At 60.4% G+C, this 228043-nt stretch carries 219 protein-coding genes, 1 tRNA gene and 1 riboswitch (1 of these 221 cut by a window edge); of the genes, 105 read left to right on the top strand and 115 right to left on the bottom strand.

Annotation, left to right across the window (positions count from 1 at the left end; translation table 11 throughout):
• Positions 1-1277, top strand: partial view of a phosphoethanolamine transferase gene (locus FP026_RS10865; protein ID WP_149634624.1) — the 3' portion only. It extends 385 nt beyond the left edge of the window; only the last 1277 of its 1662 coding nucleotides appear in the window; the start codon falls outside the window, past its left edge; it ends in the stop codon at positions 1275-1277.
• 60 nt (positions 1278-1337) lie between these two features.
• Here the strand turns inward: FP026_RS10865 and FP026_RS10860 are convergent, their stop codons facing one another.
• Positions 1338-1715 carry a cupin domain-containing protein gene (locus tag FP026_RS10860; protein ID WP_149634623.1) on the bottom strand — a complete coding sequence of 126 codons (378 nt, stop codon included), beginning with the start codon at positions 1713-1715 and terminating at the stop codon, positions 1338-1340.
• Between the two features lie 202 nt (positions 1716-1917).
• Between FP026_RS10860 and FP026_RS10855 the strand changes: the two genes are divergently transcribed.
• The 5 genes from FP026_RS10855 to FP026_RS10835 all read left to right on the top strand — a co-directional run bounded on the left by FP026_RS10855 (position 1918) and on the right by FP026_RS10835 (position 5894).
• Positions 1918-2955, top strand: coding sequence for an LLM class flavin-dependent oxidoreductase (locus FP026_RS10855; RefSeq protein WP_149634622.1), 1038 nt, complete (start codon positions 1918-1920; stop codon positions 2953-2955).
• 159 nt (positions 2956-3114) lie between these two features.
• Positions 3115-4011: a MurR/RpiR family transcriptional regulator gene (locus tag FP026_RS10850; protein WP_149634621.1), complete on the top strand. Its 897-nt coding sequence runs from the start codon at positions 3115-3117 to the stop codon at positions 4009-4011.
• Between the two features lie 119 nt (positions 4012-4130).
• The gene (locus FP026_RS10845) at positions 4131-4877 is read left to right on the top strand and encodes a COG4280 domain-containing protein (protein WP_149634620.1); all 747 of its coding nucleotides are present in this window, start codon (positions 4131-4133) and stop codon (positions 4875-4877) included.
• A complete protein-coding gene (locus FP026_RS10840) occupies positions 4874-5080 on the top strand; it encodes a hypothetical protein (protein ID WP_149634619.1) in 207 nt (68 codons plus the stop codon). Before FP026_RS10845 ends, FP026_RS10840 begins: the two co-directional genes overlap by 4 nt.
• A gap of 232 nt (positions 5081-5312) precedes the next feature.
• On the top strand, positions 5313-5894 hold the full coding sequence (locus tag FP026_RS10835; RefSeq protein WP_149634618.1) for a histidine phosphatase family protein: 582 nt from the start codon (positions 5313-5315) through the stop codon (positions 5892-5894).
• 89 nt (positions 5895-5983) lie between these two features.
• Here FP026_RS10835 and FP026_RS10830 read toward each other — a convergent pair whose 3' ends face one another.
• Complete coding sequence (locus FP026_RS10830) at positions 5984-6919, bottom strand: phytanoyl-CoA dioxygenase family protein (protein WP_149634617.1); 936 nt, start codon at positions 6917-6919, stop codon at positions 5984-5986.
• Positions 6920-7053: 134 nt separating this feature from the next.
• Between FP026_RS10830 and FP026_RS10825 the strand changes: the two genes are divergently transcribed.
• Positions 7054-7917, top strand: coding sequence for a helix-turn-helix domain-containing protein (locus tag FP026_RS10825; RefSeq protein ID WP_149634616.1), 864 nt, complete (start codon positions 7054-7056; stop codon positions 7915-7917).
• Here FP026_RS10825 and FP026_RS10820 read toward each other — a convergent pair.
• Entirely contained in the window at positions 7907-9334 is a 1428-nt protein-coding gene (locus FP026_RS10820; RefSeq protein ID WP_149634615.1) for a PLP-dependent aminotransferase family protein, read from the bottom strand. The genes FP026_RS10825 and FP026_RS10820 overlap by 11 nt on opposite strands.
• A gap of 94 nt (positions 9335-9428) precedes the next feature.
• Here FP026_RS10820 and FP026_RS10815 point away from each other — a divergent pair, with 94 nt between their 5' ends.
• Together FP026_RS10815 and FP026_RS10810 are read left to right on the top strand one after the other, a co-directional pair.
• Entirely contained in the window at positions 9429-10112 is a 684-nt protein-coding gene (locus FP026_RS10815; protein ID WP_149634614.1) for a pyridoxamine 5'-phosphate oxidase family protein, read from the top strand.
• 29 nt (positions 10113-10141) lie between these two features.
• Positions 10142-10804 (top strand): GNAT family N-acetyltransferase, encoded by a 663-nt coding sequence (locus tag FP026_RS10810; protein WP_149634613.1) that lies wholly within the window; start codon positions 10142-10144, stop codon positions 10802-10804.
• Positions 10805-10829: 25 nt separating this feature from the next.
• On the opposite strand, the gene aac(6') is transcribed toward FP026_RS10810, so the two are convergent.
• Positions 10830-11270 carry an aminoglycoside 6'-N-acetyltransferase gene (aac(6'), locus tag FP026_RS10805; protein ID WP_149634612.1) on the bottom strand — a complete coding sequence of 147 codons (441 nt, stop codon included), beginning with the start codon at positions 11268-11270 and terminating at the stop codon, positions 10830-10832.
• Positions 11271-11403: 133 nt separating this feature from the next.
• Between aac(6') and FP026_RS10800 the strand changes: the two genes are divergently transcribed.
• The 5 genes from FP026_RS10800 (at position 11404) to FP026_RS10780 (ending at position 19715) form a co-directional block, all read left to right on the top strand.
• A complete protein-coding gene (locus tag FP026_RS10800; RefSeq protein WP_149634611.1) occupies positions 11404-12399 on the top strand; it encodes a sterol desaturase family protein in 996 nt (331 codons plus the stop codon).
• Positions 12400-12625: 226 nt separating this feature from the next.
• Entirely contained in the window at positions 12626-15949 is a 3324-nt protein-coding gene (locus tag FP026_RS10795) for a thiamine pyrophosphate-dependent enzyme (RefSeq protein ID WP_149634610.1), read from the top strand.
• A 248-nt stretch (positions 15950-16197) separates the two neighbouring features.
• Positions 16198-17340: a PspA/IM30 family protein gene (locus FP026_RS10790; protein WP_149634609.1), complete on the top strand. Its 1143-nt coding sequence runs from the start codon at positions 16198-16200 to the stop codon at positions 17338-17340.
• A gap of 6 nt (positions 17341-17346) precedes the next feature.
• Positions 17347-18000 carry an OB-fold-containig protein gene (locus FP026_RS10785; protein ID WP_149634608.1) on the top strand — a complete coding sequence of 218 codons (654 nt, stop codon included), beginning with the start codon at positions 17347-17349 and terminating at the stop codon, positions 17998-18000.
• Positions 17997-19715, top strand: coding sequence for a flotillin family protein (locus FP026_RS10780; protein ID WP_149634607.1), 1719 nt, complete (start codon positions 17997-17999; stop codon positions 19713-19715). The genes FP026_RS10785 and FP026_RS10780 overlap by 4 nt, the downstream gene beginning before the upstream one ends.
• Before the next feature lie 83 nt (positions 19716-19798).
• On the opposite strand, the gene FP026_RS10775 is transcribed toward FP026_RS10780, so the two are convergent.
• The 13 genes from FP026_RS10775 to FP026_RS10715 form a co-directional block, all read right to left on the bottom strand.
• Positions 19799-20644 (bottom strand): aspartyl/asparaginyl beta-hydroxylase domain-containing protein, encoded by an 846-nt coding sequence (locus FP026_RS10775; protein ID WP_149634606.1) that lies wholly within the window; start codon positions 20642-20644, stop codon positions 19799-19801.
• A 563-nt stretch (positions 20645-21207) separates the two neighbouring features.
• On the bottom strand, positions 21208-22578 hold the full coding sequence (locus FP026_RS10770; protein ID WP_149634605.1) for a voltage-gated chloride channel family protein: 1371 nt from the start codon (positions 22576-22578) through the stop codon (positions 21208-21210).
• A 115-nt stretch (positions 22579-22693) separates the two neighbouring features.
• Positions 22694-22781: riboswitch (Fluoride riboswitch) on the bottom strand.
• A 64-nt stretch (positions 22782-22845) separates the two neighbouring features.
• Positions 22846-23676 (bottom strand): class I SAM-dependent methyltransferase, encoded by an 831-nt coding sequence (locus FP026_RS10765; protein ID WP_149634604.1) that lies wholly within the window; start codon positions 23674-23676, stop codon positions 22846-22848.
• A 143-nt stretch (positions 23677-23819) separates the two neighbouring features.
• Positions 23820-24863 (bottom strand): Gfo/Idh/MocA family protein, encoded by a 1044-nt coding sequence (locus FP026_RS10760; protein WP_149634603.1) that lies wholly within the window; start codon positions 24861-24863, stop codon positions 23820-23822.
• 8 nt (positions 24864-24871) lie between these two features.
• The gene (locus tag FP026_RS10755) at positions 24872-25657 is read right to left on the bottom strand and encodes a ThuA domain-containing protein (RefSeq protein ID WP_149634602.1); all 786 of its coding nucleotides are present in this window, start codon (positions 25655-25657) and stop codon (positions 24872-24874) included.
• A 164-nt stretch (positions 25658-25821) separates the two neighbouring features.
• Complete coding sequence (locus FP026_RS10750) at positions 25822-26163, bottom strand: SMR family transporter (RefSeq protein ID WP_149634601.1); 342 nt, start codon at positions 26161-26163, stop codon at positions 25822-25824.
• A 19-nt stretch (positions 26164-26182) separates the two neighbouring features.
• Positions 26183-26746 (bottom strand): TetR/AcrR family transcriptional regulator, encoded by a 564-nt coding sequence (locus tag FP026_RS10745; RefSeq protein ID WP_149634600.1) that lies wholly within the window; start codon positions 26744-26746, stop codon positions 26183-26185.
• Positions 26747-26842: 96 nt separating this feature from the next.
• On the bottom strand, positions 26843-27931 hold the full coding sequence (locus FP026_RS10740; RefSeq protein ID WP_149634599.1) for an ABC transporter ATP-binding protein: 1089 nt from the start codon (positions 27929-27931) through the stop codon (positions 26843-26845).
• Between the two features lie 89 nt (positions 27932-28020).
• Positions 28021-28896 carry a carbohydrate ABC transporter permease gene (locus FP026_RS10735; RefSeq protein ID WP_149634598.1) on the bottom strand — a complete coding sequence of 292 codons (876 nt, stop codon included), beginning with the start codon at positions 28894-28896 and terminating at the stop codon, positions 28021-28023.
• Position 28897: 1 nt separating this feature from the next.
• On the bottom strand, positions 28898-29803 hold the full coding sequence (locus tag FP026_RS10730) for a carbohydrate ABC transporter permease (protein WP_149634597.1): 906 nt from the start codon (positions 29801-29803) through the stop codon (positions 28898-28900).
• Between the two features lie 71 nt (positions 29804-29874).
• Positions 29875-31143 carry an ABC transporter substrate-binding protein gene (locus FP026_RS10725; RefSeq protein WP_149634596.1) on the bottom strand — a complete coding sequence of 423 codons (1269 nt, stop codon included), beginning with the start codon at positions 31141-31143 and terminating at the stop codon, positions 29875-29877.
• 234 nt (positions 31144-31377) lie between these two features.
• Positions 31378-32271: a sugar phosphate isomerase/epimerase family protein gene (locus tag FP026_RS10720; protein ID WP_149634595.1), complete on the bottom strand. Its 894-nt coding sequence runs from the start codon at positions 32269-32271 to the stop codon at positions 31378-31380.
• 4 nt (positions 32272-32275) lie between these two features.
• On the bottom strand, positions 32276-33319 hold the full coding sequence (locus tag FP026_RS10715) for a Gfo/Idh/MocA family protein (RefSeq protein WP_149634594.1): 1044 nt from the start codon (positions 33317-33319) through the stop codon (positions 32276-32278).
• Positions 33320-33455: 136 nt separating this feature from the next.
• Between FP026_RS10715 and FP026_RS10710 the strand changes: the two genes are divergently transcribed.
• The 3 genes from FP026_RS10710 to FP026_RS10700 all read left to right on the top strand — a co-directional run bounded on the left by FP026_RS10710 (position 33456) and on the right by FP026_RS10700 (position 35362).
• Entirely contained in the window at positions 33456-34499 is a 1044-nt protein-coding gene (locus FP026_RS10710) for a substrate-binding domain-containing protein (protein WP_149634593.1), read from the top strand.
• A gap of 88 nt (positions 34500-34587) precedes the next feature.
• Positions 34588-34977, top strand: coding sequence for a group II truncated hemoglobin (locus FP026_RS10705; protein ID WP_149634592.1), 390 nt, complete (start codon positions 34588-34590; stop codon positions 34975-34977).
• 7 nt (positions 34978-34984) lie between these two features.
• Complete coding sequence (locus FP026_RS10700; protein WP_149634591.1) at positions 34985-35362, top strand: DUF423 domain-containing protein; 378 nt, start codon at positions 34985-34987, stop codon at positions 35360-35362.
• A gap of 34 nt (positions 35363-35396) precedes the next feature.
• Here the strand turns inward: FP026_RS10700 and FP026_RS10695 are convergent, their stop codons facing one another.
• The 5 genes from FP026_RS10695 to FP026_RS10675 form a co-directional block, all read right to left on the bottom strand.
• Complete coding sequence (locus FP026_RS10695) at positions 35397-35711, bottom strand: antibiotic biosynthesis monooxygenase family protein (protein ID WP_149634590.1); 315 nt, start codon at positions 35709-35711, stop codon at positions 35397-35399.
• Positions 35712-35729: 18 nt separating this feature from the next.
• Positions 35730-36008 (bottom strand): hypothetical protein, encoded by a 279-nt coding sequence (locus FP026_RS10690; protein WP_149634589.1) that lies wholly within the window; start codon positions 36006-36008, stop codon positions 35730-35732.
• The gene (locus FP026_RS10685) at positions 36005-36403 is read right to left on the bottom strand and encodes a DUF2325 domain-containing protein (protein ID WP_149634588.1); all 399 of its coding nucleotides are present in this window, start codon (positions 36401-36403) and stop codon (positions 36005-36007) included. The genes FP026_RS10690 and FP026_RS10685 overlap by 4 nt, the downstream gene beginning before the upstream one ends.
• A gap of 135 nt (positions 36404-36538) precedes the next feature.
• Positions 36539-37786 (bottom strand): cell envelope integrity protein TolA, encoded by a 1248-nt coding sequence (locus tag FP026_RS10680; protein ID WP_149634587.1) that lies wholly within the window; start codon positions 37784-37786, stop codon positions 36539-36541.
• Positions 37787-37790: 4 nt separating this feature from the next.
• Entirely contained in the window at positions 37791-38237 is a 447-nt protein-coding gene (locus FP026_RS10675; RefSeq protein ID WP_149634586.1) for a hypothetical protein, read from the bottom strand.
• A 192-nt stretch (positions 38238-38429) separates the two neighbouring features.
• On the opposite strand from FP026_RS10675, the gene hemP reads away from it, so the two are divergent.
• The 7 genes from hemP to FP026_RS10640 all read left to right on the top strand — a co-directional run bounded on the left by hemP (position 38430) and on the right by FP026_RS10640 (position 43450).
• A complete protein-coding gene (hemP, locus tag FP026_RS10670) occupies positions 38430-38597 on the top strand; it encodes a hemin uptake protein HemP (RefSeq protein ID WP_149634964.1) in 168 nt (55 codons plus the stop codon).
• Between the two features lie 9 nt (positions 38598-38606).
• The gene (locus FP026_RS10665; protein ID WP_149634585.1) at positions 38607-39662 is read left to right on the top strand and encodes a hemin-degrading factor; all 1056 of its coding nucleotides are present in this window, start codon (positions 38607-38609) and stop codon (positions 39660-39662) included.
• Between the two features lie 10 nt (positions 39663-39672).
• Positions 39673-40605, top strand: a complete 933-nt coding sequence (locus FP026_RS10660; RefSeq protein ID WP_149634584.1) for a heme/hemin ABC transporter substrate-binding protein — start codon at positions 39673-39675, stop codon at positions 40603-40605.
• Between the two features lie 19 nt (positions 40606-40624).
• Positions 40625-41716: a FecCD family ABC transporter permease gene (locus tag FP026_RS10655; protein WP_432444114.1), complete on the top strand. Its 1092-nt coding sequence runs from the start codon at positions 40625-40627 to the stop codon at positions 41714-41716.
• A 7-nt stretch (positions 41717-41723) separates the two neighbouring features.
• Positions 41724-42515 carry a heme ABC transporter ATP-binding protein gene (locus tag FP026_RS10650; RefSeq protein ID WP_149634582.1) on the top strand — a complete coding sequence of 264 codons (792 nt, stop codon included), beginning with the start codon at positions 41724-41726 and terminating at the stop codon, positions 42513-42515.
• A gap of 170 nt (positions 42516-42685) precedes the next feature.
• Positions 42686-43036, top strand: coding sequence for a glycine zipper domain-containing protein (locus tag FP026_RS10645; RefSeq protein ID WP_149634581.1), 351 nt, complete (start codon positions 42686-42688; stop codon positions 43034-43036).
• Between the two features lie 9 nt (positions 43037-43045).
• Positions 43046-43450, top strand: coding sequence for a hypothetical protein (locus FP026_RS10640; protein WP_149634580.1), 405 nt, complete (start codon positions 43046-43048; stop codon positions 43448-43450).
• A 128-nt stretch (positions 43451-43578) separates the two neighbouring features.
• Here FP026_RS10640 and FP026_RS10635 read toward each other — a convergent pair whose 3' ends face one another.
• A complete protein-coding gene (locus tag FP026_RS10635; protein ID WP_149634579.1) occupies positions 43579-44130 on the bottom strand; it encodes an RNA polymerase sigma factor in 552 nt (183 codons plus the stop codon).
• 11 nt (positions 44131-44141) lie between these two features.
• Positions 44142-44348 (bottom strand): NepR family anti-sigma factor, encoded by a 207-nt coding sequence (locus FP026_RS10630; protein WP_149634578.1) that lies wholly within the window; start codon positions 44346-44348, stop codon positions 44142-44144.
• A 261-nt stretch (positions 44349-44609) separates the two neighbouring features.
• On the opposite strand from FP026_RS10630, the gene FP026_RS10625 reads away from it, so the two are divergent.
• The 4 genes from FP026_RS10625 to preA all read left to right on the top strand — a co-directional run bounded on the left by FP026_RS10625 (position 44610) and on the right by preA (position 49799).
• Complete coding sequence (locus tag FP026_RS10625; protein WP_112340415.1) at positions 44610-45404, top strand: response regulator; 795 nt, start codon at positions 44610-44612, stop codon at positions 45402-45404.
• Between the two features lie 147 nt (positions 45405-45551).
• Entirely contained in the window at positions 45552-46583 is a 1032-nt protein-coding gene (locus tag FP026_RS10620; RefSeq protein ID WP_149634577.1) for a sensor histidine kinase, read from the top strand.
• A 530-nt stretch (positions 46584-47113) separates the two neighbouring features.
• Positions 47114-48472, top strand: a complete 1359-nt coding sequence (locus FP026_RS10615) for an NAD(P)-dependent oxidoreductase (RefSeq protein ID WP_149634576.1) — start codon at positions 47114-47116, stop codon at positions 48470-48472.
• 13 nt (positions 48473-48485) lie between these two features.
• The gene (preA, locus tag FP026_RS10610) at positions 48486-49799 is read left to right on the top strand and encodes an NAD-dependent dihydropyrimidine dehydrogenase subunit PreA (RefSeq protein WP_149634575.1); all 1314 of its coding nucleotides are present in this window, start codon (positions 48486-48488) and stop codon (positions 49797-49799) included.
• Between the two features lie 101 nt (positions 49800-49900).
• On the opposite strand, the gene FP026_RS10605 is transcribed toward preA, so the two are convergent.
• Positions 49901-50545 carry a TetR family transcriptional regulator C-terminal domain-containing protein gene (locus FP026_RS10605; RefSeq protein ID WP_149634574.1) on the bottom strand — a complete coding sequence of 215 codons (645 nt, stop codon included), beginning with the start codon at positions 50543-50545 and terminating at the stop codon, positions 49901-49903.
• 298 nt (positions 50546-50843) lie between these two features.
• Between FP026_RS10605 and FP026_RS10600 the strand changes: the two genes are divergently transcribed.
• Positions 50844-52097 carry a Zn-dependent hydrolase gene (locus FP026_RS10600; RefSeq protein ID WP_149634573.1) on the top strand — a complete coding sequence of 418 codons (1254 nt, stop codon included), beginning with the start codon at positions 50844-50846 and terminating at the stop codon, positions 52095-52097.
• 48 nt (positions 52098-52145) lie between these two features.
• Positions 52146-53600, top strand: a complete 1455-nt coding sequence (gene hydA / locus FP026_RS10595; protein WP_149634572.1) for a dihydropyrimidinase — start codon at positions 52146-52148, stop codon at positions 53598-53600.
• A 33-nt stretch (positions 53601-53633) separates the two neighbouring features.
• Here hydA and FP026_RS10590 read toward each other — a convergent pair whose 3' ends face one another.
• Positions 53634-54047 (bottom strand): cupin domain-containing protein, encoded by a 414-nt coding sequence (locus tag FP026_RS10590; RefSeq protein WP_149634571.1) that lies wholly within the window; start codon positions 54045-54047, stop codon positions 53634-53636.
• Positions 54048-54168: 121 nt separating this feature from the next.
• On the opposite strand from FP026_RS10590, the gene FP026_RS10585 reads away from it, so the two are divergent.
• The 7 genes from FP026_RS10585 to FP026_RS10555 all read left to right on the top strand — a co-directional run bounded on the left by FP026_RS10585 (position 54169) and on the right by FP026_RS10555 (position 63401).
• Positions 54169-54960, top strand: a complete 792-nt coding sequence (locus tag FP026_RS10585) for an ABC transporter ATP-binding protein (protein ID WP_149634570.1) — start codon at positions 54169-54171, stop codon at positions 54958-54960.
• Positions 54961-54969: 9 nt separating this feature from the next.
• A complete protein-coding gene (locus FP026_RS10580; RefSeq protein WP_149634569.1) occupies positions 54970-55305 on the top strand; it encodes a hypothetical protein in 336 nt (111 codons plus the stop codon).
• Between the two features lie 2 nt (positions 55306-55307).
• Positions 55308-56195 carry an ABC transporter permease gene (locus tag FP026_RS10575; protein ID WP_149634963.1) on the top strand — a complete coding sequence of 296 codons (888 nt, stop codon included), beginning with the start codon at positions 55308-55310 and terminating at the stop codon, positions 56193-56195.
• On the top strand, positions 56192-57325 hold the full coding sequence (locus tag FP026_RS10570) for an ABC transporter permease (protein ID WP_149634568.1): 1134 nt from the start codon (positions 56192-56194) through the stop codon (positions 57323-57325). The genes FP026_RS10575 and FP026_RS10570 overlap by 4 nt, the downstream gene beginning before the upstream one ends.
• A 58-nt stretch (positions 57326-57383) precedes the next feature.
• Complete coding sequence (locus tag FP026_RS10565) at positions 57384-58352, top strand: ABC transporter substrate-binding protein (RefSeq protein WP_149634567.1); 969 nt, start codon at positions 57384-57386, stop codon at positions 58350-58352.
• A 496-nt stretch (positions 58353-58848) separates the two neighbouring features.
• On the top strand, positions 58849-60039 hold the full coding sequence (locus FP026_RS10560; RefSeq protein WP_149634566.1) for an efflux RND transporter periplasmic adaptor subunit: 1191 nt from the start codon (positions 58849-58851) through the stop codon (positions 60037-60039).
• Between the two features lie 14 nt (positions 60040-60053).
• Positions 60054-63401, top strand: a complete 3348-nt coding sequence (locus tag FP026_RS10555) for an efflux RND transporter permease subunit (protein ID WP_149634565.1) — start codon at positions 60054-60056, stop codon at positions 63399-63401.
• A 41-nt stretch (positions 63402-63442) separates the two neighbouring features.
• Here the strand turns inward: FP026_RS10555 and ureG are convergent, their stop codons facing one another.
• The 16 genes from ureG to urtA form a co-directional block, all read right to left on the bottom strand.
• On the bottom strand, positions 63443-64054 hold the full coding sequence (gene ureG, locus FP026_RS10550) for an urease accessory protein UreG (protein ID WP_149634564.1): 612 nt from the start codon (positions 64052-64054) through the stop codon (positions 63443-63445).
• 208 nt (positions 64055-64262) lie between these two features.
• Positions 64263-64937, bottom strand: a complete 675-nt coding sequence (locus tag FP026_RS10540) for an urease accessory protein UreF (protein WP_149634562.1) — start codon at positions 64935-64937, stop codon at positions 64263-64265.
• 18 nt (positions 64938-64955) lie between these two features.
• Complete coding sequence (ureE, locus tag FP026_RS10535) at positions 64956-65465, bottom strand: urease accessory protein UreE (RefSeq protein ID WP_149634561.1); 510 nt, start codon at positions 65463-65465, stop codon at positions 64956-64958.
• Positions 65466-65543: 78 nt separating this feature from the next.
• Positions 65544-66404 (bottom strand): GGDEF domain-containing protein, encoded by an 861-nt coding sequence (locus FP026_RS10530; RefSeq protein ID WP_149634560.1) that lies wholly within the window; start codon positions 66402-66404, stop codon positions 65544-65546.
• Between the two features lie 276 nt (positions 66405-66680).
• The gene (ureC, locus tag FP026_RS10525; protein WP_149634559.1) at positions 66681-68393 is read right to left on the bottom strand and encodes an urease subunit alpha; all 1713 of its coding nucleotides are present in this window, start codon (positions 68391-68393) and stop codon (positions 66681-66683) included.
• Between the two features lie 3 nt (positions 68394-68396).
• The gene (locus FP026_RS10520) at positions 68397-69020 is read right to left on the bottom strand and encodes a Urease operon accessory protein (RefSeq protein ID WP_149634962.1); all 624 of its coding nucleotides are present in this window, start codon (positions 69018-69020) and stop codon (positions 68397-68399) included.
• Positions 69021-69037: 17 nt separating this feature from the next.
• Positions 69038-69469 carry a lysozyme inhibitor LprI family protein gene (locus FP026_RS10515; RefSeq protein ID WP_149634961.1) on the bottom strand — a complete coding sequence of 144 codons (432 nt, stop codon included), beginning with the start codon at positions 69467-69469 and terminating at the stop codon, positions 69038-69040.
• Between the two features lie 21 nt (positions 69470-69490).
• The gene (locus FP026_RS10510) at positions 69491-69796 is read right to left on the bottom strand and encodes an urease subunit beta (RefSeq protein WP_149634558.1); all 306 of its coding nucleotides are present in this window, start codon (positions 69794-69796) and stop codon (positions 69491-69493) included.
• 10 nt (positions 69797-69806) lie between these two features.
• Positions 69807-70061, bottom strand: a complete 255-nt coding sequence (locus FP026_RS10505; protein ID WP_149634557.1) for a DUF1272 domain-containing protein — start codon at positions 70059-70061, stop codon at positions 69807-69809.
• A gap of 7 nt (positions 70062-70068) precedes the next feature.
• Positions 70069-70371 (bottom strand): urease subunit gamma, encoded by a 303-nt coding sequence (locus FP026_RS10500; protein WP_034503828.1) that lies wholly within the window; start codon positions 70369-70371, stop codon positions 70069-70071.
• Between the two features lie 24 nt (positions 70372-70395).
• Positions 70396-71217 (bottom strand): urease accessory protein UreD, encoded by an 822-nt coding sequence (locus FP026_RS10495; RefSeq protein ID WP_149634556.1) that lies wholly within the window; start codon positions 71215-71217, stop codon positions 70396-70398.
• 163 nt (positions 71218-71380) lie between these two features.
• Positions 71381-72076 (bottom strand): urea ABC transporter ATP-binding subunit UrtE, encoded by a 696-nt coding sequence (gene urtE, locus FP026_RS10490; protein WP_149634555.1) that lies wholly within the window; start codon positions 72074-72076, stop codon positions 71381-71383.
• 1 nt (position 72077) lies between these two features.
• A complete protein-coding gene (urtD, locus tag FP026_RS10485; protein WP_149634554.1) occupies positions 72078-72833 on the bottom strand; it encodes an urea ABC transporter ATP-binding protein UrtD in 756 nt (251 codons plus the stop codon).
• 4 nt (positions 72834-72837) lie between these two features.
• On the bottom strand, positions 72838-73998 hold the full coding sequence (urtC, locus tag FP026_RS10480) for an urea ABC transporter permease subunit UrtC (protein WP_149634553.1): 1161 nt from the start codon (positions 73996-73998) through the stop codon (positions 72838-72840).
• Positions 73995-75620, bottom strand: a complete 1626-nt coding sequence (urtB, locus tag FP026_RS10475) for an urea ABC transporter permease subunit UrtB (RefSeq protein WP_149634552.1) — start codon at positions 75618-75620, stop codon at positions 73995-73997. Before urtB ends, urtC begins: the two co-directional genes overlap by 4 nt.
• Positions 75621-75692: 72 nt before the next feature.
• The gene (gene urtA / locus FP026_RS10470) at positions 75693-76982 is read right to left on the bottom strand and encodes an urea ABC transporter substrate-binding protein (RefSeq protein WP_149634551.1); all 1290 of its coding nucleotides are present in this window, start codon (positions 76980-76982) and stop codon (positions 75693-75695) included.
• Positions 76983-77211: 229 nt separating this feature from the next.
• Between urtA and FP026_RS10465 the strand changes: the two genes are divergently transcribed.
• The 3 genes from FP026_RS10465 (at position 77212) to FP026_RS10455 (ending at position 82421) form a co-directional block, all read left to right on the top strand.
• Complete coding sequence (locus FP026_RS10465; RefSeq protein ID WP_149634550.1) at positions 77212-80601, top strand: hybrid sensor histidine kinase/response regulator; 3390 nt, start codon at positions 77212-77214, stop codon at positions 80599-80601.
• On the top strand, positions 80594-81517 hold the full coding sequence (locus FP026_RS10460) for a response regulator transcription factor (RefSeq protein WP_149634549.1): 924 nt from the start codon (positions 80594-80596) through the stop codon (positions 81515-81517). Before FP026_RS10465 ends, FP026_RS10460 begins: the two co-directional genes overlap by 8 nt.
• A 238-nt stretch (positions 81518-81755) precedes the next feature.
• Positions 81756-82421, top strand: coding sequence for a hypothetical protein (locus FP026_RS10455; RefSeq protein ID WP_149634548.1), 666 nt, complete (start codon positions 81756-81758; stop codon positions 82419-82421).
• Between the two features lie 319 nt (positions 82422-82740).
• On the opposite strand, the gene FP026_RS10450 is transcribed toward FP026_RS10455, so the two are convergent.
• The 12 genes from FP026_RS10450 to FP026_RS10395 form a co-directional block, all read right to left on the bottom strand.
• Positions 82741-83712, bottom strand: a complete 972-nt coding sequence (locus FP026_RS10450) for a 2-hydroxyacid dehydrogenase (protein ID WP_149634547.1) — start codon at positions 83710-83712, stop codon at positions 82741-82743.
• A gap of 159 nt (positions 83713-83871) precedes the next feature.
• Positions 83872-84993 (bottom strand): branched-chain amino acid ABC transporter substrate-binding protein, encoded by a 1122-nt coding sequence (locus FP026_RS10445; protein WP_149634546.1) that lies wholly within the window; start codon positions 84991-84993, stop codon positions 83872-83874.
• 185 nt (positions 84994-85178) lie between these two features.
• Positions 85179-85532 carry a DUF6867 family protein gene (locus FP026_RS10440; protein ID WP_149634545.1) on the bottom strand — a complete coding sequence of 118 codons (354 nt, stop codon included), beginning with the start codon at positions 85530-85532 and terminating at the stop codon, positions 85179-85181.
• Between the two features lie 24 nt (positions 85533-85556).
• Entirely contained in the window at positions 85557-86285 is a 729-nt protein-coding gene (locus tag FP026_RS10435) for an ABC transporter ATP-binding protein (RefSeq protein WP_149634544.1), read from the bottom strand.
• Positions 86285-87157, bottom strand: coding sequence for an ABC transporter ATP-binding protein (locus FP026_RS10430; protein WP_149634543.1), 873 nt, complete (start codon positions 87155-87157; stop codon positions 86285-86287). Before FP026_RS10430 ends, FP026_RS10435 begins: the two co-directional genes overlap by 1 nt.
• On the bottom strand, positions 87157-88581 hold the full coding sequence (livM, locus tag FP026_RS10425) for a high-affinity branched-chain amino acid ABC transporter permease LivM (protein ID WP_149634542.1): 1425 nt from the start codon (positions 88579-88581) through the stop codon (positions 87157-87159). Before livM ends, FP026_RS10430 begins: the two co-directional genes overlap by 1 nt.
• A 4-nt stretch (positions 88582-88585) precedes the next feature.
• A complete protein-coding gene (locus FP026_RS10420) occupies positions 88586-89488 on the bottom strand; it encodes a branched-chain amino acid ABC transporter permease (RefSeq protein ID WP_149634541.1) in 903 nt (300 codons plus the stop codon).
• Positions 89489-89796: 308 nt separating this feature from the next.
• Positions 89797-92223, bottom strand: coding sequence for a GcvT family protein (locus FP026_RS10415; RefSeq protein ID WP_149634540.1), 2427 nt, complete (start codon positions 92221-92223; stop codon positions 89797-89799).
• Positions 92224-92441: 218 nt separating this feature from the next.
• Entirely contained in the window at positions 92442-92996 is a 555-nt protein-coding gene (locus tag FP026_RS10410) for a sarcosine oxidase subunit gamma (RefSeq protein ID WP_149634539.1), read from the bottom strand.
• Positions 92997-93003: 7 nt separating this feature from the next.
• Positions 93004-95961, bottom strand: coding sequence for a sarcosine oxidase subunit alpha family protein (locus FP026_RS10405; protein WP_149634538.1), 2958 nt, complete (start codon positions 95959-95961; stop codon positions 93004-93006).
• On the bottom strand, positions 95958-96236 hold the full coding sequence (locus FP026_RS10400) for a sarcosine oxidase subunit delta (RefSeq protein ID WP_149634537.1): 279 nt from the start codon (positions 96234-96236) through the stop codon (positions 95958-95960). The genes FP026_RS10405 and FP026_RS10400 overlap by 4 nt, the downstream gene beginning before the upstream one ends.
• A gap of 13 nt (positions 96237-96249) precedes the next feature.
• Complete coding sequence (locus FP026_RS10395) at positions 96250-97503, bottom strand: sarcosine oxidase subunit beta family protein (RefSeq protein ID WP_149634536.1); 1254 nt, start codon at positions 97501-97503, stop codon at positions 96250-96252.
• 326 nt (positions 97504-97829) lie between these two features.
• Here FP026_RS10395 and cysQ point away from each other — a divergent pair, with 326 nt between their 5' ends.
• The 3 genes from cysQ to FP026_RS10380 all read left to right on the top strand — a co-directional run bounded on the left by cysQ (position 97830) and on the right by FP026_RS10380 (position 99718).
• Complete coding sequence (gene cysQ, locus FP026_RS10390; RefSeq protein ID WP_149634535.1) at positions 97830-98624, top strand: 3'(2'),5'-bisphosphate nucleotidase CysQ; 795 nt, start codon at positions 97830-97832, stop codon at positions 98622-98624.
• 301 nt (positions 98625-98925) lie between these two features.
• Positions 98926-99201 (top strand): DUF1153 domain-containing protein, encoded by a 276-nt coding sequence (locus FP026_RS10385; protein WP_004107124.1) that lies wholly within the window; start codon positions 98926-98928, stop codon positions 99199-99201.
• A 235-nt stretch (positions 99202-99436) separates the two neighbouring features.
• A complete protein-coding gene (locus tag FP026_RS10380; RefSeq protein WP_149634534.1) occupies positions 99437-99718 on the top strand; it encodes a GNAT family N-acetyltransferase in 282 nt (93 codons plus the stop codon).
• 232 nt (positions 99719-99950) lie between these two features.
• On the opposite strand, the gene FP026_RS10375 is transcribed toward FP026_RS10380, so the two are convergent.
• Complete coding sequence (locus FP026_RS10375; protein WP_149634533.1) at positions 99951-100307, bottom strand: flagellar export protein FliJ; 357 nt, start codon at positions 100305-100307, stop codon at positions 99951-99953.
• Between the two features lie 441 nt (positions 100308-100748).
• Here FP026_RS10375 and ctrA point away from each other — a divergent pair, with 441 nt between their 5' ends.
• Positions 100749-101450, top strand: coding sequence for a response regulator transcription factor CtrA (ctrA, locus tag FP026_RS10370; protein ID WP_004116994.1), 702 nt, complete (start codon positions 100749-100751; stop codon positions 101448-101450).
• A 139-nt stretch (positions 101451-101589) separates the two neighbouring features.
• Here the strand turns inward: ctrA and FP026_RS10365 are convergent, their stop codons facing one another.
• Together FP026_RS10365 and chpT are read right to left on the bottom strand one after the other, a co-directional pair.
• Positions 101590-101952, bottom strand: a complete 363-nt coding sequence (locus FP026_RS10365) for a response regulator (RefSeq protein WP_075851409.1) — start codon at positions 101950-101952, stop codon at positions 101590-101592.
• 203 nt (positions 101953-102155) lie between these two features.
• Positions 102156-102803, bottom strand: coding sequence for a histidine phosphotransferase ChpT (gene chpT / locus FP026_RS10360; RefSeq protein ID WP_149634532.1), 648 nt, complete (start codon positions 102801-102803; stop codon positions 102156-102158).
• Positions 102804-103106: 303 nt separating this feature from the next.
• Here chpT and FP026_RS10355 point away from each other — a divergent pair, with 303 nt between their 5' ends.
• Both FP026_RS10355 and FP026_RS10350 read left to right on the top strand, forming a co-directional pair.
• The gene (locus tag FP026_RS10355; RefSeq protein ID WP_149634531.1) at positions 103107-103718 is read left to right on the top strand and encodes a DUF1134 domain-containing protein; all 612 of its coding nucleotides are present in this window, start codon (positions 103107-103109) and stop codon (positions 103716-103718) included.
• 185 nt (positions 103719-103903) lie between these two features.
• On the top strand, positions 103904-105112 hold the full coding sequence (locus tag FP026_RS10350) for a hypothetical protein (RefSeq protein WP_149634530.1): 1209 nt from the start codon (positions 103904-103906) through the stop codon (positions 105110-105112).
• Positions 105113-105121: 9 nt separating this feature from the next.
• Here the strand turns inward: FP026_RS10350 and FP026_RS10345 are convergent, their stop codons facing one another.
• Together FP026_RS10345 and FP026_RS10340 are read right to left on the bottom strand one after the other, a co-directional pair.
• Complete coding sequence (locus FP026_RS10345) at positions 105122-105952, bottom strand: TrmH family RNA methyltransferase (protein WP_149634529.1); 831 nt, start codon at positions 105950-105952, stop codon at positions 105122-105124.
• 10 nt (positions 105953-105962) lie between these two features.
• Positions 105963-106340, bottom strand: coding sequence for a hypothetical protein (locus FP026_RS10340; protein ID WP_149634528.1), 378 nt, complete (start codon positions 106338-106340; stop codon positions 105963-105965).
• A 49-nt stretch (positions 106341-106389) separates the two neighbouring features.
• On the opposite strand from FP026_RS10340, the gene FP026_RS10335 reads away from it, so the two are divergent.
• Together FP026_RS10335 and rpoH are read left to right on the top strand one after the other, a co-directional pair.
• On the top strand, positions 106390-107415 hold the full coding sequence (locus tag FP026_RS10335) for an RluA family pseudouridine synthase (protein WP_149634527.1): 1026 nt from the start codon (positions 106390-106392) through the stop codon (positions 107413-107415).
• Between the two features lie 371 nt (positions 107416-107786).
• Entirely contained in the window at positions 107787-108695 is a 909-nt protein-coding gene (gene rpoH, locus FP026_RS10330) for an RNA polymerase sigma factor RpoH (RefSeq protein WP_149634526.1), read from the top strand.
• 90 nt (positions 108696-108785) lie between these two features.
• Here rpoH and FP026_RS10325 read toward each other — a convergent pair whose 3' ends face one another.
• The 3 genes from FP026_RS10325 to FP026_RS10315 all read right to left on the bottom strand — a co-directional run bounded on the left by FP026_RS10325 (position 108786) and on the right by FP026_RS10315 (position 113702).
• Entirely contained in the window at positions 108786-111140 is a 2355-nt protein-coding gene (locus FP026_RS10325) for a hypothetical protein (RefSeq protein ID WP_149634525.1), read from the bottom strand.
• 61 nt (positions 111141-111201) lie between these two features.
• Positions 111202-112497, bottom strand: a complete 1296-nt coding sequence (locus FP026_RS10320; RefSeq protein ID WP_149634524.1) for an adenylosuccinate synthase — start codon at positions 112495-112497, stop codon at positions 111202-111204.
• A gap of 347 nt (positions 112498-112844) precedes the next feature.
• On the bottom strand, positions 112845-113702 hold the full coding sequence (locus FP026_RS10315) for a GNAT family N-acetyltransferase (RefSeq protein ID WP_149634523.1): 858 nt from the start codon (positions 113700-113702) through the stop codon (positions 112845-112847).
• 322 nt (positions 113703-114024) lie between these two features.
• On the opposite strand from FP026_RS10315, the gene FP026_RS10310 reads away from it, so the two are divergent.
• From FP026_RS10310 to FP026_RS10300, 3 genes are all read left to right on the top strand, one after another.
• Positions 114025-115347 carry a UDP-glucose dehydrogenase family protein gene (locus FP026_RS10310; protein WP_149634522.1) on the top strand — a complete coding sequence of 441 codons (1323 nt, stop codon included), beginning with the start codon at positions 114025-114027 and terminating at the stop codon, positions 115345-115347.
• A 71-nt stretch (positions 115348-115418) separates the two neighbouring features.
• Positions 115419-116423 carry an NAD-dependent epimerase gene (locus tag FP026_RS10305; RefSeq protein WP_149634521.1) on the top strand — a complete coding sequence of 335 codons (1005 nt, stop codon included), beginning with the start codon at positions 115419-115421 and terminating at the stop codon, positions 116421-116423.
• A gap of 5 nt (positions 116424-116428) precedes the next feature.
• Complete coding sequence (locus FP026_RS10300) at positions 116429-117202, top strand: alpha/beta fold hydrolase (protein ID WP_188112561.1); 774 nt, start codon at positions 116429-116431, stop codon at positions 117200-117202.
• A gap of 18 nt (positions 117203-117220) precedes the next feature.
• Here the strand turns inward: FP026_RS10300 and rutF are convergent, their stop codons facing one another.
• From rutF to FP026_RS10275, 5 genes are all read right to left on the bottom strand, one after another.
• Positions 117221-117760 (bottom strand): NADH-dependent FMN reductase RutF, encoded by a 540-nt coding sequence (gene rutF / locus FP026_RS10295; protein WP_188112547.1) that lies wholly within the window; start codon positions 117758-117760, stop codon positions 117221-117223.
• A gap of 181 nt (positions 117761-117941) precedes the next feature.
• Complete coding sequence (locus FP026_RS10290) at positions 117942-118670, bottom strand: class I SAM-dependent methyltransferase (protein ID WP_149634519.1); 729 nt, start codon at positions 118668-118670, stop codon at positions 117942-117944.
• A gap of 127 nt (positions 118671-118797) precedes the next feature.
• On the bottom strand, positions 118798-119304 hold the full coding sequence (locus tag FP026_RS10285; RefSeq protein WP_149634518.1) for a VOC family protein: 507 nt from the start codon (positions 119302-119304) through the stop codon (positions 118798-118800).
• Positions 119304-119693 carry a RidA family protein gene (locus FP026_RS10280; RefSeq protein ID WP_149634517.1) on the bottom strand — a complete coding sequence of 130 codons (390 nt, stop codon included), beginning with the start codon at positions 119691-119693 and terminating at the stop codon, positions 119304-119306. The genes FP026_RS10285 and FP026_RS10280 overlap by 1 nt, the downstream gene beginning before the upstream one ends.
• 61 nt (positions 119694-119754) lie before the next feature.
• Positions 119755-120684 (bottom strand): DMT family transporter, encoded by a 930-nt coding sequence (locus tag FP026_RS10275; RefSeq protein ID WP_246665305.1) that lies wholly within the window; start codon positions 120682-120684, stop codon positions 119755-119757.
• A 316-nt stretch (positions 120685-121000) separates the two neighbouring features.
• Here FP026_RS10275 and FP026_RS10270 point away from each other — a divergent pair, with 316 nt between their 5' ends.
• Complete coding sequence (locus FP026_RS10270; RefSeq protein WP_149634516.1) at positions 121001-121426, top strand: hypothetical protein; 426 nt, start codon at positions 121001-121003, stop codon at positions 121424-121426.
• 51 nt (positions 121427-121477) lie between these two features.
• Here FP026_RS10270 and FP026_RS10265 read toward each other — a convergent pair whose 3' ends face one another.
• Entirely contained in the window at positions 121478-122089 is a 612-nt protein-coding gene (locus FP026_RS10265) for an alpha/beta hydrolase (protein WP_149634515.1), read from the bottom strand.
• A 15-nt stretch (positions 122090-122104) separates the two neighbouring features.
• A complete protein-coding gene (locus FP026_RS10260) occupies positions 122105-123037 on the bottom strand; it encodes a VOC family protein (RefSeq protein WP_149634514.1) in 933 nt (310 codons plus the stop codon).
• Between the two features lie 221 nt (positions 123038-123258).
• On the opposite strand from FP026_RS10260, the gene FP026_RS10255 reads away from it, so the two are divergent.
• Both FP026_RS10255 and FP026_RS10250 read left to right on the top strand, forming a co-directional pair.
• Entirely contained in the window at positions 123259-123513 is a 255-nt protein-coding gene (locus tag FP026_RS10255; RefSeq protein ID WP_149634513.1) for a type II toxin-antitoxin system Phd/YefM family antitoxin, read from the top strand.
• Positions 123513-123923 (top strand): type II toxin-antitoxin system VapC family toxin, encoded by a 411-nt coding sequence (locus FP026_RS10250; RefSeq protein WP_149634512.1) that lies wholly within the window; start codon positions 123513-123515, stop codon positions 123921-123923. The genes FP026_RS10255 and FP026_RS10250 overlap by 1 nt, the downstream gene beginning before the upstream one ends.
• On the opposite strand, the gene ung is transcribed toward FP026_RS10250, so the two are convergent.
• A complete protein-coding gene (gene ung, locus FP026_RS10245; protein ID WP_149634511.1) occupies positions 123917-124618 on the bottom strand; it encodes a uracil-DNA glycosylase in 702 nt (233 codons plus the stop codon). The two genes, FP026_RS10250 and ung, sit on opposite strands and share 7 nt — an antisense overlap.
• A 105-nt stretch (positions 124619-124723) precedes the next feature.
• On the opposite strand from ung, the gene FP026_RS10240 reads away from it, so the two are divergent.
• The gene (locus FP026_RS10240; protein WP_246665304.1) at positions 124724-125386 is read left to right on the top strand and encodes an AAA family ATPase; all 663 of its coding nucleotides are present in this window, start codon (positions 124724-124726) and stop codon (positions 125384-125386) included.
• A gap of 22 nt (positions 125387-125408) precedes the next feature.
• Here the strand turns inward: FP026_RS10240 and FP026_RS10235 are convergent, their stop codons facing one another.
• The 3 genes from FP026_RS10235 to FP026_RS10225 all read right to left on the bottom strand — a co-directional run bounded on the left by FP026_RS10235 (position 125409) and on the right by FP026_RS10225 (position 129226).
• Positions 125409-125789, bottom strand: a complete 381-nt coding sequence (locus FP026_RS10235) for an RDD family protein (RefSeq protein ID WP_149634510.1) — start codon at positions 125787-125789, stop codon at positions 125409-125411.
• A gap of 101 nt (positions 125790-125890) precedes the next feature.
• Positions 125891-128338 (bottom strand): GcvT family protein, encoded by a 2448-nt coding sequence (locus FP026_RS10230; RefSeq protein WP_149634509.1) that lies wholly within the window; start codon positions 128336-128338, stop codon positions 125891-125893.
• A 9-nt stretch (positions 128339-128347) separates the two neighbouring features.
• On the bottom strand, positions 128348-129226 hold the full coding sequence (locus FP026_RS10225) for a choline/ethanolamine kinase family protein (RefSeq protein ID WP_149634508.1): 879 nt from the start codon (positions 129224-129226) through the stop codon (positions 128348-128350).
• Positions 129227-129547: 321 nt separating this feature from the next.
• On the opposite strand from FP026_RS10225, the gene FP026_RS10220 reads away from it, so the two are divergent.
• Positions 129548-130357, top strand: a complete 810-nt coding sequence (locus FP026_RS10220; RefSeq protein WP_149634507.1) for a DeoR/GlpR family DNA-binding transcription regulator — start codon at positions 129548-129550, stop codon at positions 130355-130357.
• Positions 130358-130415: 58 nt separating this feature from the next.
• On the opposite strand, the gene FP026_RS10215 is transcribed toward FP026_RS10220, so the two are convergent.
• The gene (locus FP026_RS10215) at positions 130416-131297 is read right to left on the bottom strand and encodes a LysR substrate-binding domain-containing protein (protein WP_149634506.1); all 882 of its coding nucleotides are present in this window, start codon (positions 131295-131297) and stop codon (positions 130416-130418) included.
• A gap of 115 nt (positions 131298-131412) precedes the next feature.
• On the opposite strand from FP026_RS10215, the gene FP026_RS10210 reads away from it, so the two are divergent.
• On the top strand, positions 131413-132435 hold the full coding sequence (locus FP026_RS10210; protein WP_149634505.1) for a YeiH family protein: 1023 nt from the start codon (positions 131413-131415) through the stop codon (positions 132433-132435).
• Here the strand turns inward: FP026_RS10210 and FP026_RS10205 are convergent.
• The 6 genes from FP026_RS10205 to FP026_RS10180 form a co-directional block, all read right to left on the bottom strand.
• On the bottom strand, positions 132398-134224 hold the full coding sequence (locus FP026_RS10205; RefSeq protein WP_149634504.1) for a bifunctional diguanylate cyclase/phosphodiesterase: 1827 nt from the start codon (positions 134222-134224) through the stop codon (positions 132398-132400). The genes FP026_RS10210 and FP026_RS10205 overlap by 38 nt on opposite strands.
• A gap of 240 nt (positions 134225-134464) precedes the next feature.
• A complete protein-coding gene (locus FP026_RS10200; protein WP_210247970.1) occupies positions 134465-136249 on the bottom strand; it encodes an IlvD/Edd family dehydratase in 1785 nt (594 codons plus the stop codon).
• A gap of 7 nt (positions 136250-136256) precedes the next feature.
• Positions 136257-137141: an NAD(P)-dependent oxidoreductase gene (locus FP026_RS10195; protein ID WP_149634502.1), complete on the bottom strand. Its 885-nt coding sequence runs from the start codon at positions 137139-137141 to the stop codon at positions 136257-136259.
• A gap of 336 nt (positions 137142-137477) precedes the next feature.
• Positions 137478-140675 carry an efflux RND transporter permease subunit gene (locus FP026_RS10190; protein ID WP_149634501.1) on the bottom strand — a complete coding sequence of 1066 codons (3198 nt, stop codon included), beginning with the start codon at positions 140673-140675 and terminating at the stop codon, positions 137478-137480.
• 120 nt (positions 140676-140795) lie between these two features.
• Complete coding sequence (locus FP026_RS10185; protein WP_149634500.1) at positions 140796-141986, bottom strand: efflux RND transporter periplasmic adaptor subunit; 1191 nt, start codon at positions 141984-141986, stop codon at positions 140796-140798.
• 172 nt (positions 141987-142158) lie between these two features.
• Positions 142159-142971, bottom strand: coding sequence for an alpha/beta hydrolase fold domain-containing protein (locus FP026_RS10180; RefSeq protein ID WP_149634499.1), 813 nt, complete (start codon positions 142969-142971; stop codon positions 142159-142161).
• A gap of 233 nt (positions 142972-143204) precedes the next feature.
• Between FP026_RS10180 and FP026_RS10175 the strand changes: the two genes are divergently transcribed.
• A complete protein-coding gene (locus FP026_RS10175; protein WP_120664828.1) occupies positions 143205-144116 on the top strand; it encodes a LysR family transcriptional regulator in 912 nt (303 codons plus the stop codon).
• A gap of 59 nt (positions 144117-144175) precedes the next feature.
• On the opposite strand, the gene FP026_RS10170 is transcribed toward FP026_RS10175, so the two are convergent.
• The gene (locus tag FP026_RS10170) at positions 144176-144634 is read right to left on the bottom strand and encodes a carboxymuconolactone decarboxylase family protein (protein WP_149634498.1); all 459 of its coding nucleotides are present in this window, start codon (positions 144632-144634) and stop codon (positions 144176-144178) included.
• Between the two features lie 140 nt (positions 144635-144774).
• Between FP026_RS10170 and FP026_RS10165 the strand changes: the two genes are divergently transcribed.
• A complete protein-coding gene (locus FP026_RS10165; protein WP_149634497.1) occupies positions 144775-145659 on the top strand; it encodes a sigma-70 family RNA polymerase sigma factor in 885 nt (294 codons plus the stop codon).
• An 82-nt stretch (positions 145660-145741) separates the two neighbouring features.
• Here the strand turns inward: FP026_RS10165 and FP026_RS10160 are convergent, their stop codons facing one another.
• Entirely contained in the window at positions 145742-146503 is a 762-nt protein-coding gene (locus FP026_RS10160; RefSeq protein WP_149634496.1) for an AraC family transcriptional regulator, read from the bottom strand.
• Positions 146504-146641: 138 nt separating this feature from the next.
• Between FP026_RS10160 and FP026_RS10155 the strand changes: the two genes are divergently transcribed.
• The 7 genes from FP026_RS10155 to FP026_RS10125 all read left to right on the top strand — a co-directional run bounded on the left by FP026_RS10155 (position 146642) and on the right by FP026_RS10125 (position 153778).
• Entirely contained in the window at positions 146642-147601 is a 960-nt protein-coding gene (locus tag FP026_RS10155; RefSeq protein WP_149634495.1) for a DMT family transporter, read from the top strand.
• 82 nt (positions 147602-147683) lie between these two features.
• Positions 147684-148406 carry a GntR family transcriptional regulator gene (locus tag FP026_RS10150; RefSeq protein ID WP_149634494.1) on the top strand — a complete coding sequence of 241 codons (723 nt, stop codon included), beginning with the start codon at positions 147684-147686 and terminating at the stop codon, positions 148404-148406.
• A 99-nt stretch (positions 148407-148505) separates the two neighbouring features.
• Entirely contained in the window at positions 148506-149786 is a 1281-nt protein-coding gene (locus FP026_RS10145; RefSeq protein ID WP_149634493.1) for a cysteine desulfurase-like protein, read from the top strand.
• A gap of 170 nt (positions 149787-149956) precedes the next feature.
• The gene (locus FP026_RS10140) at positions 149957-150733 is read left to right on the top strand and encodes an HpcH/HpaI aldolase family protein (protein WP_149634492.1); all 777 of its coding nucleotides are present in this window, start codon (positions 149957-149959) and stop codon (positions 150731-150733) included.
• Between the two features lie 194 nt (positions 150734-150927).
• Complete coding sequence (locus tag FP026_RS10135) at positions 150928-152133, top strand: pyridoxal phosphate-dependent aminotransferase (RefSeq protein ID WP_246665303.1); 1206 nt, start codon at positions 150928-150930, stop codon at positions 152131-152133.
• 80 nt (positions 152134-152213) lie between these two features.
• Positions 152214-153011: an ABC transporter substrate-binding protein gene (locus FP026_RS10130; protein WP_149634491.1), complete on the top strand. Its 798-nt coding sequence runs from the start codon at positions 152214-152216 to the stop codon at positions 153009-153011.
• A 92-nt stretch (positions 153012-153103) separates the two neighbouring features.
• The gene (locus tag FP026_RS10125; protein ID WP_149634490.1) at positions 153104-153778 is read left to right on the top strand and encodes an amino acid ABC transporter permease; all 675 of its coding nucleotides are present in this window, start codon (positions 153104-153106) and stop codon (positions 153776-153778) included.
• 9 nt (positions 153779-153787) lie between these two features.
• On the opposite strand, the gene FP026_RS10120 is transcribed toward FP026_RS10125, so the two are convergent.
• The gene (locus FP026_RS10120) at positions 153788-154303 is read right to left on the bottom strand and encodes a MarR family winged helix-turn-helix transcriptional regulator (RefSeq protein WP_149634489.1); all 516 of its coding nucleotides are present in this window, start codon (positions 154301-154303) and stop codon (positions 153788-153790) included.
• A gap of 97 nt (positions 154304-154400) precedes the next feature.
• The gene (locus FP026_RS10115) at positions 154401-155969 is read right to left on the bottom strand and encodes a phytoene desaturase family protein (RefSeq protein WP_149634488.1); all 1569 of its coding nucleotides are present in this window, start codon (positions 155967-155969) and stop codon (positions 154401-154403) included.
• Positions 155970-156365: 396 nt separating this feature from the next.
• Between FP026_RS10115 and FP026_RS10110 the strand changes: the two genes are divergently transcribed.
• The 3 genes from FP026_RS10110 to FP026_RS10100 all read left to right on the top strand — a co-directional run bounded on the left by FP026_RS10110 (position 156366) and on the right by FP026_RS10100 (position 159340).
• Entirely contained in the window at positions 156366-157148 is a 783-nt protein-coding gene (locus tag FP026_RS10110; protein WP_149634487.1) for a cyclase family protein, read from the top strand.
• Positions 157149-157219: 71 nt separating this feature from the next.
• On the top strand, positions 157220-158809 hold the full coding sequence (locus tag FP026_RS10105; RefSeq protein ID WP_149634486.1) for a phytoene desaturase family protein: 1590 nt from the start codon (positions 157220-157222) through the stop codon (positions 158807-158809).
• A 24-nt stretch (positions 158810-158833) separates the two neighbouring features.
• Entirely contained in the window at positions 158834-159340 is a 507-nt protein-coding gene (locus FP026_RS10100; RefSeq protein WP_149634485.1) for a MarR family winged helix-turn-helix transcriptional regulator, read from the top strand.
• A gap of 57 nt (positions 159341-159397) precedes the next feature.
• On the opposite strand, the gene FP026_RS10095 is transcribed toward FP026_RS10100, so the two are convergent.
• Positions 159398-160957, bottom strand: coding sequence for an indolepyruvate oxidoreductase subunit beta family protein (locus FP026_RS10095; RefSeq protein ID WP_149634484.1), 1560 nt, complete (start codon positions 160955-160957; stop codon positions 159398-159400).
• 9 nt (positions 160958-160966) lie between these two features.
• On the bottom strand, positions 160967-163120 hold the full coding sequence (locus FP026_RS10090; RefSeq protein ID WP_149634483.1) for an indolepyruvate ferredoxin oxidoreductase subunit alpha: 2154 nt from the start codon (positions 163118-163120) through the stop codon (positions 160967-160969).
• A 377-nt stretch (positions 163121-163497) separates the two neighbouring features.
• On the opposite strand from FP026_RS10090, the gene FP026_RS10085 reads away from it, so the two are divergent.
• The 6 genes from FP026_RS10085 to FP026_RS10060 all read left to right on the top strand — a co-directional run bounded on the left by FP026_RS10085 (position 163498) and on the right by FP026_RS10060 (position 169530).
• A complete protein-coding gene (locus FP026_RS10085) occupies positions 163498-165033 on the top strand; it encodes an ABC transporter substrate-binding protein (RefSeq protein WP_149634482.1) in 1536 nt (511 codons plus the stop codon).
• A 230-nt stretch (positions 165034-165263) separates the two neighbouring features.
• Positions 165264-166271, top strand: a complete 1008-nt coding sequence (locus FP026_RS10080; protein WP_149634481.1) for an ABC transporter permease — start codon at positions 165264-165266, stop codon at positions 166269-166271.
• On the top strand, positions 166264-167157 hold the full coding sequence (locus tag FP026_RS10075; protein WP_149634480.1) for an ABC transporter permease: 894 nt from the start codon (positions 166264-166266) through the stop codon (positions 167155-167157). The genes FP026_RS10080 and FP026_RS10075 overlap by 8 nt, the downstream gene beginning before the upstream one ends.
• Positions 167154-168026 carry an ABC transporter ATP-binding protein gene (locus FP026_RS10070; protein WP_149634479.1) on the top strand — a complete coding sequence of 291 codons (873 nt, stop codon included), beginning with the start codon at positions 167154-167156 and terminating at the stop codon, positions 168024-168026. Before FP026_RS10075 ends, FP026_RS10070 begins: the two co-directional genes overlap by 4 nt.
• Positions 168023-168877, top strand: coding sequence for an ATP-binding cassette domain-containing protein (locus FP026_RS10065; RefSeq protein ID WP_149634478.1), 855 nt, complete (start codon positions 168023-168025; stop codon positions 168875-168877). The genes FP026_RS10070 and FP026_RS10065 overlap by 4 nt, the downstream gene beginning before the upstream one ends.
• Before the next feature lie 89 nt (positions 168878-168966).
• Positions 168967-169530 carry a VOC family protein gene (locus tag FP026_RS10060; RefSeq protein ID WP_149634477.1) on the top strand — a complete coding sequence of 188 codons (564 nt, stop codon included), beginning with the start codon at positions 168967-168969 and terminating at the stop codon, positions 169528-169530.
• A 25-nt stretch (positions 169531-169555) separates the two neighbouring features.
• On the opposite strand, the gene FP026_RS10055 is transcribed toward FP026_RS10060, so the two are convergent.
• Positions 169556-171178, bottom strand: a complete 1623-nt coding sequence (locus FP026_RS10055; protein WP_149634476.1) for an AMP-binding protein — start codon at positions 171176-171178, stop codon at positions 169556-169558.
• Positions 171179-171476: 298 nt separating this feature from the next.
• Between FP026_RS10055 and FP026_RS10050 the strand changes: the two genes are divergently transcribed.
• The 8 genes from FP026_RS10050 (at position 171477) to FP026_RS10015 (ending at position 180723) form a co-directional block, all read left to right on the top strand.
• The gene (locus tag FP026_RS10050) at positions 171477-173795 is read left to right on the top strand and encodes a bifunctional salicylyl-CoA 5-hydroxylase/oxidoreductase (protein ID WP_149634475.1); all 2319 of its coding nucleotides are present in this window, start codon (positions 171477-171479) and stop codon (positions 173793-173795) included.
• Positions 173796-173802: 7 nt separating this feature from the next.
• Complete coding sequence (locus FP026_RS10045; RefSeq protein WP_149634474.1) at positions 173803-174582, top strand: SDR family NAD(P)-dependent oxidoreductase; 780 nt, start codon at positions 173803-173805, stop codon at positions 174580-174582.
• A gap of 5 nt (positions 174583-174587) precedes the next feature.
• Complete coding sequence (locus tag FP026_RS10040; RefSeq protein WP_149634473.1) at positions 174588-175439, top strand: enoyl-CoA hydratase family protein; 852 nt, start codon at positions 174588-174590, stop codon at positions 175437-175439.
• Between the two features lie 4 nt (positions 175440-175443).
• Positions 175444-176622: an acyl-CoA dehydrogenase family protein gene (locus FP026_RS10035; RefSeq protein ID WP_149634472.1), complete on the top strand. Its 1179-nt coding sequence runs from the start codon at positions 175444-175446 to the stop codon at positions 176620-176622.
• Positions 176623-176739: 117 nt separating this feature from the next.
• A complete protein-coding gene (locus FP026_RS10030) occupies positions 176740-177921 on the top strand; it encodes an acyl-CoA dehydrogenase (RefSeq protein WP_149634471.1) in 1182 nt (393 codons plus the stop codon).
• Between the two features lie 8 nt (positions 177922-177929).
• Entirely contained in the window at positions 177930-178361 is a 432-nt protein-coding gene (locus FP026_RS10025; protein WP_149634470.1) for an acyl-CoA thioesterase, read from the top strand.
• Positions 178339-178734 (top strand): RidA family protein, encoded by a 396-nt coding sequence (locus FP026_RS10020; RefSeq protein WP_120664857.1) that lies wholly within the window; start codon positions 178339-178341, stop codon positions 178732-178734. The genes FP026_RS10025 and FP026_RS10020 overlap by 23 nt, the downstream gene beginning before the upstream one ends.
• A 21-nt stretch (positions 178735-178755) precedes the next feature.
• Positions 178756-180723: a 3-hydroxyacyl-CoA dehydrogenase NAD-binding domain-containing protein gene (locus tag FP026_RS10015; RefSeq protein ID WP_149634469.1), complete on the top strand. Its 1968-nt coding sequence runs from the start codon at positions 178756-178758 to the stop codon at positions 180721-180723.
• Between the two features lie 20 nt (positions 180724-180743).
• Here FP026_RS10015 and FP026_RS10010 read toward each other — a convergent pair whose 3' ends face one another.
• From FP026_RS10010 to FP026_RS10000, 3 genes are all read right to left on the bottom strand, one after another.
• Complete coding sequence (locus tag FP026_RS10010; protein ID WP_149634468.1) at positions 180744-181955, bottom strand: adenylate/guanylate cyclase domain-containing protein; 1212 nt, start codon at positions 181953-181955, stop codon at positions 180744-180746.
• Positions 181956-182111: 156 nt separating this feature from the next.
• On the bottom strand, positions 182112-183014 hold the full coding sequence (locus tag FP026_RS10005) for an SDR family oxidoreductase (RefSeq protein WP_149634467.1): 903 nt from the start codon (positions 183012-183014) through the stop codon (positions 182112-182114).
• A gap of 88 nt (positions 183015-183102) precedes the next feature.
• Positions 183103-183843 carry an SDR family oxidoreductase gene (locus tag FP026_RS10000; RefSeq protein WP_149634466.1) on the bottom strand — a complete coding sequence of 247 codons (741 nt, stop codon included), beginning with the start codon at positions 183841-183843 and terminating at the stop codon, positions 183103-183105.
• Positions 183844-183966: 123 nt separating this feature from the next.
• Between FP026_RS10000 and FP026_RS09995 the strand changes: the two genes are divergently transcribed.
• From FP026_RS09995 to FP026_RS09985, 3 genes are all read left to right on the top strand, one after another.
• Positions 183967-184878 (top strand): LysR family transcriptional regulator, encoded by a 912-nt coding sequence (locus FP026_RS09995; RefSeq protein WP_149634465.1) that lies wholly within the window; start codon positions 183967-183969, stop codon positions 184876-184878.
• A 137-nt stretch (positions 184879-185015) separates the two neighbouring features.
• Positions 185016-186362 carry an LLM class flavin-dependent oxidoreductase gene (locus FP026_RS09990; RefSeq protein ID WP_149634464.1) on the top strand — a complete coding sequence of 449 codons (1347 nt, stop codon included), beginning with the start codon at positions 185016-185018 and terminating at the stop codon, positions 186360-186362.
• Between the two features lie 23 nt (positions 186363-186385).
• Positions 186386-186928 carry a carboxymuconolactone decarboxylase family protein gene (locus FP026_RS09985; RefSeq protein ID WP_149634463.1) on the top strand — a complete coding sequence of 181 codons (543 nt, stop codon included), beginning with the start codon at positions 186386-186388 and terminating at the stop codon, positions 186926-186928.
• Between the two features lie 182 nt (positions 186929-187110).
• On the opposite strand, the gene FP026_RS09980 is transcribed toward FP026_RS09985, so the two are convergent.
• The gene (locus tag FP026_RS09980; protein WP_149634462.1) at positions 187111-187539 is read right to left on the bottom strand and encodes an OsmC family protein; all 429 of its coding nucleotides are present in this window, start codon (positions 187537-187539) and stop codon (positions 187111-187113) included.
• A 153-nt stretch (positions 187540-187692) separates the two neighbouring features.
• On the opposite strand from FP026_RS09980, the gene FP026_RS09975 reads away from it, so the two are divergent.
• Positions 187693-188958 carry a glycerate kinase type-2 family protein gene (locus FP026_RS09975; protein ID WP_149634461.1) on the top strand — a complete coding sequence of 422 codons (1266 nt, stop codon included), beginning with the start codon at positions 187693-187695 and terminating at the stop codon, positions 188956-188958.
• Between the two features lie 19 nt (positions 188959-188977).
• Here the strand turns inward: FP026_RS09975 and FP026_RS09970 are convergent, their stop codons facing one another.
• Positions 188978-189160, bottom strand: a complete 183-nt coding sequence (locus FP026_RS09970; protein WP_149634460.1) for a hypothetical protein — start codon at positions 189158-189160, stop codon at positions 188978-188980.
• Positions 189161-189441: 281 nt separating this feature from the next.
• Between FP026_RS09970 and ggt the strand changes: the two genes are divergently transcribed.
• Entirely contained in the window at positions 189442-191184 is a 1743-nt protein-coding gene (gene ggt / locus FP026_RS09965) for a gamma-glutamyltransferase (protein WP_149634459.1), read from the top strand.
• 354 nt (positions 191185-191538) lie between these two features.
• Entirely contained in the window at positions 191539-192993 is a 1455-nt protein-coding gene (locus FP026_RS09960) for an MFS transporter (protein ID WP_149634458.1), read from the top strand.
• A gap of 256 nt (positions 192994-193249) precedes the next feature.
• Here the strand turns inward: FP026_RS09960 and FP026_RS09955 are convergent, their stop codons facing one another.
• Positions 193250-193459 carry a cold-shock protein gene (locus FP026_RS09955; RefSeq protein ID WP_034503699.1) on the bottom strand — a complete coding sequence of 70 codons (210 nt, stop codon included), beginning with the start codon at positions 193457-193459 and terminating at the stop codon, positions 193250-193252.
• A gap of 434 nt (positions 193460-193893) precedes the next feature.
• Here FP026_RS09955 and FP026_RS09950 point away from each other — a divergent pair, with 434 nt between their 5' ends.
• The gene (locus tag FP026_RS09950; protein ID WP_149634457.1) at positions 193894-194133 is read left to right on the top strand and encodes a hypothetical protein; all 240 of its coding nucleotides are present in this window, start codon (positions 193894-193896) and stop codon (positions 194131-194133) included.
• Positions 194134-194264: 131 nt separating this feature from the next.
• Positions 194265-195818, top strand: a complete 1554-nt coding sequence (locus FP026_RS09945) for a VOC family protein (RefSeq protein WP_149634456.1) — start codon at positions 194265-194267, stop codon at positions 195816-195818.
• Positions 195819-195890: 72 nt separating this feature from the next.
• Here the strand turns inward: FP026_RS09945 and FP026_RS09940 are convergent, their stop codons facing one another.
• Both FP026_RS09940 and FP026_RS09935 read right to left on the bottom strand, forming a co-directional pair.
• Positions 195891-197168 (bottom strand): L-fuconate dehydratase, encoded by a 1278-nt coding sequence (locus tag FP026_RS09940; protein ID WP_149634455.1) that lies wholly within the window; start codon positions 197166-197168, stop codon positions 195891-195893.
• Between the two features lie 42 nt (positions 197169-197210).
• Positions 197211-198371 (bottom strand): CaiB/BaiF CoA transferase family protein, encoded by a 1161-nt coding sequence (locus tag FP026_RS09935; protein WP_149634454.1) that lies wholly within the window; start codon positions 198369-198371, stop codon positions 197211-197213.
• A 231-nt stretch (positions 198372-198602) separates the two neighbouring features.
• On the opposite strand from FP026_RS09935, the gene FP026_RS09930 reads away from it, so the two are divergent.
• On the top strand, positions 198603-199016 hold the full coding sequence (locus FP026_RS09930) for a carboxymuconolactone decarboxylase family protein (RefSeq protein WP_149634453.1): 414 nt from the start codon (positions 198603-198605) through the stop codon (positions 199014-199016).
• Positions 199017-199073: 57 nt separating this feature from the next.
• Here the strand turns inward: FP026_RS09930 and FP026_RS09925 are convergent, their stop codons facing one another.
• Complete coding sequence (locus FP026_RS09925; RefSeq protein WP_149634452.1) at positions 199074-199463, bottom strand: hypothetical protein; 390 nt, start codon at positions 199461-199463, stop codon at positions 199074-199076.
• 330 nt (positions 199464-199793) lie between these two features.
• Here FP026_RS09925 and FP026_RS09920 point away from each other — a divergent pair, with 330 nt between their 5' ends.
• The 4 genes from FP026_RS09920 to FP026_RS09905 all read left to right on the top strand — a co-directional run bounded on the left by FP026_RS09920 (position 199794) and on the right by FP026_RS09905 (position 203463).
• Positions 199794-200297 (top strand): cupin domain-containing protein, encoded by a 504-nt coding sequence (locus FP026_RS09920; protein WP_149634451.1) that lies wholly within the window; start codon positions 199794-199796, stop codon positions 200295-200297.
• Positions 200298-200509: 212 nt separating this feature from the next.
• A complete protein-coding gene (locus FP026_RS09915; protein ID WP_149634450.1) occupies positions 200510-201358 on the top strand; it encodes a MetQ/NlpA family lipoprotein in 849 nt (282 codons plus the stop codon).
• A gap of 373 nt (positions 201359-201731) precedes the next feature.
• Positions 201732-202817, top strand: a complete 1086-nt coding sequence (locus tag FP026_RS09910; protein WP_149634449.1) for a methionine ABC transporter ATP-binding protein — start codon at positions 201732-201734, stop codon at positions 202815-202817.
• Positions 202807-203463, top strand: a complete 657-nt coding sequence (locus tag FP026_RS09905; RefSeq protein ID WP_149634448.1) for a methionine ABC transporter permease — start codon at positions 202807-202809, stop codon at positions 203461-203463. The genes FP026_RS09910 and FP026_RS09905 overlap by 11 nt, the downstream gene beginning before the upstream one ends.
• Before the next feature lie 63 nt (positions 203464-203526).
• On the opposite strand, the gene FP026_RS09900 is transcribed toward FP026_RS09905, so the two are convergent.
• Positions 203527-204558, bottom strand: a complete 1032-nt coding sequence (locus tag FP026_RS09900; protein WP_149634447.1) for a hydroxyacid dehydrogenase — start codon at positions 204556-204558, stop codon at positions 203527-203529.
• Positions 204559-204613: 55 nt separating this feature from the next.
• Entirely contained in the window at positions 204614-205309 is a 696-nt protein-coding gene (locus FP026_RS09895) for a DNA-3-methyladenine glycosylase I (protein WP_149634446.1), read from the bottom strand.
• A 259-nt stretch (positions 205310-205568) separates the two neighbouring features.
• Here FP026_RS09895 and FP026_RS09890 point away from each other — a divergent pair, with 259 nt between their 5' ends.
• The 4 genes from FP026_RS09890 (at position 205569) to FP026_RS09875 (ending at position 207268) form a co-directional block, all read left to right on the top strand.
• Positions 205569-205829, top strand: a complete 261-nt coding sequence (locus FP026_RS09890; RefSeq protein WP_149634445.1) for a DUF982 domain-containing protein — start codon at positions 205569-205571, stop codon at positions 205827-205829.
• 230 nt (positions 205830-206059) lie between these two features.
• Positions 206060-206317: a DUF982 domain-containing protein gene (locus FP026_RS09885; RefSeq protein ID WP_149634444.1), complete on the top strand. Its 258-nt coding sequence runs from the start codon at positions 206060-206062 to the stop codon at positions 206315-206317.
• Between the two features lie 321 nt (positions 206318-206638).
• Positions 206639-206896 carry a DUF982 domain-containing protein gene (locus tag FP026_RS09880; RefSeq protein WP_246665302.1) on the top strand — a complete coding sequence of 86 codons (258 nt, stop codon included), beginning with the start codon at positions 206639-206641 and terminating at the stop codon, positions 206894-206896.
• Positions 206897-207016: 120 nt separating this feature from the next.
• Positions 207017-207268, top strand: a complete 252-nt coding sequence (locus FP026_RS09875; protein WP_149634443.1) for a DUF6074 family protein — start codon at positions 207017-207019, stop codon at positions 207266-207268.
• A gap of 106 nt (positions 207269-207374) precedes the next feature.
• Here FP026_RS09875 and FP026_RS30560 read toward each other — a convergent pair whose 3' ends face one another.
• Positions 207375-207542, bottom strand: a complete 168-nt coding sequence (locus tag FP026_RS30560; protein ID WP_246665301.1) for a hypothetical protein — start codon at positions 207540-207542, stop codon at positions 207375-207377.
• A 52-nt stretch (positions 207543-207594) separates the two neighbouring features.
• On the opposite strand from FP026_RS30560, the gene FP026_RS30185 reads away from it, so the two are divergent.
• The 3 genes from FP026_RS30185 to FP026_RS09860 all read left to right on the top strand — a co-directional run bounded on the left by FP026_RS30185 (position 207595) and on the right by FP026_RS09860 (position 209063).
• The gene (locus FP026_RS30185) at positions 207595-207924 is read left to right on the top strand and encodes a hypothetical protein (RefSeq protein WP_188112567.1); all 330 of its coding nucleotides are present in this window, start codon (positions 207595-207597) and stop codon (positions 207922-207924) included.
• 89 nt (positions 207925-208013) lie between these two features.
• The gene (locus FP026_RS09865) at positions 208014-208268 is read left to right on the top strand and encodes a PilZ domain-containing protein (protein ID WP_149634442.1); all 255 of its coding nucleotides are present in this window, start codon (positions 208014-208016) and stop codon (positions 208266-208268) included.
• 591 nt (positions 208269-208859) lie between these two features.
• A complete protein-coding gene (locus tag FP026_RS09860) occupies positions 208860-209063 on the top strand; it encodes a hypothetical protein (protein WP_149634441.1) in 204 nt (67 codons plus the stop codon).
• Between the two features lie 73 nt (positions 209064-209136).
• Here the strand turns inward: FP026_RS09860 and FP026_RS09855 are convergent.
• The 8 genes from FP026_RS09855 to FP026_RS09820 form a co-directional block, all read right to left on the bottom strand.
• Positions 209137-209213: transfer RNA gene (locus FP026_RS09855), tRNA-Met, on the bottom strand.
• 164 nt (positions 209214-209377) lie between these two features.
• Positions 209378-210577, bottom strand: coding sequence for a tRNA 2-thiouridine(34) synthase MnmA (gene mnmA, locus FP026_RS09850; RefSeq protein WP_149634954.1), 1200 nt, complete (start codon positions 210575-210577; stop codon positions 209378-209380).
• Between the two features lie 272 nt (positions 210578-210849).
• Positions 210850-211518: a CDP-alcohol phosphatidyltransferase family protein gene (locus FP026_RS09845; RefSeq protein WP_149634440.1), complete on the bottom strand. Its 669-nt coding sequence runs from the start codon at positions 211516-211518 to the stop codon at positions 210850-210852.
• Positions 211515-211925, bottom strand: coding sequence for a hypothetical protein (locus FP026_RS09840; RefSeq protein WP_149634439.1), 411 nt, complete (start codon positions 211923-211925; stop codon positions 211515-211517). Before FP026_RS09840 ends, FP026_RS09845 begins: the two co-directional genes overlap by 4 nt.
• The gene (locus FP026_RS09835) at positions 211922-212872 is read right to left on the bottom strand and encodes a phosphatidate cytidylyltransferase (protein WP_149634438.1); all 951 of its coding nucleotides are present in this window, start codon (positions 212870-212872) and stop codon (positions 211922-211924) included. The genes FP026_RS09840 and FP026_RS09835 overlap by 4 nt, the downstream gene beginning before the upstream one ends.
• A 2-nt stretch (positions 212873-212874) precedes the next feature.
• Positions 212875-213522 (bottom strand): lysophospholipid acyltransferase family protein, encoded by a 648-nt coding sequence (locus FP026_RS09830; RefSeq protein WP_149634437.1) that lies wholly within the window; start codon positions 213520-213522, stop codon positions 212875-212877.
• Positions 213523-213728: 206 nt separating this feature from the next.
• A complete protein-coding gene (serA, locus tag FP026_RS09825; RefSeq protein WP_149634436.1) occupies positions 213729-215324 on the bottom strand; it encodes a phosphoglycerate dehydrogenase in 1596 nt (531 codons plus the stop codon).
• 145 nt (positions 215325-215469) lie between these two features.
• Complete coding sequence (locus tag FP026_RS09820) at positions 215470-216648, bottom strand: phosphoserine transaminase (RefSeq protein ID WP_149634435.1); 1179 nt, start codon at positions 216646-216648, stop codon at positions 215470-215472.
• A gap of 297 nt (positions 216649-216945) precedes the next feature.
• On the opposite strand from FP026_RS09820, the gene FP026_RS09815 reads away from it, so the two are divergent.
• Positions 216946-217698 carry a glycosyltransferase family 25 protein gene (locus tag FP026_RS09815; RefSeq protein ID WP_149634434.1) on the top strand — a complete coding sequence of 251 codons (753 nt, stop codon included), beginning with the start codon at positions 216946-216948 and terminating at the stop codon, positions 217696-217698.
• Between the two features lie 113 nt (positions 217699-217811).
• Here the strand turns inward: FP026_RS09815 and FP026_RS09810 are convergent, their stop codons facing one another.
• Both FP026_RS09810 and FP026_RS09805 read right to left on the bottom strand, forming a co-directional pair.
• Positions 217812-218657: an outer membrane protein gene (locus FP026_RS09810; RefSeq protein WP_149634433.1), complete on the bottom strand. Its 846-nt coding sequence runs from the start codon at positions 218655-218657 to the stop codon at positions 217812-217814.
• Between the two features lie 242 nt (positions 218658-218899).
• Entirely contained in the window at positions 218900-219748 is an 849-nt protein-coding gene (locus FP026_RS09805; protein WP_149634432.1) for an outer membrane protein, read from the bottom strand.
• Positions 219749-220067: 319 nt separating this feature from the next.
• Here FP026_RS09805 and FP026_RS09800 point away from each other — a divergent pair, with 319 nt between their 5' ends.
• Positions 220068-220622, top strand: coding sequence for an SH3 domain-containing protein (locus FP026_RS09800; protein WP_149634431.1), 555 nt, complete (start codon positions 220068-220070; stop codon positions 220620-220622).
• Positions 220623-220706: 84 nt separating this feature from the next.
• Here FP026_RS09800 and glmM read toward each other — a convergent pair whose 3' ends face one another.
• The 6 genes from glmM to pal all read right to left on the bottom strand — a co-directional run bounded on the left by glmM (position 220707) and on the right by pal (position 227914).
• Positions 220707-222059 carry a phosphoglucosamine mutase gene (glmM, locus tag FP026_RS09795; protein ID WP_149634430.1) on the bottom strand — a complete coding sequence of 451 codons (1353 nt, stop codon included), beginning with the start codon at positions 222057-222059 and terminating at the stop codon, positions 220707-220709.
• A 304-nt stretch (positions 222060-222363) separates the two neighbouring features.
• Positions 222364-222573: a GDCCVxC domain-containing (seleno)protein gene (locus tag FP026_RS30555; RefSeq protein WP_246665321.1), complete on the bottom strand. Its 210-nt coding sequence runs from the start codon at positions 222571-222573 to the stop codon at positions 222364-222366.
• A gap of 234 nt (positions 222574-222807) precedes the next feature.
• The gene (ftsH, locus tag FP026_RS09785; protein WP_149634428.1) at positions 222808-224751 is read right to left on the bottom strand and encodes an ATP-dependent zinc metalloprotease FtsH; all 1944 of its coding nucleotides are present in this window, start codon (positions 224749-224751) and stop codon (positions 222808-222810) included.
• 116 nt (positions 224752-224867) lie between these two features.
• A complete protein-coding gene (gene tilS, locus FP026_RS09780) occupies positions 224868-226199 on the bottom strand; it encodes a tRNA lysidine(34) synthetase TilS (protein ID WP_149634427.1) in 1332 nt (443 codons plus the stop codon).
• Positions 226200-226204: 5 nt separating this feature from the next.
• On the bottom strand, positions 226205-227221 hold the full coding sequence (ybgF, locus tag FP026_RS09775; protein WP_149634426.1) for a tol-pal system protein YbgF: 1017 nt from the start codon (positions 227219-227221) through the stop codon (positions 226205-226207).
• Positions 227222-227380: 159 nt separating this feature from the next.
• Positions 227381-227914 (bottom strand): peptidoglycan-associated lipoprotein Pal, encoded by a 534-nt coding sequence (gene pal / locus FP026_RS09770; RefSeq protein ID WP_112343408.1) that lies wholly within the window; start codon positions 227912-227914, stop codon positions 227381-227383.
• Positions 227915-228043: the final 129 nt, after the last annotated feature.

Raw genomic sequence — 228043 nt, 5'->3', positions numbered from 1 at the left:
ATGTCCTGCTGACGGGCATTTTGCCTTCGCTTGTCATCATGTGGATCCGGATCGTTCATCGTCCTATCCTCAAAAAGCTTGTCTACAATACCGCCGTCATTCTCGCCTGTTCGGCGATCTTCGTCGTTGCCGGCACCAGCTTCTACAAAACCTATGCCGGCGTCGGCCGCGCTCATCGAGATCTGATGGATACGCTCAATCCGGTGATGCCGATCACAAGCGCGGTGCGTTACGTGATCGATGCCCAAAGGAACGCAAACGTCGTCGCGCAACCGCTGGGCACGGATGCCCGCAGGGTCGGCGTGGTCGATAGCGGCAAGCCGCGCGTCACGATCATCGTTGCAGGAGAGACGGCGCGTGCGCAGAACTTTTCGCTCGGCGGCTACGCCAAGATGACCAATCCGGAGCTGGCAAAGCGCGACGTCGTCTATTTCCCGAATACGAGCAGCTGCGGTACCGCGACGGCCACCTCCATACCCTGCCTGTTCTCGGTCTACACGCGCCAACAATACAGCCATCGCAAGGGGCTGGAGACGGAAAACCTGCTCGATGTGCTGACCCATGCCAAGGTTGACGTTACCTGGCTCGACAACGACACCGGCAGCTACAATGTGACCGATCGCGTCTCCTACACCTACCTGCCGCACTCTGCCGATCCGCGCTTCTGCCAGGATGGCGAATGCAGGGACGAGATCCTCGTCGACAAGATCGACGGCTGGCTGGACAAGGTGAAGGGCGACAGCGTGCTGGTGTTGCATCAGCTCGGCAGCCACGGCCCGGCCTACTATCAGCGTTATCCCGAGGAATTCCGCCGCTTCCGCCCGGATTGCCGTTCCAACGACTTCAGCTCCTGCTCGCAGGAAGAAATCACCAATGCCTATGACAATACGATCCTCTATACGGATCATGTCGTCTCGATGATCATCGACAAGCTGAAACAGCGCTCGAATTCGGTATCCGGCTCCGTGCTCTATTTCTCCGATCACGGCGAATCCCTCGGCGAAAACGGCATCTACCTGCACGGCACGCCCTATATCATCGCCCCGTCGCAGCAGACGCAGGTGCCCATGCTGGTATGGATGGCCGACGATCTCGCCAAGGCAGCCGGTTTCGACATGGCCTGCCTCTCCAAACGTGCCGCCGAGGGCACTTATTCCCACGACAATATCTTCCACAGCGTTCTCGGCATGATGGACGTATCGACGAAAGCCTACGATCCCAAGCTGGACGTGTTCGCCGCCTGCCGCACGCCATCGAACAAGCTGGCGCTGAACTGACGGACTGAGCAATGGCAGGCGGCCTCTGCTTCGGCGGGGCCGCCGAGCCTTGGAGATATCTCAAAGTCGTTTAGGCTCGCGGATCGTCCGCTCGTTTTCCACATTGCCGGTATTGAGCGTCGTATTGCGCTCGAAAAGCACGACTTCACAGCTCGGTTCGGCGACCGGGCAATGTTCCACCCCATGTGGAATGATGATGTACTCGCCGGGTCCAAGCACGATGTCGCCGCCGTTTTCCTCGCGCAGCTTCATGCGCAGCGTGCCCTTGACGACGAGGAACAGCTCGTCCTCCTCTTCATGATGATGCCAATGGAAAGCGCCATCCAGCTTCACGAGCTTGACTTGGAAATCGTTGATGTCGCCGCCGATGCGCGGACTCCACGCCTCATCGAATGCTGCGAAAGCCTTGGTAAGATTGATCTTCTTCAGCACGACCATATGCTTCCTCCTCTAGGCCCAAACGGCATGATACCGCCGTGGCCAATATTGACGTCGGCCTTGCCGAAGGCAACGCCGGCCCGTGCCCTGGCATATCGAATTCCTCGAAGGTTTTCGCCGAAACTTTCCGGGTAGTGGATGATTGGGAGCGACACTACATGCTGTCTCAACATTATCATTTCGACACATGACAGGAAAAATCATGACGACACACAATGTCGAATTCGGCCTAGATACTTTCGGCGACGTGACCTTTGACGACAACGGCACGCCGTTGCCGCATGCGCAGGTGCTGCGCAATGTCGTCGAGGAAGGCGTCCTTGCCGATCAGCTCGGGATAGACTTCTTCGGCATCGGCGAGCATCACCGCGAGGATTTCGCGGTCTCTTCGCCCGAAACGATCCTGGCCGCTATCGCCAGCCGCACATCGAAAATCCATCTCGGTTCGGCCGTAACGGTACTGAGCTCGGATGACCCGATCCGCGTGTTCCAGCGCTTCTCCAGCCTGAACGCGGTTTCGAACGGCCGCGCCGAAGTCATTCTCGGCCGCGGCTCGTTTACGGAGTCCTTCCCGCTGTTCGGCTTCGAGCTGTCGCAGTACGAGCAGCTCTTTGAGGAAAAGCTCGATCTGTTCGCGGCCCTCCTTAAAAACGAGCCGGTGAACTGGCAGGGCAGCATCCGTCCGCCGCTGCGCAACCAGAAAGTCTTCCCGACCATCGAGAGCGGCCAGCTGAAGACCTGGATTGGCGTCGGCGGCAGTCCGGAATCCGTAGTCCGTGCGGCTCACTATGATCTGCCACTGATGCTGGCGATCATCGGCGGCAGCCCCTATCGCTTCCAACCCTATGTCGATCTCTATCACCGCGCCTTCGAGCAACTCGGCAAGCCGGTGCAGCCGGTCGGCATCCATTCGCCCGGCTATATCGCCGAGACGGATGAACAGGCACGCGAAGAACTGTGGCCCTGCTTCAAGGCGATGCGCGACCGCATCGGCCGCGAGCGCGGATGGCCGCCCATGACGCGTGCTGAGTTCGACAGCGAAATCGAAAAGGGATCGCTCTATGTCGGCTCGCCGGAAACGGTCGCCGCCAAGCTCGCTCCGGTCGTCAAGACGCTCGGCATCAGCCGCTTCCAGCTGAAGTACAGCGCCGGAGCACTCGGCCACGACAAGATGCTGCGCTGCATCGAACTCTATGGCCGGAAGGTGATCCCGGCCGTGCGCGCCGCGCTGGCGGCATAATCGCAGCCGAGTGTCTTCCTGTCGCCTTTGATAATCGATCGGATCAGCGAGCGCTTCGCAATGCAGCGAGGTGCCCGCTGTTTTTGCGCTGTCATCTTCTTGCAGTAAATGCTACCGATATCGAAATTAGTAGTGTCCGCTACATATCGAAGGCAGCCGATGGAAGAGAAGACAAAACCTCATACTGTCGACGACCGCATTCTCGGCATGCTCGAAACGCTGGCGCCTGCGGAGCAGCGCGTTGCCCGCTTCTTTATCGACCAGAAGCAGGCAACCTTGCTGAACTCGGCGGCTCAGATCGCGCAACTCGCCGGCACCAGCGACGCCACCGTCGTGCGCACGGCGCGCACCCTTGGCTTTGAAAGCCTGTCGGCGCTGCGGACCGCTGTGCTTGCGGAGCTGACAGGAACACCCTCACCCGGAACACGGATGGAGCGTACATTGGCTGCAACGGGCAGCCAGGCCGTCGATGCGCTTCGCCACGTTATCGGCATGCACGAACAGGCCCTGGACGTCCTGCGACGTGAGGAATTTGCCGTAAGCTTCGAAGGCAGCGTCGATATTCTTGCAGGCGCCACGCGGCGCCATGTCTTCGGCATCGGTCCTTCGGGCGCGATGGCGGATTATGCCAGCCTTCAATTCAACCGCATCGGCCTGCCGACCCATGCGCTTTCGGCGTCGGGCATCGCTCTGGCGGACCGACTGCTTGGGATAAGCAAAGGCGACGTCGTGCTGATGATGGCCTATGCCCCGCTCTATCGCGAGGTCGAAGTGCTGCTGGAACACGCCGGCAAGCATGGCGTGCCGGTCATACTCATCAGCGACGATCTTGGCCCGCTCACCGCCGATAAGGTCGCGGAAGTCCTTCCCGTCCCGCGCGGCAATGCCGGCCACCTCGCCATGCATGCCGGCACGATGGTGCTGATCGAGGCATTGGTCATCGCGCTGGCGGCCAAGGGCAGGGACGTCGCAATCGACAGCCTCGACCAGCTCACTCAGCTGCGTGGCGCCCTCGATAAATCATGGAGTAAGCGCGGCGCGAGGAAGCGCAATTGAAGACGAGAAAACGCCAATCCGGAATGGCCCTCTCGCAAGCTCACGCAGGACATGAAGAACGACCGCCCGGAAAATACCGTTTGTAGCCAATGCCCTAACCGTCATTCGGGAATCATTTCATGAACAGCCTCACACCCATTCTCTCCACCGTGACGGCATCCTTCCTTGCCTCGTTCGTCGAGGTCGTGGAGGCATTCACCATCGTGCTTGCCGTCGGCGTCACGCGAAGCTGGCGTCCGGCGCTGACAGGAGCAGCCCTTGCCCTCGCGGTGCTGGCGGCCCTCGTCCTCATCTTCGGACCGCTGCTGGCGCTGATCCCGATCGAGACGCTGCAATTCGTCGTCGGCGTTCTCCTCATCCTGTTCGGCATGCGCTGGCTGCGCAAAGCCATTCTCCGCTCGATCGGCGTCATCGCCCTGCATGACGAGGAAGCTGCCTTCTCGAAAGAGACGGCGGCGCTGCAGGCACAGTCTTCGGATCGCCGCGCCGATTATCTTGCCGGCCTCGCCGCCTTCAAGGCGGTGCTGCTCGAAGGGGTCGAAGTTGTCTTCATCGTCATCGCCGTCGGCGGCGCGCATGGCCTGACGCTCTATGCCGGCCTCGGCGCGCTTGCCGCCTTCGTGCTGGTCATGCTGATTGGGTTGCTGGTCCACCGCCCGCTCGCCACCGTGCCGGAAAACACGCTCAAATTCGTCGTCGGCCTCATGCTGACAAGCTTCGGCATCTTCTGGACCGGCGAAGGCATCGGCGCGCACTGGCCGGGCGAGGATCTCGCGCTGATCGCCATCTTCGCGATCGTCTCCCTCGCCTCCTATGCCATCATCCGCGTCACGCGCGGCAACCCGACAGCAAAGGCAGCCCAATGACCCTCCTCCGCATCGCGCTGTCAGAGCTTATCGGCATGTTCATCGACGACGGCAGCCTCGCCACTCTCTGCCTCATCCTTATCCTGGTGGTTGCCGGAGCGGTGGAGTTTCTCGCCATGCCGCCGCTCGCAGGCGGCCTTCTCCTGTTGGTCGGTTGTCTCGCCATCCTGTTCTACAGCGTCCGTCGCGCCGTGAAACGATGAGATCCACAACCCTCTGCAAGAGCTTGGATTTGCAGAGGGTTGTCACGACACCTGCCGAACAGCCTTAACCCTCGACAGAACCCTTCGCAGATGCGAAGAATTCCGCATGCTAGAGCGCCGTGCGTCCGTACGGACGCACAAAGGACGCTCTCAATGTTTGAATCTACGCATCAGGCTTTCCGAAAATCGATCCCGATTTTCGGCCGATGCTGTAGCGAAAAGGAGAAACGGCATGAGCAGCGCCTATCCCGAAGTCTATCTCGTACGGCACGGGCAGACGGAGTGGAGCCTTTCCGGCAGGCATACCGGCCGGACCGATATTCCCTTGACCGCAGCAGGTGAGGAAGCGGCCCGCAAAGTCGCAGGCCGCCTGCCCCTAATCGATTTCGCCGCCGTCTGGTCAAGCCCCTCGCAGCGCGCGCAAAACACCTGTGCGCTGGCCGGCTTCGGCGACCGGCGCGTCGTCAAGGACGACCTGGCCGAATGGGATTACGGCGCCTATGAAGGCATCACCACCAAGGCGATCCTTGCCGAACGACCGGGCTGGCAGGTCTTTCGCGACGGCTGCCCGAACGGCGAGTCTGCCGCCGATGTCGGCGCGCGCGCCGACCGGATCATCGGCGAACTTCGCGGCATTGACGGCTCCGTCCTGATCTTCTCAAGCGCCCATTTCCTGCGCGTCTTCGCCGCCCGCTGGGTCGGCTTGCCACCGGAGGGCGGTGCGCATCTGATCCTAGATACCACAAGCATCAGCGTGCTCGGCTACGAGCATGATCTGACCGAACCGGTCATCCGCCGCTGGAACGAAATCTAACGGACGCGCAGCACTCAGCCAAATCTCCATAAACATTTCGAGCGGCCCAAGGCCGCTCGATGTTTTTCAGGAAGCCGACCTTCAGCCGCTTACCAGGGCTCGAGGCCCAGCAGCTTTTCGCCAAGCGGCGTCAGTTCGGCCGGCGTCGCATTGTGCTTTTCCCATTCGCGAGGGTCGCCGGGAAAGGCGTCGCGCCTCGGATGGTCGAGCTCGCGCCACAGACGTATGCGTTCCTCCCGCTCGGCGACATTGTCGTATTCCGCCGGATGCATGGAGATATATTGCGCCATGCGAACGCGGTTGTCCGAATGGTTGGGACGGACGCCATGCGCGAGCAGTGAGTTGAAGATCATCAGGTCGCCGGGCTCCATGTCGATGTTGACGACCGAGAGACCCGTCATGTCGGGATGCATCGGATCGCGATCGGCCGGCTGCGTCTTTTCCCACTCCTCGAAATGCTCGAAGAGCTCAGGCACGCACTGGAACCCGCCGACATCGCCATCCTGCTTCTTCAGGCTCAAAACACCCTGCACGCCGATTGGCAGCGGACGGATCGAGGTATCGACATCCCAGTGGATGAAGCCGTTCGGATTACCCTTCACTTTCTTCGGTGGGTTGAGATTGGCGCGATCGATGGTGACCCAGAGATCCTCGCGATCCCATATATCGACGAAGACATCATAGATCCGCTTTTCCATCCGGTTGTCCCAGAGATGCTGGTGATTGTAGATCTCCAGCATGCCGGTATTGTTGAGCTCCTTCATTTTGTGCTCGCGCCGCTGCGGCGCATACCAGGTGGAGGGGTCGTTCGGGTCCTTCTCGTCAAAACGCCACAAAACGTCGACAAGCCGCTCGACATTCGCCGCCGGCACCGCCTGGCGTACGATCACATAACCCTTCGTGATCCAATGCTGCCAATCGTCCTTCGACAGCACCCTGAGCGGCAATGTCTTCTGGATATCCTTCAATTGCGTCGTGACCGCTGACGCGGTCGGGTGAGCGTCTCGTTTCAAGGCAGGTTGCATCGGTTTCCTCCATCTCGCTGGCCCCTCTGGTTTCGGGTGACGGAACAAGTTGTACCTCCACCTGGAGTTTCGATGTTGCCCAGCTCTGGCCAGTTCTGATACTATTCTGGCCTCTGTAATACCTTGGACGCCCTATGAGGCCCTATCTCGAAGTCCTGCCCCGTTCGCCGGAAGCATCCTGGAGCATGCTGAACCGCCGGCTCGACGACTGCATTCCGTTCCAATGGCATCACCATCCGGAATTCGAGCTGACGCTCACGCTGAACTCCATCGGGCAGCGCTTCATCGGCGACCACAGCGCGGATTATGGTGACGGCGATCTCGTCCTCGTCGGGCCCAATCTGCCGCACAGCTGGGTTTCGCGCGCCAAGATCGAGGAGGAAAAGCCGCATGTCGCGCTCGTGCTCTGGTTCAATCGCGAATGGCTGCTACAGATGACGGCGGGTGCCGTCGAATTCCGATCGATCGAAGCCATGCTGCAACGCGGAGACAACGGTTTGCGCTTTTCGCAGACGACCTCGGCCGCCGTCCGCCCTGCCTTCGAAACCATTTTCGAAAAGCCGCCCGTCGAGCGTCTCTTATCACTGCTCGGCATTCTGGTGAGAGTCGCGGAAGACTGGCAGACAACGCCGCTTGCAAGTGCACCCGCACAGGCGCCTGATCTCAAGGAGAGCCGCGAGCGCATCGACCGCGTACTGACGCATATGCATCTTCACTATGCCCGCGCAATCAGCCTCGATGAACTGGCCGATATCGCTGCCCTCAGCGCTTCCGGCCTGCACCGCATGTTTCGCCGCCATACCGGCGGGACGGTATCGGATTATCTCATGCGCATGCGCATCGGCGACGCCTGCGCACGCCTCTCCTCCACCGATCAAGCCATCCACCACATCGGCGATGCCGTCGGCTACGCCTCGCTTGCCAATTTCAACAGGCAGTTCAAGGCGCTGAAGGACATGACCCCGCGCGAATATCGGGCAATGTTTCTCAGGCGCTGACAGGCGCCGCTTCCAGCAGCCTGGCAATCGCCGCCGCCGCCGCATCCGCTGCCTGGGCCGCCATGCGGGCGATGCCGAGCAGCAGCCCGGGTCGCGCGGGGCCGAGATACAGCGCCGATATCGGCCGAACAGCGAAACCATTGGCATTGATGATCCGCGCGACGGCGACATCATCGGTCTTTGTATCGCGGAACCAGCTTGCCAGCTGCAACCCGCCGCCGCCTGCTCCCACCTCCAGCCAAGCGCCGCAATAATGATCGAGTGCCGATACGGTCGCCGCCATGCGCTCCGCATAAATGGCGTTCATCTGCCTCAGATGCGCACGAAACCGCCCCTCGCGCATGAAATCGGCAAGAGCCGCCTGGATATGAACAGGCACGACGGTGCCTCTGAGCCGCTGCGCCGCCTCGGTCGCCGCCACCAACCGGGACGGCACGACGGCGTATGCAACACGCAGGCCGGGCGCGAGCGTCTTCGAGAAGGTGCCAACATAGGCGACCACTTCGCCGCGATCGATGCCCTGCAAGGCGGCGATCGGTCGCGACGCATACTGGAACTCGCTGTCGTAATCATCTTCCAGCACGATCGCGCCATTGACCCGGGCAAATTCGAGCAAAGCGAGACGGCGCGGCAGGCTCATGGTGACGCCGGTCGGATATTGATGCGAAGGCGTGACATAGATCAGTCGCGGCGACGGCCCGACACCCCGCGCGATATCGATGCCCTCCGCATCGCAAGGAACCGGCACGAGATTGGCGCCGGCCATCCGCAGAATTGCCTGCGCGCTGGCATAGCCGGGATCCTCCATCCAGACCACATCGCCACCCGGATCTCCGGCACGAATCAGCGCGCTCGCAAGCAGCCCGATCGCGGCGCCCGTCGACGGCACGATCACCACCTGCTCAGGGCGGGCAATCACGCCGCGCGTCGCAGCGATATGATCGAGGATGGCTTCGCGCAACTCGCGAACGCCGCCATGATCGCGGTATCCGAGATCATGAACCCGCAAAGAGCGGCCCCGGGCACCCAGACAACGCGCCCAGGCTGCATGGGGAAAGACTGACACATCCGGCACACCCGGCTCGAACAAACCTCCTGTTTTGAATTCCGTAACGCGCGGTTGGTTCGGCAGCGGCGCAGCGGCCTGCCCTGACAACGGTGGCGACGGAAAGGCTGCGACGCGCGTTGCAGCACCGGTTGCCGATTGCAGGTAGCCCTCCGCTTTCAGGCGATCATAGGCATTAACGACGGTCGAACGCGCAACGCCGAGCGAGAGCGCCATCGTCCGCGTCGACGGCACGCGCTGCCCTGCCGGCATCTGTCCATGCAGGATCCGATCGCGCATCAGGCGATAGACTTGGCCCTCGAGGTCACCCGAACTCCGGTCGAGTGCCGGCCATTGCGCCACCGCTGTCATGAAACCTCAACTGGTCTGCTGAAAATCAAAAAACTGGCCGTTTATAGCCTACCTCTTTGCTGGCAGAGATCAACGCCCGATCTGTGAGGAAGACATGGCCGATCACTATCCGCCCGTTTCAAGCACCTACCCGACCACTGAGCGCACCCGCATCCGGCGCAGCCCGAAGCGCGGCAGCCACTCCCATGCCGATGTCCACGCCATTCTGGATGCCGCCCCGCTCTGTCACGTCGGCTACGTCATCGACGGTGCGCCCTATGTGACGCCGACCTTGCACTGGCGTGAGGGCGATTATGTCTATTGGCATGGCTCGTCCGCCAGCCGCTTCCTGCGCGCCGCCGAGGATATGCCTGTCTGCCTGACCTGCAGCATCATCGATGGCTATGTGCTGGCCCGCTCCGCCTTCAATCACTCCGTCAATTACCGCTCGGCCATGGTCTTCGGCACGGCTCGTCTGGTCGATGATCTCGACGAGAAGACCGATGCGCTGCGCCGCCTGATCGAAGACCTGTTTCCCGGCCGCTGGGATGGCCTGAGACCGATGACCAAACAGGAGGTCAAAGCGACCTCAGTCATGCGGATGAAAATCGAAGAGGCCTCGGCCAAGATCCGCAACGGCCCGCCGGGCGATGTGGACGAGGCAGATCATCCGGTCTGGGCTGGCGTCCTACCCATTGAAAGCCGTCTGGTATCGCCACAGCCAGCCCCCGGCTTGCCCGACGGGATGGAACTGCCACAACCCCTCGCAGACCTGATACAATCCGGCCGGCTCCGCTAGGCTATATTTGATGACCAAAGGACGTTGACATGGATCTGACGAACTGGAAGGGCGTACCCCGCCCCGAGCGTATTACTCTGGAAGGCAACTACACGCGGATCGAACCGCTCGATCCGGCCCGTCATGGCGAGGATCTCTATGCCTCGGCCCGTGCCCCTGGCGCCGAAGATCGTTTCCGCTACCTCTTCGAACATGTGCCGCCGGACTATGCCGACTTTTCGACATGGCTCGAGAAAGCGTCGTCAGGCACCGATCCGCTCTTCTTCGCGACGATCGACAAGCGCACGGGCCGCGCCGAAGGCCGGCAGGCATTGATGCGCATCGACAACACGCATGGCGTCATCGAGATCGGCAGCATCCTTTGGGGACCCGCGATCGCTCGCAGCCGCGTGACGACGGAAACCCTCTATCTGTTTGCATCCTATGTTTTCGACACGCTCGGCTATCGCCGCTTCGAATGGAAGTGCAACAACCTCAACGAACCCTCGAAGCAGGCGGCCGAACGCTTTGGTTTCGTTTTCGAAGGCATCTTCCGCCAGCACATGGTCGCGAAGGGTAAAAACCGCGACACCGCCTGGTTTGCCATAATCGACACCGATTGGCCGCGGTTGAAGGCCGGCTACGAACGCTGGCTGAAGCCGGAGAATTTCGACGAAGCCAGACAGCAGAAGACCAAGCTGACATTCGGATAACCCGATACTTCTCTGCAGCGCCGGCCTACAAGAGCTTGCGGAAATAGACCACGCGCCTGGTTTCGACGAAGCCGAGCGCGGCGTGAAAAGCGTGGCTCGCAAGATTGTCGATCAGCGCATCCGAGGCAAATTCCACGCAGCCGGCATCTCGCCCCCAAGCGGCAACAGCCTGGCAAAGCGCCTGCGCCACCCCTTCCCGCCGATTTTCCGGACGCACATAGATTCCCTCGAGGAAGAGGACCGGTGAGGTCTCGCAGCCATTGACGTAATCGTGCCGCAATGTCGCTTCGGCAAAACCGCCGACATGACCGGCAGAATCGATCGCCACGAAAGCAATACCGTTTTCATTAGAACGAAACTGCGCAAGTTCCGCGCGGTGGTGTTCGACCGAGTCGTCGGGCCAAAGCGCCGCGCGCAGGCCCACCCAACCCTCCAGATGCTCGTGTCCCGCCTTCTCTATCAGCATCTCTCGACCTCCTATCCGGCCACCTGCCGCCGGCGAATGGAAAAATTTCGCTTTCGACTCCACAATCATCACGCTACATATCGCGCATACTCACGCGCAGATTTTTCGCTGATCATAATCTGAGGATGATGGAATGACATTTCAAAGCAGTTCGCGTCTCTACGCTGCTGTTTCAGCTCTGTTGTGGCCGGCAATCTTCTGCGCCGGATTGACCGGCGCCTATTTCGCCTTCGAGTCGAACATGCACCTCCTCTGGTTCAACGTCGTCTATCTTGCGACCGTGGCGGTGATTGCGTTCTTCGAATGGCTCATGCCCTATGAAAAAACCTGGCTGAAACGCGACGGAGAAACCTTTAACGATGTCGCCCACACCCTGCTGAGTAAAGGGGGCGTGCAGATTGCAGCGGCAATCGGTACCTCGTTTCCCATGGCGGTGGCGACAGTCGCACACCCTGTCCTCAGCTATCACTCGCATTTCTGGCCGGATCGATGGCCGCTGATATTCCAGGTGGCGCTTGGTCTCTTCATCGCCGAGTTGGGCCTCTACATGGCGCATCGTCTTGCCCACGAACATCTGTCGCTTTGGCGTTTCCATGCTCTGCATCACAGCGTCGAGCGCCTGTGGGTCATCAATACGGGCCGGTTCCATTTCATGGACTCGCTCTTCAAGATCGCGCTCAGCCAGATCCCGCTTTATCTGCTTGGCGCACCATTATCCGTCTTTCTATGGATTGGTGCCGTCACGGGCTTTATCGGCTTGCTCACGCATTGCAATGTCGATATGCGCACCGGCCTGCTCGACCTCATATTCTCGACGCCGCGCCTGCATCGCTGGCATCATTCGAAGGTGCTTGCCGAAGGCAATACGAATTATGGGGAAAACCTCGTGATCTGGGATCAGCTTCTTGGCACCTTCTATAACCCGCCCCGCCCCTCCTCCACGGATATCGGCATCACCGGCAAGGTCGCCAAGGGCTTCCTCGCCCAGCTGGCGCAGCCCTTCTCCAGGCAGGGCCGCAAGGAGATTATCGGCAAGAAGCCGAAGGAATTGATCCTCCAGGAAGAACAGGCCGCAAAGGCCGCTGCGGCAAGGCGGAACAGCAACGCCAGGATCCGCAAATCAGGCTAGGATCGCTTTCGATAAACGCACCAATCGCACGGCGCACGGACGGATGCGTTTATCGATATATGCCTTGTGGACAGAAACATTGCGAAAAACTCCAGCCTGACAATCCACGTATTTCGATTTCAAACCGGGAAGATATTGTCATTTAACGTGTATTGAAAAAGGCAGCCTAGGGGTCTACCTAGGTCCCTTCAGTGGATTTAGACGAAAGATTAGGAAAATCATTGAGATGGAAGGGAGGTTCACAACAGAATACCTCAAGCAACTTCACAGAATATTTTTCGTTTCCAGAGAAATAGACCGTCTTGAGCGAGAATTCATCAAGCAGGGCATAGCACATTTCCATGTTTCCGGCGCCGGACATGAGTCCACGGCGCTGCTCAACGAGTTTCTCCAAGACGACGACTGGCTGCATCTCCATTATCGCGACAAGGCATTGATGCTGGCGCGCGGCATGCCCATTCGTGAGTTCTTCTCCAGCCTGCTCGCCACAGCCAGTTCGCACTCCGCCGGTCGGCAGATGAGCGCGCATCTTTCCTCCCGCGCTCTCAACATTACCTCCATCGTCGGCCCCGTCGGCAACAATGCGCTGCACGCCGCCGGCGTTGCCGCGTCTCTGAAGCACAAGCCCGGCATGCCGATTGCCGTCTGTTGTGTCGGCGACGGCACCACCCAGCAGGGCGAATTCCTCGAAGCGGTCGCCGAAGCCGTGCGCGGCCAGTATCCCGTCGTCTTCGTCATCGAGGATAACAGCTTCTCCATTTCGACAAGGACGAGCAAGCAGACCTTCTTCGATCTGCCCGGCGGCCCAGCCTCCAGCTTTTATGGCGTCGAGATCATCCGCACCGAGGGTGACGATCTACGGGCGTCGCGCGAGGCCTTTCATAAGGCGGTCCGCCACAGCCGCAACAACCGTACGCCGAGCATCGTGCTCCTCAATGTCGAGCGGCTGTCCGACCATACCAATGCCGACGATCAGAAAACCTACCGCACCCTGCTTGAAATCGAGGCCGGCTCCTCGCGCGATCCGCTGCCGAACCTGCGGGCGATGCTGCAGAAGGCAGGCATCGACGCCGATGCGCTTCGGAAGCTCGAACAGGAATTGACGGCCGAGGTCCAGGCGGAAGCCGCCCTCGCCCGCAAGGAAGACGCACCCAAGGTCGAGCCGGATGCGAAGGCTCCCTATCCGGCTTCCTTCAAGGGAAAAGCGGAATATCGCGGCAATGAAAAAGCATCGACCTTGACGATGCGCGAAGCGCTGAATGCAGTCCTCGACAAGCAGCTTGCCGCCAACCCCGACGTCGTCCTGTTCGGCCAGGATATCGAAGATCCGAAGGGCGACGTCTTCGGCGTTACCCGCGGCCTCAGCACGAAATATCCGGAGCGCGTGCGCAACGCCGCTCTCACCGAATCCACCATCGTCGGCACCGCCGTCGGTCGCGCACTGGCCGGCCAGCGCCCCGTCGCCTTCCTGCAATTCGCCGATTTCCTGCCGCTCGCCTATAACCAGATCGTCTCGGAAATGGGCAGCATGTTCTGGCGCAGCAATGGCGCCTGGGAAGCGCCTGTCATCCTGATGGTGAGCTGCGGCGGCTATAAACCCGGCCTCGGCCCGTTCCACGCCCAGAGTTTCGAGGGCATGCTGGCGCATACGCCCGGCATCGACGTCGTCATGCCCTCCAGCGCCGGCGACGCCGCTGGGCTTCTCAACGCCGCCTTCGAGTCGCGGCGCCCGACTGTCTTCCTCTATCCGAAGGCTGTGCTCAACAATTCCGACGGCCGTACCTCAGAGGATCTGGACAAACACTTCGTCCATCCCGGCCTGTCGCGCCACGTCGCCCGCGGCCGCGACATCACGCTTGTCAGCTATGGCAACACCGTTTCGCTCTGCGCCAATGCCGCAAGCGCTTTCGAGGCCCAGGGCTTTTCCGTCGAGGTGATCGATCTGCGCTCGATCTCGCCCTGGGACGAGAAGGAAGTGCTGGCGAGCGCCAGGCGCACCCGCCGCCTGATCGTCGTCCATGAAGACAATCGCACCGTCGGCATGGGTGCGGAAATCATCGCGACCGTCACCGAGAAGACCGATGCACCCGTCGTCGTGCGCCGGCTCGCCCGCTCGGACGCCCACATTCCCTTCAATTTCCGCAATCAGCTCGAAACCCTGCCCTCCTATCGCAAGTTGGTCGACCTGATGGCAGAGGTTCTCGAATGCGAAGTGACCTGGCATGAAGAGGACGATAGTGGCCCGACGGCTGCCATCAAGGCGATCGGCTCCGGTCCTGCGGACGAAAACGTCCTGGTGACGGATCTATTCGTCAAGCCCGGCGACAAGATCGAGGTCGGCCAGCTCGTTGCCGTCGTCGAGGCGACGAAAGCCTCGGTCGAGATCTGCGCCAATATCGGCGGCGTCGTGCAGGAAGTCTTCGCCAAGGTCGGCGACCAGATCGCCACCGACAGTCCGCTGCTGACCGTCGATGCCAATCGCGATCTGAGCGAGCAGAATTTCGCGCTCGCCTCCGAAATTCAGAATAAATTCGTGCTGCGTCGTCTGAAGTCGCATGCCATCCCGGCGCTGCGCCGCCATACCGGCAGCTTCTCGGAAGTCGTCATCAACGGCATCGGCATCGCCACCGGCGCCCGCCGCGTCACCAACGAAGAGATCATCCATAACTGGCCGAACCGCCGCGCCGACGAAATCTTGGCGCTGACCGGCATCAAGAGCCGCTTCTGGGTCGGACCCGAAGAGGGTACGCTGAGCCTCGCCACGAAGGCCGCGCGCGATCTCCTCCGGCAGAACCAGATCTCGATCCACGATGTCGATCTGGTGATTGCCGCTACCGGAACGCCCGACATCGCCACGCCGTCGCTCGCAAGCCGCGTCGCGGTTGCCGTCGCCGAAGACGGCGTGCGGCCTTCGCTTGCGGCCTATGACATGGGCGCCGCCTGCTCCGGCTATCTCTACGCGCTTCAGCAAGCCTATGATTTCATCGCACAGCAGAACGACGCCAAGGTACTCATCATCACCTCGGAAGTCCTGTCGCCGCTGCTCGACATGAACGATTTCTCCACGGCGATCCTCTTCGGCGACGCGGCGACCGCCAGCCTCGTAACCAGCCGCGACATGGCGCGTAATCCACTCTTCACCGCAAGCCGTCCGATCGTCAGCGGTCGGCCGGAGCCGGGGGATCTCCTCTACGTTCCGCTGCCAGACGACGGCGTGATTGCGATGAACGGTCGCGCGGTCTTCACCGAAGCCGTGCATTCGATGACCCGCTCGATCGAAAATGCCTGTGTCGACGCAGGGATCGAGCTTGCCAATCTCGATCTCCTGGTGCCGCATCAGGCCAACCAGCGCATCATCGACACGATTGCCAAGCGCAGCGGCCGCCCGGCCCTCAGCGTCATCGAGACCTACGGCAACACCAGCTCGTCGAGCATTCCGCTTGCCATGCTGCATGTCGCCAACGAACACTCCGAGCCGCTCAATCTCGGCCTGGTGGCTTTTGGCGGCGGCATGACGGCAGGTGCTGCAATCGTACGGACCGTGAAGTAACCCGCGGTTCCTCCCCAACGCTCCACTCAAAGATTCCATACAGCGCGGCCGATTGGCCGCGCTTTTCATATGGTTTTTTCGCGCCCAATCACCACATATACGCGAGCTCACAACTTGCATGATCGCCCATAGGCGGAGAGAAGTATCAAATTTCTGCAACCTATGCGGCCCATCATTCATTACAATTCATTCATGTTTGACGCCATGCTCCCTTGAAAAGCACCGTAGCGGTGCTTTACTTGAGGGCCATGGCAAAGACACACGCACCAACGCACCGCTCTCGTCTGCGATATGATCTCGCTCCCGATGACGAAGCGCGGCAGGCTCTGGACGAGACCTTTGCTGCATACGGGCAAATGATGAAACTCTTGGGCGAAATCGTTCCGGACAGAGCCGGAGCAAATCTCGTCACGCTTCACGATCTTGCCTATGAGACGATCCGCGAACGCACCGCTTTGCCCGCGCGCCTCGTGACGCTCGGCCTGCGTGATTTTGCGGCCAATCGAAGCGGGCTTGCCGATTGGAACCGGCTGCCGCTCGACGAAAAGCTCTTTGCCATCAAGGGTCCGTCAGACCTGACAATCTCGACGGTGCGCGGCCGTGTTGCCGTGCCCTTCGACGTGGCCGGCTATTTCAAAGGCTGGGACAGCAATATCTCCGCCTATCTGATCGCCGATGGCGGCCACTACGCGATTCACATCGGGGTAACACCAAACTCTCCCCGAACGGAGGATAACATGACGATGCATGAAGGCATTCTTTCCCGCATGGGACGACTGATCGCAGGCCTCGCCAATGCCGCAGTCGACACCGTAGAAGGCGCCAACAAGGTTGCCGTCATCGAGCAGGCGCTGCGCGAGATCGACGCCGCCGCCGATGAAGCGCGTGCCGATCTCGGCAAGGCGCGCGCTGAGGAATACCGCATCCAGAGCCGCCGCAGCGAAATCGTCGCCGATCTCGACGCGCTCGACGCCAAGATCCGGCTTGCGATCTCTGCCGACCGCGAAGATCTCGCCAAGGCCGGCGTCTCGCGCCAGATCGACCTCGAGGCGCAGACTGCGGCGCTCGACAAGGCGCTCGCGGATGCGAACGCGCAGATCGACGAGGGCCAGAAGGCACTTCAGGCTGTTCTTGCCACCCGCCGCGAGGCGGAAGCACGGCTTGTCGATTTCAAGCGCAGCATCGCCCGCCATGCTCCCGAGGAAGCAACGGGTGGAAATCCACGGCCGACACCGGCCGCTGGTGCAGCCCGCGCGGCAGCCGCCGTTTCCCGCTTGACCGGCGTACCCTCGGGCGAGCCCGCAACAAGCGCTGAGCTCGATGAGCTCGACCGCCTGCACCGGGAGCAGGCCATCGAAGCACGCCTTGCCCGCTTCAAGGCCAATGGCTAGTAACCGATGCACCTGTTTCTCGCACCCGAATGTGCGCCCTTTGCCATCGCGGCAATGATCCTGATCGGATTGACGGCAATCGAAATCCTGTCGATGCTACTTGGCTTTTCGCTAAGCGAACTCATCGGCAAGCCGCATTTCGAAGGTCATGATGGTGTGCTCGCCGGCCTGCTGTCCTGGATCAATATCGGCGGCGTGCCGCTGCTGATCCTGATCATGCTGGCCCTCGGCATCTTCGCCGTGACGGGTTTTGCCATCCAGACCGTCGCCGACGTGATCTGGGCGCCGCTGCCGGCGATCGCTGCCGCAGTGCCGGCCCTCGCCGTCACGATCCCTCTCGTCCGGAGCTCAACGCAAACGATCGCAAGGATCGTGCCGCGCGACGAGACCTACGCCGTCGAGGCCGATGACTTCGTCGGTCGCACGGGCACGGTTTCCATCGGCCCTCTGGATCAAGGCTTGCCTGGCCGCGTCAGCGTCAAGGACGCGCATGGCAACTGGCATCAGTTGCGCGCCAGCGCCGCCAAGGGTGAAAGCCCCTTGCCGATCGGCGCCCAAGTTCTGCTTGTCGACCGCAAGGCCGACATCTTCATCGCAGTTTCCGCCCCCTCGGATCTTGTGAGATCCGACGACAAATCCTCTACGGAGCAACCTTCATGAACGGCCTTTACGACCTTATTCTTCCCGCAGGCATAGGTCTCGTCCTGATCCTCGGGATCGGCTTCGTCCTTGCCTCGCTCTATGTCCGCTCGAGCCGCGATGAGGCCTATGTGCGCACCGGTCTCGGCGGCCAGAAAGTCGTGCTCGACGGCGGCTCCGTCGTGCTGCCGATTTTCCACTCGATCGCTCGCGTCAACCTCAAGACGCTGCGCCTGGAGGTCCAGCGCGGCGAGAATGATGCGCTGATCACCAAGGACCGCATGCGCGTCGATATCGGCGCCGAGTTCTATGTCCGCGTCAAACCGGACAGCTCCTCGATCGCTCTCGCAGCCCAGACGCTCGGCAATCGCACCAACGACAGCGAACAGCTGCGCCAGCTGATCGAGGCGAAGTTTGTGGACAGCCTGCGCTCGGTGGCGGCCACGATGAGCCTCGATGCCCTGCAGGAACAGCGCATGGATTTCGTCAAGGCCGTGCAGGATGCAGTCGGTTCCGACCTGCAGTCCAACGGTCTCGAACTCGAATCCGTGTCGCTGACGCGCCTCGACCAGACCGATATCAAGCACTTCAACGCCAACAACTTCTTCGACGCGCACGGTCTTGCCGCGCTGACCCGCGTCACCGAGGCGCGCAAGAAGGAGCGTAACGAAGTCGTCCGCGATACAGAAGTCGCGATCGCCCAGAAGGACCTGGAAGCCCGCCAACAGTCGCTCGCCATCGAGCGGACGAAGCGCGAGGCGGAACTGAATCAGCAGCGCGACATCGCTAACAAGTCCGCCGCCACCCGCGCCGAAACCGCTCAGCAGGAACAGGCCGCCAAGCGCGCGGAAGAGGAAGCCCGCATCGCCGCCGAGCAGGCGATCGCAGAACGTGAAGCCACGGCAAAGCAGGCCCGCGAATCCGCCAACATCGACTCGACCCGCGCCGTGCAGCAACGCGACACCGAAGCCCGCCGCGACATCCAGATCGTCGCGCAGGAAAGCGCTATCGCGGTTGCCAACAAGAGCCGCGAGGAGTCTGAAGCCAAGGCAAAGGCAGAAGCCGCTCGCGCACTCGCTATCGCGGCCGAGGAAAAGGTCGGCACCGCCAAGGCAGTCGAGATCGCCGAACGTGAAAAGCAGATCGCAGTGATCGACGCACAGAAGCGCGCACAGACCCAGGCAACCGCCGTTACCATCGCGGCAGAAGCCGAAAAGCAGGCCGCGACCGACCAGGCCGACGCCATCAAGACACTGGCAACGGCAGAAGCCGACGCCGCGATCATCAAGGCCAAAGGTATTCTTGAAACCGGTAAGGCAACGGCCGAAAGCGAGGCACTGCTCAACGAAGCGCGCAACAAGCTCAGCCCCGCCATCATCGAATTCGAGATCACCCGCGAGCGCATCCGCATCGTGCCCGCCGCCCTTGCCGAAGCGGTCAAGCCGATCGAAAAGATCTCCGATATCCGGATCTTCGACACCGGTGGCATGCTCGGCCGCAATGGCAACGGTACGGGCGGCGGCAGTGGCGTCGGCCTTGGCGAAGGTCTTGCCGGCCAGCTACTCTCCTATCAGGCCAATAAGCCAATCCTCGACCGCCTGCTGAAGGAGGCCGGCTTCGACGGCGACAATGCCATCTCGGCCCTGCTTGGCAATCTCGATGGCAAGACCAACGCTGCCCAGCCCGAGGAAGAGGAATATTACGACGACGCCGAAGAGACGGATAAGCCTGCCTAACGGCTACCGATCGTCAGAAAACACAAAACCCCGGAATTCCTTAGGGATTCCGGGGTTTTCGTTAAACTAAACAGCCGATAAGATCAGGGCTTCGGGCGGTTTCTGAAGGCCTCGGCTTCGGCGTAGAATTTCTTTTCCCATTCCTTGTGATTGTCGAGGCCTTCCTTGATGAAGGGCGTGAAGATCGCGAGATTCATCAAGGCCCAGTTGACGAAGCGGGCCGGGAATTTCAGCGGCTTGACGAAATCGACGAAGAGCACCACACGGGTCTTGTCGGAATGGTTCCAGGCTTCGTGCTCATAAGCGTCGTCAAAGATCAGCGCCTTGCCTTCCTGCCAATGGCAAACCTGCTTGTCGACGCGGATGGCGAGCTTCTCGTTCGGTTCCGGCACGATGAGGCCGAGATGCAGGCGAAGCACGCCGTTATAGGGGCCGCGATGGGCGGGCAGATGCTTGCCCGGCTCGAAGATCGAGAACATCGCCGTCGTCAGGCCGGGGATCTTCTGCACGGCTGCCCAGGTATTCGGGCACGCCTTGATGTTCTGCTCGGACTTCACGCCGAAACCGAGAAGGAAGAAGGTCTTCCAGCGGGTATCGGTCGAAATGGTCTTCACGTCGGTGGAGATGTCCTGGAAGGTCGGCAGCTCGCTCTGGCGCAGCAGCACCTTTTCGAGCTCGGCGCGGATGGCCGGATAATCCTTCTCGATCTCGGCCGCCCAGGGGAAGGTCGCAGCGTCATAGACCGGCGGATTGCCGAGCTTGGCATATTTCAGATTGAGGCTTTCGGCCCAGGCAACGATACCCATGAAAAAGCGGGTCATGGCGCTCGGCCGGTCCATCGGCGCAATGCCGGCCGTGCCGAAGGTCTGTTCTGGAGCAGGAGATTGGTTGGAAGTGGGAGCAGGTGCGCTCAAGGGACTCTCCGTCATGTCTGTTTTTTGGGGCGGTGCGGTCCGGGAGAGGAAGTTGCCCGGGGAATCCGCATGCGAACCCCGGAGCGAGAACAGGCTTGTCATTGGGAATGCTTGCCCGTGCTTATCCTGATCGACGCCCGACTCCTTATGTTATGCGGTGATCTTAATAGGCGATTATATGAGTTGATTAGTCGAATTTCGCAAGAGAGTCCGTTCGCAACGAGCGGTGGTTTGTCGTGGAATAAATCTCCGCGATTCTCGAGAGGGATTCACCTCAGAATCGGCAAAAATGCGGCGAAATCTGCCGATCTCCAATTACTAAGCTGTTTGAGCCTGAATTATTAGCCGGACAATTGCAAGTCCTGCCATCGGAGCCCCGATCGACAGGAAAACGGACAGGCCGATATAGGCGATGGCCGGCATCCATTTGCCGCGCTCCTAGAGAGCGACGCTCTCCAGCGCAAAGGTCAAAAACGTCGTGAATCCACTGGAACGCCTGTAGTCAGAAACTGCACCGCCCTATCCGGCACCGAGAAACACGACAAGATAGAGCACGACAACCTCCAGCCGTCCTTGCGTCAGAGCTTTCCGACCTTATGGGCATTTTCTCGCCGCATCTTCAAGCCGCGCTCGCGAATATGACGAAGCGGCATATCGGCTGGGATGTTATCGGAAGCAGCACTCTTGGCGATGCCGAGACGCTGCGACAGATAAATGCTGGTATGGCCGCTGCAGATATAGGCAAGGAAGCAGGCGACGGCGAGGTAGACCGTATGTGTCGCGCCGAAGAGCTCGATGCCCATGATCATGCAGGCAAGCGGTGTATTGGTGGCACCGGCAAAGACGGCGACAAAGCCCAAGCCGGCAAAGAGATCGGCCGGTGCGCCAAGAATGGCGGCAAGCGCGTTGCCAAGTGCTGCACCGATGAAGAACAAAGGCGTCACCTCCCCGCCCTTGAAGCCGGCGCTGAGTGTCACGATCGTGAAGACGGCCTTCCAGAACCAGCTCCAGTAATCGATATGGGCGGGATCGAAGAAGCCGAGGATCGTCGCATCGGCAGCATTGGGCGACCAGACGCCAAGCCCGAGATATTGCCGCGTACCGAGCAGATAGACGAGACCGATCAGGATCGCACTGGCTATCACGGGCCTGAGCGGCGCATAGGCGCAGAACCGCTTGAATGTCGCAAACGCCCGATGCGAAACCTCGCTGAATGAGCGCGCCATCAGGCCAAAAATCACGCCGGCGATGCCGACCTTGACGAGCAGCAGCACATCGAGATGGAAGGTGCTGGCTGGTGTGCCGGCGAGATAGCCGATCTGATACTGGATGTGTTCGATGCCCCAGGCATGGCAGGTCCAATCGGCTGCGATCGCTGCCGCAAGGCTCGGGATCAGCGCCTCATATTGCATGCGCCCGATGGTCAGAACTTCGAGAGCGAAGACGGCACCAGCAATCGGCGTGCCGAAGACCGCGCCGAAACCCGCGGCGATCCCCGCCATAAGGAGAATGCGGATTTCGGCATGGCTGAGCCGGAAAACTCTGGCGAATGCGCTGGCAATGCTGCCGCCGAGCTGCACCGCCGTTCCTTCGCGACCCGCCGAACCGCCGACCAGATGCGTCAGGACCGTCGAAACCAGGATGAAGGGCGCCATGCGCAGCGGCACGCCGCCGCCTGGCTCATGGATCTGATCGACGATCAGATTGTTGCCGCCTTCCGACCCGCGGCCGAAGTGCTGATAGACCAGCACCATCAGGAAACCGGCAACCGGCATCAAGAAGATCAGCCAGGGATGGTCGAAACGCGCAGCCGTCGCCTTGTCCAGGCTCCAGAGGAACAGCGCGCAGAGTGAGCCGACGACGACCGCCATCGGCACGACCAGAACTATCCATTTGAACAGGCTGCGAAACTGCTGAAAGCGATGATGAAAATAGGCGGAGGCGGACATCAGTTTGCCCCTCCCGCAAAGCCGACAGACCGTCTTGCGGGGACTGTGATTAAGAAACATGAGCGGGATAACGGCGGGAAAACAGGCACAACTCTACTCCTTCGCCTCTCAGGCGCGTTGAGTAGGAGTCATCAGCTTCCCCGGAAAATCAGAGCAGCGGTTCGGCCAACATGGCCCGGCAGAAATCCATTACCGTTGGGATTTCCATACAGAAACAGCCCCACCGCTGTCAATGTACCGTTGCGGACTGCATCTGGCGCGATGGCCTCAAATGGCTTTGGCGATCATCTCGATCGGCGCGAGCAGGCCGCCCTCGACCGACACGTTGACGTTGCTCATGCGCTCGCCAGCCCGCGGACCCATCAGCGTACGGAACCCCAGGTCTCGCGCCTCGCCCGCCGCTGCGGCCCTGGCGCGCGCTTCATGTGCCAGCCGGATTGCGAGAGCGCTGCGGTCCTGCTCCAGCTCCACCGTGAAGCCGGCTTCATCAAGCAGATGGCGATAAACATCGGGGCTGCAGACGAAACTCGTCTCCGGCGCCATCGCCCAGGGCATCGGATAGGGCAGCGTTCCCTCCCGCATCTGCATGATCTCATAAAGCCCGAAACGGCCGCCGGGCTCGAGAATGCGCCTGATCTCGGAAAACAGCCGAGCCTTATCCTCGATGTTCATGCCGACATGGATGAGCGTCACTCGGTCGAAACTGCCGCTCTCGAAAGGCAATGCCAGCGCGCTGCCCTGCCGGAAGGAAACCAGATCCTCCAGACCGCAGCGGGCCGTCAGCGAGTTGGCGACCTGAACAAATTCTTCGGTGAGATCAATGCCCGAGACGATGCATCCATAGGAATCGGCAAAATGGCGGGCAGGCCCGCCGAGCCCCGATCCGATATCGGCAAGCCGCAGGCCGGCGGCAAGATCGAGATCCCTCGCGAAATCCACCGTCGCCGCATGCCGTCCCAGATGGAACTCATCGACATCGGTCAGATCGCGGATGCGCAGGTTTTCGATATCCTTACCGTCAGCCGCAAGGGTTTGCAGGATCGCCGTTTCCAGCGATCCGTGCGTGTAGTGGCTGGCAACTTTTTCCTCGGTAGACATTTATGCACTCCCAAGGCTTTGCCTGAAGGTCGCCTACTGCGTAGTTCGTTAAATCGGCGCGATTTTAGGATAAAATTATGCAGCAGATCTAAAGTACTACGGCGACCTTTGCTCGTCACATGTGGCGCGCGGCGCTGTAGCCATCAGACCTTCAGTTCGCGCCGCTCCGTTTCCGTTACCATGGCAAGATCCAGCACGCGCTGCAAGTTGGCTGCGTGGCGGAAGCTCGGGTCCTGGCTGCTGCCGGTCATCACAGCTTCGGCGAAGCGCTGATAGTTTGTCAGAACCGGCGGCACTTCAAGCACCCTCCACGTGGCCGTTTCGGTGTCATCGCCAAGGCAACCGCGCAATTCGGAACCGTTTGGGCTGTGGGACACTTCCAGTCCGCCGCGCTCGCCATAGATGCGCAGCTTCAACTCGTTCAAATGCCCAGTCGCCCAGCGGCTCGCATGCACGACGCCGAGCGCACCGTTGGCAAAGTCGACCGACATCGAAAAACTGTCATTCGCATCGAGCGTATATTCGCCGATGCGTTCGCCAGGCGCCTTGGCGAAGGTCTTCAGGCGGGCGAAGACGTGGTCGATATCGGTCGCTGCGCCATAGGCGGCGAAGTCGAGGATATGGATGCCGATATCGCCGAGAACGCCGTTCGAGCCGTGCCCGGTCGACAACCTCCAGAGCCACTTGGATTCGTTGCGCCAGTCGCCCCAGGCCTTGGAGACGAGCCAGCTCTGCAGATAGGACGCCTCCACATGCTTGACGGTGCCGATCTCGCCCGAAATCACCATTTCGCGCGCCTTCTGCAGCTGCGCGACATTGCGATAGGTCAGGTTGACCATGTTGACGACCCCTGCCCTTTCGGCAGCTTCCGTCATCTCGAGTGCCTTTTCATAATTCTCCGCGAGCGGCTTTTCGCAGAGAACATGCTTGCCGGCGGCAAGCAGCGGCAGGGTCGTCGGATGGTGAGCCTTATCCGGCGTGACATTGGTCGCCGCATCGAACTCACCCCAGGCAAGCGCCTCGTCCAACGACAAAAAGCGCTTCTTGATATCGAACGTATCGCAAAAGGCGGTGAGCCTCGTCGCATCCGTATCGACGGCGCCGATGATTTCGACGCCAGGAATGCGGGCGAAATGCTCCACCTGGTTCTTCGCCATGCCGCCCGTGCCAACTACTATGAGACGCATATGATACCTCAGCGATAACCGGCTTCGCCGGCTTGGTGCAATTTCGGGCCGCGTTCGACGATTGGCTCCAATGCCTTTTCGACTGGCACGTTCGGCGCATCATGGATGCTGGCCTGGGTGCCGAGCGGGTTGTAGGCCCATTTCACGGAATTGATCAGAACCTTCTGAACGGTGCCATTGTGGTAGGTCGGATAGGTTTCGTGACCCGGGCGGAAATAGAAGATGTTGCCAGCGCCGCGGCGCCAGGTCATGCCCGAACGGAAGACTTCGCCACCCTGGAACCAGGAGATGAACACGGTTTCCAGCGGCTCCGGAACGGAGAACTGTTCGCCGTACATTTCCTCGTTCTCAAGTTCGAAATGCTCGCCGAGGCCGGCCGCGATCGGATGCCGCGGGTTGATGACCCAAAGACGTTCGCGCTCGCCGGCTTCGCGCCATTTCAACGCGCAAGGCGTGCCCATCAGACGCTTGAAGACCTTCGAGAAATGGCCGGAATGCAGGACGATCAGGCCCATGCCTTCCCAGACGCGCCTGGCGACGCGCTCGACGACCTCGTCCTTGACGGCGCCGTGGTCCTTGTGACCCCACCACAAAAGGACGTCGATGTCCTTCAGACGGGCTTCGCTGAGACCATGCTCCGGCTCCTGCAACGTTGCGGTGGTTGCCTCGATACCGGCATCGGCGTTCAACGCCTTGGCGATGGTATTGTGCATGCCCTCCGGATAGATCTCGGCAACGACCTTGTTTGTCTGCTCATGAATGTTCTCGCCCCAAACGACGGCACGAATAGTCATTTCGGCACTCCTCTTATACCATTGAAATTGAATGGATTATGCGATCCAAAGCGCTTTGGGAAAACGCTATACTTCAAGCCTCCATCAGCCCACTCGGGGCAAGAGATAAAGCCTCCCCATGAATTTGACAAAGACAAAACCGACCATAGACAACACCTGTGTTTTCAGTGCGACACGGATTTTGAAAAGAGATTGACAACGAGCACGCCGGCAATGATCAGACCCAGGCCGATGACGGCGGCAAGGTCGAGTTTCTGGCGGAAAAGCACGACCCCCACCATGGAAATCAGCACGATACCGAGCGCGCTCCATATGGCATAGGCGATGCCCACCGGGATGGCCCGCAACGTCACCGAAAGACAATAGAAGGCCGCCGTATAGCAGACCACCAGAACCACTGTCGGACCGAGGCGGGTGAACTGCTGCGACATCTGCAATGCCGTCGTGCCGATCACCTCCAGCACGATCGCGACCAGCAGCATTGCATAGACCGATGCGTTCGCCATTCCATTGTCTCCGATAAGGTTAGAGCTGCGTCAGCTCGATCAGCCGGTCGATCAGCTTTTGACGGGCGCTTTCGTCCATCTCATGGCTGCCGAGCAGATCGGCAAGCCAGATCCCATCAGCCGCCAGCCTGACGATTGCCGCGTCCACCGAGGAGTCCGTACCGACATATTCCTCGCTGCGCTCGCGCACCCATGCGTGCCACCGCTGCCGCAATTGCGGTTCGGTCAGCAGCACCATCGTCACCTGCGCCCAGTCCTTCGTACCTTCGGGCTGATCGCGCAGCGCCAGGCAGGCATGCAGGTAGCCGCGGGTAAAGCGGCCATGCGGCAGCGGATCGGCGCGCATCGCTTCCTCGATTGCCGCATCCAGCCGTTCCAGCAGGCTTTCGAACAACGCTTCCAGAAGCATGTTCTTGCTGGGAAAATGATGCAGCAAACCGCCCTTGCTGACGCCGGACGCGCCGGAAACGGCATCCAGCGTCACCGCCGTCATCCCTTTTTCGGAAGCAAGCCGCGCCGCCACCTCAAGCAATTGCTGGCGGACGAACAAAGGCTGCTTCTTCCTATGATGCGCAGTGGACATGGCGACATAACATACCAATTGGACGGTTTCGTCAACGACAGACTTGATTGCCTCTAAACCTTATCGAATGTGGCTGATCTTCCTGTTGCTCCCTCCTTAGTTTACCGAATGATAGGCTGCATCCTTCTCGTCGAAGATGCTCACCTTTGCCGCATCGACGGTGAAGGCGATCGGCGAGCCGGTCGCAATCGTCGTCATGCCGGGATCGGTGCCGATGATCTTCGAGCCGTCCTTGAGCCTGACATGAACGAGAGAACGGTCGCCCAGACGCTCCACGGTCTCGACCTGGCCGTCGATGTCGCCCTTTTCCGCCGCCGTGACGACCAGATGCTCCGGGCGAATGCCGAGCGTCAGCCCGGAATTCGAGAGGCCATTGAGCGCTATCGCCGTCTTGATGACCGATCCGTCCGGCAGCGTTGCCGTCGCCAGCCCACTCGCCTCGCCGACACCGGCTATGTTGATGAAGTTCATGCCCGGCGACCCGACGAACTGAGCGACATAGCGTGTTGCGGGGCGCGTATAGATCTCGACGGGTGTGGCGACCTGCTCGATCTTCCTGTTGTTGAGCAGGACGATACGGTCCGCGAGCGTCATCGCCTCCACCTGGTCATGGGTGACGAACACCATGGTCGCGCCCAGCCGCTCATGCAGCTGAGCCAGCTCGACGCGCGTGCGCGTGCGCAGGCCGGCATCGAGGTTGGAGAGCGGCTCGTCGAAGAGGAAGACATCGGGCTCGCGCACGATGGCACGGCCGATCGCGACACGCTGGCGCTGGCCGCCGGAGAGAGCCGAAGGCTTGCGATCCAGAAGATGCGGCATTTCAAGGATCTTCGCAGCCTCTTCGATGCGCCTGTTGATCTCGGCCTTCGGCGTCTTGATGTTGCGCAGGCCGAAAGACATGTTGTCGCGAACGGTCATGTGCGGATAGAGCGCATAGGATTGGAAGACCATCGACACGCCACGCTCGCCGGGCGGCAATTGGTCGACGCGCTTCCCGCCGATCCAGATCTCGCCGCTCGTGATCGACTCCAACCCCGCGATCATGCGCAGTAATGTCGACTTGCCGCAGCCTGAGCCGCCGAGAAAGACGACGAATTCGCCGCGCTCGATCGTCAGATCGATGTCATTGAGAACCTGCACGGCACCGAAATGCTTGGTGAGGGACTTGATGTTGATTCCTGCCACTTTACGCCTCCTGCGGAAAATCGAATTGATCGGACTTGCCATTCATCGCGCCCCTCCCGACTGAAGTCGGACCGGGGCTTCCGCATTGGTTATTTGACGGCACCGACCGCGACACCGCGCGTCAGGGTCCGCTGGAAAATCAGAAAGAAGATCACCGTCGGCAGGATACCGAGCAACGACGCTGCCGCAATCGCGGTCGGCTCCTGCGTATTGGCCCCCGACAGCACGCCCATGGCGACGGAAACCGTCTGGTTGTTGTTGGAGACCAGGAATACCAACGGGATCAGGAACTCGTTCCAGGTCCAGATGAAGAAGAACGTCGCAAGCACCGCAAGCGTCGGCCTAAGCACCGGCACGATCACCATCCAAAGGATCTGCCAGCGGCTTGCATTGTCGATCTGCGCCGCTTCGATGATCTCGCGCGGGAAGGTCGCCATGACGGACGACAGCAGATAAGTGCCGAATGCGGTGTGCAGGACGCCGATGATCAGGATCACCGAGAGCATCGAGTCGAACAGGCCAACCTGCTTGGACATATAGTAGAGCGGATAGACGAGCGCCTCCTGCGGCGCCATGATCGAAATCAACAGGATGACGAGCATCACCTGTCCGCCGCGCACGCGACCGATGCCGATGGCATAGGCGTTAAGCAAGCTGAGTACGACGGCCAGAATGGCCGTACATCCGCTGATGAGAATGCTGTTGAAGAGCTTGCGCGGGAAATCGACAGTCGCCCAGAAGTTCTTGAGCGCCGTCAGATCAAAGCTCTGCGGAAAGGCGAGCGGACCGTTCGCGGCATAATCGGACGGCGTCTTGATGGCATTGAAGGCTGCCAGGAAGAACGGGAAGAGCGTGCCTGCAAGGAAAACAAGCAGGATGGCCAGAACGATCCAACGGCCGAAACCTTTCTTCTGACGATGCTCGGTTGACGCGACGTGGGCCGATATCGAGGATGTAACGGTCATATCAGTGCCCTCCCTCGGCCTGCTTCGATTGCATGCGCAGGAACACGACCCCGAGTATGATGGTCACGACCGTCTGCAATGTCGCGATCGACGCGGCGTAGCCGACGCGGTTCGTCGTGAAGAAGTGATAGTAGGACAGATAGGACGGAACCGTCGTTGCATTGTCCGGCCCGCCTGAGGTCAGCACGTAGATCGGCGCGAAGACCTTGAGCGCCGCAATCAATGTCGTGAGCGCAACCACGAAGATTTCAGGCGTGAGCATCGGGATAGTAATGGAACGGAAGCGCCCGAACCAGCTTGCATTGTCGAGCTCGGCAGCCTCGTAGAGCGAGGGGTCCACGCGCGCTAACCCGGACATGAAGACGACGAGGCAGTAGCCGACCTGCACCCAGACGATGACGGCTGAAACCGCCCAAAGCGCATAGCTCGCGTCCCCTAGCCAGTTCTTGGCGAGGAAATCGAGCCCGAGCGTTTTCAGCACGGCGTTGATGATGCCGATCGGATTGAGGATCCACGCCCAGAGAACGCCGGCAGCGGTCAGCGGCAGGATCTGCGGCAGATAGAACCCCGCGCGAAAGAAACTCGACCATCTCTCGCTGAAATGCGCGCTGATATAATCGAAAAGCACCGCCGCAAGCACCAAGCCGAGCAGAATGGGCACGATGGTCATCGAAATGATGAACAGCAACGTATGCTGGATCGAACTCCAAAAAAGGGTGTCCTGAAGCAATCTTTGATAGTTTTCCAGGCCGACATAGCGCGGCGGAATGACGCCGCCCTTCCATGTCGTGAAGCTGATTGCGAGATTGGCAATCAGGGGAACGAGCACGATGAGAACAAAGCCCAGCACGCCGGGGATCATATAGAGATAATACCCCGCCTTGCCGGCGTTCTTCGACTTATCCATCGAAATCCTCCAGTCCGATACGGCGAGGCGACATTGGAGCCGTCTCGCCGTTGTGATTGTCGCCGATGGTGTTACTGCGCTGCCTGCACGTCGTCGTAGGCCTTCTTCAGGCGTGCGGCGAACTGGTCAGGCGTGGTCGAACCGTTGACAAGGCCGGTGGTGGCCTGGATCAGCAGTTCGTAGTAGCCGGGCACCGGCCAGTCCGGGTAGAAGCCGAGACCGCCCTTGCTGGAGATCTGGTTGAAGAGCTCCACATTGCGCTTGCCGACTTCGTCGGTAACCGTGGCCGGATCGGCGGCAATGGCAACGCCACCGAGATTAGCCTGCAGGTTCTGGTTTTCCTTGCTCAGGACAAGATCGATGAACTCGTAGGAGAGATCCTTGTTCTTGGCGCTCTTCGGCACCATGAACAGGTTGCCGGTCGAACCCACGCTGTACTTCGGGGTCGGGAAGATGAACTGGCTCCACTTGAAGTTCTTGATCGAGCTCGCGAAGTTGCCGTTGTTCCAGGTGCCGCTGACGAACATCGGAGCTGTGCCCGACGAGAAGAGATTGTCAGCGCCGCCCGTGCCCTTGAGGCCGGTCGAATCCTTGGAGATATAGCCCTTGCCCACCCAGTCGGCGATCTTCTGAGCAGCAAACAGGAAGGGTTTGGTATCAAGCGGTGCCTTGAGGCCCTGATAATTCTTGACCCAGGTGTCGTCAGCCTGCGTCAGTGCAAGCGTATAGACCAGATGCTGTGCGTTGGAATCCACCGTGCCGTAGGCAAGCGGCGTAATGCCCTTCTTCTTGAAAGTGTCCAGCGCAGCTTCGAACTCGTCCAGCGTGGTCGGCACTTTCACGCCGTTGGCCTGGAACATGTCGATATTGTAGAAAACCGAGACGAATTCGCCATAGACGGGAATACCGATAATCGGGCCAGAACCGTAGATGCCGTTGCCATCGTATTTGCTGAGCTGGCTATTGGTTTCGTTGAGGATCTTGTCCCAGCCGCGCGATTTGAATTGATCGTCGAGCGGCGTCAGCAAGCCCTGCGAGGCGACGAGGCCTGCAGTGGCATTGCCCTTGTTGTATTCGAGCACATCCGGCGCCTGATCCGAATTGAGGATGAGGCTGCCAGCCTTCTGCAATTGCTCGAATGTCTTCTGTTCGAAATTGATCGTGACGTCGGGATGCTTGGCTTTCAGCTCTTCGAGCGCCTTGGTCCATGCCTTGGCCTGCGAAGTATCCGGCAGTTCGAACCACCAGACGTTAAATGTCTTGCTCTGGGCTTGCGCCACACCGGCAGCCAACAGAAGCGACATGCCGGCTGTGATCGCCAGCTTCGAAAAAATATTCATACATTCTCCTCCACCATGCGAACCGTGACGGTATCTGTCCGATGACATGGCCCGCGCTGCCATCGGCGTTTTCCTCTTACCTGCGCCAAGCGCCCGCCTGCCCCATCGGACAAGGTGCGGACGCTCGGGTTCCTCCGTTCGGGTATCCGTCATGCCCTAAGCGTCGATCACTCCGGGCATTTCATTAACGCACAACTTGCCTCCTAAATCGATGCAGTTTTGCAAATCCAAGCGTTACTCGACGAATTCGCCACCCCGGCTTCTCTTGAGATAGTTCAGGCCGTGAACCTGGCCAGTCATTTCCAGCGCGTCACGATAGACGGGATCATGCCAGCCTTCGATGTCGATGGAACCGGACCAGCCGGCAAGGCGCAGTTCGGAGATGATGTCGGTCCAGTTGCTGTCGCCGAAGCCCGGCGTGCGCATGAAGACGAACTTCTCCTTGCCGAAAATGCCGTGCTCCTTGATGACATCCCAGCGGATTGTCGCGTCCTTACCGTGGACGTGGAAAATCTTTTTCGCCCATTTGCGGATCTGCGGCAGCGGCTCGATCAGATAGACCATCTGATGGCACGGCTCCCACTCCAGGCCGATATTGTCGTCCGGGGTCTCGTTGAACATCAGCTCCCAGGCATCCGGGTTATGAGCGATGTTCCAGTCGCCAGTCGCCCAGTTGCCATCCATGGCGCAATTTTCAAAGGCGATCTTGATGCCCTTGTCGGCGGCGCGCTTGGCAAGCTCGCTCCAGACCTGCTTGTAGCGCGGCAGGCTGTCGGTGAGCGGCTGGTTGCGGATACGGCCAGTGAAGCCGGCAACGCAGGTCGCGCCGAAATGATGGGCGTTGTCGATGCAATCCTTCCAGCCCTGCAGCGTCTGCAGGTCCATCTCACCCTCCTCGAGCGGATTGCCGAACATGCCGATGGTCGAGATGGTGATGTCGCGGCCGCCGATGGCCTCGCGGCAGCGCTTGCCAAGATCCGCAAGGTTCTGGCCGTTGGTGGTCTGCCAGAAGAAGGGCTCGAAGCTTTCGAAGCCCAGATCGGCGATCTTGGCGATATTGTTGGCGGCATCCTCATTCGTCGCCCTGATCATCGTGCCGATGCGGATGGCCTTTGCCGGATTTGTCATGATGTCATTGTCCTTGTGATGAAATATCGACGCGACGGCCCGTCTTGGCACTCTCGATCGCGCCTAAAACCATGGCGAGGCTGCGAATGTTGTCACCGCTTGCGGTTTCCGGCGGCTTGCCGGTTTTGATCGCTTCGATGAAGGAGGCGATAACGCTGGCGTGTCCGTGCGTCTCTTCCTCATGCTTCGGTCCGGGAACTTCGATCGGAGTGAAGCCGTGCAGCAGGCCGGGCTCGTTGCCGGCGACGGCAGCCTCAAAATTCTCTTCGCCGTCCCAGGTCAGCATGCCCTTGCTGCCAGTCAGCCGCCACTCGCTTTCCCAACTCGTGCGCCGGCCCTCGGCACACCATGAGCCGCGATAGCTGAAGACGACGTCGTCGGAAAAATCGAACAGCGCATGCGCCGATGCGCCATGCTTGTACCAGGATCCCACAGGGTTCTTTTCGACGCAGTAGACCGAGAGCGGTACCTTTCCGGACACGAAGCGGGCGGCATCGAAGGTGTGGATCGCCATGTCGAGCAGCAGGACATTGTCCATCTCCTCACGGAAGCCGCCGAAATGCGGACCGAGGAAGAAATCGCAATGAACGCCCGTAAGCTCGCCGATCGCCCCCTCCTCGACCAAGCGTCGCATGCGACGGATCCCGGAGATGAAGCGACGGTTCTGGATGATGGCATGAACTTTGCCGGCCTCGGCGGCAAGATCGATCAGCGCAGCGCCTTCGGCGAGCGACGTCGCCATCGGCTTTTCGCTCAAAACATGGCAGCCGGCCTTTAGCGCCGTCGACACCACGCCGAAACGAGCAGCCGGGATGACGATGTCGAAGACCAGGTCCGCCTTGGTTGCCGCGATGACCTCGGCGAGGTCGGAACCAATGACGGCATTTTCGAGAGAGAATTCTTTGGCAAGGCTTTCAGCGGTCGCTCGATTGAGATCGACCAGACCGACGACCTGAATGAATTCGGCGAGTGCCGGCGTCGAGGCGATGGCCCTGAGCCAGCCCTTGGACATAGCTCCGCACCCGCACAAAATGGCATTAAATTTCACGATATCCTCCAGCGGGCGGTGCGTAAACCCCTCATGACACGCGCTCCGTAAACGTTTACGATACTATGCGAAAAGATTTTCCTGTGTCAATAGAGGAGGACAACGGAAAATGGCGCATGGAGGAAAACCGCGGCCGATGAAGGGAATTCGTCAGCTTGCCGAGCATCTCGATATCTCGATCGGCACAGTATCACGGGCGTTGAACGGCAAGCCTGATGTCAACGAGGAAACCCGCAAGCGCGTTCTCGCCGCCGCCGAGCAGCTGGGTTACGTGGCCAATCAATCAGGACGCAGCCTGCGGCAAGGCACGACAAATGTCATCGGCCTGATGATCCAATCCAGCCGGGAAACGGTTGAAAACAGCGACAATTTCTTTCTGACCGTGACCGGGGGACTGCAGAGCGTATTCTCGCGCCACAAGCTGGACCTGATCATGCTGCCCTGCCCGCATGACGAAGATCCGTATGAATATCTGAAGCGAATGGTGGCAAGGCGCATCGTCGATGCGCTGATCATTTCGGAGACTCAGCGCGTCGACAAGCGCTTCGACCTGCTCGCCAAGGCGAAGATCCCGTTTGCAGCACTCGGCCGCAGCCTTTCGGGCGCACAGCATCCATGGGCCGACCTCGATTTCGACGGCGTCGTCAATTGTGCCGTCGACCGGCTCGTGGCGCATGGACATCGCCGCATCGCGGTCAGCGCGCCGTCAAGCGACATCAATCTCGGTTTCATCTTCGTCGACGGCTATCGCCGGGCGCTGGAGCGGCATGGCATCGCCTATGATCCGGCGCTCGTCATTCGCGCCAAATCGAGCGAACAAGGCGGCTATCAGGTTGCCGACGAACTGCTGAGCCTCGAAAACGGGCCGACGGCCGTGATCCTGATCTACGAATTGATGGCGATCGGTTTCTATCGGCGCATGATGGAAGCCGGCATCATCCCTGGGCGCGACATTGCGGTCGTCAGCTTCCGTGAGGCGCCCCGCGCCAAATTCCTGCAGCCGGCGCTGACCTGCTTTCGCACGTCTGTGCACGATCTTGGCGTCGAGCTGGCGGAAATCCTGCTTTCCAGTATGCCGGCCTATAGTCAGGAATATCCCAGGAAGACACGCCAGACGGTGTGGCCGCTCGAGCTCATCCCTGGGGAAAGCGACGCTTTCCAGCTGAAGACCGCAAAATAGGCAGCGCCGAAACGCCGCACCGGCCATCCGACGGTTGCGGCATCGCCCGTCAATTGCCATGTAGGACATCGCAAACAGGGGCCTGGGCTTGAGCGAAGAAACCATTACACTTTATGAAGCGATCGGCGGCGACCGAACCGTGCGGGCGCTGACATCGCGGTTTTACGAACTGATGGATACGCTGCCGGAGGCGGCCAATTGTCGTGCCGTGCATCCGCCGAGCCTCGAAGGATCGCAGGAGAAATTCTACGAATATCTGACCGGCTATCTCGGCGGGCCGCAGCTCTATATCGAGAAGCGCGGCCACCCGCGCCTGCGCAGCCGGCATTTCGTCGCCGCTATCGGCCCGAAGGAGCGCGACGAATGGCTGCTGTGCTTCCGCCGCGCAATGGATGAAACCGTCGAAAACGAAAAGCTGCGGGCCATCATCTGGGAGCCGGTCGAGCGTCTGGCTTTCCACATGCAGAACAGGGAATGAGGAAAACATGAGCATCGGCGCCACAATCCGTCCGGCCGCCCTGTTTGTCGCCGGCATTCTCGGCGGTGGCGGCGTCGCGCTTGCCGCAGCCGCGACCCATGGCGGCGACACACATTTTCTCGGCGCGGCTTCCACCATGAGCCTCGCTCATGCTCCCGCCCTTCTGGCGCTGTATGCCGGCTATGAACGGATCCGCACCGCGCCAGCCGCTGCTATCCTGCTTGGGTTGGGAACGCTGATCTTCGCCGGCGATCTCATCATCAGGCATTTCGGCGGCAGCTCGCTCTTTCCGATGGCCGCTCCGACAGGCGGAATGGGCATGATCGCCGGCTGGGCGGCAATAGCGCTCGGCGCCTTTTTCAAAACCGGTGCGACCAAGGCCTGAGAGAAAGCTATCTTGCGAGGTAAGTGACGCTGCCTCAAATTCCCGGAACGACAGCGAAGCCCTCGAATTGCGGCGGCCCCCAATAAAGCCGCTTGTTCTCGCCGGCACTGCGGTGCGCCATGCGAAAATGCTCGGATTTCGTCCAGTTGATGAAATCCTCTTCACTGTGCCAAATGGTGTGCGAGGAAAACAGCGTATAACCTTCTTCGACATCCGTCTTGCCGCGTAGAAGGCGGAACTCGAGAAAGCCGGGCACTTCGGATAGCCGGGAATCTCGCCCTCTCCAAACCTCTTCGAATTCGCCCTCCAAACCGATGACGACCTTGAAGCGGTTCATGGCGATATACATGGCAACCTCGTTCGACGATCAGATCTTCTTGCGACGCGCGACAGTCTTATCCACGTCAGGCGCAAAGGCAACGACATTCGCGCCGTTACGGCTCGTCTCGCCCAGCGGCTGATCGGGTGCCTCTCCCGGCCGGCGCACCTTCCAGACCGGGAAGGAGGCAATATTGGCAGCACGCTGCTGCTCTTCGGCGCGGCGCATCAGCAATTCATAGAGCTCGGGCACAAGCCCATCACCATTCTGTGCTGCCAGCTTGTGCAGGCCGATCAGCATAAACCCGTCAGGGCCAGGATCGATCATCGGGAGGCATCTCGTTCGTTCATTGTCTGCAGCGCCCGCTCGAGGCTGGACTTGCTGCCATTGCGCAAGGGGATGAACGCCTTGCCGAATTTCTTACAGCCCGTCTTCACGCGCAGGCAGGCGTCGTGGCTGATGCAATCGATCGGGCAGAAGACACAGTCGACCGATGGCAACACCGTATCGATCCGCGAGACCGCCTCGCGCAAGCCGCCATCATGATGGATCAGCTCGGCGCCGAAATTGCTGGCGATCTGGCGCAAATGCGCTACCTGGCAATCGCGCCCGCCCACATAGAGGAAGCTGCGCCCGTCGAGACCGGATTTTGCGGAAGCCTGTGCCGTCGTCTGCGCCTCACGGCTCTCGCGGCCAGAATCCCTCTTCCCCTTACGCGCCATACATCACCCGTTTGCTGGTTGCTCTTATGCGCTCGATTCCATCGAGCGCGATGTGACCATATTAAACTTGATTTTTGCAGTAAAGTATAAAGTTGAGAATTTTTATCATATTTTAGAGCAACACTGGTTCGAGGGTTAGCGTCCCCCGACCTGAACCGCTTGCGTGAACGGCCAGGTCGGCCTACCCCACTCCGAAGGCAGCGGCGGAAATGGCGCCGCATTCCGGATCTGCTCCATCACGGCCTGATCCAATCCGGAGTCTCCGGAGCTGCGTGTAAGGGAAAGAGATCGGAGCTCGCCACCAGAACCAATCGTCAAGTTTATAACGAGTGTCAGGCCCTTTTCATATTTCGAGGAGACCCGTTGAATATAACGCCGAATACGGGATTGCACTTTGCCTTTATAGTTTGCGACAGCGGCATCACCTGAACCCGTGCGGCGAGCATTCACTTGCGAATTTGCGTCGGACTGTGCCGTCTCGACGCCATCGGCGGACCCTCGCTTGGTATCCTCCCGGCTCTCCCCTCGTGACCCCGACTTTGCCTTGGCGACCTTTGCGACCGGCTTCTTGATTTCTTTCGGCTTCTCGATTGGCTTCGGCTTTTCTACAGGCGTTGCCACTGCCGCGGGCGGCTCCACTGGTTGGGCTTCGACGACCTCAGTCTCCATGGGCTGCACTGGTTCGGCGGGCTGGACCACCGTCGTCTCCGCCGGTACCTGCGTCGCCAATATCTGCGGCTGCTCGGGCACGACTGTCGTTGGTTGAGCCTGCTCGACAGGTTCGATACTTTGTACCTGCTGCGTCTCGACTTCCTGTGGCTGAACGACATCCGGCTGCGGAGGCTGGGTCTTTTCCGGCGTCACCTCGGTCGGCTGAACCGTTTGCGGCTGCACGGCCTCGGCCGTCACCTGTTCCGGTTCGGTCTGCGGCGTCTCCTCGCCGGCGGCCATCTGATCCGTATCGGAATTGCCGATCATGATGACGCTGACAGCGTCACCGGCTTCCTCCTGCGCCTCTTCCGGCGCCGCGACGAAGGTCACTAGCAACACGGCAACAATCACGGCATGGAACAGGCAGGACCCCATGCCGGAGAAAAGAAGCGAGGTCTTGCGTCCAGCAACAAGCGCGCGCGGCCTTTCGGGCAGCGCGTCCATCGGCAGGTGCTCTGCCGTCTCGACAGGTGCAGATTCACTTGGATGATCCGGAAAAGAACTGATCTCAGTAACGCGGCTGTAATGCGCAACCGATTCGGCAGCCGGCGGTCGCGGCACGCCGTCGAGGCCGGTCAGTTCGTGACCCGGCAGCACGCTCGGATAGTTGTCATTCATGCCGCCGCCGGTGCGGCGGCGCTCCATGGAAACCCTCGCCGAGCGCATCGCCATGGCTTCAACCCTCGAAGGGAACTGATGTCTGCGAGCGGGTCGTCAGCGCCGCCTTGCATTCGCCGGCAGCCGGACCATCACAGACCGGCGTATCATTGATGATGATGCGCGATACGGTCTCGCACTTCACACCCGGCATATCGAACTGCCGCACGCGCTTCTTGCCGAGCGGCAGGTCGCGAAAATCGAGAACGATGATGCGGTCGACCGCGTTCTTGTCGTTGAAGAAAGCGAGTTCGAAGGAAATCTTGCTGATCGCCGTCGCCATGTCGTTTTGGGCGACGAAGGTCATCATGCACCCCTTCTGAGAAGGCGCCAGCGCGTTGAGCTCGACGTCGAGCTTGTGAGCAGTTGCCGCTGCCGCATTCGCATCCTGGGCGAAGGCGGGAATAGAGGATGCCGCGGCAAACAGCCCCGAAATAGCGAGCGCCAGGATCGTTTTCGTCAGCATCGGCATGCTCCTGAATATGTTTTGACGCTTACCTTCCGGGCTAACGGCCCTGGCGTGTAGCGTCGAAATTTTTAAACTTGACTTTATAAGTCTCCTATTGCGTGTTTATGAAACCATGAGTATGAGAGTCAAGATAAATTTGGCCGCGCAACGGTTCGGCCCCCGATGAATTTTCAGGCAAAACTGAACAGGATGATTGCTGAGAAGACCCCAACGCCGTCGGTGCAACCCGCACTGCAGGTAAGAATTGTCGAGAGCACGGATATTTTCCGGGGCCAGACCGAAATCATGATCAAACACGAGGGCGTCATCTACCGCATGAAGATTACGCGCCAAGGCAAACTCATACTCAACAAATAGGCACGACAGATGACTGAGACGATCCGACCGACCCCCGCCGAAATCCGCGCCTTCCGCACCGAAAACCCGAAGATGCGCGAGCGCGACATCGCTGCCCGCCTCAATATTTCCGAAGCTGCTCTGGTTGCGGCGGAAGTCGGCATTTCGGCTATCCGTATCGATGCAAACGTCGATCGCTTCCTGGAGAGGATTGCCTCGCTTGGCGAGATCATGGCGCTATCGCGCAATGAAAGCGCCGTGCACGAGAAGATCGGCGTCTACGAAAACATGAAGTTCGGCGTGCAGGCAGCCATCGTGCTGGGCGAGAATATCGACTTGCGCATCTTCCCGAAGCGCTGGGTGCATGGCTTCGCCGTCACCAAGACCGATGGCGACGAGAAGAAGCTCAGCCTGCAGTTCTTCGACAAGGCCGGCGATGCCGTCCACAAGGTGCATCTGCGCCCCGCCTCGAATGTTGAAGCCTATCACATCATGGTCTCGGAACTGCGCATCGAAGACCAGACGCAGGAATTCATCGAAGATCGCTCGGGCTATGACAACGGCGCGACGGATGGCGACGTCAGCCGCGACGAATTGCGCGATCATTGGAGCCGCATGACGGACACGCACGAATTCTTCGGCATGCTGAAAAAACTGAAGATCGGCCGCCAGGAAGCGATCCGCACCGTTGGCGACGACTACGCATGGAAGCTGGATGCCGGTGCTATCGCCGAGATGATGCATGCTTCCGTGCGCGAGGGCCTGCCGATCATGTGCTTCGTCGCCAATGAAGGCACGGTGCAGATCCACTCCGGCCCGATCCACAATGTGCAGCCCATGGGTCCATGGATCAATGTGATGGACCCGACCTTCCATCTGCATCTGCGCATGGATCACATCGCCGAGGCATGGGCCGTGCGCAAGCCGACCAAGGATGGCCATGTCACCTCGCTCGAAGCCTATAATGCCAAGGGCGAGATGATCATCCAGTTCTTCGGCAAGCGGAAGGAAGGCTTCGATGAGCGCCCCGATTGGCGCGCCATCATCGAAAGCCTGACAAGATCAGGCACCAGCGTCGCCGCATGAGGAATGGTTCATGACGATGTTTAGGAACTTCAAGCGCATCAGGCCGTGGGAAGTCGCCCTGACCATGGTGGTGATGGCTTTGCCGCTCGTGCCGGCCAATCCGATCACCGGTTTCGGCAGCCTCGTGCGCCATGCGCATGCGGCCGAAATACTCAAGCCCGATACGTCGCGCCTCGTTTCCATCGGCGGCGATGTCACCGAGATCGTCTATGCGCTCGGCGAGGAAAAGCGGCTCATTGCCCGCGATTCCACCAGCCTCTATCCGAAGGAAGCGACCAAGCTTCCCGATGTCGGTTATATGCGCGCTTTGTCTCCGGAGGGCATCCTCGCCGTCAATCCGACCGCCATCATCGCCGTCGAGGGTTCCGGCCCGCCGGAAGCACTCGCCGTGCTTCGCAATGCCAGCCTGCCCTTCGAAACCGTGCCGCAGCACTATGACCGCGACGGCATTCTGAAGAAGATAGAAATCGTCGGCGCGCTGCTCGGCGTGCCGGAAAAGGCGAAGACACTGGAAGACAAGGTCGCAGCCGATCTCGATGCGGCAATCGCCGATTCCGCCAAGCGTCCGGAGGCCGAGCGCAAGCGCGTGCTCTTCGTGCTCAGCAACCAGAACGGCAAGATCATGGCATCGGGCAGCAACACGGCCGCCGATGGCATCATCAAGCTCACGGGCGCCGTCAACGCGATCAGCGGCTTTTCCGGCTACAAATCGGTGACGGATGAAGCGATCATCGAAGCCAAGCCCGACGTCATCCTCATCATGGATCGCGAAGGGCCTCTGTCGATGTCGGACGAGGACCTGCTCAAGCAGCCGGCGATTTCACTCACGCCGGCCGCCGGCCACAAGGCGATCGTGCGCATGGACGGCCTGCACCTGCTCGGCTTCGGACCGCGCACCGCGAGCGCCATTCGCGAGTTGAACGCCGCGATCTACGGAGGCTGACGTGGCATTCAACGATGCCATGGCGGGATTGAAGCAGATGTCGCAAACCACGGCACGCCGTCGCGCGGGGGATCGCACCGCACTTGCAATCATCGTCATCGCCGGTCTCGCTCTGGTTTCCGCCGCCGCATTTCTCTTCTCCATCATGACAGGCGCCTCGAATGCTTCGGTCGTCGACGTGATGACGGGCATGCTGGGCGGCGGCACGGAAAGCGCACTCAGCAATCGCGACCGTATCGTCATTTTCGACATCCGCTTGCCCCGCGCCATTCTCGGCTTCCTGATTGGCGGCGGATTGGCGGTATCGGGTGCGGTCATGCAGGGTCTCTTCCGCAACCCGCTGGCCGATCCGGGTCTGATCGGCGTGTCCGCCGGCGCCAGCCTCGGCGCCGTGTCCATGATCGTCCTCGGCGGCGGCGTACTTACTCCGGTCGCGCAGCTCTTCGGCATCTTCGCCCTGCCGCTTGCAGCTTTCATCGGTGGCCTGGTGACGACCATGCTGCTCTACAAGGTCGCAACCCGGCAGGGGCAAACATCCATCGCGACCATGCTGCTTGCGGGCATTGCCCTCGGGTCTCTCGCTCTCGCGGCAACGGGAATCCTCATCTATATGGCCGACGACCGGCAATTGCGCGACCTCACCTTCTGGAGCATGGGATCGCTGGCGGGCTCGACCTGGAGCAAGGTCAGTGGTGCCGGCCCCATCATCCTTCTTTCCCTTCTGCCGCTTCCCTTCATGGCACGCGGCTTGAATGCACTAACGCTCGGCGAGGCTGCCGCCTTCCACATGGGGATATCGGTGCAGCGGCTGAAGAACATCGCCGTGGTCAGCGTGGCGGCCGCGGTCGGCGCCTCAGTCGCCGTCAGCGGGGGCATCGGCTTCGTAGGTATCGTGGTGCCGCACATCTTGCGCATGATCATCGGACCCGACCACCGCTTCCTCCTGCCGGCGTCCGCGCTGCTCGGCGGCGCATTGCTGATCGTTGCCGATGTGGTGGCGCGCACCATCGTTTCGCCGGCGGAATTGCCGATCGGCATCCTGACGGCCGGTGTCGGCGGCCCTTTCTTTCTGTGGATGCTGCTGCGGCAGCGCTCGCGCCTCAGTCTGTGAGCCTGCGATGATCGATGTCTCCAATCTGAGTGTCCGGCTTTCCGGCAAGGCCGTCGTGCAGGACATATCCTTTACGGCCGAGGCCGGGACGCTCACGGCAATCTGCGGGCCGAACGGCTCCGGCAAGACCACCACGATGAAAGCGATCTCCGGCGAACTGGCCTATCGCGGCTCCGCGCAGATGAACGGCGCGGAAATCGGCAAGCTGGAAGCCTGGCAGCTTGCCGAAACGCGGGGGGTCCTGCCACAGGCAAGCTCCATCTCCTTCCCCTTCACCGTCCGTGAGATCGTTCGCATGGGGCTCACCAGCGGACGCAACCGTCAACCGGAACAGGCGGACCGCACGGCTGCCGAGGCCCTTGCCGCCGTCGACCTTGGCGGCTTCGAAGGACGCTTCTACCAGGAGCTTTCCGGTGGCGAACAACAGCGCGTGCAGCTTGCCCGCGTGCTCTGCCAGATCCCGGAACCCGTCATCGACGGCAAGCCCTGCTGGCTGCTTCTCGACGAGCCGGTCTCCAGCCTCGATATCAGTCACCAGCTCACCATCATGACGCTTGCCCGGCAGTTCTGCCGGCGGGGCGGTGGCGTTATCGCCGTGATGCATGACCTCAACCTGACTGCACTCTTCGCCGACCGGATGCTCCTGCTCAAGAACGGCCGGCTGCGGGCCGAGGGCGCCGTCAAAGACGTGTTGACGGACCGGCATCTCCAGGACGTCTTCGGCTGCAACCTTCGGGTCAACCGCATTCCCGCCGACGGCGCCCCCTTCGTTCTCGCCCACAGCGCGCTGATCGGCTGACCCTGCTTCCACCGCGCATTCTGGAACTTTTTGTTGCATCCGCGCGTTGAAACCACGTGATCGAAATCAGTGTTTCGAACGCTTGATCGTTTGGTCCGTCGGATGGCCTTCGATCATCGCGAATAGCAGGTGCCTCCAGGGCGCCCAAGCAAAGCGAAAGGGAGCTGAACATGGCTACATCCATTCTCCAGTCGGTGCGCGGCAAGCGCAATGGCAGCAGCCTGCAGGATGTCGAGGCAAGCATTGAGGAGCAGATCGAATCGCTGCGCGAGGAAGTTGCAGCATTCGCCAAGTTGATTAGTGAGAGCGGTAGCAAGCAGAGCAGGAAACTGCGCGCCAGCGCCGAGTCCGGTTTCGACGATCTGACGGTTCGCGGCGAAGAGCTGCTGCGGGAGCTGCAGCGCGGCTATGCAAGGGGCTCGCGCGAAATGCGCAGAACCGTGCGGCAGCATCCCGTCGCCACCATCGGCGCGGCGGCGGCTTTCGGCCTTGCCGTCGCCCTGCTTCTGTCTCGCCGCTAGGGTGGCGGGATGATCGCTCCGATCCTTGGCCTGCTTCTGTCGGGCACCTTCAACCGCACCGTTGCGCGGACTAAGCGCAACGGTATTTTCATCGCCATCGCGGCTCTTCTCCTGTTGACGGCCTATGCCTTCGCGTTGATCTCGGCCGCCATCTGGCTTGCGACGATCTACGGCGCGGCCGTCGCGGCGCTGCTGATCGCGGCGGGCGCGTTGCTGCTCGGGCTGATCGTCCTTGTCATCATGGCGATCATCAACCAGCAGGAACAGCGCCGCGCCCGCGAGCGCCGGCTGGCAATGGAGTCGATGGCGGCAGCGGTCGTCGGCCTTGTGCGCAAGCAGCCGCTGCTGACCGCGGCCGTTGCAGCGGCCCTCGTATTCGGCAACCTCTTCGCGACGAGCGACGACGACGATTGATCCCCTCAGCCTGCAAAGGCGTTTGAAGAGAAAGCGGGCTGCAATAGTTTCCTGCTCGCCAAGGCAGGCGCAATACTCGTATAAAATGATTCAATGGAAGAAACCCGGTCGAGAGACCGGGTTTTCCGTCAGAAGGCGAATGCCTTGGAGGTCAGCGGCGCGGACGTGGCATCCGGGCCGAAATCCGCCTCGCCGGAAATATCCAGCAATTCCTGCAGGCGCTGGCGGGCGCGGTTGACGCGGCTCTTGATGGTGCCGACGGCGCATCCGCAAATTTCGGCGGCTTCTTCATAGGAAAATCCGGAAGCGCCGACCAGGATGATAGCTTCGCGCTGATCCGGCGGCAGCTGATCCAAAGCCTTGCGAAAATCCTGCAGATCGACCGCCCCATATTGAGAGGGGTGGGTTGCCATGGATTCGGTAAACACGCCGTCGGTGTCCTGTACCTCCCGGCCGCTCTTGCGCATCTGGCTATAAAGCTCGTTTCGCAGGATGGTGAAGAGCCAGGCTTTCATATTCGTGCCCATCTCGAAATGATCCTGCTTGGCCCATGCCTTCATGATCGTGTCCTGGACAAGATCATCGGCGCGATCGTGACGGCCGGTCAGGGAAATGGCGAAGGCGCGCAGGCTCGGAAGGGCCGCGAGGAGTTCGCGCTTGAAGCTTGGTTGCGTTTCCATCAAGCCCACCCCTATTCGGAGACCTTTGCGGAAGCCAGGCGTTCGGCCTGATCAAGCTTCTCGAGCAAATCGAGAAAGCGATCCGGAATGGCTTCGTCCTGAACGGCGGCATAGAACGAACGCAGCCGGTTGCCGATTTGATTGTTGGGGTCGAGGATATCCACCGCGCGCAGGTTTGATGTCTTCTTGTCTGCGTCCTCGTGATTTTGGATAGTCATTATAGCCCGCTCGCTTCTCAATTGTCTCGCGTTCATGGATAAGCTCACCCTTGCCTCCCCGTCAGGAGACCTATTGACCTCATTCAAACGTGTTGCCTAACGAATCGTAAAGGATGAGGCCTGCCGATTGTAAGCATTGTAATGCGACTGCCTAAAAAAAGTTCCGTCAAAGAGGAACTTTTTTACTCAATTGACGTTTGTTAGTCATCGCAGCGTCCGCGCTGTATTTAATTAGAATTTGATAAAAGGCGGGAGCCATTGATGACACTTTCAACACGCATTGCGCCGCATCTTCCGTATTTGCGGCGTTATTCACGTGCTTTGACCGGAACGCAGACGTCGGGGGACGCCTATGTTGCTGCGGTTTTGGAAGCCATCATCGCTGACATCTCCATCTTTCCAGACACGGACAGCGACCGTGTTGCACTCTATAAACTGTTCACAAAGCTGTTCGGTTCCGTGACGCTTCAGATTCCCGAGCCGATGTCACCCTTTGCCTGGGAACAGCGTGCCTCTGTGAACCTTTCCAAGGTTTCTCCGCTTGCCCGCCAGGCGTTCCTGCTTGCCTCCGTCGAAAGTTTCCGCCTCGGCGAGATCGCCGATATCCTGGACGTCTCTGAAAGCGAAGCCATGCATCTTCTCGATACGGCCTCCCAGGAAATCTCGCGCCAGGTGGCGACGGATATCATGATCATCGAGGACGAGCCGCTGATCGCGATGGATATCGAGCAGATGGTGGAAAGCCTGGGACATCGCGTCACCGGCATTGCCCGCACGCATGCCGAAGCCGTCGCTCTCTATAATGCGACAAAGCCGAACATGGTGCTTGCCGACATCCAGCTTGCGGACGGCAGTTCGGGTATCGACGCCGTCAACGACATTCTCAAGACTGCCAGCATACCGGTGATCTTCATTACCGCCTTCCCGGAACGGCTGCTGACGGGCGAGCGGCCGGAGCCGACCTTCCTTGTAACCAAGCCGTTCAATCCCGACATGGTGAAGGCCCTGATCAGCCAGGCCCTTTTCTTCAACGAAACCACAAAGGTGGCTGCCTGATCGAAGTTCCCCCTCCGCAGCGGAACAAAGATAACGACCGGACGTTGGCGTTCAAACCGGCCGGTTTACCGACTGTTATGCAGCGCGATTTAATAGGTCGGTTCAAGTTCTTGGAAATGAGAATGCCCTATCGGCGGGCTTCTCAAAATGCGAGTGAAAGGCAAGCCGGTGAATACGTCTGAACCATTACCCGGGGCGCCTTTGAGTTTGGAAGGCAAAGCGGCTCTGATGGAGCGGGCGCTTGCGAGCGCCAACGTGTCGATCCTGTTTCAGGACGTGAATCTAGCGATCCGTTTCGCCAACAACCTGCCGGACCAGCTGCGGCCGTCCCTTGTCGTCGGAGGCAGCGACTCGCATCTGTTCGGCGAAAAGGATGGTGAACATCTCTTGCGCCTGAAACGAGGCGTGCTCGAAAGCGGCAAGTCCGCGACCGCCGAGGTTGAGATGGCAAGCGGCGACGGCGTTCGCATCTACGAATTGAAGATGGAGCGCATCGGCGGGCGAAAGCCGCAAGGCGTGCTGTCGGTCATTTCCGAAATCACCGAGAGCCGCCATCGCGAAAAAGTTCTGAAATCGCTGCTGCGCGAACTGTCGCATCGTTCCAAGAACCTGCTGGCGATCATACAGGGCATTGCCACGCAGACTGCGCGCCACACGCTTTCCGTCGACAATTTCCTCATCAAGTTCCGTGGTCGCCTGCAATCTCTCTCGAATTCGCAGGATCTCATCACGGATTCGAGCTGGCGCGGTGCATATCTGTTCGAACTCGCGGAAAAGCAGTTCGCTCCCTACTGGCCCGATGCCGGCGTGGCGCTGCCGATCTATGGCATCAATGCTCATCTGACCCCCAATGCCGCTGTCCACCTGGGACTGGCGCTGCATGAATTGATCGTCAATTCCGCCTCGCATGGCGCAATTTCAACGGGCGCCACCAGCATCACGCTGAATTGCAGGGAGGCCGAGCTTGACGGCAGGAAGGCAATCGAAGTGGCCTGGTTGGAGCGCTTCTATACGCCTTCCGATCATGAATTCGAAGATAACAGCTTCAGCCGTACGGTGCTCGAGCGCGTTGTACCGACCTCGATGAACGGCCGCGCCGATTTCGCCATCACGGACGGCAGCATCGGCTATCGCCTCACCATTCCCGAGACTGAATACGAGATCCTGAGGCGCCGCTGAGGCGCCGCGCGCCTTTCAAGACGTGCCAAGGACGCTGTAACGCCTTGAAAATTATGCAGGAGACAAAGGAAAACAGCCAGTGCGAGGGCGGCGCACTGGCTGCTTTGCACTCATCGGGAGGGGACCGTGAGTATAATCCTGAGATGTTATTGGGCGTGCATCAGGAGATGCGATCATCGTCAGGATACCGTCATAACGACGCTGCGGACCCTTGGTTCCATGCCGCCCGAGAAAAAATTCGCCTATTCTTCATATTCTTCCTGACGCCAAACGCGAGGCTCGCGCTTCGGTCGACGGTCCCGCTGTCGGAGCGAGATGGCCGCCTCTTCGGAACTCCTTTCCCCGCCAGCCCAAAAAAATCAGCAAAAGCATGAGATTGGACGATCCCGATCAATCGAAGCCGCATGTTTTCTCGCACCATTCGGATCACGTTTGGCGACCCACGCGAGGGCAAAATTTTACCATTTGATAAATTTTTTAACCTGAGTTACCGTCTCAGTACTAGCCGTTTACTATAAGAGGGAACTTCAATGGGACGACTGGAAACTGGGATTCATAAAGGCAGGCTCACGCCCGCCGAATATGATGCAAACTTTTCCGATCTTCACCCGCGCCTCAACAAACACGAGGCGCTGGTCGCATCCGACCGCTGCTATTTCTGCTACGACGCGCCGTGCATGACGGCCTGTCCCACCTCCATCGACATTCCGATGTTCATCCGCCAGATCTCGACGGGTAACCCGATCGGTTCGGCCAAGACGATCTTCGATCAGAACATCCTCGGCGGCATGTGCGCCCGCGTCTGTCCCACCGAACAGCTCTGCGAGCAGGCTTGCGTGCGCAACACTGCCGAGGAGCGTCCGGTCGAGATCGGCCGGCTGCAGCGCTATGCGACCGACGCGGCGATGGCCGAGAACAAGCAGTTCTATGCGCGTGCCGAATCCACCGGCAAGAAGATCGCGGTCATCGGCGCCGGCCCGGCCGGGCTTGCCTGCGCGCACCGTCTCGCCGTCAAGGGCCATGACGTCACCATCTTCGATGCCCGCGAAAAGGCCGGTGGCCTGAACGAATACGGCATCGCCACCTATAAGGCGGTCGATGACTTCGCGCAGAAGGAAGTCGACTATGTGCTCGCCATCGGCGGCATCGAGGTGAAGAATGGCCAGGCGCTCGGCCGCGATTTCAGCCTTTCCGACCTCTCCCAGCAATATGACGCCGTTTTCCTCGGCCTCGGCCTTGCCGGCGTCAACGCGCTGCGCGCCGAAGGCGAGAATCTCGATGGCGTCGCCGATGCGGTTGCCTATATCGCCGATCTGCGTCAGGCCAGGGACAAGGCCGATATCGCCATCGGCCGTCGCGTCGTCGTCCTCGGTGGCGGCATGACCGCCATCGACGCGGCCGTGCAGGCCAAGCTGCTCGGCGCCGAAGAGGTGACGATCTGTTATCGCCGCGGCAAGGAGCACATGAACGCCTCGGAATTCGAGCAGGATCTCGCCGCCTCGAAGGGCGTCATCATCCGCCATTGGCTCGCCCCGAAGCGCATCCTCGACAAGGACGGCAAGGTCGCCGGCATCGAGGTCGAATATACCGAACTGCGCGACGGCAAGCTTGCCGGCACCGGTGACGTCGGCGTCATTGCCGCCGACCAGATCTTCAAGGCGATCGGCCAGACGTTCGAAGCCTCAGGCCTCGGCGCCCTGCGCATGGAATCCGGCCGCATCGCCATCGATGGCGAAGGCCGAACCTCGATCGAAGGCGTATGGGCCGGCGGCGACTGCGTGCTCGGCGGCGATGACCTGACGGTCTCGGCCGTGGCACAGGGCCGCGACGCGGCCGAATCCATCAACCGCGCGCTTGGCTCCGTGAAGCCGGCCGCTGCAGTCGCCTGAAAGGAGCACCGACATGGCTGATCTCCGCAATAATTTCGTTGGCATCAAATCCCCCAACCCGTTCTGGCTGGCCTCCGCGCCGCCGACCGACAAGGCCTACAACGTCGAGCGCGCCTTCAAGGCGGGCTGGGGCGGCGTGGTCTGGAAGACGCTCGGCGAAGAAGGCCCGCCCGTCGTCAACGTCAACGGCCCACGCTATGGCGCGATCTGGGGTGCCGACCGCCGCCTGCTCGGCCTCAACAATATCGAGCTGATCACCGACCGCGACCTTTACACCAACCTGCGTGAAATGAAGCAGGTGAAAAAGAACTGGCCGGACCGCGCGCTCATCGCCTCCATCATGGTGCCTTGCGAGGAGCAGGCTTGGAAGGCGATCCTGCCGCTGGTCGAGGAAACGGAGGCCGATGGCATCGAGCTCAATTTCGGCTGTCCCCACGGCATGTCCGAACGCGGCATGGGCTCCGCTGTGGGACAGGTGCCGGAATATATCGAAATGGTGGTGCGCTGGTGCAAGCAGTACACACGCATGCCCGTCATCACCAAGCTGACGCCCAACATCACCGATATCCGCAAGCCCGCACGCGCCGCCAAGGCCGGCGGCACCGACGCGGTGTCGCTGATCAACACGATCAACTCGATCGTCTCGGTCGATCTCGACAACTTTGCCCCGAACCCAACGGTCGGCGGCAAGGGCAGCCATGGCGGCTACTGCGGCCCGGCGGTCAAGCCGATCGCGCTCAACATGGTGGCTGAAATCGCCCGCGATGCGGAAACCTATGGCCTGCCGATATCCGGCATCGGCGGCGTCACGACCTGGCGCGATGCGGCGGAATTCCTGGTACTCGGCGCCGGCAACGTGCAGGTCTGCACGGCGGCCATGACCTACGGCTTCAAGATCGTCGAGGAGATGATATCGGGCCTTTCCGATTGGATGGACGAAAAAGGCCACCGCAGCCTGGACGACATCACCGGCCGCGCCGTGCCGAATGTTTCCGACTGGCAGTACCTCAACCTCAACTACATCGCCAAGGCCAAGATCGATCAGGATGCCTGCATCAAGTGCGGCCGTTGCTACATTGCCTGCGAGGATACCTCGCACCAGGCAATCACCAACATGATCGATGGCGTCAGGCGTTTCGAGGTGATGGACGAGGAATGCGTCGGCTGCAATCTCTGCGTCAGCGTCTGCCCCGTCGAGAACTGTATCACCATGGAAGAACTGCCGGCGGGCGCCCTCGACAAGCGCACAGGCAAGATCGTCGATCCCAACTACGCCAACTGGACGACCCATCCGAACAATCCGATGGCACGTCAGGCGGCGGAATAACCGCGGCTAGCATTTAAAATATACATGCGAAAGGCGGTTGCGGCGTGCTGCAGCCGCCTTTTTGATGCCCGATACAATCCTTTGGAGGATTGCTCCAGCGCTCAACTGTGGCGAATCCGAAGCCCATCGACGAAAAGCTGCTCCAGATAGCGTGCGGCATCCTCGAAGCGCCCCTCGCCGGAATGCTCATCGCCAAGCACGGCCCGCACCTGCACATCGAAATCCGCATAATGCTGCGTGGTCGACCAGATCGAAAAGATCAGGTGATAGGGATCACACTTGGCGATTTTGCCAGCCTTTGCCCAGGCGCGGATGACCTCAACCTTCTCGTCGACAAGGTCCTTCAGCGGGCCGCGCAGCTCGTCCTCCACATGCGGCGCCCCCTGCAGCATTTCATTGGCGAAGAGCCGGCTTTCACGGGGGAAATCCCGGGCCATCTCGAGCTTGCGGCGGATATAGGAGCGGATCTCGCTTTCGGGATCGCCGTTGGCATCGAAAGCGCGCAGCGGTTCCAGCCAGGTAAACAGCACCCTGTCGATCAAAGCCCGATGCATCGCCTCCTTGGTGCGGAAATAGTAGAGCAGATTGGGCTTCGACATGCCGGCGACTTCGGCGATCTGGTCGATGGTCGAGCCACGAAAGCCGCTGACGGAAAATACGTCCAGCGCGGCTTCCAGTATGATTTCCTCTTTCTCTTCCTGGATACGGGTGCGGCGCTGTGTCTTGGCGGCTCTGGGGATGGCCATGTGTGCTCTGTTTCTCCTTGAAATCCAAGCCTTTCGGCCGCGCCTTTATCCACCCTGCCGATGCATCGGATTTAGGCAATGGCCTGAAATTTTATCGGAAATTTTCGTGCTTTTCGTCTTGAGCCGCGCCACGGAAGTTGTAATGTTTACCAATCGGTCAAATTATCCGTCAGATGTTTCTTAAAGGCAACTGGGGATTTTCCGGGCGAGAAAAACAAGAGAACGCTCCGGATAGACCAATGGGAACAATCGGGCATGCACCTTGCATGCGCCGGGATAAACAGGTGAGGATTGCATCATGGTGGCAGCGCCAGGAGAAAACATGCGTATCAATGGCGATCGCCTTTGGGATACGCTGATGGACATGGCGAAGATCGGCCCCGGCATTGCCGGCGGCAACAATCGCCAAACCCTAACGGATGCCGATGCCGAGGGACGCAACCTTTTCAAGACTTGGTGCGACAAGGCCGGCATGACCGTCGGCGTCGACAAGATGGGTACTATGTTCGCGACCCGCGCCGGCACCGACCCGAACGCGCTGCCCATTTACGTCGGCTCGCACCTCGATACCCAGCCGACCGGCGGCAAATATGACGGCGTCCTCGGTGTGCTCGCCGCGCTTGAAGTCGTCCGTACGATGAACGACCTCGGCATCAAGACCAAGCATCCGATCGTGGTCACCAACTGGGCCAACGAGGAAGGCGCGCGCTTTGCGCCCGCAATGCTCGCTTCCGGCGTCTTCGCCGGCGTGCATTCGCTCGAATTCGCCTATGGTCGCAAGGATCCGGACGGCAAGACCTATGGCGAAGAGCTGAAGCGCATCGGCTGGCTCGGCGAAGAAGAAGTCGGCGCCCGCAAGATGCATGCCTATTTCGAATATCATATCGAGCAAGGCCCGATCCTCGAAGCCGAAGACAAGACCATCGGCGTCGTCACGCACTGTCAGGGCCTATGGTGGCTGGAATTCACGCTGACGGGCAAGGAAGCGCATACCGGTTCGACGCCGATGAATCTCCGCGTCAATGCCGGCCTTGCCATGTCCCGGATCGTCGAGATGGTGCAGAGCGTAGCGATGGAAAGCCAGCCGGGCGCCGTCGGCGGCGTCGGTCAGGTTTTCTTCTCGCCAAACTCCCGCAACGTCCTGCCCGGCAAGGTAGTCTTCACCGTCGATATCCGCACGCCCGACAAGGAAAAGCTCGATCGCATGCGCGCCAGGATCGAAGCGGAAGCGAAAGAGATCTGTGACGCCCTCGGCGTCGGCTGCTCGGTGGAAGCCATCGGCCATTTCGAGCCGGTGACCTTCGATCCGAAACTCGTCAGCTCCGTACGCAATGCCGCCGAAAGGCTCGGCTACAGCCACATGAACCTCATCTCCGGCGCAGGCCATGACGCCTGCTGGGCCGCCAAGGTCGCTCCCGCCACGATGGTCATGTGCCCCTGCGTCGGCGGCCTCTCGCACAACGAGGCCGAAGAAATTTCCAAGGAATGGGCGACCGCCGGGGCGGATGTGCTGTTCCACGCAGTCGTCGAGACGGCGGAGATCGTGGCTTGACGGCCACGATTCCCAGCGTCGGAACTTCACACATCTGGAGCATGCACCATGAGCACAGTCATCAAGGGTGGAACCATCGTCACGGCCGACCTGACCTATAGGGCTGACGTCAAGGTCGAAGGCGGCAAGATCGTTGAAATCGGGCAGAATCTTTCCGGCAACGAGGTATTGGATGCCTCCGGCTGTTATGTGATGCCCGGCGGTATCGATCCGCATACGCATCTCGAAATGCCGTTCATGGGCACCTATTCCTCCGACGATTTCGAGAGCGGCACGCGCGCAGCCCTTGCCGGCGGCACGACGATGGTAGTGGATTTTGCGCTGCCCTCGCCCGGCCAGTCGCTGCTCGAAGCGCTCACCATGTGGGACAACAAGTCCACCCGCGCGAATTGCGACTATTCCTTCCACATGGCGATCACCTGGTGGGGCGAGCAGGTCTTCAACGAGATGGAAGCCATCGTCCGCGACAAGGGCATCAACACCTTCAAGCACTTCATGGCCTATAAAGGCGCGCTGATGGTGGATGACGACGAGATGTTCTCCTCCTTCCAGCGCTGCGCCGAACTTGGCGCACTGCCGCTCGTCCATGCCGAAAACGGTGATGTCGTCGCGCAGATGCAGGCAAAGCTGCTGGCCGAAGGCAATAACGGCCCGGAAGCTCATGCCTATTCCCGCCCGGCCGAGGTCGAAGGCGAGGCAACGAACCGCGCCATCATGATCGCCGACATGGCGGGCTCGCCCGTCTATATCGTCCATACCTCCTGCGAGCAGGCCCATGAAGCCATCCGCCGCGCCCGTCAGAAGGGCATGCGCGTCTATGGCGAACCGCTGATCCAGCACCTGACGCTCGATGAGAGCGAATATGCGAACGCCGATTGGGACCATGCCGCCCGCCGCGTCATGTCGCCGCCCTTCCGCAACAAGCAACATCAGGACAGCCTCTGGGCAGGTCTCGCCTCCGGCTCGCTGCAGGTGGTCGCGACCGATCATTGTGCGTTTACGACCGAGCAGAAACGCTTCGGCCTCAAGGACTTCACCAAGATCCCGAACGGCACCGGCGGCCTGGAAGATCGCATGCCGATGCTATGGACCTATGGCGTCAACACCGGCCGCCTGACGATGAACGAGTTTGTCGCCGTCACGTCGACCAACATCGCCAAGATCCTCAACGTCTATCCGAAAAAGGGCGCGATCCTCGTCGGCGCCGATGCCGATATCGTCGTCTGGGATCCGAAGCGCTCGAAGACCATCGCCGCCAAGACGCAGCAGTCGGCGATCGACTACAATGTCTTCGAGGGTAAGGAAGTCACTGGTCTGCCGCGCTATACGCTGACGCGCGGCGTCGTCGCCATCGAGGAAGGCACGGTCAAGACGAAGGAGGGCCACGGCGAGTTCGTCAGGCGCGACCCCTTCACCGCCGTCAACCGCGCACTTTCGACCTGGAAAGAGGTCACGGCGCCGCGCAAGGTTCAGCGCAGCGGCATCCCCGCCAGCGGGGTTTGACGCTTGTCTCCAGCGTTTCGGCTCATCGGCCGCTCAGCGCGGCACATACCGCTCCAGATCCGGCAGCAGGACCACGCTTTCCTGCTCGTTCGGATCGGTGCGGGCGATGACCGCCGTCGCCGGCCGGTCGCTGAGATTGGCGGGAAGATGCGGGACGCCGGCCGGAATATAGAACATCTCGCCCTCGCGAACGATGACGTGCTCTTCCAGCTCGTCGCCGAACCAGCAATGCGTCTCGCCGGAAATGGCGTAGATCGCCGTCTCGTGCGAGGCATGAAGATGCGCCTTGGCGCGAGCGCCTGGCGGTATCGTCAGGAGATGCATGCAGATCCCCGTCGAGCCCACTGTCTCGGCGGCAATCCCTTCAAAATAGTTGAGGCCCTGCTTTCCGGCATAGGTGTTGCCGGGCCGCACGATACGGCAGGTGGGCTTCGATGACAGAGTCATGGCATTGCTCCCCTGGATCCAGCAGCAAGGCGCCCTCGCCTCTCAAAGCTGCAGCAATGCCAAGCAGGATAACACGCAATCCGCCCCAACCATGCGGCGAAATCAGGACTGGTAGGTGTTAATGACGTCGTCCGCTTCCTCCGTCGTCTCCGCGCGGAATCTCTGTCTCACCTACGATACGAATGACGGGCCGGTGCATGCGCTGAGCAATGTCGATCTCGATGTCCGCAAGGGCGATTTCGTCTCCTTCATCGGCCCCTCCGGCTGTGGAAAGACCACCTTCCTGCGCGTCATCGCCGATCTCGAACGGAAAAGTTCAGGCGATATCAGCGTCAACGGCATGACGCCCGAGGAAGCACGCAAGGCGCGCGCCTACGGCTACGTCTTCCAGGCCGCCGCACTCTATCCCTGGCGCACAATCGAGAAGAATATCGCGCTGCCTCTAGAAATCATGGGCTACGACGCCCAGGAGCAGGCAAAGCGCATCGCCCGGACCCTGGAGCTCGTCAATCTCAGCGGCTTCGAGAAGAAATTCCCCTGGCAGCTTTCGGGCGGCATGCAGCAGCGCGCCTCGATCGCCCGCGCGCTCGCCTTCGATGCCGACCTCCTGCTGATGGACGAACCCTTCGGCGCGCTTGACGAAATCGTCCGCGACCACCTCAACGAACAACTGCTGAAGCTCTGGAAACAGACGAACAAGACCATATGCTTCGTCACCCACTCCATCCCGGAGGCGGTCTATCTTTCCACCAAGATCGTGGTCATGTCGCCGCGTCCGGGCCGCGTCACCGATGTCATCGAATCGACGCTGCCGCTCGAACGCCCGCTTGGCATTCGCGAAACGCCGGAATTCCTCGAAATCGCCCATCGTGTCCGCGAAGGACTGAGAGCAGGTCACAGCTATGAGGAATAGGATCACCCCATGAACCCGCAATTCCTCCTCTGGCTTACCGGCGCCATGGCGATCTTCATCAGCGGAGCGACAGCCTCGCGCGCCTATGTCATCAACAACAACGTTCTGGTGCTGATCCTGGCGCTCATCCTCTATTGCATCGGCAATCTGATGATGGTGCGGCTGATGCGCGAGGGCGGGCTTGGCCTGGCGATCTCCGCCTCCTCCATCGCCCAGCTCGTCGTTGTCAACATCATCGCCTTCATCGTGTTTGGCGAGCGGCTGAGCCTGCAGCAGCTCGCCGGCGTGGGCTTGGGCATCGCTGCCATGATCCTCATGCTGTTTCCCGCACAAGGGAGAGCATGACCATGGAAAGAGAACAGCTCTTCAGCCACAAGTTCCTGCCGGTCACGACCATCGTCCTGGCAATCCTGGTCCTCTGGTATGTCTTCGCGTTCGTTCTCAACGCGCCGTTCCAGCGCGATCTTGACCGGCGCGGCAATATCACGCCGACGACGATGGAATTCATCGGCAAGACGCTGTCGCAGCCGAAGCCGATCCTGCCCGCGCCGCATCAGGTGGCGCAGAACGTTTTCGAAAATACCTTCCTTCGCGCTCCCACAAGCAGCCGCAGCCTCGTCTACAATGCCTGGGTCACCCTTTCCTCAACCGCTGTCGGCTTCGCCTTCGGTACTGTTCTCGGCATCCTGATCGCAGTCGGTATCGTGCATGTGGTCGCCTTGGACCGCAGCCTGATGCCGTGGATCATCGCTTCGCAGACGATACCGATCCTTGCGATCGCGCCGATGGTCGTTGTCGTGCTGGGTTCGATCGGCGTTACCGGCCTCATCCCCAAGGCGCTGGTATCGACCTATCTCTCCTTCTTCCCCGTCGCCGTCGGCATGGTCAAGGGATTGCGATCGCCGGAGGTCATGCATCTCGATCTGATGCGCACCTACAATGCCAGTGCCACGCAGACCTTCTGGAAACTGCGCGTGCCCGCATCGATCCCCTTCCTCTTCACCTCGATGAAGGTCGCGATCGCCGCAAGCCTCACCGGCACGATCGTCGGCGAACTGCCGACGGGTGCGGTCGCCGGCATCGGCGCCAAGCTCCTGGCAGGCTCCTACCAAAGCCTGACGATCGATATATGGGCGACGCTCGTCGCCGGCTCGATCCTGGCGGCCGGGTTGATTGCCATCGTCAGCATCGCGGCGCGTATCGTCGATCGTGCCATGGGAGGTCGGGCGGCATGAGGAATTTTCATTCGTCGTGGCAGGGTACGCTCTCCCTCCTTCTCTGCCTTGCGGCCCTCCCGGTGCTGCCGCTGCTCGCCGCCGATGCCGCCACGCCGTTCAGTAGCGGCACCACCTTCGTCATTTTCATTCTCATTGCCGCCGCAGCCGCTATTTCCTTCATGAACCTGCCTGCAACCCCCTGCGCGGCGATCCTCTTCTTCGCCGCGCACGCGGCCGCCTGGCTGTTGCTGGCTGGAATATCGGGCAATGAAGGCAGCGCGGCTGCGTCATTCTTTATCCTCCTCGCCGCGGCGTGGCTGCTTGCCTGGCGTTGCGTTTCCATCCTGTCGGCCATCCGGGTGAAATCGACTGCCGACAGCTATACGTTACGGTTGCTGATCCCAGTGATCTTCGGCGTCTGGATCATTATCATCTGGGAAGCGGTGACGCGCGGGGCCGGTATTCCTTTCATACTGCTGCCGCCGCCAAGCGCCATCGGCGCCCGGATTGCCGGCTCGATCTCGATCCTCTGGACGGATGTTCAGCAGACGATCTTCCGATCGGTTCTGATCGGCTACATCATCGGTTGTTCCAGCGGCTTCGTCGTCGCCATCCTCGCCGACCGCTTCGCCTTCCTGCGGCGCGGCTTGCTGCCGATCGGCAATCTGGTCTCCGCTCTGCCGATCATCGGCGTTGCGCCGATCATGGTCATGTGGTTCGGCTTCGATTGGCAATCGAAGGCCGCCGTTGTCGTCGTCATGACCTTCTTCCCGATGCTGGTGAACACGGTGGCGGGGCTTGCTGCTGCCGGCAGCATGGAGCGCGACCTGATGCGCACCTATGCATCGAGCTACTGGCAGACACTGCTCAAGCTGCGCCTGCCGGCTGCCGCTCCCTTTATTTTCAATGCGCTGAAGATCAACTCGACCTTGGCCCTGATCGGTGCCATCGTGGCAGAGTTCTTCGGCACCCCCATGTCGGGCATGGGCTTCCGCATCTCGACCGAAAACGGTCGGTTGAACCTCGACATGGTCTGGGCCGAGATCGCGATTGCCGCGGTTGCAGGCTCCGTCTTCTACGGTATCGTCGCCATTGTCGAGAGAATGGTGACGTTCTGGCATCCGTCTATCCGCGGTGGGCAGACGTAATCCGGGATCTCTTCCAAGGGATCAAGGCATAACTTCAGAGGGAAAAAGGGTGAAGAACATGAAAAGACTGATGTTCGCATTGATGGCCAGCACGATGACGCTGGCTGCCACGCAGGCCGCAATGGCTGCCGACAAGATAACCTTGCAGCTGAAATGGGTGGCCCAGGGCCAGTTCGGAGGCTATTTCGTCGCCAAGGACAAAGGATTCTACAAGGAGGAAGGCCTCGACGTCGACATCAAGCCGGGCGGCCCGGATATCGCACCGGAACAGGTGATCGCCGGCGGCGGCGCCGATGTCATCGTCGACTGGATGGGCGGAGCACTGGTTGCCCGCGAAAAGGGCGTGCCGTTGGTCAACATCGCCCAGCCCTTCGACAAATCCGGCCTCGAACTGATCTGCCCCAAGGATGGACCGGTCAAGACGGAGAAGGATTTCAAGGGACATACGCTCGGCGTTTGGTTCTACGGCAACGAATATCCCTTCTTCGCCTGGATGCATAAGATCGGCCTGAAGACCGATGGCGGCAAGGACGGCGTCACCGTGCTCAAGCAGAGCTTCGACGTGCAGCCGCTCGTCCAGAAGCAGGCCGACTGCATCTCGGTCATGACCTACAATGAATACTGGCAGGCAATCGATGCCGGCTTCAAGCAGGAAGACCTGACCGTCTTTAATTACACCAAGCTCGGCGTCGACCTTCTGGAAGACGGCCTCTATGTCAAGGAAGACAAGCTGAAGGATGCAAAGTTCAAGGCCGATATGGTCAAGTTCGTCCGCGCCTCGATGAAAGGCTGGAAATATGCCGTCGAGCATCCGGATGAAGCCGCAGGGATTGTGATGGACAATGGCGGCCAGGACGAAAACCACCAGAAGCGCATGATGGGCGAAGTCGCCAAGCTGATCGGCAGCGGCAAGCTCGACACGAAGCTTTACGACCGGACGGTCGAAGCCCTGCTCGACCAGAAGATCATCAACAAGAAGCCGTCCGGCGCCTTCACGCATGAGATCACGGACGCTGCTCTGAAATAAGCTCGGAGTACTCACAGAGACCAGAACGCGCGGGGTTTCAGGCCTCGCGCGTTTTTTTCATTTTGTAACAGTGGCAACAAAAGGCTGGCTTTCTCGCAAAACTTGGCGGAAAAGCCCTCGACTATCAATTATTCGAATGCTGACATCACAATGCCGTGATTGCTTCGCAAGGTTGTGAAGGTTAGAAATACCCGCGAAATCATTTTCTCGTGATCTTGCGAGAATTGAAAATCGCTCCCATCTACAGGAGCGATTTTAGGATGAGGGACCGGCAAGGCATGACAGACGGATATTACAGCGCCGCGCGTCAAATATGACGCGCAAGGTCGCTGTAACACTTTAAATCTGCAGCATAATTTTATCCTTAAATCGATTCCGATTTAAGGAATTATGCAGTAATCCGCCGGAGAAGCCGGCACGCATGCATCGATCCCCCGGGTTCGCGACGGAAAACAGCGAAATCCATTTTACCAAACGCTGAACTGGAACTGGACGCATGGCCCTCACGCCGTTTAGACTTCTGAGCACGACCGCCATCCTGCTTTCCTTGCTGGCGGCGCCCGCCGCGCTGGCCGAGCAATCCACCGTCACGACGCCGAAGCAGAACCTGCCGGCGATCGTCATCACCACGGCGGCGATGCGCCACCTGACCGACAAGGTCGTTGCGACCGGCACGGTGAAGGCCGTCGAGGATGTTTATATCCAGCCGCAGGTGGATGGCCTCTCGATCCGCTCGCTCAATGCCGATGTCGGTGACAAGGTCGAGGCGAACAGCACGCTTGCCACGCTGAACGACGACGCGCTGATCCTGCAGAAGAGCCAGATGCAGGCCACGCGGGCCAAGGGCGAGGCAAGCCTTGCGCAATTGCACGCACAACTCGCCGAAGCCCGCGCCAACGCCGAAGAAGCGGAACTGCAGCGCATCCGCGCCGTCGCAATGGGTGCCAAGGGTACAATGTCGACCTCATCCGTCGAACAGGCCAACGCGTCCGCCGCCGCCAACAAGGCACGCGTGGTTTCAGCAGAGCAGGCGATCGCTGTTGCCGAAGCGGATCTCAAGGTCACCGACAGCCTGATCGCCGACACCGACCTGAAGCTTGCCCGCACCGGCATCAAGACCCCTGTCGCGGGCACCGTCGCGTCGCGCAACGCTCGCATCGGCGCCATCGCCAACGGCAGCGGCGATCCGCTCTTCACCATTATCCGCGATAGCCGGCTGGAACTGGTGGTCGATGTGTCCGAAAGCGACATCACCAAGATCGTCATCGGCCAGAAGGCTCTTATCGCCCTTTCCGGCAGCCGCGAGAAGCTTTCCGGAACCGTCCGCCTCGTCGCCCCCATCGTGGATTCCATCACTCGCCTCGGCGCGGTGCATATCTCGATCGACGACGGCGAGAAGGCGCGGGCCGGTATGTATGGCAGCGCCGAGATCATCATTCGCCAGGAGGATGGCGTCGCTCTGCCGTTGACGGCAGTCAATAGCGAGGAAAACGGCTCCTCCGCCCGCAAGGTCGAGAACGGCGTGGTCAAGTTCGTGAATGTCGAAACCGGCATTCAGGACGCAGGCTATGTCGAGATCCTCAAGGGCCTGAAGGCCGGTGACGAAGTCGTCGCCAAGGCCGGTGCCTATGTTCGCGACGGCGACCACATCACGCCCGTGCGCGATGCGTCGCAAGCCTCCAACTGAGCGAGAACGGCAAGATGAACTTCTCCGCCTGGTCAATACGAAATCCGGTCGCTCCGCTCCTCGGCTTCTTCCTGCTGATGGTGGTGGGCGCACACGCCTTCTTCAACCTGCCCATCACCCGGTTCCCGAATATCGACGTGCCTGTCGTCAACGTCACCGTGACGCAGAGCGGCGCCTCGCCGGCCGAACTTGAAATGCAGGTGACGAAGGAGATTGAGGACGCCGTAGCCAGCATCAACGGCATCGACGAAATCCAGTCGACCGTCACCGACGGTCAATCGCAGACCGTCGTCATCTTCCGCCTGGAAGTGCCGACGCAGCAGGCGGTTCAGGATACCAAGGACGCCATCGACCGCATCCGCGGCAACCTGCCGTCGACGATCGATGAGCCTATCGTCTCCAAGGTCGATGTCGAGGGACGGGCGATCCAGAGCTTTGCGGTTTCCTCTCCGAACATGACGCTGGAAGAGCTGTCCTGGTTCGTGGACGATACGGTCAAGCGTGCCCTGCAGGGTCAGGCGGGCATCGGCCGCGTCGATCGCTACGGCGGCGCCGACCGCGAAGTGCGCATCGAGCTCGATCCGAACAAGCTGAATGCCTACGGCATAACGGCACTTTCCGTGAGCCAGCAGCTGCGCAGCACCAATATCGACCTCGGCTCCGGCCGCGGCCAGGTGGCCGGCAGCGAGCAGGCGATCCGCGTGCTCGGCGATGCCCGCAATGTCGCACAGCTCGCCGACACCACCATCGCGCTCACCAACGGCCGCTTCGTCAAGCTTTCCGATCTCGGCGCGATCAAGGATACCTATCAGGAGCCGAAATCCTTCTCCCGCTTCAACAGTACGCCTGTCGTCACCTTCGGCGTCTTCCGCTCCAAGGGCGCCAGCGAAGTGACCGTCGCGAAGACGGTGGGCGATACGCTCGACAAGGTGCGGGCCGAAAACCCTAATGTCTCGATCGAGATGATCGACGACGCCGTCTACTACACCTATGGCAACTACGAATCCGCGATGCATACGCTGATCGAGGGTGCCGTACTGGCCGTCATCGTCGTTTTCCTGTTCCTGCGGAACTGGCGCGCGACGCTGATATCAGCGGTCGCGCTGCCGCTGTCCGTGGTCCCGACCTTCTGGATCATGCACCAGATCGGCTTCTCGCTGAACCTTGTAAGCTTCCTGGCGTTGACGCTGGCAACCGGTATTCTTGTCGACGATGCCATCGTCGAAATCGAAAATATCGCCCGCCATATCAAGATGGGCAAGACGCCTTACCGCGCCGCCATCGAAGCAGCCGATGAAATCGGCCTTGCCGTCATCGCGACGACCTTCACAATCATCGCGGTCTTCGTGCCGGTCTCCTTCATGCCTGGTATCCCAGGCCAATACTTCATCCAGTTCGGTCTGACGGTCGCCTTCTCGGTGTTCTTTTCGCTGCTGGTGGCGCGCTTGATCACGCCGATGATGGCCGCCTATCTGATGCGCGCCGAAGACGGTGTCCATGATCATCACGACAATGACGGCCGCTTCATGCGCGGGTATAGCTGGCTGGTACGACAGACGACGAAGCGCTGGTACACGCGCTATCCGACGCTGCTTGCCGCCTTCGCCTTCTCCGTCGCGTCGGTCTTCGCCCTCATCATGTTCGTCCCGGGCAGCTTCATCCCGCCGGAAGACGCCTCGCGCATCGTGCTGTCCGCGGAACTGCCGCCGAACGCCCGGCTCGATGATACCGAACAGGCAACCAATGAGATGTATCGCCGCGTCAAGGGCATCGACGGCGTTGAAAGCGTCTTCGAGCTTGGCGGAGCCTCGCCGAAGGGCGATCTGGAACTACGCCGCGCCACCGTGACGCTGACGCTCGACAAGCTCGACCAGTCGCTCACGAAGAAGCTGGTGAACGATGTTCTCGGCTCGATCCCGGTCATCGGCCCCCACCTGCCGAAGGTCACCGCCCATGGGCGCGTACGTCCGCAATGGGAGATCGAAAGGGAAGTCTTTGCCAAACTGAGGTCGATCCCCGACGTCCGCATCACCAAGCTGAACGACCGTGGCGACCGCGACCTGACCTATAACTTCCTTTCGCGCAGCGAGAAGGATCTGAACCAGGCTGTGGGCATTCTGGAGGCCAAGCTGCGCACTGACCCGGCGCTTGCCAATGTCAGCGCCGACGGCGCCCTGCCGCGCCCGGAACTGCAGATCTATCCGCGCAAGGACGAAGCCGCGCGCCTCGGCATCACGCCCCAGATGATTTCGGATACGATTCGCGTGGCGACCATCGGCGATATCGATGCCTCGCTTGCGAAGATCTCACTCGACGATCGCCAGATTCCGATCCGTGTTCAGGCCTCGCTTGGCATGCGCCGAGATCTGGCGGCGATCCGGGCGCTGCGCATCAAGACGTCCATGGGCACAACCGGACAGGCGTCCACGGGTAACACCGTGCCACTGTCGAGCGTCGCCGACATCGACTATTCGGAAGGCTTGTCCTCCATCAAGCGCAACAACCGCTACCGCGTCGTCGCCATCGGCGCCGACCTGCCGCAGGGCGTGGCGCTGGATACGGCATCGGCACACTTCCTCAATATCGTCAACAGCGCCCAGATCCCGGCAACCGTGCATCTGGCGGAAAGCGGCGACACCAAGGTCCAGAAGGAAATGCAGCAGAGCTTCGGCAATGCCATGCTACTCGGCCTTCTGCTTGTCCTGACCGTGCTGATCCTGCTGTTCAAGGATGTGATCCAGCCCTTCACCATCCTGCTGTCGTTGCCGTTGGCAATCGGCGGCGTCGCGCTGGCCTTGATCATGACCGGCAATGCGCTTTCGATGCCCGTCATGATCGGCATCCTCATGCTGATGGGCATCGTGACGAAGAACGCCATCCTGCTGGTCGATTTCGCCATCGAGATGATGCATCGGGGCATGCCGAGGCTGGAGGCCGTCGTCGAAGCCGGCCGCAAGCGCGCCCGTCCGATCATCATGACCTCGATTGCCATGTCGGCCGGCATGTTGCCATCGGCTCTCGGAGTTGGCGAAGGCGGCTCTTTCCGCGCGCCGATGGCGATCGCGGTGATCGGCGGCATCATCGTTTCCACCGTGCTCAGCCTCGTGGTCGTGCCCTCCTTCTTCCTGATCATGGACGACCTGTCGCGCCTGCTCGGCTTCCTCTTCGGCAAGCTTGTCGGCAGTAAGGATGCGGATGACGAGGTGGTGACCAAGGAAGGCCTGGCGACCGCCGTTAATGAGAACCGTCAGTCGCTTGCCACCCTGGAAGAGCGTCTGGAGGCTATTGAAGACAGGAATGTCAGGGGCACGAAGTCTACCGGCACGAATGTGCTTAAACTGCCGCCCTTCGCGGCCGAATAACGGCTCGCTTGACAGAGTAAAATCGATGACGACGGGGCGGTTTAAAGGCCGCCCTGTTCTTTAAGGAAGCTGACGATCGTGCTGACGCCATCGCCCCGCTTCATATCGGAAAACACGAAGGGCCGAGCCTGGCGCATTCGGGTCGCATCGCGATCCATCACCTCGAGATCCACCTCGACGAAGGGCGCAAGATCCTTCTTGTTGATGACGAGAAGATCCGATTTGGTGATGCCGGGGCCGCCCTTGCGCGGGATTTCCTCACCCTGGCACACCGAAATCACATAGATGGTGATATCGGCAAGATCGGGCGAAAAGGTTGCCGCCAGATTGTCTCCACCGGATTCGATGAAGACCACGTCAAGATCGGGAAGCCGTTCGTTCAGGCCGGCAATGGCCTGGAGATTGATCGTCGCATCCTCGCGGATCGCCGTGTGTGGGCAGCCGCCCGTTTCGACACCGACGATACGGTCCGAGGTCAGCGCCTGCATCCGCACCAGCGCCTCGGCATCTTCCGTCGTATAGATGTCGTTGGTAATGACCGCGACGGAATAGTCGTCGCGCATCGCCTTGCACAGCTTCTCGGTCAGCGCCGTCTTGCCGGATCCGACGGGGCCGCCGATGCCGACGCGCAAGGGTCCATGTCTCGATTTCATGCTCGCAACTCCGATAAAGCGCTAGAGCGGTTCAGCTTTTCACAGACTCTGTGAACCGCTCTATTTCTTTGTTTTCTCGCAATTCCGGACGGAAAACCGCTGCGCACTTTTCCTGGAATTGCTCTAGCATAGCCAAGCGCGATGCCGCCGCACAGCGGCGAATGACGTAGGCGATGCTTCGATTTCAATATTTTCCTGTTGATGCCCATCATGACCGGAAGAGCCGCGTTCCCTGGGTTTCGTGCCGCAGGCTCGCAATATCGGCCTGCACGCTCGCCGCGCCGAGATCGTCGAGGCTGGATTGCGCTGCCCGCCGCGCGACATCTGCAAGGAGAGCTTCAAGCCGCGCCAGAATAGCAACGCCATCTTTCTGCCCGCTGACGCCGAGGCGAATACCGGCAGATACCATCTGCGAGGCCAGCGCATGCAGGAAGGCAGCAGCTGCCTTCTCGGCGGTAATCCCATGCGCACCTGCGACGGCCCCTACCGCAACCGGATAGACCGTCCTTGCCGGGAGCATGGAAAAGATCGCATGCGGCCAGGCGGCAGCGGCGGAAAGAAAGGCATTTCCAAGCAACAAGGTCTCATTGTGCCGCTCTTTCGAGCCGGCCAGCGCTTCGGCCAGTTCCGCGACTGCTGCGAGCCGCTGCGTATCCGCGTCCGCCCGATGCGCCTCGACCAGCAGGACCACGTCATTCCATACCGAACCATTCTGGATAAGCACGGAAATCCAATCTCCGAGCCCGGCGCTGTCTCCCACCAGACCGTCGTGCACGGCACGCTCAAGACCGCCGGAATAGGCGAAAGACCCCACCGGAAACGCCGGCGACAACCAGGCCATCAGCCGCAGGAGCGCCTGCAGATCGGCGCGATCATCCGTCACCGCCATGTCCATCGATGTTCAATCGTGCGAGTGATCATGATGATCATGCCCGTGCCCCTGATCGTGATCGTGATTGTGCCCGTGCGAATGGCCGCCATGGGAGTGATAGGCGCCGCGAGCAGGCTGGAAAGGCTCGCTCACCTCGGTCACGACAGCCCCAAGCCCTTCGAGCATGGCGCGGATCACGTGGTCACGCAGGATCAGGATACGCTCTTCCTCGATCTGCGCGGACAGATGCCGGTTGCCGAGATGCCAGGCAAGCTCGATCAGATGCCTGCGGTCGCGCGGACGAATCTCGAAAAGCTTTTCGTCGGCCGCGACGATTTCGATCAGTTCGCCATCCTCGCGCACCAGCAGATCGCCGCTCGCAAACAGCACCGGCTCCTTGAGGTCGAGCATGACCATGTCGCCATTTTCGAGATGCAGCAGCTTGCGGCGAAGATGCCTGAGATCATGCGGTAGGACGACACGATCGATCGGGTTGGAAGAAGGGGTGCCGGCCGGCAGATAGGAGGTGACGCGTTGCATGGCGGTTCCAGATTATGACTTTGTCAGACCATGCAAAATAGTCACCGGCTGTGCAAGCATCAATGACGCGCCTATGCGCTACATCCGCCGCACATAGCGCTGCAGTTCCCGGGGATCGGTCGTCGCTTCCTGTTCATGCTCCGTCGCGCAGCGATGCCAAACCTGGGACAGTCGCTCGCTCTCGTGCATGACACGATTGCGGCCGAGCGTTTTGGCAAGATAAAGGGCCTTATCGGCCGCGGCATAGACGGTTTCCGTCTTGCGATCCCTGGTGATGTCGGCAATCCCGGCGGACATGGTGATCTTCACCGAACCGCCATCGACGGCGATCGGGTGTTCAGCGATCCGCTCCTTGATTTCCTCGATGCGAGCAATGCGCTCGGCGGTGTCACCACCATAAATGATCGCGCCGAATTCCTCGCCGCCAAGCCGGGCAATCACGTCATCTCCGGTAAAGACGCTGGAAAGTATCTGCGACACCGTAATGATCACGGCATCGCCGGATGCGTGTCCGAAGCGATCGTTGACTGCCTTGAACCGGTCGAGGTCGAAGATGACCAGTGAAGCACCGTCCGCAGCCGTATCCAACGCCTCGGTGAAAGCGCGGCGATTGAGCAGGCCGGACAGCATGTCGGTGCGGCTCAGCCGCTCGAATTCGGCGCGGGAGACGGCCAACCTGTGAATCGAAAAGCCCGCCAGCACCGCCACCGCGCCGGAAACTGTGCCGCCGATGATCCACGCGAGAAGAACGCCGAAGCGCATCGCCTCCAGAATCGGCAGCGGCAGAAGATCGAACCACTGCAGCAGGAAAAGCATCGCCAGGATGATGGCCAGCGACATGATGACGGCGACAAAACTCATCTTAAGCGCGAAAATAAAAATCGCACGTCGCTGCTGAAAGTTACCGAGCTCGGCCTGCAGCGAAATCCATCTTTTCATGCGATTCACCTTCCTCAGCCTACCGTTTCGATCATGTGAGATAGGGGTGAAGGCGCTTCCAGGTCTTTAATGTAATGATTAAAATGCGTTGCATTTCCCAAGTTGTGAACAACCAAGAGCGTTCATCCGCAAAATCAGGGTTGCGCATGGAAATGCGACGCGCCAGCACCGCCACACCACGCTTTCCACAAAACCGCATTCGGCGCGCAGCATCGGAAAAACCCCGGAAAACCTGGGTTTTCTCAAATTCGCCGATGGTCGTGCCTGGAAACGGCCTCAGAACAGGAAATAACGCTGCGCCATCGGCAGCAGCGTCGCCGGCTCGCAGGTCAGGAGCTCGCCATCGGCGCGCACTTCATAGGTTTCTGGATCCACCTCGATATGCGGCGTGAGGCTGTTATGGATCATCGATGCCTTGGAGATGCCGCCGCGGGTGTTCCTGACAGGCAGCAGCGCCTTGGCGACGCCGAGCTTGCCGGCAAGCCCGGCATCGAAAGCGGCCTGCGAAACGAAGGTCACGGAGGAGTTCGTCCGATTCTTGCCGTAGGCGCCGAACATCGGCCGGTAGTGCATCGGCTGTGGCGTCGGGATCGAAGCATTCGGGTCGCCCATGGGCGCCGCGGCAATGGACCCACCGAGCAGCACCATCTCCGGTTTCACACCGAAGAAGGCCGGATTCCACAATACCAGATCGGCACGCTTGCCGACTTCGATCGAACCGACCTCATGGCTGACGCCATGCGCGATCGCCGGGTTGATCGTATATTTGGCGATGTAGCGCTTCACCCGGAAATTGTCGTTGTCGCCAATCTCCTGCGCCAGGCGGCCGCGCTGGCGCTTCATCTTGTCGGCGGTCTGCCAGGTGCGGATTGCCACTTCACCGACGCGGCCCATGGCCTGACTGTCGGATGAAATGATCGAGAAGGCGCCGATATCGTGGAGAATATCCTCCGCGGCAATCGTCTCCTTGCGGATTCGGCTTTCGGCAAAGGCGATATCCTCCGGGATTGACGGCGACAGGTGATGGCAGACCATCAGCATATCCAGATGCTCGGCAATCGTATTAACCGTATAGGGACGCGTCGGATTGGTCGATGACGGGATGACGTTCGACTGGCCGCAGATCTTGATGATATCGGGCGCGTGCCCGCCGCCTGCGCCCTCGGTATGGAATGCATGGATCGTACGCCCCTTGATGGCGCCGATCGTATCCTCGACAAAGCCGCTTTCGTTCAAGGTATCCGTGTGGATCATCACCTGAACGTCGTATTCATCGGCAACGCTGAGGCAGCAGTCGATCGCCGCCGGTGTCGTGCCCCAGTCCTCATGCAGCTTGAGCGAGCAAGCACCGCCAAGCACCATCTCTTCCAGGGCAGCGGGCAAGGACGCATTGCCCTTGCCCGACAAGCCGATATTCATCGGAAAGGCATCGAAAGCTTCGATCATGCGCGCCAGATGCCAGGGGCCAGGCGTGCAGGTCGTTGCCAGCGTCCCATGGGCCGGGCCGGTACCGCCGCCGAGCATGGTGGTGATGCCCGACATCAGGGCTTCCTCGATCTGCTGCGGGCAGATGAAATGGATATGGCTGTCCATGCCGCCGGCGGTGACGATCTTGCCCTCGCCCGCGATCGCTTCCGTGCCCGGTCCGACGATGATGTTGACATCAGGCTGCATGTCCGGATTGCCGGCCTTGCCGATCGCGATGATGCGGCCGTCCTTCAAGCCGATATCCGCTTTCACGATCCCCCAATGGTCGAGGATCAGCGCATTGGTGATGACGGTATCGACGGCACCGTTGGCGCGCGTCACCTGGCTCTGGCCCATGCCATCGCGGATGACCTTGCCGCCGCCGAACTTCACTTCCTCGCCATAGGTGGTGAAATCCTTCTCCACCTCGATGAACAATTCGGTATCGGCCAGCCGAACCTTGTCGCCGACGGTCGGTCCGAACATGTTGGCATAGGCGGCGCGGGAAATCTTGTAGGGCATGGATCAGTCTCCTTGGGAGGCAGAGATGAGGTTCGTGTCGGCAAGGCGCCGCAGGCGGCCGACGGATATGTAAGCGTTCACCAGCCGTTTCTCGGCGGCAAACGGATGTTCTTCCCAGCCCGTGTGGCTGAAGCCGGTAATGGCGATATCGTCGTCGGGATGGCGCAACAGCACATCGGCAATCACGATCATGCCGCTGCTCGGCACCACGTAGGAGCCGGGATCGTAACCCGCCAACGCCGCGTCCACGCCTTCGTGAACGGATTGATCGATCACGACATGCCGTTTGCCCGTGGCATGGCAGAAGGCGGCGAACTGATCGGTATAATCATCGCAGAAATCATCGAGTTCCGGATGCGAGATCGCCAGCGACGCCCGCAGCGCAGCGAATTTTCCTGGATCACGCACGCTCCAGATTTCGGATGCGGAGGCGACGGCGGGGCTCTTGCGCCACTCGGCCGAGCCGAGCATGGCGCGCGCCGGCCGGCCCGTGTTGCAGACGGCGACGACATCGGTGCGGCTGCCGCCGGCCCCCATCGAGCGACAATCGTTGAAGCGGATCACGAGATCGGCGGCATCGATGACGGCTGCTGCGCCTGCCGCGATCTCACCATTGCCGACGATCATCATGGTGCGCCTCAAGCTCACTGATTGCCCTCCGGCCCCGCGGCGAGATCCTTCAATTCCTTCGTTCGCTTCTTGGTCAAATCAGCTTTGCAACCGGAAACAAGCATGGGCTCCATGGAGCCACCGCGCGCCTGAAAACCCTGCGCCTCGCACTCGCCGTCGCGATAATCCACCCAGGCGCGCTGCGCCTTGATGAGCGCCTTTTCCGCGCCCTTCATGTTATTGTCGAGATCCGAATCGATGGCGACCATTGCCGCGCGCGTCTTCCTGTATTGCGCGTTCAGCGCCTTGTCGGCCTTGTCGAAATCGAGCGCACTGCAAGTGTTCAGGTCCAGCTGCGTCTCCGCCTTGGCGCAATCGACCTTCGGTTCATCCGCATTGGTCTGCGCAAAGGCGGGACCGCAGACGAGGGCTGTGGCAAGAGCCGCGGCAGACACAAGCAATTTCATCGGCATCGAGCTTCTCCTACCCTAAAGCTTGCCCATGACCTGCTGGCGGAAGCCGTAGACTTCGCGCTTGCCCGACAGCGGGATCAGGGTGACCGAACGTGTCTGTCCCGGTTCGAAACGCACGGCGGTTCCGGCTGGAATATCGAGCCGCATCCCTTTCGCCTTGTTGCGGTCGAAGGAAAGCCCCGCATTGGTTTCCGCAAAATGATAGTGGCTGCCGACCTGCACCGGCCGGTCGCCGGTATTGGAAACCTCCAGCGTCACGGTCGGCGCTCCGGCATTGAGTTCGATGTCGCCACCTGCGGCGATGATTTCACCTGGGATCATGGTTCTCTCCTCATGCAGCCCGGACGGGCGCGCATCCCTCAGCTTTCAGAACACGCTTGGTCGAAGCGGGATATTTGGCAAGCAACGCCAACGGGCGGATGGGCCGCCGAACGAAGTCACCGCCGCAATTCGGGCAGACGCCGTCCAGCACCGTATCGGCGCAATCGGCGCAGAAGGTGCACTCGAAAGTGCAGATCATCGCCTCCTCGCTGTCCGGTGGCAAATCCCTGTCGCAGCATTCGCAATTGGGTCTCAGTTCCAGCATGGCAGCTTCACCGGATCGGCTCGTGGACGGTCACGAGCTTGGTGCCGTCGGGGAACGTCGCCTCGACCTGAACGTCGTGAATCATCTCGGCGATGCCTTCCATCACCTGATCGCGGGTGATGACATGGGCGCCGGCCTCCATAAGCTCGGCAACCGGCCGGCCGTCGCGCGCGCCTTCGACCACGAAGTCCGTGATCAGCGCGATGGCTTCGGGATGATTGAGCTTGACGCCGCGCTCCAGCCGCCGCCGCGCCACCATCGCCGCCATGGAAATCAGCAGCTTGTCTTTTTCTCTCGGAGTGAGGTTCATCGCCTACCTATGTGATTTCTAGGACTACAGGTTCCAGACTTTCGGCACAGGCGCTCCATTGCGCAAGACGGAAATGATCGGGATGAGGATTTTTCTGAGCGCGAAACCATCGGCGGCGGCAAGGCGCACGACGAGCTTCTCGCCCCATTGGCTGGCGCCGCCCATATGGTTTTCGAGGAGCGGCCTGATACGGCCGAGATAGGCCTCGGCCTGCGGCCCGACATACAGCAGGGTCGCAAAGGCAACTTGACCACCCAGGACAGCCGCCTTGGCAGTCAATGCGGCCACATCGCCGTCCAGACGCAGCTCCTCGGCATGGACAAGCCGTCCGCCGCGACGGATGCGCCAGCGATCGCGGAACAGCCCCTGCTCCATGGCCTCGCCCATGGCTTTCCGCCCGAGCAGGATCGCCTCGACGGCGAGGAATTCGGCTGTGTCGTCAAGCTCTACATTCAGCGCACGCGAAAGCGATGCCCGATCGAACAGGATGGTCTCCTGCGGCAGCCAATCGACCCGCGCGCCGGCACCAACCCTTATGGATGTCTCCACCCCGGCGGTACCAGCAGAAGCCTTGTAGATCTTCTCGCAGGCCTGCGTCGTCACATCGATGCGCGTGCCCGGCGCGGCGACGACGCTCCAATCCATTCTATCGCCGCCTGTCAAACCGCCGGCGGTGTTGATGATGACGGCTTCCATGGAATGGTCGAAGGTCTCCGGCAGCCTGATCTTGGCAGCCCCTTCCTGAAAGAGCTCGGCAAGGCGCGTACGGCCGCCAAGCGACTTGGCCGCAAGATGGCCGCGACCACGCGCCCTCTGCGGTCTCGTGCCTGCCGCCGTCATCGCCATCTGCCTCTCCACACACCACACCATTCCACGACCGGTCATTGAAACCCGGCAAGGAATAAACGCAAGCAATTTCTGTGCCTTATGCGATGCCACGTGATATCGGCCCATTATCAGTCATGTCAGCCGCATTTTTCGTCAAAAGCCGAAAAGAAAGGCAGTCGCCTCAGACGGTCAGATGCCGGCGGGCCTCCGGCGTATCCAGCGTTTCCGCCAACCCCTCATGCACGATCTCGCCGCGATCCATGATGTAGACATAATCGGCAAGCTCGCGGCAGAAATCGAGATATTGCTCGACCAGCAGGATCGCCATGCCGGTGGAATCCCTGAGATAGCGGATCGCTCGGCCGATATCCTTGATGATCGACGGCTGGATGCCCTCGGTCGGTTCGTCCAGAACCAGTATCTTCGGCCGCGTCACCATCGCCCGCCCGATCGCCAATTGCTGCTGCTGGCCGCCCGAGAGATCGCCGCCGCGGCGCGACAGCATGGATTTCAACACGGGAAACAGGCTGTAGATATCATCGGGAATGCTGCGGTCGCGGCGAGAAAGCGGTGCATAGCCGGTTTCGAGATTTTCCTTCACGGTTAAAAGCGGAAATATCTCGCGTCCCTGCGGCACATAGCCGATCCCCTGCTTGGCGCGCGCGAACGGCGCCATGCCGTTCAGCGTTACGCCATTGAACGCAACCGTGCCGGCCGACAGCGCATGCTGCCCGGTGACGGCGCGCAAGAGCGAGCTTTTGCCGACGCCATTACGCCCGAGGACACAGGTGATCTTGCCCATTTCCGCCTTGACGGAGATGCCGCGCAGCGCCTGTGCGGCGCCATAATGGAGATTTGCGTTTTCGACTGTCAGCATCTCACCGCCCCAGATAATTCTCGATCACCTTCGGATCGCTGCTGACGAAATCGATCGATCCTTCCGCCAAAACCGACCCTTCCGCGAGACACGTCACCTTGACGCCGAGATCGCGGATGAAGCCCATATCGTGTTCGACCACCACGACCGAGCGCGTCTTGGCAATCTCCTTCAAGAGCACCGCCGTCTCAGCCGTCTCGGCGTCCGTCATGCCCGCCACCGGTTCATCGACCAGCAGGAGCTTCGGCTCCTGCGCAAGCAGCATGCCGATCTCCAGCCACTGCTTCTGGCCGTGTGAAAGATTTGCCGCCAGCTCGTCCTGCCGATGCGAAAGCCGCACAGTCTCGAGGATTTCCTCGATACGATCGCGATCGGCCGGCGTCAGCCGGTAGAAGAGCGTCGCGAAGACGCCGCGACTGCGGTTGAGCGCCAGTTCAAGATTGTCCCAGACCGTATGGCTTTCGAAGACGGTCGGCTTCTGGAATTTCCGTCCGATACCGAGCTGGGCGATATCAGCCTCGTCCTTCTTGGTGAGGTCGACCTGGCCGTTGAAGAACACTTCGCCCTCGTCGGGTCGCGTCTTGCCGGTGATGATATCCATCATCGTGGTCTTGCCGGCGCCGTTCGGGCCGATGATGGCGCGAAGCTCGCCCGGCTCAATGACGATCGACAGCGAGTTCAAAGCCTTGAAGCCGTCGAAGGATACCGAGACGTTGTTGAGGTAGAGCATGCTGTTGGGTTTAATGTCCGGGATCATGGTCTCACTCCGCCGCCTGTACGGGCTTGCTGGCTTCGTCTTCCGCGACCTTGGACTGCGGTGTCGCCGGTCTATGCTTGCGGCCGATATAAGGAGCGATCGTTCCGACGATGCCCTTCGGCAGGAACAGCGTCACCGCGACGAACAACCCACCGAGCGCGAAGAGCCAAAACTCGGGAAACAGGCCGGTAAAGACAGTCTTGCCACCATTGACGAGGATAGCGCCGATGATCGGCCCAATCAGCGTCGCCCGGCCGCCCACCGCCGTCCAGATGACCACTTCGATCGAATTGGCAGGAGCGAATTCGCCGGGGTTGATGATGCCGATCTGCGGAACGTAGAGGGCGCCGGCGATCCCCGCCATCATCGCCGAGACGACGAAGACGAAGAGCTTCATATGTTCGACGCGATAGCCGAGGAAACGCGTGCGACTTTCCGCATCGCGCACACCCACAAGCACCTTGCCGAACTTCGAACGGACGACGGCCGAGGACAGCATCAGCGCCAGCGCCAGGAACACCGCCGTCACGGCAAAGAGCACGGCACGGGTGCCATCGGCCTGGATGTTGAAGCCGAGAATATCCTTGAAGTCGGTCAGGCCATTATTGCCGCCGAATCCCATGTCGTTGCGGAAGAAAGCAAGCAGCAGCGCATAGGTCATCGCCTGCGTGATGATCGACAGATAGACGCCGTTGACGCGCGAGCGGAAGGCAAACCAGCCGAAGACGAAGGCAAGCAGGCCGGGTGCGACAAGGACCATCAGCATGGCGAACCAGAACTGATCGAATCCATGCCAGAACCACGGCAGTTCCTTCCAGTTCAAAAAGACCATGAAGTCGGGCAGCAGCGGATTGCCGTAGGTGCCGCGCGAGCCGATCTGCCGCATCAGATACATGCCCATAGCATAGCCGCCAAGCGCGAAGAAGGCGCCGTGACCGAGCGAGAGAATGCCGCAATAGCCCCAGACGAGATCGAGCGCCAGGGCTAGCAGTGCATAGGTCAGATACTTGCCGAACAGCGACATCAGATAGGTGGGTACATGCAATGCGCTCGTTTCCGGCAGCAGGAGGTTCGACAGCGGTACAAGCACGGCGGCGGCAAGCAGGATGGCGATCGCGATGCTGATGCGCCGGTCGAGCGAGCGGAGGATAAAGGCCGTGATCATGCTTCCACCGCCCTTCCCTTGAGCGCGAAGAGCCCGCGCGGACGTTTCTGAATAAAGAGGATGATGAGGACGAGAACGAGGATCTTGCCGAGGACCGCTCCCGCATAGGGTTCGAGGAACTTGTTGAGGATGCCGAGCGAGAAGGCGCCGACAAGCGTCCCCCAGAGATTGCCGACCCCGCCGAAGACCACCACCATGAAACTGTCGATGATGTAGCTCTGGCCAAGATTAGGCGAGACGTTGTCGATCTGCGAGAGCGCGACACCCGCCATGCCGGCAATGCCCGACCCCAGCGCAAAGGTGAAGGCATCGACCCAGGATGTGCGGATCCCCATCGAGGACGCCATGCGCCGGTTCTGCGTCACCGCCCGCATCTGCAGCCCGAAGGCTGAACGCTTGAGGAGAAGCAACAGCGCCACGAAGACGCCGAGCGCAAAGACGATGATCCAGAGCCGGTTCCAGGTAACGGAGAGATAGCCGAAGTCGAACGAGCCCGACATCCACGAGGGGTTGCCGACCTCCTGGTTGGTCGGCCCGAAGATCGAGCGCACCGCTTGCTGCAGGATCAGCGAAATGCCCCAGGTGGCAAGCAGCGTCTCAAGCGGCCGGCCATAGAGGAAGCGAATGACGCCGCGCTCGATGACGAGGCCGACGGCGCCGGTGACGATGAAGGCGACCGGCAACGCAATCGCCAGCGACCAGTCGAACAGTTGGGGATATGAGGTCCGAATGATGCTTTGAACCACGAAGGTCGAATAGGCGCCGAGCATCACCATCTCGCCATGCGCCATGTTGATGATGCCCATGACGCCGAAGGTGATGGCGAGGCCGATGGCAGCCAGAAGCAGCACGGAGCCGAGCGACAGACCGTACCAGACGTTCTGCACCGCATCCCAGAACTTCAACTGCTCCTGAATGCCGGCAATGGCGGCAGCGACATCCGGCTTGAGGCTATCATCAACAGATACAGAAGAAAGAAGGCCGATCACATCCCGGCCGCCTTCGTTCTTGATCGTCTCGATCGCCGCCTTCTTGTCTTCCACCGGGCGATCCGAACCGAGCACGGCAACAGCCCTTGCGCGCTCAAGCACGCCGCGAATTTCTCCGTCCTTCTCGCTCTGCAGCGCGGTCTCGACGGCATCAAGCGAATCCGCGCTTGGGGCCTTCAAAACGGATTGCGCGGCCGAGAGCCGCGTTGCGCGATCCGGGCTCATCAGCGTCAGACCGCCAAGAGCCGCGCGAACCGCGCGGCGCAGATTGTTGTTGATCTTGATCTTGCCGAGATTGTCCTTGGCTTCCTGGCCGGCCGCTTGCCCGGTCAGCGGATCCACCAGATCCATCATGTCGCCGGAAGACTTGGCGATGAACACTTGGTTGTCGGATTTTCTTATATAGAGGTCGCCGTCCGAGAAGGCCTGCAATGCCGGCACCACTTTGGGATCACCTGTTTTCGCCAGATCTTGAACGATCTCGCCGGCCTTCTGGAAATTGGCCTGCCCGAGCGAATTGATCAGGCCGTGGGCGTCCTCCTGGGCGCGCAGGCTCGTCGCCGTCAGCGCCAGCATCAGGCAGAAGCCGACGACCAGCGCCAAGGCCATGCGGTAAACGAATTTGTCGAACATTAGGCTTGTCCCCTCAAGCTGCCGCGGGCAGAAAAGCCTGCCCGCAGCGGTCTTGCGTCATCTGGGCTGATATCAAGAACCCTTGCCGCCGCACTTGCCGGTGGAAACGTTAAAGTTGCCGCAGTTCATCGGCATGCGCCAATCCGAGATCAGATCCTTGCTGTCCGGCAGGTAGTCTGACCATTCCTTGCCGACCACTGCTGGGGTCTGCGAAACGACGTCGAACTGGCCGTTCTCCTGCACTTCACCGATCAGCACCGGCTTGGTGATGTAGTGGTTCGGCATCATGGTGGCGGTGCCACCGGTGAGGTTCGGAACCGAGACGCCGACGAGCGCGTCGATCACCTTGTCCGGATCGGTCGTGCCGGCCTTCTCGACAGCCTTCACCCACATGTTGAAGCCGATATAGGCGGCTTCCATCGGGTCGTTGGTGACGCGCTTGTCGCTCTTGGTGTAGGCGTGCCATTCCTTGATGAAGGCGGCGTTGGCGGGGGTATCGACCGACTGGAAGTAGTTCCAGGCGGCGAGATGCCCGACCAGCGGCTTGGTGTCGACGCCGGCAAGCTCTTCTTCGCCGACCGAGAAGGCGACGACCGGGATGTCCTCGGCCTTGACGCCCTGGTTGCCCAGTTCCTTGTAGAAGGGAACATTGGCGTCGCCGTTGATGGTGGAAACGACGGCCGTCTTCTTGCCGGCCGCGCCGAAGGCCTTGATCTTGGAAACTTCCGTCTGCCAGTCGGAGAAACCGAACGGCGTGTAGTTGATGATGATGTCCTCGTCCTTGACGCCCTTGGACTTCAGATAGGCCTCGAGGATCTTGTTGGTCGTACGCGGATAGACATAGTCCGTGCCTTCGAGCACCCAGCGCTGCACGCCTTCGTTCTTCATCAGGTAGTCGACAGCCGGGATCGCCTGCTGGTTGGGAGCAGCGCCCGTATAGAAGACATTACGCTCGGACTCTTCGCCTTCGAACTGCACCGGATAGAACAGGATCGAATTCAGTTCCTTGAAGACGGGCAGAACCGACTTGCGCGACACCGAAGTCCAGCAGCCGAACACGGCGGAGACCTTGTCCTTCTGGATCAGTTCGCGGGCCTTTTCGGCAAAGAGCGGCCAGTCGGAAGCCGGGTCGACGACGACGGGCTCGAGCTTCTTTCCGAGAACACCGCCCTTCTTGTTCTGCTCGTCGATGAGCATCAGCATGGCGTCCTTGAGCGTCGTTTCCGAGATCGCCATGGTGCCGGAAAGCGAATGCAGCACGCCGACCTTGATGGTGTCGTCAGCGGCAAAGGCGCCGTGAAATGCTGTCGTGGACATGATGGCGCCGAGCAGTGCGCCGGAGACGAGAGTCTTGAATTTCATCCGTGGTTCCCCTCTTTTGTCTGCCGCAACGGCCGGTAAACGAAGATGAACCGTTGCCTTCAGCGACTATCCGGCGCTCCCTCGGGAAACCACATACGTAAAATGACGTAGACGTCGGGGCGAAATGTGCAGCTTTGAGCACTCGCATGCACTTAAGCACCGTATCGATCCATGTTACGACATCTCTGGACCGCCGGAACTACCAAGGCGGGACCGCTGAAGGGTAAGCATGGCTGCGCGGCAACGCATCATTCCAGTAAGACGCGAGTATAATCGCTGGGTCGCGAACCAGACGCTGGAAGACTACGCCTTGCGTTTCACCGCCAAGAGCGCGCGCCAATTTTCCTCACAGCGTATCTCGCAAACCGCGATCGGCGCCATTTCCTTCCTGGCGCTGGAGGCGATCGGCGGCACGATCACGCTTTCCTACGGCACGACCAACGCCTTCTACGCCATCATCGTCGCCAGCCTCGTCATGCTGGCGGTGGGCTTGCCGATTAGCCGCTACGCTATCCGCCACGGCGTCGACATCGATCTTCTGACGCGCGGCGCGAGCTTCGGCTATATCGGCTCGACCATCACTTCGCTGATCTATGCCAGTTTCACCTTCATGCTGTTTGCGATCGAAGCCTCGATCATGTCCGGGGCGCTGGAGCTGACGCTCGGCATACCCGTGTGGATCGGCTATATCATCAGCGCCGTCATGGTCATTCCGCTGGTTACCCATGGTGTGCGTCTCATCAGCCGGTTCCAACTGCTGACACAGCCCTTCTGGATCGTTCTCAACATCCTGCCCTTCGTCTTCATCGCCTTTGCCGATTGGGGAAAATTCGATCTCTGGCGGGCCTTTGCCGGCATTCACCATGCAGCGAGCGCCCCTGGCAGCGCTGCTCCCTTCGATCTGGTCGAGTTCGGCGCCGCTTCTGCCGTCATCCTTGCGCTGATGTCGCAGATCGGCGAGCAGGCCGATTTCCTGCGCTTCCTGCCACCGGACGGCCATCGCAAATGGCGCCATCGCCTTGCTATCTTCCTCGCCGGACCGGGATGGGTCATCATCGGCGCGCCCAAGCTGCTGGCGGGTTCCTTTCTCGTCGTTCTGACGCTGACGTCAGGCGTGCCGGCCGATCGCGCCGCCGATCCAGCGCAGATGTATCTGACCGCCTTCGGCTATATGATCCCCTGGCACAATGCCGCGCTGCTTCTGATGGCCGCCTTCGTGATGATCTCGCAGCTGAAGATCAACGTCATGAATGCTTATGCGGGTTCACTCGCATGGTCGAACTTCTTTTCGCGGCTGACGCACAGCCATCCCGGCCGCGTGATCTGGCTCGTCTTCAATGTCGCCATCGCGCTCTTGTTGATGGAACTCGGCATCTACCGGCTGCTGGAAGAGACGCTCGGCATCTTCTCGATCATCGCCATGGCCTGGCTCTGCACCATCTCCGCCGATCTCTTCATCAACAAGCCGCTGGGGCTGGCCCCACCCGGCATCGAATTCAAGCGCGCGCATCTCTACGACATCAATCCGGTCGGCCTCGGCGCCATGGCACTATCCGCGACAATCTCGCTGATCGCCCATTTCGGCGCTTTCGGCTCGACCGCAGCGTCGCTTGCGCCCTATATCACCCTGATCGTCGCACTCATCGCCTCGCCCGCCATCGCCTGGGCGACCGGCGGCAAATATTACCTTGCCCGCAAGCCGCGACAGAGCTGGAAGAACCTGACGACCATCACCTGCTCCGTCTGCGAACATCCGTTCGAGCCGGAGGATATGGCATGGTGCCCGGCCTATGCTGCGCCGATCTGCTCGCTCTGCTGTTCACTCGACAGCCGCTGCCACGACATGTGCAAGCCGAAAGCGCGGCTCAATACGCAGGTCGCCACCGTCGCAAGGACTCTGCTGCCGGAAAGCATCGTCGCGAAGCTCGCCACGCGCCTCGGCCGCTACGGCATTGCCGTCGCCGTGGCGCTGACCGCCGTGGGTGCGATCCTGGCGATGATCGCGCATCAGGTCGGCGCCGCTTCTCCGGAGACGGCGGCCGTCGTCAATCGCACCATTCTCATCGTCTTCTTCGTCTTTGCCGTCATCGCCGGCGTCGTTTGCTGGTTCTATGTGCTTGCCCATGACAGCCGCGTGGTCGCCGAGGAGGAATCCTCGCGCCAGAACACGCTGCTGCTGAAGGAAATTGCCGCGCACAAGAAGACGGACGCTGCCCTGCAAGGTGCCAAGGAGGCGGCAGAGGCTGCAAACCGCGCCAAGAGCCGCTATGTCGTCGGCCTCAGCCACGAACTACGCACGCCGCTCAATGCCGTGCTCGGCTATGCGCAGATATTGGAGCGTGACGAGACCATTCCGGCACCCCGGCAGTCCTCACTCAAAGTCATCCGCCGCAGCGCCGAGCATCTCTCGGGTCTGATCGACGGGCTGCTGGACATTTCCAAGATCGAGGCCGGCCGCCTGCAGGTCTATTCCAATGAGATCAATATCCAGGATTTTCTCGACCAGATCCTCGACATGTTCCATCCCCAGGCGCAGGCCAAGGGGCTGACCTTCATTCATGAGCGCTCTGCAGTGCTACCCGACTATGTCCGCACCGACGAAAAGCGGCTGCGCCAGATCCTCGTCAATCTCCTTTCCAACGCCATCAAGTTCACCGATACCGGAACCGTCCGCTTCGAGGTGGCTTACCGAAACCAGGTCGCCACCTTCACCGTTTCCGATACCGGCCGCGGCATCGCGGCAAAGGACATCACCCGCATCTACGAGCCCTTCCAGCGCGGCGAAGCCGACAGCGTCAGGCCGATGCCGGGCCTTGGCCTCGGCCTCACCATCACGCAATTGCTGACGAATACGCTCGGCGGCGAGATTTCGGTCTCAAGCGAGAAGGACGTGGGCTCGACCTTCAGGGTGCGCCTGATGCTGTCGGCCGTGATCCGCCCGATGAAACCGCCGGCGCAGGAACAGCGGATTGCCGGCTATGAAGGCCCGCGTCGCACAGTGGTCGTCGTCGACGACAACGAGGATCATCGCGAACTGATGCGCGAGATCCTGTCGCCGCTCGATTTCATCGTGCTGACCGCCGCCGGCGGCCCCGACTGCCTGACGCTGATCGAAGGCATCAAGCCGGATCTGTTCCTGGTCGATATCTCCATGCCAGGCATGAACGGCTGGCAGCTCGTTTCGCGCCTCCGGGAAAACGGCCAGACGGCGCCGATCCTCATGCTGTCGGCCAATATCGGCGATGCCGCCGCCGCGGCCGACAGCGACGACAGCCACAACGACGCCATCTCCAAGCCGGTCGACATCCGTCAGCTTCGCGACAAGCTTGCACTGCACCTCGGGCTGAAATGGCTCTATGCCGATGCCTCCGCCCCGGTCGCGCCAAAGCCGCCACCGCCCCTGAAGAGCCCGGGAATAGAGCATGTCCGCGAACTGATGCGGCTCGGCGAAATCGGCTACATCAGGGGCATCGAGGCGAAGCTTGCTGATCTCGCCAAGCTCGACGAGAACAGGCCCTTCACCGACGCTTTGCGCGGTCACGTCCAGGCCTTCGATCTCGACGGGTTCCTGAACGTGCTGCGCACCTTCGACACTGAAAAGGTAGAACAGATTGGCTGAGCCCACCCTTCCCCGCGACATAGTCTTGCTGGTGGACGATTCGCCCGAGGCGCTCGGCTTCCTGACGGACGCGCTCGAGCAGTCCGGCTTCTCGGTGCTGATCGCCACCTCCGGATCGGCGGCACTGAACATCGTCGAACGCATCACGCCCGATCTCATCCTGCTCGACGCCGTCATGCCGGCGATGGATGGTTTTGAGACCTGCCGCCGGCTGAAGGCCAATGCGGGCATCGCCCAGATTCCCGTCGTTTTCATGACCGGGCTGACCGAGACCGAGCATGTAGTGCATGCGCTGGAATCGGGCGGCGTCGATTATCTGACGAAGCCGATCAATATCGACGAGCTGCGCGCCCGCATCCGTGTTCACCTGCGCAATGCCCGCTCCGCCCAGAGCGCGCGGGTGGCACTCGACGCCGCCGGCCGCCATCTCCTTGCGGTCAAGGGCAGTGGCGCCATCCATTGGTCGACGCCGCAGGCGACCCGCCTCATCAATGCCGCGACCGGCAGCGACGACGGGCTTGATTTCGCCTCGAAACACATTGCCGCCTTCATGCAGGAACGGGAGCGGCTCGGCACCGCACGCGACAATCTTCTTTCGATCAGCAACGGCGGCCAGGCGGCGTTGCAATTCACCTTCCTCGGCGCCATTGGCCCCGACGAATATCTGTTTCGCCTGACGGCCACCAGCCAGCGCGCCGACGACGAAGCCTTGCGCCAGCACTTTGCGCTGACGCAACGCGAATCCGAGGTGCTGCTATGGCTCGCCAAGGGCAAATCGAACCGAGACATAGGCGAAATCCTCGGGCTGTCAGCCCGCACGGTGAACAAGCATCTGGAACAGATCTATGTGAAGCTTGGTGTCGAGAACCGGGCATCCGCCGCCGTCAAGGCAGCGCATGTTCTGCATGAGGTGTAGACGAAATTATTCCCTCTCCCCGCTTGCGGGGAGAGGGCTAGTCTAAATGGATCGGTCGTCCGCAATTTGAGTGCATTTTTATCTGCAGCCAACAGTCTTAGATTGATTAAATTATGCCTTTATAAGATCTTTCTCGTCAGGGTTTCAAACATGGCGATGACATCGGACGGCCAGCTCATTCTGGCTCGGCTGCGGGAGAGGCCCTTTGTTTCATCTCAACGGAGAAGGGTTATCGACCATGTCTATATTGCTGACCATCTACGTGAAGAACCTGGAGCCCCAGACGCAGAACTTCTACTTCTTTCAGCAGCTGGCCACTTACACTGGTGGTGGGCAGGCCTATTCGAACAGCCTCTTTTCGCAATCCCTCGGCAACTACGACGCCACGGGCGCGACCCTGACCTTCCAGGTCCATCTGCAATGTTATGCCGGCATTCAGCAGACGAACACGCCGCCCGTGATCGGATCCCCTTCCGGCTACGCGAGCGCGAGCCGCGCTATCGATCTTGCTCCGAGCGGCAGCGGTTCGCCGAACGACTGGACGACGGCGACGTTTTCACCGCTGGGGCTTTCTACGCCGATCAACAGCTCAGACGTGGAGCCTGGAGCCTTCCGCATCAGCACACCAGGCTTCACCACGCCGCCCTACTACAATGTTGGCTCGACGGTTGAAGTCAACGGCGGCTTAGTTCTGTCCAACTTCGTGCAGGCAAACCCGCTCAGCAATACCGATTGCCAGCCGATCCTGAAATATTATGTCCAGACCGGCTCCTATACGGAGGGTACCGTGATCGATTTTACCCAGTCAGCCGTAAATGCGGCTCTTGCCGATTTCAGCACTGGCTACACCACTTGCATGGTCACGCTGAATGCTAACGGCACCTGGCATACAGAGCTCGAGTAGGCCACGCTGCCGTGTCGATGAAGAAGCACTTCATGATCTTCTTCACCGGACGCAGCCGCGCGGCGGCAGACAAGTTGCATTAAAGACGGATGTCACGACGCCATGACAAGTTTGTCCTAGGGTGAGGGGCCAGGCATATAATCTCGACAATGATGGTCTCTCCTGCCCTTCATCGATGAAGTGAAACGGCATTGCTATGTCATGGTGATACTCTATTTGCGCGGCAATCCTCAAAAAAGCCCCTCATCCGACCGATCGCCATTTCGCTTTGCTAAATAGCTCTCGACCACCTTCTCCCCGCATTGCGGGGCGAAGGATTCTAGGCAACCCGATCCGGCGGCTGGTGCCCGGCAAAGAAGGCAGTGATATTGTCCACCACTTTCATGCCCATGGCGGTGCGCGTCTCTTTGGTGGCACTGCCAAGATGCGGCAGGAGCACGACATTGTCCATCGCCCGCAGGCGCTCGGGAACATGCGGCTCGGCCTCATAGACGTCGAGGCCGGCGCCGCGGATCGTCCCCTGCTCCAGCGCAGAAATCAACGCCGCCTCGTCGACGACATCTCCCCTTGCCGTGTTGATCAGGAAGGCGCCGGGTTTCATGGCTGCGAAGCGGGTCGCATTCATCAGGTGGCGGTTTTCGGCACCACCGGGGCAATGAAGGGAGACGAAGTCCGAGACCTCGAGAACATCCTCCACCCTCTGTAGTTGCATGGCGCCATAGCGCGCGGCCTCCATCTGATCGACGGCCGAGCGATTGTAGAAGACGACATCCATGCCGAAGCCGAAATGGCAGCGCTGGGCAAATGCACGGCCAATGCGGCCGAAGCCGATGATGCCAACTGTCTTGCCGGTGACTTTGGTGCCGACGAGATGCGTCGGCCGCCAGCCGGTCCATGCCCCGGCCCTGAGCTCGCGCTCCCCTTCTCCGCCGCGCCGGGCAACGGAAAGCAGGAGCAGCATGGCGATATCGGCCGTGCAGTCCGTCAGCACGCCCGGCGTATTGGTGACGACGATGCCCTTTTCCTTGGCGGCGGCGACATCGATGTGATTGAAGCCGACACCGAAATTGCCGAGGATCCTTGTGCGGATCGCCTGGCCTTCGAAAAGATCGGCCGGAAGCTTGTCGGACACGGTCGGGAGAACCGCGTCATAGGTCAGCAGCGCTTCGCGCAACTGCGCCAAATCGAGCGCGACGTCGTCCTCGTTCAGCGTGACATCGAAACGCTCCGAGAGCACGGCCTCGACCGCGGCCGGCCAGCGCCTTGTAACGAGAATACGGGGTTTGCTCATGCTGCCTTCCTCCTGCCGATACAAAGGCAGATTTAAAGCAGCTTCTGCGCGAAGGGAACGGCGAACCGACTTTGCGGCTATGGAAACGGCATGAGAAAAGCCCGGCCGATGGCCGGGCTCCTCAGATCAGCAGCAATGCCTGAAAAGGCAATGCAAAGATTACTTCGAGATTTCGTCGTAGTTGTACTTGCCGTCGGAGCCCTTGGCCCACTTGTACATGACGTAGTCCGGACGGGTGATATCGCCCTTGGCGTTGAAGCCGAGGTCGCCGATGGCGGTCTTGAACGGACCCTTTGCCTTCAGCGCATCCGCAACAGCCATCGGATCGTTGGAACCGGCAGCCTTGGCAGCGGCAGCGATAACCTGCAGAGCCGAGTAGGAGTAGAGCGTGTAGCCTTCCGGCTCGTAGCCTGCAGCGCGGAACTTGGCGACGAGATCGGCGGAAGCCGGGTTCTTGCGCGGATCCGGTGCGAAGGTCATCAGCGTGCCGTCAACTGCGTCGCCGGCGATCGAAGCCAATTCGTTCGAGACGATACCATCACCCGACATGAAGTGAGCCTTTACGCCCTGGTCGGCCATCTGACGCATGATGAGGCCGGCTTCGGTATGCAGACCGCCGTAATAGACGAAGTCGACGCCAGCTTGCTTCATCTTGGCGATGAGGGCGGAGTAGTCCTTGTCGCCGGGGGTGATGCCTTCATAAAGAACTTCCTTCACGCCAGCAGCGTTGAGGTTCTTCTTGGTTTCGTCGGCAAGACCCTGACCATACGGGGTCTTGTCATGAACGACAGCAACCTTGGCGCCCTTGAAGTTGTCGGAGATATACTTGCCGGCGACTTCGCCCTGCTGGTCGTCGCGACCGCAGGTACGGAAGGTGTTCCACAGGCCGCGTTCGGTGAACTTCGGATTGGTCGAGGCGGGAGTGATCTGCAGAATGCCGTTTTCGGCGTAGACTTCCGAGGCCGGGATGGAGACACCCGAGTTGAAGTGACCGACGACGAACTTGACGCCGTCAGCAACGAATTTGTTGGCGACCGAAACGCCCTGCTTGGCGTCGGAGACGTCGTCGCCGAGTTCGATCTTGATCTTTTCCCCGTTGATGCCGCCAGCCGCATTGATATCGGCAGCAGCCTGCTCCGCACCCTTCTGGAGCTGCGCGCCAAACGCAGCATTCGGGCCTGTCAAAGGACCGCCAACGCCAACAATGATGTCGGCCTTGGCAACGCCGCCGAATGCGATCATCGCCGACAGAGCCACCGCCGACAGAAGATACTTCTTCATATTGTTACTCCCAATTTTTTAAGCGGGTTCCGTTTGATTCGCCCTGCGCGATACCCACCAATCATCACGCCGGTAAAGCTTGTATTCCGAACTTTGGAAGCATGATCCTGCCGTCGGTCTTTTGTTTTTATGAGGCAGGATAACGCAACTTCTGCATACAGACTGTGCCTAGTTTCAGCACGCTGTCAATTCTTCTTCTTCCAAGAAAAGGCCGAGGTCTTTTCATAGAGCCAGTAATAATTATTCACCATCTGGTTGGTACGTCGATACCGATATGCCGCCGTCGCAAAGACGAGCAGAAGCACGACGTCGATGATGTAGATGATGACGTCGAACACCGGGCCATTGAACAGCGCATGGTGCAGAAACTGCAGGCCGAGGCCGATCAGAAAGCTGTAGATGACGACAAGCGGATAGGTTCCCCAGTTGGAGGCGACGGCGCGGCCTGCGCGCCATGCGGTCCAGAAGCCGAGAATGACGATAACTGCGCGAATGATCATCCGGCCGCCGCTATCGGTGTCGAAGAGAAGTCCCTGCATCTCAAATTCTCCGCGAAACGAAACTCAATGATGTCCGCCTTCGAGATAGGCGGTGCGCACTTCCGGATTGGCGAGCAGTTCCTTGCCCGAACCGCTCATCGTCACCCGGCCGTTGACCATCACATAGGCGCGGTCTGAAAGCTTCAGCGCCGCAAAGGCATTCTGCTCGACGAGGAACACGGTCAGCCCCTGGGTCTGGTTCAGGACCCTGATGGCCTCGAAGATGCCCTTGACGATCAAGGGCGCAAGACCGAGCGACGGCTCGTCCAGCAGCAGCAGCTTCGGACGTGCCATCAGCGCGCGGCCGATCGAGAGCATCTGCTGCTCGCCGCCCGAAAGCGTACCGCCGCGCTGCGACTGGCGTTCCTTGAGGCGCGGAAACAGCGTGAAGATCTTCTCGACGTCCTCGTTGAAATGTTTGAGCTTGTCGAGGCTCGCGCCCATCTGCAGGTTTTCGTAGACCGTCATGCGCGGAAAGATGCGCCGGCCTTCGGGCGACTGGGCGATGCGAAGCCGCGCGATCTCGTGCGTCGGCATGCGGGTGATATCCCGGCCGTCGAAGGTGATCGATCCGGTACGGGCCTGCGGGCTGCCGCAGATCGTCATCATCAGCGTCGATTTTCCGGCACCGTTGGCACCGATCAGGCTGACGATCTCGCCGCTGTTGACTTCGACATCGACGCCGGCAAGCGCGCGGATATTGCCGTAATAGGTTTCGACACCCGCGACCTTCAGAAGTGGTTGCCCCGCCATCAATTTTCACCCTCTTGGAGGTGTTCGACTTCGGCAATCACCTCTTCCACTTCCTCATCCTCGACACCCAGATAGGCGGCGATCACCCTCGGATCGTTCTTGACCTCATTCGGCGTACCGTCGGCGATCTTCTGTCCGTATTCGAGGACGATGACATGATCGGAAATTTCCATGACCACCGACATGTCGTGTTCGATCAGCAGGATCGACGTGCCGATATCCTTGCGGATACTGCGCAGAAACTCATTGAGAACCAGGGATTCGCGCGGGTTAAGACCAGCGGCCGGCTCGTCGAGGCAAAGAAGCTCCGGGCCGGTGCACATGGCGCGGGCAATCTCCAGACGGCGTTGCGCACCGTAGGGGAGATCGCCGGCGGGATCGTCGGCCCGATCGATGAGATCAGCCTTTTCCAACCAGAAGCGCGCAAGCTCGATCGCGTTCTTCGCTTCGCTGCGGTACCGGCCGATCCCGAGCAGGCCGAGGATCGTATAGCCGGAGGCGCGCATTAGCTTGTTGTGCTGCGCCACCAGCAGGTTCTCGAGCACGGTAAGACCCGAAAACAGGCGGATGTTCTGGAAGGTACGCGCCACCTTGGCCTCGCGCGTGATCCGGAAATCCGGAAGCCGTTCCAGGAGGTATTCCTTGCCGCTGTTCTGCTGGAGCGTGATCATACCCATCGTCGGCTTGTAGAAGCCGGTGATGCAGTTGAACACGGTGGTCTTGCCAGCGCCATTCGGGCCGATCAGCGCCGTGATGTCGCCGCGCTTCGCCTCGAAGGAGAAGTCGTTGATCGCCATCAGGCCGCCGAACTTCATCGACAGGTGATCGACCTTCAGCAGGATGTCGTTGGGGGTCGCGGTCACAGCGTTCATCAGCCGTGGCCCTCCTTGGTAAAGCTGCCGGAGATCGCTTTTCGCTCCTTGAGGAAGGCGGTCGGCTCACGCGTACCGACAAAGCCGCGCGGCTTGAAGATCATCACGACCACCATGGCGAGGCCGAAAATCAGCATGCGGTATAGTTCCGGAGTGAAGTCCGGCCCGAAACCGGGAATGATGGTCCTGTTGAATATGACCAGACCGGTCTTCAGGAAATCCATGTCGCGCAGCAGCTCGGTGCCACCGACCATGGCGATCGCGGCGATCGCGATGCCCTTGAGTGATCCCATGCCGCCGAGAACGACGATGGCGAGGATCACGGCGGATTCGAGGAAGACGAAGGATTCCGGCGAGACGAAACCCTGACGCGCAGCAAAGAAGGAGCCGGCAAAGCCGCCGAACATCGCGCCGGTGGCAAAAGCCGTGAGCTTCGTCGTCACCGTATTGATGCCGAGCGAGCGGCAGGCGATTTCATCCTCGCGCAGCGCTTCCCAAGCACGTCCGATCGGCATGCGGCGCAGCCTGATGGTGACATAAGCGGTCAGCATGCAGAGCAACAGGATAACGTAGAACAGGAAGATCTTGTACCAGGCTGACGAGATCGGCAGGCCGAAGCTACGGACGAAGTTGTGCGGATCCTTCATATCGAAGGTATAGAAGCCGAAGAGCGACGCTTTGGTGATGTTGGAGATGCCGAAGCTGCCCTGCGTCACATCGGTCCAGTTGGTCAGCACGATGCGGATGATTTCGCCGAAGGCCAGCGTGACGATCGCCAGATAGTCACCTCGCAGGCGCAGGACCGGAAAGCCCAGGATCATGCCCCAGAGCCCTGCAAGAAGGCCCGATATCGGCAGAAGCAGCCAGAAGGACAGGCCGAAATGCATCGACAACAGCGCGTAGGAATAGGCGCCCACCGCGTAGAAAGCGACATAACCGAGGTCGAGTAGGCCGGCTAGGCCGACAACGATGTTCAGACCCCAGGCGAGCATCACGTAGATGAGGATCTGAATGCCGAAATTGTCGACATAGGTCAGCGATCCCTGCGGGCCTAGCATCGCCACTGCCGCCAGCGGATAGATGAGCAGGAGCACGAGCGCGATCTTGTTGAAATGCCTGGCGGCAAAGCTGGGCTCGCCCTCCACCTCAACCACCTTGGCCTTGGCGGCCTTTCGCGCAGCCAGATAAGGCTGAACGAAGACCGTCATGATAAAGCGGCCGACGGCGGCGATTGCAACGATGATCGCCAAAAGGCCCCAGCGCTGCACGATGATCAGCTTGTTGTCCATGTTCTGATCGGTCTTGAGACCGATATAGAGGACGAACATGCCGAAGGCGATGACGGCGGTCCAGAGGGCGTCCGTAATCCCCTTCTTGACAAGGCCGGGTGCGGTCTTGCCAGCAACGAAGTTTGAATTTGCCATGGCGTTATACCTTTTCGACTTCCGGCCGCCCGAGAATACCGGTTGGCTTGAAGATCAGAACGAAAGCCAGGATGCCGTATGTCGCGACATCCTTATACGCGATGGGAAAATTGCCAGACCAGAACGACTCGATGAAGCCGATCATCAGGCCGCCGAGAACAGCACCCGGAAGCGAGCCAACGCCGCCCAGAACCGCCGCCGTGAAGGCCTTGACACCCGGCACGAAGCCGTCCGCGAAGTTGGCTACGCCATAATACATCAGATACATCGTGCCGGCGACGGCAGCCAATGCCGCACCCATGATGAAGGTCACGGAAATGGTGCGGTCGACATTGATACCGAGCAGCGCCGCCATCTTGCGGTCTTGCTCGGTGGCGCGCTGGGCGCGGCCGAGCGCCGTCTTGTTGACGATGTACCAGAAGGCGGCAAGCAGCACGACGGTGATAATGAAGATGATGATCTGCTTCAGGGACAGCGAGACGCCGCCGAAGTTATAGACATCACCCACCAGTGTCGGGATCGGCTTGTTGCGCGGACCCTGAGCGACCTGGATGAAGTTCGACAACACGATCGACATGCCGATTGCGGTGATCAGCGGCGCAAGGCGGAAAGAACCGCGCAGCGGCCGATAAGCTACTCGCTCGATCACCCAGTTCCAAAGGCTCGTCATCAGCATCGCGACGATGAGCATGACCAGCAGCATGATCGCTACAGGCAAGCCTGCGAAGAGCGAAACAAGAACCAGATAGGTGATCAGAGCGGCAAAACCGCCGAGCATGAAAACATCACCGTGGGCAAAATTGATCATGCCGATGATGCCGTAAACCATGGTGTAGCCAATGGCGATCAGGCCGTAGATCGACCCGAGAGTCAGCCCGTTTAAGAGCTGCTGGATAAAATAATCCATATGTCATTTCCCCTGGACGCGGCGTCAATCCACCACATCTCTTATTACTTTTTTAGGTTCCTTCGCGAAGGCCCGTGGCCGCGATTCCATACTGTTTTCGAAGGAAATGTGAAGCCAAAAAGGCAAGAAATTGACAAATTCTTTTCAAATCGCTGTGCGCTGATGCGAATCCGACCAAAAATGACACAAAAGCGGCAGCTCTTGGCACAAAAATAGCCAAAATCATCTTGTGCCGCGCTCGCGCTGAAAAGGTTTCGTCAGCGGCGGATCCCGCAAGGAGCCGCCGCTGCCACATGACCTGGCATCTTTCAGGCGCGCATGCGCGCACCATCGGCATCGAACAGCGGCTCGGCCTGCAGCTTTGCCGTCAGAAGCTCGCCGAGCAACTCGATCGACCATCCCTGCGCTTCGTCGGCGATTTCCTTCGGCACATAGCCGACGGCAACCGAAAGGCCGGAGGCGTGAGCATAGCCGCCTGACGTTACCCAGCCGCAGACGGTGCCATTGTGATAGATCGGCTCGTCGCCGATGACATCGGCGTCCTTCGCCGAGAGAATGAAGGTGCGCAACCGCAGCATCCCGCCTTCCGCCTTATCCTTGGCTGCAGCCGCCTTGCCGACGAAATCGGCCTCCTTGGACAGCGCCACGAAGCGGTTCAGTCCCGCTTCCAGCGGCCCGTAAAGCGGGCGATATTCGCGCGCCCAGCTGCCATAGGATTTGTCGAGACGCAGCGCATTCAATGCCCTCAGACCAAAGAGCCGGATGCCGAATTCGGCCCCCTCCTCCATCAGGAGGTCGAAGATGTAACGCTGATATTCCGGCTTCATCCAGATCTCATAGCCGAGATCGCCCGTGTAGGAGACCCGGCCGACGATCGCCGGCGCCATGCCGAGATTCATGCGGCGGATCGACATGAAGGGAAACTCTGCGGTGGAGAGATCCTGATGGGTCAGCTTCTGCATGAGCTTGCGGGCATTCGGACCAGCGATCGACAGGCCAAGCAGCGAAAGGCCGAGAGCCTGCAGTTCGACCGAGCCGTCCTTCGGCAGCAGGCTTTCGAACCAGCGCATATGATAGGCCTCGGCGATACCGGAGCCGATGAGAAGGAAATCCCCCTCGCCGAGCTTTGCCAGCGTGAAATCGCCGATAAGCTTGCCGTCGTGCTTCAGCATCGGCGCCAGCGTCATGCGGCCCACGGCTGGAATGCGGCAGGTCAGCAGCTTATCGAGGAAGGTCTCCGCCCCCGGCCCCTTGACCGAATATTTGGCAAAGCCCGAGGTCTCCATCAGGCCGACGCTCTCGCGCACCGCCTTGGCTTCGGCACCGACGACATCGAAATCGTTGGAACGGCGCCAGGAGAATTGATCGACCTCGCCTTGCGGCGCAAACCATAGAGCCTGCTCGAGGCCGTAGTAAGCGCCGAAGACACCGCCGGCTTGTTTCAGCTTGTCGTAGATCGGGGTCGTCAGCAGCGGGCGCGCCGCCGGCAGCTCTTCATTCGGATAGCGGATCGAGAAGCGGCGCGCATAGTTTTCGCGTACCTTCGCATTCGTATAGGCGAGCGTCGCGTAGTCGCCATAGCGGGAAACATCCATTGCGAAGACGTCGAAACCCGGATCGCCGTAGATCATCCAGTTGGCGAGCGCCAATCCAACGCCGCCGCCCTGGCTGAAACCGGCCATGACGGCGCAAGCCGACCAGTAGTTGCGCAAGCCGCGCACCGGCCCGACGAGCGGATTGCCATCCGGCGAGAAGGTGAACGGGCCGTTGATGATCCGCTTGATACCGGCATTGTTGAAGGCCGGGAAATGGCGGAAACCGACTTCCAGCTCCGGCGTGATGCGCTCGATATCCTCGGCCAGCAGCTCGTGGCCGAAATCCCACGGCGTCGTCACCGGCGACCATGGACGGCATGCCTTTTCATAGGTGCCCATCAGCATGCCCTGCCGCTCCTGGCGCAGATAGATCTCGCCATCGAAGTCGACGCAGTGCATCAACTCCTTGCCAGTCGTCTTGTTGAAGTCGATGACCTCGGGCATGTCTTCGGTGATCAGATACATGTGCTCCATGGCAAGCACCGGAAGTTCCAGCCCCACCATGCGGCCGACCTCGCGCGCCCAAAGGCCTGCGGCGTTGACGACATGCTCGGCGATGATCTCACCCTGATTGGTGATGACGCGCCAGGAACCATCCTCTCTCTGCACCAGCTCTTCCACTTTGGTGTGCAGATAGATTTCGGCGCCGTTCCTCTTGGCGGAACGGGCATAGGCATGCGTGGTGCCATAGGGGTCGAGATGACCTTCGACGGGGTCGTAGAGCGCGCCGACGAACTGATCGGGATCGAGGAGCGGCATCATCTCATGCGCTTCCTTCGGCGTCAGCAGCGTCGCCTCCAGGCCATTGTAGCGGCCCTTGGCAAGAATGGACTTCAGCCAGTCGAAGCGCTGCGGGGTAGCCGCCAGCATCAGGCCGGAGGTCAGGTGCAGACCGATATCCTGGCCCGAATACTCCTCGATCTCCTTATAGAGTTCGACCGTATATTTCTGCAGCTTGGCGACATTCGGATCGCCGTTGATCGTATGCATGCCGCCGGCAGCATGCCAGGTCGAGCCGGATGTCAGTTCGGAGCGCTCGAGCAGCACCACATCCGTCCAGCCGAATTTGCTGAGATGGTAGAGCACCGAACACCCGACGACACCGCCGCCGATGACGACGACCTTGGCATGGCTTTTCATCTGGAAATCCCCTGTTTTCGGCACGAAGCCGCCGGGTGTCTTCCCGCGCGACCGACCGCATTTGAGAGGAAACCTAGAGACTATCCGGAAGGCCAAATAGCCCGAACTGCGAAACCGACATGTCTGTTTGCGCCATCGCAATTGTTCGGATCGCGCCATCGGCTATCGACGGCACAAGCCGGCCAGTGAAGCGCTCAACCTCGGCCGTCAGGGGCTTTTCAGTCGGCAAAACCGGCCGTCAGCGCGAACTCCCGCCCCATCTCCATGATCTCTTCGAACACGTGGCCGGCATAAGAGCGCGGCACGATGATTTCGAAGCGGTTGGGACCGGTGCGCGCGACATTGGCGCCGACATGGCAGCACAGCATGCTCGCGGACTGCCCCTCGGCAAAGACCTGCGGATGCAGATCGACGGCCACGCATTTGGCGAGAATACAACGAACGCTGGGACCGGAAATGCGAAGCAGCACACGGCCGTCGCTCTGCTCGAAAAAGGAAAGCCGGGCCGGATCGAGCTTGAAGAGATCCCGCGCCACACTCTCGGCGCCAAGCGCCTCCGACACGACAAGCCATTCCCTCGGTCCGACGTCGCGGACGGATACGTCCTTGATCGCCTGCAGACTTGCCAAAACGCCATCCTGATCCCCGGCCCTGCCAAGCACGGAGAAGATGGCGGGGCGGCGCACGACAACAAGATGATTCGGGTTGGCGGCGGCCTCGAAGCCCGAAATATGATCCTCCAGCACGTGCCTGTTCTGAAACGCGACGCTCATCAATCCATCACCCCAAAAGCTTCTTGTTGTCGGGATCGACAAAGACCGGACTACAGACTTCCGCCGGCACTTCCTCGCCGCGCAATCCGTCCCAGACGACCACATGCTCGCCGATGCGCTCCCTGCCCGACTTCAGGAAGGCCAGAGCAATGGAATGGCCGAGGACAGGCGAGAAGCAGGCCGAGGAGACATGACCCTGATCGTTCACGGTGGATGGCCGTGCGCCTTCCTTCAAAAGATGCGCGCCGGCATGGATCTCCTTCGTCGTATCGAGAGGCTTCAGGCCCACGAGCTGCCCGCGATCGGCGGCCGTCAGACCAAAGCGGGTGGAGAGTCTCTTGCCGATGAAATCGGGCTTCTGCGCCGCCATCATCCGTCCGAGCCCGACATCGTCGGGCGTGGTGCGGCCATCCAGCTCATTATGGGTGACATGGCCTTTCTCGATGCGCAGCACGTTAAGGGCTTCGACGCCATAGGCGCAGATGCCATGCGCCTTGCCCGCTTCCATGATCGCATCCGCGACAACCTCGCCGTAGCCGGCGGGCACCGCAAGCTCGTAGGCAAGTTCGCCCGAGAAGGAGATGCGGAACAAGCGCGCCCTCAACCCGCCTTTCAACAGGACTTCGGCCGCAGCGAGGAACGGGAAGAACGCGTCGGAAATATCATCCTCGACGATCTGCTCCAGAACCAACCGCGCCTTGGGGCCGGCAATCGCCATCTGGGCCCATTGATCGGAAGAGGAAACGAAACGAACGTCGAGCTGGGGCCAAAGCGTTTGAGCGCAGAATTCCATATGCGTCATCACCTCGCCGGCCATCGCCGTCGTGGTCGTCATGAAGAAATGATCCGGTGTCAGCCGGCTTGTCGTGCCGTCATCGAAGACCATGCCGTCCTCGCGCAGCATCAAGCCGTAGCGCGCCTTGCCGATCGGCAGTTTCAGGAAAGCGTTGGAATAAAGCCGGTTAAGAAACTCAGCCGCATCCTTGCCGAAAATCTCGATCTTGCCGAGCGTCGACACGTCGCAAAGCCCGACATTATTGCGGACGGTCAGGACTTCGCGGTCGACGCTGTCGCGCCAGCCTTTCTCGCCCGGCCGGGCAAACCACGACGAGCGATACCAGAGGCCGGCCTCGACGAAGGTTGCGCCGTTCTTCTTCGCCCAGCCATGCAGCGGCGATTCCCGAACCGGCTGCGCATGCTTGTCGCGCGCCGTGCCCGCCAAGGCACCGAAGGAAACCGGCGTATAGAACGGTCTGAACGTCGTTGTGCCGACGGCAGCTGGGCTGACACCGCGCATACCGGCAATGATGCCGGCCGCGTTGACATTGCCGAGCTTGCCCTGATCCGTCGCCATGCCGCTGGTCGTATAGCGCTTGGCATGCTCCACATGGCCGAAGCCTTCACGCAGCGCGAGGCCAAGATCCTTAGTATGGACATCGTTCTGAAAATCGACGAATGCCTTGTCCTTCGCGCCCGGCACATGCCAGATCGCCGCGAAAGACGGATCATATTCGCCCTCGACCTCGGGCAAATCTTCCGCATGAGCCGCGCAGCCCAGGCTTTCGATGACCAATAGCGCCTTTCGCGCGCCATCGGCGAGGCAGCCGGAAACGCTCTCGATGCCGGCAGCCGAGCCGGCAATCTCCAATTCACCGCCGACGAGCGGCGCCATGAAGGCTTGTCTTTCGTCCGACCAGACCGGCTTGGCGCCGCGCTGGCAGGCAAGATGGATGATCGGCGACCAGCCGCCCGACATGGCGAGCGCATCGCAGGCAATCAGCTCATCCAGTCCGCCGCGATCGGCGATGACGCCGCTGATGCGGTGCTTGCCTTTGGTCGCATGCACGGTTGCTCCATGCACCACCCGAACGCCCTGAGGGACAGCATCATCCGATGCCGCACGTGTATCGAGGATCGCCGAAATCTCGACGCCCGCGGCAGCCAGATCGGCGGCCGTGCGATAGCCGGAACCGCCATTGGTGAAGACCGCAACCTTCTGCCCGGCAACAACGCCATAGCGGTTAAGATAGCTGCGCATGGCGCCGGCCATCATCACGCCCGGGCGATCGTTGCCGCCGAACACCAGCGGTCGCTCCTCCGCGCCGGAGGCAAGGATGGCGCGCTTGGCGGCAATGCGCCAGAGTCGCTCGACGGGAAGATCGGCCGATGGCATCGCCACATGCTTCTGCACCTTCTCGACGGCACCGAAGACATTGCCGTCATACCAGCCGAACACGGTGGTGCGCGGCATCAAGGTAACGTTCTCGAAGCTCTGCAGCTCTTCAAGCGTCGCCTGGACGAAAACGTCAGCGGCAGCGCCGCCGATCGTCAGCCTTTCCGAAAGCAGCGAGCCGCCAAACCGGAAACCCTCATCGGCCAGCACGACACGCAAGCCCGCACGGGCAGCGGTCAGAGCCGCCGTCAGGCCCGCCGGACCGGAACCGATGACCAGCAAGTCGCAATGCGCCCAGGCTTTTTCATAGCGGTCTGGATCGGCCTGCATGACCGCCTTGCCGAGGCCGGCGGCGCGCCGGATCAGTGGCTCATAGACCTTTTCCCAGAAGGCGGCGGGCCACATGAAGGTCTTGTAGTAGAAGCCCGCGCCGAGGAAGGGCGAAAGCAAGCTGTTGATCGAGCCGAAATCGTGCTTCAGCGACGGCCAGCGGTTCTGGCTCGCGGCCGTCATGCCCTGATAGAGTTCGGCGACGGTAGCGCGCGTATTCGGCTCGGTGCGGCCGTCCTTGCCGATGGTAACAAGTGCGTTGGGCTCGGCCGATCCTGCCGTCAGGATGCCGCGCGGCCGATGATATTTGAAGCTGCGGCCGACCAGCAGCTGGTCATTGGCGAGCAGCGCGGCGGCGAGTGTGTCACCCTCCAGACCCTTCATCTCCCTGCCGTCGAACTGGAAGGAAAGCGGCCGGCTGCGATTGATGAGGCCGCCGGTCGACAGACGATAGGCCGTCATCGTGCCGCCTCCTTCGCCTTGTCCTCGGCATCGGTAACGGAAAAGATCTCGTGAGTGACGTTGCTGCGCTCGACGACCAGCCAGCGGCGACAGCCGGCACCGTGATGCCAATATTCCTCTATCCGGCCGCGCTCATTGTCGCGGATAAAGACGTAACGGTTCCAGTCCTCATCCGGCGCCGCCGGCGCCGGGCGCACGACGGAAGCCGTGCCGCGAATGGAGAATTCTTCCTTGGGTCGCACGCCGCAATGCGGGCAGTTGATCAAGCTTGCCATTGGTATTGTGCCCTCAATGCAGGTTCGACTGCGGACCCTTGCCGCTCTCGTCGATCGCGAAGCCGCGCTCGAAGCGGTCAAGACGCAGAAGGCGGCTGACCTCATGGCTTTCGCCCTTGGCGATCAAATGCGCGAAGCAGAAGCCCGAGGCTGGTGTCGCTTTGAAGCCGCCATAGTTCCAGCCGCAGTTCAGATAGAGATTTTCGATGGGGGTACGGTCGATGATCGGCGAGCCGTCCATGCTCATGTCCATGACGCCGCCCCAGGTGCGCAGCACGCGCACGCGCGAAAGGCCGGGGATGAGCGTCACCCCCTCCTCCATCGTATGCTCGACGGTGGCGAGATTGCCGCGCTGCGCATAGGAGCTGTAGTAGTCGATATCGGCGCCGAAGACTAAGCCGCCCTTGTCGGACTGCGAGATATAGAAGTGTCCCGCGCCATAGGTGATGACATTGTCGATGACGGGCTTCAGCCCTTCGGAAACGAAGGCCTGCAGGACATGCGTTTCGATCGGTAGTTCCAGATCGGCCATGTTACCCAGGATCGACGTATGGCCGGCGGCCGCGAGCGCCAGCTTGTTGCAGCCGATGAAGCCGCGGTTCGTTTCGACCCCCGTCACAGCACCGCCCTCGTCGCGACGGATGCCGATCACCTCACATTGCTGGATGAGATCGACTCCGCGGCTGTCGGCGCCGCGCGCATAGCCCCAGGCAACCGCATCGTGCCGCGCCGTGCCGCCGCGCCTCTGCAGCAAACCGCCGAGGATCGGAAACCGCGCATGATCGAAGTTCAGGTAAGGCATCATCCGGCGAACCTGCTCGCGTTTGAGCAGTTCCGCATCGACGCCATGCATGCGCATGGCATTGCCGCGCCGGGCATAGGCATCGCGCTGGCCGTCGGAATGGAACAGATTGACGATGCCACGCTGGGAAACCATGGCATTATAGTTGAAATCCTGCTCCAGCCCTTCCCAGAGCTTCATCGAGAATTCGTAGAAAGGCTCGTTGCCGGGCAGCAGGTAGTTGGAGCGGATGATCGTCGTGTTGCGGCCGACATTGCCGGAGCCGATGTAGCTTTTTTCCAGCACCGCGACGTTGGTGATGCCGAATTCCTTGGCGAGGTAATAGGCCGTCGCCAGCCCATGACCGCCACCGCCGACAATGATCACGTCATAATGCGGTTTCGGCTCCGGCGTCCGCCACACCGGCTGCCAATGGCGATTGCCCGAAAACGCCTGTTTTAGAAGCTGATAAGCCGAATAACGCATGCATTCATCCCGATCACGACCCGGCCGCACATTCGCATATGCAATAAAAACGACAAGTCCCGAAAGGACGAAAAAGCTTCGCAAACAGGATATGTTCTTTTCCGATTGCGCAGTGACGGACGGTGTCTGCTCCCGGAAGAATACGTCGCGGACCTGCCGAAAAGCATGCCTGTCCGGGACGCCATGCGGAGCGCTGTTGCTAAACCTTCGCTCACGCGTTAAGGCGAAGGAACCTGGGCATCGGAAGTTTAAACTTCGCAATCGCAACTTCCTATATATAATGTCCGGAGATTCAGGCGCGGATCGCGCGGAAGACGAAGAAGCAGATGCTTGCAACATTCGAAAAGGCGGCGCTCGAAGCAGGAAAGGCCATATTGGAGGTCTATCGTGCCGGCTATGCGGTTGCCTTGAAGCAAGATATGAGCCCCGTCACGCTGGCCGACGAGCGCGCCGAAAACATCATTCTCAGGCACCTCGAACGCGATTTCCCGCATATCCCGGCCATTGCCGAAGAGCAGGTTTCAGCTGGCAAGATCCCGGATGTACGAGGCCGCGCCTTCTTTCTGGTCGATCCGCTCGATGGCACCCGAGAATTCATCGAACATCGAGACGAGTTCACCGTCAATATCGCCTATATCGAGAACGGTATTCCCATCATCGGCATTGTCTACGCACCGGCACTCGGGATAGCTTTTACCGGCGAGCCCGGCAGGGCGCGCAAGCTGATCGTCGATGAGCATTTTGCCATCTCCGATCGCTTGACCATCGGCGTGCGTGAGCGCCCGGCCAAACTGACCGCGCTCGCAAGCCGCTGCAACAGCAACGCGAAAACCGAAGGCTTTCTCACCGACAACGCGGTTTCCGGCTGCACATCGATCGGTTCGTCACTGAAATTCTGCCTGCTCGCCGAGGGTAAGGCCGACGTCTATCCGCGCTTCGGCCGTACGATGGAATGGGATACGGCCGCCGGAGATGCGGTCTTACGCGCCGCCGGCGGCACGACCGTAACCGTCGAGGGCGGCCTTCTGACCTATGGCAAGACCGACCAGAGCGAGGATGCCGACTTCGCCAATCCGCACTTCATCTGCTGGGGCGGACAGAAGAGCGGCGTGTCGGCGTAAGTTTATTTTTGCAAGTAAAAAACAATTCTTGCGCCTGTTCCCGGCCTGAGAGCAGCGTATGAGCTTCCTCGATTTCGGCTCGGAAGCGTAAGTTTTTACTGACGAAAAATCATAGAATGAATGCGGTTTCCCCTGAAATAACAGGGGCTTTCGGGCATTTTGCTCAGGCAGGACATACGCAAATCAGCTGCCTGCCACATTTGTTAAAATTATTAGCAAAGTCTTACCATGTGCTTAGGCAATTTTTAAATGTGGCAAGATAGAGTGCCTCTCGTGGTCTTGAGTGTGTGTAGAGAGTCCAATGACCGAAATGATACGTCCCCGAGTGAAGTATGTCATCGGCCCCGATGGCAGCCCGCTGACGATAGCAGACCTTCCGCCGCCGAATACGCGCCGCTGGGTCATTCGTCGTAAGGCAGAGGTTGTCGCCGCCGTGCGTGGTGGTCTGCTCAGCTTGGAAGAAGCCTGCGAACGTTATACGTTGACCGTCGAAGAGTTCCTCTCCTGGCAGTCGTCCATCAATACCCATGGCCTTGCCGGCCTCCGGACGACCCGCATACAGCAGTATCGCCACTGACAGCAGCGACAGCACCACCTTAATTGATCTTTGTGTTCGGGCCTCTTTCTTGCAAAGAGGCCCGAATTATTTGATGCGACCAGCGTCGAAGCAAAATGGTTATCGATTATCGGGTAAGCGACAGGCCGCTTGAAAACATTCGACGGCAGACTGATCTCTCCTAGATCATTCAGGAGTTGGCAGCGCGCTGGGCGCATGCAATCCTCCTCATCTGCAACGTGATAAGGGAAAAATCATGGATATCCGCAATGAAAACAACGCCTCCGGTGGCCGGTATGTCGCGACCGTCGAAGGTCACGAGGCGGAAATGACGTTTTCCCGCACCTCCTCCAAGCTGATCATCATCGATCATACCGGCGTGCCGGATGCCCTGCGCGGCAAGGGTGTCGGCCAAGCGCTGGCGCTTCACGCCGTCGAGGAAGCGCGCCGCGGCGGCTGGAAGATCATCCCACTCTGCCCCTTCTTCAAGGCGCAGGCACAACGCCATGATGACTGGCGTGACGTCGTCAATCTCTAAATAAGCGTCAACAGCAACCGTGCATATGCTCCGGCAATGATCCGAGTGGGCCTTAATCCGTCCAGATGGACGGATTAATCTTCAAAACGCAAAAGCTGCGCATGGCCGGCCCTGTCACGGCCAGTCATGCGCAGCTTTCATGCGCTCTCCGTCGCATCTCCCGCATTGCGAAGATTACCCTCATATCGGGATGAAGCTAACCCGATCCCGAAAGGGCGACGGACTTGCGTTGTCAGGCGCGTGCCCGCGCCGGACCCAAACCATCACGCTCCTCGAGCGCGGCAGCCTTGGCATATTCCGCCTGCATTTCCTCAAGCGAACTTTCCAGCGTTTCTTCCTGAACCTGCAGCTCACGGATCGACACCTGCAGATTGTCCGCGCGCTGGCGGGCCGCCTTGGCAAAAGTCGGGTAAGCAAAGTGGTTAGGATCGGAAATGCCGGACTTCTTCTCTTCCAGCACGATCTGGCTTTCCAGTTCCTTCGTCATGCGGTCAAATTCCGCCATCATCATCTGCAACTGCTGCAGCTGACGGCGTTTTTCGTTCACCTGAAACTCTTTCAGGCGAACAAGGCTCTCACGTGACTTCATACGCATTACTCCCGTGATGCGAGACCCCGGCTCTCGATATTCCCGCCCGCCAGGCCACTTTGAGACGGCTTGGTTAAAAAAATTTCCAGCGATCTTAATAAAAGCCTACCGCTGGTAACCTTTCGTTTACGGGCATCGTTAATGATAGGCGCAATGATTTAAGGCTCGGTAAATGTTGTGGTCGGATTTCGACATGTTGGCATTGATGAGTCGGATGAATCACTTGGCGTGAGTTCTTAATGCGATACTTTAGGAGAAGATTTTACTGATTGTCGTTGGAAAACAGTGCAATGGAAAAATTATTTAATAAATTCGATACGACTTGCCAGAGTGAATCAGAATTTGTTAACCATTGCATGGCAGCTTCCAAATCAACCAGTGATTTGATCGGTATCGCGTAAGGGGGCTGACGACCTTTCGGCGGCGGTAAAGGGGACAATTATGCGGGTTCTACTCATTGAAGACGACAGCGCGACAGCGCAGAGCATCGAATTGATGCTCAAATCCGAAAGTTTCAACGTCTACACCACCGATCTCGGTGAAGAAGGCGTCGATCTCGGAAAGCTTTACGACTACGACATCATTCTTCTCGATCTTAACCTTCCCGATATGTCCGGCTACGAAGTGCTGCGCACCCTGCGCCTTTCGAAGGTCAAGACGCCGATCCTCATCCTCTCCGGCATGGCCGGCATCGAGGACAAGGTTCGCGGCCTCGGCTTCGGCGCCGACGACTACATGACCAAGCCTTTCCACAAGGACGAGCTGGTCGCCCGCATTCACGCCATCGTTCGCCGTTCCAAGGGCCATGCCCAATCGGTGATCATGACCGGCGAGCTCATCGTCAACCTCGACGCCAAGACCGTCGAAGTCGGCGGCCAGCGCGTGCATCTGACCGGCAAGGAATACCAGATGCTGGAGCTGCTCTCGCTGCGCAAGGGCACGACGCTCACCAAGGAAATGTTCCTCAACCATCTCTATGGCGGCATGGACGAGCCGGAACTGAAGATCATCGACGTCTTCATCTGCAAGCTCCGCAAGAAGCTGGCCAACGCCGCCGGCGGCGCCAATTACATCGAAACCGTCTGGGGCCGCGGCTATGTGCTGCGCGAGCCCGATAGCAACGATTTCGCCGAAAGCGCCTGAGCCCATCCCCACCTTTACCGCCGATACACAAAAATCCCGCCGCTTCAGGCGGGATTTTTTATTGGCGCTTTGCCAATGAAGCACAGAAGAACAGCCGCCTCGAAGGGCGGCTATCGCCGCTTGATATGTCTGGTTAAAATTACGCGGCTGCAGCGCGATTGCCGAATATGGCCGTCAGGATCTTGCGGTCGAAAGGCTTCAGCAGAAAATCCGTGGCGCCGGCGCGCTTTCCGGCCATCAGTTTGCGAAGGTCCGCCTCGACAACGCAATAATAGATCTTCACATCCTTGCCATTGGGCATGGCGCGGATGCTGGTGATGAGATCGAGCGCTCCTTCCATGCCGGCATCGACGATCAGATAATCCGGGATTTCGGCCTGGCAGCGCATCAGCGCCTCACGGGCATCCCCGGCTTCGCTCACGAGAAAATCCAGTTCCGACAGGATTCGTTTGCCGACTTTTCTGACGACATCCGATGTATCCGTTATCATGAACCGCTGCATCTATGAGCTCCCTGGCATCAGCCGCCATTATCCAATGCCGGCTTCAAATTGAAACGATAGGAGCAGCAAGCTAAGGATTCGTTACCGCTACATTATCAATTGAGCGGACAACCCCCAGATTGCACAGAATTTTCAATGCACGAAAAAATAAACCCGCAGCCGATGCTCGACCGCGGGTGAAAGACACCGGTGAACCGATCCGTTTATTGCGCCGCCATGGACGCGACGAAGGTCAATTCCTCTGGCGTCGCATTGTAGGAAAGCTCCATACCGCTCTCGTCGGCAAGAAGAACCGTGTAGTAAGGCTGGATCGAATGGGCGTCGATTGCCTCCTCGAGCGCGCCTGAGCAGATCTCGGCGAATTTCGGCGGCACGCGCATCAGCCGCCCCTTGACGGCAATCGTGAACTTGGCGTCGAATTCCGGATTTTCGAGCGTCACGTCGATGTTGCCGCCGCGCGGAATAGCGCCATAGGCAACCAGGAAGAGATTGAGCAACAGCTTGACGCGGTTCTTGGCGATGATGGCGCGCGGACCGATCCAGTTGACCTCGGTCTTCTTCTCGGCGGCGGCAAAATCCTTGGCCGCCCGCTCCGCTTCGCCTGTGTCGATCGAGGCGCCGACCGAGCCGGAAGCGCCGAAGGCAAGGCGCGCGAATTTCAGGCGGACGGACGCGTTGAGTGCGCTCGTACGGATCAGATCCATGGCATCGGCGTCAGCACCACCCTCGTCGAGCAGCTCCAGGCCATTGTTAATCGCCCCGACCGGAGAGATCACATCATGGCAGACGCGGCTGCACAGCAGCGCGGCCAGATCAGGTCCGGTCAAGGTGAGGTTCGGGTTCTTCGACATTCATTGTCTCCTGAATGCTGGCAAGGCAAAATGCAGTCGAGTCCACGTTGCCACGGTAAGGTTGCCCGAGGGTTGTCGCAGCCAGTGTACCGCGCGCCATAATGACACCATATTTGGTAAACCGATTGTTAAGACCATCAACGCAAAATGCATTCATCACCATCAGACTTTTCCGCATGCGAATCGGCCTGCGATCGATGAGCGGAATGGTCTGAAGATGGGGCGCGCCATGCGTAGCGCATTCAGCCGAATGCGTTGCTTATTCGTCCCTGTTGCACCGACCATGATGAACGGATGACTTTCATGCGCTATGAACTCCTCAAGAGAATGCCAAGTCCCGGCACCAGGACGCTCGGCCTCGGCCTGATCCTGGCCATTGTCGCATTCGTGAGCTTCGCCTTGCCGGTTCGCCAGGCTTCTGCCGCGCCCACCAATCAGTATTCGGCGCAGGAAATCGTCGATGCCGGCCATTCCTTCTTCGGCTCCACCAGCGGCGGCCTCGCCAAGGTGGTCGAGCGGGCCTTCCAGCAATATGGCTTGCCGAATGGCTACATCCTCGGCCAGGAAGGCTCCGGTGCCTTCCTGGCTGGCCTGACCTACGGCGAGGGCCAGCTCAACACCAAGAACGCCGGAGAGCATCCGCTCTACTGGCAGGGTCCGTCGCTCGGCTTCGACTATGGCGGCCAGGGCACCCGCGTCATGATGCTGGTCTACGACCTGCCGAGCATCAACAGCGTCTATACGCGCTTTGGCGGCGTCAGCGGCCAGGCCTTCGTGGTTGCCGGCTTCGGCATGACCGTGCTGAAGAACAACAATATCGTCCTCGTGCCGATCCGCACCGGCCTTGGCGCCCGCCTCGGCGTCAACCTCGGCTATCTGAAGGTTACGCCCAGCCCGACCTGGAATCCTTTCTGATCCTGCGCCTCATATGGTCTCCCAGGCAGCCCAGCCTTGGCCCGCGCAGATCGCGGGCCTTTTCTTTCCGTAAATTCGCTCCTGTGCCGATAAACCATATCCGCGTTAAACGCTTGCCCGCATGGCTAACCCATGATTAATCATTTTATCGAGATCGAACATAACTCCAGGATACTGGCCGCGTCGTGATTCAATTTGCTCTCTTGTTCGGATTGGGCTTTCTGACGGCCGCTCTTCTGGTCTTTCTCATCGCGCCGGCAATCCATCGCCGCATCGTCTGGTTCACCGAAAAGCGCCTGAAGGCGACTATGCCATTGAGCCCGCAGGAAGTGCGCGCGCAGAAGGATATGGCGCGCGCCCTCTTTGCGGCCGAAAACGCCAGAACCGAACACGCCCTGAGCCAAGAACGCGACAAGACCGTTACCCTGCAGATCCATAATGGCAAACTTCAGCAAGAAGCGAGCCGCCTCTCCGCTGGAAGCGCTGAGCTGCAAACGCGCATCGACGATCTGGAAGCGGAGGCGGGCGAACTGCGCTCTCGCCTGCGGCACGAGGAGAGCTATATCAGCCAGCTCAAATCGGGCATCCATACCGCCGAGCAGGCGAGTGCCGAAAAGGAAGCCGATATCGACGGGCTGCGCAAGCGGATGACGAAGATGGCCGCCGACACGGACAATCTCAGGATCGACCTCGCAACCCGCGAAACCGAAATCGAAAGCCTGAAGCTGCGCATCAATACATTGCGGGACGAGCGTGATACGCTACGCCAGGATCTGAGCGCAGCAAACCTGCGCGCTGCGGACGCCGGACAGTCGCTGCGTCAAGAAAGCGACAGGAACAAGCGGCTCGAGGAGCGCCTCAATCGCGAGATCGCCGGCAGCGCCGACAGGGAAACCGCGATCGAGCGGCAAGCTCAGGATGTCATCCGGCTGAGGGAGCGGCTCGAGACCGCCGTCAAGGAATCCAAGGAGGCCGGCAAGGCGCTGCGCGCCGCCGGTCTTACGCCGCCGAAAAAGCCGGCAAGAACGCCGAAGCTTTCGGCTGCCTCGGTGATCGCGACCGCCGATGACCAGATAAAGGCTGCAGAACCGACACAAGTGGCAGAACCGGAACGGACAGTGGAAGACGAAATCGCCGAAATGACGGAAGAGGTCCGCAACCGGGCTACGGCTCTTTCCGACCGCTTGGCAAAGACCCGCTCGCCCGCGCATGATGATGCCATGCGCGAGGAGATTGCCAAGATCGCTGCCAATATGGTGGCGCTGACGGCGCTCAAGGAAGGCGATAGCTCCCCGATCTTCGATCTTCTGCCGAAGGATAGAGAACCCGCCGAGCCGGGCGCGCGCCTCAGCCTTGCCGATCGCGTCGCGGCCATGCTGCCGAAACATCCCTGACCGCCTCGGTCAGATGCGCCCGTTCTTTGCTGCCATCTCGTAAAGCGCGATACCGCTAGCGGTCGCGACGTTGAGACTGTCCAGCCCCGGCGCCTGCGGGATGCGCACGCTGCCGAAGGCGGAAAGGATGCTCTGCGGAAGGCCGTCCCCTTCCGTGCCGACGACAAGAGCCATGCGCTCCGAAGCCGCGACGTCGCGAATATCGACCGTCCCGCGTGGCGAGAGGCTCCAAATGGCAAAGCCGTGCTCGGCCAGCGCCGTAAGCAGTTCCACGCTGCTCGATTGCCGGCGGTAAGGAACGGTCAGGATCGAACCAACCGAAACCCGCAGCGCCTTGCGATAGAGCGGATCGCAGCAGCTCTCGTCGAGCAGCACCGCGTCCGCGCCGAAGGCCGCCGCATTGCGGAACATGGAGCCCATATTGTCGTGATTGGAAATGCCGCAGCCGACGAGCACAAGCGCGTGCTTCGGGAATCGATCGAGAAGGCCGCTCATCTCGTCTTCCACCGTTCTGCGTCCAATTGCCAGAACACCGCGATGGAGATGGAAGCCGACAATGCCGTCAAGCACCTCGGCAGCCGCGACATAGACCGGGACATCGGGCGGCAAGGCGCCGATGATGTCGCTTAGGCCGGCAACGCGGTTTTTGAGCAGCAGCACTTTCTCGGCGATGAAATCGCCAGCCGCCGCATGCGCGCCGGCGAGAAGCCGCAGCACGACGGTCCCTTCCGCGATGAAACGGTTCTCGCGACCCGTCAGATCGCGTTCACGGATATTGCGGAATTCGGCGATACGCGGATCGTCGGGATGCGTGATCTCGATGAGCCGCTCGCTCGTCATCGTCAGGCCGTCAATTGGACAGCGATATGGTCGCGACGATGCGGCCGATACCGTAGTCGAAGACGATGGCTTGGCGCTGGCCGCCGGCAAGCGTGCCGTAGAACAGGATCTGGTTGCCCGACAGCGCCGTGGATTGGACGGCAAAACCCGCCGGCAACAATGCCGTCACGGCAACCGGGGCATCGGACGGGATGACGGAGGCCGCCTGCCCTGTAGGCTTCGCTACTGGCTTCATCGTCTTGTAGACAACGGCACCGAAGACAGCCATAAGGCTCACCACCATGACGGCCGCAGAGACGATCTGCAGGCGGATCATCTTGCGTCGGACTTTCTCCAGGGCCGGATCGAGGGGCTTTTCCTCTTGATCGTCTGGCTCGAGATTCGTCATCGATGCGTCCTTACTTCCTGAAGAGCGCTTTGTGCGCCGGAGAATAGATTTGAGCGACCCCTTTAAAGAAGCCGCGAGCATTAGAAAAGTCCTAACCGCCGATGAAAATGCCGAAGGACGGCTCGATGCGTGGCTGACGGCCGAGATCGGCGAGGAATTCTCCCGCAGCCGCGCGCAGGCACTGATCAAGCAGGGCGCGGTTCTGCTCAACAATGCGCCTGTGACGGACGCCAAGCGCAAGGTGCGCCCCGGCGATGTCTATGAGATCACCCTGCCCGAGCCGGAGGATCCGACGCCGCAGGGCGAGGATATCCCGCTCGACGTCCTCTATGAGGACGATGATGTGATCGTCATCGCCAAGCCCGCCGGGCTGGTCGTCCATCCCAGCGCCGGCAATTGGACCGGCACGCTGGTCAATGCCCTGATCCATCATTGCGGCAGCAGCCTCTCCGGCATCGGCGGCGTCCGTCGCCCAGGCATCGTCCATCGGCTGGACAAGGATACGACGGGTGTGATGGTCGTCGCCAAGAACGATGTCGCCCACAGGCATCTGTCGCTGCAATTTGCCGACCATGGCAGGACGACCTCGCTGGAGCGTGCCTATCAGGCCATCGTCTGGGGGCGCCCCCGCCAGCTTGTCGGCACCATCGATGCGCCCCTCGGCCGGTCGAGTAGCGACCGCACGCGCCGCGCCGTCAAGCGCCCGGATTCGCAGGACGCCGATGAGGCGATCACGCATTACGAGGTGCTGGAGCGTTTCCACGAAGGACAGGACGCGATCGCACTTGCCTCGCTGATCGAGTGCCATCTCGAAACTGGCCGGACGCATCAAATCCGCGTGCACATGGCCCATATCGGCCACCCGCTGCTCGGCGACGCCGTTTATGGCGGTGGCTTCAAGACCAAGGCCAATCTCCTGCCGGAAGCTGCAAAGCAGGCCGTCCATCGCTTCACGCGTCAGGCTCTGCACGCCTACATGCTGCAATTCGAGCATCCACGCACCGGTGAGGTCATGCATTTCGAGGCGCCACTGCCTGATGATATGGAAGAGCTGATAGAGGCTCTCAGGGGATAGGCAGGAGGCTTCTCAGCCTTACCGCTGGACGCCCGCGACCTGCCGCCCTATAATATTAGACATGGAGGACCGAAGTCCGAGCGCTTGTGCCTGTCGAAAACGCGACCGCGTTTTCGGGGTCGATATGGCGGAATCGTCTGGTGCCGGAACATTCGGGAGGATAATCTCAAGGGCGATGTCACGGCGAGACCGATGGTCACGCTGCAGTAACACTTGCGTGACCACATCCTTGAATCACCGTTTCGCCGTACTTATCTTTACATTGGTTCAGTGCGGGGTCCTCGGACCCGTACGCCTTGGTCCGCTTCGAAGAAGGCGCGCAAAATACGCCCCCAGGAGGAACCAAATCTTGAATAGGAGGGTGCACAATCATGGCCCGTAATACCTTGCCATCCATTGCCGCCGGAGAAACCGGCCTTAATCGTTATCTCGACGAGATCCGCAAGTTCCCGATGCTGGAACCGCAGGAAGAGTACATGCTCGCCAAGCGCTATGCGGAACATGCCGACCGTCAGGCCGCGCACAAGCTCGTCACCAGCCATCTGCGCCTCGTGGCGAAGATCGCCATGGGCTATCGCGGCTATGGCCTGCCGATCGGCGAAGTCGTGTCGGAAGGCAATGTCGGCCTGATGCAGGCCGTGAAGAAGTTTGACCCGGAACGCGGCTTCCGCCTGGCAACCTATGCCATGTGGTGGATCAAGGCTTCGATCCAGGAATATATCCTGCGCTCATGGTCGCTGGTGAAGATGGGCACGACCGCCAATCAGAAGCGCCTGTTCTTTAACCTGCGCCGCCTGAAGGGCCGTATCCAGGCCATTGATGACGGCGACCTGAAGCCGGAACACGTGACCGAGATCGCCACCAAGCTGAACGTCTCTGAAGAGGAAGTCGTTTCGATGAACCGCCGCCTTTCCGGCGACGCTTCGCTGAACGCGCCGATCAAGGCTTCCGAAGGCGATTCCGGCCAATGGCAGGATTGGCTTGTCGACGATCACGACAGCCAGGAAGACGTGCTGATCGAACAGGACGAGCTCGACACACGCCGCCGCATGCTGGCGCGCGCCATGGGCGTGCTGAACGATCGCGAGCGCCGCATCTTTGAGGCACGCCGCCTCGCCGATGAGCCGGTGACCTTGGAGGATCTCTCGTCCGAATTCGACATCAGCCGCGAACGTGTCCGCCAGATCGAGGTTCGTGCCTTCGAAAAGGTTCAGGAAGCCGTCCAGAAGGATGCGCTGGAACGCGCCAAGGCGCTGCGCGTCGTCGAAGCGACCGCCTGAAGCCTGTCTTCGAATAGGTTTCTCAATGGGTAAAAATGAAAAGGCGGGCCGCAAGCCCGCCTTTTTCATATCCATCGATTTCAGAAAGCCTTACTGACCGCTCGAGGCGACACCGCCAAGTGCCTGCCATTCCGAAATTGCCTTGTTGAAGGCATCGGTGCCGGTCGGACCCTTTTCCATCGTCAGCAGGGCGCGTCGGCCGTTGCGATAGACGACCGGAATGTCGATCCAGTTACGGCTCTTCAAGAGATCGAGGTTGGTCTTGCGCGCATCCGGGAAATCGTTGAGCGCGACCATGTAGACATCGTCGGTCACCTTGGCCGGCACCGCGATCAACGCATCGCCGCGATCCTGCTCGGTCGCTTTCAATGCAACGCGCTGGACATTATCGATCGCCCCGCCTTCGAATGTCGGAGGAACCTGGAACGCCAGCTCGATCAGATGGCTCGCCGGAAGCGAGGAATCCGAATTTCGCGAAACGGTGATGGTGGCGGTCAGGCCGCGATCCGGGACGGTGATGAGACCCTGTACCGAAGGTTCCGGCCGGCCATCGGCCCCCTTGCCTTCCTGAACGGACCAGGTGACGGTGCCCTGGAAGGCGGAGGGCGACGTCTGGCCGAGGCGCTCCTCATAAAGGAAAACCTTCTGCCCGTCGGTAGCCGTCGCCGTCTGCTGCGTCACGGACGGCGGCTGATTGGCAGGTGCCTGCTGTTGCTGGCTGGCCGGGGGTGTCTGCTGGTCCGTAGAAGCGGATGGGCTCGGCGCGGCGGTCGCAGGCGCCTGGGTCTGCGCGGCCGCGGCATTGTTCGCAGGCTGCGTCGCCGTCGCGGACGGTGCGGCGGAAGCAACATTCTGCTGCGCAACGGACTTGCCCTCGACGACACCCGGCTGACCATTCGCGGCCGGCCCCTTATCCTCTTCGGTGCCATTGGCCAGAAGACGCTGCGTGAACTTTGTATTGACCGTATTCGGGTCACTGGTCGCCGCGGCGACATCCGTATTGCCGGCGCCCCACGGCTGCTGGCTCGCAGGATTGTTCGGCTGCGGCGCAGCCGCCTGCTGCTGGGCAGGGGTGGAAGCGTTACCGTTCTTCGGGGCATTATTGCCTGCCGTATCCGCAGCAGGTGGCGTCGCTCCGTTCTTCGTTGCCGAGCTGACGAGTTTCGTCACCATGTTGTTGAGCGCATCACGGTTCAGCCAGGCCGCATAACCACCTCCCCCGACGACCGCAAGTCCTACAAGCGTGACGATGATGCCGGTAACGTTGAGACGACGGCGCTTCGGCTCCATGCGGAAGCTGCGACCCTGCAGTTTTGCCGCCATGCCCTGATCGAGATCAGGCGGAACGGAAGAACCGCCGCCCCGCTCGTCTTCCGCGCGCTTATCGAAGCCGGCAAGCTCCTTGAGTTCGCGCCAGCCATCGTTGGCCGCGTCGGCATCAGGCGCCATTTTGCCGGGAGAATGCACATCCGCAAAGAGATCGACGTCGTCAAAAGCGTTTTCCGGCATCTGCCGAGCTGGCTGCTGAACCGGCGTGGCAGCGGTAGACGAAGACTGCAATTCCTCGAAGACATCGGCGTCCCAGGCAAAGCCCTTGTTGATAGCGGGCGCCTTCGCGGTCTCGGATGCCTCGACGGGATGGCCGAACGGTGTCTCCGCGAAAGCCGCGGCCGGCATGACCGGTTCGGGCTGGGAATGACGGGTCGGCGCATCCACCTCGGCCCAGATCTGCTCGACCTGGCTTATGACGTCGTCGACCGGCGTGGATTGCGCGCGTTGCCCGGGCGCGGCGTGGACAGGCTCGACGGCAACCGCCGGCGCTTCCTCCGCATGATGTTGCGGCTCGTCCTGATAAACCGGCTCGAGGGTCGGCTCCTCGTCTATCTCGGCATGGTGCTCAACGCCGGCATGTTCGGCAGCAGGAACATGGGGTTCCTCTTCGCGTTGCGGCTCGCTCCATTCCTCGACAGGCTGATGCTCATGTGCATGGTCCTGCTCCACATGCGAAGCAGGCTCCTCGTGAGCGGGCTCCTCATGGACAGGTTCTTCGTCGGCCGGCGGGGCAACGTCCGGCTCCTCATGCGCATGAACCTCGGCGGGAGCCGCTGCAGGCTCTTCCACATCCGCTTCGGCATGGACTTCTTCAGCCGGATGTTGCTCGTGAACGGGCTCGGGAGCGGTATCCTCGTGCACCGCAGGCGCTTCCGCGACCGGCTCCTCCGCTCCGGGAAGGGCCTCGGCATGCTCGGCCTCGACCTCGACGATTGCGGCCTCGAGCTTGTCGAGCTGACGGCGCAGCATTTCCTCGGGGGGGCGCGGCTTCATGCTCTCGAGCTGCCGTTGCACGGCACCACGAGCTCGATCGTAAACCTTGACCCGCATTTCGGGAGTATTGTCCGTCAGGCCGTCAACGGCCCGTCGAATAACTGCTACAAAATCCGCCATCAGTACTTTCTCATGATGCCCGGCGGGCAGCCGGGCCGGGATTCGTCATAGATACGCGACTTTAGCCCTCAAAGGGGTCAGTCACAAGTATGGTGTCCTCGCGCTCCGGACTGGTCGAAAGCAGCGCGACCGGCGCTCCGATCAGCTCCTCCACCTGGCGGACATATTTGATCGCCTGCGCCGGCAGATCGGCCCATTTGCGCGCGCCGACGGTCGATTCCTTCCAGCCTTCGAGCGTGATGTAGATCGGCTCGACGCGGGCCTGCGCCGCCTGGCTTGCCGGCAGGTAGTCGATTTCCTTGCCGTCGAGCGTGTAGCCGACGCAGATCTTCAGCTCGTCGAGGCCGTCGAGAACGTCGAGCTTGGTAAGTGCGATACCGGTGATGCCCGAGGTCTTCACGGTCTGGCGCACCAGCACGGCATCGAACCAGCCGCAGCGGCGCGGACGGCCGGTGTTAACGCCGACTTCACGGCCGACGGTCGACAGATGCTGGCCAATCTCGTCATGCAGCTCGCAAGGGAACGGTCCCTCGCCGACGCGGGTGGTATATGCCTTGGTGATGCCGAGCACGTAACCTAGCGCCGTCGGGCCAAGGCCCGAGCCGGCTGCGGCCTGTCCGGCCACCGTGTTGGAGGAGGTCACGAAAGGATAGGTGCCGTGATCATTGTCCAAGAGCGCACCTTGCGCACCTTCGAAAAGAATACGGGCGCCCGCCTTGCGCTGCTCGTCGAGCAATCGCCAGACCTGATCGATATAGGGAAGGATATGCTCCGCTACGGAACTGAGCTCCTGGTGCAGCGCATCGAACGAGATTTCGTTGACGCCCATGCCGCGGCGCAGTGCATTATGATGGGTCAGAAGCCGGTCGATCTTGGCAGGCAGCGTTTCCGGCTCGGCAAGATCGATGACGCGGATGGCGCGGCGGCCAACCTTGTCTTCATAGGCAGGACCGATGCCGCGACGCGTCGTGCCGATCTTCGTGCCGCTGTTGGAGGCGGCATCTTCACGCATGGCGTCCAGATCACGGTGCAGCGACAGGATCAGCGGTGCATTCTCAGCAATGCGCAGCACATCGGGGGTAACCGCGACGCCTTGGGCGCGCAGCTTTTCTACTTCGGCGACAAAATGATGAGGATCGACGACGACGCCATTGCCGATGACGCTGAGCTTGCCGCGCACGAGCCCTGAGGGCAGCAGCGCCAGCTTGTAGCTGACACCATCGACGACAAGCGTATGACCGGCATTATGACCGCCCTGAAAGCGCACAATCACATCGGCGCGTTCCGAAAGCCAGTCGACAATCTTGCCCTTGCCTTCGTCACCCCACTGCGAGCCGATCACTACAACATTCGTCATTTATCCATTCCCGCTTCCTGCGCGCAGCCGCGCGCCTTGCTCAAACCCGCGCATCTATAAAGCTTTGTTTTTGGGAAAGCGACCCTGTTGTCTCAGGAGATTCGGCTTTTTGCATGACGAATCAGCCCCTCCAACAGGATTTTTCCCGGCCAGCGGCTGGGCAGGGTCCGCGAATAGCCTTCATCCAGCTAACTGCCTCTCCTCATTAAAGACCAGGCTTGTGCGCAACGACATGGAAATACTGGTGGTCTGCCGAAACCATCGCGCCGGTTATACTCCGATGCCGCGATGACTCTTCTATCGGAGATCGGCTGCTCCCGTTCCTGGCTGGCGCAAGAAGATTGCGGCTAACCGAGCTCGAGCGTGGTCACGGCAAAAACGCGATCGAGCGGTACTTCCGGCGCCTTGCCGCGATACATGCGAGCCGTTTCGAAGACCGGCGACAAGCCGCAATCTTCCGCAAGCTTGATGGCGTGAGCATTGTCCGCCGGCACATCCAGATAGACCGGCGCCCCTTTGGCTTGCGCCAGCAGTCTGCTCAACAAGGCAAGCGCCACCTCCGGCTTGTTGGCGAACAGCGGGCCGATCTTGTAGCCCTCGAAGCAGCGCCGGATCGTGCCATAGCCGCGAACCCTGCTGCCGCCGCCCACGATGAAGGACGCGCGCCTCTCCGGAGCGCCGCACCAGGCACGAATGAAGGAATGGCGCAGGCCGGGGAAGATTTCCGCATCATAGTGCACCAGCCCGTCAAGCTTGTTGTCGGTTACCGGCATCACCTGCCTTGCCTGCTGCTCATCCACATCGGGCACCTTGGGGATACCGCCGTAGCGCAGGGTCCGGTAAGCGGTTTCGAAACCGTGCCGGCGGTAGTTTTCCTGTTGCGCGACGACGCCGTCCAGTCCGACGGTGCGGTTGCCGGCAAGCATCATGCCCTTGTTCCAGAGCTGCTTGCCGTATCCCCGGCCGCGAAGCTCCGGATGGAGAATGTAAAGGCCGAGAAACGCGAAAGCCTCGCCATATCGAACGACGGAGATGCAGCCGACCGGCACCTCTCCGATCGCGCCGACCAGAAAGCCGGATGGATCCGCTTCCCAGAAGGCCGGAGCATCATCGACACCGGGATTCCATCCCTCTTGCCGGGCCCATTCCAGAGCAAGCTCCAGCTCGCCAGCCCGCATTGTACGCACGGCAAAAGTCGACTTCATGCAATAGTCCCGAACCGCCCATTACACACCCGCTCCCCACGGAACGATTGCGCCCAATTCATCATGCGGCAACATGATGCCAATCACAAGCAATAGCCATAAGCTTAAAGTACAAAGGCTTCGTTTCACCGGCGACAGACAATAGCCTCAGAAGAACGACATGAATTATGACTTCCTCTGTGACACTTCTGTTGCAATTGTCCCCGGAAAAGGCATCGCATATAGGCGTCCCCCGCGATCCTGTGTATAAGCGCAGACAATCGCCAATGCCGGCTTTGCGTTTCGACGCCGAAGCCGGCGCAAGCTAGAGGATTGAAGTTTCATGCGCATCACGATGATCGGCTCGGGTTATGTGGGGCTGGTGTCCGGCGTCTGCTTTGCCGACTTCGGCCATGACGTCATCTGCGTCGATAAGGACGCAAGCAAGATCGAGGCACTGCGGCGAGGTGAAATACCGATCTTCGAACCGGGCCTCGAGCAACTCGTTGCGGACAATGTCCGCGCCGGCCGCCTCTCCTTCACCACGGACGTCGAAACCAGCGTCGCCGACAGCGACGTCGTCTTCATCGCCGTCGGCACGCCGTCACGGCGCGGCGACGGCCATGCCGATCTTTCCTATGTCCATGCGGCTGCCCGCGAGATTGCCCAGCACGTCAAAGGCTTCACCGTCATCGTCACCAAATCGACTGTACCGGTCGGCACCGGCGACGAGGTCGAACGCATCGTGCGCGAAACCAATCCGCAAGCCGACGTCGCCGTCGTCTCCAATCCGGAATTCCTGCGCGAGGGTGCCGCGATCGAGGATTTCAAGCGACCGGACCGCATCGTCATCGGCCTCAACGACGACCGCGCCCGCGGTGTCATGACCGAAGTCTACCGGCCGCTCTACCTCAACCAGGCGCCGCTGCTCTTTACCTCCCGCCGCACGTCGGAACTGATCAAATACGCCGCCAATGCCTTCCTCGCCATGAAGATCACTTTCATCAACGAGATGGCCGATCTCTGCGAAAAGGTAGGCGCCAATGTACAGGAGGTCTCGCGCGGCATCGGGCTTGACGGCCGCATCGGTTCGAAATTCCTGCATGCCGGCCCGGGCTACGGCGGCTCCTGCTTCCCGAAGGATACGCTGGCGCTCGCCAAGACGGCGCAGGATTACGACAGCCCCGTGCGCCTGATCGAAACGACCGTGTCGATCAACGACAATCGCAAGCGCGCCATGGGCCGCAAGGTGATCGCGGCCATGGGCGGCGATATCAGAGGCAAGGCGATCGCGGTCCTCGGCCTGACTTTCAAGCCGAACACCGACGACATGCGCGATAGCCCTTCGATCTCGATCATCCAGACGCTGCAGGATGCCGGCGCCACGGTAACAGGCTACGATCCTGAGGGCATGGAGAATGCTCGCCTGGTGATCGACAACATCGCCTATGCCGAGGATGCCTATGACGCCGCACGCGGCGCCGACGCGCTCGTCATCGTCACCGAGTGGAACCAGTTCCGCGCGCTGGACTTTGCCCGGTTGAAATCCGTGATGAAGGCGCCGGTCCTCGTCGACCTTAGAAACATCTATCGCCATGACGAGGTCACAAAGCACGGCTTTGCCTATACAAGCGTCGGCAGACCCTCGAACGACGCCACACTGTAGAGCGTTTACGCATTCCGAACGGAAAACCGCTACGCACTTTTCCTGGAAATGCTTTAAGCAAAGGCCGACCAATGCGCTATCTCATCACCGGCACCGCCGGCTTCATCGGATTCCACCTCGCCAAGCGCCTGCTCGACGAGGGTCATTTCGTGGTCGGCTTCGACGGCATGACGCCCTATTACGATATCAGGCTCAAGGAGAAGCGCACGGCCATCCTCGCGCGCTCCAACGGCTTCAAGGCCGTCACCGGCATGCTGGAAGACAAGGCGGCGCTCGACCATGCAGCCGAGCTCGCCGAGCCTGATGTGATCGTCCATCTCGCCGCCCAGGCAGGCGTGCGCTACAGCCTCGAAAATCCGCGTTCCTATGTCGATTCCAACCTCGTCGGCTCGTTCAACATCCTGGAACTGGCAAGAGATCTGCAGCCGAAGCACCTGCTGCTTGCCTCCACCTCCTCCGTCTACGGCGCCAATGAAAAGATCCCCTTTGCCGAAAGCGACAAGGCCGACGAGCAGATGACGATCTATGCGGCCACCAAGAAGAGCATGGAGCTGATGGCACATAGCTATGCCCATCTCTTTAATCTGCCCACGACCGCCTTCCGCTTCTTCACGGTCTATGGCCCTTGGGGCCGCCCGGACATGGCGCTGTTCAAGTTCGTCGATGCCATCCGCAACGACAGGCCAATCGAAATCTACGGCGAAGGCAAGATGAGCCGCGATTTCACCTATATCGATGATCTCGTCGAAGGCATCGTCCGCCTCATCGGTGTGGTGCCGTCGGAGGAAAACCGCGTGGTGTCGGATATAGTCATCGACACCCTGTCGAAGAACGCCCCCTTCCGGGTCGTCAATATCGGCGGCGGGCAGCCGGTGGGGCTGCTGCAATTCGTCGAGACGATCGAAACGATGCTCGGCAAACAGGCGATCCGCAAGATGCTGCCCATGCAGCCCGGCGACGTCCATAATACCTATGCCGTACCGGACCTGCTGGTGGCGCTGACCGGCTTCAAGCCGCAGATCGAAGTCGACGAAGGCGTGCGGCGCTTCGTCGAGTGGTATCAGGAAAACTATTGAGCGAAATGGCAGGCATCGTCGAAACGGAACATTGGGTCGAGAGCGACGCCGGGCGCCTCCATGCCAGATCTTGGGCATCGGATGCCGAGACTTCCTTGCCGCCGATAATCCTGTTTCACGATTCCCTCGGATGTATCACGCTCTGGAGAGATTTCCCGGAACAGCTTGCCCGCTCCCTCGGCCGTCAGGTGATCGCCTATGATCGGCTGGGCTTCGGTCGGTCCGACGCCCGCACGGACGTTTTGCAACAGAATTTCGTGGCCCTGGAGGCCGGGCAGGCCGTGCCGCTGCTGTGCGAAAAATTCTCCATTCGGGAATTCGTCGCCTGCGGGCACAGCGTGGGCGGCGGTATGGCCGTGGAGACGGGAGCGAGCTTTGGCGAACGCTGCCGGGCCGTGATCACCATTGCCGCTCAGGCTTTCGTGGAGGAGAGAACCCTGCAGGGTATCAGGGTCGCGCAGCAGGAATTCAGATCGGCGGAGACCTTCGCCCGGCTTGCCAGATATCACGGCAGCAAGACCGATTGGGTGCTGCGCGCATGGATCGATACCTGGCTTGCTCCCGAACGCGCCGAGTGGAGCCTTGATGCGGCACTTGAAAAGCTTCATTGCCCGGTGCTTGCAATTCACGGAGATCGTGACGAATACGGCTCCGAGGCCCATCCGCGCCGGATCGCGGCCGGACATGGGTCGCTCCATATCCTGCCGGATACTGGACATTCGCCACATCGCGAGCGCCCTGCCCTCGTCATGAAAGCGATCGAAGACTTTCTGGCGTGAAGCGATGAGAAAGCCGGCCTACTCGGCCTGACCCGCGGAATGATAGGCCCGGTCGAAATAGATGAGCCCCTGCCCGCTATCGCGCTGGCGGATGGCATCGACCTCGCAGAACAGAATGTCATGCGTGCCGCCATCGGCCCGACGCACAATCCGGCAATCGAACGACACGAGAGCATCTTCCAGCACCGGCGCACCGGTGGACAATTCCGACCAGGAGGCGGCCGCGAAACGCTCGGCGACCGGGGTCTTGCCGCCGAAGAGACGCGACAGATCCTCATGCGCTTCCGACAAGACATTGACGCAGAGCACACCGTTCTGCGTGACGGCGGGATGAACGGAAGCGCCGCGATTGAGGCAGACGAGCAAAGTCGGAGGGCTGTCGGTGACACTGCAGACTGCGGTCGCCGCAAAGCCGGCAAGCCCGGCCGGACCATCGGTCGTGACGATGTTCACGGCTGCCGCCATCCGTGCCATGGCGTTACGAAAATCGGCGCGCGCAATATCCGGATCGACGACAGGCACCGCCCTCTCGATTGCCACGGAGGTTTTCATGTTCATTCCAACAGTCCCCTAACTCGCGCCGGATAACCCACACTATCGGGAGGATCGATGCGCCTCAAGAAACGACATTTTACGGAAGCGGCGCTTCGCGAGCAATTAATTCCCTATAAAATCTATAAACAAAAGGAAAATAAACCAAGGCAGAAACCGAAGCTGTGAGAACATTCCGAAGCAGGTTTCAGGTCCGGGTGGAAATCAGAAGAAACATCGGCCGCTCGCGCTCGATTGCCCAATCCGGATGGGCGACCAGCTCCTCGTCGCTTGGCGACCATTCCTCGACATGCGCAATGGCGAAGCCCGACTTGATCAATAGGTTCAACGTCGTGCTCATCGTCCGGTGCTGCTTGACGACACCTTCCGCGAGCCAGTTCGTCACCCGCGGCCCTTCGATCTGATAGGCGCTGAGCGGCCAAATCCTGTGACCCTCGGCATCATCAAGCCATTCCGGCTGCCGTGGCGCCATGTAGATCGGATGTTCGATCGAAAAGATCAGCCGGCCGCCCGGCTTCAGCGCCTGACGGATCGTCGCCAGAAGGCCTGCAAAGCCTTCGATATAGTGGAAGGCCAGGGAACTATAGACGAGATCGAAGGTTGCCTCGGGAAGCTGAAGCTTCTCCAGATCGGCTCGATCATAGCCAACGCGTGCATCCGCCGTCTCGGCGCGAGCCCGCTCCAGCATCTTCTCGGAGACGTCGAGGCCCAGCACGCTGGCGGCTCCCTGCCCGACGGCCCACCGGCAGAACCATCCGAAACCGCAGCCGAGATCGACGACGTCAAGGTCCTTCATGTCAGGCATCAAGGCACGGATGGCAGGCCATTCGGCAGCACCTGCCAGCCCGTCGACCGAGCGCTGCAGGCGGCTATAGCCGTCGAAGAAGGCCGGATCGTCGTAGATATTCTGGGTCATGTTCGTCTTCCATGCCTCTGCGCGCCCTGGAATTGGCCTTATCGGCGGTATTGCTCTTATCCTATCCGCATAGATCATAAGGAGGACGACGAAAAGTCTGTTGAAAGGGAGGTTCGGCCAGTGCCGGTCAAGCTGCAGGCTTTGACCGCGACAACCATTGCGAATAGGGCTTCACGCCGAAACCTGGATCGGCCACCTCATCAAGCACATGGATGAATTCGATCGAATGCCCGTCGGGATCGGAAAAATACTGCGCGACTGCCGGCATCCAACCGACAACGACCGGCTCATCGAGCGGCTCGCCATTGAAGCCCTTCGGCTGAACGCCATGAGCCTTCAATGCGGCGGCAGAGCCGATTACATCGGCGAGAGAGGTTCTGAAGGCAATATGAAGGCGCATCTTGAGAGGGGAGCTGCCCGTTTCCCAAAGGCCGAGCATGCCCATCCGTTTATCGTCGATCCAAAAGAAGGCGACATTCCTGCTCTCGATGACGGTCCCGACTTCCAGCTTCAAGACATCGCGATAGAAGGCTATCGAGCGCTGGAGATCTGCGACCGTGAGATGCGTCTCGTAAAGTCCCAGAATGCGCGGCATCGACGGATCGGCCGAATGCTCGGGATGACCGGTCGCCATCACATCACCTTTGCCGCCGTGACCTCGACCTCGACCAGAAACTCGGCTCGGGTGAACCCGCCGACGATCAGCAGAGTGGAGACCGGCTTGGGATCCAGGACATAACGATCGCGCACGGCCATGTAGGCGGGAAAATCCTCGCGCGTGGTGACGAAGCCGGAAATGCGGATGACGTCGGCAAAGCTCATGCCGGCTTCATCCAGGATGGCATTGATCGCCTTGAAACATAGCTCAGCCTGGGCGGTAACGTCAGCCGGAATGCGGTCATCGAGGCCGATGCCGAGCTGGCCGGATGTGACCAGCAGGCTGGCGCCCGGCGGCACCAGCAGGCCATGATTGTAATTGCCGAAAGGGCGGCGGACGGATGGGGGATTGAATACCTTTTTCATCGATACCGACTCCTTGTGATCGGAGCGATTTCAGCATTTTGATGCTATGCGGACAAGCCGTTCAATGCGCTTGCGCTGAAATAACCGCGCGATTTCGGCGCACTTCCAACAGGATATGTCCGAAAAGTGCTGCAAGCACGATCGGCCCGCCGATCAGCGTCGCCATCGACGGACGCTCGGCAAAGACCATCCAGACCCATAGCGGCGTCAGAGGCACTTCGAGCGCCGTCAGCAGGGCGGCATCGGAAGCCGGAACCAGCCGCGAGCCGAATGTATAGAGACTGAGGCCCATCGCATTCTGAATAATGCCGAAGGCGATGATCAGGCCGAGATCCTGTCCGGACAGGGAAAGCGGTGAAGCAAACCAGAAGGTGATGAAAGAGCAAAGCCAGGCGGACAGGGCCATGGCCGGCAGCATCGGCACATTGCGATGCTGCCGCATGACGACAGCAAGGCAGGCGACCGTCAGCGTCATCATGGCGGCCAGCCCCTTGCCGAGCCAGCTGCCGCCATCGCTCGCATGGCCGGAAAGCATGACAAGCACACCGATGAAGGCAATGCCGCTCGCAATCAGCGTCCTCAAGTTCGGGCGTTCGCGGATGAAAAGGAAAGCGACGCCCGCAGTAACGAAAGGCACGGTCGCATAGATGACCATGGCATCGGCGACCGACGTATAATAGATCGAGCCGATACCGCTGATCATGGATGCGGTGGAAAAGATCGTTGCCGCCAGCGAAGGGCCGCCCATGGAGCGTAGGATGCGAAAGGCGTTGCGGCGCTCGATGTAAAAGAACAGCGCGAAGACGCCAAGTCCCGATACGATTCCGCGGCAGAATAGGATCGTCATGAGATCGGCATGGATCGCCCGCACGAAGAGACCGGACGTCGACCAGGCAAGTGCCGAGAGCGCAACGTAAATCACGCCGAGCCTATATTGCTGTTGTTCCGCCAGCGTCACGATGAAATCCCCTGCCCTATAGAGCCAGATCATTAGCGGGAGGCTCTGAAGCCCACAAGCAAAGCTTGCGTCGTTGCGCGCCGAAGCTGCCGGAAGATGGTGAGGGTTGCAGGAAGGTCACGCTACACGCTTTGGCGGACGACCGAAGGACGCCGCCCAACCGTTGCTGTTAGCAAGATCATATTGATCTTGCACATCTTTACGATCGCTTTAGAGCGCGTCGCAATCTTTCAGATTCGCTCCTTGCGTTTTAAATTCTTGATTTTTTCCATATCGTTATCGCAAAAGCGCTGCACACTTTTGCGCGACATGCTTTACGGTTCTGGCAACCCGGCCGAAGGAGAATCAATTGCGCCTGCTGTCAGCCACTTTGTTTGCCTGCGGCTGCGTCAGCCTGGTCGACGGCCCATTATGGCCGCCGGCACAGACCTATGTCGACAGGACGGTGCAATGCAGCCAAAGCAGCAATCCCACCCGCTGCGAACATACGCGCGAAAGTTGGAAGGCCGATTACGAGGAAGCCATCGCAGGCGGCTATCGGGCGCAGAAGCATGTCGCCCTGTGCCTGAGCACCGGCTGCGACGAGGCGATCCAACCCGACAAGGTGCTCGGCTGCGCCTGGCGCATGGTCATTGCCGAAACGAAACACGCCCAGCCGGACAGCACGGATGCCGCAAACCTCAATCGTTTCTGCGCAACGGACTATATCGACGAGAAGGAAAAGCTCGCGGCCGCCTCGCAAGCGAAGGCGATGCTGCGCCTGATCGGCAAATAGCAGACCACACGGCAGGAGCTTTCTGCCGCGTGGCTTGGTCATTTTTCAAGCTTACGCGTAGGGCATAAGGAATTTGCCGATGGCCTCGATCTCGTTGGGACGAATATCGTGGCCGCCCGGATGCCATTCGAGCGTGACCTCGGCATCCTGCCGCGCGAAATAATCAGCCAGCGCCTTGGTCACCTGCGCAGGCGCGATTGGATCGCGCTCGCCCGCCGTGATCAGCATGCGCTTGCCCTCCAGTCTGGCATTGTCCTTCGGCTGGAACGGGATCAGCGGATGCATCAGCACGGCCGCATCGAACAGATCGCCATGCTCGATCAGGACGTTGGCAAGGATATTGGCGCCGTTGGAAAAGCCGAGGCCTAGCACCTGCGATGCGCCATATTCCGCCGCCAGTTCTGAGACGTACTTCGCCATCTTTTCCGTCGCCCTGGCAAGATCGGCCATGTCATAGACGCCCTCACCCGTCCGACGGAAGAAGCGCGCCGCGCCATATTCCGAGACATCGCCGCGCGGCGAGATGACGGTGGCGTCCGGCAGCAGCCGGGCGGCAAAATCGAAGAACTGGTTCTCGTCGCCGCCGGTGCCATGGAAGGTGAAGAGAATAGGCTTTCCGGGTGCACCGGCCTTCAGCCGGTGCACATAAGTCGTATCCGTCATGATGCTTCTCCTCGATTAGCCTTCCAGCGGCTCAAGATGCTGCTCGATCAGGCCGCGCAAATGCGCATGCTGTTCGGGCAGTTTCAGCGCCTCGCCGAGATGAGCCGTATCCTCGTCACGGTTGAAGCCGGGTTCATTGGTGGCGACTTCGAACAGCACGCCGCCCGGCGTGCGGAAATAGATCGCCCAGAAGTAATCGCGGTCGATGACCGGGGTCACTTGATAGCCCGTATCCATCAGCGCCTTGCGCACTTCGAGCTGCTTTGCACGATCCTCGACGGCAAAGGCGACATGGTGGACGGAGCCCGCGCCCGGCAGCGCACGATTGATGTTCGGCATCGTCTCAAGGTCGACATAGTCGGCGCCGTTGCCGCCGGGAATGGCAAGCCGCTTGATGCCCTCATGCGTGTCGACGACTTCGTAGCCCATGTATTTCAGCAGTTCGGCCGTGGCGCCTTCGTCCCTGAGCCGCATGGCAACGGAGTGGAAGCCTCGGATGGCATGCTCGGCATCGACGCCATTGTGCGTCCAGGGCAGACGCTTGTCGTCCTTGATCTCGACGAGAGCGAAGCCATCACCATCCGGACCTGAGAAATGCAGGCGCTTCTGACCGAAGGATTCGTCGACCTTCAAGCCTTCGACGCCATGCTTGCCGAGCCGCTCGGTCCAATAGCCGATGGCTCCTTCCGGAACGGAGTAGACCGTATTGCCGACTTCGCCGGTGCCTGGACGGCCGCGCGCCATCTTCGGGAACGGGAAATAGGTCATGATCGTGCCCGGCGTGCCGATCTCGTCTCCATAGTAGAGATGATAGACATCGGGAGCGTCGAAATTGACCGTTTTCTTAACGCGGCGCAGACCGAGCGTATCCGTGAAGAACTTGTTGTTGGTCCGGGCGTCTTCCGCCATCGAGGTAACGTGGTGAAGACCTTTGATCTGGTTGAGCATCTTAAACCCCTTTGCTCGCCTGCACCGGCAGGCGTTTCTCATGGGCAGAAGATGGTCTTGTGGGCGGTATTTCGATAGCCCCCAATAGCCAAACGGATTGTCTTCAATCAGTGAACGATAAATTCTGATCGTTCACTCCGAAGCAATATCGCTCTCATCTCTTGATTCCAAACAAGAGCGGCATTAGTCTAAGCTAGACAGTCTAGCTAGCGAGGACTTCGATGAATTGGCCGTTGCAGGATGCAAAAAACCAGTTTTCAAAAGTCGTGCAGAAAGCACGCAGCGAAGGGCCGCAAATCGTCACCTTGCGCGGCGAGCCCGCGGTGGTCGTTCTGTCTGCCGAAGACTACGATGCCCTCTTGGCCGGTAAACCAAGCCTTGCCGATGATTTGCTGTCAGGGCCGGCTTGGGACGATGAAATGGCCGAAGCCGTATCTAAACGAGATAAAACGCCAAGCCGGGACGTCTTTTTCTGATGTATCTGGTCGATACCAATGTCGTCTCGGAAATCCGGCGCGGTAATTCCCAAGCGATTATGTGGCTGCGCTCGGTCGATCCCTCCACCATCTATCTGAGTGTTATCACACTTGGAGAGATCATGCGCGGGATTGCGCTCAAGCGAAAATCGGACCCGCGTACCGCCGCACATCTGGACGAATGGTTGCGCAAGCTCCGGCACGACCATCGCAATCGCATTCTTCCCATTACCGATCAGATTGCGGTCGAATGGGGGCGTATCGCGGCACAGCGACCGCGTGGTGACGCCGATGGGCTCATCGCGGCAACGGCGATCGTTCATGACCTCATCGTCGTCACCCGCAACATCGGTGATTTCGACGACACCGGCGCTTCAATCGTCAATCCGTGGGACCAGGCGCCTTACTGAGCCTCAGGATTGCTCGGCAGCGCCCAGTCGATCGGATCCCGGCCATGCGCGGCGAGATAGGCATTAGCCTTGGAGAAATGCCGGCAGCCGAGAAAACCGTTATGGGCCGATAGCGGCGACGGATGCGCCGCCTTCAGCACCAGATGGCGTTCGGTATCAACGAAAGCGGCCTTCTTCTGCGCATAGGAGCCCCAGAGCATGAAGACGACGCCATCGCATTCGTCATTGACCCTGCGGATGACGGCATCGGTGAAGCGCTCCCAGCCCTTGCCCTGATGCGATGCCGCCTGAGATTCCTCGACCGTCAGCACGCTGTTGAGCAGCAAGACGCCCTGTTTCGCCCAGCTTTCGAGAAAACCGTGGCGAACCGGCGGGATGCCGAGATCGGTTTCCAGTTCCTTGTAGATATTGACCAGCGACGGCGGAATGCGCACGCCGGGGCGCACGCTGAAGCAGAGCCCATGCGCCTGGCCGAAGCCGTGATAGGGATCCTGCCCGAGAATGACCACCTGTACTTCGTCGAGCGGGGTCAGATCCAGCGCCCGGAAATACTCGCTGCCACGGGGAAATATCACCTTGCCGCGCTGCTTTTCCTCGACGAGAAAAGCCTTGAGCTGCTGCATGTAGGGGCTTTCGAATTCCGGAGACAGAGCCTCTTTCCAGCTTTCCTCAAGCTTGATGTTCGCTTCCGCCATCGTTTCCGGCCTCCGTCAGTTGTCAGCCTGTCGATTGAGGATGAAAGCGATGGTAAGTCAAGAAAATGGCTGTGACAGCGGCGAGGAGATCACAGTTTTCGGGAGGTGGTGGGGCTTGGTTCCAATCCTCACGTAAATGGCGCAATGATGAAAATACGACACGCAAGCGTTGACAAGGCGGTTCGCTTCGGCCATTGGAAACCATCCCAATTTTCCGACCGGTGCCCCATGCTTCCCTTGCATTCCCTTGGCGAGCGCATTGTCGTGCTCGGCCCTTCCAATGCCGGTAAGTCAACTCTGGCGGTTGCACTTTCCAAAAAGCTTAGCTTCCCAACGATCCATCTCGATCAGCTTCATCATCTGCCCCATACCGATTGGCAACAGCGCCCAGAAGCAGAATTCGCAGCACTTCATGATGCGGCCATTCTTGGCGAGCAGTGGATCATGGAAGGCAATTATACGCGCCTGATGCCACAGCGTTTGGCTCGTGCTACCGGCGCCATCCTCATCACCTCCAATCATTGGCTGCGCTTTTCGCGCTACCTCAAGCGGACCCTGATCAACCGCTCAGACCGAGCAGGGCATCTCGAAGGCGCCAAGGACAGCATCAAATGGGAGATGATTCACTGGATACTCGTGAAGACCCGCAACAGCGGCTCCAAATACGCAAATATCCTGCGGGAAGCCGAATTGCCGATGGTGGAATGCCACACGGCCGAGGCTCTCAACAGCCTTTATCGGGCTTGGGATCTGCCGAGCAGGCGATAGGGATCTCACCACCCCATTCTCGTCAACGATAAGTTACGATTGAGTCGCCCGAGAATCTCCTTCGATATGACGGCAAATACCATATCGCAAGCGGACCGAACACCATGCGGTAAAAGGCCTGCACAAAGCTCAGCCTATCACCATTGGGTAGCGCGACTTTCAACCCAAAAAGAAGCTTTCCAGGGGTCGCTTGGAGCATGCTGCTTTCAAACGCCGGGAAGTAAAAAAGCAGCGTGATCATGAGCCAAAGGAGCGTCGCCCCCATGAGAGGCGTTGGTGGTTGCCCAGCAGGAGAATCCATATATTCAGGGAACCATGCGTCAGCCGCGAAGGTGGGCGCGAGCGCCATGAAAACAAGCAGAATGAGATCCACCAATCCCGCGAGTATTCGCCTGAACCTCATGATACCTCCGCAAATGCAAGTTTAGCGTGTACAAATAGGCTAAGGTCCGGCAAAAGCAATATGGGCTCCAGAAAATCAACGCCGCCTGACACCCTCCGTAATCACCCCTTGATCCGCGCCATCTGCGGATCATAAAGCGGCTTCAGCGACACCTGACATGGGACGCGTTGCTGCGCGACATCGAGCTCGTAGCGACCCGAAAGCACGAAATCCTCCGTGACGCCGTTGGGGTTACGAACATAGCCGTAGCCGATGGCCTTGCCGATCGTGTAGCCGTAGCCGCCGCTCGACAGCCAGCCGATGCGCTGCCCGTCGCGATAAATCGTCTCGCGACCGAGAAGCACGGTTTCGGGATCGTCGGGCACGAAGCAGGCAAGCATCTTTTTCACGCCCGATGCCAGCTGCCGCTCGATCGCCTCGCGGCCACGGAATGCGATATCCCTCTTCATCTTGACCGCCCAGGCAAGCCCGGCTTCGACCGGCGTATGATCCGGCCCGATATCGGAGCCCCAGGCGCGATACCCTTTCTCCAGCCGGCAGCTTTCGATGGCGCGGTAGCCGGCGTTGATGAGGCCGTGCTCGCGGCCGGCCGCCATCAGCACGTCATAGACGGTGGCGGCATATTCCACCGGCACATGCAGCTCATAGCCGAGTTCGCCGACATAGGTGATGCGCAACGCCCGGACCGGGCAGCCGGCGATACCGACGGTCCTCACCCTGCCGAAGGGGAATGCGGCGTTCGAAACGTCGACTGAGGTGACGGCCTGCAATATCTCGCGCGATTTCGGCCCCATCAGTGACAAGACCGAATAGGCCGAGGTCACGTCCACCAATTCCGCATGCATCTCTGGCGGGATTTTGCGGGCGATCCAGTCGAAATCATGGGTGGCAAAGCCCGTGCCCGTCGTGATGTAGAACTCGTTTTCGGCAATGCGGGCGACGGTGACGTCACATTCGATGCCGCCGCGGTCGTTGAGCGTCTGGGTATAGGTCAGGGCGCCAACTGGCTTGGCGACGTCATTGGAAGCAATCCAGGAGATCGCCGCCTCGGCATCCAGGCCTTTCAGCACGAATTTGGCGAAGGAGGTCTGGTCGAAGATGACGGCCGCTTCGCGCACAGCCTTATGCTCCCGGCCGACGGCATCGAACCAGTTCTGCCGTCCATACGTGTACTCGTCCTTCGGCTCCTCGCCGGCAAAGAGATCGGCAAACCAGTTCGGCCGCTCCCAGCCGAGCTTTTCGCCGAAACAGGCGCCCTGCGCCTTCAGGCGATCGTAAAGCGGCGACTTGCGGCAGGGCCGGCCGCTGGAATGCTCCTCGAAAGGCCAGGCCATGGTGTAATGCTTGCCATAGGCTTCCAGCGTGCGGGTGCGCACCCAGTCGGTGTCGAAATGCGGGCGGCCGAAGCGCCTGATATCGACGGGCCAGAGATCGTAGGGCGGCTCGCCCTTGGCGACCCATTCGGCCAGCGCCATGCCGGCTCCGCCGGCCGAAGCGATGCCGAAAGCGTTGAAGCCGGCGCCGACGAAGAAATTCCTCAGTTCCGGCGCCTCGCCAAGGATGAAGTTGCCATCGGGCGTGAAGCTTTCGGGGCCACATAGCAGCTGCTTGACGCCGGCGGTCTGCAGCGCCGGCACGCGCACCAGCGCCTGCTCCATGATCTGCTCGAAATGGTCGAAATTGCTGTCGAGCAGCGTGTAGTGGAAATCCCTAGGGATACCATCGAGAGCCCAGGGAATGGGATTGGGCTCATAGCCACCCATGACCAGTCCGCCGACCTCCTCCTTGTAATAGGTCAGCCGGTCCGGATCGCGCAGCGTCGGCAGGTTGGACGGCACGCCGAAGGATTCGGTGATGAGATACTGATGCTCGACCGAGACGAGCGGCACGTTGACGCCGAAGCGGCCGGCGAAAGTCCGCGTCCATTGCCCCGCGCAGACGACGACGCGCTCGCATTCGATGCGGCCCTTCTCGGTGATGACGGCGCGGATCCGGCCCTTGTCGATTTCCAGATCGAGAACCTCTGTATCCTCGAAGATCGACACACCGCTCATGCGGGCGCCCTTCGCCAGCGCCTGGGTGATGTCGGAAGGATTGGCCTGCCCGTCGGTCGGCAGGAAGGCGGCGCCGACGAGATCCTCGACATCCATCAGCGGCCAGAGATCGAAGGCCTCCTTGGGCGTCAACAGATGCATCTGCAGGCCGAAGGACTGCGCAGTCGTCGCCTGCCGCTTGACCTCCGTCCAGCGCTCCTCGTTGCAGGCGAGGCGCAGGCCGCCATTCATCTTCCAGCCGGTGGCAAGCCCGGTCTCCGCCTCGAGCTTTTTGTAGAGATCGACGGAATAGCCGAGCATCTGCGTGATGTTTGCGCTGGTGCGCAGCTGGCCGACGAGACCGGCGGCGTGGAACGTCGTGCCCGAGGTCAGCTTCTTGCGTTCCAGCAGCACGGTATCGGTAAAGCCGAGCTTGCCGAGATGGTAGGCGGTCGAGCAGCCGATGATACCGCCGCCGATGACGACAGTCTTTGCTGTAGACGGCAATTCCTTCATTGCATCACCTCAAGAGTCGCGAAAACTCTGCCAGGCGCTCTCAAATCGCCGCAGATTTTCAGCTGTATAGGAAGAATAATCGAATTCGATGTCGGAATGGATTTCCGAGACCATGCTCCACATCGTCTCGCGCAGGAGCGAAGCGCATTTCATCGCCTGATAGCGCCGGCGCAGATCATCGCTGACGCCAGTCTCGAAATAGGCCTCCAGCATCGCCTCTTCCTGCGCTCCGGAGAATTCATTGTTGGAGGCAAGGCCGCCGAGGTCGAAAAGCGGCGTGTTGAACCCGGCATAATCCCAATCGATCAGCCAAAGCCGCTTGCCATCGTCGAGGAAATTCGCGGCCAGCAGATCATTATGGCTGAAAGCGATCTCGAAAGGACCCGCTTCGCGTTCGAGCCGCTCGGCGATCTCCAGAAAGGAAGGCAGCAACGCTCGGTGCCGGCTACCACCGGCCTCGAGAACGGCCGCATAATCCCTGACCACATGGAAAACCCAGAAGATCGCCGCCTGCCCGCGGAAATACCTGCCGACATCGCGATGACAGGACCGGACAAGCGCCACGACACGCGCCATCATTGCGGGGTCACCTATATCCTCGGCCGTCAGCGGCTTTGCGTCGATATAGTCAAGCACCAGTATGCCGGACTCGTGATGGATCACGGCGGGCGAAAGACCAGCTGCATGGGCAGCCCTGCTCGCCGCCAGCTCATTGGCGCGGCTGATATGGTGGACGGGAATATCCGCCCCAAGCCGGACGACGAAACGCCGGCCAGCGTTGCCGACCAGATAGTTGCGATTGGTGATGCCGCCGACCAGCGGGGCGATCTCGATCGGCCCGCGCCAGATGCTGAGAGAATGTATCCTGTCTTCCGGCGTCGCAGTCATTCCCCGTCTGGCCCCCTCAGGTACCACTGCCGAGCATCCTTCGGATGAGAAAGGTTCCTTACAAACGCGAAGCTGTCAAGTGCACCCCACAAAATGAAACGAAGATTTGGCTTTTTGTTGGTTTCGAAGGGCTGATCGAATTGGATGAGCTATGGATATCGCAAATACGGCGCTTCACCATAGGTGGGATTTGTCTTAAAAACTCAAGCGCGAGGCAATTGGATCAAGCCTGTGCGCATTGACGCCTCTGGCGGCGACAGGGTTATCATTCCGGATGCCATGCACATTTCGGGATCAATACCCTCAATAGGATCAGCAACCATGTCGGGCATATCCCAGCCACCGCTTCACTCCAATCATCGCGAACGCGAGATCCTGGAGGAACTGCGCTTGGCCGGTGGCGCGAGCCGCATCCAGTTCCTGGCCGAACGGCTCGGCGTTTCCGAAGAGACCATCCGTCGCAATATCCGCAGCCTCGAAGCCAATGGGCTCGTTACCAAGGTGCATGGCGGCGTCCACATCAAGGATTCGATGATCGAGCCGCCGCTGCATCTGCGCATGAACGAGAACGCGGAGGCCAAGCGGATGATCGCCGCCTCCGTCGCATCCATGATCGAGGACGGAGACGCGCTCTTTCTCGATGTCGGCTCGACCACGGCCTTCATTGCCGTAGCGTTGCAGAAGCACCAGAATCTCTTCGTCGTCACCAATGCCGTCGCGGTCGCTCACGCGCTCGCAACCCGCAACGGCAACCGCGTCTTCTTCGCCGGCGGCGAGCTGCGCGGGCATGACGGCGGCGCCTTTGGCATGGAGGCCGCCAATTTCCTGCGCCGCTTCAACATACGCCATGCCATCCTATCGGTGGGCGCCATCAACGCCACCTCCGGCTTCATGCTGCACGATCTCGAAGAGGCGGAATATTCCCGGGAAGCGGCCGGCCGCGCCGAAAACTGCATCATCGTCGCCGACAGCGCCAAATTCGGGCGCAGCGCGCCCATCATCCTCAACGAACCCGCCGCCTTCGACACGCTGGTCACCGACGACACGCCGCCATCAGACATTCGCGCCATGCTCGAGCGCAACAACATCGAACTCGTGGTCGCCAACCGGCAACGGGCCGAGCGGCGATAGATTGAAAGTGATGCTATCAGCATTGCCGGCATCCGCTTCTGGAATGTGTTGAATCTACTTAATCCTTACACATTGCTTCCAGCGTCTGGGCTGCCTTGCTGGCATGACGCTCCTTGTGACGCAGCAGCCGGAAGCTGCGGACGGGCAGATCGAACGTTGCTTGAACCAGCATACCCTGCCCGAGATAGGCTCTCGCCGCAGCACTGGAAATAGCCGCAGCGCTTTCCCCGGCACAGACGGCGGATAGTACCGCTTCATTCGAGGGAAGGACGAGCGCCACGTCGAGATCGCCTGGCGAAGCGCCAAGCCTGGCGACCGCATTCTCGAATTCCGAGCGCGTGCCCGAGCCTTCCTCGCGCATCACCCAGGAGGTGCCGGTAGCGAGGTCGACGGCGGTCAGCTGACGTCTGTCCGCCCATGGATGATGCGGCGGCACGACGATGACGAGCGCATCCTGCGCGACGGTCTTCATCGACAGCGCCGGCGCATCCACTTCGCCCTCGATAAAGCCCAGCTCCGCAGCGCCATCGATGACGGCTTCCGTGACGGTTCGCGTATTGCCGATCGTCAGATCCAGCGCGATGCCGGGATAATCGCGACGAAACCGCATCAGCAGTGGCGGCAACCAATAGCTGGCGATGGTCTGGCTTGCGTAGAGGCTCAGACGGCCGCGCTGTAATCCGGCAAGCTCTGACAGCATGAGTTCCGCCGAGCGCACGCGGGCGAGCGTCGCCTTGGCTTCGCCCAGGAAGGACCGCCCCGTCTCCGTCAGCTCGATCCGCCGGCCGACGCGGTGAAACAGCTCCACGCCGTAATAGGCCTCGAGATTCTTGATCGCTGAGCTGACGGCCGAAGGCGTCAGATGGATGGCTTCAGCGGCATTGGTCAGATGTTCGCGCTCGGCGACGGCGACGAAAATTGCGAGTTGCTCGAAGGTCATGGGAAATCATTCTAATTTACCGAATGAAACATAGGATAATATTCGATGGATGTCGACATCGACAGGTGAGACTTTCCCGCCGTCACCGAAGCATAACAACGAATGACGGCACGATATGTCACTTGCTCAACGCGTCAGCACGATCCTTCCCGGCCTCGCACTCACCTGTGCCGTCGCCCTTCTCGCCTATGCCGGCGAGCATGTCGAAGTCGTCCTGTTCGGAGGCCGATGGATCGAAAGCCTGGTACTTGCCATCGCGCTCGGCATTGCCGTCTGCACTCTCAAGCCGCTGAACCCGGCCATGAAGCCGGGTATCGATTTCAGCGCCAAGATCCTGCTGGAAATCGCCATCGTGCTTCTCGGCGCCTCTATCAGCCTCTCGGCCATTCGCGGCGCCGGCGTTTGGCTGATCGCCGGCATCGCCATCGTCGTCATTTTGTCGATCGCCGCCACCTACGTCATCGGGCGAGCGCTTGGCTTGCCGCCGAGACTGGCAACGCTGATCGCTTGTGGCAATTCGATATGCGGCAACTCGGCCATCGTTGCCGTAGCCCCCGTGATCGAGGCGGATTCGCAGGAGATCGCCGCCGCCCTCGCTTTTACCGCCGTTCTTGGCATTGCGGCCGTGTTTCTGCTGCCGCTTTTCTATTTCCACCTCGGCATGAGCGTACCGCAATACGGAACCCTAGCCGGACTGACCGTCTACGCGGTGCCGCAGGTACTGGCCGCGACCGCGCCCGTCGGCCTGCTCGCCGTTCAAACCGGCACTCTCGTCAAGCTCGTCCGCGTCCTGATGCTGGGTCCCGTGATCTTTCTGTTCGGCGTCATCACCAAGGCCGAGGCAGTTGGCACTGACGCACGCGGCAGCCACCATCATTCGCTTGTTCCCTGGTTCATCTGTGGCTTTCTTGGGCTGATGGCCCTGCGCTCCTTCGGCCTCATTCCGGATGTGCTGGTTGCCCCGATGGAGGTGGTCTCTGGCATCCTGACCGTCATCGCCATGGCGGCACTCGGCCTGTCCGTGAATATCCGCTCCGTCGCGCATGCGGGCGGCCGGGTAATCGCCGCTGCGACACTGTCGCTGCTGATGCTCGGCCTCATCAGCTACGGCTTGATCGTCGCCTTGCAGATCCAGTAGCACGCGCTCCCCCCGTGGGTCGGTTCTTGTCCATGACAAAAGCCGCTTTCAGCAACGCGGCAACCTCGCTTCCCAAAGCGGGGTAGCCGATGGCATAGCCTTGGAGTTCGTCGCAGCCGAGTTCGGCCAGAATGCGTGCATGTTCTTCGGTTTCGACCCCCTCGGCAACGACCTCGACATTCAAGGCCCGCGCAATATCGACGATGGAGCCGACAAGCCGGCGCTGTTCGTCGGACACCGTTACCGCCGTCACCAGTTGCCGGTCGATCTTCAACCGCTTCGGCTTCAATGTGACCAGGCCGATCAGCGACGCGTGGCCCGAGCCGAAATCATCGATCTCGATATCGATTCCCATCTTCTTGATGCCGGCAATATTGGCAAGCACCTGGTCGTCAGGAGCATCGAGAAAGATGGTTTCGACCAGTTCGAAGGCGATGGCATTGCGGGGCATCCTGAGTGCCCTCAGCCCTTCGATGAGATCCGGATCGGCAAGCCGGCGCCCGGAAATATTGACGGCAATGCGCGGCGGCAAGAGGCCCTGCGACACCCAGTCCGACCGGTCGGCAAGTGCGCGCTTCAGCACGGCCACATCGATCTCGGCGGTGAGCCCGTATTCGTCGGCCACCTTCAGGAAGGCGATCGGGCTCAACAATCCCCTTTCCGGATGCCGCCAGCGGGCGAGCGCCTCCAGCCCGACAATGCGGCGACTGCGGGCATCCACCTGAATCTGATAGAAGGGCTCGATCTGACACAGCACCGGCGCCAAACGCAATTCGTCGGCCAGTTGACGTTCCGCCTGCAGGTCCGATTGCAGCTTCGGCGTGAAGAACTCCACCCGGTTGCGGCCGAGTTTCTTGGCCTGGAAAAGGGCGACATCGGATTCCGCCAGCAGATTGCCGGTACTGCCGGCCTCGCTCATGGCCACGCCGATAGAGGCGCCGATCTTCAGCATCTCATTGCCGAAACGCACCTCGCGTCGCAATCGCCAGAAAATATCATTTACGATCGCTTCCAGCCTCTCGGCGTTGCCGACATTCACCAGGGCGGCCACAAATTCATCGCCACCGATACGCGCGACTATGTCGTTGGCGGTTATGGCTCCGGATACGCGCGCGGCAGCACTCTGCAATGTCGCGTCACCGGCCGCATGACCCCATTTGTCGTTGATCTCCTTGAACCCGACGAGATCGATATGGAGCACGGCCAACGTCTCGATAGATGCGTCGTTGCGTAATTCGGCCAATCGCCGATCGAAATAGCGCCGGTTCGGAAGGCCGGTGAGATAATCGTGATCGGCGGCGTGCTCGATTCGCGCGCGGCTCTGCTCCAGCGCAACGGCGCGGGCCTCCGCAATGGCCTTTTGGCTGGTCAGCTCGCGATTGAGCAATACGTCGGCGGTTACATCCCATTCGGCGCCGATGAAGGAAGGCGCGCCGTCGGCATCTTCATAGTAATGCGCGCGCGAGCGCAGATGACGCACCTCACCGCTGGGCAAAATGATGCGGAACTGCGAGTTGTAGAAACCCTTCCCCTCGAGCGCGATCTGGAAGTCGTTGATCGCGCTTTCATGATCCTCGGGATGCAGCGCCTTGAACCAGACATTGGAGGAAACCCGGCGATTATGGCGCCCGGTTCCGTAGAGCTTGTGCATCTGCTGGTCCCAGAGCAGCTCCTGTTCGTTGACGTTATGCTGCCAGACGCCGATTTGAGACGCCTCCAGCGCCAGCTCCAGCCTTCTCAAAAGGTCTTGGAACTCTTCTTCGCTTCGCCCTGATGTCGTCTCTGCCAAAGAGTTCCACCCCCTTCGGAAACTGAAGAGACCGCATAACCGCTGCTAATTATATATGCACTACTCCCTTTCACGAACTTTAATGGTAGCGCATTGGTATTCGGTCAGCAGTTTTTCGATATCCCAGCTGGAGCATGACGCCGAAACGTGTAAACGGCTTTCGGACGACATCATGCTCTACTTGTTTGATTCTAGCGCGGATTCAGATTGTAAGTCGATTTTACCGAAAATCATCCGGCGCTAATGGTTATGCCTCGGCGGTATTGCGGCGATATTGCGGAAATCCGCTGCGCCATCGAGGACGGCGCCATCGGAAAGCTGCGTGACCGAACGGCGATAGATCCGCTGCCACGGCGTCGCATCCGGCGGAACGGCCGGAATGCCGTTACCCTTCCGGCGCTCGATTTCCGCCTCGTCCACCAGCATGTCACAGCGACCCTGATTGAAATCGATGCGGATGATGTCGCCGGTTCTGACCCAGGCAAGTCCGCCGCCGGCGGCACTTTCCGGCGATGCGTTGAGGATGGACGGGCTGTCGGCCGTACCCGACTGGCGACCGTCGCCGATCGTCGGGAGGCTGCGGATGCCCCGCTTCAGAAGCGCATCCGGCGGCTGCATGTTGACGACCTCGGCCGAACCCGGCCAGCCGATCGGCCCTGCCCCCCGAATGACCAGGATCGTGTTCTCATCGATCCCGAGTTCGGCATCGTTGATGCGCTTATGATAATCCTCCGATCCATCGAAGACGACAGCCCTGCCCTCGAACACACCTTCGCGGCCAGGCTCCTGCAGGTAACGGCCGCGGAACTCCTCGGAGACGACGCTCATCTTCATGATGGCGAAATCGAACAGATTGCCCTTGAGGACGAGGAAGCCGGCACGCTCCTTCAGCGGATCGGCGAACGGGCGGATGACCTCGCGATCGGTCGCCTCACGACCCTTCAGATTCTCCGCCATCGTTCTGCCTGTGACCGTCGGACAGCTTCCGTCCAGCTTGCCCACCTGCAGCAGCTCCCACATGATGGCCGGAACGCCGCCGGCGCGATGGAAGCGCTCGCCGAGATAGGCGCCCGCCGGCTGCACATTGGCGAGCAGCGGAATGTCGAAGCCATGCACCTGCCAGTCATCGGGATAAAGCTCGACGCCGGCGTGCTTGGCCATGGCGGCGAGATGCGGCAGCGCGTTGGTCGAGCCGCCAATGGCGGAATTGACGCGGATGGCATTGAGGAAAGCCTCGCGCGTCAGCACGTCCGAAGGCTTGATATCAGCGAGAACCAGCTCGACCGCCCGCCGTCCGGTGCGATAGGCCATCTGGCCGCGCTCGCGATAAGCGCCGGGAATGGCGGCGCAGCCGGTCAGCGACATGCCGAGCGCTTCCGCCATGGCATTCATGGTCGAGGCCGTTCCCATGGTGTTGCAATGGCCGATGGAGGGCGCCGAGGCGAGCGAGGCCTCCATGAATTCCTCCTCATCGATCTCACCCGCCGCCAGCTTGCGGCGCGAACGCCAGATCACCGTTCCCGATCCCGCGAGCTCACCCTCATGCCAGCCATCGAGCATCGGGCCACCGGAGAGAACGATCGCCGGAATATTGACGGTCGAGGCTGCCATCAGCGCCGATGGCGTGGTCTTGTCGCAGCCGGTCGTCAGCACGACGCCATCGAGCGGATAGCCATAGAGCACTTCCACCAGGCCGAGATAGGCGAGATTGCGGTCGAGTGCCGCCGTCGGACGCTTACAGTTCTCGAAGATCGGATGGGTCGGAAATTCGATCGGAATGCCGCCGGCATCGCGGATGCCGTCGCGCACGCGCTTGGCAAGATCGAGGTGATGACGATTGCAGGGCGTGAGATCGCTGCCGCTCTGGGCAATGCCGATGATCGGCTTACCGGATCGCAGCTCTTCCGGCGTGATGCCATAGTTCATGAAGCGCTCAAGATAGAGCGCCGTCATATCGATATGATCCGGATTGTCGAACCAGTCCTGCGAACGCAGACGACGCTTGGATGCACCCTTATCGTTCATCACTTCCTCAAGCCTTTCCTCGGGCATTCTTGTCTTCCAGATGCTGCAGCAAACCGCTGTGATCCTGCTCCCCGCCGCCATTCTCGACGAATTCGGCAAATTCGGCTCTTACGGCTTCGGTCAATGGGAGCTGCAGAGACAGGCTTTCCGCCGTGGCGAGAGCCGCATCGAGATCCTTCAACTGATTGCGGGCGGTTCCACCCGGCTCGAAGTTGCGCTCAATCATGCGCTGACCATGCAGCTCCAGAATCCGGCTTTCCGCAAAGCCGCCGCGAATGGCATCCCGAAACGCCTCACGCGAACCGCCACCGGCCTCGACCAGCAGCATCGCTTCCGCAACGGCCCCTATGGTGACGGCAACGATCTGCTGATTGCCGAGCTTTGCGAGCTGACCCGTACCGCTGGGGCCAACGCGAGTCACGCGTCCCAGAGGCGCCATGATATCGCGCACGCTGTCTATCACCTCGGTATCGCCGCCAGCCATGATCGCAAGCGTTCCCGCTTCGGCACCCACGACGCCGCCGGAGACCGGAGCATCGATATGCCGGATGCCGCGCTCGGCAAGCTTGCCCGCATGTTCGCGGGCAATAGCAGGCGATATCGAGCTATGGTCGATCACGATGGCGCCGACCTCAAGCGCTTCAGCCACGCCGCCGCCGAACAGGACCTCCCCGACGGCGCCGCCGTTGGTCAGCATGGTGAAAAGAACGGATGCTCCCCGCGCCGCCTCGACCGCCGTATCAGCAACGGTCGCGCCATCGACAGCCAAAGGCTCCGCCTTGCTGCGGTCGCGATTCCAGACTGCCACCGCGAAACCGGCGGCGAGCAGCCGCCGCGCCATCGGCGCCCCCATCAAACCCGTACCGAGAAAGGCGATCTTTCTGCCCTGCATAAATATCCTCCGAATTGCAACGCATCGGACACCGAAACCGGATAGCGGAGCGCCCTTCGTCATGCGACGGATTCGGCAACGATCTTCCACCGCTGCCGACCTCAAAGCCCCACGGCCCGAAGGCGACTCCCCACGCCCGATGTACGTCAATCAACTCATCCAAGAGCTTGATAAACCTCTGGAGCCAGCATGCAAAGGAAATCGGCTATCATGCGGCAAATTCTTCGAAAGAAGGATAAATTAGCTAAAATGAAAATATGAAAGCATGAAAAAAGCGGGACCTTTCGGTCCCGCCCATGGCGTGTCGAGCACTGGAGTGCCGCTCGGCACGGCCTCCTATTCGGCGGCGATCGGGAGTACCTCCGCCGAATGGTCGTTGTCGTTGTGGTGATGCTGCTTGAGCGGACGGTTGCCCGTCAGCCTGCGGATCAGCACGTAGAAGACCGGCGTCATGAAGATGCCGAAGAAGGTGACGCCAATCATGCCCGAGAACACCGCGACACCCATGGCAGCACGCATTTCGGAACCCGCACCGGTCGAGGTGACCAGCGGCACGACACCCATGATGAAGGCCATGGAGGTCATCAGGATCGGACGCAGACGCAGGCGGCTGGCCTCGATCGCAGCCTGAACGGGCGTGCGGCCCTCGAATTCCAGCTCACGGGCGAATTCCACGATCAGGATCGCGTTCTTTGCTGATAGACCGACGAGCACCACCAGGCCGATCTGGGTGAAGATGTTGTTGTCTCCACCCGTGAGCCAGACGCCGGTCAGCGCCGCCAAGACACCCATCGGCACAATCATGACAATGGCGAGCGGCAAGGTCAGGCTCTCGTATTGGGCGGCCAGCACAAGGAAGACCAGGAGCAGCGCCAGCGGGAAGACGACGACGCTGGAATTGCCGGCCAGGATCTGCTGATAGGTCAAATCAGTCCATTCGAAGTCTATACCGGGGGGCAACGTCTCATGCAGAATCTTCTCGATCGCCGCCTGTGCCTGGCCTGACGAGAAACCGGGCGCCGGGCCACCATTGATGTCAGCTGCCAGGAAGCCGTTATAGCGGTTCGTGCGTTCCGGACCGGTCGTGGCATCCACCTTCAGCAGGGCAGAAAGCGGGATCATCTGGCCCGATGCCGAACGAACCTTCAACTGGCCGATATCTTCCGGCTGAGCGCGGAACTTGGCATCGGCCTGCACGCGGACGCTGTAGGTGCGGCCGAAGGTGTTGAAGTCGTTCACATAGAGCGAACCGAGATAGATCTGCAGCGTCTGGAAGACGTCGGTGACGGAGACTCCGAGCTGCTCGGCCTTGGCGCGGTCGAGATCGGCAAAGAGCTGCGGCACGTTGATCTGGAAGCTCGAGAAGATCCCGGTGAGTTCCGGTGTCTGGTAGGCCTTGCCGATCACCGCCTTGGCCGCCTGGTCGAGCGCATGGTTGCCGAGGCCGGCGCGATCCTCAATCTGCAGCTTGAAGCCGCCTGTCGTACCGAGACCGTTGACCGGCGGCGGCGGGAACATGGCGATGAAGGCATCCTGGATGGCGCCGAACTTCTGGTTCAGTGCCATGGCGATCGCCCCGCCCGAAAGGTCCGGCGTCTTGCGCTCGTCGAAGTCCTTCAGCGTCACGAAAACGATGCCGGCATTCGAGGAATTGGTGAAGCCGTTGATCGACAGGCCCGGGAAGGCGATCGCATTGGCGACGCCTGGCTGCTTCAGCGCAATGTCCGTCATACGCTTAATCACATCTTCCGTTCGGTCGAGGCTTGCGGCATCCGGCAACTGTGCGAAGCCGATCAGATACTGCTTGTCCTGCGACGGCACGAAACCGCCTGGAACCGTTGTGAACAGGCTATAGGTCGCTCCCACCAGCGCGAGATAGATCACCATGACGATGCTCTTGCGCGACAGCAGGCCGCCGACGCCCTTGCCGTAGTATTTCGAACCGGCTCCGAATGCCCGGTTGAAGCCGCGGAAGAACCAGCCGAAGACCGCATCCATGATCCGCGTCAACCCATCCTTCGGCGCATGATGACCCTTCAGGAGCAGGGATGCCAGTGCCGGAGACAGGGTGAGCGAGTTGAAGGCCGAGATGACAGTCGAGATAGCGATCGTCAGCGCGAACTGGCGGTAGAACTGGCCGGACAGGCCGGAGATGAAGGCGAGAGGTACAAAGACCGCGACGAGGACCAGCGCGATCGCGACGATCGGACCGGAGACTTCCTTCATGGCCTTGTAGGTGGCGTCTCGCGGACTGAGCCCGTTCTCGATATTGCGTTCGACGTTCTCGACCACGACGATCGCGTCGTCCACGACGATACCGATCGCCAGCACCAGGCCGAACAGACTAAGCGCGTTGATCGAGAAGCCGAAGACATACATCACCGCAAAGGTGCCGATGATCGACACCGGAACGGCGATCAGCGGGATGATCGAGGCACGCCATGTCTGCAGGAACAGGATGACGACGAGGACGACGAGCGCGATGGCTTCGAGCAGTGTGTCGATCACCTTCTCGATCGAGGCGCGGACGAATTTCGTCGTGTCGTAGACGATCTCATACTTAACGCCCGCAGGCATGGCCTGCTGCAGCACGTCCATGGTCGAGCGCACGTTGTTCGCGATCTCGATCGCGTTCGAACCAGGCGCCTGGAGAACGGCGACGGCGACGGCCGGCTTGCCGTCGAGCAGCGAACGCAGCGTATAGTCTTCCGCACCGAGCTCGACGCGGGCGACGTCGCGAAGGCGGGTGATTTCGCCGTTGGCGCCCGTCTTGACGATGATGTTGCCGAACTCCTCAGGTGTGCGCAGGCGGCCCTGGGCATTGACGTTAAGCTGCAGATCCACGCCCGGCCGGCTGGGTGAGGCACCGATGATGCCAGCCGCAGCCTGGACGTTCTGGGAGCTGATCGCATTGCTGATGTCGCTGGCCGCAAGATTATGCTCGGCCGCCTTTTGCGGATCGATCCACACGCGCATGGAATAGTCGCCGGCGCCGAAAACCTGCACCTGCCCGACGCCTTCGATCCGGGCGAGTCGATCCTTGATGTTCAGGGTCGCATAGTTTCGCAGATAGGTGATGTCGTGGTCGGCTCCGTCCGAGACGAGGTTGACGACCACGATGAAGTTGGGCGAGCTCTTGATGGTCGTAATGCCGAGGGCACGGACTTCCGCGGGCAGGCGCGGCTCGGCCTGCGAAACGCGGTTCTGCACAAGCTGCTGCGCCTTGTCCGGATCGGTGCCGAGCTTGAAGGTGACCGTCACGTTGAGAGCGCCGTCTGATGTCGCCTGGCTGGACATGTAGAGCATGCCCTCGACGCCGTTGATCTGCTCTTCGAGCGGCGTCGCCACCGTTTCGGCGATGACGGTCGGGTTGGCGCCGGGATAGGTGGCGTGCACGACAATCGAGGGAGGCACGACCTCTGGATATTCGGAGATCGGCAGCGCTCTGAGGCCGATCAGGCCGGCGACCACGATGAGGACCGAAAGAACACCGGCAAAGACCGGACGGTCAACAAAAAATCTGGAGATGTTCATATCAAAGCCCCCTCCGGGGTGAGAACGGATGCAAAACTCCTGTCCGACGATTTGAAAGCCGCCAGCGGATCATGCGATTTCGGAATGTCGGCCTTCTGCCCACGGGCAGAAGGCGAAGTCTTACTGAGCGGTCGCAACCTTCTCGGCCAACTGCGGTGCGACGACTGCACCGGGACGGATGCGCTGCAACCCGTTGACGACGATCTTTTCGCCGGCTTTCAGGCCATTCTCGATCACTCGCTGGCCGTCGACCAGCGAACCGAGCTGGACCTGCCGGTAATTGACCTTGTTTTCGCCATCCACGACGAAGACGAACTTCTTGTCCTGGTCGGTGCCGACTGCACGATCGTCAATGACAATCTTATTCTCGGCCTTCGGCTGACCCATACGGACCCGCACGAACTGACCGGGGATAAGACGGCCGCCCGGATTGTCGAAGACGGCGCGAACGCTGACGGTGCCGCTCGCCGCATCGACTTCGTTGTCGATCAACTGCAACTTGCCCTTGATCGGCGTACCGTTGTCGCTTGCCGTACCGATCTGAACCGGGATCTGCTCGACCGGCGGAAAAGCGCCTCCGGTTGTCGGCAGTTCGGCCAGGGCCTGAGTGACAGTCTGCTCGTTGGCGCTGAAGCTCGCATAGATCGGATCGACCGAAACCAGCGTGGTCAATGCCGGCGACGTCGAGCCGGCCGCCACGAGATTGCCGACAGTGACGGCGATCTTGCCGACCCGGCCGGCGATCGGGGCACGGACCTGCGTATAGTCGAGGTTCAGCTGCGCGGTCTGAAGGGCCGCTTGCGCTGCCTTCAGATTGGCTTCTGCCTCGGCAGAGTTGCTGGTGCGGGTATCCATGTCGCTCTGCGAAATCGTCTTGTTGTCGAAGAGCTTCCGGCCGCGATCGATTTCGACTTTGGCGAGATCAAGCTTGGCTTTTGCCGCCCCGACCTGCGCCTGAGCTTGGGCAACCACCGCCTCATAGGGCGCCGGATCGATCGTCACCAGCAGGTCACCCTGCTTGACCAGCGCGCCTTCGCGGTAATGCACAGACTCGATGGCGCCGGCGACGCGCGGGCGCACCTCGACGCGATCAATCGCTTCGAGCCGGCCGGAAAATTCCTGCCAGGCCGTGATGTCGCGCGCTTCTACGGCGGCAACGGTGACCGGGATCGCCGGCTTTGCGGCCGGAGCAGCAGCCTCCGTTGCCTGAGCGCCACGCGGCAGCTCCAGATAGAAAGCCGCGCCTGCAACAGCCGCAGCAACACCCATGCCGGCGCCCCACAGGGCCCAGCTTTTACCGTTGGACTTCATGTTGGTCTCTCCTTTGGTCCCGCCTTGGGACACGGGACCGAAAATTCCTATCGTCTCAATAAAATCAGGGGCCGAAGCGCCGCGCATTCGCGTGACCACCCGCTCCGGTCTCGTGCCTTCGACGCCTCATCCCATTCGCGCTTGTCTCTCGCGGACGGGATAGTCTAGTCGATCAAGCCTGCACGTCTTCGACAAACCCCTTGAAACAGCAACAGATATCCTGCTGCCAAATCGGCCTGTCTTTCGACTGCCCGCCATAGAGGGTGGGCCAGCCTGTCCCGGCGGGAAGGACTTGCTGGCGAACACGGACGCCAGCCGCTTTCAGCCGACTGCCGTATTCCATGCTCTCGTCGCGGAGCGGGTCGTCCTCGGCCGTGAGCACCAATGCCGGCGCGAGGCCCGAAAGCCGCGAACAGTATCGAGGCGCTGCATAAGGATGGCAAACACCGCCCAGGAAGCCCAGGTATCGGTTCCAGCCGTCCGTCCAGCGCTCGCGCATGCCGCTTTCCTCCGCATGGAGGAAAGATTTCGATCCCATGAAAGGATCAAGTAAAGGCGAAATCAGCACCTGTCCGTCCAGCGAACCGGGCATCTGATCGCGCGCCTTTAAAGCGACACCCGCTGCAACATTGCCACCCGATTCCTCTCCGGCGACAAACAGCAGCGATTTTTTCGCTCCACCCAGCGCAAGCATGTTCCGCTTGTTGCTGAGGTAGGCGAGAATTCCGTAGGCGCATTCGAGCACCTTCGGAAAAGCATTCTGATTGCCGCTCGTATAATCCGCGGCAACCACGATAGCACCAGCCTCTGCGAGGCTTGCCGCCACCGGCCTGTCGGTCGCGTGATCGGTGTCGAGGAAAGCGCCGCCGTGCAGATAGAGCACGAGAGGTGCCGCCTTCTTCAAACCTTCGCCGTTGTAGATCCGGGCTTCCACGGGCCCCGTAGGCACGTTTTCCAGCACAACATCTTTCCACGGCGCACTCATCGACCCAAATCCTTGTCTGCTCGAGCGAATATGATTCAATTCAGAAGCGGTCTGTCACGCTTTGCAATCATATTCTCGAATGCGGTCTTTGGCGCCCCCATGCCGCATTGCAACAATCACGATAAAAACATATTGTTATTCCGCTTCGAGAATAAGTAGCTTATATTCGATCAGACTATTCATGATTACAAACAATCGGCCTCTTTTCTTTACGGTCCAGGGACATCATAGAAATGGATCAGTTATCAGCAATGCGGGCATTCGCGCGTGTGGTGGAAACGGGTAATTTCACCCGCGCCGCAGCCGCCCTTTCCATGCCGAAGGCGACGGTTACGACGCTCATCCAGTCGCTTGAAGCACATCTGCATGCCAAGCTCCTCAACCGCACGACCCGGCGCGTCATGGTGACGACGGACGGTGCGCTCTATTACGAACGCGCGGTTCAGATCCTTTCGGAAATAGAGGAGCTGGACGGCAGCATCAGCAATTCGCAGAGCCTGCCGAGCGGGCGCCTGCGCGTCGAAATGGCCGGCGCTTTCGCTGAGAAGATCGTCATGCCGGCGCTGTGCGACTTCCATCAACGCTATCCCGATATCCATATCGACCTCGGCGTCGGAGACCGCCTGGTGGATTATCTGGCCGAGAATGTCGATTGCGCGCTGCGCGCCGGCATGCCGAGCGACCAGTCCCTGATTGCCCGCCGCGTCGGTGAAATACACCTCGTCACCTGTGCGGCACCGCTTTACATCGAGAAACATGGCTTCCCGGAACGGCCGGAGGATCTGGAAACCAGCCATTATGCGGTCAGCTATTTTCGCGCGCAAACCGGCCGTACGATTCCGTTCCTGTTCGAACATGGCAACGAGGCATTGGAAATCAGCCCGCGCTATATCCTTTCGGTGAATGACAGCCGCAGCTATCTCCAGGCAGCGCTGATGGGGCTCGGCATCGCGCAAGTTCCGAGCTTCATGGCCCGGGACGCGCTTGCAAGCGGCGAGCTCGTTCCCATTCTTTCCGGCTGGACCCGGCCATCACTGCCCTTGCATATCGTCTATCCACCCAACCGGCACCTCAGCAACAAGGTGCGTGTCTTCGTGGACTGGATGGCGAAATTGCTGGTGACCTCGCGAGTAGGCGAGGCTTAAGAATGCAGGCCACCTTCTTCCCCATACTATGAGAAGAAGGTGGCGCTCATTGCGGACGATCAGTTCCAGGATGCGCCTGCCTGCTGGCGGACCGTCGAGTTCAGCCGGTTCCAGACATTGTCGATCGCGATCGCGACGATCAGGGCCGATAGTGCCTTTTCGTCGAAATGTTTTGCTACTTCATTCCAGATCTCGTCGCTGACGGCATCGGGCCGGTCGGCAAGCCGGGTGGCCGCTTCCCCGAGAGCAAGAGCAGCACGCTCGGCATCCGAGAAATAAGGCATTTCGCGCCAGGCGGAGACGCCGACGATCCGCTCCATTGTCTCGCCGGCCTTCTGGAGCTTGCGAAAGCCCATATCCGTGCAGACGCTGCAGCCGTTGATCTGGCTGACGCGCAGATGCACGAGGTCCATGATATTTTCCGAAAGACCCTGATCCTTGATCGAATTGCTGACGGCCAGAAGCGCCTGAAGCGTTTCGGGCAGAACGAGGGCTGGGTTCTTCATACGAGCTTGCATATCTATTTCCTCTTCCTCTGATTGTGAGAGCATGGTTGCGGCTCAAGTCCTGACGATGCATTTTCCTGCCGATCCGCTGTCACACCGGCCGGATTTCGCTCGTCATGGGTCTGACGAAACGCGATGAGGGAATGTGACCGATGGATGAAAAAAAGTGGCAGGCTGAAAAATTCGAGGCGAACCGGCCGCATCTTCGCGCGGTCGCCTACCGCATGCTCGGCTCGCGGACAGAGGCCGAAGATGCTGTGCAGGAGACATGGCTGCGCCTTGTTCGGAGCGACACGTCGGACGTTGAAAATCTCAGCGGCTGGCTGACGACGGTCACGGCACGCATCTGCCTCGATCTGCTGCGGTCGCGCAAATCGCGCCGCGAGGAGCCGCTGACCATCCACATTCCCGAGCCCATGGTGCTGCATGAGGCTGGCAACGGCACCGACCCGGAACAGGACGCCTTGCTGGCCGATTCCGTCGGCCTTGCCCTCCTTGTCGTGCTGGAAAAGCTGAATCCTGCCGAACGGCTTGCCTTTGTCCTGCATGATATGTTCGACGTCTCTTTCGACGAGATCGCCCCGATTCTGGGACGCACCACCGTCGCGACGCGCCAGCTTGCAAGCCGCGCCCGTCGCCGCGTGCAGGACACGCCATCGGCGACGGAGGCCGATCTTACCCGCCAGCGCCATGTGGTCGACGCCTTCTTCACCGCCTCGCGTCACGGGGACATGCAGGCACTCCTTGCCGTCCTTGATCCCGAAGCGGTATTCCGTCCGGATGCCGTTGCGGCACGCATGGGATCGGTCAGCGAAATCCGCGGGCGGGCCGATGTCGCCAAGACTTTCCACGGCCGCGCGCAGGCTGCCCGGCTCGCCGTCATCAACGGCGCAGTCGGCGCCATCGTGGTGATCGGCGGGCAATTGCGCATTGCCCTTCATTTCACCGTCGGCGAAGACGGCATGGTCACGACCATCAGCGCGATGGCCGATCCGGAAGAGCTGCGCAAGCTGGAGATCGTCTTGATCGAGCCGTAGAGCCTTTCCGCTTTTCTTCTTATTTCCCAGCGCATTCCGGACGGAAAACCGCTGCGCACTTTTCCTGGAAATGCTCTAAGACCTATCGCATCTGCGTTGGGCTCGTGCCCGTCAGCCTGCGGAACATGGCGATGAAGGCGGAAGCATTGCTGTAGCCCAATTGTGCTGCAATCCGGTGCACGGGCTCGCCGGCCTCGATCAGCGAAAGCGCGGCGACGAACTTCAGCCGCTGCCGCCATTCGTTGAAGGAAAGGCCGAGATCGTACTGACATCGGCGCGATAATGTGCGCTCGGTCGTCCCCATCCTGCGCGCCCATTCCGAAAGAGAGTGCCGGTCGCCGGGATCGGCCTGCAAGGCGCTCAGCACCGGACCAAGCAGCGGATCGTCGGAAAGCGGCAGATAGCTTTCGCAGCGTGGCGCCACGCGAATCTGGTCGACCAGCACCTGAGCAAGCCGCAGATCCTCGGCTGTTTCGGGTATGGTGATATCGCGAGCCGCGAAATCCGCCAGGATCGCCTTCAGCAGCGGACTGATGCTGAGCGTCGACGGCTTGTCCGGCAGATCAACGCAAAGCGCGCGTTCGACATAGACGGTGACATAGCGCAGGTCATGCTGATTATAAGCACCATGCATCGTATCCGGCGGCAGCCAGATGGCATAATGCGGCGGTGACAGATAGCCCACACCCTGAATGTCGAACTCGCAGACACCGATAAGCGCATAGTTGAGCTCGCCCCAGGGTTGGCTCTTTTTGGGAAAAACCGTGCCTGCCCTATAATTCTCGGTTCGGAAGGAAACCGGATTTGGCGGATCACCCTCGATGCGTGGAGACCTGACGGACATGTCCTCATTTCACTATTGCTGTCTTATTCTCGCCATATACCAGAATTCGGACAAACGATAGAAACACCTCGGGATCGTGAACCATGTTTGCCCTCCTTTGTTTCGCCCCAGGCCCGAGGATGACGGGAGACCATTCATATGAGCACCCAACCGAACGCTTCCGCTACCATCGTCGGCGCGGCCGGACTTGCGCCGCTGCTGACGGTGCTGATCTGGTCCGGCAACACCGTCGTCACCAAGGCATCCGCCGGCGTGATCTCGCCGGGCTCGATCTCCTTCTATCGCTGGCTGATCGCCTTCGTCGTGCTCTTGCCCTTCGTCGGCCGCGCGGCATGGCGCAATCGCGCTTTGCTGCGGCAGCATTGGCTGAAGCTCGCCACCCTCGGCGCCCTCGGCATGGTGATCTATCAGAGCCTTGCTTATGAGGCGGCTAAGACCACTTCGGCCGTCAACATGGGTGTGATGGTTGCGCTGATGCCTCTGATGTCGACGTTCTTTGCCAGTCTGCTTGCCGGAGAGAAACTGAGCATCGCGAGCATTGCCGGCGGCGGAATTTCCCTGATCGGCCTCATCTATCTAACGTCTCAAGGCGACCCGATGCGGCTGGTCAATGGCGGCTTCCATATCGGCGACGGCCTGATGCTCATCGCGGTCCTCTCGAATGCGCTTTACGGCGTCATGCTGAGACGCTGGGCGATGCCGATTCCCATGTGGCAGCAGCTTTTCTGGCAGATCGGCTTTTCGACCTTGCTGCTGATCCCGATCTTCCTGATGGGCGATATCTCGCCGATCACATCAGTAAACCTGCCGCTGATCCTCTATGCCGCGATCCCGACCTCCCTTGTTGCGCCGCTCTGCTGGATGATCGGTATCCAGAGGCTCGGCGCGAGCCGCACCTCGCTGCTGATCAATCTCCTGCCCATTATCGTCGCGGCCCTGGCCTGGGCGCTTCTTGGCGAACAGCTGCATTCCTATCACGCCATCGGCGGCGCCCTCGCCCTCATCGGTGTAGGTCTTGGCTTACGAAAGCCCCCGGCGAAGAAGGAAGAAACAGCACCTGCAGCGGATGAAGCGGCCTGGAAGGCCGAGGAAGCCTAAGCACTGCTCCGGGAAATCCTTTCCTTTCGCCCGCCCTTCGTTCTACCATGAACGAGTCCCGAGAAGCGGAGAGGAAACAAGCGTGCGCATAGCCCTGGAACCGGTGTCCTCCAGAACGACGATCCAGGAGAGCGTCTATCAGCAGCTCCGAAACGCACTCATGGCCGGCAATTTCGATCCGGGCCAGACGCTGACCATCGCTTCGCTTGCTGAAACCTTCGGAACCAGCAACATGCCGGTGCGCGAGGCCCTGCGCCGACTGGCGGCTGAAAATGCGCTTGAGGTCGCCGCCAACGGCTCGGCCCGCATTCCCATCGTCACGCTTGCCCGGCTGGACGATCTCTGCCGCGCCCGCATCGCCGTAGAGGGCCTAGCCGCGGAGCTCGGCATGCCGAACCTCACCCCGACAGACATTGAAGCGCTCGAGCGCATCGCCGGCGAACAGCATGTGATCGGCCTCGGCGCCAATGTCTACGATCTGATGGCCAAGAACCAGCAGTTCCATTTCACCATCTACCGCGCCTCCGGCTCCGAAGTGCTGCTGCAGCTCATCGAAACTTTGTGGCTGCGTTTCGGCCCCTATATGCGCATGCTCTCCGCCTCGGTGGAGCCCCTGATGCGCAGCGGCGAACTCGACCCCGCCGGCGAGCATGTTGCCATCGTCAACGCTTTGAAGGCGGGGGACTTCGCCGCAGCCCGCGACGGTGTCGTCGCCGATATCAGACGCACCCACGAAATCCTCCAGGATTATTGCCCGGCCATACAGGATGCGCCCCGCAAGGGCTCCGGCACGGCCCGCCGCTAACCTAAAAAGAGATCGAGGAATTTGGTTGAACCTTAAAGTATTTTGTGATCAAATGATCAAAATCGAGGTATCAATTCCATTATTCAGAGCGAGATCCCCATGAGCTCCGCCCCTTCCTCATCGCAATTCGCCGGCCATAACAGTTTCCCGGTCGACGAGATCCGCGCCATGTTTCCGGCCATCCAGAAAGCCGGCGATTTCGTCTTTCTCGACAATGCGGGTGGCGCGCAGGTGCCGCAGGCGGTCGTCGATGCGGTTGCCAATCACCTCATCAATTTCAATGTCCAGCGCATGGCGAAATACCAGCACAGCCAAGGCGTCGACCGCAATCTGGAGGAAGCGCGCGAAAGCGTCGCCATGCTGGTCAACGCCTATCGCCCGGAGGAAATCTCCTTCGGCCAGAATGCCACCTCCTTCATCCGCCTTGTCAGCCTCGGCATCGCCAAACTGCTCGGCGAACGCAACGAGATCGTCGTCACCGACATGGATCACGATGCCAACATCGCCACCTGGATGGCGCTCGAAGCCGATGGCGCCAAGATCGTCTGGTGGCGCATGCGCGAGGACGGCACGCTGCATGTGGAAGACCTGAAGCCGCTTCTGAACGACAAGACCCGCCTCGTCGCTTGCACTGTCACGGCCCATTCCATCGGCACGATCGTCGATGTCGCTAGCGTCTGCAAACTGGCGCAGGCGGCTGGTGCCGAAACCTTCCTCGATTGCGTCCATTACGGCCCGCATGGCCTGATCGACGTGCAGGCCTGGGGTTGCGACTACCTCGTCTGCTCCGGCTACAAGAATTTCTCGCCGCACATGGGCTTCCTCTGGGGCCGCTACGACGCGCTGGTTAAACTGCCGACTTTCAAGGAAGACTTCATTCCGGACGTGCCGCCCTACAAGATCGAAGTCGGCACCTTCACCTATGAAAACGTCGCCGGCATGAATGCCGCGGTCAAATATCTTGAAGGCCTCGGCCGTCGCTTCCTGCCGACCGGCGACCATAGCCGCCGCGAGGCACTCGCCGCCGCCATGGGTGCGATTCGCCAATACGAGCTGATGCTGTCACGCGAGATGATCGCCGTCCTGAAGCGCCATGGCGCCACCATCTACGGCATCTCCGACGAGAACCGCCTGCAGCAGCGCGTTCCCACGATTTGCTTCAACATGCCAGGCATCACGCCGCAGGAATTTGCCGATGAGATGGGCAAGCAGCGCATCGGCCTGCGCGACGGCCACATGTTCGCACCGCGCCTGATGAAGCGCCTTGGCCTGTCCATGGAAACGGGTGCCATCCGCGTGTCGCTGGTGCATTATAACAAGGTCGAAGAGATCGCCCGGTTCGACGCGGTCCTGGCCGAGATCATGGCGCGGCGCAAATAAGCCGTGCTTCAGAGCGGTGGCGGCGCCCGAACAACTCCGCCACCGCAATGCCTCCGTGCCGGTGCCCGATCGGCACGGAAGCTGCACCAAATTCAGGGCAGATTGCCGTTTCGCAGTTGTATCTTTCGGTCTATCCCTCGTTGAGAGGCCGCTGAAATGAGAGGATGACGATGAGCGATTTCCGCCGGAACTGTATCGAGCAGAAGCTGCTCATCGGTACGTTTGCGGCGATTCCGCATCCCGTCGCCATCGAAGTTACGGCAGCCTCCGGCGTCGATTTCCTCTGCATCGACTGGGAGCATTCGCAGATCGGCCGCGAGCGCATCGAGGATCTGATCCGCGCCGCCGATGTCCATCGTGTTCCTGCCATGGTCCGCGTCCCCGGCCATGCGGCAGAGGATATCGCGGCTGTGCTGGATGCAGGTGCGGCAGGCGTTCTCGTGCCCCGCGTTTCAACGGCGGAGCAGGCGCGCAACGCCGTGAAGGCCACCCGCTATCCCCCGCTTGGCGCACGCGGCGTCGGCCCAGGTCGTGCAGCGGCCTATGGCTACCGCATCCCGGATTACCTCGCCAAGGCCAATGCGGAACTTGTGCTTGCCATCCAGGTCGAAACGGCCGAGGGGCTTGCCAATGTCGCCGAGATCGCTGCCGTCGATGGCGTCGATCTTCTCTTCATCGGCCCGGGCGACCTTTCGGTATCGATCGACGCCATGGGACCGGCGGGCAAGGAAAAGCTCGACGCGGCGATCAGAGCCATCACCAAGGCGGCCCTATCCGCCGGCCGAGCGGTCGGCATCTTCCGCCCTTCGCCTGATGATGTCGGCGCATGGTCAGAAGCCGGCATAAGCTTCTTCATGCTGGCAAGCGACGCGATGTTTCTGGGTGCGAGCCTGGCTGCCGGCGTCGATGCTGCAAGAGCAGGCAAGCACGACGGAAATAAGGGATAAAGCTAAGTTTTATCAGATAGTTACCGCATGGAAAAACAACATGAAATCGAACAGGAGGATAGATTTTTTAAGCTTAAAATTTGTCCTTGAAATGCAGTTGTTTTTGGATAACCATTCGAAATCGAGGGGTGACCCAAGCGAGAGCTTGAGCAGTGGCTTCACTCCTCCAACACCGGATTCCCAGGGGAAATTCCTTGTCTCTACCGCAGCATAACCTGCCGAATGCGATGACAGGCCGCGATGCCCTCGAAGGCATTCGCGCTCAGATCCGCGACATGCGCACCGACAATATCGCAGTCCTTGCCAAGCGCGCTCGCGAGCTCGGCGGCGTCATTCCACTCTGGTTCGGCGAAGGCGATATCGTGACGCCGGAGTTCATCCGCGATGCTGCGAAGAAGACGCTCGACGATGGTGCGACTTTCTATGTTCCGAATATGCGCGGGCTGGCGACCCTCAATGAAGCATTGTCGGACTATCAGACTCATTGGCATCAGCGCCCCATCCCCATCGAGCGCACGACGGTCGCGCCTGGCGGCATGCAGGCGCTCTACATGGCGCTCGAACTGCTCGTCGATGTCGGCACCAATGTCGTCTACGTCGCGCCGCAATGGCCGAACATTCATAACGCCATCCATCTGATCGGCGGCGAGCCACGCGCCGTATCGCTCGATTTCGATACCGACTGGCGCCTCGATCTCGATAAGCTTTTCGCCCGCTGCGATGCCCGCACGCGGGCCATTTTCCTGTCGACGCCTGCCAACCCCACTGGCTGGACGGCCTCGCGCGAAGAAATGCAGGCGCTGCTGGATTTCAGCCGCCGTACCGACATCTGGATCATCTCCGACGAGGTCTATGCCCGCCTCTATTTCGATGGCGAAATCGCCCCTTCGATCCTGCAGGTGGCCGAGGATGGTGATCGCGTGATTGCGATCAACAGCTTCTCCAAGGCATGGGCGATGACCGGCTGGCGCGTCGGTTGGCTGACGCATCCGTCTGCCATTGCTGATCAGCTCGGCGCCATGACGCAATATATCAACAGCGGCACCTCGGCCATGGCTCAAGCGGGTGCTGCTGCCGCCCTTCGCGAAGGCGAGCCGCTGGTTTCAGAAATCCGCGGACGCATCAAGGCCGGCCTCGATCTGGCCTATGAGAAGCTGCCGAAGATACCGGGTATCATCCTGCCGGAAAAACCGCGCGGCGGCATGTATGCCTTCTTCGCGCTGCAGGGCGAACCCGATGCGACGGCACTCTGCGAGCGTATCCTTGAAACGGCTCGCGTCGGCCTGGCGCCGGGATATCATTTCGGCGAGTCGTCCCGCGCGTTTTTGCGCATGTGCACATTCCGCGAAACCGAACAGATGCGCATCGCGCTCGACCGCATGGTCAACGCGATGACATGAGACGGCCGCCGGTCGGGCGGACGGGAAGACCGCGGGTGAGAGGAAAAGCCCGCAGCCATAACCAGAGGGAGACCAAGAAAATGCTCATTACTCGTCGCAGTCTGCTGGTCCTTGCGACCGCCGTCGGCCTGGCCGGCGGAAGCCATTTCGCCTATGCCGCCGATGTCTTGAATGTCGGTTCTTACCCGAACAACCCACCCTTCGAATACAAGACCGCCAATGGCGGCTTCGAAGGCTTCGAGGTCGATGTGGTCAACGAAGCGGCCAAGCGCGCCGGAATGACCACGAACATCGCTGACTATGGCTTCCAGGCCCTGTTTGCGGCCACCAGCTCCAAGCGCATCGACGTGGCGATCTCATCCATCACCATTACGCCGGAGCGCCTGAAGTCGCAGTCCTTCACTCAGCCCTTCTACGATTCCGACATGGGCGTCGCCACCAAGGACGGCAGCTCGATCAAGACGCTTGCCGACCTCAAGGGCGTGCCCGTCGGCGTGCTGTCGGGTTCGACGGGCGAAAAATGGGCCAATGACAACAAGGCCGCTCAGGGCTTTGCCGACGTCAAAGGCTACAATTCGCAGCAGGACATGTTCCTCGATCTCGGCGCTGGCCGCATCGATGCCGTCGTCAGCGATATTCCGGGCATGCAGTATCTCTTCGTCAAGACCAAGGGCTTCGCCATCAAGGATCGCATCAAGACCGGCGAACAATACGGCCTGATGATGACCAAGGATTCACCGCTGCTCGGCAAGATCAACGATGCCATCACCGCGATGAAGAAGGACGGCACGCTCGAAAAAATCCACGAGAAGTGGTTCGGCGGCAAGGCACCGGCAGGCTCCTCCACCGTCACCGAATTGCCAATCCCCAAGGCGTGATCAAAAGATCATTATTGAAATGAGCTGCGCCGGTCGCAACGACCGGCGTAGATGTAAGAAATCATATCTTCGTTCTGCGCGCGGGAGTGCCAATGTCTTTCGTCGATACCTTCTTCAATTCCGACGTCATGATCTCGGCATTCCCCCAGCTGCTGCGCGGACTTTGGATGACCATCGCGCTCGGCGTGGTCAGCATTCTGATCGGCGTGACCGGCGGCCTCGTCATCAGCCTGATCCGCCTTTATGCTCCCAAGCCGCTGCAACTCCTGATGATCGCCTATATCGACATCATGCGCGCCATGCCGATGCTCGTGGTGCTGATCCTGATCTATTACGCGCTGCCTTTCATCGGCATCAGCTTTTCCGCCTGGTGGTCGGCTATCCTCGGATTTTCCATCGTGCTGGCGGCCTATTCGGCCGAGGTCTTCCGTTCGGGCATCGAAAGCGTGCCGCGCGGCCAGTTCGAAGCCGCCGCCGCCCTCGGCATTCCCTTCCTGATCACGCTTTACAAGGTCGTGCTGCCGCAGGCGGTCCGCATCGTCATTCCGCCGACGACAAGCAACTGTGTGTCGATGTTCAAGGATACGTCGCTCGCCTCGACCGTGGCCTTGCCGGAACTTCTGAAAGAAGGGCAGAATGCCCAAGGTCTCTATGCCAACCCCTCGCCATTGATCATGGCCGCCGTGATCTATGTCATCCTGCTCTGGCCGATGGTGCGCCTCGTGAGCGTGCTCGAGAAGAAATTCAAGAACGAGCGGGCCAGATAAGCGCTGCCATCAATCGAAGTCGGCGCCGGAAAGATGGTTGCTCACCGATGATTTCACCGCGCCGATATCCCGCCACAACTCGCTGACAATAGCGGGATCCACATCTGCCATCATGTCGCGCAGCCAGCCTTCATGTGCTGCGGCCATGGCGCTGAACAAGGTCTCGCCTTTCGCCGTCAGCTTCGCGACCGTCACGCGCCGGTCGCCGTCGGGCGTCACGCGCAGCACGAGACCATCCGATTCCAGCCGTTCGACAAGCCCGGTGACATTGCCGTTGGTAACCATGGTTCGCTTCGACAGTTCCCCAAGCCGGAGACCCTCGCGTTCGCGATAGAGCTGCGCCATCAGATCGAATTGCGGCAAGGTCGCGCCGAACTCATTGCGCAGCCGGCGGCGGATTTCCTGCGAGATTAGCTTCGTGGTCGACAGCATGCGCAGCCAAAGCCGAAGCTCCAGCTTTTTGCCTTCCTGCGCGCCCTGAACGATGATCTCCAGGTCAACGGTTGCACTTTCCGGTTCTGCCATCACGCCAGCTCAATTCAATGCTCTGCATTCACGATGTGAACGATCTAGGGAGCGACATTTGAAATGTCAAAGGTTTGCGCGTCAAGCCAAATGGTGCTCACTTGGCCAGCATTTTCCCCAACATGAAACCGGAGCCCGCCCCCGTTCCCGCACCCGGCCATGTCGAAGCCCCGCACATGAACAGCGATGCCACCGGCGTCCTGTAGCGTGAATAGCCGGCAACGGGGCGAAAGAGGAAATTCTGGTCGAGATGATGGCTGCCGGAAAGGTTGTCGCCTCCCACAAGATTCGGGTTCTCGCGTTCGAGATCGATGGGCGAAAAGACCGAGCGGCCCAATATTCTGCCACGCAAGCCCGGGGCATAGCGTTCGATGATATCGAGAACACGCTCGGCATAGGCATCCTTGATCTCGTCCCAGCTTGTGCCGGTGATCTCTCCCGCTGCATCGCCGTGGAATTCCGCCGGCAGGACGCGCACCTGTATCCAGAGCACATGCTGTCCGGCCGGTGCGCGCGAGGGATCGATCGCCGTCGGCTGCCCGATCACCAAGGTGGGCTCGGCCGGCAGAAGCCCGCCCATGGCCTCGGCATAGACACGCGACATCATTTCGAGATCCGGCGCGATATGCACATAGGCGAAATTCTGGAGCGCCTTGCCCGCCGTCCAATCGGGAAGGCCCGACAGCGCCAGATGGATCATCATCGTGCCGGGCCCGGCCCGGAAGCGGGACACCTTGCCGTCGAACTCCCGGCGTGACGGGTCCTGTTCCAGAAGCTTGCCGAACAGGATCTGCGGGTGGACATTGGCGATGACGGCCCGCTTTGCGTCATAGCGGCGCTCATCGGCGAGAACGACGCCTGTCGCCCTGCCGCCCGACGTAACGATCTTGTCGACGCGCGTTCCCAGCATAAGCTCGCCACCCTTGCTTTTCAGCACGGCCGCCATCGCCTTGATGATCGCATCGGCACCGCCCTTGCCGATCACCATGCCGAATGCCTGATTGGCCATGGATTCGAGATAGGGAAACAGCGCACCGCCGGCAACATCGGGCGCAAAGTCGAGATGCAGCCCCCAGGCGGCCATCATCGTCTTGAGCTTGGTATTGTGGAAACGGGCATCGAGAAAGTCGCGGGGCGAGGCAAACAACATGCGCGCGGTGTCGTAGATCCAGCCCATCCCCTTTTCGCGCCAGGCCTTCCAGACGACCTTGGCTGCGGCCATGGACGGCATGGGCGAGCCGAGCAGACCGAAAATATGCGGGGCATCCGTCCCGAACTCAGAAAGCATGTTGCGCCAGGCGGCGGCATCCTGCGGCGAGATATCGGCGATGGCGCCCGCGGTCTTCTCAAGATCGGTACTGACGCCGAGATAGGTGCCATCGCGGAAAACGCTGGCAAAGCAATCCGCCGCAGGCACGAAGCCCAACCCTTCGGCTGAAAGCTCGTTCTTATATTGCGTAAAGAAGGCCGAGCCGGCGAACATGGAGAGGTTCATGGCACAGAGATCGTGCCGGAAACCGGGCAGCGTCACCTCACGCGTCTTGACCGCACCGCCGGGCTCCGCATTGCACTCGATGACGGCTACTTTCCAGCCCCTGGAAGCCAAATGAACCGCCGCTGCCAAGCCATTATGGCCTGCCCCTACTATGATCACATCATAGCTCATCGCTTGCCCCTCTTTGAATTGTGATTATTATTATCACATGCATACATTCTGAGCTTTAAGCTTCAAGTATCTGTCGGCGCGAGCCACAGGACCTAAGCGCAATCATAGGTGGGTACTCGATAAATGATCCCCAAGATTAGCGTTCTATTTCAGTATCTTATCGGTTCGGCACGGCCCCGAGTTGAAGCCCAATTTTGACCTCCGGAAGCAGGCCGCAATGCTTGCAATATCATATATTGTGACATAGGCTCCCTTCATTCCGCCGCCGCGCGGACCCGGTGCCAGGAGGAACGGCACCCCGCGCTGGGCGATACTGACTTCAAGCCTGATCCCGAAAAAAATCCGCAAAACGGCTCTTCGCATGGGATCATGCGGCAACAAGGGGAACCAGAAGAAATGACCGCTACCACACTCGCCAGCCTCGCTTCGGCCCTGCTTTCGGGCTCCGTCAAGGTCGTCGATCTCACCGCGCCGCTCGGACCGGATACCCCGGTGCTCTACCTGCCGCCACAGTTCGGCAAGAACACCCCCAAGGTCAAGGTTCATGCGATCTCCGAATACAACCAGGACGGCCCCTTCTGGGCCTGGAACTGGCTGGAACTCGGTGAACATACCGGCACGCATTTCGATGCACCCTGTCACTGGGTCACCGGCAAGGACAATCCCAACAACACGACCGACACCATCCCGCCGCAGAATTTCGTGGCTCCGGTCAATGTCATCGACCGCTCCAAGGAAGCAGCCGCCGATCCCGACTATCTGCTGACGGTCGACAGCATCAAGGAATGGGAAGCTGAGAACGGCACGATAGACGCCGGCAGCTGGGTGCTGCTGCGCACCGACTGGTACAAGCGCAACGGTTCGACCGAGACCTTCCTAAATGCCGATGAAAACGGCCCCCACTCTCCCGGCCCGACGGCCGAGGCGATCGAATATCTGCTGAGCAAGGGAATCATCGGCTGGGGTTCGGAAACGATCGGCACCGATGCCGGATCGGCCGGCGGCATGAACCCGCCCTTCCCGGCGCACAATCTCATGCACAAGGCCAACCGCTATGGGCTCGCCAGCCTCTCCAATCTCGACCAGCTTCCGGCCAAGGGCGCCGTGCTGATCGCCGCTCCGCTGAAATTCGTCAAGGGCACCGGCTCGCCGGTTCGTGCACTGGCATTGATTGCATGATAGGCTGGAAGAGCCGGAGCCCGGGCGGGCTTCGGCCCTTCCGTTCATCTTGCCAATGAGGGGCAGCGGCAATGGGCGATCATGATTACATCATCGTCGGCAGCGGCATCAATGCGCTCGTCGCAGCCGCGATGCTCGGCAAAAAGGGCCACAAGGTGCTCGTCCTCGAGCGCAACGGCCGCATCGGCGGTTGCCTGCGCACCGAGGAGATCACCGAGCCCGGCTTCATCCATGACGTCATGGCAACGACCATGGTGTTGTTCCTCACCTCGCCGGCCTATGGCGCCATCGGCAAGGATCTCGAGGCACGAGGACTCGAGTTTGCCCATGCCGAGTTTCCCACAGGCGTGCTGAGGCCCAACGGTTCGCATGTGATCTTTTCCAAGAACAGGCAGCGAAATATCGCCACCTTCGACGAGCTGTCGCTCGGCGACGGGCAGACCTTCTCCCGCGAGATGGAGGCCCTTGCCGCCGATGCGCCATTCCTGTTTTCCCTGCTCGGCGGCGCGCTGTGGTCGGGATCGACTCTGAAAGCCGTTGCCGGGCAAGGCTGGAACCGCGGCCTGCGCAAGCTCGCAGCGTGGTTCGGCGAAGCCTTGACGCCGGCGCGCGGCTACCTCGAAACCACCTATCGATCGGAAGATATTCATGCACTCTGGGCACCCTGGGTGCTGCATTGCGGCCTCGGTCCGGAAAGCGCTTATTCCGCCGAGATGCTGAAGGTCATCGGCTTTGCACTGGAGCTGGGCGGGGCGCCGATCATCAAGGGCGGCGCCGAGAAACTGCTGGCCGCCTTCGAACGGCTGATTGCCGACAATGGCGGCGAAATCCGCGTGAGTGCCGATGTCGAAGCTATCATTCCAGGCCCAAATCGCCGCGCCGGCGGCGTGCGTCTCGTGAATGGCGAAATATTAAGGGCACAAGCCGGGGTGATCTGCTCCGTGACCCCCAACCAGCTCTACGAGCGGCTGATGGGAGATTGGCCGGATCCGTTGCCGGCCGAGATAAAATCCAGCGTTGCCAGCTATCGCTACGGCAAGGGCGACATGCAGATCCATTACGCCCTTTCCGAGCCGCCGCGCTGGAAAGCCGATGCCGAGCTCGGCAAGGTGGCGCTGCTGCATCTGACCTCCGGCCTCGACGGCGTCTCGCGCGCCGCCAACGAATGCGAGCGCGGGCTATTGCCTGCGGAGCCCACCGTCTGCGTCGGACAGCCGGTCGCGCTCGATCCCAGCCGCGCGCCGGAAGGCAAATCGATCCTCTGGCTGCAGCTTCCCGAAGCGCCGCGCCGCATCAAGGGCGATGCCGCGGGCGAGATCGCGACGCCGGAGGACGGCCGCTGGACGGAAGAGGTGCGCGAGCGCTACGCCGACCGCATAGAGGCGCTGCTATCAAGCCATATCGAGAACTTCTCCGGCATAAAACTCGCACGCCGCGCCTACTCTCCGGGTGATCTGGAAGCGATGAACATGAACCTCGTGGGCGGCGATCCTTATGGCGGCTATTGCGGCCTCGACCAGCTTTTCATCTGGCGCCCCTTCAAGTCATCTGTTAACCACCGCACCCACATATCAGGCCTCTACCACATCGGCGCTTCGGCGCATCCCGGTGCGGGTCTGGGTGGAGGCTCCGGCTTCCTGCTCGCATCATCGCTGAAGTAACACGTTTCCGGAGGAGCATCGTCGATGGAAGAACGGTTTTCAGGCACCGTTTTGAGGCGCAAGCGGGATGAAAACACAAAGCGCCCGACCATGGGCGAAATCGGCCTCAATCATTTCGCACCCTATCTGATGAACCGGCTGATGGCGCGCTGGAACGCCAACCTTTCGGAAGAACTGCGCGAATACGACATGACGACCGCGAAGATGCGCGCGCTTGCCGTTCTTAGCATATCCTCCAGCGTCACGATCAACGAGCTCTCCGTCTTTGCCGTCACAGAGCAGTCGACAATGAGCCGTACCCTGGATTCTCTCGAACAACAGGGCTACATCCGCCGCCAACCGCGCGCCGAAGACATGCGCATCCGCGACGTCTCAATCACCGAGGAAGGCCGCGCCGCCTTCGAAAAGGTGTGGCCGACCATGTACGACCTGTTCCTGCAAATGTTCGACGGCGTGGAGGAAGCAGAATATCGCACCTTCATCTCGACCCTGCACAAGGTGCTGCACAACATCAGGAAGCATGAGATCTGAGGCAAGGCTTATCCCGCCCGCCAGGGGCGAGATAAGGCTCCGCGCTCGCCCGCAACCTCACAACGTCTCCACAGTCTTCAGCGCACCGTCGAGCGCCGCGCCCTTCTCGTCCAGAAGGGCCGCCTGCCGCAGCCGCCGCATCCAGGCGGCGCCATCGTCGCGATCGCGCAGCAGCGGCAGAGCGGACATGACGCGATCGAACTTGGAAAGCCCCCGCGCATGCGTATCGGAATAGCCTTTGACAAGGCGGCGGTTGCCGAGCACCTCGACCGCAAGATCATAATTCGCGGCCAGCAGATCGGATGCCGCCGCAAGCCAGGTCTCGCGATGCTCCACCTCACGAGCATGCCGCAAAGTGCCGCGACGGATACGCCGTAGCGCCGAGACCATGTAGAGGCCGAAGAACCAGAAGAGCGTGCCGGTCTGAACGCGTCGGCCCTTGTTGACGAGGCGGTCAAGCCGCGAAAACAGACGGGATCTATTCTCAATCCACAGCCCCATGGCCTTTGGCATCGTACCGCAGACTTCATCCATGCGCGGATGCATGTATTCGGTCATGTAGACGACCTGGTCATCCTTGGCGCCGACCTCCTTGCGAACGCGCTCAAAGCGCGAGCCGCGAACCTTAAGATCGGCGACGCGGATGACATCGTCGTAAGCCATGGCAACGGCGACATACTTGGCAGCCTGCACGGTGAAGGCGAAGTCCTTATCCGCGCCGCCGGCCTTGCGATCCAGCACATGAAGTGCCGCGACGCGGCTCAGATATTCATCGGCATAGGCCGGGTCCTGATAATCGGTCAGCCTCTTGACGCCGGCAAACAGTAGCGGATGGGCCACATCCGGAAATTCCGCACGGATGCGATTGACCAGCCTGTCGAGAGCCGGGTGGCCGGCCGTTTCCGGCAGGGCGTCGAAATGCTTCGGCGGCAACGCGGAAACAGCATCGCGCGGCTTTTCCTTGACCCTATCGAAGGCGGCATTGAATGCCCTAAGGCTGGGCTCGATGCCCTTGCCGCCGGCACGGATCATCGCCTCGAAGGCCTGCTTGCCGAACGGCAGCGCACCGGAGCCGGCGAGAGCTCCAAACATGGAGGCCGAAATCACGCTGCCGTTCCTGACGGCCATCGTTTCCATATCAAAAGCGATGGTGCGCTTGGCGGCGAAGTCCGTGGCATCGACCACCACCTCGGCATTGCCGATGCCATCGCCAGGCTTTTCCTTTTCCGCAACGGCAAAGGAGCGATGCGTCGAGGCGATCAGCAGCGTCTTGTCCGGCGTGACCAGACCACGCAGCACCGAGCGGCCCGCCTCCATCAGCTCCGCCGCCATGACGACATCGACATCGCCAGGCGTTGGCATCAGCGAAAAGATCGGCTCGTGGCCGTCGCGGGCCGGCAGCATTTCGATATAATAGATCGTCGCGCCCGTGCGCTGGGCAACGCCCGGCACGGAGGTCGTCTGCGCCATCCAGCCCTCAGCCTCGGCAAGGCCGACGATCCAGTCGGCCAGCACGCCGCCGCCCTGCCCGCCCATGGCGAGAATGGCAAGCGACAGCGGCTTGTCCGTCGAAAGCCTGTTGGCACCGAGATCATTCATGCTCACATGCTCGTTCATATCGCCCTCTCAATCCGAAAAGACGATGCGGCCGGCGCGGCGACGCGCTTGCAGCCAGCCGATGATGCCGGAACGCATGCGGGCGACGAAGCGATCCCAGCCCGTCGGGTTGTGAATGATGTCGGCACGATAAAAGGAGGGACAGAGCACCGCCGCTTCTGCGACCTCGCCGCAATTGCCGCAGCCGACGCAATTATTGTCGATCGCTGCCACAGGATCGTCCTTCAGCGGATCGTCGGTATGCTTGACCGAGAGCGAAGGACAACCGGAAAGGCGGATGCAGGCGTGATCGCCGGTGCAAACATCTTCGTCCACACCGAAGCGCTCCTTGACCATGCGCTTGCCGTCTTTCACCGCCTTGGCGAATTGCGGCTTCACGCGGCGCTGCTTATTGAGCATGCATTCCGAGGAGGCGACGATGATCTTCGGCCCCGGTTCCTTCGAGGTCAGCGCCTCGCGCAGTGTGTCGCGCATCTTCGCGACATCATAGGTCCGGTCGATCTGGCGTACCCAGGTGGCGCCGATGCCCTTGACCGCATTGACGATGGAATTATTGGTCTTGCGGCGCGGATTGAGGGCGCGCGAGGACGGTATGTCCTGCCCGCCGGTCGCCGCCGAATAATAGTTGTCGACGACGAGGATGACGCCATCCTGCTTGTTGAAGACGGCATTGCCGACCGAGGTGGCAAGGCCGTTGTGCCAGAAGCCGCCATCGCCCATGACCGAGATCACGCGCTTGTCGGCCGCGACATTGAAGGCCGAGGCGGCCGCCGGGCCGAGCCCGTAGCCCATGGTCGTGCTGCCGATGTTGAAGGGTGGCAGGATCGAGAAGAGGTGGCAGCCGATATCGCCTGATATGTGATGCTGGCCAAGCTCGCCCTCCACCATCTTCATGGCAGCGAAGATCGGCCGCTCGGGACAGCCGATGCAGAAGCCCGGCGGGCGCGGCGGCACGACTTCTGCGAGCGCCTTGATCTTCGGATCGTTGAGGATCGGCGTCGGATCCGGCAGCGGTGGCTGGTTGCCGAGCAGCACGCGCTGGTGGACCTCAAGGAAGTTCTTGATGCCCTTCATCAGCACCGGCGCGGTATATTCGCCACCCATCGGCAGCACGCCTTTGCCCGCCACCTTGGTCTGGATATCGCGGCGGCGCAGGATGGTGTTGAGGGACTGCTCGATATATTCTGGCGCGCCCTCCTCCACCATCAGCACCGCCTTCTTGTTGGCGCAGAATTCGGCGATCTGGTCGTCGACCAGCGGATAAGCGACGTTGAGGACATAAAGCGGCACGGCGGAATTGCCGTAGACGTCGGCAAGTCCGAGCTGCTGCAGCGCGCGCAGCACACCATTATACATGCCGCCGAGCAGGATGATGCCAACATCGCCTTCCGAGGGGCCGAAATACTCGTTGAGCTGACGCTTCCTGATGAAATCGACGGCAGCGGGCCAGCGCTTCTCCAGCTTCTCTTTCTCGTGCATGAAGGAGGCCGGCGGCAGCACGATGCGATTGACATCGCGAACCGGATTTTCGAGCGCCTGCTTCAGCGTATAGGCCGGCCGCTTATTGTCCTTGGCGACAAACTGGCCGTGCACATGACAGCTGCGGATCCCGACCTGCAGCATGACAGGGGTGTTCGATACTTCAGAGAGTTCGAACCCTTCCTCCACCGCCTGCACGATCGACGGCAAGTTCGGGCGCGGGTTGAGCAGCCACATCTGCGATTTCATCGCATAGGCATGGCTGCGTTCCTGCATGATCGAGGAACCTTCACCATAATCTTCACCAATGATGATCAGCGCGCCGCCGGTGACGCCACCCGAAGACAGGTTGGAAAGCGCGTCAGAGGCGACGTTCGTACCTGCCGTCGATTTCCAGGTGACGGCACCGCGCACCGGATACATGACAGAGGCGGAGAGCATGGCAGCGGCAGCCGCTTCCGAGGCCGACGTCTCGAAATGCACGCCCAGATCCTGCATCACGTCCTTGGCGTCGGCCAGCACGTCCATAAGATGGGAGATCGGCGAGCCTTGGTAGCCGCCGACATAGGAGACACCGGACTGCAGAAGTGCCTTGGTGATCGCGAGAATACCCTCGCCGCGGAAGATGTCACCTTCCCCGAGCTTCAGATCCTCGACCTCGCGCGCAAACGACCGCTCGGCCATGACGTTACCCCTTCGCCCTTGTGGGCTTGTTTTAAATCATTTGCAAAATCATATTTTGAACTTCCTTGAACTGTCAACGATCAATTATCGCGTTTATACGTCGCGATTTGCTATGTCGTCGGTGCAACCATATCGCGGGGCCGCTCGAAGCCATCGCCCGGAGCATAGACCTGCCATTCAGATATATGCATACGCATAAGATTTTACATGGCCTTACGAAGCCGCCGAAGGGCATGGGCGGGATTTTGCGGAAGCACCAGAGAAAGCGCTTGCCGCTCCAAAATATGTATTTTAAGATTAAAACATTCCGACAATAAATCGCCAGCTGCAGTTGGGCGTCACGCTTTTCTGCCGCCTAACAGGGGAACGGAGTGACCATGACAACGCTTACTCGGCGCGAGGCCCTGAGCCTCGGCACAGCCGCATTCATGACTGGGATTCTAGCCGGCAGAACGCCTGTGGAGGCAGCCGAAGCCGGCACGCTGACCATCGCTTTCAACGTCAACCTGCCATCCTTCGATCCGACGACCGGCCCGTCCGCGGTCAACCCGACGATCCAGGCGATCTATCGCTCTGTCTTCGATCAGTTCATCGGGCAGGGACCGGACCTCAAGTTTCAGCCGGGCCTTTTGACCGCTTGGGGCTGGAACGACGACAAGACCAAAGTCTGGATGGACGTCCGCGAGGGCGTGACCTGGCACGACGGCTCCAAGTTCACGCCGGACGACGTCGTCTGGTCGCTCGAGCGCGCCGCCAAGCAGGACACCGGCAACCCGATCCAGTTCATCTGGTCGACGGCCAACAATTATAAGGTGGAAGGCAACCGCATCACCGGCGACGTCGTCCGCTTCGAACCGACCTTCTTCAAATGGATGGCCTTCCTGACCGGCTATGTCCTGCCGAAGGACTATTATACCAAGGTAGGCGCACAAGGCTTCGAAAAGAAGCCGATCGGCACCGGCCCCTATATGGTCGATGCCTATGAAGGCAATTCCTATCTGCGCCTGAAGGCGAACCCGAACTATTTCGGTGGCAAGCCGGCCTTCGATACCGTCATCTTCAAATTCGTGCCGGATACGACGAGCCGCGTCGCCGAAATCGAATCCGGCTCTTCCGACGTGACACTGGAAATCCCCTATGAGGATTTCGACCGCCTGAAGAAGAAGTCAGGGCTATCAGGCGTCACCACCCCGATCTCCGATATCGGCATGATCTTCATCAGCAATGTCGACCCGATGCTCGACAAGAATGTCCGCCTCGCCGCCAATATGGCGATCGACAAGGAAGCGATCATCAAGCGACTGCTGCGTGGCTACGGCAAGCCTCTGTCGACGCTGGAAGCGCCAGAATACGAGGCCTACGACGCCTCCGTCAAAACCCCTTACGATCCGGAACAGGCCAAGAAGCTCCTGGCGGCCAGTGGCTATTCGCCGGAAAAGCCGGTGAAATTCACCATCAAGACGACCCGCGGCTTCAAGCCGAAGGATTACGAGATGATCCAGGCGATCGTCGGCATGTGGCGCAAGGTCGGCATTGAGGCTGAAATCGAAGTCTACGAAATCGCCAAGCACTACGAGCTGCGTGCCGCCCATCAGCTGGGGCCGGCCGCCTTCTACAACTGGGGCAACGCCATCGGCGATCCGACGACCTCGACCGGCTTTGCCATGTTCGGTCCTTCGCCGCATTCGGCCTGGAAGACCAAGGATGTCGACGACATGCTCGGGCCGCTCTGGGTGGAAAAGGACGAGGCGAAGCGCGTTGCCGGCTGGAAGGCGGCGATCAAATACATTGCCGAACAGGGCTATGTGATCCCGCTGCTGCAATATGCCCAGCCGATCGTCTACAAATCGAGCCTGAAGGTGACGCCGAACGTCTCCGGCGCCCTGCAGCCGACGCTGGTGTCGAAGGCTTGATGCGTCGGGCTTTGAGTATGTGGCTGCCCCTCACCCTGGCCCTCTCGCCGTTTTGACGGGGAGAGGGGACGACCTCTGTACCCTCGTCTGCAAAGACTCTCGGAGGGAAGGCTGCGGGTGCGTCCATCCCCTTCTCCCCGTCAAAACGGGGAGAAGGTGGCCGATAGGCCGGATGAGGGGCCTGTACTCTCCATGTTATAGTCAGCACATGCGATCGGAACTCATAACGCATGATAGCAGTCTCCATTCTCAACCGCCTCGTCATGGCCGCGATCACGCTCTTCGGCGTGGCGGTGATCGTCTTCGTCCTGTTGCGCGTCGTGCCGGGCGATCCGATCGCGATGATGATCTCGCCCGGCGCAAGCCCTGCCGACATCGCCGTACTCCGCGCCCATTACGGCCTCGATGCCAGCCTGACCACGCAATTCTGGCTCTGGCTGAAAGCGATTCTGACGGGCGATTTCGGGACATCGATCTCCCTGAAGCGCGACGTGCTGTCCCTGCTAGGAGAGCGTCTGCCGGCAACGCTGGAACTCGCCTTCGCAGCCCTCATACTTGCGGTCCTTCTCGGTGGCGCGGTCGCGATCATCGGCACTCTGGCCCGCCGCACCCTGTTCGAGCCAATCATCGACAGCCTGAACGGTCTTTTCCTTGCCGTGCCGGATTTCGTCTGGGGGCTGGCGCTGGTTCTCGTCCTCGGCGTGCTCTTTCCGCTTTTCCCGCTCTCCGGTCGCATCGACCCGAGCATCGACGCGCAATTCGCGACCCCCTTCTATCTCCTCGAAAGCCTGATAACGCTTCGCCTCGGTATCTTCGCCGATATCTGCGCGCACATGGTCATGCCGGTCCTGGCGCTCGGCTTGCCGCTGGCGGCCATCATCGCCCGCGTACTCAAAGCCGCGCTCTCCGAGGCCATGGTGCAGGACTATATTCTGCTCGCCAAATTGAAGGGCATGTCCGAGCTGCGGCTGGTACTGCAGGAGGCGCTGCGCAATGCCGTCGGCCCGACGATCGCGCTGACCGGCGTGCAATTCACCTTTCTGATCGGCGGCACCGTCATCGTCGAGCGCATCTTCGCCTATCCCGGCATCGGCAACATGGCGATCGATGCGGTCATCAATCGCGACCTGCCGCTGATCCAGGGGCTGGTGCTGGTCTTCGGCGCCCTCTTCATTCTCGTCAATCTGGCGGTGGATCTCCTGGTCGCGGCCTTCAATCCGAGGCTCGTCCATGGCTGACGTCACCTTGCCCGCCGTGCCGCGATCGCCCTCCAGAATGGCGAAACGCCTACGCGCATTGCTCGCCGAGCCAAAGGTGGTCTTCGGCGGCGGCTTTATTCTCCTCCTCATCATCCTCGCGATCTTCGCGCCCTATATCGCGCCGAAAGACCCGCTCGAGCAGGATCTGATGTCCAGCACCCTGCCGCCGGCATGGATTGACGGTTCCGACCCCGGCTTTCTGCTGGGCACGGACGATCTTGGCCGCGACGTACTCGCGCGCGCCATCTTCGGCACACGCATCGCGCTCACGGTCGCATTCGTCGCGGCCGGGCTTGCGGCCTTGATCGGTACATTGCTCGGCCTTCTCGCCGGCTGGTATGGCGGCTGGATCGACAAGGTGATCTCACGCCTCGTCGATATCTGGATGGCCTTCCCGCCGGTATTGCTGTCGATCCTGCTCGTCGCCGTCTTCGGCTCCGGCGTGCATTCGGTCATTGCCGCCATCGTCATCATCGACTGGACGCGCTTCTGTCGCGTCGTGCGCTCGGAAACGCAGGCGCAGGCGCGGATGGATTATGTGACCGCCGCCCACACGATCGGTTTTTCGCGGGCCAGAATCCTCTTCAGCGAAATCCTGCCAAACGTGACGCCGGTGCTGATCGCCCTTGTCAGCCTCGAAATGGGCATTGCCGTCATCGTCGAGGCCATCCTGTCCTTCGTCGGCCTATCGGTGGCCTCCGACACGCCGACCTGGGGCGGCATGATCGCCGAGGGGCGGCAGATGATCTATCAGGGCTGGTGGGTGCTGGTCGTGCCGCTGATCGCGCTCTTCGCAACGGTGCTTGCCTTCAATCAACTCGGCGACGGCCTGCGCCGCGCCCTCGATCCGGTGATGCGCCGATGATATCTCCGCTTCTCTCCATTGCCGGCCTCAGCGCCGTGTCCGACCGCGATGGCGGCGCGCCGATCCTGCGCGACGTTTCCCTGACGCTTGCACGCGGAGAAGTGCGCGGCCTTGTCGGCGAAAGCGGCGCCGGAAAATCCACCATCGCCAAAGCCCTGCTTGGCATCCTGCCGCGCAGCGTCCGTATCACCAACGGATCGATCCTGTTCGAAAGCCGTGATCTCCTCACTCTCTCCGCCAGGCAGCTACGCGGCATCATGGGCAGCGAGATCTCGCTGATCCCGCAGGACCCGCAGACCGCGCTCAATCCCGGCCGGCGGATAGAGGCACAATTGACCGACGGCCTGCGCTTGAAGCGAGGCATGTCGTCGGGCGGTGCCCGCCAGCGCGCGCTGAAACTGCTGGAGGAAGTGCATATCCGCGACCCTGAGCGCGTGCTGCGTGCCTATCCGCATGAATTGTCCGGCGGCATGCGCCAGCGCATCCTGATCGCCGCCGCCTTCGCCCTGGAACCGAAGCTGGTCGTCGCTGACGAGCCAACCACCGCGCTCGATGTCACCGTGCAGAAGCAGATCCTGCGGCTGATCCGCGGCCTGCAGGAGGCGCATGGCACCGCCGTCGTCTTCGTCACGCACGATCTCGGCGTCGTCGCACAGATCTGTGACAGCGTGACCCTGCTCTACGCCGGCAAGGTCATCGAAGAGGGGCGCACGAGCGACGTGCTTGCGCATCCCCACCACATCTACATGAAATCGCTTGTTGCCGCCGGCCCGCGCTACGACCGGCCGGATGCCGGACTGACGCCGGTGCCGCAAGCCGTCTTCGAGCAATTGCGCCGCGAAATCGGCATTCCGGAGGGCGGCCGATGAGCGTTTCCGATCGTCTCCTGTCAGCCAAGGGCATCGAGGTCACCTATGGCGCCAAACCGCATCTTTTCGGACCACCGGGCCATGGCATCAAAGTGCTACACGGCGTCGATATCGATATCCGTCGAGGCGAAACCATCGGCATTGTCGGCGAAAGCGGCTCGGGCAAGACGACGCTCGGCCGGGCCTTGCTCCGATTGGTTGATGTGACCGCAGGCAGCATCCGTTTCGACGGCACGGACGTCACGCGTCTGCCGGATGCCGACATGCGACCGCTGCGCCGCCGTATGCAGATGATCTTCCAAGATCCGATGGCCTCGCTCAATCCGCGCCACACGATCCGCCGCATCCTCGTCGAGCCATTGCTGCTGCATCGGCTGGCTTCAGACCGAAAAGAGGCCGAACGCCACGTCGCTGAGATCCTCGAGCGAGTGATGCTGCCGCAGGCATGCCTCGACCGCAATCCGCATGAGCTTTCCGGCGGCCAGCGCCAGCGTATCGGCATCGCACGGGCGGCCCTGCTGAAGCCGGATTTCGTGCTTGCCGACGAGATCGTCTCCGGTCTCGACGTGTCGACGCAGGCGCAGGTTCTCAATCTGCTGAAGGAGCTTTCCCGCGACCTCGGCCTGTCCATGGCCTTCATCAGCCACGACCTCTCGGTCATCCGCGCCGTTTGCGACCGCGTCTATGTCATGCGCCACGGCCGCGTCGAGGAGGAAGGCGACTGCGAGCGCGTCTTCACAGCTCCCGCCTCCGCCTATACCCGCATGCTGCTCGATGCCATTCCCTTACCGGAAATCGACCCGTATTGGCTCGGCCGCGAGAGCCCGATTGAAGAAGCGTCCAATGCCTGAATAGCCGCCCGAAGGGCGCAAAGCTGGCACTTGAGCTGCAGGTAACCAGTTAGAGTGCAACATCATCGGCATAGAAAAAGGGAGTCACTATGAAATACCCAGCGTCAGCAGCGACAAAAGCCGCGGGGCTGCCCGGACTTCGTGGTCACGACCATACGGGACTCACGGTGCCGGATATGAAGCAGGCGGTCGATTTCTTCGAGAATGTGCTCGGCTGCGAGGTCATCATGTCATTCGGGCCGTTTGCCGACGACAAGGGCACATTCATGACCGATCTGCTCGGCGTCGATCCCAAGGCTGAAATAAAACAGATAACTCAGGTGCGGTGCGGTTTCGGATCGAACATCGAACTGTTCGAATATTCAGCGCCCGATCAGCGGGACCTCAAGCAGAAGAACAGCGATATAGGTGCGTTTCATATCTCGCTTTACGTCGACGATATTGATGCGGCGAAGGCTTATCTGGACAGCAGGAACATTGAAACGCGGCTGGGGCCGCTCTCAATCAACGATGGCCCGGCAGCCGGCCAATCGATCCTTTACTTCCAGGCGCCATGGGGCTTGCAATTTGAGGCAATCAGCTACCCCAAGGGCATGGCTTATGAAAAAGATTCTGAAACCGTGCTTTGGAGTCCGAAAGATCCAGGCAAATGAGGCGGATTTGGATAATGCCGCCTAATCAAGCCGGCGGCTGCTTCAGCCGGAAGCGCTGTATCTTGCCCGATTCCGTCTTCGGCAGGGCTTCAACGAAGACGATGGAGCGCGGGTATTTGTAAGGCGCGATGACGGCCTTCACGTGGTCCTGCAGCGCCTTGACCAGCAGATCCGATCCGGTGACGCCGGGTGCCAGCACCACATGCGCCTGCACGATATGGCCCCGCTCCTCGTCCGGCATGCCTATAACGGCGCATTCACGCACGTCGGCATGCGAAAGAAGTGCCGCCTCCACTTCCGGCCCGGCAATATTGTAACCAGCGGAAAGAATGATGTCGTCCGAACGCGCGGCGAAGTGGAAATAGCCGTCATCGTCCTCAATGAAGCTGTCGCCCGTCACATTCCAGCCATCCCGCACATAGTCGGCTTGCCTGCGGTCGGCAAGATAGCGGCAGCCGATCGGCCCGCGAACGATGAGCTTGCCGATCGTGCCGCGGGGGACCTCGTTCATCTCGTCATCGACGACGCGGGCCTCGTAGCCCGTCAGCGGCTTGCCCGTGCAGTTCGGTTTGGCGTCGGATAGTCGGTTGGAGATGAAGATATGCAGCATCTCGGTCGAGCCGATGCCGTCGAGGATCGGCTTGCCGGTCTTGCGCGTCCACTCCTCGAAGATCGGTCCCGGCAGCGTCTCGCCGGCGGAAACCGCAATCCGCAGCGAGGAAAGATCCGCCCCCTCCTCCATCGCCGCCAGCATGGCGCGATAGGCCGTCGGCGCGGTGAAGCTGATGGTCGCACCATATTCCTGGATGATCTCGACCATGTTCTTCGGCGAGGCGTTTTCCAGCAGCGCCGTCGATGCGCCGAAGCGCAAAGGGAAGACAACGAGACCGCCGAGCCCGAAGGTGAAAGCGATCGGCGGCGAGCCGATGAAGACGTCATCGGGCGTCACCTGCAGGACTTCCTTGGCATAGGCGTCGGCGATGATCAGAATATCCCGATGGAAATGCATTGTCGCCTTCGGCACACCCGTCGATCCCGAGGTGAAACCGAGCAGCGCCACATCGTCGCGTCCGGTTTTGATCGGTTCGAAGCGAACGGGCTTATTGAGCGCGATGCGGTCGAGTTCGGCATCGTGATTGGCGGTGCCGTCGAAGCCGACGACCTGCTTCAGGAACCGACTGTCCTTGGCGGCAGTGACGAGTTCCTCCAGCAGCCTTGTGTCGCAGAGCGCACACGAGATTTCCGCCTTATCGATGATCTTTGACAGTTCGCCCGCCCGCAGCATCGGCATGGTGTTGACGGCGACGGCGCCGACCTTCGTCACCGCCAGCCAGCAGGCGATCATGGCCGGGTTGTTTCCGGAGCGGATGAGAACGCGATTGCCTGGTTTCACGCCGAAATTCTCGACGAGAGCGTGCGCGATGCGGTTGGTCCAGTCCGCCAGTTCCTTGTAGGTACGGCGGCGGCCGTTGCCGATCAGGGCGATATTGTCGCCGAAGCCCTTCTCGACCATACGGTCGCTGAGCTCGAAACCGGCATTCAGCCATTCCGGATAGTGGAAACCCTCCATCCGCAGCTCGGGCCACTCCTCGAAAGGCGGCAGATTATCTCGCGTGAATGTATCGGTATGGCCGGTCGGTCCCAGCATCGCCTCGCTCCCGCATTTTTCTCCATCAAAGCCACCCCACCGCTTTCCCCTGCGGCACACGTAGCGCTGTCAAAAAGGATTGCACCGAAGCCTGCAATGTTCAAGCAAGAAATTTTAAGCCTAAACTATTTTTGACTTCCGATTGATTCAAAAAGGCTATTTTCAATTTTCCTGGTATTATGGGTGCCTACAGACCGTATATCGGAGCAGGAAAAGCCTTGACGAACGGCGGCGACAAGATATTTTAAACTTAAATGATTTTGAGACCGGCTCCGGCCGGGACGAGGAGGGAAAAGCGATGCGCATCGTCTGTATCGGCGGCGGCCCCGCAGGGCTCTACTTCGCGCTTCTGATGAAGAAGCTCCATCCCGAACATTCGATCCGCGTCGTCGAGCGCAACCGTCCCTATGATACCTTCGGCTGGGGCGTCGTCTTCTCCGACGCGACCATGGTTTCAATGCGCGAATGGGATCCTGAAAGTGCCGCCGAAATCGAAGACGCCTTCAACCATTGGGACGATATCGAGGTCCTGTTCAAGGGCACGCGCCAGCGCACCTCGGGCCACGGCTTCGTCGGCATCGGCCGCAAGAAGCTTTTGAACATCCTTCAGAAGCGCTGCGAGGCGCTCGATGTCGAGTTGGTCTTCGAGACTGACGTCAATTCCGATCTCGATTATCCTGATGCCGATCTGGTCATCGGCTCGGACGGCCTCAATTCCAGGATTCGCAATCATTATCCGGAAGTCTTCCAGCCGGATATGATCACCCGGCCGAACCGCTATATCTGGCTCGGCACCAACAAACTCTTCGATGCCTTCACCTTCGATTTCCGCCGCACCGACCACGGCTGGTTCCAGGCGCATATCTACAAGTTCGACGATAAGACCTCGACCTTCATCGTCGAAACGACGGAAGAAGCCTACCTGGCCCGTGGCCTCGACAAGATGGACCAGGACGGCTCCATCGCCTTCTGCGAAAACCTGTTTTCCGAAGTGCTCGAAGGCGCTTCGCTGATGACCAACGCCCGCCACATCCGAGGCTCGGCCTGGCTGAACTTCAACCGCCTGATCTGCGGCAAGTGGAGCCATTTCAACGGCAACTCCCATGTGGTGCTGATGGGCGATGCCGCTCACACCGCGCATTTCGCCATCGGCTCCGGCACCAAGCTCGCCATCGACGATGCGATCGAGCTGACCCGGCAGTTCCAGATACACGGGCATGAGAAGGAAAAGATTCCAGCGGTCCTTGAGACCTACGAGGACATCCGCCGCGTCGACGTTGCCCGCATTCAGAATGCCGCCCGCAATGCGATGGAATGGTTCGAAGTCGTCGGCCACCGCTACGCCGATACACTGGAGCCACCACAATTCATGTACTCGATGCTGACCCGCTCGCAGCGTATCAGCCACGAGAATCTGCGTCTGCGCGACAAGACGTGGCTTGAAGGCTACGAGCGCTGGTTCGCCGAGAAATCCGGCCTTGCCGTCGGCAATGATCGCTGCCTGCCGCCGATGTTCACGCCCTATCGCCTGCGCGATGTCCAGCTCGTCAACCGCATCGTCATGTCGCCGATGGCCATGTACTCGGCCAAAGACGGCGTGATGAACGATTTCCACATCGTCCATCTCGGCTCGCGCGCGCTTGGCGGTGCCGGCCTGATCTTCGCGGAAATGACCTGCATCACACCGGACGCGCGCATCACCCCCGGTTGCCTCGGCCTCTGGAACGAGGAACAGGCTGCGCAGTGGAAGCGGCTCGTCGATTTCGTTCATATGAACAGCGCCGCCAAGGTCGGCATCCAGCTCGGCCATGCCGGCCGCAAGGGTGCGACGATGCTCGCCTGGGAAGGCATCGACCAGCCGCTCCCCGAAGGCGAGTGGCCGCTGATCTCGGCATCATCAGTTCCCTACCTCAAGAACAGCCAGGTGCCGAAGGCCATGGATCGCGCCGATATGGACCGCGTCAAGGCCGACTTCATCCGCTCGACGGAACTCGCGGTTGAGACCGGCGCCGACTGGCTGGAACTGCATTGCGCCCACGGCTATCTGTTGTCGAGCTTCCTGTCGCCGCTGACCAATCTGCGCGACGACGAGTATGGTGGCAGCCATGAAAACCGCGCCCGCTACCCCCTCGAAATCTTCCATGCGATACGCGCCATCTGGCCGGCAGACAAGCCGATCTCGGTTCGCCTCTCCTGCCATGATTGGACTGACGGCGGCAACACGCCGGAAGATGCGGCGATCTTCGCCCGCATGTTCAAGGAAGCCGGTGCCGACCTGATCGACTGCTCCTCTGGCCAGGTCTCGAAACAGGAAAAGCCCGTCTACGGCCGTCTGTTCCAGACGCCTTTCTCCGACAAGATCCGCAACGAGATCGGCATCCCGACGATCGCCGTCGGTGCGATCTCGGAAGCCGACCACGCCAATTCGATCATCGCTGCCGGTCGTGCCGATCTCTGCGCCATCGCCCGCCCGCATCTGGCCGACCCGGCCTGGGCGCTACATGAGGCCGCCAAGATCGGCCTGACTTCCATTCCCTGGCCGAAGCAATATCTTTCCGGCAAGACGCAGTATGAAACCAACCTCGCCCGCGCGGCGTCAGCAGCACCGGCGAAATGAGGATGAAATGACGACTTCGGGCAAACTCGCCGGCCGTCACGCCCTTATCACCGGGGCCGGCAGCGGCATTGGCGCCGCAATCGCCAAGGCGCTCGCTGCCGAGGGTGCACATGTCAGCCTCGCCGGTCGCCGCAGGGAGCCGCTGGAAGCGGTTGCCGCCGAAATTGGTGCGCATGCTTTCGTGGTCGATGGCTTCGATGTCACCAGCACCGAAATGGTTGCGCGAGGTCTCGCCAAGGCACGCGAAAACTTCGGCCCGGTCGATATCCTCATCAACAATGCGGGAGAAGCGCCGAGCGCACCCTTTGAGAAGACGAGCCTGGAAGCCTGGAACCACGTCCTGTCGGTCGACCTGACTGGTGTTTTCGTGGTGACACAGGCAGCCCTTACCGACCTGAAAGCCCGTGGCCCCGGCGCACGCATTATCAATATTGCCTCGACGGCCGGCTTGAAGGGATACGCTTACGTCTCGGCTTACGTGGCCGCCAAGCACGGCGTCGTCGGCCTCACCCGCTCGCTGGCGCTGGAACTGGTAAAAACCGGCATCACCGTCAATGCCGTCTGCCCTGGCTTTACCGATACGCCGATCATCCAGCGGTCGATCGAGACGATCGTCGCCAAGACCGGGCGCACCGCCGAGCAGGCGCTTGCCGAGTTCACGAAATCCAATCCACAGGGACGACTCGTCAAGCCGGAAGAGATCGCCGAGACCGTGCTGTGGCTGGCCTCGCCGGCCGCGGCATCGATCAATGGACAGGCAATCGCGGTTGCCGGTGGGGAGATTTGAACGCGATGAGCGACCTAGATATGACGATGAAGGGGCATCTGAAGCCCTTCAAGGATTTGAAGCCGCAGCATTTCCTCTGGGATGTCAGCGAAGACGGCCGTGTCGCCACCATTCGCCTCAACCGCCCGGAACGTAAGAATCCGCTGACCTTCGACAGCTATGCCGAGCTGCGCGATCTCTTCCGCGATCTCGTCTATGCATCCGATATCCGCGCCATCGTGCTGGCGGGTGCCGGCGGCAATTTCTCCTCCGGTGGCGACGTCTTCGAGATCATCGAGCCGCTGACGCGCATGGCAATGCCCGGGCTTCTGGCCTTCACGCGCATGACCGGCGATCTCGTCAAGGCGATGCGCAAATGCCCGCAGCCGATCATCTCGGCGGTGGACGGCATCTGCGCTGGCGCCGGCGCCATCCTCGCCATGGCCTCTGATCTGAGGCTCGCGACCCCGGAAGCCAAGACGGCCTTCCTCTTTACCCGCGTCGGCCTTGCCGGCGCGGACATGGGCGCTTGCGGCATCCTGCCCCGCATCATCGGCCAGGGCCGTGCCGCCGAGCTTCTCTTTACCGGCCGCTCGATGACGGCGGCGGAAGGACAGGCCTGGGGCTTCTATAATAGCCTGCACGCCGGCATCGACCTCGAAAGCGAAGCGGTCAAGCTCGCCCGCTCGCTCGCCGACGGTCCCTGGTTCGCCCACGGCATGACCAAGACCATGCTGAACCAGGAATGGGCGATGGGCATCGACGAAATGATCGAATCCGAGGCGCAGGCCCAGGCGATCTGCATGACGACGCAGGATTTCCGCCGCGCCTTCGAGGCCTTCGCGGCCAAGCGCCGGCCGGAATTCCAGGGGGATTGAGGTGATGTCCACGGCAAGCAGCCTCGCCGGCCCGACTCGCGATCATCTGGATTGGCCATTCTTCGAGGAGCGCCATCACCGTTTCGCCGCTGAGGTCGATGCCTTCGCAAAGTCCGGCGTCATGGCTTCGATCGATCATGCCGATGTCGATGGCGCATGCCGGAAGCTGGTCAAGGCACTGGGCGAGGCCGGGCTTCTGACCGCCGCGACAGGCTCCTCCGACAGCGAACCGCTGATCGATTCCCGCATGGTCTGCCTCGCTCGCGAAACGCTGGCCTGGCACGACGGCCTTACCGATTTCGCATTTGCCATGCAGGGCCTCGGCACCGGCGCTATCGGCCTCTCCGGTTCGCCGGAATTGCGCACGGCCGTCCTACCCAAAGTGCGCTCCGGTGACTGGCTTGCCGCCTTCGCGCTATCGGAGAAGGATGCCGGCTCCGATGTGGCCGCGATGAGCTGTGCTGCACGCGTGGATGGCGATCACTACATCCTCGATGGCGAAAAGACCTGGATTTCCAATGGCGGCATCGCCGATGTTTACACGGTCTTTGCCCGCACCGGCGAAGCACCGGGAACGCGAGGGATTTCCGCCTTCGTCGTCTTTGCCGATGATCCCGGTTTCTCGATTGCCGAACGCATCGAGGTGATCGCGCCGCATCCGCTGGCGACGATCCGTTTCGACAATTGCCGCATTCCCGCGTCGCGCCGCCTCGGCGCGCCGGGCGAAGGCTTCAAGATCGCCATGCGCGCGCTCGATATCTTTCGTGCCTCAGTCGCTGCTGCCGGCCTCGGCTTTGCCCGGCGCGCACTGGATGAATCGCTTGCCCACGCGCGAACACGGCCCATGTTCGGCGGTGCCCTCGCCGACCTTCAGTTGACGCAGGCCGCCCTCGGCGATATGGCGACCGGCATCGACGCGGCGGCATTGCTCACCTATCGGGCGGCATGGCGTCGCGACGTGCAGCGCCTGCCGACGACGCGCGAGGCGGCCATGGCCAAGATGACGGCGACGGAAACCGCGCAAAGCGTCATCGATCGTGCCGTCCAGCTCTTTGGCGGGCGCGGCGTGAAATCGGGCGAGATAACGGAAAAACTCTATCGGGAGATCCGCGCGCTTCGCATCTATGAAGGTGCGACCGAAGTTCAGAAACTCATCGTCGCGCGCGAACTTTTGAAGACCTAGAGAGCAATTCCAGGAAAAGTGTGAAACGGTTTTCCGTCCGGAATTGCGTAAAACAAACAAATTGAGCGGTTCAGTACTGACTTGAAATACTGAAACGCTCTAATGGGAGATACCAGCATGAGCCGCGAGATTTTCGACTGGGCCGACCCGTTTCGGCTGACGGAGCAGCTGAGCGACGACGAACGCATGGTGCTTGATACCGCACATTCCTACGCGCAGGAAAAACTCGCGCCTCGCGTTCTCGAAGCCTTCCGCCACGAAAAGACCGATCCGGCGATCTTCCGCGAAATGGGTGAGCTCGGCCTGCTCGGCCCGACGATCTCCCCGGAATATGGCGGAGCCGGCCTCAGCTATGTCGCCTACGGCTTGATTGCCCGTGAAGTCGAGCGCGTCGACAGCGGCTACCGTTCGATGATGAGCGTTCAGTCCTCTCTCGTCATGGTGCCGATCGAGACCTTCGGCTCGGAGGCGCAGAAGCAGAAATATCTGCCGAAGCTTGCGACGGGCGAATGGATCGGCTGCTTCGGCCTCACCGAGCCGAACCACGGCTCCGATCCCGGCTCGATGGTCACGCGGGCAAAGAAAGTCGATGGCGGCTACAGCCTGACCGGAGCCAAGACGTGGATTTCGAACGCGCCGATCGCCGATGTCTTCGTCGTCTGGGCGAAGACCGAGGACGGCCTCATCCGCGGCTTCATTCTCGAAAAGGGCTGGAAAGGCCTGTCGGCACCCGCCATCCACGGCAAGGTGGGCTTGCGCGCTTCTATCACTGGCGAAGTCGTGATGGACAATGTCTTCGTACCCGAGGAAAACCTGATGCCGAATGTATCCGGCCTCAAGGGTCCTTTCACCTGCCTCAACTCCGCACGCTTCGGCATTGCCTGGGGTGCGCTCGGTGCCGCCGAGGATTGCTACGCCAAGGCACGCCAATACGTGCTCGACCGCAAGCAGTTCGGCCGCCCTCTTGCTGCCAACCAGCTGATCCAGAAGAAGCTTGCCGACATGGTGACCGAAATCACGCTCGGCCTTCAGGGCTGCCTGCGCCTCGGCCGTATGAAGGAAGAAGGCCATCCGCCGGTGGAACTCACCTCCATCCTGAAGCGCAACAGCTGCGGCAAGGCGCTCGATATCGCCCGCACGGCCCGCGACATGCTCGGCGGCAACGGCATCTCGGACGAATTCGGCATTGCGCGCCATCTCGTCAACCTCGAAGTGGTCAACACCTATGAGGGCACGCACGACATCCACGCCCTCATCCTCGGCCGCGCCATCACCGGCATCGCCGCATTTTCGAACTGAGGCCCGCCTTGGCATTCAAGACCACCAGACCCCTGCGCTTCGGAGATTGCGATCCCTCGGGGATTGCCTATTTCCCTTCGTACCTGAACATCCTCGTCGGGGTGCTGGAAGACTATTTCGCCTCGATCGGTTTTTCCTGGCGAAAACTGATCGACGACCGCCGCATCGGTGTCCCCACTGTGCAACTCGACCTGAGCTTCGTAAAGCCGGGCCTGCAGGGCGACGACCTCGAATTCGTTCTGGCGGTGCGCGGCATCGGCCGTTCCTCGCTCGACCTGCAACATCAGGTCTCGGCGAACGGCCATGTGCTGTGGACAGCCAGGCATCGCGTCGTCGCCACTTCGCTCGATACGCATAAATCCATTGAATGGCCGGAGGATATCCGCGCCGCACTGACCTCTCATCTGGAGATGACCGATGCACACCATCCTGCAACCTGAAGGCTGGGCCAAGCCGATCGGCTATGCCAATGGCATGGCGGCGACGGGCCGCATGGTGTTCGTCGGCGGCCAGGTCGGCTGGAATGCCGCCTGCCAATTCGAAAGCGACGACTTTGTCGAGCAGGTGCGCCAAACATTGAAGAATGTCGTCGCCATCCTTGCCGAAGGCGGCGCCGAACCGAAGCACATCACCTCGATGACCTGGTATTTCACCGACAAGCAGGAATATCTCGGCAATCTGAAGGGTCTCGGCCAGGCCTATCGTGAGATCATCGGCCGGCACTTCCCGGCCATGGCCGCCGTGCAGGTCGTCGCCCTGGTCGAGGATCGCGCCAAGATCGAGATCCAGGCGACCGCCGTCATCCCGGAATAACATCGGAAGGCTGATAAGATCATGTCGGCATTGCGCTTTTCGGACACCATCTCGGCGGCATTGGCCGACGGGGTCCTCGTCGTCACCATAGACAACGCCCCTGTCAACGCGCTTTCCGCCGATGTGAGGGGCGGCCTGATGGCCACGCTCGAGCACGCCGAGAAAGATGGCGCAGTCGCCGGCGTGGTGCTGACCGGAGCGGGTAATAGTTTCATCGGCGGCGCCGATATCAAGGAATTCGGCAAGCCGCCGGTCGAGCCGTTTTTGCCTGATGTCATCTCCCGCATCGAAGCCTTTCCGAAACCCGTTGTCGCCGCGATCAATGGTGTGGCGCTCGGCGGCGGCCTGGAAGTAGCGCTTGCCTGTCATCGCCGCCTCGCCACGCCAGGCGCCAAGCTCGGCCTGCCGGAAGTCAAACTCGGCATCGTGCCCGGCGCCGGCGGCACGCAGCGCCTGCCGCGCCTGATCGGCATCGCCGCCGCTATCGATATGATCGCCAATGGCCGCGTCGTGCCCGGCGCCGAAGCGCTCAAGCTCGGTATTGTTGACAGGGTGTCCAGCGATACTCTGCTCGCGGATGCCATCGCGGATATCAAGACAATCAACGCCTCCAGCTTGTGCCGCACCGGCCTTCTGCTTGTTCCTTCAGCAACGACCGAAGCTATCGATAGAGCCGCAGCGGACGCTTTACGCAAGGCCCGCGGCCAGCGTGCACCCGCCGAAGCTGTCCGCCTCGTGCGGCTGGCGGCTACCGCCCCCCTTTCGGAAGGGCTCGCAGAAGAACGCCGCACCTTCATCGAACTCCGTGACAGCGACGAAGCAGCCGCCCTACGCCACGTCTTCTTCGCCGAGCGAGCCGCCGGCAAGGTCGAGGGGCTGGAGACCGTCGCTCCGCGCAGGATCGAAACCATCGGTATCGTCGGCACCGGCTTGATGGGCTCCGGCATCGCGGTCTCGGCACTCAATGGTGGCTATCGCGTCATCGGCGTCGAGCAGACTATCGAAGCGGCCGACAAGGGACGCGAGCGCATCACCGGCCTGCTCGATAAGGCAGTGCAATCTGGCCGGCTCGATGCGGCTGGCCGTGAGGATCGCCTCGGCCGGCTGACCGTCACCGCCGACATGCCGCAGCTGGCGCAGGCCGATATCGTCATCGAAGCTGTCTTCGACGATCTCACCGTCAAGACCGAGCTGTTCCAACGTCTCGATACGATCGTTCGCGCCGATGCAATCCTTGCCACCAATACGAGTTATCTCGATCCCGACTTAATTGCCGCCGCAACACAACGGCCGGCGCGGGTCGTCGGGCTGCATTTCTTCTCGCCGGCGCACATCATGCGTCTGCTGGAAGTGGTGAACTGCAAGGAGACGGCGCCCGACGTCCTGGCGACAGCCCTCGCTCTCGCAAAGCGGCTCGGCAAGCTGCCGATCGTCTCCGGCGTCACCGAAGGCTTCATCGGCAACAGCATCTTTTCAGCCTATCGCCGCGAGGCGGAATACATGGTCGAGGATGGCGCGTTACCGCAGGAGATCGATGCAGCCCTGGAGGCCTATGGTTTTCCGATGGGACCTTTTGCCGTCTTCGACATGGCGGGGCTGGAAATCGCCTGGGCGCGCCGCAAGCGGCAGGCCGCAACGCGCAATCCCTCGGAACGCTATGTCGCCATCCCCGACTGGCTCTGCGAAGCCGGCCGCTTCGGCCAGAAGACCGGCCGCGGCTGGTATGCCTATCCCGACGGTAAACGGACCGTTGATCCCGAAGTAACAGCCATGATCGAAGCCGCACGCACCGAAAAAGGTATCGTGCCTAAACGCTTCACCGCGGATGAGATTGTCAGCCGCCTGCTGAAAGCCATGGTCGATGAGGGCGACGCCCTGCTTTCGCAAGGCATCGCCGCGCGCGCCAGCGATATCGATCTTGTGATGATCAACGGCTATGGCTTCCCCGCAAGCAAGGGCGGCCCTATGTTTGCAGCAGGTCGCCGCTGAAAGTGGTCACCGCAGACGGGTCAGGCCGCCGAAGAGAGCAACGTGAACAGTTCCTGCGGTCGATTGACGCCACGCAGCGCATAGCGGCCGACGGAAACGAGATCGTTGCTCTGCTGGCCCGACAGCGCCTCGACGAAATTCGATGACATCAGGATGTTGCGGTCGGCCGAACGGCACATCGAGGCGATGCGGCTGACCTCGTTGACCGCCGGCCCGATGACCGTGAAGTCCAGCCGGTCCATGCTGCCGATATTGCCATAGAAGACATCGCCGATATGCAGGCCGAGATAGACCTCGGTCACGGGCCTACCTTCGATCTGTCGCTGTGAATTGAGATCGCGCAGCCGCTGGCGCAGAAGCGATTCCGCCATCAGGGCGGCAGCGCAGGCATCGGCGGAATTGCGAGCCTTGAAGATCGCCAGCGTGCCGTCGCCGATGAGCTTCAGCACGTTGCCGCCCGCCTCGTGGATCGAAGAGATGACCGCATCGGCATAGGCATTCAGCATCGGGATGATTTCATCCGGCTCGGCGGTATCCGAGATGCGCGTGTAGTTGGCAAGATCGGAAAACCAGAGCGCCGCCGATATCCGTTCCGTCTTACCGCGGGTAATCTTGCCCTCAAGCACATGCCGCGCGGCATCCTCGCCGAGATAGACCTCGGCGATAGTGCGGGCGATGCGGCTCATGCCGGTGCACTTGATCGCCAAAGCCAGAGCCGGCGTCAGCTTGCGCAGCACGCGCAAGTCTTCCTCGGGAAAACCCACTTCGGCTGCCGTGGCGAAGTTGGAGTAGAAGCAATCCATCTCGCCGATCGTGCCGCCCTCTTCAAAGCGGTGCACCATGGCGATGTAGTCGGTGTGACCATCGGTCAGCAACGTGTCGAGCCCGTAGAAATCGGTAGGCTCGCCAAAACCGATGCGCCGGCGCACTTCGTCACTACCTGTCGTCAACATGTGATAGAAGGCGGAACGTTGCCAATTTTCGGAGGCAATACCCTGATGCGTCGGGCCATACTCGAACTCGCGCTCAATCACCTGATTGCCGTCCCAGCGGAAGGCGCGGCCTTCATAGACCGGATGCAACGTGTCCATAAGCGCCATGGCCCGATCGAGCATGAGGCCATGTTTACGGCACTGCTCGCAGAAACCCGTCAGGATGTCGGTTTCTGCCATGCCCTTGAGGCCGGCCTGCATGAGCCAGCTGGCAATTTCGCCAATGTCCTTCGCGTCCATGGATATCTCCCGACCCTCTGAAGGATTCGCTTTAGTACGAAATTCTAAGGCTTGGAATGCCGTACTGCACAAAATAGTTTCGACACACGTAAGTCATCGCCGCTCCTGTGGCACAGAAGCGGCGATTTGACACGCTGGAAGGATGGCGACGAAGTCTCAGCCCCGGATTTGAGGCTTCAACAGATCCTCCAGACCGATGCGCCGAAAGAGTTCCGCACGCACCCGATCGGCAACACCATTGACGATTTCCGCACCATCTTCTGATGGATCTATGTGGGTACGGAAAGGCCGTGTGCCAAACGGCATATCGACGATATCGACAATCGCGGTCGCAACCGAGGCGGCATCGGCGTCCGCCGGCTCCAATGAGGCAAGCCCCTTCAGTGCCTGATCGGGAACGCCGGCATAAGGTCCGTTGTCATATTCGGCAGCGCGAACCTTGTCGGCCGGAGAACCGGAATGAGCGAAGTGGTTCGTCCCCTTCGTAAAGGCCCCGGGTACGATAATGGCGGTCTCGATGCCCCAGCGCGTCAGCTCGGAAGCATAGGAAACGGCAAGCGAATCCATGGCCGCCTTTGCCGCGAAATAAGGCGAGAGGTACGGCGGCGTGCCGCCGCGCGTGCTCGACGAGGAGACCCAGACGACCAGCCCCTTTCCTTGCCTGCGCATGTAAGGCAGCACGGCACGATTGACGCGCTGGGTGCTGAGCACGTTGATATCGTACAACTGAGCGAACTGCTCAGGCGTAAAGGCTTCGGCCGGGCCGAAGGACATGTGGCCGGCATTGTGGATGATGGTGTCGATGCGGCCCTGCTCGGCGATGACGGCGGCAGTGCCGGCTTCGACAGAGGCGTCCGATGCGACATCGAGCTCGACGGTGCTGAGATCGACGCCATTTTCCGCGGCGAATGCCGCCGCTGCCGCGACCTGCGTGGCATTGCGCCCTTGGGTTTCGCGAATGCCGGCATAGACCGTATGGCCTGCCTTAGCGAGAGCGCGTGCCGTCAGAGCGCCGAAGCCGCTCGATGCGCCAGTGATTACGATGACTTGCTTGCTCATGATCCTGTTCCTTTGCGGGATTGGCTGCTGTTGACGATTGATGGTGGTCTGAGGTCGGCGGCAGGCATTGCCCTGCCGCCCGATTGGTTCAGATCATGCCGCCATTGGCGCGCAGCGTCTGGCCGTTGACCCAGCCGCCGTCCGGACCGACGAGGAAGGAGACGGCGGCGGCGATATCCTGCGGCGTCCCCAAACGCTCCAGCGGGTTCATCTTGGCCATGCGGTCGATGAGCTCGTCGCTCTTGCCGTTGAGGAAGAGATCGGTGGCTGTGGGGCCGGGAGCAACGGCATTGACGGTGATCGAGCGGCCGCGCAATTCCTTCGACATGATGTCCGTCAACAGCTCGACCGCCGCCTTCGTGGCGGCATAGACGCCATAGGTTTCGAGCTTGAGGCCGACGATGCTGGTCGAGAAATTGACGATGCGGCCGCCGTCACGCAGGCGCTTGCCGGCCTCGCGCAGCGTATTGAACGTGCCCTTGAGGTTGATGGCGATATGGCGATCGAAATGCGCGTCGTCAGCATCGGCAATCCTGGCGAGTTGCATGATGCCGGCATTGTTGATGAGGACATCGACACCGCCGAAGGCTGCCTCTGCGGCATCGAACATGCGACGCACGGAATCGGCATCGGAAACATCGGCTTTCGCGGTCAGCGCCTTGCCGCCCTTTTCCTCGATCTTGCGGGCGAGTTCCTCGGCGGCAGCCTCGCTACCGGAATAATTGATGACCACGGTGAAGCCGTCTTCGGCCAGACGTTCGGCAACCGCGGCGCCGATGCCGCGGGATGCGCCGGTTACGATTGCTACCTTATTGGAATTGCTGCTCATTTTCTTCATCCTTCGTTGCCTTGCGCCGTAGCGCGTTTCGATGAGGAGAAGATGCCGCTTTCCATGAGGCGGATAATCAGTCATTAATCGGCATCACTATCCGAAATTAGCGAACAAAAAAATATGGACAGATTCGATGCCATGCGCGTGTTTTGCCGGGTCGTGGAACGGCGCAGCTTCACGCTGGCGGCTGAGGATACCGGCCTACCCCGCTCGACGGTGACGGATGCTATCAAACAGCTCGAGGCCAGACTCGGCGTGCGCCTGCTGCAGCGCACGACGCGGCATGTGAGCCCGACGCTCGACGGCGAAGCCTATTACCAGCGCTGCCTGCGCATCCTTTCCGATATCGAGGATGCGGAAGGCGCATTTGCCGGTGCGAAGCCGAAGGGAGTGCTGCGCGTCGACGTGCACGGAACGCTGGCCCGGCATTTCGTCCTGCCGAACCTGCCCTCCTTCCTCGAAACCTATCCCGATATCGAACTGCAGATCACCGAGGGCGACCGGTTCGTCGATCTGATCCGCGAAGGGATCGACTGCGTGCTGCGTGTCGGCACGCTGCAGGATAGCGACATGATCGGCCGGCGTGTCGCGATGCTGGAAGAAGTGACGCTTGCGGCGCCCGCTTATGTCGAGCGCTTCGGCATGCCGATCCATCCTGACAGGCTCGATGACCACCGCATGATCGGCTTCCGCTCGTCCGCGACGGGTGGGCTCTTGCCGCTGGAATTCCAGATCGATGGCACTGCGCGCGAGATTACCCTGCCGGCCACCATCTCCGTCAATGCGGCCGAGAGTTACTTCGCCGCGGCCAAGCTCGGTCTCGGCCTGATCCAGGTCCCGCGCTATCACGCGGAGGAAGCCCTACGATCGGGCGAGCTGCTGCATGTCCTTGAGGACTACCCACCGACGCGAACGCCCGTCTCAATGCTCTATCCGCGCAGCCGGCAGCTTTCGCCGCGGGTCCGCGTTTTCATAGACTGGCTGGCGAAGGTTTTTGCCGAGCAGAACGTGGCTGAAAGCCAGGCCGGATGAATATTCCGCGAAAGCGATCAAATAAATGAAATCGGCTCTTTGAATGCGCGGCCGGCACGCCTACGTCGTAATGCATTATCCCGCAGGCGGTGTCGTTTTGACGTCATGACAGCCAGGCGATTTTCGAGAGAGAGCCGATGACCGAACAGAAGCAATTGAAGCTCGGGGCCTTCATGCGCCCCGTCAGCCTGCATACCGGTGCCTGGCGTTATCCCGGCGCCTATCCGGACGCCAACTTCAATTTCCAGCACATCAAGAGCTTTGCTCAGGAGCTGGAAAAGGCGAAATTCGACGCCTTCTTCATGGCCGACCATCTTGCCGTTCTTAACATGCCGATCGAGGCTTTGAAGCGCAGCCAGACCGTCACCTCCTTCGAGCCCTTCACCCTGCTTTCGGCACTCGCCGCCGTCACCGACAGGATCGGCCTCGTCGCCACCGCCTCCACCACCTTCGACCTACCCTATCACATCGCCCGCCGCTTCGCCTCGCTCGACCATATCAGCGGCGGCCGCGCCGGCTGGAACATCGTCACCACATCCAATCCCGATGCCGCGCTTAATTTCGGCCTCGAAGAGCATATGGAACATGGCGAGCGCTACCATCGCGCCCGCGAATTCTATGATGTCGTCACCGGCCTCTGGGACAGCTTCGCCGACGACGCTTTCCTCCATGACGCCGAAAGCGGCATCTTCTTCGATCCGGAACGAATGCATGTGCTTGGGCACAAGGGCGAAGAGCTCAGCGTTCGCGGCCCGCTCAACATCGCCCGCCCGCCGCAGGGCTGGCCGGTCATCGTGCAGGCCGGACAATCGGATGCCGGCCGCCAGCTCGCCGCCGAAACGGCTGAAGCAGTCTTCGCAGCTCCCCGCAACCTCGCCGACGGCAAGGCGATCTTTGCCGATATCAAGGGACGGATGAAAGCCATCGGCCGCGATCCGGATCATTTGAAGATCCTGCCCGCCGCCTTCATCGTCGTCGGCGATACGATCGAAGAAGCGAAGGCCAAGCGGGCAAAGCTCGACAGCCTCGTTCACTACGATAGCGCCATCGCATCGCTATCGATCGCACTTGGGCATGATGCCTCCCAATTCGATCCGGACGGGCCGCTGCCGGAAATTCCGGAGACCAATGCCAGCAAGAGCGGCCGCGAACGCGTCATCGCCCTCGCCGAAGCCGAAAAGCTCACCGTGCGCCAGCTTGCCCAGCGCCTTGGCGGCTATGCCGGCCTCGCCTTTGTCGGCACCCCGCAGAGCATCGCCGACGAGATGGAGCAATGGCTGCACGAGGAAGGCTCGGACGGCTTCAACGTCGTCTTCCCTTTCCTGCCGCAAGGCCTGCTTGATGTAACCACTCGCGTCGTTCCGGAGCTGCAGCGCCGCGGCATCTTCCGCCGCGATTACGAAGGCACGACATTGCGCGAACATCTCGGCCTACCGCGCCCGGAAAACCGCTTCTTCAAGAAAACGGCAGCGGCAGCGCAGTAACAGAGCCGGTAAAAGAGAATGACATGAGCCATATCACGCCGATCGACTATGAAACCGCTTCCGACGCCGTGCGCGCGGAGCATGATCGCGAAGTGCAGCTGCGCGGCCGCATGACGAATATGAAGCGGACGCTACTGCATTCGCCGGTCGCGCATCGCATCTATGCGGAGTGGTTTCCCTTGCGCGAGGAACTGCGCCCGGCGCTGGACGATCGCGCCGTCTGGCTGCTTTGCCAAGCCATCGCGATCGAATGCCGCTCGATCATCCCGGTCGGTTTCTTCCGGCGCGCGCTGATCAATGCCGGCCTGACGCCGGAAACGATCGTGCCGACGGAGGACGAGGCGCTACTGATCGAATTCGGCAAGGCGATCGTCAGGGATTCCAACGCCATTCCCGAGGAAGTCTGGACGCGGCTCAAAGCACGTTATGACGAACCGACACTCGCCAACCTCGTTGCTTTCGCCGGCCTCATGATCGCAACGGCGATCTACAACAACGCCGTGAAGGTGGATATCGACCCGGAGCTCGGGCCTTATCTTGAAGGGTTTGAGTTTCCGGCGAAGTGACGAAATTGCCCCTCACCCTAACCCTCTCCCCGCACGCGGGGAGAGGGAATGACCTCTGTATCCTCGCCCAACTCAGTATTGAGAAAGGGACGGTGATGGCGCGGCTATCCCCTTCTCCCCGTCAAAACGGGAAGAAGGTGCCCGACAGGACGGATGAGGGGCTCTCGCCACCCGCTCCAAACTCACCCTGAAATGACAGTCGAAAACTGAGGATTGCCGCGGATCGTGTTGCTGACGGTGCAGATTTCATCTTCGGCGGCGTGCGCGATCGCATTACGCACCTCGTCGCCGAAATCGCCCTTGATCGTGAAGGCAATGTTGAATTTCTCGACGCGGGAAAGGCCTTCGGCCGCCTTTTCCCCGGTCACGACGGCGGTGACTTCGGTGAGCTTGTCGAGCACACCGAGGCTGCTCGCCGCCATGCGGGCGCTCAAGACCAGGCAAGCCGAGAGCGAAGAATAGAGCAGATCGAGTGGGTTGAAGCCGGGCTGCGACGGCGAGGTGACGATGTCGATCTCCCCGCCCGTCACCGAGGTCACATGCGGAAGCCCCGTGCGGCCGACGGTTGCGGTGGCACCCGTCTGTCTCGTCTTCACTTTCAGTTCGGCCATTTCGAAAATCCCTTAAATAAAACAGTGAAACTCTCTCTCCCTCAACATAGGGATTCGCATCATCGGACACAATTGCCGATCCCTCCCCTTGCGTCTGCGCGCGACTTAAGCCACCAAATCGTTACAAGCTCATCGCACGACAGGCAGTTCCACATGACCGTTATCAATCCCCGCGCCTTCCTGACCTCGCTGTTCGATGCCGCCGTTCGCGCTGCCGATCCGCTGACCGGCATTCGGGCACATCTGCCGGCCAAACTGAAGGGCCGGACGATCGTCATCGGCGCCGGCAAGGGTTCCGCCCAGATGGCTGCGGCGCTGGAACAATGCTGGGATGGTCCGCTGGAAGGTCTTGTCGTGACGCGATACGGTTTTTCCGCTCCTTGCCACCAGATCGAGATCATCGAAGCAGCCCACCCTGTGCCGGATGAGGCGGGCCTCACCGCCTCCCGCCGACTTCTGAAACTCGTCAAGAGCCTGACAGAGGACGATCTGGTGATCGCTCTGATATCAGGCGGCGGCTCGGCGCTGCTGCCCTCGCCGGCCGGCGCACTGAGCCTTGCCGACGAAATCGCCGTCAACAAGGCGCTGCTCGCTTCCGGCGCGCCGATTTCGGCGATGAATGTCATTCGCAAGCACCTATCGACCATCAAGGGAGGCCGGCTGGCCGCCGCGGCCCATCCCGCCAAGGTCGTCTCTCTCGTCGTCTCGGATATTCCCGGCGACGATCCGGCGCTGGTCGCTTCCGGCCCGACCGTGCCCGGTGCCGGCACACGTGCAGAGGCGCTCGATCTCATCCGCCTCTACCGTATCGAACTACCGCCAGCCGTTCTCGCCCATATCGAAAAACCCGAAGCCGAGGCGCCCCGTCCGGACGATCCGCGTTTTGCCGGCAATGAGGTCCATATCATCGCATCCGCCGGCGTCTCCCTGGAAGCAGCTGCGGAAATGGCACGCGGGGCCGGCATCGAAACCGTCATACTTTCCGACGCCATCGAGGGCGAAGCTCGCGAAGCCGCCCATGTCCACGCCGCCATCGCCCGCGAGGTGCTTCATCGCAACCGCCCCTTCACCAAGCCGATCGTATTGCTATCCGGCGGCGAGACGACGGTGACGCTGAAAGGCAAGGGCAAGGGCGGGAGAAACTCCGAATTCCTTCTGTCGCTGGCAATCGACATCGACGGTCATGACGGCATTCACGCCATGGCCGCCGACACGGACGGCATCGACGGCAGTGAGGACAATGCCGGCGCCTTTGCCGATGCGAGCACCGTGGCGCGGTTGCGCAAGGCCGGAATGGTGCCAGCCGAAATACTTGCGAACAATGACGCCTGGACGGCTTTCAACGCGATCGGCGATCTCTTCGTATCCGGCCCGACCGGAACGAACGTCAACGACTTCCGCGCCATCCTGATCGTGTAGCCGCTAAGAGCAGATGAGATCAGCCGATGGCGGCGCAATCATCGCAACGCCAGTAGACGGCCGCCATCGATGACCATCGGAAGAAGTGCCGGCTGCAATGGGCGCATTCGATTTCGACGACATGCGTCCTCTCGCCAACGATGAACGGCCTAGTCTTGATCCTGCGCTCGCTCTTCCATTGCTCGAGCTTCGTCACGGCCATGATTACCCTCCACGCAATACTCGCCCCAACAAGCAACAATCTAAAATAGATTCAACTAATAAAAGAAATATTGCAAGTGTGAACCAAGCTTCCGCAGGGTTGGAAGGCTGAAATTATCCGTAGTAGTGCACAAAAGACATAGCGAGCCGGCGGGGTCCGGCTGATGCGGCGGCATCGCTCGATTAAAAAATTGTGACAGCGGATATCGCCATTTTCGCGCGTGACACCATGTCATCTGTTGGCGATTTTCCACCAAGACAATAATGAGAGGCATATTCATCATGCGCCAATTCCGCCAACGGGCGATATCCTCGGTGACCCTCGTCACATTCGCCCTCTTTTCCGTCACCGCCAGAGCCGCCGCGCCGCCTCCGGTCGAGGCTGAACACGGCATGGTCGTCACGGCACAGCATTTGGCCACGGATGTCGGTGTGCAGGTACTGAAAAACGGCGGCAATGCCGTGGATGCCGCGGTTGCCGTCGGCTACACGCTCGCGGTGGTCTATCCAACCGCCGGTAATATCGGCGGCGGCGGCTTCATGACCATCCGCATGCGCGACGGCAAGACGGACTTCCTCGACTTCCGCGAGCGCGCGCCGTTGGCAGCCAAGAAGGACATGTATCTCGACGACAAGGGCAATATCGTCAAAGGTGCCAGCACCGAGGGCTATCTCGCCGTCGGCGTTCCGGGCTCGGTCATGGGCTTCGAGACTGCCCGCGAGAAATACGGCACGAAATCCCGCCAGGATCTGATGGCGCCGGCCATTCGCTATGCCAAGGAAGGCTTCACGCTGAACCAGGCCGATGCAGCCGAACTGAACGAGAGCAAAGATCGGCTCGCGCGCGATCCGGCCACCGCGGCGATCTTCACCAAGTCGGATGGCAAGCCCTTCGCGACGGGCGACAAGCTCGTGCAGCCGGATCTCGCCAATGCGCTATCAGGCATTTCGGATCAGGGGCCGGACGGCTTCTACAAGGGACCCGTCGCCAACGCCATCGTCAAGGCAAGCCAGGACAAGGGCGGCATTCTCTCAAACCAGGATTTCGAACAATACAAGGTTCGTGAACTGGATCCCGTGAAGTGCGACTATCGCGGCTACGAGATCATCTCATCTCCGCCACCCTCCTCCGGCGGCGTCATCATCTGCGAAATCCTCAACGTGCTGGAAGGCTATCCGCTCTCCTATACCGGCTACGGCTCGGCTGATACCGTGCATGTCATGGTCGAGGCCATGCGTCATGCCTATGTCGACCGCAACTCGGCTCTCGGCGATCCCGACTTTGTCGACAATCCCGTCAGCAAGCTGCTGGACAAGGCCTATGCCCAGAAGATCCGCGATAGCATCTCCCCCTATAAGGCCGGCGTTTCCAAGGATCTGATGCCCAAGGGTCTCGGCGAAAGCCACGAGACCACGCATTATTCGATCGTCGACAATGACGGTAATGCCGTTGCCGTCACCTACACGCTGAACGGCTCCTTCGGCGCCGGCGTCGTCGCACCCGGAACGGGCATCCTCTTGAACAACGAGATGGACGACTTCACCTCCAAGCCCGGCGTGCCCAATCTCTACGGCCTGGTGCAGGGCGAAGCCAATGCCATCCAGCCGAAGAAGACACCGCTATCCTCCATGAGCCCGACGATCATCGCCAAGGACGGCAAGCCCTTCATGGTGATCGGCAGCCCCGGCGGCTCGCGCATCATCACCATCACGCTCGAAGCGATCATCAACGTCATCGATTTCGGCATGAACATCCAGGAAGCGATCGACGCGCCGCGCATTCATCATCAATGGCTGCCGGATAAGGTCTATATGGAACCGCGAGCGCTTTCACCCGATACGATCAAGCTTTTGACCGGCATGGGCTACACGGTTCAGGTCGACAATAGCTGGCCGATCTGGGGCCAGGCCGCCGGCATCCTCGTCGGCGGCAAGAGCCTCGGCGACATCGCCAAGGGCGGAGGCGCTCGCTATAACGGCGCCATGGACAGCCGCGCCGGCTCGGGGCTTGCCGAAGGCTACTGATCACCTCGGCGCCTGCTGAAAACGACGACTCGGACCGGTGCCACCACCAATTGGCACCGGTCTTTTTGCCTATGGCATCGGGCCAAACGAGCACATTATCTTACGCGAAAAAACCAAGCGTGAGCATTTCGACGCGATATCGCGCCCATTCATTCACCTCACGTTCATTTGATGCCGCTTGCCCCTGCATGTGCGTCATTTTTTTCATCCCACCAATAGGATTTGCGATTTCTGATATAGCAATCGCGCGCAAGCAGGCGTATACAAACCGCCGTTCAAATAGGCCTTCGCGCCTGACCAGACTTGCGGTTCTGTCTTAGGACCCCACCGCACCATCGAGAGCGATCCCCGACAATGTCGGATCAGATATTCCAGGCCGCCCACACCCGGCGGGCCGCACCGAATTTTCGTGTAGTAGCGCTTATCGTGGCAAGCGCGATGTTCATGGAACAGCTTGACGCGACCGTGCTCGCAACAGCCCTTCCGACCATGGCAAGAGACTTCGGCGTCAGCGCGCCGGCCATGAGTATCTCGCTGACATCCTACCTTCTCAGCCTCGCGATCTTCATTCCCGCCAGCGGCGCCATCGCCGATCGCTTCGGGTCGCGCACCGTCTTCCGATCCGCCATCGCGGTTTTCGTTGTCGGCTCGCTTCTGTGCGCGCAGGCGCCGAACCTGTTCTTCCTCGTGATCGCGCGATTGCTGCAGGGTCTCGGCGGCGCGATGATGTTGCCTGTCGGTCGTCTCGTGCTGATGCGCAGCGTTGCGCGCAAGGATATGGTCAACGCCATGTCCTGGCTACTGATCCCGGCGCTCGTCGGCCCCATTCTCGGCCCGCCGGTCGGCGGCATGTTCGTCACCTATCTCGACTGGCGCTGGATCTTCTATATCAACGTGCCGATCGGCATCATCGGCTTTATCCTCGTGACCATGTTCATCGAGGAAGTGAAAGGCCCGCGCACCGGCCGTTTCGACCTCTCGGGCTTCATCCTGTCGGGCATCTCGCTCGGCTCTCTGCTCTTCGGTTTCGAAATGTCGAGCCGCGAGGGCGAAGGCTATCTCGCCGTCTTCCTGATCTCCGTCGGCCTCTTGTTCGGCATCGCCTACCTGCGCCACGCCCGCAAGCACCCCTCGCCGATCATGGACTTTTCGTTGATGAAGGTGCCGACCTTCCGCACCTCTGTCATCGCCGGTTCGCTGACGCGCATCAGCCAGGGCGCCCATCCCTTCCTGATCCCTTTGATGCTGCAGCTCGGCTTCGGCCTTTCGGCTGCCGCGGCCGGCCAGATCGCCATTGCGACCGCGCTGGGCTCCATGGCCATGAAACCGCTGCAGGTACGTATTCTGCGGACGCTGGGTTTCCGCACAGCCCTTATCATCTTCGGCCTGATCGGCACGCTCGGCTACGGCATGTGCGCCATCTTCCAGCCGGATTGGCCGCTGCCTGTCATCTTCGTGATTCTGTTCTTCTGCGGCTTCTTCATGTCGTTCCAGTTCACCGCCTACAACACGATCGCCTATGACGAGATCGAGCGCGATCGCATGAGCATCGCAACCAGCTTTTATTCGACCTTCCAGCAGCTGATGCTCTCGCTCGGTATCTGCGTCGCCGCCCTTGCCCTGCACGGCTCGACGCAACTGCGTGGACACGCAAAGGCCGAAATGAGTGACTTCTCCGCCGCCTTCATCGTCGTGACGGCCATTGCGCTGCTCGCGGTGATCTGGAACGCCAGCTTCTCGCGCACCGCCGGCTCCGAAATCAGCGGCCATCGCCGCAAATCGCCGGAAGACAGCCTCGGCGAGCATTGAGTTGGCTGGAGCGTGATGCCGAAAATTGTAAGCAGCGTAGGGACGGAATAATCATCCGGCGCTGAGCCGGCTGGCACGAAGCCACAACGCGCTCACCGATCATGCATCAGCGCTTCGACCTTGATGAACGGTTTTGTCCGCCTTGCGGAAGCAGGGATGAATGAAAACAAAAGAGGCCGGGCTAACCCGACCTCTTCCTTCATTGCCTAACGATCCATGCCAGGTCACCCGTGGCCAAAGACCGGAAACAAATGACTTACATGGCTTCGAGCTGATCGGCCGACATCTTGCCCGAACGCTTGTCCTTGACAAGCTCGTAGGAAATTTTCTGGCCGTCGCGCAGTGTGCTCATTCCAGCGCGCTCAACGGCTGAAATATGCACGAAAACATCCGTCGCCCCATCATCAGGCTGAATGAAACCAAAACCCTTGGCAGCATTGAACCACTTTACAGTACCTGTGCTCATAACAATGACCTTTCAATCACTCACATAAAGACGTCAACCCAGGAAACGCCCGGTTGACAGTAGACCGATTTTGAGAGGGAAGTTCGTCGTTATCGCGCAGAGTGCGTCGAGGCAAAGCGTCATTCACAAATATCGATGAGGAATCTTGTATCCGATAGGTGTATTCTTCACAAGCAGAAACATCTAAAATATCAAAATGTTGGATAGCGCATAAAAAATGACATACATGATGTCGCTTGATAAACTTCTGAATAGAATTGAAAGACCCTCTCTTTTGGACTCCGCTCGCCTGCTTCTGCGAAGGACTACCGAATTGTATCGTTGATGCCGGGCATCTTCTGCTACAGCATGATACCATCTCCGTTGTGCCTACAGTCGATCAGCTTGGGCTATTTGCGACCAGCATCAACACGATACACCCTATGGAGGCTGATATGACACCACCGAATAAAGAAAGCCTATTTGGTTCCAAGAGACAGGCGCCGGCAGACAAGGCCAATCAGCTCGATTCGACGGTTAAAGAAATTCTCGCCAGCGAGCATGCAATCCGTGAGCGAAAAACCGCCCGTCTGCGCGAGCTTCGGCTTGAGAAGGAAGCTTTGCAATCACCGCCGGAGCCTAAGACAAAGTCCAAACGGAAGACTCCGAAAAAATCTGGAACGGCTGAAACCTGATCTGACGGCCGATGTAGCGCGGCAAAACGTTGCGTTTTTGTGAACACTGCCTTCCACAGACCGCACATTGCATTGAACAATGGCCACGGCCTAAATAGCGACCAGAACGAAATAACAGTCTGGAGCATCCCATGGTCGCCGGCATTCATCACATCACGCTGATCACCCGCAAGGTCCAGGCGAATGTCGATTTCTACATCGGCTTCCTGGGCTTGCGCCTCGTCAAGCGCACCGGTGGCTTCGAGGACGCCACGCAGCTTCATCTCCTCTATGGCGACGCCAAGGGCTCGCCCGGCTCACTGATCACCTTTCTCGTTTGGGAAGATGGCTCGCCCGGCCGCGCCGGTGTCGGCCAGGTCGGCGAGATCTCGCTCGCGATCGATCCGGCGAGCATCGGCTTTTGGTTGACGCGAGCCCTGAGCGCCGGTCTGAAGCCGGAAGGTCCCGCCGAGGAATTCGGCGAGCCTGTCCTTCGGCTGAAGGACCCGGAAGGCGTCATCGTCAAGCTTGTGGGAACCCCGACCCTGCAGGCGACGGCTCCGTGGGCGAGCGATACCATTCCGGAAGAGCACGCGATCCGGCGTATCCGTGGCGCGACGCTATTCAGCGAAACGCCCGAGGAGACGCAGGCCATTCTTATCGATCACTTCGACTATCGGCCGCTCACCACCAGCGGGGCGATCAGCCGGCTCGTGTCTGAACCGGGGGATATCCTCGACATCCGCGATGCACGTGGCTTCTGGGCCAGTGCTCCGGGCACGGGCACGGTCGATCATGTCGCCTTTCGCGCCAAGGATGATGCCGAACTGCAGTCGGTTCGCACCGCACTGCAGGCGATCAATTCCGGGCCGACGGCGATGCATGACCGGAAATATTTCCGCTCGCTCTACGTCCGCGAGCCCGGCCGCATCCTCTTCGAACTCGCAACCGATGCACCCGGCATGCTGATTGACGAGGACGAGGCAACGCTCGGCACGCGTCTCTTTGCCCCCGGCGACAGTCCGAAGCTTTTGGCTGAACTGAACGTGATCCTGCCGCAGTTCTCCATGCCCGGCGAACCGCGCGTGATCTATCGCGATCTGCCCTTCATCCATCGCTTCTTCACGCCCGAGCAGCCGAACGGCAATATCTTCATTCTGCTGCACGGCTCCGGAGCCAACGAAACGACGATGTTGCCGCTCGGCCATAAGATCGACGCCGATGCGACATTGCTCAGCGTGCGCGGCCGTGCGCTCGAGGAAGGTGCCCCGCGCTGGTTTCGCCGGACCGGCCCGATGTCCCTCGATCAGGCTGATATCGCCAGCGAGGCCGAAGCCTTTGCCGCCTTCATCGATGGCGCGATCCATGCCTATGGGCTCGACCCGGACCGCATCGTCTATATCGGCTATTCGAACGGCGCCAACCTGCTGAACGCCATGCTGTCGCTGCACCCGCACCTCATCCGCCGCGCCGTGCTGCTGCGCTCCATGGCTGCGCTCGAAAATCCGCCGGCGGCTGATGTGTCGGATGCCGAGGTACTTGTGATTGCTGGCGAAAAGGACCTGTACGGCCCATACGCCCAGCCTCTCGCCGAACGCCTGCGTGACAGCGGCGCAAAGGTCGAACTTGCAACGGTGCCTGCCGGTCACGAGTTTGACGATACTGACGTGCCGGTCATTCAGGCATGGTTGAACAAATCCGCCTGAAGCCCACCTTCTGAGCTGAATGACAAAAGCCCGCCAAACGGCGGGCTTTTGCTTTGATCAATGCGGCTGAGCTCACCTCTTGAACGTATATTCCGCGATCGATTCCGGCTTCATCTCGATCGAGAAGCCTGGAAGGCTCGGCGGCATGTAGGCCGCGTCGCGGATGATGCAGGGGTCGATGAAATGCTCGTGCAGATGATCGACATATTCGATGACGCGGCCGTCCTTGGTGCCTGACACGGCGATGTAATCGATCATCGACAGGTGCTGCACATATTCGCAAAGCCCGACACCGCCGGCATGCGGCCAGACCGGCAGACCATACTTGGCGGCGATCAGCAGCACCGCAAGAACTTCGTTGAGACCGCCCATGCGGCAGGAATCGATCTGCACGATGTCGATGGCGCCTTCGGCGATGAACTGCTTGAACATGATGCGGTTCTGGCACATCTCGCCGGTCGCGACTTTTACGGGGCCGATCGCTTCGCGGATCTTGCGATGTCCGGCGACATCATCCGGGCTGGTCGGCTCCTCGATGAAGAAGGGCTTGGCGAAGGCGAGCTTGCGCATCCAGTCGATCGCCTGATTGACTTCCCAGACCTGGTTGGCATCGATCATCAGATAGCGGTCGGGGCCGATCACTTCGCGAGCGATAGTGAGGCGGCGGATATCGTCTTCGAGATCGCGGCCGACCTTCATCTTCACATGATTGAAGCCGGCGTCGATAGCCTCCTGACACAGGCGGCGCAGCTTGGCATCGTCATAGCCGAGCCAGCCGGCCGAGGTCGTATAGCAGGCATAGCCCTCGCGCTCGAGCGTGGCGATGCGGTCTGCCTTGCCGGCTTCCGCCTTCTTCAGGATGGCGACGGCCTCGTCGCGAGTAAGAACGTCGGTCAGGTAACGATAGTCGACAATATCGGCAATCTGCTCCGCATCCATCTCCGCAACCAGCCGCCAGACCGGTTTGCCGGCTTCCTTGGCAAGCAGGTCCCAGACGGCGTTGACGACGGCGCCTGTCGCCAGGTGCATCGCACCTTTCTCCGGGCCGATCCAGCGCAGTTGGCTGTCGCTGGTCAGATGCCGCCAGTATTTGCCCGGGTTTTCCAGCACCGCCTTAAGCTCCGTGCCGACGACCAGATGCCGCATCGCCTCGATTGCCATACAGCAGATGTCGTTGCCGCGGCCGATGGTGAAGGTCAGGCCATGGCCGGCAAGGCCCGGTTTGTCGGTATCGAGAATGACATAGGCTGCCGAATAGTCCGGATCAGGATTCATCGCATCCGAACCGTCGAGGCTCTGCGATGTCGGGAAGCGCAAATCGAAAACGCGAAGATTGGTGATGCGCGTCATTGGAAAACTCCTTCTATATCCATCGGCGACCTCTCGACCTCTTTAGCCAAGGTCGAACTCCTCCCAGAGCGCCGTATTATGCTCGCCAACGTGCGGGGCCGCACGCTCGAATTTCGGCCGCTGCCCGTCGATACGGATGGGCGAGCGGGTGGTACGCAGGCTGACGCCATCATCGCGCCCGACTGTCTGCAGCATGTCGAGAACGCGAAAGCCTTCGCTGCCCAGAAGCTCCGGCCAGTTCAGCACTTTTGCGCACCAGATGTCGGCAGGCTCGAGGATCGCAAGCCAGTCGTCAACGTTGCGGGTGGCGATGCGCGTCGCGATCAGCGCCTTGATCTCATCGCGCGACGTGAACCAGCTCTTCTCATGATCGCGATAGGGCGCCAGTTCCTCCATGCCGAGCAGGTCGGCAAGCTTGGAAATCGGCGTCATGGCGATGGCGAGATAACCGTCGGCGGCGGGATAGACACCATAGGGTGCCGAAAGATAGGCATGGGCGCTGCGAACATGGGAGCGCTCAGGCAGCTTGCTGCCGTCGTTCATATGGACGCTCAGCACCTCGACCTGCAGATCGACCAGCGCCTCGAGCAAGCTGGTCTCCACCAGCCCGCCCTTGCCCGTCACGCCGCGTCGCACCAGGGCCGCAAGAATGCCCTGAGCCGCCGCAGCACCCGCCAGCATGTCGCCGATCGCAAGGCCGAAAGGCACGGGACCCTGCCCCTCGTTACCGTTCAGCCACATGACGCCGGAGCGCGATTGCGCCAGAAGATCCTGCCCTGGCCGCGAAACCCACGGCCCCTCTTCGCCATAACCGCTGATCGAGCAATAGACGAGGCGCGGATTGAGCTTGCAGGCAGCTTCATAATCCAGCCCCAGCCGTTCGATCACGCCGGGGCGAAAATTCTGCACGAGAACATCGGCCCTGGAGACGAGCTTGCGTAGCGCGCTCATGTCGCGCTCGTTCTTCAGGTCGATCGCGAGACTTTCCTTGGAGCGGTTGATGGCGTGAAAGATCGTCGAATCGCCAATTTCATGGTCGCTGAGATAGAGCCCGCGCGCGAGATCGCCGCCACCTGGCCGTTCGATCTTGATGACCCTGGCACCGAGATCCATCAGCCGCAGCGTGCAATAGGGACCCGACAGGAACTGGCTCATATCGACGACAACAAGCCCGGCCAGCGGCAAGTCCTTCTTCAACGCCATCGATATTCCTGCCCCCTGACATCGCTCCGGCTCAAAGCGCCTCTCCGCCTTGAGGAATATCCCCGCCGCCGGATTCTGCGTCAGCCCCAATCTTCTTATGTGAATAGTATTTTCACATATGGATGATTTTTGCAAACGAAAAGAGGAAGCAAATTCGACCGTGCTCCCGCCGACATGGCGTAAAAATGCGCTATGTTCCGGCACAGTTAGGATTGCTGAAGGAGATAGAGAATGGCGACGGTGAAATTGTTCGATGATGCGGAAGCAGACGCAATCCCAGCGGTCAAGGCGGTATTCGCCGATATTCGCGCGGTGAGAAAATCCGACTTCGTCAATAATTTCTGGCGCGGCCTGGCAAATGATCCCCCGCTGCTGAAGCGGACGTGGGAGGGTCTGAAAGCGGTCATGATGGCGGAAGGGGCGCTCGACCCGCTGGTGCGAGAGATGATCTATATCGCCGTCTCCACCGCCAACGGCTGCACCTATTGCGTCCATTCCCACACGGCAGCCGCCAAGGCAAAGGGCATGACCGATGCGCAGCATGGGGAATTGCTTGCCGTCATCGGGCTTGCCGGACAGACCAATCACCTGGTTACGGCAATGCAGATCCCCGTCGATCCGGAATTCGATTTGAGCGGCCGATGAAATGCAGAAGGCCCGCCGGCAAATGCCGGCGGGCCTTCGATAAACGGTCTTCGCTATTTAGCGATCCGAGGTTTCCGATGCTTGACCATCTGCCGCGATGGCAGCGACGCTAATGCCGTTGTTCACGACCAGCAGCCTTTTGCGGACCAGAACGCCCATGACGCGGGCGGCCGTCGAAAAGGTCATCGTGTCAAGCGGACCCTCGCCCTCCCAGGGCTTGGTCAGCCGCTCGGTCACCGCCGAGACGATATTGTTCGGCACGATGTCCGTGCATTCGCGCATGGTTTCGAAAACGACGCTAATGGGATGAATACGTCCCTCGAACGTCACGATCGGTTCGGTAACTTCGCTATCCCACTCCTCGAAGGCGTAGAGTGCCTCGCGGAAGAGCTGCTGCAGCGTGATGGGGGCATGACCCTCATGAAGGGGCGGCAAGGCATTCGACATGTCTGTCTCCTTTCAATTGGAAGTCCGGCGCATGTATGAAAGTCGATGGTCTCCTTGGAGACCCAAGCGCTGCTTCTGCAGTTTGGCGCACCTGAAAATGAGGGACTTCGGCGCGGCAAACCATTTTGTGACCGGCGCAACGCGGGAACCACACGAAATGTTCCCACCGGTCATGTAACTTGATCAAGTCTATAGATTAATCACGACTTGAAAAGCCTCCTTGATAACTTTCTGCAATTCCCTTTATTTTTGAATGGCTTCGCGTAGAGTGGAACAACAGCGTTCCTGTGGAAGACATGCGAATCTCCCTCCAAAACCGAAAGGACGACCATGTGCGGCGATCATGAGCACGGGCATCAAAACGGGCACGATCACGGCCATCAACCGATCGACTGGCGTAAACATGGCGTCAAAATCATTCCCGGCAATGCCCTCGACCCGAATACGGCGCAGACGCCGGGCATGAACCGCGCAACCGCCATCAACCATGCACGCGCCGGCGCGGAAAAGATCTGGGCGGGAACCGTGACGATCCACGCCAATGCCAAGACCGGCGCTCATCATCACGGCGATCTGGAAAGCATCATCTATGTCGTCAAAGGCAAGGCGCGGATGCGCTGGGGCGACAATCTGGAATTCGTTGCCGAAGCCGGCCCCGGCGATTTCATCTTCGTGCCGCCCTACGTGCCGCATCAGGAGATCAATGCGAGCCGCGACGAAACGCTGGAATGCGTTCTGGTCCGCTCCGGCCAGGAACCGGTCGTCGTCAATCTCGACATAGAACCCATCGAAAAACCGGAAGAAGTCCTCTGGAAGGACCCAATTCACCGGTGACACGCCCAGTTTTTAGGCAATTGCTCATTTTGCCGCATTAATAATCTACAACATTTATAGAAAATTAGTTTGCGCTTTCGCATCGCACTGAAAAGAGTTTTTCAGAACTGCACCGCACAACGCACGATCCTGCTTCGCGGCGCCAATACGCGTCTGAGATGATTGGTCCGTCAACGAGAAAACAATCTCGCTCATCTGGAACAGGATTTCCCATGACTGAAAAGCTTTCCAAAGGTTTCGACGCGCTGCGCCTTTCCCGCCGCGCCGGCCTTGCCGCCATCTTTGCTTCCGCTGTCGCCGTATTCGGCTTGACGGCAACCGCACCGCAGACCTTCGCTGCAGACAAGACGATCAAGGTCGGCATCATGAGCGGTGAGGATGAAGACGTCTGGCGCGTCGTGGTCGCCGAAGCCGCCAAGAAGGGCCTGAAGATCGAGCCCGTCGTCTTCAACGACTATACCCAGCCGAACGAGGCCCTGGAGCGCGGCGAAGTCGACGCCAACGCTTTCCAGCACAAGCCCTACCTCGACAACCAGATCAAGCAGCATGGCTATCACATTGTCATTGCCGGCTACACGGGCATCTGGCCGATCGGTCTCTACACGAAGAAGTACAAGACCGTGGCCGAGCTTCCGAAGGGCGCTGCCATCGGCGTGCCGAACGACCCTTCCAACGAAGGCCGCGCGCTTCTCGTGCTACAGCACCAAGGCATCATCAAGCTCAAGGACGGCACCGGCATCCTCGCCACTACCGCCGACATTGCTGAGAACCCGAAGAACGTCGACATCAAGGAACTGGATGCCGGTATCGTCGGCCGCTCGATCGACGATCTTGACGCAGCTGTCGTCAACACCGACTGGGCGCTGAAAGCGGGGCTCTCTGCGAAAGACCGCATCGCGCAGGAGCAGACCAATGACAACCCCTACCGCAACTTCATCGCCGTGAAGAAGGGCAGCGAAAACGAAGCCTGGGTGAAGACCCTGGTCGCATCCTACCAGAACGACACCGTCAAAGCCGAGTTCGACAAGGTCTACAAAGGCACCGGCCAGAGCGCCTATTGATATCAGAACGGCGCGGGGAACAGCGCTGAGCAGCAAGGCGGCCCGGGCATCCTGCCCGGGGCCGCCTTAGGCGTTTTTCCGATTTTGGGATGCGGTGAAGTCTAACTAAAATTGGCCGAGAAGTTCGTGGAGAGTACGCCCCCTCTGTCCCTTTCGGGACATCTCCCCCACAAGGGGGAGATTGGAAATTCGCGGCAAGCCATCACCAGGAAACGCGTCTCGCGCCTGCTGACACATTGCCGATTGTTCTGCTAAGCGCGCAACAAACTCCCAACGATCTCCCCCCTTGTGGGGGAGATGTCCCGAAAGGGACAGAGGGGGGTATAATGGCCTCAACGAACTCAAAGGCCGCTTTTACACAAAGAGACACATAATGAATTCTTTCACCCCAGCCACATCAATCGACGGACAGGCGCCGCCCGAACGATCCCCCGGCGATGATATCGTCCGCCTGGTCGACGTTCGCCGCCGGTTCGGCACGACGCCGGCGCTAGACGGCATATCGCTGACCGCGCGACGCGGCGAGATCGTCGGCATCATCGGCCGCAGCGGCGCCGGCAAATCGACGCTGATCCGCTGCCTGAACGGGCTGGAACGCACCGATAGTGGAGAGATCCACATCGAAGGCCGCGATATCGCCCGCCTATCGGAAAAGGATCTGCAGCCGCTGCGCCGCCGCATCGGCATGGTCTTCCAGCACTTCAACCTGCTTTCCTCCAGAACGGTCGAGGAGAATATCGCGCTGCCGCTGAAGATCGAGGGCGTCGCCAAGCCGGAACGATTGCGGCGCGCCCGCGAACTGCTTGATCTCGTCGGCCTCGCCGACAAGGCGAAGGCCTACCCATCGGCCCTGTCCGGCGGCCAGAAGCAGCGTGTCGGCATCGCCCGTGCCCTTGCCGCGCGGCCCGCCATTCTCCTGTCGGACGAAGCGACATCGGCGCTCGATCCGGAAACCACCCGCTCCATCCTGGCTCTTCTCAAGGACATCAATCGCAAGCTCGGTCTGACGATCCTGCTCATCACCCATGAGATGGAAGTGGTGCGTTCGATTGCCGATCGCGTTGCCGTCATCGATGCTGGCAGGATTGTCGAAGAGGGTTCGGTATGGATGGTCTTCGCCAATCCCGAAGCGGAAATCACTGCGAGCTTGCTAAGCGGCGTCCGTCCGCAGCTTCCGGAGCATATCGCCGCCCGCCTTTCCCCGACATCGGGGACTGAAGCCATCCTCAGCGTCGATCTAGCCGGCCCTGCCGCGCAAGGCGCACTCTTCGCCGAGCTTTCGGCCGCCCTTCCCCGCTCATTCCGTCTGGTGCATGGGGGCATCGACCATATCCAAAACCAGCCCGTCGCCCGCTTCTTCGTGGCTGTGCCGACGCGCGACGCGACCTTGCCCGCGCAGGTCAGCGATTTTCTGAAGGCCCGTTCTGCCCGGGTGGAGGTTCTAGGCTATGACAACTGATGTAATCCTCGGCCTGCTTTGGCGTTCGTTCTGGCAGACGATCTGGATGACGGGCGCCTCGGGCTTTCTCTCCCTCGTCATCGGCCTGCCGCTCGGGCTTGCCCTAGTCGTCACCAGCCGCGGCGGTATCGCCGAGCAGGGTGCGATCAATCGCATGCTAGGTGTCCTGGTCGACGGCTTCCGCGCCGTGCCTTTTATCATCCTGCTCATCGCCCTCATTCCGCTGACGCGTTTGATCGTCGGCACGGCGCTCGGCACGACGGCTGCGATCGTGCCGCTGACCATCGCCGCGATCCCTTATTACGCACGCGTTGCCGAGGTCTCTCTGCGTGATGTCGATCGCGGCCTGATCGACGCTGTGCGCGCCATGGGCGGCAATCGCTGGACCATTGTCCGCGAGGTACTGATACCGGAAGCCATGCCCGGCATCGTCGCCGGCTTCACGGTGACCATGGTGACGCTGATCGGCGCATCCGCCATGGCCGGCACGATCGGCGGCGGCGGTCTCGGCGACCTTGCCATCCGCTATGGCTACCAACGCTATGAAACGAACGTCATGATCGCCGTCGTCATGATCCTGATTATTCTGGTCTGGGGTATGCAATGGCTGGGCGATCGCCTGGCCAACCGGCTCGATCGCCGCTAGTCCCGTCAATACAAATCCATTCCCTGCACAGAGAGACACTGCGCCGGGAATGGAGACCCGCCGTCAGTTGCGCGTCACCGGTTTCGAGCGCATGCGCGATACTGTTTCCCGCTCGGCGCGCTTGCAGCGCATCGGCGGCAGGCCGCGATCCATCAGATCCATATCTTCCAGCACCATGTCGCCCATCTTTTTGAAGGCGCTGTCGAGCGCGCCGGCGCGATGAGCCGAGCGGAGGAACCCCTTGAGCTTGCGCACGGGATGATCGAGGCCAAGCGGCTCCTCGGGATAGACATCGCTTGCCGCCACGATATGACCCGAAGCGACCGCCGCCATCAGCGCGTCGAAATCCACCACATCCGCGCGGCTGAGCAGTATGAAGGCTGCCCCCTTGCGCATTTTCGCGAAAGCTTCGGCATCGAGAAAGCCCTTGTTCTCGCTGGTGACGGACGCGACCACGAAAACGAAATCGCTGCCTGACAACACCTCGTCGAGCCCAGCGGGCTGCACGCCGTGTTCTCTCAGGATCGACGGCGGCATCCAGGGATCGAACACCCTGATATTGGCATGGAAGCCGGAGAGCACCCGCTTCAGCGCCTTGCCGAGATCGCCAAAGCCGACAATGCCGATATCACTGCCAGAAAGCAGCCGGGCGCGGGCATTGCCGTCGCCGCCCCAAAGCTCCCTCCCCTCGCGGAAATCGAGATCGGCATCGGCGATGCCGCGCGCCAGGCTCAAGGCAAATCCGAGACCGATCTCGGCGACCGGCTCGGCGAAGACGAGACCCGTGGTTACGACATGGATGCCGCGTTCGAAAAGCACCTCATAGGGCATGTTGTTGATGAGATTGCTCTCGACATTCAGGATGCAGCGCAGTTGCGGCATTTGGTCGAGCGTTTCCTTCGAAAGCGGTGGCTGGCCGATGATGTAGCGCGCCTCGCCGAGCACCTCGTCGCCCAGTCCGGCGATATTGTCCGGATCCGCCTCGACGAGGCGATATTTCGAGTGAAGGAGCGACAGTGCGTCCTTGGTGAAGATAAGCTCGAGCGAGCGCGGCTCTGGCGCGCTGATGGCCAAGGTCCTGCTGTCGGTCGTCATTCTAGTCCTCCCTGTCTGGCGACGCGATCCAATAGCATTCGACGGATCAGATCAATCAGGCCTCGTCCTCTTCTCCAGGCATTCCGACGGAGAAGGCACAGATGCGTGAGAGATAGGTGAGCGGCAGGCCTGTCTCCGCGCGCCAGGCATTGAACTGATCCTGGATCAGCCGCAGATCCTTCTTCGTCGGCTTATTTTCGGAGATCGGCACGCCGGAAAGCCGCAGACAGACGAGAACGTCATGGCTCATGACGAAGCTATCGCGGCCGATCGCCCGCAGGAGATATTGGCCGGTCATACCACCGAGCCGGTTCGCCTGCTTGGCGAGAACGGCAAGCAGGCCGATCTGATCCTCCAGCGGCCAATCGGCAAAGAAGCGGCCAGCGCTGCCATGATCGTCGGCAAGCTTGCGAACGAACTGTGCATTGTCCCGCACCGACATGATTTTGGCGCCATTGCGGATGACCCGCGTATCGGAGGTCAGCTCATGCCAATAATCATCCGGCGCGAGATTGAGGAAGGCCGGATCGAAATCGGAAAAAGCAGCTTCGAACCCCGCCCATTTGGCATCGATGACGTTGCGGACGAAGCCCGCGTAGAAGATGTAGCGCGTCATCTCCGCCAGGATGCGGTCATCAGGCAGGGCGCGCAGGGCATCATGGTTCGGCGCCTTCGGCATCAACGCCTTCAGCCCCTCGGCGCCGCCCTTGCGCTTCTCGGCCCGCTCCCTGATCTCCACAAAACTCGCCATCGCTTTCTCCATGCCTGCGCTGTATGTCCAAGTCTTTTATGATCTTCCGCCGCCGCATAAGTAATCTTCATGCAATGATCGCCTGTGAAAAACACGGCATCGAAAGATATGAATCGAAAGTTGATCGCACTGCGGTATGAATTGATTTCCGCGGTGATTGAAACTGTTCCTAGCTGCTCCAGATATCGTCTTGAAATTAACTTGAGATTTCGTGCAGCACAGCGTTAATTTCGGCGGCATTGGATCGGAGCCTCGCACCATGAATAATAAAGACTGGAATTATCCCATCATGGTCATCTGCAAGCGTACTGGAAAAGTTTATGCAGTCACCAGCACGAAAGAAGCATTGGACATGTTACTGAATGCCTGGCCAGTGGCGGAGGGCAAGGCATTCATGATGGCTCTGCAAATCTGCGCCGACGTCGAGAGGGGTCAGGGACAAGCGCTGGAGGCCCGCAATAGCTTCGTCACAGCGGCGGCGGAGGCCGGCGTCCCCCTCGAAATTCCCGTGATTCAATAGAATTTGCGCATCTTCCGCATGCATTCGTGCACGAAACAGCCGCCTGTCTCTCCATGTGATAGGGGCATCGACTGGCCTGCGCAACCTAATGCTGGCCCTGCCCCGCCCGGCTATTCGCGCCGCGCCAGGCCGCAGCGCTCTCCGCAAAACAGCCGCGATCGATTTTTCGTCAATTGCGAAACTTTTTGCCGCGAGGGGAGTTTCGATCACAATGTCGGAGCACCATCGAAATGACCATGATTTTTAATAGTGGCGAGGTCCGCTGGCCCGAGCCCGTTTATCTGCGTATCGGCTATGGCATGCCGGAAGCAATTCGAAGTCCGGAAGAAGCCCACGATTACCTCCTTTTCCGTTGGCCCGCTCTCAGAGGCGAGAAATACAAATCCGCCAGGAACCTTTGCCTTGCCGCCAACGACGATCCCCTTCTCTGCGGCAAGGCCAGGAAAATCTTCGTCGAGGCCTGCGTTGAAGCGGACGTATTGGATTAAGGCTATCTCGAACCCGTCGCTGGCTCGGGGAAGCAGGGCGCTCAAGCCAGCCTTGGCTTTTTAGCGGCGTCCATTCCGATCCGTCAGGCTTAGCGCCAATAGGCGGGACCTCGACCGTGCGACGCCACGGTGGAGGGCTGTCGCGAGCCTGCAAGTGCCGCGGCAGGAAACGGCCGATGCGTAAAACCCCGTGGAAAGCCGGCGTTGATGCTGCTCTCCGTGGACAAACGAAACCAGCTCGATAAACGCCTGCCAAAAGCCGTTCGATCCGGAATGCTTTTTGCAACGTTAACCGCAGCAAGAACGTTTCGGAGGTAATGCGTGTTGAAACGAGACACTTTACGACCATTTCCGGCTATCACGCTGGTGATCGGAGAAAACGGCGGGCAGCGCCGCGTCAATTCAGTACATCAGGTTGCCGAACTTCTGTTGGAGCATTGGCCGGTCGAGCATGGCGAGGATTATGTCGCCGCGGTACGTATCTGCCTTGAAGCGATGCTTGGCGCCGTCCCGCCGGAGGCCGTCAGAGAGGCCTTGATCAAGGCCGCCCGGGAAGCAGGCATATCCGTATTGCAATGAAATCGCCCCGCCTTCCCGTCACATGCGGGATCTCTCTGAGATAATTCACTTTTTATGAAGGAGTGCCGGCGATGTTGCCATCAGAGGCAGACGATTCGCTCTGCCAATGACGGAGGAAATATGTCGCTTCTACCATTCCCGGCCGACAGGCGTACCAGTGATGTCAGGCGGTGTGCCAAAGCCCTGCAGCAGCTTCATGGAGAGGCGGCAAACCGCTTCTGGCGTTCGGAAATGGCGAGCTTTGCCGCCATCCTGCGGGAACAGGGAGTGGAAGACGACGAAATCTCGCGGCAGGCCGGCCTCTATATGCACGCAGTCCAGATGGAGCTGCAGCTTGCCTTTGCCGAGGAAGAGCTGAACGCGTCGGCCTAACGGGGATCGAGCCTTTCCGCTTTTCTTCGAATCGCGGAAACGCTCTATCCCTTGTCTTTACGCAATTCCGGACGGAAAACCGCTACGCACTTTTCCTGGAATTGCTCTATTTCGGCAGCCTGCAGAATGCGATCGATTTGTCGCCGCTGGTCGGCGACTTGATCTGCACCGTCCATTCGCCGCCGGGAAAATGAAATCCCTTGGAGGAAGCCACGCCGGCGATCTGCATGCATGCCTTCCTGGCGTCGGCGCTCGGCAGATCTATCGTCGCCACGACGGCGTTCCTCCGGCCGGCAACCTGACACGGCGCAGTAAACAAGCCGGTATTGTCGATCATTTTGCAAACCCGGAGCGCATTATTCGCGGCTTCATCGGCAGCCATTGCAGAATTAGCGACCACCAATGCAGTGGTCACCGCCAAAAACAGTCTCATTGAAAACCCCGATCCCCTATGGCGGCACGGTGCCAGAGCATGTTTCTTCTTGCAAGACATGTTGCACGGATTTGCGGTGACTGTTTGGAAATACAACGTCAATGACGACAACTTGTTCGCCGGAGAATTGGATTATCCGGCCTTACTGGAGATCTTCGGCCGCAATCGAGGAACGCTGACCTCCCTGGAGCCCTTGCCGGCCGCTTCGTCGGTCGACCCGTGAAAAGCACGCAATTCACAGCTTCCCGTTAATATCTTCGATATTAGAACATGGCATATTAGCAAAAAACTAGAAATCAGGAAGCCAACGCGATGACGGCACTGTCACCCGAAGGTCGAACATCCCTCCGAAAACGTACGCTTCTCGGCGCCAAGATCATATTCAACGACGGACATTCGGTTTTCGATTGCATCGTCAGAAACCTGTCCGATACCGGCGCCATGATTCAAATCGAAAACCCGCTCGCAGTACCAAACATCTTCAATCTGCGATTTCCAGACGACAGGCTGCTGGCCTGCGAGGTGCGCTGGCGAAAAATCAACAGCATAGGCGTCGAGTTCGTGTGAGACTGCCTCTCGCCGCAAGCACGCGTCGCAGCCGCGGATGATGCCCTCAGTCGGGAAAAGAGCTCCTGCCGCCGCATCGGCATCAATTTGCCTGATCGAGAGATCTTCGCGGAAGAGATAGGCAAAAACGTCGCTTGCTTCATGCTGCGCGATTTCACTGATGCAGCGAAAGCAGGCCGACGACGATCATGCAGGTCAGCAGGCCGGCGGACAGAAAGAACATAAGAAGAAGCTTATAGCTCGACATCAGGGACTCCCTTCGAAGTTGCTCTTGGTGTCGTCATGGAAAGCCGCGCCCCATCCGGAATTCGCGGCTCAGGGCGCTTGGTTCCACATTAGGATCGAGTAAAGCTCGCTACCTATCTTTACGCAGGCAGCCGCTCTTGGTTCCGACAATTATTCGGAAGCGCAGCAAGAATTTTCGATGCCGCCGTATCGGCGTGTGGGGAACACCGCGATCTTCGCAACCAGGATACCCCGATCCCTTGGATCCCACCCCAATTTGACGGAAGACCACCACCGGAACAAATGTCGCGCTCGGAGCATTCCCGAAGGCATGGCACTGTTCAGTTGTTTGCAAAGGAGATGGCTATGAACCAGGACACGATCGACCGGCTCGAGTCGATTAACCAACAGCTTCACACCCGCGCTCTTGCTCTATCCCAGTCCCAGGAAGGTCATGACCACGCACTCATGATGTCGGCACTGAGCGCCATGATAGAGGTTGTGCGATCTTTGGAAGAGAACATGGCCCGTCTCGATGGCCCGAAGGGGATCGGCTCGGCAGGCTCGTGAGCCCAGCTTTGTCCATCTGGAGTGGACAGCGCCACGGAAAATCAGTAAGTCTCTGATTTTACTTTTGAAATTTTGGTAGCGGAGGAGGGATTTGAACCCCCGACACAAGGATTATGATTCCTCTGCTCTGACCTACTGAGCTACTCCGCCACGTCAACGCATGATCTTTAGGATCATACGCAAAGGTCAAACGAACCGCCACTCGAAAAGCGCTGGCCCGTCGGTTGAGCGGCTTATAAGGTGCGGTTCGGCTTGGTGTCAAGCGGATGATTTGGAAAAATCAATGCTTTCTCGTCAGGCGGCGCACTCGGCTTTCAAGCCGCGACCGGGCTCGCCAGGAGCGCCTTCAGCGAAGCCTCCGCCATCGGCTCGCGTTCCGAGCGTTCGATAAAGCCGCCTCCATAGACGCGGGCATCGTCGCCCGGCGCCGAATAGAGCGCGCAGGCCTGACCCGGAGCCACGCCGGCCTCGCCGACAGTAAGATCGACATAGATGCCGCTGGCGTCCGCATGCAGCACGGCCGGAGATGGCGCGCGGGTGGAGCGGACCTTAGCGAAGCAGGCAAAACCTTCGCCGGAAGCCGCCTGCAAGAGCGGCACGTCGCCCAGCCAGTTCACATCTCGCAGATAGACGCGATGCGTTTCCAGCGCTTCCTTGGGGCCGACGATGACGCGGCGTGAGCGGGCGTCGAGATAGACGACATAAAGCGGCTCGCCGGTCGCAACGCCGATGCCGCGGCGCTGGCCGATCGTATAGTGCAGGATGCCCTCGTGCTGGCCGAGCACGCGGCCGTCGAGGTGGACGATCTCACCGGCGAGCGCCGCATTCGGCTTCAGCTTGGCGATCACATCGGAATATTTGCCCTGCGGCACGAAACAGATGTCCTGGCTGTCGGCCTTCTTGGCGACGACGAGGCCCATTTCCTCTGCCAGCGCGCGGGTTTCGGCCTTCGGCATGCCGCCGAGCGGAAAGCGCAGATAATCGATCTGCTCCTGCGTTGTCGCGAAGAGGAAATAGCTCTGGTCGCGGTCAGCATCGGCTGGGCGATAGAGCGCACGACGAAGCGGGTGATCCGCGGATGGATTCGGGCGCGAGCGGATGTAATGGCCGGTCGCTAGCGCATCGGCGCCGAGTTCCTTGGCGGTCAGCAGGAGATCGGCGAACTTGACGGTCTGGTTACAGGCAACGCAGGGGATCGGCGTTTCGCCGGCCACATAGCTTTCGGCGAAGGGATTGATGACCGTCTCGCGGAAGCGCTTTTCATAATCGAGCACGTAATGCGGGATACCGAGCGTTTCGCAGACGCGGCGCGCATCGTCGATATCCTGGCCGGCACAACAGGAGCCGGCGCGATGAACGGCCGCGCCATGGTCATAGAGCTGCAGCGTGATGCCGAGCACATCATAACCCTGCCGCTTCAAAATGCCGGCGACGACGGAGCTGTCGACACCGCCCGACATAGCGACGACGATGCGCGTATCTTCAGGCCTCTTGTCAAAATCCAGTGTATTCACGGTCGTTGCCGCCAGTCTTGAACGATCTTCGATGCTGCCGAGCAGGATGACCTTTCTTCGAAACGTCGTCACGCTCTCATTATTTGATGTCTCATGATCTGATCCAAAAACCGCTGCACACTTTTCGGGATCATGCTTCTTTACCGCCGGATGCCATGCAAAAGCGGCGAATTTTCATGCGGGGCAATGGGCCGCTGTTTGCGGCCCGCCTCAATTGTGAACGGATATAGAAAGGATTGCCATCCCATGCAAGGGGCGGGCGAAATCGCGAATCACCCCTTTGCCTTCAAATGCCGGATCAGATTGCCGGCACGCCGTAAGACCGTAACAGCCGATCCAATAGCGACGATCCAGAGCGCGATGGTCAAGACCCAGCCGCCGCCGCTCCATAGCGCCTCGATAATTGAAAGCAATGCCGCACCCGTGGCGACCGCCATGCGATGCTGCTTGGCCATCGGCCCGCCGAAATCGCTGGGATTGCCGGTGGCGCGTCCAAGCTCGCGGACATAGGCTGTGAGCACCGCAAAGGCGGCGGCGGCCCAGCCGAGGCCCGGCGTTGCGATGCCATAGCCGATGCCAGCAAAGATGAGGATATCGGCGATACGATCCGGGAATTCGTTCCAGAACGGCCCGTCGGCCTCGCCCTTCCCGCCCTCGACCGCCACCATGCCGTCAAGCAGGTTGCAGAGCAGACGCAGCTGGCAGAACAAGGCGGCCAAGATCAGCAAGACCACCCGCATTCCGATACCGCCGGCGATACCGGAGAACCAGAACGAAGCGCCGGCCAGTGCTGCCATCAGCATGCTTGCCTGCGAGATCTGGTTCGGCGTCACCGAAAGCGCGGTCATGCGTCGCGCCAGCATCTGCGCCCATCGCGTGTTGCGGCTCGCCAGCGGCCGCCTGTCGCTGCTTCCCTTACCCGCCTGGCCCTCGCCTGTCATGACCCCTCACTCTCATGATTTCGCAATCTTCCGCCTGAAATCGAATAATTGTAAATCGCCGCATAGCTGGAAGAGACCAACAGCGGTACGGCGATGGTCTTCATGATCTCCGGCGTGCCGCTCAGCGCGTGGATGACGACCAGGATCGTTGCCGAGCCCAGACACGCGATCAACGGCGGCGCCCAAAGGCGCGCAAAGCCGTGGAACTGCCGCGACAAAGCTTCCACCACGGACTTCAGGAACAGCGTCAGGCAGCCGGAAAGCACCCCTTGCACAAAGCCTGATATCAAGGGACGCGGCATCGGATACATGCGGTTGGCGAAAACGGCCCAGCTGCCCATGGCAAGGAATGCGAAAAGCACATGCAAGATGCTGCTGCCGGCAAGCGCCTTAAGCTTCCCCCTCATGACAGCGACCACCAGAAGCGCACGAGATGGAAGAAGATCGGCGCGGAAAAGACGACCGAGTCCAGCCGATCGATCAGCCCGCCATGCCCCTCGATGAGATGCCCCCAATCCTTGACGCCGCGATCCCGCTTGATCGCCGACATCACAAGCCCGCCGAAAAAGCCCATGAGCGTGATGACGAAGGCGAGCAACCCGGCCTGCAGCGGCGTGAATGGCGTTACCCACCAGAGCGCCGCCCCAATCAGCGAGGCGCTGATGACGCCACCGACGAACCCTTCGACCGTTTTCGATGGCGACAGCCGCGGTGCGATCTTCGTTTTCCCGAAAAGCTTGCCCCAGACATATTGCAACACATCGCTGAGCTGGACGACGATCACCAGGAAGGCGATCAGCAGCACGTTGCGGCCCTCGTAGCCGGGAATATGCAAGGTCAGCAGCGCCGGCACGTGCGAGGCGCAGAAGACGCAGATCATCAGCGCCCATTGCACCTCGGCAATGCGGACCAGAAACCGCTCTGTATCGCCGCGCAGCACCGCGATGATCGGCATGAAAAGGAAGGCATAGACCGGAATGAAGATCGAATAGATGCCGTATTGCTCGGCCCAGAGCAGGTAATACTGCACCGGCAACGCCACGAAGAAGGCAGCGGCAAGCGCCCAATGGTCCGCCCGCTTCGTGTTGATCAGCGTCACGAATTCGCGCAGCGCCGCAAAAGAGCAGAAGGCGAAGAGCAGGATGACGCCGGCGCGGCCAGCCACGAAGGCGATGCCGATCAGCACCACCATGACCCACCACGCCTTGATGCGCGCATTCAGGTTTTCGATCGCCGCATTCGATCCGTCGGGCGACAGCCGCCGTTCCAGCACGTAGCCGATGACGGAGGCGACGATCAGGACGCCAAAAATGCCGAGGACGAGATGGATGAGATCGGCGCTTGCTGCCTCCATGCTCAGTCTCCTGCCCGCTTCGGCGCAAGTGCCAGCAGCGCCGCTTCGGCTCTCGCCAGAAACTCCGCCTTCTCCTCGGCCTCGCCGATATGCAGCGCCTCGCCGAAGGTGACGGTGCAGATCAGCGGAATGGGCACGAACTCGCCCTTGGGCATGACGCGATTGAGATTGTCGATCCAGACCGGAATGAGATCGATATCCGGACGTGCCTGGGCAAGATGGAAAAGCCCGCTCTTGAACGGCTGTAGCGGCTGCTCGGTCAAATTGCGGGTGCCTTCCGGAAACAGGATCAGCGAGGAGCCGGCATCGAGCGCCTGCGTCATCTGCGTGACCGGATCCTCCTTGCGCGCTTCACGATCCCGTTCGATCAGCACGGCGTTGAAAACATCGCGACCAATGAAACTGTTCAGCGGCGATTTCAGCCAATAGTCCGCGCCCGCCACGGGGCGCACGCGCCGGCGCAATCGCGGCGGCAGGACAGCCCAGACCAGAATGAAATCGCCATGGCTGGAGTGATTGGCGAAATAGACGCAGCGGCGGGCTTGCATGCCGCTTTCGGGCCAGATCGCCCGGACGGCGGTGATAGCGCGCGCAAAGAGCACAATCGCCACGGAAACGGGTTTGGCCAGCCACTCGATCGGCGTGCCCATCCCTTTCCCCAAAACATCCTTCCGCAATGCCTCCATGGCAAAGAAATAGGCGCGTTTCGTCGGCCTCGATAGTCCATAGGCTCAGCTTATCCACAACCCTTGCAATCATGAAGGAAGCCCGGCGCAACTCGTGTCGCGCCGGACTTCCGGATTGGCTCTTGGGAGGAGCGAACTATGCAGCTGCCGCCCGTTTAAGGCGGACAGGATCAGTCGACGGCAAACACCAGCGGCTTTGCCTGGCGGATCGCCTGATGCGCCGTCAGCTTGGCAAGTACCTCGTCGCTGATCGGACCATCGACATAGAGAAGCGCAATGGCATCGCCTCCCTGCTTGTCGCGTCCGAGCTGGAAGTTCGCGATATTGACGCCGGCGGAGCCGAGCGTCGTGCCGATGAAGCCGATCATGCCGGGAACGTCGGTATTGGCGATGTAGACCATGTGGTTGCCGACATCGGCGTCGAGGTTGATGCCCTTGATCTGGATGAAGCGCGGCTTGCCGTCCGAGAAGACGGTGCCGGCGACGGAACGCGTCATGCTGTCGGTGGTCACCGTCAGCTTGATGTAGCCGTCATAGACGCCGGTCTTGTCGCGCTTCACTTCGGCAAGCACGATGCCCTTTTCTTTGATCATGATCGGCGCCGAGACCATGTTGACGTCGGCAACCTGGTTGCGGATCAGGCCGGCAAGCAATGCGCTCGTCAAAGCCTTGGTGTTCATGTTGGCGGTGACGCCGTCATAGAGGATCTCGATTTCCTTGATCGGATCTTCCGTGACCTGGCCGACAAAGGCGCCGAGAACATCGGCAAGCTTGATGAACGGCTTCAGGATCGGCGCTTCCTCGGCGGTGATCGAGGGCATGTTGATGGCATTCGAGACAGCGCCCTTTATGAGATAGTCGGCCATCTGCTCTGCGACCTGGAGAGCGACATTTTCCTGCGCTTCCGTTGTGGAGGCGCCGAGATGCGGCGTGCAGACGACGTTCGGCAGGCCGAAGAGCGGGCTTTCCTTGGCGGGCTCGACTTCGAAGACGTCGAAAGCTGCACCGGCGACATGGCCTGATTTGATGGCGGCGGCAAGCGCTGCCTCATCGACGAGACCGCCACGGGCGCAGTTGATAATGCGCACGCCCTGCTTCATCTTGGCAATGGCGCTGGCGTCGATGATATTGCGGGTCTTGTCGGTCAGTGGCACGTGCAGCGTGATGAAATCGGCGCGGGCGAAGAGCTCGTCGAGCTCGACCTTGGTGACGCCCATTTCCTCGGCGCGTTCCTTGGAGAGGAACGGGTCATAGGCAACGACGTGCATCTTCAGGCCGATGGCGCGGGCAATCACGATGGAGCCGATATTGCCGGCTCCGATGATGCCGAGCGTCTTGCCGGTGATTTCGACGCCCATGAACTTCGATTTTTCCCATTTGCCGGCCTGGGTTGACGCATCTGCAGACGGAAGCTGGCGTGCGACGGCAAACATCAGCGCGATAGCATGCTCGGCCGTCGTGATCGAGTTGCCGAACGGCGTGTTCATGACGATGATACCGCGGCGCGATGCGGCCGGAATATCGACATTGTCGACACCGATACCGGCGCGGCCGACGACCTTGAGGTTCTTGGCCCCTTCGATGATCTTTTCCGTCACCTTGGTGGCGGAACGGATGGCAAGGCCATCATACTTGCCGATGATTTCGAACAGCTTGTCCTTGTCCTTGCCAAGCTGCGGCTGGAAATCGACTTCGACGCCGCGATCGCGGAAGATCTGGACGGCGGTTTCCGACAGTTCGTCGGATACGAGAACGCGAGGTGCCATGTAGGCCTCCTGAAAAATGTCAGCTAAGACGAGCAATTCCGGGAAAAGTGCGAAATGGCTTTCCGTATGGAATTGCGTGAAAACAACGAGAATTTCGGGATGCTGGGCTCCGCCTATCGCGGCGGAGCCATGAACGCTCAAAGCCTCAGGCAGCAGCCTGGGAGAGCGTCGCCTTCTGCGTTTCGAAAGCCCAGGCAAGCCAAGGCATCAGCTTCTGCATGTCGGATGCTTCGATCGTTGCACCCGCCCAGATACGCAGGCCCGACGGAGCATCGCGGTAATGGCCGACGTCATAGGCGACGCCTTCCTTCTCAAGCAGCGCAACCAGGCCCTTGGCGAAATTCGCCTGGCCATCGGCATCGAGAGCGACGACATCCTTGTCGATGATCTTCAGGCACACGGAGGTGTTGGATTCCGTCTCCGCCTTGACGGCGAGATTGGCGATCCAACCATTGGCGGCAACGAAATCGTGGATGACCTTGGCGTTGGCATCGGCGCGCCCGATCAGCGCCTTGAGACCACCGAGGTCCTTGGCCCAGAGCAGAGCGTCGATATAGTCTTCGACGCAGAGCATCGAAGGCGTGTTGATCGTCTCGCCGGTGAAGATGCCTTCGATCAGCTTGCCGCCGCTGGTCATGCGGAAGATCTTCGGCAGCGGCCAAGCCGGCTGATAGGCCGTCAGGCGCTCGACGGCGCGCGGCGACAGGATGATGACGCCATGTGCGCCCTCGCCGCCCAGAACCTTCTGCCAGGAGAAGGTGACGACGTCGAGTTTGGCAAAATCGAGGTTCTGAGCGAAGGCAGCCGAGGTGGCGTCGCAGATGGTCAGGCCCTTGCGGTCGGCCGGAATGAAATCGCCGTTCGGAACGCGCACGCCGGAGGTGGTGCCGTTCCAGGTGAAGACCACGTCGCGGTCGAAATCGACAGCGGAAAGATCTGGCAGCTCGCCGTAGCCGGCTTCAAGCTTGCGGACGTCCTTGAGCTTCAGCTGCTTGACGACATCGGTGACCCAGCCGGCACCGAAGCTTTCCCAGGCGAGCATGTCGACGCCGCGTTCGCCGAGCAGCGACCAGAGCGCCATCTCGACGGCGCCGGTATCGGAAGCCGGGACGATGCCGATGCGGTACTCCGACGGCACTTCCAGAATTTCGCGAGTGAGATCGATGGCCTGCTTCAGCTTTGCCTTGCCGACCTTCGCGCGGTGCGAACGGCCAAGGGCCGCGTCGGAAAGAGCGTTAAGCGTCCAACCGGGACGCTTCGAGCATGGACCAGAAGAAAAATGGGTATTATTCGGACGGATGTCCGGCTTGGCGAGCTTAGTCATGATGCTATCCTCTCAGATAGAAAGCTCCTCGTTGGGGAGGAGTGTCCCGCCGCCGGATATATTGGAAGCCGAGCGCGAGCACAATAGTAAAATTTGCGGATGGCGCTCGATCACAAGGTCGTGCGAAAAGTTTGATGGTGCGTAAGTTACGCACAATGAAATTCAGCCAAATTTGGCCATATAAAAACTGGTTTTTATGCCGAAGCACAATCATATAGGGTTTGGCGTCCCTGGTTGCGCCGGTAGAAACGACAAATGTGCCCAATGTCTCTAACTGCGCTCGCCGAAACCCCGTTCATGACAGCACAGACCGTGCCGGTCTATCTGATCAATATAGATCGCGCGACTGAGCGGTTGGCGGAGATCCGACGGCAGAGCGATGAATTCGGCTTCCGATTCGAACGCATCGACGGCGTCGACGGCGCCCTCATCCCGCGCGACCAATGGACCGACGTGGACCATGATCGTTTCCAGCGCCGGCACGGCCGGACCATCCTGCCGGGTGAATATGGCTGCTATCGCAGTCACTTGCAGGCACTACGCCAGTTTCTTGCGAGCGGCGAAGCGATGGCCATCATCATCGAGGATGATGTCGCGCTGGATGCCGATTTCCTGGCGCGCGCCATGGCGGCCAAGGAAGCAGCACCGACGGCCGACCTGATCAAGCTTGTGAACCACCGCTGGAACGGCTTCCGCGCCATGATGCGCAGCAGGAAGGGAGACATCGTCGGCCGTTGCCTTTTCGGCCCGCAGGGTTCGACGGCCTGCTATCTCGTCACGCGCCGTGGCGCCGAAAGAATCGTCAAATCGCTGGCGGTCATGTCGTTGCCTTGGGATGTGGCGGTGGAGCGTGGCTGGGACATGCAGATTTCGATCTTCAGCACACGCGTCAATATCGCCGGCTTCAGCCGGTTACAGCGAACCACTATGATCGGCTGGCGTCGTGATTATCGTGCCGCCAAGTCTTCCGCGTGGCGCCGCATACCCGCCCACATCTTCCGAACCTTGGATTTCTTTCGCCGCATCAACTATGTGCTGACGACGCCATAGAACAATTCCAGGAAAAGTGCACAAGCGGTTTTCCCCGTCCGGAATTGCGAGGAAACAAAGAAACAGAGCGGCTCGGAGATTCCTTGAAAAGCTGAGCCGCTCGGACCTCGAGCCTACCAGGTCGTGATCCTGAGACCGATGCGGATTTCGTGGCGCGAGAGCGCGCCGTCACGGCCCATCGTGCCGCCCGCACCGGCAGCCGAATCGGCGGCGGAATAGCCGAACATGTCGCCGCCGGCGACGTGGGAGAAACGATAGCCAAGATCGACCTTGATGTTCGGTGCAATCTCATAAGCGACGCCCGCCATCAGCGCATAGGTCATGCGCCAGTCGCTGTCGCCCGGATAGCGCGCGCTGAACGAAGCCGCGCCTCCGCAGCCGGAAGCACCGTCCACGCAGGAACCGATGGCATTGACGCTGCTCCACGAGACGCGCGTCGCGCCGAGCCCTGCACCGACATAGGGCGTAAAGCCTGCAAGCGTTCCGAGATCGACGTAACCATTGACCATCAGGCTGCCGGCCCTGAAGGAGGAATGCGCCTTTGTGGAGCAACCGGTGCCCGCACCTCCGCCAAAACAGGACGAATTGCTGGAGACACGGCCGTCGAAATCGCCGCTGAAGAAATCTCCCGTGACATCGGCACGAAACAGGTCGTTGAATTGATAGCCGACACCCAGGCCGCCGGAAAAATCGCCGCCGAAGCGGCTGGAATCGAAGCGGCTCGAACTGTAATCGCCACCGGCTGGATCGTAAGCACGGAATCGCGTGTTGTTGCGACTTGCATTGACTGAATAACCGACATCACCGCGGACGTACCATCCCTTCGCATCCTTGACACTGACCTCGGGGACGCTGACTTCGGGCACCTTGATTTCCGGCGGCGTATCGCCCGCAAGAGCAACGCCCGCCGATGCGCCTGCCATCGCTGCGGCCAGCGCCAACGCGTCAAAACGGATCATTACCCCTCGCCTTCCATCCTCGGGCTGACGCCCGCGCGTCGAATCGGTCGGCCTTTGCTTCCCTGCGAGCCCGTCAGAGAAGAAACTCTGCGGGAAAGCCGCCATTCTGATTTCATTAACCATAGGGAATTCATGGTTAATGAAGCTTTAAAGCGTGGAAGAATTACTTAACGGGAGAGAGAAAAGACAAAAGCCGCTCGGAAGAAACCGGACGGCTTTTCAATGGCTTGCGTAAGCTACGCTTATTTGTAGACCGGCTGGGCCGGAATATCGGCCGGCGGCATGTAGCTTGCCGTCTGGCAGCCCCCGAAGGTGTAACGGGCACCGATGCGGGCTTCGTGCAGGTTCAGGCCCTTGTCGTAGCCGGGACCACCATTTTCAGCGAAGCCGAACATGTCGCCGCCCTGGATATGCCGATAGCGATAGCCGACGTCGGCCTTGAGATTGCAGCTCAGATCGATGGAGGTACCGGCCATCAGCGCGTAGGTGAAGCGCCAGCTGCCGCGGCCGTTATGCGTAACCGACCCGTCGCAGGAGTCCGGATTGGCGTCCGAGCAGGACGTGTTCTTCAGATTGCTCCATTTAACGTAGGTGCCACCGAGACCACCACCGACATAAGGCGTGAAGATGCCATAGGTGCCGAGATCGACGTAAGCGTTGGCAAGCAAGCTGAAGGCCGTCAAGGATGCCAGGTCGCGGGACGTTGCCGGGACGGAGGTGAAGTCCGGACCGCAGCCGCCGCAATTGCCCTTTGTCGAACCCTTGAAGTCGGACTTGAAGAGATAGTCGAACGTCAAGTCGGTGCGCAGGTAGTTGTTGATTTGATAACCGACACCGCCGCCGAGTGTGAAGTTGTCGCCGAGCGTTGCCCTATCGAAATCGACCAGGCTGGAGTTGGAACCCTGGAAATAGTTGGCGCCGCGCAGCTTCGTGAAAGCATAGCCGACATCGCCGCGCAGGTACCAGCCGCTGGATTGGGCGACAGTCACCTCCGGCGCCGGCTGGACCGGTTCCGGTGTATAGAGATCAGCGGAAAAGGCCGACGTGCCGACAAGCAAAGTGGCAAGTGCTCCTATTATGGATTTCATCATGGCTTTGGCTCCAAATTTCTTGCCTTGGCACAGCAGATGCTTGCCAATCGAAAAGACATGACAGGGATAATGATGAAAATGAGTTAAAGCCTGATTAACTACGAATATTTACCCTGTTTATTCAGAGACTATACTTTATTTAATATATTAGAGATTGTTGATTTTACAATAAAGAGAACGAGATGCGGCCGTTTCACCTCCTCCCTTCTTCGCGAGGACATGCGCCGCCGGGTGCGTGGAGGCCTGGATTTTTAAACGAATTGGCAAGAATAGCGCCATTACAGTGGAATGGCCGGGAAGCGAACTCAGGAGGAAGTCTTTGACTTGCCATCGAAAAATATGGGCCTGCCTGGGGCTCCTCATCCTCTTCCTGAGCCCTGCTGCTCTGGCCGGCACGATGCCGATAAAACCGGTTGCGGCTACCGCGTGGAACAAGGGGCGCGAAACGGGATTGCCGATCCCCCGCTATGTTTCGCTGAGAGCCCACAAGGCACGCATGCGCGTGGGTCCATCGACCATCTACGCAACCAAATGGATCTATACGAAACCCGGCCTGCCCCTGGAGATCATCGACGAATATGGCCATTGGCGGCAGGTCCGCGACGACACCGGCGTGACCGGCTGGATGCATAGCGCCCTGCTCTCCGGCATTCGCACGGCGCTGATCGCACCTTGGCTGACCAAGAATGCCATGTTGCGCGCAGACCCCAATCCAGCCGCTCGGGCGGTCGCGGAGCTGCAGCCCCGCGTGCTGGTTTCGCTGCAGTCCTGCACGGGAATATGGTGCCGCGTCTCCGTAAGGGAACATTCGGCAAGAGGCTACATCAGGCAGGACAAGCTCTGGGGCGCCTATCCCGGCGAAATGTTCCAGTAGGCCGTCTTGGCCCCGCCGGCTAAAAACAAAACGGCCGCCTCAATGAGACGGCCGTAGATTTGGATATCCCGGGTATTTCCAGGCTCAAGCTGCCGAGCGGACGCTCGAAATCACGTCGATCAATCCGCCGACGATACGCTCGATCTGGCCGCGATCGTCGCCCTCCGCCATGACGCGGATCAAGGGCTCGGTACCGGAAGGACGAATGACCAAACGGCCATTGCGGGCGAGTTCGCTTTCCGCATCGGCGATCGCCTGCCGCACCTGAATGTCCTCCAGCGGCTTGCCGCCGGCAATGCGGACATTGCGCAGCAGCTGCGGTACGGGCTCGAAACGCCGACAAACTTCGCTGACCGGCTTGCCGGTGCGTTTCACCGAGGCAAGGATCTGCAGCGCGGCCACGAGCCCATCGCCCGTCGTGCCATAATCGGACAGCACGATATGGCCCGATTGCTCGCCACCGACGTTGTAATTGTGCTGACGCATATGCTCGACGACATAGCGGTCGCCGACGGCGGTGCGGGCAAGCAACATGCCGCGCTCTTCCAGAAAACGCTCGAGGCCGAGATTGGACATGACGGTCGCCACGATGCCGTTGCCGCGCAGCGTCTGGCTCTCGGCCCAGCTCTCCGCGATGACAGCCATCAGCTGATCGCCATCGATGATCGTGCCGGTCTCGTCGACGATGATGACGCGGTCGGCATCGCCATCCAGCGCGATGCCGATATCGGCGCGCACTTCATCCACCTTCTTCTGCAGGGCAACAGGGCTGGTGGAGCCGCAATTCAGATTGATGTTCATACCATTCGGCTCGTTGCCTATGGTCACCACGTCGGCGCCGAGTTCCCAAAGGGCAGCCGGGGCAACCTTGTAGGCAGCACCATTGGCGCAATCGATGGCGATGCGCAGGCCTTGCAGCGTGACGTCACGCGGCAGCGTGCGCTTCGCATGCTCGATATAGCGGTCATGCACGCCGTCGATGCGCTTGGCACGGCCGATATTCTCAGCCTTGGCAAGATGCTCGGTCATGTCCTTGTCGAGCAGATCCTCGATCTTCATTTCAAGATCGTCGGACAGCTTGTAGCCGTCCGGCCCGAAAAGCTTGATGCCATTGTCTTCGTAAGGATTATGCGAAGCGGAAATCATGACGCCGATGTCCGCACGCAGCGAACGCGTCAGCATGGCGACGGCCGGGGTCGGAATGGGGCCGAGAACGAAGGCATCGACGCCGGCCGCGGTAAAGCCCGCCACCATTGCGTTTTCCAGCATATAGCCGGAAAGACGTGTGTCCTTGCCGATGACGACGCGGTGACGGTGACTACCGCGATGGAAGATCGTGCCGGCGGCGATACCCACGCGCATGGCAAGATCCGGCGTCATCGGATAGATGTTGGATTGACCGCGAATTCCGTCAGTTCCGAAATAGCGACGTTTCATATGCACTCCTGTCGTTGCTGCATTTTCGCGAAACATGCAGCGGCATCGAAAACACTGCTCTGAATCCAGAGACGCTTCGAGCATCGATGCCTGTGGCTCATGCCACAGATTGTAAAACTCGGCACTTAAATTACCGAGACCGCCTATTACAACGCGTTACCATTAATAAGCACTAAAAAACCGCATCTGGTGGAGGCTGACAATATTCCAATTCACAACATAAACTGTCCATATTACTTCCCCCGGCTACGACGATTGTGCATCTCGGGCTGCCCGTGCCGTGTCACACTGTGGCATCAGCCGATCAACAGCAACGGCCCCGCCCGCCTCGAGCCTGGATCGGCGGGCAAGGAACGGTTCCGAATGAGCAGAACACACAGCAATCACCAGCCTTCGGCTGAAGCACGGCACTGCAGCCCTTGCATTCATAGAAATACCAGCAGGCGTCGGTTGGCATCGTTTCCGTCGCCTTGAAACCGCAGATCGGGCAAGTAATCGTTGAGCTGAGGATCACGGATGCTTTACGCATGGCGACACCCGATCATCAGTAGGACAATGCCGGCGACGAGACCGCCCAAATGTGGATTTACGAATTGCGGCCCGCTCTTCGCTCAATTCCGATATTCGGACCATCATCAGTACCGACCCTCAGCTTCCGTTCGTCACCTGCAGCCATCAAGAAAAAGGCCAGTTCCCTAATCAAAGGAGAACTGGCCTCTTCGTCTACATGGTCAATCGGCTCCGTGCGTCAGCGCGGTTGCGGTTCGAAGCCGCCTTCCGGCTCGTCGCCCTTGGCACCGAGCGAACCATCCTTCTTGGCGCCGGTCTTCGGTACGGCCGAGCCGCGGCTCGGCGGCGTGTCGTCGCCGAGGTCGCGCGCGGGCTTTTCACCGCGGATGAGCGCCTTGATCTCCTCGCCGGTCAGCGTCTCGTATTCGAGCAGGCCTTCCGCCAGGGCCACGAACTCGTCGTGCTTCGAGGTGAGGATATCCTTGGCTTCGCGATAGGCTTCATCGATCAGGCGACGCACTTCGTTATCGATCTTCTGCGCCGTTGCTTCCGACACATTTTTCGACTGCGAGACGGAGTGACCGAGGAAGACTTCCTGCTGGTTCTCGCCGTATGCGACCTGGCCGAGTTCATCGGAAAAGCCCCACTGGGTCACCATCGCACGGGCAAGCTTGGTCGCCTGCTCGATATCGGACGATGCTCCCGAGGTGATGTTCTCCTTGCCGAAGGTCAGTTCCTCGGCCACACGGCCGCCCATCATGATGCAGAGGCGCGAGACCATCCACTTGTAGCTCATCGAGTAGCGATCGCCCTCGGGGAGCTGCATGACCATGCCGAGTGCGCGGCCGCGCGGAATGATGGTCGCCTTGTGCAGCGGATCGGCGACGGCGACGTTGAGCGCGGTAATAGCGTGACCGGCCTCGTGATAGGCGGTGAGCTTCTTTTCCGCCTCGGTCATTGCCGAAGAGCGGCGCTCTGCGCCCATCATGATCTTGTCCTTGGCGTCTTCGAATTCCTGCATGGTGACCAGGCGCTTGTTGCGGCGGGCGGCCATCAGGGCGGCTTCGTTGACCAGGTTCATCAGATCAGCACCGGAAAAGCCGGGCGTACCGCGGGCAAGCGTCTTCAGGTCGACATTCGGAGCCAGCGGCACATTGCGGGCATGAACCTTGAGGATGCGCTCGCGGCCGACGATATCCGGATTCGGTACCACGACCTGACGGTCGAAACGGCCCGGACGCAGCAGCGCGGGGTCGAGGACGTCAGGACGGTTGGTGGCGGCGATCAGGATGATGCCTTCATTGGCTTCGAAGCCGTCCATCTCGACCAGCAACTGGTTGAGCGTCTGTTCGCGCTCGTCGTTACCGCCGCCGAGACCGGCGCCGCGATGGCGGCCGACGGCATCGATTTCGTCGATGAAGATGATGCAGGGCGCATTCTTCTTCGCCTGTTCGAACATGTCGCGGACGCGGCTTGCGCCGACACCGACGAACATTTCGACAAAGTCGGAACCGGAGATGGTGAAGAACGGCACATTGGCCTCGCCGGCGATGGCGCGCGCCAGAAGCGTCTTACCCGTACCGGGAGGTCCCACAAGCAGAACGCCGCGCGGAATACGGCCGCCAAGGCGCTGGAACTTCTGCGGATCACGCAGAAACTCGACGATTTCTTCCAGATCCTGCTTGGCTTCGTCGACGCCGGCGACGTCGTCGAAGGTGACGCGGCCATGCGCTTCCGTCAGAAGCTTGGCCTTGGACTTGCCGAAGCCCATGGCTCCGCGCGATCCGCCTTGCATCTGCCGCATGAAGAACAGCCAGACGCCGAGGATCAGGAGCATCGGCAGCAGCGTGCCGAGATAGCTCAGGAAGCTCGAGGAACCGTCCGACTCCGGGCGGGCGGCAACGGTGACGTTCTTGGACTGCAGGCGTTCAAGCAGGCTATCATCGATGACCGGAGCATAGGTCTGGAAGGCCGAACTGTTTTCGACATAGCTGCCGATGATGCGGTTACCCGTAACGGTCACGTCACGGACGCGGCCGGAATCAACTTCCCGAAGGAACTGCGAATACGGAATTTCCCTGGAGCCTGTTTGTGCCGGCGCGTTCTGAAACATGCTGAACAGAGCAATCAGTAGTAAGGCTATGATTGCCCACAGAGCGAAATTACGAAAATTAGGGTTCATCGAACTCCCCAGCACTGAAACTTCCGCCGCTTAAGCGACGGCATTACTTGATCCCTAACATAGGGTTGCGCCAAGCCGTTGCCAAGGCAAACCGCGTCGCCGCATGCTTTTTCCGTCTATAGGACCGAAAGCGGCGGCCGCATATAGGCTTCACGGCCAAAAGCGATTGAAAGCCGATCTGCGAATGTGAGGTCGAATCGTGTCAAAAAGCGGTCGAAAGGCGCAAGATTGGGCACGACCGCAACCGATGCTGCCTTTGTCCCCGCTTCCGTCGCAATCAGCGGCATCGCTGCGCCGGCGCGCCGCGCGGCTCCTTTCGGCAGATTCGACGGAAAAATCGCCGCATTCTCCATACCGGCGGCGCGCACGCCGACCGGCGTCTGGCCCGAATTGCTTATTTCGAAGCGACCGTCCCAATTGCCCTTTTTTCCCGGCGCGAGCGACAGCGGGGCGATATTGCGGCTTTCCCGCATGAGGTAAAGCCCATCGCGGCGCAGGTCGAAAACCACGCCGCCGGCCGTGCGCCGGCCGGGATCCGCACCGTTCACAAATTCGAGAACACGCTCCATTTGCACCCGCCCCGGCGCATAAGTCCTGCCACCGAAGACGGCGGCAAGGTAGGACAGGGCATAGGCAACGACCGCTTTATCCGCCGAGAGGCCCGATCGATCGATGACGCAAAGCGCATTCGCATGGATGGTGACGTGGTCGTCCAGCCATGCGGCAGCCTTCCCGGACAGCGCGGCGCGGCCGGCACCGCCATCGCCCGATAGCGGTGCCGACGGATCTGCGTCAAGTTCCATGCGCGTACGCACGCGCTCATATCTCATATCCGCGTTGCTGGGGTCATCGAGCCAGGATATGCCGCGCATCTTGAGCCAGGCTCTGATATCCACCCGCCGGCAGGCCAGAAACGGCCTGACAATCCAGATACGCCGGTCAAACAGCATTGCATCGGCGATGCCGGTACCAAGGCCGTCCACCTCCCCCAGCCGGCGCTTACCGCGCATGACCATGGTCTCGCGCTGATCATCTGTGGTGTGGGCAGTGACGATGAGGTTGGCCGAAATCTCCTCGGCGAGCTCGGCGAGCAATTCATAGCGTGCCTCGCGCGCAGCGGCCATGAGGCCGGTTGCGGGCTTTTCACCCTCCCAGTGACGGGTAAAATGGGAAATGCCGCGCGAAGCGCAGAGTGCTGCGACCTCTCGCGCTTCGTCTGCCCCTGCGGCGCGCAAGCCATGATCGATGGTCGCGGCGCTAAGGGTGATATCTCTGCGGGAATGGGATTTCAGCTGCTGGTCAAGGGCAATCAGAAGCCCGATGGAATCGCTGCCGCCGGAAACGGCAACCAGGATATGAGCAGGCGGCGATAGGGATTGTAGGAATTCTGCCGCGGCGGTTTCTGGCATGAGGGCCGTGGCATCGCCGGTCACAGCGTCAGTAGACATGGCGCTCAGCAGGCAAGCCGCTTCTCTTCGCTGGCGACCTTGCCGGTCACGGCTTTCGAGGCCTTTGGGTAACGCTTGGTCACTTCGCGAAGCGTGGCGCAGGCTGTGTCCTTGTTGTCGAGCGCGGCGAGCGACATGCCGAGCTTCAGGAGCATTTCAGGTGCCTTCTCGGAGGTGCTATATTTCTGATGCGCATTGAGGAAGGTCTTGGCGGCGTCATTGTACTTGCCCTGCGAGTAGAGCGCCTCTCCGAGCCAGAAATTCGCATCCGCTGCCCGTGTGCTGCTCGGATAGCTGTCGAGATACTGGCGGAACTCCTGTTCGGCGACACTATAATCGCCCGACAGGACGTGGCCATAAGCAGCCTTGTACTGATCGTTTTCGTTGCCTAGCGAGGCGCTCTGGGTCCCGGAGCCGGCGCTTGGGGGCTTGCCCGCGCCATTGTTGGCCCCCGACATGGAGGAGCCGACCTGCTTGCCGCCCGGGTCGAACTGGATCGAACCAAGCTGGCTCGGCGGCTTGCCCGCGCCGCTTCCCTGTTGGGAAGCGACATCACTATTCTGCGAATCGCCGATGACGCCGGCAATATCATCCTGCCGCTGGCCGCCGGAACCCGACGCCGGAGCATCGGCTTCGCTCTTCTTCATCGTGCTGCCTGCAGCCGGCGCACCGCCGCCGCGCTTTTCGAGCTGCTGGAAACGGAATTCGTTGTCTTCCTGGGCCTTGCGGATCTGTTCCTGCATCTGCAGCAGCTGATAGCTCATTTCCTCGACGCGACCGTTCAGCTGGCGCATCTGGTCTTCGAGCTGCTGCACGCGAACTTCGGCGTCGCTGTTTTGAACATTGATGATCGGTGCCTGGCCGTATTGCGCTTGTCTCTGATACACGTTGTTGGAAGCCGACTGCGCGGAGGCATCACGGCCTCCGAGGTGGATTCCGAACAGCGACAAGGCAGAAGCATCACGCTCACTACCTGCAAAGGCAGCGAGACAAAGCATGCTCGCCACGACAAGTTTTCTCATATGGATCGTCCTGTCTCATTGATTCTTCGGGCCAAGGGCTCGAACAGGAGATTTTTACAATTGCTCTCAAAAAGCAACGGAGTTCGGCCAAAGTGTGGTCAAAAAAGTAAAGGCGGCTGGGAGGCCGCCTTTATACATTCTCGACTGGCTTTTGACCTATCAGGAACCGGCGCCGTTGAGCACGGTGACAGCGCGGCGGTTCTGCGACCAGCAGGAAATATCGTCGCAGGTCGCGACCGGACGTTCCTTGCCGTAGGAGATCGTCTTCATGCGCTTGGCAGGAACGCCGCGCGAAGCGAGATAGTCGCGGGTAGCGGCCGCGCGGCGGGCGCCGAGTGCCAGGTTGTATTCGCGCGTGCCGCGCTCGTCTGCATGGCCTTCGACGGTGATCGCATAGTTCGGATAGCGGGCGAGCCACTGAGCCTGACGGTCGAGCGTCTGGGCGGCGTCGGAGCGGATCGAGGTGCTGTCGGTATCGAAGAAGATGCGGTCGCCGACATTGACCGTGAAGTCCTGCGGCGAACCCGGGGTAGCATTGCCGGCACCGTTCAGGCCGAGACCGTTGGCATCGTTCGGCAGACCCTTCTTGGAAGCGCAGCCAGCCAAAGAAAGGCCGACGAAAAGCGCGATCATGATCGGGTTGCGGGCGAGGTTCTGCATGTGGCCAACGGCCGGGGTTGCGATGCGGCTCATGGCCGGTCTCTCCTTAAGTCTCTATCAGGGTTGCCAGACTGTAACCGGGTTCGGTTAATCCGATTCCAACAAATATGGTTAATGATGTCCTAAAATCGTCCCGAAAGGGTCCACTCACAGGACTTTGCG

This window comes from Martinezella tropici (genome assembly GCF_008370325.1).
Lineage (GTDB): Bacteria > Pseudomonadota > Alphaproteobacteria > Rhizobiales > Rhizobiaceae > Rhizobium > Rhizobium tropici_B.
This window is presented reverse-complemented; position numbering and strand designations above follow the sequence as displayed.

What these genes read in the sequence shown, in the direction of transcription:
- FP026_RS10860 (WP_149634623.1), bottom strand. Translation starts at nt 1,715, where the DNA reads ATGGTCGTGCTGAAGAAGATCAATCTTACCAAGGCTTTCGCAGCATTC.
- FP026_RS10855 (WP_149634622.1), top strand. Translation starts at nt 1,918, where the DNA reads ATGACGACACACAATGTCGAATTCGGCCTAGATACTTTCGGCGACGTG.
- FP026_RS10850 (WP_149634621.1), top strand. Translation starts at nt 3,115, where the DNA reads ATGGAAGAGAAGACAAAACCTCATACTGTCGACGACCGCATTCTCGGC.
- FP026_RS10845 (WP_149634620.1), top strand. Translation starts at nt 4,131, where the DNA reads ATGAACAGCCTCACACCCATTCTCTCCACCGTGACGGCATCCTTCCTT.
- FP026_RS10840 (WP_149634619.1), top strand. Translation starts at nt 4,874, where the DNA reads ATGACCCTCCTCCGCATCGCGCTGTCAGAGCTTATCGGCATGTTCATC.
- FP026_RS10835 (WP_149634618.1), top strand. Translation starts at nt 5,313, where the DNA reads ATGAGCAGCGCCTATCCCGAAGTCTATCTCGTACGGCACGGGCAGACG.
- FP026_RS10830 (WP_149634617.1), bottom strand. Translation starts at nt 6,919, where the DNA reads ATGCAACCTGCCTTGAAACGAGACGCTCACCCGACCGCGTCAGCGGTC.
- FP026_RS10825 (WP_149634616.1), top strand. Translation starts at nt 7,054, where the DNA reads ATGAGGCCCTATCTCGAAGTCCTGCCCCGTTCGCCGGAAGCATCCTGG.
- FP026_RS10820 (WP_149634615.1), bottom strand. Translation starts at nt 9,334, where the DNA reads ATGACAGCGGTGGCGCAATGGCCGGCACTCGACCGGAGTTCGGGTGAC.
- FP026_RS10815 (WP_149634614.1), top strand. Translation starts at nt 9,429, where the DNA reads ATGGCCGATCACTATCCGCCCGTTTCAAGCACCTACCCGACCACTGAG.
- FP026_RS10810 (WP_149634613.1), top strand. Translation starts at nt 10,142, where the DNA reads ATGGATCTGACGAACTGGAAGGGCGTACCCCGCCCCGAGCGTATTACT.
- FP026_RS10800 (WP_149634611.1), top strand. Translation starts at nt 11,404, where the DNA reads ATGACATTTCAAAGCAGTTCGCGTCTCTACGCTGCTGTTTCAGCTCTG.
- FP026_RS10795 (WP_149634610.1), top strand. Translation starts at nt 12,626, where the DNA reads ATGGAAGGGAGGTTCACAACAGAATACCTCAAGCAACTTCACAGAATA.
- FP026_RS10790 (WP_149634609.1), top strand. Translation starts at nt 16,198, where the DNA reads ATGGCAAAGACACACGCACCAACGCACCGCTCTCGTCTGCGATATGAT.
- FP026_RS10785 (WP_149634608.1), top strand. Translation starts at nt 17,347, where the DNA reads ATGCACCTGTTTCTCGCACCCGAATGTGCGCCCTTTGCCATCGCGGCA.
- FP026_RS10780 (WP_149634607.1), top strand. Translation starts at nt 17,997, where the DNA reads ATGAACGGCCTTTACGACCTTATTCTTCCCGCAGGCATAGGTCTCGTC.
- FP026_RS10775 (WP_149634606.1), bottom strand. Translation starts at nt 20,644, where the DNA reads ATGACGGAGAGTCCCTTGAGCGCACCTGCTCCCACTTCCAACCAATCT.
- FP026_RS10770 (WP_149634605.1), bottom strand. Translation starts at nt 22,578, where the DNA reads ATGTCCGCCTCCGCCTATTTTCATCATCGCTTTCAGCAGTTTCGCAGC.
- FP026_RS10765 (WP_149634604.1), bottom strand. Translation starts at nt 23,676, where the DNA reads ATGTCTACCGAGGAAAAAGTTGCCAGCCACTACACGCACGGATCGCTG.
- FP026_RS10760 (WP_149634603.1), bottom strand. Translation starts at nt 24,863, where the DNA reads ATGCGTCTCATAGTAGTTGGCACGGGCGGCATGGCGAAGAACCAGGTG.
- FP026_RS10755 (WP_149634602.1), bottom strand. Translation starts at nt 25,657, where the DNA reads ATGACTATTCGTGCCGTCGTTTGGGGCGAGAACATTCATGAGCAGACA.
- FP026_RS10750 (WP_149634601.1), bottom strand. Translation starts at nt 26,163, where the DNA reads ATGGCGAACGCATCGGTCTATGCAATGCTGCTGGTCGCGATCGTGCTG.
- FP026_RS10745 (WP_149634600.1), bottom strand. Translation starts at nt 26,746, where the DNA reads ATGTCCACTGCGCATCATAGGAAGAAGCAGCCTTTGTTCGTCCGCCAG.
- FP026_RS10735 (WP_149634598.1), bottom strand. Translation starts at nt 28,896, where the DNA reads ATGACCGTTACATCCTCGATATCGGCCCACGTCGCGTCAACCGAGCAT.
- FP026_RS10730 (WP_149634597.1), bottom strand. Translation starts at nt 29,803, where the DNA reads ATGGATAAGTCGAAGAACGCCGGCAAGGCGGGGTATTATCTCTATATG.
- FP026_RS10725 (WP_149634596.1), bottom strand. Translation starts at nt 31,143, where the DNA reads ATGAATATTTTTTCGAAGCTGGCGATCACAGCCGGCATGTCGCTTCTG.
- FP026_RS10720 (WP_149634595.1), bottom strand. Translation starts at nt 32,271, where the DNA reads ATGACAAATCCGGCAAAGGCCATCCGCATCGGCACGATGATCAGGGCG.
- FP026_RS10710 (WP_149634593.1), top strand. Translation starts at nt 33,456, where the DNA reads ATGAAGGGAATTCGTCAGCTTGCCGAGCATCTCGATATCTCGATCGGC.
- FP026_RS10700 (WP_149634591.1), top strand. Translation starts at nt 34,985, where the DNA reads ATGAGCATCGGCGCCACAATCCGTCCGGCCGCCCTGTTTGTCGCCGGC.
- FP026_RS10695 (WP_149634590.1), bottom strand. Translation starts at nt 35,711, where the DNA reads ATGTATATCGCCATGAACCGCTTCAAGGTCGTCATCGGTTTGGAGGGC.
- FP026_RS10690 (WP_149634589.1), bottom strand. Translation starts at nt 36,008, where the DNA reads ATGATCGATCCTGGCCCTGACGGGTTTATGCTGATCGGCCTGCACAAG.
- FP026_RS10685 (WP_149634588.1), bottom strand. Translation starts at nt 36,403, where the DNA reads ATGGCGCGTAAGGGGAAGAGGGATTCTGGCCGCGAGAGCCGTGAGGCG.
- FP026_RS10680 (WP_149634587.1), bottom strand. Translation starts at nt 37,786, where the DNA reads ATGGCGATGCGCTCGGCGAGGGTTTCCATGGAGCGCCGCCGCACCGGC.
- FP026_RS10675 (WP_149634586.1), bottom strand. Translation starts at nt 38,237, where the DNA reads ATGCTGACGAAAACGATCCTGGCGCTCGCTATTTCGGGGCTGTTTGCC.
- hemP (WP_149634964.1), top strand. Translation starts at nt 38,430, where the DNA reads ATGATTGCTGAGAAGACCCCAACGCCGTCGGTGCAACCCGCACTGCAG.
- FP026_RS10665 (WP_149634585.1), top strand. Translation starts at nt 38,607, where the DNA reads ATGACTGAGACGATCCGACCGACCCCCGCCGAAATCCGCGCCTTCCGC.
- FP026_RS10660 (WP_149634584.1), top strand. Translation starts at nt 39,673, where the DNA reads ATGACGATGTTTAGGAACTTCAAGCGCATCAGGCCGTGGGAAGTCGCC.
- FP026_RS10655 (WP_432444114.1), top strand. Translation starts at nt 40,625, where the DNA reads ATGGCGGGATTGAAGCAGATGTCGCAAACCACGGCACGCCGTCGCGCG.
- FP026_RS10650 (WP_149634582.1), top strand. Translation starts at nt 41,724, where the DNA reads ATGATCGATGTCTCCAATCTGAGTGTCCGGCTTTCCGGCAAGGCCGTC.
- FP026_RS10645 (WP_149634581.1), top strand. Translation starts at nt 42,686, where the DNA reads ATGGCTACATCCATTCTCCAGTCGGTGCGCGGCAAGCGCAATGGCAGC.
- FP026_RS10640 (WP_149634580.1), top strand. Translation starts at nt 43,046, where the DNA reads ATGATCGCTCCGATCCTTGGCCTGCTTCTGTCGGGCACCTTCAACCGC.
- FP026_RS10635 (WP_149634579.1), bottom strand. Translation starts at nt 44,130, where the DNA reads ATGGAAACGCAACCAAGCTTCAAGCGCGAACTCCTCGCGGCCCTTCCG.
- FP026_RS10630 (WP_149634578.1), bottom strand. Translation starts at nt 44,348, where the DNA reads ATGACTATCCAAAATCACGAGGACGCAGACAAGAAGACATCAAACCTG.
- FP026_RS10625 (WP_112340415.1), top strand. Translation starts at nt 44,610, where the DNA reads ATGACACTTTCAACACGCATTGCGCCGCATCTTCCGTATTTGCGGCGT.
- FP026_RS10620 (WP_149634577.1), top strand. Translation starts at nt 45,552, where the DNA reads ATGCGAGTGAAAGGCAAGCCGGTGAATACGTCTGAACCATTACCCGGG.
- FP026_RS10615 (WP_149634576.1), top strand. Translation starts at nt 47,114, where the DNA reads ATGGGACGACTGGAAACTGGGATTCATAAAGGCAGGCTCACGCCCGCC.
- preA (WP_149634575.1), top strand. Translation starts at nt 48,486, where the DNA reads ATGGCTGATCTCCGCAATAATTTCGTTGGCATCAAATCCCCCAACCCG.
- FP026_RS10605 (WP_149634574.1), bottom strand. Translation starts at nt 50,545, where the DNA reads ATGGCCATCCCCAGAGCCGCCAAGACACAGCGCCGCACCCGTATCCAG.
- FP026_RS10600 (WP_149634573.1), top strand. Translation starts at nt 50,844, where the DNA reads ATGGTGGCAGCGCCAGGAGAAAACATGCGTATCAATGGCGATCGCCTT.
- hydA (WP_149634572.1), top strand. Translation starts at nt 52,146, where the DNA reads ATGAGCACAGTCATCAAGGGTGGAACCATCGTCACGGCCGACCTGACC.
- FP026_RS10590 (WP_149634571.1), bottom strand. Translation starts at nt 54,047, where the DNA reads ATGACTCTGTCATCGAAGCCCACCTGCCGTATCGTGCGGCCCGGCAAC.
- FP026_RS10585 (WP_149634570.1), top strand. Translation starts at nt 54,169, where the DNA reads ATGACGTCGTCCGCTTCCTCCGTCGTCTCCGCGCGGAATCTCTGTCTC.
- FP026_RS10580 (WP_149634569.1), top strand. Translation starts at nt 54,970, where the DNA reads ATGAACCCGCAATTCCTCCTCTGGCTTACCGGCGCCATGGCGATCTTC.
- FP026_RS10575 (WP_149634963.1), top strand. Translation starts at nt 55,308, where the DNA reads ATGGAAAGAGAACAGCTCTTCAGCCACAAGTTCCTGCCGGTCACGACC.
- FP026_RS10570 (WP_149634568.1), top strand. Translation starts at nt 56,192, where the DNA reads ATGAGGAATTTTCATTCGTCGTGGCAGGGTACGCTCTCCCTCCTTCTC.
- FP026_RS10565 (WP_149634567.1), top strand. Translation starts at nt 57,384, where the DNA reads ATGAAAAGACTGATGTTCGCATTGATGGCCAGCACGATGACGCTGGCT.
- FP026_RS10560 (WP_149634566.1), top strand. Translation starts at nt 58,849, where the DNA reads ATGGCCCTCACGCCGTTTAGACTTCTGAGCACGACCGCCATCCTGCTT.
- FP026_RS10555 (WP_149634565.1), top strand. Translation starts at nt 60,054, where the DNA reads ATGAACTTCTCCGCCTGGTCAATACGAAATCCGGTCGCTCCGCTCCTC.
- ureG (WP_149634564.1), bottom strand. Translation starts at nt 64,054, where the DNA reads ATGAAATCGAGACATGGACCCTTGCGCGTCGGCATCGGCGGCCCCGTC.
- ureE (WP_149634561.1), bottom strand. Translation starts at nt 65,465, where the DNA reads ATGCAACGCGTCACCTCCTATCTGCCGGCCGGCACCCCTTCTTCCAAC.
- FP026_RS10530 (WP_149634560.1), bottom strand. Translation starts at nt 66,404, where the DNA reads ATGAAAAGATGGATTTCGCTGCAGGCCGAGCTCGGTAACTTTCAGCAG.
- ureC (WP_149634559.1), bottom strand. Translation starts at nt 68,393, where the DNA reads ATGCCCTACAAGATTTCCCGCGCCGCCTATGCCAACATGTTCGGACCG.
- FP026_RS10520 (WP_149634962.1), bottom strand. Translation starts at nt 69,020, where the DNA reads ATGATCGTCGGCAATGGTGAGATCGCGGCAGGCGCAGCAGCCGTCATC.
- FP026_RS10515 (WP_149634961.1), bottom strand. Translation starts at nt 69,469, where the DNA reads ATGAAATTGCTTGTGTCTGCCGCGGCTCTTGCCACAGCCCTCGTCTGC.
- FP026_RS10510 (WP_149634558.1), bottom strand. Translation starts at nt 69,796, where the DNA reads ATGATCCCAGGTGAAATCATCGCCGCAGGTGGCGACATCGAACTCAAT.
- FP026_RS10505 (WP_149634557.1), bottom strand. Translation starts at nt 70,061, where the DNA reads ATGCTGGAACTGAGACCCAATTGCGAATGCTGCGACAGGGATTTGCCA.
- FP026_RS10500 (WP_034503828.1), bottom strand. Translation starts at nt 70,371, where the DNA reads ATGAACCTCACTCCGAGAGAAAAAGACAAGCTGCTGATTTCCATGGCG.
- FP026_RS10495 (WP_149634556.1), bottom strand. Translation starts at nt 71,217, where the DNA reads ATGGCGATGACGGCGGCAGGCACGAGACCGCAGAGGGCGCGTGGTCGC.
- urtE (WP_149634555.1), bottom strand. Translation starts at nt 72,076, where the DNA reads ATGCTGACAGTCGAAAACGCAAATCTCCATTATGGCGCCGCACAGGCG.
- urtD (WP_149634554.1), bottom strand. Translation starts at nt 72,833, where the DNA reads ATGATCCCGGACATTAAACCCAACAGCATGCTCTACCTCAACAACGTC.
- urtC (WP_149634553.1), bottom strand. Translation starts at nt 73,998, where the DNA reads ATGATCACGGCCTTTATCCTCCGCTCGCTCGACCGGCGCATCAGCATC.
- urtB (WP_149634552.1), bottom strand. Translation starts at nt 75,620, where the DNA reads ATGTTCGACAAATTCGTTTACCGCATGGCCTTGGCGCTGGTCGTCGGC.
- urtA (WP_149634551.1), bottom strand. Translation starts at nt 76,982, where the DNA reads ATGAAATTCAAGACTCTCGTCTCCGGCGCACTGCTCGGCGCCATCATG.
- FP026_RS10465 (WP_149634550.1), top strand. Translation starts at nt 77,212, where the DNA reads ATGGCTGCGCGGCAACGCATCATTCCAGTAAGACGCGAGTATAATCGC.
- FP026_RS10455 (WP_149634548.1), top strand. Translation starts at nt 81,756, where the DNA reads ATGTCTATATTGCTGACCATCTACGTGAAGAACCTGGAGCCCCAGACG.
- FP026_RS10450 (WP_149634547.1), bottom strand. Translation starts at nt 83,712, where the DNA reads ATGAGCAAACCCCGTATTCTCGTTACAAGGCGCTGGCCGGCCGCGGTC.
- FP026_RS10445 (WP_149634546.1), bottom strand. Translation starts at nt 84,993, where the DNA reads ATGAAGAAGTATCTTCTGTCGGCGGTGGCTCTGTCGGCGATGATCGCA.
- FP026_RS10440 (WP_149634545.1), bottom strand. Translation starts at nt 85,532, where the DNA reads ATGCAGGGACTTCTCTTCGACACCGATAGCGGCGGCCGGATGATCATT.
- FP026_RS10435 (WP_149634544.1), bottom strand. Translation starts at nt 86,285, where the DNA reads ATGGCGGGGCAACCACTTCTGAAGGTCGCGGGTGTCGAAACCTATTAC.
- FP026_RS10430 (WP_149634543.1), bottom strand. Translation starts at nt 87,157, where the DNA reads ATGAACGCTGTGACCGCGACCCCCAACGACATCCTGCTGAAGGTCGAT.
- livM (WP_149634542.1), bottom strand. Translation starts at nt 88,581, where the DNA reads ATGGCAAATTCAAACTTCGTTGCTGGCAAGACCGCACCCGGCCTTGTC.
- FP026_RS10420 (WP_149634541.1), bottom strand. Translation starts at nt 89,488, where the DNA reads ATGGATTATTTTATCCAGCAGCTCTTAAACGGGCTGACTCTCGGGTCG.
- FP026_RS10415 (WP_149634540.1), bottom strand. Translation starts at nt 92,223, where the DNA reads ATGAAAAGCCATGCCAAGGTCGTCGTCATCGGCGGCGGTGTCGTCGGG.
- FP026_RS10410 (WP_149634539.1), bottom strand. Translation starts at nt 92,996, where the DNA reads ATGAGCGTCGCGTTTCAGAACAGGCACGTGCTGGAGGATCATATTTCG.
- FP026_RS10405 (WP_149634538.1), bottom strand. Translation starts at nt 95,961, where the DNA reads ATGACGGCCTATCGTCTGTCGACCGGCGGCCTCATCAATCGCAGCCGG.
- FP026_RS10400 (WP_149634537.1), bottom strand. Translation starts at nt 96,236, where the DNA reads ATGGCAAGCTTGATCAACTGCCCGCATTGCGGCGTGCGACCCAAGGAA.
- FP026_RS10395 (WP_149634536.1), bottom strand. Translation starts at nt 97,503, where the DNA reads ATGCGTTATTCGGCTTATCAGCTTCTAAAACAGGCGTTTTCGGGCAAT.
- cysQ (WP_149634535.1), top strand. Translation starts at nt 97,830, where the DNA reads ATGCTTGCAACATTCGAAAAGGCGGCGCTCGAAGCAGGAAAGGCCATA.
- FP026_RS10385 (WP_004107124.1), top strand. Translation starts at nt 98,926, where the DNA reads ATGACCGAAATGATACGTCCCCGAGTGAAGTATGTCATCGGCCCCGAT.
- FP026_RS10380 (WP_149634534.1), top strand. Translation starts at nt 99,437, where the DNA reads ATGGATATCCGCAATGAAAACAACGCCTCCGGTGGCCGGTATGTCGCG.
- FP026_RS10375 (WP_149634533.1), bottom strand. Translation starts at nt 100,307, where the DNA reads ATGAAGTCACGTGAGAGCCTTGTTCGCCTGAAAGAGTTTCAGGTGAAC.
- ctrA (WP_004116994.1), top strand. Translation starts at nt 100,749, where the DNA reads ATGCGGGTTCTACTCATTGAAGACGACAGCGCGACAGCGCAGAGCATC.
- FP026_RS10365 (WP_075851409.1), bottom strand. Translation starts at nt 101,952, where the DNA reads ATGCAGCGGTTCATGATAACGGATACATCGGATGTCGTCAGAAAAGTC.
- chpT (WP_149634532.1), bottom strand. Translation starts at nt 102,803, where the DNA reads ATGTCGAAGAACCCGAACCTCACCTTGACCGGACCTGATCTGGCCGCG.
- FP026_RS10355 (WP_149634531.1), top strand. Translation starts at nt 103,107, where the DNA reads ATGCGCTATGAACTCCTCAAGAGAATGCCAAGTCCCGGCACCAGGACG.
- FP026_RS10345 (WP_149634529.1), bottom strand. Translation starts at nt 105,952, where the DNA reads ATGACGAGCGAGCGGCTCATCGAGATCACGCATCCCGACGATCCGCGT.
- FP026_RS10340 (WP_149634528.1), bottom strand. Translation starts at nt 106,340, where the DNA reads ATGACGAATCTCGAGCCAGACGATCAAGAGGAAAAGCCCCTCGATCCG.
- rpoH (WP_149634526.1), top strand. Translation starts at nt 107,787, where the DNA reads ATGGCCCGTAATACCTTGCCATCCATTGCCGCCGGAGAAACCGGCCTT.
- FP026_RS10325 (WP_149634525.1), bottom strand. Translation starts at nt 111,140, where the DNA reads ATGGCGGATTTTGTAGCAGTTATTCGACGGGCCGTTGACGGCCTGACG.
- FP026_RS10320 (WP_149634524.1), bottom strand. Translation starts at nt 112,497, where the DNA reads ATGACGAATGTTGTAGTGATCGGCTCGCAGTGGGGTGACGAAGGCAAG.
- FP026_RS10315 (WP_149634523.1), bottom strand. Translation starts at nt 113,702, where the DNA reads ATGAAGTCGACTTTTGCCGTGCGTACAATGCGGGCTGGCGAGCTGGAG.
- FP026_RS10310 (WP_149634522.1), top strand. Translation starts at nt 114,025, where the DNA reads ATGCGCATCACGATGATCGGCTCGGGTTATGTGGGGCTGGTGTCCGGC.
- FP026_RS10305 (WP_149634521.1), top strand. Translation starts at nt 115,419, where the DNA reads ATGCGCTATCTCATCACCGGCACCGCCGGCTTCATCGGATTCCACCTC.
- FP026_RS10300 (WP_188112561.1), top strand. Translation starts at nt 116,429, where the DNA reads ATGGCAGGCATCGTCGAAACGGAACATTGGGTCGAGAGCGACGCCGGG.
- rutF (WP_188112547.1), bottom strand. Translation starts at nt 117,760, where the DNA reads ATGAACATGAAAACCTCCGTGGCAATCGAGAGGGCGGTGCCTGTCGTC.
- FP026_RS10290 (WP_149634519.1), bottom strand. Translation starts at nt 118,670, where the DNA reads ATGACCCAGAATATCTACGACGATCCGGCCTTCTTCGACGGCTATAGC.
- FP026_RS10285 (WP_149634518.1), bottom strand. Translation starts at nt 119,304, where the DNA reads ATGGCGACCGGTCATCCCGAGCATTCGGCCGATCCGTCGATGCCGCGC.
- FP026_RS10280 (WP_149634517.1), bottom strand. Translation starts at nt 119,693, where the DNA reads ATGAAAAAGGTATTCAATCCCCCATCCGTCCGCCGCCCTTTCGGCAAT.
- FP026_RS10275 (WP_246665305.1), bottom strand. Translation starts at nt 120,684, where the DNA reads ATGATCTGGCTCTATAGGGCAGGGGATTTCATCGTGACGCTGGCGGAA.
- FP026_RS10265 (WP_149634515.1), bottom strand. Translation starts at nt 122,089, where the DNA reads ATGACGGATACGACTTATGTGCACCGGCTGAAGGCCGGTGCACCCGGA.
- FP026_RS10260 (WP_149634514.1), bottom strand. Translation starts at nt 123,037, where the DNA reads ATGCTCAACCAGATCAAAGGTCTTCACCACGTTACCTCGATGGCGGAA.
- FP026_RS10255 (WP_149634513.1), top strand. Translation starts at nt 123,259, where the DNA reads ATGAATTGGCCGTTGCAGGATGCAAAAAACCAGTTTTCAAAAGTCGTG.
- FP026_RS10250 (WP_149634512.1), top strand. Translation starts at nt 123,513, where the DNA reads ATGTATCTGGTCGATACCAATGTCGTCTCGGAAATCCGGCGCGGTAAT.
- ung (WP_149634511.1), bottom strand. Translation starts at nt 124,618, where the DNA reads ATGGCGGAAGCGAACATCAAGCTTGAGGAAAGCTGGAAAGAGGCTCTG.
- FP026_RS10235 (WP_149634510.1), bottom strand. Translation starts at nt 125,789, where the DNA reads ATGAGGTTCAGGCGAATACTCGCGGGATTGGTGGATCTCATTCTGCTT.
- FP026_RS10230 (WP_149634509.1), bottom strand. Translation starts at nt 128,338, where the DNA reads ATGAAGGAATTGCCGTCTACAGCAAAGACTGTCGTCATCGGCGGCGGT.
- FP026_RS10225 (WP_149634508.1), bottom strand. Translation starts at nt 129,226, where the DNA reads ATGACTGCGACGCCGGAAGACAGGATACATTCTCTCAGCATCTGGCGC.
- FP026_RS10220 (WP_149634507.1), top strand. Translation starts at nt 129,548, where the DNA reads ATGTCGGGCATATCCCAGCCACCGCTTCACTCCAATCATCGCGAACGC.
- FP026_RS10215 (WP_149634506.1), bottom strand. Translation starts at nt 131,297, where the DNA reads ATGACCTTCGAGCAACTCGCAATTTTCGTCGCCGTCGCCGAGCGCGAA.
- FP026_RS10210 (WP_149634505.1), top strand. Translation starts at nt 131,413, where the DNA reads ATGTCACTTGCTCAACGCGTCAGCACGATCCTTCCCGGCCTCGCACTC.
- FP026_RS10200 (WP_210247970.1), bottom strand. Translation starts at nt 136,249, where the DNA reads ATGAACGATAAGGGTGCATCCAAGCGTCGTCTGCGTTCGCAGGACTGG.
- FP026_RS10195 (WP_149634502.1), bottom strand. Translation starts at nt 137,141, where the DNA reads ATGCAGGGCAGAAAGATCGCCTTTCTCGGTACGGGTTTGATGGGGGCG.
- FP026_RS10190 (WP_149634501.1), bottom strand. Translation starts at nt 140,675, where the DNA reads ATGAACATCTCCAGATTTTTTGTTGACCGTCCGGTCTTTGCCGGTGTT.
- FP026_RS10185 (WP_149634500.1), bottom strand. Translation starts at nt 141,986, where the DNA reads ATGAAGTCCAACGGTAAAAGCTGGGCCCTGTGGGGCGCCGGCATGGGT.
- FP026_RS10180 (WP_149634499.1), bottom strand. Translation starts at nt 142,971, where the DNA reads ATGAGTGCGCCGTGGAAAGATGTTGTGCTGGAAAACGTGCCTACGGGG.
- FP026_RS10175 (WP_120664828.1), top strand. Translation starts at nt 143,205, where the DNA reads ATGGATCAGTTATCAGCAATGCGGGCATTCGCGCGTGTGGTGGAAACG.
- FP026_RS10170 (WP_149634498.1), bottom strand. Translation starts at nt 144,634, where the DNA reads ATGCAAGCTCGTATGAAGAACCCAGCCCTCGTTCTGCCCGAAACGCTT.
- FP026_RS10165 (WP_149634497.1), top strand. Translation starts at nt 144,775, where the DNA reads ATGGATGAAAAAAAGTGGCAGGCTGAAAAATTCGAGGCGAACCGGCCG.
- FP026_RS10160 (WP_149634496.1), bottom strand. Translation starts at nt 146,503, where the DNA reads ATGTCCGTCAGGTCTCCACGCATCGAGGGTGATCCGCCAAATCCGGTT.
- FP026_RS10155 (WP_149634495.1), top strand. Translation starts at nt 146,642, where the DNA reads ATGAGCACCCAACCGAACGCTTCCGCTACCATCGTCGGCGCGGCCGGA.
- FP026_RS10145 (WP_149634493.1), top strand. Translation starts at nt 148,506, where the DNA reads ATGAGCTCCGCCCCTTCCTCATCGCAATTCGCCGGCCATAACAGTTTC.
- FP026_RS10140 (WP_149634492.1), top strand. Translation starts at nt 149,957, where the DNA reads ATGAGCGATTTCCGCCGGAACTGTATCGAGCAGAAGCTGCTCATCGGT.
- FP026_RS10130 (WP_149634491.1), top strand. Translation starts at nt 152,214, where the DNA reads ATGCTCATTACTCGTCGCAGTCTGCTGGTCCTTGCGACCGCCGTCGGC.
- FP026_RS10125 (WP_149634490.1), top strand. Translation starts at nt 153,104, where the DNA reads ATGTCTTTCGTCGATACCTTCTTCAATTCCGACGTCATGATCTCGGCA.
- FP026_RS10120 (WP_149634489.1), bottom strand. Translation starts at nt 154,303, where the DNA reads ATGGCAGAACCGGAAAGTGCAACCGTTGACCTGGAGATCATCGTTCAG.
- FP026_RS10115 (WP_149634488.1), bottom strand. Translation starts at nt 155,969, where the DNA reads ATGAGCTATGATGTGATCATAGTAGGGGCAGGCCATAATGGCTTGGCA.
- FP026_RS10110 (WP_149634487.1), top strand. Translation starts at nt 156,366, where the DNA reads ATGACCGCTACCACACTCGCCAGCCTCGCTTCGGCCCTGCTTTCGGGC.
- FP026_RS10105 (WP_149634486.1), top strand. Translation starts at nt 157,220, where the DNA reads ATGGGCGATCATGATTACATCATCGTCGGCAGCGGCATCAATGCGCTC.
- FP026_RS10100 (WP_149634485.1), top strand. Translation starts at nt 158,834, where the DNA reads ATGGAAGAACGGTTTTCAGGCACCGTTTTGAGGCGCAAGCGGGATGAA.
- FP026_RS10095 (WP_149634484.1), bottom strand. Translation starts at nt 160,957, where the DNA reads ATGAACGAGCATGTGAGCATGAATGATCTCGGTGCCAACAGGCTTTCG.
- FP026_RS10090 (WP_149634483.1), bottom strand. Translation starts at nt 163,120, where the DNA reads ATGGCCGAGCGGTCGTTTGCGCGCGAGGTCGAGGATCTGAAGCTCGGG.
- FP026_RS10085 (WP_149634482.1), top strand. Translation starts at nt 163,498, where the DNA reads ATGACAACGCTTACTCGGCGCGAGGCCCTGAGCCTCGGCACAGCCGCA.
- FP026_RS10080 (WP_149634481.1), top strand. Translation starts at nt 165,264, where the DNA reads ATGATAGCAGTCTCCATTCTCAACCGCCTCGTCATGGCCGCGATCACG.
- FP026_RS10075 (WP_149634480.1), top strand. Translation starts at nt 166,264, where the DNA reads ATGGCTGACGTCACCTTGCCCGCCGTGCCGCGATCGCCCTCCAGAATG.
- FP026_RS10070 (WP_149634479.1), top strand. Translation starts at nt 167,154, where the DNA reads ATGATATCTCCGCTTCTCTCCATTGCCGGCCTCAGCGCCGTGTCCGAC.
- FP026_RS10065 (WP_149634478.1), top strand. Translation starts at nt 168,023, where the DNA reads ATGAGCGTTTCCGATCGTCTCCTGTCAGCCAAGGGCATCGAGGTCACC.
- FP026_RS10060 (WP_149634477.1), top strand. Translation starts at nt 168,967, where the DNA reads ATGAAATACCCAGCGTCAGCAGCGACAAAAGCCGCGGGGCTGCCCGGA.
- FP026_RS10055 (WP_149634476.1), bottom strand. Translation starts at nt 171,178, where the DNA reads ATGCTGGGACCGACCGGCCATACCGATACATTCACGCGAGATAATCTG.
- FP026_RS10050 (WP_149634475.1), top strand. Translation starts at nt 171,477, where the DNA reads ATGCGCATCGTCTGTATCGGCGGCGGCCCCGCAGGGCTCTACTTCGCG.
- FP026_RS10045 (WP_149634474.1), top strand. Translation starts at nt 173,803, where the DNA reads ATGACGACTTCGGGCAAACTCGCCGGCCGTCACGCCCTTATCACCGGG.
- FP026_RS10040 (WP_149634473.1), top strand. Translation starts at nt 174,588, where the DNA reads ATGAGCGACCTAGATATGACGATGAAGGGGCATCTGAAGCCCTTCAAG.
- FP026_RS10035 (WP_149634472.1), top strand. Translation starts at nt 175,444, where the DNA reads ATGTCCACGGCAAGCAGCCTCGCCGGCCCGACTCGCGATCATCTGGAT.
- FP026_RS10030 (WP_149634471.1), top strand. Translation starts at nt 176,740, where the DNA reads ATGAGCCGCGAGATTTTCGACTGGGCCGACCCGTTTCGGCTGACGGAG.
- FP026_RS10020 (WP_120664857.1), top strand. Translation starts at nt 178,339, where the DNA reads ATGCACACCATCCTGCAACCTGAAGGCTGGGCCAAGCCGATCGGCTAT.
- FP026_RS10015 (WP_149634469.1), top strand. Translation starts at nt 178,756, where the DNA reads ATGTCGGCATTGCGCTTTTCGGACACCATCTCGGCGGCATTGGCCGAC.
- FP026_RS10010 (WP_149634468.1), bottom strand. Translation starts at nt 181,955, where the DNA reads ATGGACGCGAAGGACATTGGCGAAATTGCCAGCTGGCTCATGCAGGCC.
- FP026_RS10005 (WP_149634467.1), bottom strand. Translation starts at nt 183,014, where the DNA reads ATGAGCAAGCAAGTCATCGTAATCACTGGCGCATCGAGCGGCTTCGGC.
- FP026_RS10000 (WP_149634466.1), bottom strand. Translation starts at nt 183,843, where the DNA reads ATGAGCAGCAATTCCAATAAGGTAGCAATCGTAACCGGCGCATCCCGC.
- FP026_RS09995 (WP_149634465.1), top strand. Translation starts at nt 183,967, where the DNA reads ATGGACAGATTCGATGCCATGCGCGTGTTTTGCCGGGTCGTGGAACGG.
- FP026_RS09990 (WP_149634464.1), top strand. Translation starts at nt 185,016, where the DNA reads ATGACCGAACAGAAGCAATTGAAGCTCGGGGCCTTCATGCGCCCCGTC.
- FP026_RS09985 (WP_149634463.1), top strand. Translation starts at nt 186,386, where the DNA reads ATGAGCCATATCACGCCGATCGACTATGAAACCGCTTCCGACGCCGTG.
- FP026_RS09980 (WP_149634462.1), bottom strand. Translation starts at nt 187,539, where the DNA reads ATGGCCGAACTGAAAGTGAAGACGAGACAGACGGGTGCCACCGCAACC.
- FP026_RS09975 (WP_149634461.1), top strand. Translation starts at nt 187,693, where the DNA reads ATGACCGTTATCAATCCCCGCGCCTTCCTGACCTCGCTGTTCGATGCC.
- FP026_RS09970 (WP_149634460.1), bottom strand. Translation starts at nt 189,160, where the DNA reads ATGGCCGTGACGAAGCTCGAGCAATGGAAGAGCGAGCGCAGGATCAAG.
- ggt (WP_149634459.1), top strand. Translation starts at nt 189,442, where the DNA reads ATGCGCCAATTCCGCCAACGGGCGATATCCTCGGTGACCCTCGTCACA.
- FP026_RS09960 (WP_149634458.1), top strand. Translation starts at nt 191,539, where the DNA reads ATGTCGGATCAGATATTCCAGGCCGCCCACACCCGGCGGGCCGCACCG.
- FP026_RS09955 (WP_034503699.1), bottom strand. Translation starts at nt 193,459, where the DNA reads ATGAGCACAGGTACTGTAAAGTGGTTCAATGCTGCCAAGGGTTTTGGT.
- FP026_RS09950 (WP_149634457.1), top strand. Translation starts at nt 193,894, where the DNA reads ATGACACCACCGAATAAAGAAAGCCTATTTGGTTCCAAGAGACAGGCG.
- FP026_RS09945 (WP_149634456.1), top strand. Translation starts at nt 194,265, where the DNA reads ATGGTCGCCGGCATTCATCACATCACGCTGATCACCCGCAAGGTCCAG.
- FP026_RS09940 (WP_149634455.1), bottom strand. Translation starts at nt 197,168, where the DNA reads ATGACGCGCATCACCAATCTTCGCGTTTTCGATTTGCGCTTCCCGACA.
- FP026_RS09935 (WP_149634454.1), bottom strand. Translation starts at nt 198,371, where the DNA reads ATGGCGTTGAAGAAGGACTTGCCGCTGGCCGGGCTTGTTGTCGTCGAT.
- FP026_RS09930 (WP_149634453.1), top strand. Translation starts at nt 198,603, where the DNA reads ATGGCGACGGTGAAATTGTTCGATGATGCGGAAGCAGACGCAATCCCA.
- FP026_RS09925 (WP_149634452.1), bottom strand. Translation starts at nt 199,463, where the DNA reads ATGTCGAATGCCTTGCCGCCCCTTCATGAGGGTCATGCCCCCATCACG.
- FP026_RS09920 (WP_149634451.1), top strand. Translation starts at nt 199,794, where the DNA reads ATGTGCGGCGATCATGAGCACGGGCATCAAAACGGGCACGATCACGGC.
- FP026_RS09915 (WP_149634450.1), top strand. Translation starts at nt 200,510, where the DNA reads ATGACTGAAAAGCTTTCCAAAGGTTTCGACGCGCTGCGCCTTTCCCGC.
- FP026_RS09910 (WP_149634449.1), top strand. Translation starts at nt 201,732, where the DNA reads ATGAATTCTTTCACCCCAGCCACATCAATCGACGGACAGGCGCCGCCC.
- FP026_RS09905 (WP_149634448.1), top strand. Translation starts at nt 202,807, where the DNA reads ATGACAACTGATGTAATCCTCGGCCTGCTTTGGCGTTCGTTCTGGCAG.
- FP026_RS09900 (WP_149634447.1), bottom strand. Translation starts at nt 204,558, where the DNA reads ATGACGACCGACAGCAGGACCTTGGCCATCAGCGCGCCAGAGCCGCGC.
- FP026_RS09895 (WP_149634446.1), bottom strand. Translation starts at nt 205,309, where the DNA reads ATGGCGAGTTTTGTGGAGATCAGGGAGCGGGCCGAGAAGCGCAAGGGC.
- FP026_RS09890 (WP_149634445.1), top strand. Translation starts at nt 205,569, where the DNA reads ATGAATAATAAAGACTGGAATTATCCCATCATGGTCATCTGCAAGCGT.
- FP026_RS09885 (WP_149634444.1), top strand. Translation starts at nt 206,060, where the DNA reads ATGACCATGATTTTTAATAGTGGCGAGGTCCGCTGGCCCGAGCCCGTT.
- FP026_RS09875 (WP_149634443.1), top strand. Translation starts at nt 207,017, where the DNA reads ATGTCGCTTCTACCATTCCCGGCCGACAGGCGTACCAGTGATGTCAGG.
- FP026_RS09865 (WP_149634442.1), top strand. Translation starts at nt 208,014, where the DNA reads ATGACGGCACTGTCACCCGAAGGTCGAACATCCCTCCGAAAACGTACG.
- FP026_RS09860 (WP_149634441.1), top strand. Translation starts at nt 208,860, where the DNA reads ATGAACCAGGACACGATCGACCGGCTCGAGTCGATTAACCAACAGCTT.
- FP026_RS09845 (WP_149634440.1), bottom strand. Translation starts at nt 211,518, where the DNA reads ATGACAGGCGAGGGCCAGGCGGGTAAGGGAAGCAGCGACAGGCGGCCG.
- FP026_RS09840 (WP_149634439.1), bottom strand. Translation starts at nt 211,925, where the DNA reads ATGAGGGGGAAGCTTAAGGCGCTTGCCGGCAGCAGCATCTTGCATGTG.
- FP026_RS09835 (WP_149634438.1), bottom strand. Translation starts at nt 212,872, where the DNA reads ATGGAGGCAGCAAGCGCCGATCTCATCCATCTCGTCCTCGGCATTTTT.
- FP026_RS09830 (WP_149634437.1), bottom strand. Translation starts at nt 213,522, where the DNA reads ATGGGCACGCCGATCGAGTGGCTGGCCAAACCCGTTTCCGTGGCGATT.
- serA (WP_149634436.1), bottom strand. Translation starts at nt 215,324, where the DNA reads ATGGCACCTCGCGTTCTCGTATCCGACGAACTGTCGGAAACCGCCGTC.
- FP026_RS09820 (WP_149634435.1), bottom strand. Translation starts at nt 216,648, where the DNA reads ATGACTAAGCTCGCCAAGCCGGACATCCGTCCGAATAATACCCATTTT.
- FP026_RS09815 (WP_149634434.1), top strand. Translation starts at nt 216,946, where the DNA reads ATGACAGCACAGACCGTGCCGGTCTATCTGATCAATATAGATCGCGCG.
- FP026_RS09810 (WP_149634433.1), bottom strand. Translation starts at nt 218,657, where the DNA reads ATGATCCGTTTTGACGCGTTGGCGCTGGCCGCAGCGATGGCAGGCGCA.
- FP026_RS09805 (WP_149634432.1), bottom strand. Translation starts at nt 219,748, where the DNA reads ATGATGAAATCCATAATAGGAGCACTTGCCACTTTGCTTGTCGGCACG.
- glmM (WP_149634430.1), bottom strand. Translation starts at nt 222,059, where the DNA reads ATGAAACGTCGCTATTTCGGAACTGACGGAATTCGCGGTCAATCCAAC.
- ftsH (WP_149634428.1), bottom strand. Translation starts at nt 224,751, where the DNA reads ATGAACCCTAATTTTCGTAATTTCGCTCTGTGGGCAATCATAGCCTTA.
- tilS (WP_149634427.1), bottom strand. Translation starts at nt 226,199, where the DNA reads ATGTCTACTGACGCTGTGACCGGCGATGCCACGGCCCTCATGCCAGAA.
- ybgF (WP_149634426.1), bottom strand. Translation starts at nt 227,221, where the DNA reads ATGAGAAAACTTGTCGTGGCGAGCATGCTTTGTCTCGCTGCCTTTGCA.
- pal (WP_112343408.1), bottom strand. Translation starts at nt 227,914, where the DNA reads ATGAGCCGCATCGCAACCCCGGCCGTTGGCCACATGCAGAACCTCGCC.